At 56.0% G+C, this 229931-nt stretch carries 207 protein-coding genes, 3 tRNA genes, 1 other RNA gene, 1 pseudogene and 1 riboswitch (2 of these 213 only partly in view); of the genes and pseudogenes, 93 read left to right on the top strand and 119 right to left on the bottom strand.

Annotated features, from left to right (window positions below; all coding sequences use genetic code 11):
- The 3 genes from qseC to AAE045_RS01765 all read left to right on the top strand — a co-directional run.
- On the top strand, nucleotides 1–1267 hold the 3' portion of the coding sequence (gene qseC / locus AAE045_RS01755; protein ID WP_455546217.1) for a quorum sensing histidine kinase QseC. It extends 86 nt beyond the left edge of the window; the window shows 1267 of its 1353 coding nt (coding positions 87–1353); its start codon lies off the left edge, out of view; its stop codon occupies nucleotides 1265–1267.
- Nucleotides 1268–1376: 109 nt separating this feature from the next.
- Complete coding sequence (locus AAE045_RS01760; protein WP_455546218.1) at nucleotides 1377–1958, top strand: NAD(P)H-dependent oxidoreductase; 582 nt, start codon at nucleotides 1377–1379, stop codon at nucleotides 1956–1958.
- Nucleotides 1959–1990: 32 nt separating this feature from the next.
- On the top strand, nucleotides 1991–2308 hold the full coding sequence (locus tag AAE045_RS01765) for a putative quinol monooxygenase (protein ID WP_455546219.1): 318 nt from the start codon (nucleotides 1991–1993) through the stop codon (nucleotides 2306–2308).
- A gap of 45 nt (nucleotides 2309–2353) precedes the next feature.
- Here AAE045_RS01765 and araJ read toward each other — a convergent pair whose 3' ends face one another.
- The 6 genes from araJ to nudF form a co-directional block, all read right to left on the bottom strand.
- Nucleotides 2354–3529, bottom strand: a complete 1176-nt coding sequence (gene araJ, locus AAE045_RS01770) for an MFS transporter AraJ (RefSeq protein WP_455546220.1) — start codon at nucleotides 3527–3529, stop codon at nucleotides 2354–2356.
- 218 nt (nucleotides 3530–3747) lie between these two features.
- Nucleotides 3748–5643, bottom strand: coding sequence for a DNA topoisomerase IV subunit B (gene parE, locus AAE045_RS01775; protein WP_455546221.1), 1896 nt, complete (start codon nucleotides 5641–5643; stop codon nucleotides 3748–3750).
- A 45-nt stretch (nucleotides 5644–5688) separates the two neighbouring features.
- Nucleotides 5689–6264: an esterase YqiA gene (gene yqiA, locus AAE045_RS01780; protein WP_455546222.1), complete on the bottom strand. Its 576-nt coding sequence runs from the start codon at nucleotides 6262–6264 to the stop codon at nucleotides 5689–5691.
- Complete coding sequence (cpdA, locus tag AAE045_RS01785; protein WP_455546223.1) at nucleotides 6264–7091, bottom strand: 3',5'-cyclic-AMP phosphodiesterase; 828 nt, start codon at nucleotides 7089–7091, stop codon at nucleotides 6264–6266. Before cpdA ends, yqiA begins: the two co-directional genes overlap by 1 nt.
- Before the next feature lie 25 nt (nucleotides 7092–7116).
- Nucleotides 7117–7539, bottom strand: a complete 423-nt coding sequence (locus tag AAE045_RS01790) for a DUF1249 family protein (protein WP_202304213.1) — start codon at nucleotides 7537–7539, stop codon at nucleotides 7117–7119.
- A 2-nt stretch (nucleotides 7540–7541) separates the two neighbouring features.
- Nucleotides 7542–8174 (bottom strand): ADP-ribose diphosphatase, encoded by a 633-nt coding sequence (gene nudF / locus AAE045_RS01795; RefSeq protein ID WP_455546224.1) that lies wholly within the window; start codon nucleotides 8172–8174, stop codon nucleotides 7542–7544.
- Nucleotides 8175–8381: 207 nt separating this feature from the next.
- On the opposite strand from nudF, the gene tolC reads away from it, so the two are divergent.
- From tolC to AAE045_RS01810, 3 genes are all read left to right on the top strand, one after another.
- On the top strand, nucleotides 8382–9890 hold the full coding sequence (gene tolC / locus AAE045_RS01800) for an outer membrane channel protein TolC (RefSeq protein WP_455546225.1): 1509 nt from the start codon (nucleotides 8382–8384) through the stop codon (nucleotides 9888–9890).
- Nucleotides 9891–10058: 168 nt separating this feature from the next.
- Nucleotides 10059–10733: a DUF1190 domain-containing protein gene (locus AAE045_RS01805; protein WP_455425763.1), complete on the top strand. Its 675-nt coding sequence runs from the start codon at nucleotides 10059–10061 to the stop codon at nucleotides 10731–10733.
- Nucleotides 10734–10738: 5 nt separating this feature from the next.
- Nucleotides 10739–11899, top strand: coding sequence for a glutathionylspermidine synthase family protein (locus AAE045_RS01810; protein WP_455546226.1), 1161 nt, complete (start codon nucleotides 10739–10741; stop codon nucleotides 11897–11899).
- Between the two features lie 32 nt (nucleotides 11900–11931).
- Here the strand turns inward: AAE045_RS01810 and ygiD are convergent, their stop codons facing one another.
- Complete coding sequence (gene ygiD, locus AAE045_RS01815; RefSeq protein WP_455546227.1) at nucleotides 11932–12720, bottom strand: 4,5-DOPA-extradiol-dioxygenase; 789 nt, start codon at nucleotides 12718–12720, stop codon at nucleotides 11932–11934.
- A 119-nt stretch (nucleotides 12721–12839) separates the two neighbouring features.
- On the opposite strand from ygiD, the gene zupT reads away from it, so the two are divergent.
- The gene (zupT, locus tag AAE045_RS01820; RefSeq protein WP_455546228.1) at nucleotides 12840–13607 is read left to right on the top strand and encodes a zinc transporter ZupT; all 768 of its coding nucleotides are present in this window, start codon (nucleotides 12840–12842) and stop codon (nucleotides 13605–13607) included.
- 35 nt (nucleotides 13608–13642) lie between these two features.
- On the opposite strand, the gene ribB is transcribed toward zupT, so the two are convergent.
- Nucleotides 13643–14296, bottom strand: coding sequence for a 3,4-dihydroxy-2-butanone-4-phosphate synthase (ribB, locus tag AAE045_RS01825; protein WP_455425767.1), 654 nt, complete (start codon nucleotides 14294–14296; stop codon nucleotides 13643–13645).
- Nucleotides 14297–14391: 95 nt separating this feature from the next.
- Nucleotides 14392–14539: riboswitch (FMN riboswitch) on the bottom strand.
- A 109-nt stretch (nucleotides 14540–14648) separates the two neighbouring features.
- On the opposite strand from ribB, the gene ubiK reads away from it, so the two are divergent.
- On the top strand, nucleotides 14649–14939 hold the full coding sequence (ubiK, locus tag AAE045_RS01830) for a ubiquinone biosynthesis accessory factor UbiK (protein ID WP_455546229.1): 291 nt from the start codon (nucleotides 14649–14651) through the stop codon (nucleotides 14937–14939).
- A gap of 182 nt (nucleotides 14940–15121) precedes the next feature.
- On the opposite strand, the gene hldE is transcribed toward ubiK, so the two are convergent.
- The 3 genes from hldE to AAE045_RS01845 are packed head-to-tail and all read right to left on the bottom strand — an operon-like array spanning nucleotide 15122 to nucleotide 20779.
- Complete coding sequence (gene hldE, locus AAE045_RS01835; RefSeq protein WP_455546230.1) at nucleotides 15122–16552, bottom strand: bifunctional D-glycero-beta-D-manno-heptose-7-phosphate kinase/D-glycero-beta-D-manno-heptose 1-phosphate adenylyltransferase HldE; 1431 nt, start codon at nucleotides 16550–16552, stop codon at nucleotides 15122–15124.
- 49 nt (nucleotides 16553–16601) lie between these two features.
- Nucleotides 16602–19457, bottom strand: coding sequence for a bifunctional [glutamate--ammonia ligase]-adenylyl-L-tyrosine phosphorylase/[glutamate--ammonia-ligase] adenylyltransferase (gene glnE, locus AAE045_RS01840; protein ID WP_455546574.1), 2856 nt, complete (start codon nucleotides 19455–19457; stop codon nucleotides 16602–16604).
- A gap of 23 nt (nucleotides 19458–19480) precedes the next feature.
- The gene (locus AAE045_RS01845; protein WP_455546231.1) at nucleotides 19481–20779 is read right to left on the bottom strand and encodes a CYTH domain-containing protein; all 1299 of its coding nucleotides are present in this window, start codon (nucleotides 20777–20779) and stop codon (nucleotides 19481–19483) included.
- Between the two features lie 263 nt (nucleotides 20780–21042).
- On the opposite strand from AAE045_RS01845, the gene AAE045_RS01850 reads away from it, so the two are divergent.
- Complete coding sequence (locus AAE045_RS01850; protein WP_455546232.1) at nucleotides 21043–21663, top strand: TIGR04211 family SH3 domain-containing protein; 621 nt, start codon at nucleotides 21043–21045, stop codon at nucleotides 21661–21663.
- Nucleotides 21664–21729: 66 nt separating this feature from the next.
- The gene (locus tag AAE045_RS01855; RefSeq protein WP_455546233.1) at nucleotides 21730–22971 is read left to right on the top strand and encodes a multifunctional CCA addition/repair protein; all 1242 of its coding nucleotides are present in this window, start codon (nucleotides 21730–21732) and stop codon (nucleotides 22969–22971) included.
- A gap of 11 nt (nucleotides 22972–22982) precedes the next feature.
- Here AAE045_RS01855 and bacA read toward each other — a convergent pair whose 3' ends face one another.
- Together bacA and folB are read right to left on the bottom strand one after the other, a co-directional pair.
- Nucleotides 22983–23807 (bottom strand): undecaprenyl-diphosphate phosphatase, encoded by an 825-nt coding sequence (gene bacA, locus AAE045_RS01860; protein WP_271129900.1) that lies wholly within the window; start codon nucleotides 23805–23807, stop codon nucleotides 22983–22985.
- 117 nt (nucleotides 23808–23924) lie between these two features.
- Complete coding sequence (gene folB / locus AAE045_RS01865; RefSeq protein ID WP_455546234.1) at nucleotides 23925–24293, bottom strand: bifunctional dihydroneopterin aldolase/7,8-dihydroneopterin epimerase; 369 nt, start codon at nucleotides 24291–24293, stop codon at nucleotides 23925–23927.
- A gap of 107 nt (nucleotides 24294–24400) precedes the next feature.
- On the opposite strand from folB, the gene plsY reads away from it, so the two are divergent.
- Complete coding sequence (gene plsY / locus AAE045_RS01870) at nucleotides 24401–25018, top strand: glycerol-3-phosphate acyltransferase (RefSeq protein WP_455425775.1); 618 nt, start codon at nucleotides 24401–24403, stop codon at nucleotides 25016–25018.
- Nucleotides 25019–25102: 84 nt separating this feature from the next.
- On the opposite strand, the gene tsaD is transcribed toward plsY, so the two are convergent.
- On the bottom strand, nucleotides 25103–26116 hold the full coding sequence (gene tsaD / locus AAE045_RS01875) for a tRNA (adenosine(37)-N6)-threonylcarbamoyltransferase complex transferase subunit TsaD (RefSeq protein WP_455425776.1): 1014 nt from the start codon (nucleotides 26114–26116) through the stop codon (nucleotides 25103–25105).
- A gap of 246 nt (nucleotides 26117–26362) precedes the next feature.
- Here tsaD and rpsU point away from each other — a divergent pair, with 246 nt between their 5' ends.
- The 3 genes from rpsU to rpoD all read left to right on the top strand — a co-directional run bounded on the left by rpsU (nucleotide 26363) and on the right by rpoD (nucleotide 30484).
- A complete protein-coding gene (gene rpsU / locus AAE045_RS01880) occupies nucleotides 26363–26578 on the top strand; it encodes a 30S ribosomal protein S21 (protein WP_001144069.1) in 216 nt (71 codons plus the stop codon).
- A 166-nt stretch (nucleotides 26579–26744) separates the two neighbouring features.
- Nucleotides 26745–28490: a DNA primase gene (gene dnaG, locus AAE045_RS01885; protein WP_455546235.1), complete on the top strand. Its 1746-nt coding sequence runs from the start codon at nucleotides 26745–26747 to the stop codon at nucleotides 28488–28490.
- Nucleotides 28491–28645: 155 nt separating this feature from the next.
- Nucleotides 28646–30484, top strand: coding sequence for an RNA polymerase sigma factor RpoD (gene rpoD / locus AAE045_RS01890; protein ID WP_455546236.1), 1839 nt, complete (start codon nucleotides 28646–28648; stop codon nucleotides 30482–30484).
- Between the two features lie 58 nt (nucleotides 30485–30542).
- Here the strand turns inward: rpoD and mug are convergent, their stop codons facing one another.
- On the bottom strand, nucleotides 30543–31049 hold the full coding sequence (gene mug / locus AAE045_RS01895; protein ID WP_455546237.1) for a G/U mismatch-specific DNA glycosylase: 507 nt from the start codon (nucleotides 31047–31049) through the stop codon (nucleotides 30543–30545).
- Between the two features lie 126 nt (nucleotides 31050–31175).
- Here mug and AAE045_RS01900 point away from each other — a divergent pair.
- Nucleotides 31176–31251: transfer RNA gene (locus AAE045_RS01900), tRNA-Ile, on the top strand.
- A gap of 303 nt (nucleotides 31252–31554) precedes the next feature.
- Here AAE045_RS01900 and AAE045_RS01905 read toward each other — a convergent pair.
- Together AAE045_RS01905 and AAE045_RS01910 are read right to left on the bottom strand one after the other, a co-directional pair.
- Nucleotides 31555–31908: a hypothetical protein gene (locus AAE045_RS01905; protein WP_455546238.1), complete on the bottom strand. Its 354-nt coding sequence runs from the start codon at nucleotides 31906–31908 to the stop codon at nucleotides 31555–31557.
- Nucleotides 31909–31928: 20 nt separating this feature from the next.
- Entirely contained in the window at nucleotides 31929–32492 is a 564-nt protein-coding gene (locus AAE045_RS01910) for a helix-turn-helix domain-containing protein (RefSeq protein ID WP_455546239.1), read from the bottom strand.
- A 523-nt stretch (nucleotides 32493–33015) separates the two neighbouring features.
- Here AAE045_RS01910 and AAE045_RS01915 point away from each other — a divergent pair.
- The 3 genes from AAE045_RS01915 to AAE045_RS01925 all read left to right on the top strand — a co-directional run bounded on the left by AAE045_RS01915 (nucleotide 33016) and on the right by AAE045_RS01925 (nucleotide 40430).
- On the top strand, nucleotides 33016–36984 hold the full coding sequence (locus AAE045_RS01915; RefSeq protein WP_455546240.1) for an autotransporter outer membrane beta-barrel domain-containing protein: 3969 nt from the start codon (nucleotides 33016–33018) through the stop codon (nucleotides 36982–36984).
- Between the two features lie 274 nt (nucleotides 36985–37258).
- Nucleotides 37259–39097: a fibronectin type III domain-containing protein gene (locus AAE045_RS01920; RefSeq protein ID WP_455546241.1), complete on the top strand. Its 1839-nt coding sequence runs from the start codon at nucleotides 37259–37261 to the stop codon at nucleotides 39095–39097.
- Nucleotides 39098–39335: 238 nt separating this feature from the next.
- Nucleotides 39336–40430, top strand: a complete 1095-nt coding sequence (locus AAE045_RS01925) for an adenosylhomocysteinase (RefSeq protein WP_455546575.1) — start codon at nucleotides 39336–39338, stop codon at nucleotides 40428–40430.
- A gap of 6 nt (nucleotides 40431–40436) precedes the next feature.
- Here AAE045_RS01925 and AAE045_RS01930 read toward each other — a convergent pair whose 3' ends face one another.
- From AAE045_RS01930 to AAE045_RS01945, 4 genes are all read right to left on the bottom strand, one after another.
- Nucleotides 40437–41078, bottom strand: coding sequence for a prepilin peptidase (locus AAE045_RS01930; protein ID WP_455546242.1), 642 nt, complete (start codon nucleotides 41076–41078; stop codon nucleotides 40437–40439).
- 168 nt (nucleotides 41079–41246) lie between these two features.
- Complete coding sequence (locus tag AAE045_RS01935) at nucleotides 41247–42680, bottom strand: 6-phospho-beta-glucosidase (protein ID WP_455546243.1); 1434 nt, start codon at nucleotides 42678–42680, stop codon at nucleotides 41247–41249.
- Between the two features lie 308 nt (nucleotides 42681–42988).
- Entirely contained in the window at nucleotides 42989–43708 is a 720-nt protein-coding gene (locus AAE045_RS01940; protein WP_455546244.1) for a GntR family transcriptional regulator, read from the bottom strand.
- Between the two features lie 139 nt (nucleotides 43709–43847).
- Nucleotides 43848–44171, bottom strand: a complete 324-nt coding sequence (locus tag AAE045_RS01945) for an HdeA/HdeB family chaperone (protein ID WP_455546245.1) — start codon at nucleotides 44169–44171, stop codon at nucleotides 43848–43850.
- A gap of 332 nt (nucleotides 44172–44503) precedes the next feature.
- Between AAE045_RS01945 and evgA the strand changes: the two genes are divergently transcribed.
- Entirely contained in the window at nucleotides 44504–45118 is a 615-nt protein-coding gene (evgA, locus tag AAE045_RS01950) for an acid-sensing system DNA-binding response regulator EvgA (RefSeq protein ID WP_455546246.1), read from the top strand.
- A gap of 4 nt (nucleotides 45119–45122) precedes the next feature.
- Nucleotides 45123–48356 (top strand): response regulator, encoded by a 3234-nt coding sequence (locus tag AAE045_RS01955; RefSeq protein WP_455546247.1) that lies wholly within the window; start codon nucleotides 45123–45125, stop codon nucleotides 48354–48356.
- Between the two features lie 79 nt (nucleotides 48357–48435).
- Here AAE045_RS01955 and AAE045_RS01960 read toward each other — a convergent pair whose 3' ends face one another.
- Nucleotides 48436–49068: a YfdX family protein gene (locus AAE045_RS01960; RefSeq protein WP_455546248.1), complete on the bottom strand. Its 633-nt coding sequence runs from the start codon at nucleotides 49066–49068 to the stop codon at nucleotides 48436–48438.
- Nucleotides 49069–49323: 255 nt separating this feature from the next.
- On the opposite strand from AAE045_RS01960, the gene AAE045_RS01965 reads away from it, so the two are divergent.
- The 4 genes from AAE045_RS01965 to gadC all read left to right on the top strand — a co-directional run bounded on the left by AAE045_RS01965 (nucleotide 49324) and on the right by gadC (nucleotide 53257).
- Nucleotides 49324–49926, top strand: coding sequence for a DUF308 domain-containing protein (locus AAE045_RS01965; RefSeq protein ID WP_455546249.1), 603 nt, complete (start codon nucleotides 49324–49326; stop codon nucleotides 49924–49926).
- A 14-nt stretch (nucleotides 49927–49940) separates the two neighbouring features.
- Nucleotides 49941–50246 carry an acid-activated periplasmic chaperone HdeB gene (gene hdeB, locus AAE045_RS01970; RefSeq protein WP_455546250.1) on the top strand — a complete coding sequence of 102 codons (306 nt, stop codon included), beginning with the start codon at nucleotides 49941–49943 and terminating at the stop codon, nucleotides 50244–50246.
- Between the two features lie 30 nt (nucleotides 50247–50276).
- Nucleotides 50277–51668 carry a glutamate decarboxylase gene (locus AAE045_RS01975; protein ID WP_455546576.1) on the top strand — a complete coding sequence of 464 codons (1392 nt, stop codon included), beginning with the start codon at nucleotides 50277–50279 and terminating at the stop codon, nucleotides 51666–51668.
- A gap of 71 nt (nucleotides 51669–51739) precedes the next feature.
- Complete coding sequence (gene gadC, locus AAE045_RS01980; protein WP_455546251.1) at nucleotides 51740–53257, top strand: glutamate:gamma-aminobutyrate antiporter; 1518 nt, start codon at nucleotides 51740–51742, stop codon at nucleotides 53255–53257.
- A 52-nt stretch (nucleotides 53258–53309) separates the two neighbouring features.
- Here gadC and AAE045_RS01985 read toward each other — a convergent pair whose 3' ends face one another.
- Nucleotides 53310–54740: a 6-phospho-beta-glucosidase gene (locus AAE045_RS01985; protein ID WP_455546252.1), complete on the bottom strand. Its 1431-nt coding sequence runs from the start codon at nucleotides 54738–54740 to the stop codon at nucleotides 53310–53312.
- 18 nt (nucleotides 54741–54758) lie between these two features.
- On the bottom strand, nucleotides 54759–56207 hold the full coding sequence (ascF, locus tag AAE045_RS01990) for a PTS cellobiose/arbutin/salicin transporter subunit IIBC (protein ID WP_455546253.1): 1449 nt from the start codon (nucleotides 56205–56207) through the stop codon (nucleotides 54759–54761).
- A gap of 209 nt (nucleotides 56208–56416) precedes the next feature.
- Here ascF and AAE045_RS01995 point away from each other — a divergent pair, with 209 nt between their 5' ends.
- Nucleotides 56417–57433, top strand: a complete 1017-nt coding sequence (locus AAE045_RS01995) for a LacI family DNA-binding transcriptional regulator (protein WP_455546254.1) — start codon at nucleotides 56417–56419, stop codon at nucleotides 57431–57433.
- 51 nt (nucleotides 57434–57484) lie between these two features.
- On the opposite strand, the gene AAE045_RS02000 is transcribed toward AAE045_RS01995, so the two are convergent.
- Entirely contained in the window at nucleotides 57485–58516 is a 1032-nt protein-coding gene (locus AAE045_RS02000; protein ID WP_455546255.1) for an NADP-dependent oxidoreductase, read from the bottom strand.
- Between the two features lie 344 nt (nucleotides 58517–58860).
- Here AAE045_RS02000 and proP point away from each other — a divergent pair, with 344 nt between their 5' ends.
- The 7 genes from proP to ygjG all read left to right on the top strand — a co-directional run bounded on the left by proP (nucleotide 58861) and on the right by ygjG (nucleotide 67274).
- Nucleotides 58861–60366, top strand: a complete 1506-nt coding sequence (proP, locus tag AAE045_RS02005; protein WP_202304181.1) for a glycine betaine/L-proline transporter ProP — start codon at nucleotides 58861–58863, stop codon at nucleotides 60364–60366.
- Between the two features lie 189 nt (nucleotides 60367–60555).
- Nucleotides 60556–62124 (top strand): ABC transporter substrate-binding protein, encoded by a 1569-nt coding sequence (locus tag AAE045_RS02010; RefSeq protein ID WP_455546256.1) that lies wholly within the window; start codon nucleotides 60556–60558, stop codon nucleotides 62122–62124.
- A 129-nt stretch (nucleotides 62125–62253) separates the two neighbouring features.
- Complete coding sequence (locus AAE045_RS02015) at nucleotides 62254–63282, top strand: ABC transporter permease (protein ID WP_455546257.1); 1029 nt, start codon at nucleotides 62254–62256, stop codon at nucleotides 63280–63282.
- Nucleotides 63282–64115 (top strand): ABC transporter permease, encoded by an 834-nt coding sequence (locus tag AAE045_RS02020; RefSeq protein ID WP_455546258.1) that lies wholly within the window; start codon nucleotides 63282–63284, stop codon nucleotides 64113–64115. The genes AAE045_RS02015 and AAE045_RS02020 overlap by 1 nt, the downstream gene beginning before the upstream one ends.
- Complete coding sequence (locus tag AAE045_RS02025) at nucleotides 64108–64944, top strand: ABC transporter ATP-binding protein (RefSeq protein WP_455546259.1); 837 nt, start codon at nucleotides 64108–64110, stop codon at nucleotides 64942–64944. Before AAE045_RS02020 ends, AAE045_RS02025 begins: the two co-directional genes overlap by 8 nt.
- Nucleotides 64931–65641, top strand: a complete 711-nt coding sequence (locus AAE045_RS02030) for an ABC transporter ATP-binding protein (RefSeq protein ID WP_455546260.1) — start codon at nucleotides 64931–64933, stop codon at nucleotides 65639–65641. Before AAE045_RS02025 ends, AAE045_RS02030 begins: the two co-directional genes overlap by 14 nt.
- A gap of 235 nt (nucleotides 65642–65876) precedes the next feature.
- Nucleotides 65877–67274, top strand: a complete 1398-nt coding sequence (gene ygjG / locus AAE045_RS02035; RefSeq protein ID WP_455546261.1) for a putrescine aminotransferase — start codon at nucleotides 65877–65879, stop codon at nucleotides 67272–67274.
- Between the two features lie 45 nt (nucleotides 67275–67319).
- Here ygjG and AAE045_RS02040 read toward each other — a convergent pair whose 3' ends face one another.
- The 7 genes from AAE045_RS02040 to lsrA all read right to left on the bottom strand — a co-directional run bounded on the left by AAE045_RS02040 (nucleotide 67320) and on the right by lsrA (nucleotide 74245).
- Nucleotides 67320–68420: a glycosyltransferase family 9 protein gene (locus AAE045_RS02040; protein WP_455546262.1), complete on the bottom strand. Its 1101-nt coding sequence runs from the start codon at nucleotides 68418–68420 to the stop codon at nucleotides 67320–67322.
- An 88-nt stretch (nucleotides 68421–68508) separates the two neighbouring features.
- A complete protein-coding gene (gene lsrG / locus AAE045_RS02045) occupies nucleotides 68509–68802 on the bottom strand; it encodes a (4S)-4-hydroxy-5-phosphonooxypentane-2,3-dione isomerase (RefSeq protein WP_455546263.1) in 294 nt (97 codons plus the stop codon).
- Complete coding sequence (lsrF, locus tag AAE045_RS02050) at nucleotides 68799–69689, bottom strand: 3-hydroxy-5-phosphonooxypentane-2,4-dione thiolase (RefSeq protein WP_455546264.1); 891 nt, start codon at nucleotides 69687–69689, stop codon at nucleotides 68799–68801. Before lsrF ends, lsrG begins: the two co-directional genes overlap by 4 nt.
- 11 nt (nucleotides 69690–69700) lie before the next feature.
- Complete coding sequence (lsrB, locus tag AAE045_RS02055) at nucleotides 69701–70720, bottom strand: autoinducer 2 ABC transporter substrate-binding protein LsrB (RefSeq protein WP_455546265.1); 1020 nt, start codon at nucleotides 70718–70720, stop codon at nucleotides 69701–69703.
- Nucleotide 70721: 1 nt separating this feature from the next.
- Complete coding sequence (gene lsrD / locus AAE045_RS02060) at nucleotides 70722–71726, bottom strand: autoinducer 2 ABC transporter permease LsrD (RefSeq protein WP_455546266.1); 1005 nt, start codon at nucleotides 71724–71726, stop codon at nucleotides 70722–70724.
- On the bottom strand, nucleotides 71727–72758 hold the full coding sequence (lsrC, locus tag AAE045_RS02065) for an autoinducer 2 ABC transporter permease LsrC (protein WP_202304170.1): 1032 nt from the start codon (nucleotides 72756–72758) through the stop codon (nucleotides 71727–71729). It abuts the gene before it with no gap.
- A complete protein-coding gene (gene lsrA / locus AAE045_RS02070; RefSeq protein WP_455546577.1) occupies nucleotides 72755–74245 on the bottom strand; it encodes an autoinducer 2 ABC transporter ATP-binding protein LsrA in 1491 nt (496 codons plus the stop codon). The genes lsrC and lsrA overlap by 4 nt, the downstream gene beginning before the upstream one ends.
- A 222-nt stretch (nucleotides 74246–74467) precedes the next feature.
- Here lsrA and lsrR point away from each other — a divergent pair, with 222 nt between their 5' ends.
- On the top strand, nucleotides 74468–75436 hold the full coding sequence (lsrR, locus tag AAE045_RS02075) for a transcriptional regulator LsrR (RefSeq protein ID WP_455546267.1): 969 nt from the start codon (nucleotides 74468–74470) through the stop codon (nucleotides 75434–75436).
- Nucleotides 75437–75476: 40 nt separating this feature from the next.
- On the top strand, nucleotides 75477–77051 hold the full coding sequence (gene lsrK / locus AAE045_RS02080) for an autoinducer-2 kinase (protein ID WP_455546268.1): 1575 nt from the start codon (nucleotides 75477–75479) through the stop codon (nucleotides 77049–77051).
- Between the two features lie 67 nt (nucleotides 77052–77118).
- Here the strand turns inward: lsrK and lptG are convergent, their stop codons facing one another.
- Entirely contained in the window at nucleotides 77119–78198 is a 1080-nt protein-coding gene (gene lptG, locus AAE045_RS02085; protein ID WP_455546269.1) for an LPS export ABC transporter permease LptG, read from the bottom strand.
- Nucleotides 78198–79298, bottom strand: a complete 1101-nt coding sequence (lptF, locus tag AAE045_RS02090; protein ID WP_455546270.1) for an LPS export ABC transporter permease LptF — start codon at nucleotides 79296–79298, stop codon at nucleotides 78198–78200. Before lptF ends, lptG begins: the two co-directional genes overlap by 1 nt.
- A 276-nt stretch (nucleotides 79299–79574) precedes the next feature.
- Between lptF and pepA the strand changes: the two genes are divergently transcribed.
- The 3 genes from pepA to AAE045_RS02105 all read left to right on the top strand — a co-directional run bounded on the left by pepA (nucleotide 79575) and on the right by AAE045_RS02105 (nucleotide 84489).
- Nucleotides 79575–81086, top strand: a complete 1512-nt coding sequence (gene pepA / locus AAE045_RS02095) for a M17 family metallopeptidase (protein WP_455425843.1) — start codon at nucleotides 79575–79577, stop codon at nucleotides 81084–81086.
- Nucleotides 81087–81168: 82 nt separating this feature from the next.
- Entirely contained in the window at nucleotides 81169–81627 is a 459-nt protein-coding gene (locus AAE045_RS02100) for a DNA polymerase III subunit chi (RefSeq protein WP_455546271.1), read from the top strand.
- Nucleotides 81628–81633: 6 nt separating this feature from the next.
- Complete coding sequence (locus AAE045_RS02105) at nucleotides 81634–84489, top strand: valine--tRNA ligase (RefSeq protein WP_455546272.1); 2856 nt, start codon at nucleotides 81634–81636, stop codon at nucleotides 84487–84489.
- An 80-nt stretch (nucleotides 84490–84569) separates the two neighbouring features.
- On the opposite strand, the gene AAE045_RS02110 is transcribed toward AAE045_RS02105, so the two are convergent.
- From AAE045_RS02110 to AAE045_RS02120, 3 genes are all read right to left on the bottom strand, one after another.
- Entirely contained in the window at nucleotides 84570–85811 is a 1242-nt protein-coding gene (locus tag AAE045_RS02110; RefSeq protein ID WP_455546273.1) for a S8 family serine peptidase, read from the bottom strand.
- A 93-nt stretch (nucleotides 85812–85904) separates the two neighbouring features.
- Nucleotides 85905–86129, bottom strand: coding sequence for a hypothetical protein (locus AAE045_RS02115; RefSeq protein WP_455546274.1), 225 nt, complete (start codon nucleotides 86127–86129; stop codon nucleotides 85905–85907).
- Between the two features lie 292 nt (nucleotides 86130–86421).
- Entirely contained in the window at nucleotides 86422–87339 is a 918-nt protein-coding gene (locus AAE045_RS02120; protein ID WP_455546275.1) for a hypothetical protein, read from the bottom strand.
- 261 nt (nucleotides 87340–87600) lie between these two features.
- On the opposite strand from AAE045_RS02120, the gene AAE045_RS02125 reads away from it, so the two are divergent.
- The gene (locus AAE045_RS02125) at nucleotides 87601–88104 is read left to right on the top strand and encodes a GNAT family N-acetyltransferase (protein WP_455546276.1); all 504 of its coding nucleotides are present in this window, start codon (nucleotides 87601–87603) and stop codon (nucleotides 88102–88104) included.
- A gap of 45 nt (nucleotides 88105–88149) precedes the next feature.
- Here the strand turns inward: AAE045_RS02125 and rraB are convergent, their stop codons facing one another.
- Nucleotides 88150–88575, bottom strand: coding sequence for a ribonuclease E inhibitor RraB (gene rraB / locus AAE045_RS02130; protein ID WP_455546277.1), 426 nt, complete (start codon nucleotides 88573–88575; stop codon nucleotides 88150–88152).
- Between the two features lie 164 nt (nucleotides 88576–88739).
- On the opposite strand from rraB, the gene argF (AAE045_RS02135) reads away from it, so the two are divergent.
- Nucleotides 88740–89744 (top strand): ornithine carbamoyltransferase, encoded by a 1005-nt coding sequence (argF, locus tag AAE045_RS02135; RefSeq protein ID WP_455546278.1) that lies wholly within the window; start codon nucleotides 88740–88742, stop codon nucleotides 89742–89744.
- 83 nt (nucleotides 89745–89827) lie between these two features.
- Here argF (AAE045_RS02135) and AAE045_RS02140 read toward each other — a convergent pair.
- Nucleotides 89828–90279, bottom strand: a pseudogene (locus AAE045_RS02140) (YhcH/YjgK/YiaL family protein).
- Nucleotides 90280–90955: 676 nt separating this feature from the next.
- Here AAE045_RS02140 and arcA point away from each other — a divergent pair.
- From arcA to AAE045_RS02190, 10 genes are all read left to right on the top strand, one after another.
- Complete coding sequence (arcA, locus tag AAE045_RS02145; protein WP_455546279.1) at nucleotides 90956–92176, top strand: arginine deiminase; 1221 nt, start codon at nucleotides 90956–90958, stop codon at nucleotides 92174–92176.
- Nucleotides 92177–92193: 17 nt separating this feature from the next.
- Nucleotides 92194–93105 carry a carbamate kinase gene (locus AAE045_RS02150; protein WP_455546280.1) on the top strand — a complete coding sequence of 304 codons (912 nt, stop codon included), beginning with the start codon at nucleotides 92194–92196 and terminating at the stop codon, nucleotides 93103–93105.
- Nucleotides 93106–93214: 109 nt separating this feature from the next.
- Nucleotides 93215–94219: an ornithine carbamoyltransferase gene (argF, locus tag AAE045_RS02155; protein WP_455546281.1), complete on the top strand. Its 1005-nt coding sequence runs from the start codon at nucleotides 93215–93217 to the stop codon at nucleotides 94217–94219.
- A 74-nt stretch (nucleotides 94220–94293) separates the two neighbouring features.
- Nucleotides 94294–95763: an arginine-ornithine antiporter gene (gene arcD, locus AAE045_RS02160; RefSeq protein WP_455546282.1), complete on the top strand. Its 1470-nt coding sequence runs from the start codon at nucleotides 94294–94296 to the stop codon at nucleotides 95761–95763.
- A gap of 157 nt (nucleotides 95764–95920) precedes the next feature.
- Entirely contained in the window at nucleotides 95921–96409 is a 489-nt protein-coding gene (locus AAE045_RS02165) for an arginine repressor (protein WP_455546283.1), read from the top strand.
- Nucleotides 96410–96512: 103 nt separating this feature from the next.
- Nucleotides 96513–96617 carry a pyrBI operon leader peptide gene (locus tag AAE045_RS02170; protein ID WP_455546284.1) on the top strand — a complete coding sequence of 35 codons (105 nt, stop codon included), beginning with the start codon at nucleotides 96513–96515 and terminating at the stop codon, nucleotides 96615–96617.
- 42 nt (nucleotides 96618–96659) lie between these two features.
- Nucleotides 96660–97592, top strand: coding sequence for an aspartate carbamoyltransferase (gene pyrB / locus AAE045_RS02175; RefSeq protein WP_455425855.1), 933 nt, complete (start codon nucleotides 96660–96662; stop codon nucleotides 97590–97592).
- Nucleotides 97593–97608: 16 nt separating this feature from the next.
- Nucleotides 97609–98070, top strand: coding sequence for an aspartate carbamoyltransferase regulatory subunit (gene pyrI, locus AAE045_RS02180; protein ID WP_455546285.1), 462 nt, complete (start codon nucleotides 97609–97611; stop codon nucleotides 98068–98070).
- 145 nt (nucleotides 98071–98215) lie between these two features.
- The gene (gene ridA / locus AAE045_RS02185; RefSeq protein WP_455546286.1) at nucleotides 98216–98602 is read left to right on the top strand and encodes a 2-iminobutanoate/2-iminopropanoate deaminase; all 387 of its coding nucleotides are present in this window, start codon (nucleotides 98216–98218) and stop codon (nucleotides 98600–98602) included.
- A 445-nt stretch (nucleotides 98603–99047) separates the two neighbouring features.
- Nucleotides 99048–99197 (top strand): Hok/Gef family protein, encoded by a 150-nt coding sequence (locus AAE045_RS02190; RefSeq protein WP_455546287.1) that lies wholly within the window; start codon nucleotides 99048–99050, stop codon nucleotides 99195–99197.
- Nucleotides 99198–99305: 108 nt separating this feature from the next.
- Here the strand turns inward: AAE045_RS02190 and AAE045_RS02195 are convergent, their stop codons facing one another.
- Together AAE045_RS02195 and mgtA are read right to left on the bottom strand one after the other, a co-directional pair.
- Complete coding sequence (locus AAE045_RS02195; protein ID WP_455546288.1) at nucleotides 99306–101696, bottom strand: beta-N-acetylhexosaminidase; 2391 nt, start codon at nucleotides 101694–101696, stop codon at nucleotides 99306–99308.
- A 123-nt stretch (nucleotides 101697–101819) separates the two neighbouring features.
- Nucleotides 101820–104537, bottom strand: coding sequence for a magnesium-translocating P-type ATPase (mgtA, locus tag AAE045_RS02200; RefSeq protein WP_455546289.1), 2718 nt, complete (start codon nucleotides 104535–104537; stop codon nucleotides 101820–101822).
- 389 nt (nucleotides 104538–104926) lie between these two features.
- Between mgtA and treR the strand changes: the two genes are divergently transcribed.
- The 5 genes from treR (at nucleotide 104927) to nrdG (ending at nucleotide 112128) form a co-directional block, all read left to right on the top strand.
- Nucleotides 104927–105871 (top strand): trehalose operon repressor TreR, encoded by a 945-nt coding sequence (treR, locus tag AAE045_RS02205; protein WP_455546290.1) that lies wholly within the window; start codon nucleotides 104927–104929, stop codon nucleotides 105869–105871.
- Nucleotides 105872–105993: 122 nt separating this feature from the next.
- Nucleotides 105994–107412, top strand: coding sequence for a PTS trehalose transporter subunit IIBC (treB, locus tag AAE045_RS02210; protein WP_455546291.1), 1419 nt, complete (start codon nucleotides 105994–105996; stop codon nucleotides 107410–107412).
- Between the two features lie 56 nt (nucleotides 107413–107468).
- On the top strand, nucleotides 107469–109127 hold the full coding sequence (gene treC, locus AAE045_RS02215) for an alpha,alpha-phosphotrehalase (protein WP_455546292.1): 1659 nt from the start codon (nucleotides 107469–107471) through the stop codon (nucleotides 109125–109127).
- Nucleotides 109128–109527: 400 nt separating this feature from the next.
- Nucleotides 109528–111663, top strand: coding sequence for an anaerobic ribonucleoside-triphosphate reductase (gene nrdD / locus AAE045_RS02220; RefSeq protein WP_455546293.1), 2136 nt, complete (start codon nucleotides 109528–109530; stop codon nucleotides 111661–111663).
- Nucleotides 111664–112128, top strand: a complete 465-nt coding sequence (nrdG, locus tag AAE045_RS02225; RefSeq protein ID WP_455546294.1) for an anaerobic ribonucleoside-triphosphate reductase-activating protein — start codon at nucleotides 111664–111666, stop codon at nucleotides 112126–112128.
- An 87-nt stretch (nucleotides 112129–112215) separates the two neighbouring features.
- Here the strand turns inward: nrdG and AAE045_RS02230 are convergent, their stop codons facing one another.
- Nucleotides 112216–113259 carry a permease gene (locus tag AAE045_RS02230; RefSeq protein WP_455546295.1) on the bottom strand — a complete coding sequence of 348 codons (1044 nt, stop codon included), beginning with the start codon at nucleotides 113257–113259 and terminating at the stop codon, nucleotides 112216–112218.
- 85 nt (nucleotides 113260–113344) lie between these two features.
- Nucleotides 113345–113998, bottom strand: coding sequence for an NAD(P)H-binding protein (locus AAE045_RS02235; RefSeq protein ID WP_455546296.1), 654 nt, complete (start codon nucleotides 113996–113998; stop codon nucleotides 113345–113347).
- 101 nt (nucleotides 113999–114099) lie between these two features.
- Between AAE045_RS02235 and AAE045_RS02240 the strand changes: the two genes are divergently transcribed.
- On the top strand, nucleotides 114100–114618 hold the full coding sequence (locus AAE045_RS02240; RefSeq protein WP_271129950.1) for a type 1 glutamine amidotransferase domain-containing protein: 519 nt from the start codon (nucleotides 114100–114102) through the stop codon (nucleotides 114616–114618).
- Here AAE045_RS02240 and AAE045_RS02245 read toward each other — a convergent pair.
- Nucleotides 114615–115043 carry a YhbP family protein gene (locus tag AAE045_RS02245; RefSeq protein WP_455546297.1) on the bottom strand — a complete coding sequence of 143 codons (429 nt, stop codon included), beginning with the start codon at nucleotides 115041–115043 and terminating at the stop codon, nucleotides 114615–114617. The two genes, AAE045_RS02240 and AAE045_RS02245, sit on opposite strands and share 4 nt — an antisense overlap.
- Nucleotides 115044–115096: 53 nt before the next feature.
- On the opposite strand from AAE045_RS02245, the gene AAE045_RS02250 reads away from it, so the two are divergent.
- Complete coding sequence (locus AAE045_RS02250; protein WP_455546298.1) at nucleotides 115097–115393, top strand: GIY-YIG nuclease family protein; 297 nt, start codon at nucleotides 115097–115099, stop codon at nucleotides 115391–115393.
- Here the strand turns inward: AAE045_RS02250 and AAE045_RS02255 are convergent.
- Nucleotides 115390–115896, bottom strand: a complete 507-nt coding sequence (locus tag AAE045_RS02255) for a GNAT family N-acetyltransferase (protein WP_455546299.1) — start codon at nucleotides 115894–115896, stop codon at nucleotides 115390–115392. The genes AAE045_RS02250 and AAE045_RS02255 overlap by 4 nt on opposite strands.
- Nucleotides 115890–116414: a ubiquinone anaerobic biosynthesis accessory factor UbiT gene (gene ubiT, locus AAE045_RS02260; protein WP_455546300.1), complete on the bottom strand. Its 525-nt coding sequence runs from the start codon at nucleotides 116412–116414 to the stop codon at nucleotides 115890–115892. Before ubiT ends, AAE045_RS02255 begins: the two co-directional genes overlap by 7 nt.
- Nucleotides 116415–116658: 244 nt before the next feature.
- Here ubiT and ubiU point away from each other — a divergent pair, with 244 nt between their 5' ends.
- The 3 genes from ubiU (at nucleotide 116659) to AAE045_RS02275 (ending at nucleotide 119646) form a co-directional block, all read left to right on the top strand.
- Complete coding sequence (gene ubiU, locus AAE045_RS02265) at nucleotides 116659–117654, top strand: ubiquinone anaerobic biosynthesis protein UbiU (RefSeq protein WP_202304135.1); 996 nt, start codon at nucleotides 116659–116661, stop codon at nucleotides 117652–117654.
- Nucleotides 117655–117662: 8 nt separating this feature from the next.
- Nucleotides 117663–118547, top strand: a complete 885-nt coding sequence (locus AAE045_RS02270) for a U32 family peptidase (RefSeq protein ID WP_455546301.1) — start codon at nucleotides 117663–117665, stop codon at nucleotides 118545–118547.
- A gap of 94 nt (nucleotides 118548–118641) precedes the next feature.
- Complete coding sequence (locus tag AAE045_RS02275; RefSeq protein ID WP_202304133.1) at nucleotides 118642–119646, top strand: luciferase-like monooxygenase; 1005 nt, start codon at nucleotides 118642–118644, stop codon at nucleotides 119644–119646.
- Nucleotides 119647–119729: 83 nt separating this feature from the next.
- Here the strand turns inward: AAE045_RS02275 and mtr are convergent, their stop codons facing one another.
- The 18 genes from mtr to rlmE form a co-directional block, all read right to left on the bottom strand.
- Nucleotides 119730–120974, bottom strand: coding sequence for a tryptophan permease (mtr, locus tag AAE045_RS02280; RefSeq protein WP_202304132.1), 1245 nt, complete (start codon nucleotides 120972–120974; stop codon nucleotides 119730–119732).
- Between the two features lie 158 nt (nucleotides 120975–121132).
- On the bottom strand, nucleotides 121133–123100 hold the full coding sequence (locus AAE045_RS02285) for a DEAD/DEAH family ATP-dependent RNA helicase (RefSeq protein ID WP_455546302.1): 1968 nt from the start codon (nucleotides 123098–123100) through the stop codon (nucleotides 121133–121135).
- Entirely contained in the window at nucleotides 123093–123170 is a 78-nt protein-coding gene (yrbN, locus tag AAE045_RS02290; RefSeq protein WP_110510645.1) for a protein YrbN, read from the bottom strand. The genes AAE045_RS02285 and yrbN overlap by 8 nt, the downstream gene beginning before the upstream one ends.
- A gap of 111 nt (nucleotides 123171–123281) precedes the next feature.
- Nucleotides 123282–124166: a lipoprotein NlpI gene (gene nlpI / locus AAE045_RS02295; RefSeq protein ID WP_455425878.1), complete on the bottom strand. Its 885-nt coding sequence runs from the start codon at nucleotides 124164–124166 to the stop codon at nucleotides 123282–123284.
- Between the two features lie 119 nt (nucleotides 124167–124285).
- Nucleotides 124286–126415: a polyribonucleotide nucleotidyltransferase gene (pnp, locus tag AAE045_RS02300; protein ID WP_455425879.1), complete on the bottom strand. Its 2130-nt coding sequence runs from the start codon at nucleotides 126413–126415 to the stop codon at nucleotides 124286–124288.
- Nucleotides 126416–126661: 246 nt separating this feature from the next.
- A complete protein-coding gene (rpsO, locus tag AAE045_RS02305) occupies nucleotides 126662–126931 on the bottom strand; it encodes a 30S ribosomal protein S15 (protein WP_002434239.1) in 270 nt (89 codons plus the stop codon).
- A gap of 153 nt (nucleotides 126932–127084) precedes the next feature.
- Nucleotides 127085–128029 carry a tRNA pseudouridine(55) synthase TruB gene (truB, locus tag AAE045_RS02310; protein WP_455546303.1) on the bottom strand — a complete coding sequence of 315 codons (945 nt, stop codon included), beginning with the start codon at nucleotides 128027–128029 and terminating at the stop codon, nucleotides 127085–127087.
- On the bottom strand, nucleotides 128029–128430 hold the full coding sequence (gene rbfA / locus AAE045_RS02315; protein ID WP_455425881.1) for a ribosome-binding factor A: 402 nt from the start codon (nucleotides 128428–128430) through the stop codon (nucleotides 128029–128031). The genes truB and rbfA overlap by 1 nt, the downstream gene beginning before the upstream one ends.
- Nucleotides 128431–128499: 69 nt before the next feature.
- Nucleotides 128500–131187, bottom strand: coding sequence for a translation initiation factor IF-2 (infB, locus tag AAE045_RS02320; RefSeq protein WP_455546304.1), 2688 nt, complete (start codon nucleotides 131185–131187; stop codon nucleotides 128500–128502).
- Nucleotides 131188–131211: 24 nt separating this feature from the next.
- Nucleotides 131212–132699, bottom strand: a complete 1488-nt coding sequence (nusA, locus tag AAE045_RS02325; RefSeq protein WP_271129961.1) for a transcription termination factor NusA — start codon at nucleotides 132697–132699, stop codon at nucleotides 131212–131214.
- 27 nt (nucleotides 132700–132726) lie between these two features.
- Nucleotides 132727–133179, bottom strand: a complete 453-nt coding sequence (rimP, locus tag AAE045_RS02330) for a ribosome maturation factor RimP (RefSeq protein WP_455546305.1) — start codon at nucleotides 133177–133179, stop codon at nucleotides 132727–132729.
- A gap of 208 nt (nucleotides 133180–133387) precedes the next feature.
- Nucleotides 133388–133464 (bottom strand) — tRNA-Met (locus AAE045_RS02335).
- A gap of 59 nt (nucleotides 133465–133523) precedes the next feature.
- A tRNA-Leu gene (locus AAE045_RS02340) sits at nucleotides 133524–133610 on the bottom strand.
- A gap of 47 nt (nucleotides 133611–133657) precedes the next feature.
- Nucleotides 133658–133990: a preprotein translocase subunit SecG gene (secG, locus tag AAE045_RS02345; protein WP_202304123.1), complete on the bottom strand. Its 333-nt coding sequence runs from the start codon at nucleotides 133988–133990 to the stop codon at nucleotides 133658–133660.
- 233 nt (nucleotides 133991–134223) lie between these two features.
- Complete coding sequence (glmM, locus tag AAE045_RS02350; RefSeq protein WP_455425883.1) at nucleotides 134224–135561, bottom strand: phosphoglucosamine mutase; 1338 nt, start codon at nucleotides 135559–135561, stop codon at nucleotides 134224–134226.
- Complete coding sequence (gene folP / locus AAE045_RS02355; RefSeq protein WP_455546306.1) at nucleotides 135554–136402, bottom strand: dihydropteroate synthase; 849 nt, start codon at nucleotides 136400–136402, stop codon at nucleotides 135554–135556. The genes glmM and folP overlap by 8 nt, the downstream gene beginning before the upstream one ends.
- Before the next feature lie 99 nt (nucleotides 136403–136501).
- Nucleotides 136502–138439, bottom strand: coding sequence for an ATP-dependent zinc metalloprotease FtsH (gene ftsH, locus AAE045_RS02360; RefSeq protein WP_202304120.1), 1938 nt, complete (start codon nucleotides 138437–138439; stop codon nucleotides 136502–136504).
- Nucleotides 138440–138495: 56 nt separating this feature from the next.
- Nucleotides 138496–139125, bottom strand: a complete 630-nt coding sequence (gene rlmE / locus AAE045_RS02365) for a 23S rRNA (uridine(2552)-2'-O)-methyltransferase RlmE (RefSeq protein WP_167610764.1) — start codon at nucleotides 139123–139125, stop codon at nucleotides 138496–138498.
- A 125-nt stretch (nucleotides 139126–139250) separates the two neighbouring features.
- Between rlmE and yhbY the strand changes: the two genes are divergently transcribed.
- Entirely contained in the window at nucleotides 139251–139544 is a 294-nt protein-coding gene (gene yhbY, locus AAE045_RS02370) for a ribosome assembly RNA-binding protein YhbY (protein ID WP_202304119.1), read from the top strand.
- Between the two features lie 105 nt (nucleotides 139545–139649).
- Here yhbY and greA read toward each other — a convergent pair whose 3' ends face one another.
- The gene (gene greA, locus AAE045_RS02375; protein WP_202304118.1) at nucleotides 139650–140126 is read right to left on the bottom strand and encodes a transcription elongation factor GreA; all 477 of its coding nucleotides are present in this window, start codon (nucleotides 140124–140126) and stop codon (nucleotides 139650–139652) included.
- Between the two features lie 244 nt (nucleotides 140127–140370).
- Here greA and dacB point away from each other — a divergent pair, with 244 nt between their 5' ends.
- The 3 genes from dacB to pmrB are packed head-to-tail and all read left to right on the top strand — an operon-like array spanning nucleotide 140371 to nucleotide 143525.
- Nucleotides 140371–141804 (top strand): serine-type D-Ala-D-Ala carboxypeptidase, encoded by a 1434-nt coding sequence (dacB, locus tag AAE045_RS02380; RefSeq protein WP_455546307.1) that lies wholly within the window; start codon nucleotides 140371–140373, stop codon nucleotides 141802–141804.
- Nucleotides 141805–141807: 3 nt separating this feature from the next.
- A complete protein-coding gene (gene pmrA / locus AAE045_RS02385; protein ID WP_455546308.1) occupies nucleotides 141808–142470 on the top strand; it encodes a two-component system response regulator PmrA in 663 nt (220 codons plus the stop codon).
- Nucleotides 142467–143525 carry a two-component system sensor histidine kinase PmrB gene (pmrB, locus tag AAE045_RS02390; protein ID WP_455546309.1) on the top strand — a complete coding sequence of 353 codons (1059 nt, stop codon included), beginning with the start codon at nucleotides 142467–142469 and terminating at the stop codon, nucleotides 143523–143525. Before pmrA ends, pmrB begins: the two co-directional genes overlap by 4 nt.
- 67 nt (nucleotides 143526–143592) lie before the next feature.
- Here the strand turns inward: pmrB and cgtA are convergent, their stop codons facing one another.
- The 4 genes from cgtA to rplU all read right to left on the bottom strand — a co-directional run bounded on the left by cgtA (nucleotide 143593) and on the right by rplU (nucleotide 146437).
- A complete protein-coding gene (gene cgtA, locus AAE045_RS02395; RefSeq protein ID WP_271129966.1) occupies nucleotides 143593–144771 on the bottom strand; it encodes an Obg family GTPase CgtA in 1179 nt (392 codons plus the stop codon).
- Nucleotides 144772–144787: 16 nt separating this feature from the next.
- Nucleotides 144788–145753: a DMT family transporter gene (locus AAE045_RS02400; RefSeq protein ID WP_455546310.1), complete on the bottom strand. Its 966-nt coding sequence runs from the start codon at nucleotides 145751–145753 to the stop codon at nucleotides 144788–144790.
- Between the two features lie 100 nt (nucleotides 145754–145853).
- Nucleotides 145854–146111 carry a 50S ribosomal protein L27 gene (gene rpmA / locus AAE045_RS02405; protein WP_121267728.1) on the bottom strand — a complete coding sequence of 86 codons (258 nt, stop codon included), beginning with the start codon at nucleotides 146109–146111 and terminating at the stop codon, nucleotides 145854–145856.
- Nucleotides 146112–146125: 14 nt separating this feature from the next.
- Nucleotides 146126–146437: a 50S ribosomal protein L21 gene (gene rplU, locus AAE045_RS02410; protein WP_202304112.1), complete on the bottom strand. Its 312-nt coding sequence runs from the start codon at nucleotides 146435–146437 to the stop codon at nucleotides 146126–146128.
- A gap of 260 nt (nucleotides 146438–146697) precedes the next feature.
- Here rplU and ispB point away from each other — a divergent pair, with 260 nt between their 5' ends.
- Together ispB and sfsB are read left to right on the top strand one after the other, a co-directional pair.
- A complete protein-coding gene (ispB, locus tag AAE045_RS02415; RefSeq protein WP_455546311.1) occupies nucleotides 146698–147669 on the top strand; it encodes an octaprenyl diphosphate synthase in 972 nt (323 codons plus the stop codon).
- A 232-nt stretch (nucleotides 147670–147901) separates the two neighbouring features.
- On the top strand, nucleotides 147902–148195 hold the full coding sequence (gene sfsB, locus AAE045_RS02420; protein WP_455546578.1) for a DNA-binding transcriptional regulator SfsB: 294 nt from the start codon (nucleotides 147902–147904) through the stop codon (nucleotides 148193–148195).
- 117 nt (nucleotides 148196–148312) lie between these two features.
- Here sfsB and AAE045_RS02425 read toward each other — a convergent pair whose 3' ends face one another.
- Nucleotides 148313–150289 (bottom strand): alkyl/aryl-sulfatase, encoded by a 1977-nt coding sequence (locus AAE045_RS02425; RefSeq protein ID WP_455546312.1) that lies wholly within the window; start codon nucleotides 150287–150289, stop codon nucleotides 148313–148315.
- Nucleotides 150290–150731: 442 nt separating this feature from the next.
- Between AAE045_RS02425 and AAE045_RS02430 the strand changes: the two genes are divergently transcribed.
- Nucleotides 150732–151370, top strand: coding sequence for a helix-turn-helix domain-containing protein (locus AAE045_RS02430; protein WP_455546313.1), 639 nt, complete (start codon nucleotides 150732–150734; stop codon nucleotides 151368–151370).
- A gap of 206 nt (nucleotides 151371–151576) precedes the next feature.
- Here the strand turns inward: AAE045_RS02430 and rnpB are convergent.
- From rnpB to AAE045_RS02455, 5 genes are all read right to left on the bottom strand, one after another.
- Nucleotides 151577–151955, bottom strand: an RNA gene (gene rnpB, locus AAE045_RS02435) — RNase P RNA component class A.
- A gap of 42 nt (nucleotides 151956–151997) precedes the next feature.
- Nucleotides 151998–153143: a glycerate 2-kinase gene (gene garK, locus AAE045_RS02440; RefSeq protein WP_455546314.1), complete on the bottom strand. Its 1146-nt coding sequence runs from the start codon at nucleotides 153141–153143 to the stop codon at nucleotides 151998–152000.
- A gap of 59 nt (nucleotides 153144–153202) precedes the next feature.
- On the bottom strand, nucleotides 153203–154093 hold the full coding sequence (gene garR / locus AAE045_RS02445) for a 2-hydroxy-3-oxopropionate reductase (RefSeq protein WP_455546315.1): 891 nt from the start codon (nucleotides 154091–154093) through the stop codon (nucleotides 153203–153205).
- 27 nt (nucleotides 154094–154120) lie between these two features.
- Nucleotides 154121–154891 carry a 2-dehydro-3-deoxyglucarate aldolase gene (gene garL, locus AAE045_RS02450; RefSeq protein ID WP_455546316.1) on the bottom strand — a complete coding sequence of 257 codons (771 nt, stop codon included), beginning with the start codon at nucleotides 154889–154891 and terminating at the stop codon, nucleotides 154121–154123.
- Between the two features lie 26 nt (nucleotides 154892–154917).
- Nucleotides 154918–156249, bottom strand: coding sequence for an MFS transporter (locus AAE045_RS02455; RefSeq protein ID WP_455546317.1), 1332 nt, complete (start codon nucleotides 156247–156249; stop codon nucleotides 154918–154920).
- A 393-nt stretch (nucleotides 156250–156642) separates the two neighbouring features.
- On the opposite strand from AAE045_RS02455, the gene garD reads away from it, so the two are divergent.
- On the top strand, nucleotides 156643–158214 hold the full coding sequence (gene garD / locus AAE045_RS02460) for a galactarate dehydratase (protein WP_455546318.1): 1572 nt from the start codon (nucleotides 156643–156645) through the stop codon (nucleotides 158212–158214).
- 90 nt (nucleotides 158215–158304) lie between these two features.
- Here the strand turns inward: garD and AAE045_RS02465 are convergent, their stop codons facing one another.
- Nucleotides 158305–158787 (bottom strand): ester cyclase, encoded by a 483-nt coding sequence (locus AAE045_RS02465; protein WP_455546319.1) that lies wholly within the window; start codon nucleotides 158785–158787, stop codon nucleotides 158305–158307.
- Between the two features lie 403 nt (nucleotides 158788–159190).
- Nucleotides 159191–159454 carry a biofilm development regulator YmgB/AriR family protein gene (locus tag AAE045_RS02470; protein ID WP_455546320.1) on the bottom strand — a complete coding sequence of 88 codons (264 nt, stop codon included), beginning with the start codon at nucleotides 159452–159454 and terminating at the stop codon, nucleotides 159191–159193.
- Between the two features lie 625 nt (nucleotides 159455–160079).
- Between AAE045_RS02470 and AAE045_RS02475 the strand changes: the two genes are divergently transcribed.
- Nucleotides 160080–160424, top strand: coding sequence for a hypothetical protein (locus tag AAE045_RS02475; RefSeq protein WP_455546321.1), 345 nt, complete (start codon nucleotides 160080–160082; stop codon nucleotides 160422–160424).
- 3 nt (nucleotides 160425–160427) lie between these two features.
- Here AAE045_RS02475 and rsmI read toward each other — a convergent pair whose 3' ends face one another.
- Complete coding sequence (gene rsmI / locus AAE045_RS02480) at nucleotides 160428–161294, bottom strand: 16S rRNA (cytidine(1402)-2'-O)-methyltransferase (protein ID WP_455546322.1); 867 nt, start codon at nucleotides 161292–161294, stop codon at nucleotides 160428–160430.
- Between the two features lie 62 nt (nucleotides 161295–161356).
- Here rsmI and AAE045_RS02485 point away from each other — a divergent pair, with 62 nt between their 5' ends.
- The 4 genes from AAE045_RS02485 to dolP are packed head-to-tail and all read left to right on the top strand — an operon-like array spanning nucleotide 161357 to nucleotide 164980.
- Nucleotides 161357–163432: a penicillin-binding protein activator gene (locus AAE045_RS02485; RefSeq protein ID WP_455546323.1), complete on the top strand. Its 2076-nt coding sequence runs from the start codon at nucleotides 161357–161359 to the stop codon at nucleotides 163430–163432.
- Nucleotides 163390–163785 (top strand): YraN family protein, encoded by a 396-nt coding sequence (locus AAE045_RS02490; RefSeq protein WP_455546324.1) that lies wholly within the window; start codon nucleotides 163390–163392, stop codon nucleotides 163783–163785. Before AAE045_RS02485 ends, AAE045_RS02490 begins: the two co-directional genes overlap by 43 nt.
- A gap of 19 nt (nucleotides 163786–163804) precedes the next feature.
- Nucleotides 163805–164395: a DnaA initiator-associating protein DiaA gene (gene diaA / locus AAE045_RS02495; RefSeq protein WP_034461282.1), complete on the top strand. Its 591-nt coding sequence runs from the start codon at nucleotides 163805–163807 to the stop codon at nucleotides 164393–164395.
- A 9-nt stretch (nucleotides 164396–164404) separates the two neighbouring features.
- On the top strand, nucleotides 164405–164980 hold the full coding sequence (dolP, locus tag AAE045_RS02500; RefSeq protein ID WP_455546325.1) for a division/outer membrane stress-associated lipid-binding lipoprotein: 576 nt from the start codon (nucleotides 164405–164407) through the stop codon (nucleotides 164978–164980).
- Between the two features lie 57 nt (nucleotides 164981–165037).
- Here the strand turns inward: dolP and AAE045_RS02505 are convergent, their stop codons facing one another.
- The 10 genes from AAE045_RS02505 to AAE045_RS02550 all read right to left on the bottom strand — a co-directional run bounded on the left by AAE045_RS02505 (nucleotide 165038) and on the right by AAE045_RS02550 (nucleotide 173752).
- Nucleotides 165038–166948: a BglG family transcription antiterminator gene (locus AAE045_RS02505; RefSeq protein WP_455546326.1), complete on the bottom strand. Its 1911-nt coding sequence runs from the start codon at nucleotides 166946–166948 to the stop codon at nucleotides 165038–165040.
- A 45-nt stretch (nucleotides 166949–166993) separates the two neighbouring features.
- On the bottom strand, nucleotides 166994–168145 hold the full coding sequence (locus tag AAE045_RS02510; RefSeq protein WP_455546327.1) for a lactonase family protein: 1152 nt from the start codon (nucleotides 168143–168145) through the stop codon (nucleotides 166994–166996).
- A gap of 120 nt (nucleotides 168146–168265) precedes the next feature.
- Entirely contained in the window at nucleotides 168266–169006 is a 741-nt protein-coding gene (dagF, locus tag AAE045_RS02515) for a 2-dehydro-3-deoxy-phosphogluconate aldolase (protein WP_455546328.1), read from the bottom strand.
- Nucleotides 169003–170121, bottom strand: a complete 1119-nt coding sequence (locus AAE045_RS02520; RefSeq protein WP_455546329.1) for a DgaE family pyridoxal phosphate-dependent ammonia lyase — start codon at nucleotides 170119–170121, stop codon at nucleotides 169003–169005. Before AAE045_RS02520 ends, dagF begins: the two co-directional genes overlap by 4 nt.
- 10 nt (nucleotides 170122–170131) lie before the next feature.
- Nucleotides 170132–171235 (bottom strand): amidohydrolase/deacetylase family metallohydrolase, encoded by a 1104-nt coding sequence (locus tag AAE045_RS02525; RefSeq protein ID WP_455546330.1) that lies wholly within the window; start codon nucleotides 171233–171235, stop codon nucleotides 170132–170134.
- Between the two features lie 49 nt (nucleotides 171236–171284).
- Nucleotides 171285–171926: a DUF4310 family protein gene (locus AAE045_RS02530; protein WP_455425916.1), complete on the bottom strand. Its 642-nt coding sequence runs from the start codon at nucleotides 171924–171926 to the stop codon at nucleotides 171285–171287.
- Between the two features lie 11 nt (nucleotides 171927–171937).
- The gene (locus AAE045_RS02535; RefSeq protein WP_455425917.1) at nucleotides 171938–172714 is read right to left on the bottom strand and encodes a DUF4311 domain-containing protein; all 777 of its coding nucleotides are present in this window, start codon (nucleotides 172712–172714) and stop codon (nucleotides 171938–171940) included.
- A gap of 23 nt (nucleotides 172715–172737) precedes the next feature.
- Complete coding sequence (locus tag AAE045_RS02540; RefSeq protein WP_455546331.1) at nucleotides 172738–173034, bottom strand: DUF4312 family protein; 297 nt, start codon at nucleotides 173032–173034, stop codon at nucleotides 172738–172740.
- A gap of 2 nt (nucleotides 173035–173036) precedes the next feature.
- Entirely contained in the window at nucleotides 173037–173399 is a 363-nt protein-coding gene (locus AAE045_RS02545; RefSeq protein WP_455425919.1) for a glycine-rich SFCGS family protein, read from the bottom strand.
- Nucleotides 173400–173416: 17 nt separating this feature from the next.
- Nucleotides 173417–173752: a glycine dehydrogenase gene (locus AAE045_RS02550; protein ID WP_455546332.1), complete on the bottom strand. Its 336-nt coding sequence runs from the start codon at nucleotides 173750–173752 to the stop codon at nucleotides 173417–173419.
- A 589-nt stretch (nucleotides 173753–174341) separates the two neighbouring features.
- Here AAE045_RS02550 and AAE045_RS02555 point away from each other — a divergent pair.
- From AAE045_RS02555 to AAE045_RS02575, 5 genes are all read left to right on the top strand, one after another.
- Nucleotides 174342–174668 (top strand): type II toxin-antitoxin system RelE/ParE family toxin, encoded by a 327-nt coding sequence (locus AAE045_RS02555; protein ID WP_455546333.1) that lies wholly within the window; start codon nucleotides 174342–174344, stop codon nucleotides 174666–174668.
- A complete protein-coding gene (locus AAE045_RS02560) occupies nucleotides 174655–174942 on the top strand; it encodes a helix-turn-helix domain-containing protein (protein ID WP_202304081.1) in 288 nt (95 codons plus the stop codon). Before AAE045_RS02555 ends, AAE045_RS02560 begins: the two co-directional genes overlap by 14 nt.
- Nucleotides 174943–175878: a LysR family transcriptional regulator gene (locus tag AAE045_RS02565; protein WP_202304080.1), complete on the top strand. Its 936-nt coding sequence runs from the start codon at nucleotides 174943–174945 to the stop codon at nucleotides 175876–175878.
- A gap of 127 nt (nucleotides 175879–176005) precedes the next feature.
- Nucleotides 176006–176296 carry a CopG family ribbon-helix-helix protein gene (locus AAE045_RS02570; protein ID WP_455546334.1) on the top strand — a complete coding sequence of 97 codons (291 nt, stop codon included), beginning with the start codon at nucleotides 176006–176008 and terminating at the stop codon, nucleotides 176294–176296.
- On the top strand, nucleotides 176284–176589 hold the full coding sequence (locus tag AAE045_RS02575; RefSeq protein WP_455546335.1) for a type II toxin-antitoxin system RelE/ParE family toxin: 306 nt from the start codon (nucleotides 176284–176286) through the stop codon (nucleotides 176587–176589). The genes AAE045_RS02570 and AAE045_RS02575 overlap by 13 nt, the downstream gene beginning before the upstream one ends.
- Nucleotides 176590–176598: 9 nt before the next feature.
- On the opposite strand, the gene mdcH is transcribed toward AAE045_RS02575, so the two are convergent.
- The 15 genes from mdcH to pmbA form a co-directional block, all read right to left on the bottom strand.
- Nucleotides 176599–177507 (bottom strand): malonate decarboxylase subunit epsilon, encoded by a 909-nt coding sequence (mdcH, locus tag AAE045_RS02580; protein WP_455546336.1) that lies wholly within the window; start codon nucleotides 177505–177507, stop codon nucleotides 176599–176601.
- A complete protein-coding gene (locus AAE045_RS02585; RefSeq protein ID WP_455546579.1) occupies nucleotides 177504–178127 on the bottom strand; it encodes a malonate decarboxylase holo-ACP synthase in 624 nt (207 codons plus the stop codon). The genes mdcH and AAE045_RS02585 overlap by 4 nt, the downstream gene beginning before the upstream one ends.
- A complete protein-coding gene (locus AAE045_RS02590) occupies nucleotides 178128–179087 on the bottom strand; it encodes an AEC family transporter (RefSeq protein WP_202304077.1) in 960 nt (319 codons plus the stop codon). It abuts the gene before it with no gap.
- A 200-nt stretch (nucleotides 179088–179287) separates the two neighbouring features.
- On the bottom strand, nucleotides 179288–180088 hold the full coding sequence (gene mdcE / locus AAE045_RS02595) for a biotin-independent malonate decarboxylase subunit gamma (protein WP_455546337.1): 801 nt from the start codon (nucleotides 180086–180088) through the stop codon (nucleotides 179288–179290).
- Nucleotides 180088–180918 carry a biotin-independent malonate decarboxylase subunit beta gene (locus AAE045_RS02600; RefSeq protein WP_455546338.1) on the bottom strand — a complete coding sequence of 277 codons (831 nt, stop codon included), beginning with the start codon at nucleotides 180916–180918 and terminating at the stop codon, nucleotides 180088–180090. Before AAE045_RS02600 ends, mdcE begins: the two co-directional genes overlap by 1 nt.
- Entirely contained in the window at nucleotides 180911–181210 is a 300-nt protein-coding gene (gene mdcC / locus AAE045_RS02605) for a malonate decarboxylase acyl carrier protein (protein ID WP_271129993.1), read from the bottom strand. The genes AAE045_RS02600 and mdcC overlap by 8 nt, the downstream gene beginning before the upstream one ends.
- Nucleotides 181211–181218: 8 nt before the next feature.
- Nucleotides 181219–182103 carry a triphosphoribosyl-dephospho-CoA synthase gene (locus AAE045_RS02610; protein WP_455546339.1) on the bottom strand — a complete coding sequence of 295 codons (885 nt, stop codon included), beginning with the start codon at nucleotides 182101–182103 and terminating at the stop codon, nucleotides 181219–181221.
- On the bottom strand, nucleotides 182103–183758 hold the full coding sequence (mdcA, locus tag AAE045_RS02615) for a malonate decarboxylase subunit alpha (RefSeq protein WP_202304072.1): 1656 nt from the start codon (nucleotides 183756–183758) through the stop codon (nucleotides 182103–182105). Before mdcA ends, AAE045_RS02610 begins: the two co-directional genes overlap by 1 nt.
- Before the next feature lie 169 nt (nucleotides 183759–183927).
- A complete protein-coding gene (locus tag AAE045_RS02620) occupies nucleotides 183928–186036 on the bottom strand; it encodes a fimbria/pilus outer membrane usher protein (protein WP_455546340.1) in 2109 nt (702 codons plus the stop codon).
- Nucleotides 186037–186094: 58 nt separating this feature from the next.
- Nucleotides 186095–186523 (bottom strand): DUF1090 domain-containing protein, encoded by a 429-nt coding sequence (locus tag AAE045_RS02625; protein WP_455546341.1) that lies wholly within the window; start codon nucleotides 186521–186523, stop codon nucleotides 186095–186097.
- Between the two features lie 120 nt (nucleotides 186524–186643).
- Nucleotides 186644–189748 (bottom strand): ATP-binding protein, encoded by a 3105-nt coding sequence (locus AAE045_RS02630; RefSeq protein WP_455546342.1) that lies wholly within the window; start codon nucleotides 189746–189748, stop codon nucleotides 186644–186646.
- Entirely contained in the window at nucleotides 189745–190371 is a 627-nt protein-coding gene (locus AAE045_RS02635; RefSeq protein ID WP_455546343.1) for a response regulator, read from the bottom strand. Before AAE045_RS02635 ends, AAE045_RS02630 begins: the two co-directional genes overlap by 4 nt.
- 168 nt (nucleotides 190372–190539) lie before the next feature.
- Entirely contained in the window at nucleotides 190540–191118 is a 579-nt protein-coding gene (locus AAE045_RS02640) for a hypothetical protein (protein WP_455546344.1), read from the bottom strand.
- 59 nt (nucleotides 191119–191177) lie between these two features.
- Complete coding sequence (cybC, locus tag AAE045_RS02645; RefSeq protein WP_455546580.1) at nucleotides 191178–191564, bottom strand: cytochrome b562; 387 nt, start codon at nucleotides 191562–191564, stop codon at nucleotides 191178–191180.
- A gap of 60 nt (nucleotides 191565–191624) precedes the next feature.
- Nucleotides 191625–192977: a metalloprotease PmbA gene (pmbA, locus tag AAE045_RS02650; protein ID WP_202304066.1), complete on the bottom strand. Its 1353-nt coding sequence runs from the start codon at nucleotides 192975–192977 to the stop codon at nucleotides 191625–191627.
- Nucleotides 192978–193075: 98 nt separating this feature from the next.
- Between pmbA and yjgA the strand changes: the two genes are divergently transcribed.
- A complete protein-coding gene (gene yjgA / locus AAE045_RS02655) occupies nucleotides 193076–193627 on the top strand; it encodes a DarP family protein (protein ID WP_455425934.1) in 552 nt (183 codons plus the stop codon).
- A gap of 238 nt (nucleotides 193628–193865) precedes the next feature.
- On the opposite strand, the gene AAE045_RS02660 is transcribed toward yjgA, so the two are convergent.
- From AAE045_RS02660 to mpl, 4 genes are all read right to left on the bottom strand, one after another.
- Complete coding sequence (locus AAE045_RS02660) at nucleotides 193866–194387, bottom strand: GNAT family N-acetyltransferase (protein WP_455546345.1); 522 nt, start codon at nucleotides 194385–194387, stop codon at nucleotides 193866–193868.
- A gap of 1 nt (nucleotide 194388) precedes the next feature.
- Nucleotides 194389–195732, bottom strand: a complete 1344-nt coding sequence (locus tag AAE045_RS02665; RefSeq protein WP_455546346.1) for an APC family permease — start codon at nucleotides 195730–195732, stop codon at nucleotides 194389–194391.
- Nucleotides 195733–195985: 253 nt separating this feature from the next.
- Nucleotides 195986–197713, bottom strand: coding sequence for an amidohydrolase (locus AAE045_RS02670; RefSeq protein WP_455546347.1), 1728 nt, complete (start codon nucleotides 197711–197713; stop codon nucleotides 195986–195988).
- A 76-nt stretch (nucleotides 197714–197789) separates the two neighbouring features.
- Nucleotides 197790–199157, bottom strand: coding sequence for a UDP-N-acetylmuramate:L-alanyl-gamma-D-glutamyl-meso-diaminopimelate ligase (mpl, locus tag AAE045_RS02675; RefSeq protein WP_455425938.1), 1368 nt, complete (start codon nucleotides 199155–199157; stop codon nucleotides 197790–197792).
- Between the two features lie 184 nt (nucleotides 199158–199341).
- On the opposite strand from mpl, the gene fbp reads away from it, so the two are divergent.
- Nucleotides 199342–200340 carry a class 1 fructose-bisphosphatase gene (gene fbp, locus AAE045_RS02680; RefSeq protein WP_455546348.1) on the top strand — a complete coding sequence of 333 codons (999 nt, stop codon included), beginning with the start codon at nucleotides 199342–199344 and terminating at the stop codon, nucleotides 200338–200340.
- A 91-nt stretch (nucleotides 200341–200431) separates the two neighbouring features.
- Here fbp and AAE045_RS02685 read toward each other — a convergent pair whose 3' ends face one another.
- From AAE045_RS02685 to ytfQ, 5 genes are all read right to left on the bottom strand, one after another.
- Nucleotides 200432–201985: a methyl-accepting chemotaxis protein gene (locus AAE045_RS02685; RefSeq protein ID WP_455546349.1), complete on the bottom strand. Its 1554-nt coding sequence runs from the start codon at nucleotides 201983–201985 to the stop codon at nucleotides 200432–200434.
- A gap of 93 nt (nucleotides 201986–202078) precedes the next feature.
- Nucleotides 202079–203080, bottom strand: coding sequence for a galactofuranose ABC transporter, permease protein YjfF (gene yjfF, locus AAE045_RS02690; protein ID WP_455546350.1), 1002 nt, complete (start codon nucleotides 203078–203080; stop codon nucleotides 202079–202081).
- Complete coding sequence (gene ytfT / locus AAE045_RS02695) at nucleotides 203067–204098, bottom strand: galactofuranose ABC transporter, ATP-binding protein YtfT (RefSeq protein ID WP_455546351.1); 1032 nt, start codon at nucleotides 204096–204098, stop codon at nucleotides 203067–203069. The genes yjfF and ytfT overlap by 14 nt, the downstream gene beginning before the upstream one ends.
- 10 nt (nucleotides 204099–204108) lie before the next feature.
- Nucleotides 204109–205608: a galactofuranose ABC transporter, ATP-binding protein YtfR gene (gene ytfR / locus AAE045_RS02700; RefSeq protein ID WP_455546352.1), complete on the bottom strand. Its 1500-nt coding sequence runs from the start codon at nucleotides 205606–205608 to the stop codon at nucleotides 204109–204111.
- Nucleotides 205609–205733: 125 nt separating this feature from the next.
- On the bottom strand, nucleotides 205734–206690 hold the full coding sequence (ytfQ, locus tag AAE045_RS02705) for a galactofuranose ABC transporter, galactofuranose-binding protein YtfQ (RefSeq protein WP_202306492.1): 957 nt from the start codon (nucleotides 206688–206690) through the stop codon (nucleotides 205734–205736).
- Between the two features lie 294 nt (nucleotides 206691–206984).
- Here ytfQ and ppa point away from each other — a divergent pair, with 294 nt between their 5' ends.
- Nucleotides 206985–207515 carry an inorganic diphosphatase gene (gene ppa, locus AAE045_RS02710; protein ID WP_202306494.1) on the top strand — a complete coding sequence of 177 codons (531 nt, stop codon included), beginning with the start codon at nucleotides 206985–206987 and terminating at the stop codon, nucleotides 207513–207515.
- A 69-nt stretch (nucleotides 207516–207584) separates the two neighbouring features.
- Here the strand turns inward: ppa and AAE045_RS02715 are convergent, their stop codons facing one another.
- From AAE045_RS02715 to tamA, 3 genes are read right to left on the bottom strand one after another with little or no spacing between them, the layout of a single operon-like run.
- Nucleotides 207585–207938: a gamma-glutamylcyclotransferase family protein gene (locus tag AAE045_RS02715; RefSeq protein ID WP_455546353.1), complete on the bottom strand. Its 354-nt coding sequence runs from the start codon at nucleotides 207936–207938 to the stop codon at nucleotides 207585–207587.
- Nucleotides 207939–207940: 2 nt separating this feature from the next.
- Entirely contained in the window at nucleotides 207941–211717 is a 3777-nt protein-coding gene (gene tamB, locus AAE045_RS02720) for an autotransporter assembly complex protein TamB (RefSeq protein ID WP_455546354.1), read from the bottom strand.
- Entirely contained in the window at nucleotides 211714–213447 is a 1734-nt protein-coding gene (gene tamA / locus AAE045_RS02725) for an autotransporter assembly complex protein TamA (RefSeq protein WP_455546355.1), read from the bottom strand. Before tamA ends, tamB begins: the two co-directional genes overlap by 4 nt.
- A 223-nt stretch (nucleotides 213448–213670) precedes the next feature.
- Here tamA and msrA point away from each other — a divergent pair, with 223 nt between their 5' ends.
- The 4 genes from msrA (at nucleotide 213671) to AAE045_RS02745 (ending at nucleotide 216447) form a co-directional block, all read left to right on the top strand.
- Nucleotides 213671–214309: a peptide-methionine (S)-S-oxide reductase MsrA gene (msrA, locus tag AAE045_RS02730; protein WP_455546356.1), complete on the top strand. Its 639-nt coding sequence runs from the start codon at nucleotides 213671–213673 to the stop codon at nucleotides 214307–214309.
- Between the two features lie 100 nt (nucleotides 214310–214409).
- Nucleotides 214410–214676 carry a type II toxin-antitoxin system ParD family antitoxin gene (locus AAE045_RS02735; RefSeq protein WP_202306523.1) on the top strand — a complete coding sequence of 89 codons (267 nt, stop codon included), beginning with the start codon at nucleotides 214410–214412 and terminating at the stop codon, nucleotides 214674–214676.
- The gene (locus AAE045_RS02740; RefSeq protein WP_455425949.1) at nucleotides 214663–214959 is read left to right on the top strand and encodes a type II toxin-antitoxin system RelE/ParE family toxin; all 297 of its coding nucleotides are present in this window, start codon (nucleotides 214663–214665) and stop codon (nucleotides 214957–214959) included. The genes AAE045_RS02735 and AAE045_RS02740 overlap by 14 nt, the downstream gene beginning before the upstream one ends.
- A gap of 150 nt (nucleotides 214960–215109) precedes the next feature.
- The gene (locus tag AAE045_RS02745; protein WP_455546357.1) at nucleotides 215110–216447 is read left to right on the top strand and encodes a hemolysin family protein; all 1338 of its coding nucleotides are present in this window, start codon (nucleotides 215110–215112) and stop codon (nucleotides 216445–216447) included.
- Between the two features lie 35 nt (nucleotides 216448–216482).
- Here AAE045_RS02745 and AAE045_RS02750 read toward each other — a convergent pair whose 3' ends face one another.
- Nucleotides 216483–217388 (bottom strand): carbamate kinase, encoded by a 906-nt coding sequence (locus AAE045_RS02750; RefSeq protein ID WP_455546358.1) that lies wholly within the window; start codon nucleotides 217386–217388, stop codon nucleotides 216483–216485.
- A gap of 331 nt (nucleotides 217389–217719) precedes the next feature.
- Between AAE045_RS02750 and AAE045_RS02755 the strand changes: the two genes are divergently transcribed.
- The 5 genes from AAE045_RS02755 to allS are packed head-to-tail and all read left to right on the top strand — an operon-like array spanning nucleotide 217720 to nucleotide 223698.
- The gene (locus tag AAE045_RS02755) at nucleotides 217720–218943 is read left to right on the top strand and encodes an MFS transporter (RefSeq protein WP_455546359.1); all 1224 of its coding nucleotides are present in this window, start codon (nucleotides 217720–217722) and stop codon (nucleotides 218941–218943) included.
- A gap of 15 nt (nucleotides 218944–218958) precedes the next feature.
- Entirely contained in the window at nucleotides 218959–220626 is a 1668-nt protein-coding gene (gene fdrA, locus AAE045_RS02760; protein WP_455546360.1) for an acyl-CoA synthetase FdrA, read from the top strand.
- Nucleotides 220627–220639: 13 nt separating this feature from the next.
- Nucleotides 220640–221902, top strand: a complete 1263-nt coding sequence (locus tag AAE045_RS02765) for a DUF1116 domain-containing protein (RefSeq protein ID WP_455546361.1) — start codon at nucleotides 220640–220642, stop codon at nucleotides 221900–221902.
- A 46-nt stretch (nucleotides 221903–221948) separates the two neighbouring features.
- Nucleotides 221949–222773 carry a DUF2877 domain-containing protein gene (locus tag AAE045_RS02770; protein WP_455546362.1) on the top strand — a complete coding sequence of 275 codons (825 nt, stop codon included), beginning with the start codon at nucleotides 221949–221951 and terminating at the stop codon, nucleotides 222771–222773.
- A complete protein-coding gene (gene allS / locus AAE045_RS02775; RefSeq protein ID WP_455546363.1) occupies nucleotides 222766–223698 on the top strand; it encodes an HTH-type transcriptional activator AllS in 933 nt (310 codons plus the stop codon). Before AAE045_RS02770 ends, allS begins: the two co-directional genes overlap by 8 nt.
- A 51-nt stretch (nucleotides 223699–223749) precedes the next feature.
- On the opposite strand, the gene AAE045_RS02780 is transcribed toward allS, so the two are convergent.
- Nucleotides 223750–223956 carry a DUF1107 domain-containing protein gene (locus AAE045_RS02780; protein WP_121266826.1) on the bottom strand — a complete coding sequence of 69 codons (207 nt, stop codon included), beginning with the start codon at nucleotides 223954–223956 and terminating at the stop codon, nucleotides 223750–223752.
- 336 nt (nucleotides 223957–224292) lie between these two features.
- Here AAE045_RS02780 and AAE045_RS02785 point away from each other — a divergent pair, with 336 nt between their 5' ends.
- Nucleotides 224293–224856, top strand: a complete 564-nt coding sequence (locus AAE045_RS02785) for a YtfJ family protein (protein WP_455546364.1) — start codon at nucleotides 224293–224295, stop codon at nucleotides 224854–224856.
- On the opposite strand, the gene cysQ is transcribed toward AAE045_RS02785, so the two are convergent.
- Nucleotides 224846–225592 (bottom strand): 3'(2'),5'-bisphosphate nucleotidase CysQ, encoded by a 747-nt coding sequence (cysQ, locus tag AAE045_RS02790; protein ID WP_455546365.1) that lies wholly within the window; start codon nucleotides 225590–225592, stop codon nucleotides 224846–224848. The two genes, AAE045_RS02785 and cysQ, sit on opposite strands and share 11 nt — an antisense overlap.
- A 202-nt stretch (nucleotides 225593–225794) precedes the next feature.
- Here cysQ and AAE045_RS02795 point away from each other — a divergent pair, with 202 nt between their 5' ends.
- The gene (locus tag AAE045_RS02795) at nucleotides 225795–227726 is read left to right on the top strand and encodes a bifunctional 2',3'-cyclic-nucleotide 2'-phosphodiesterase/3'-nucleotidase (protein WP_455546366.1); all 1932 of its coding nucleotides are present in this window, start codon (nucleotides 225795–225797) and stop codon (nucleotides 227724–227726) included.
- Nucleotides 227727–227792: 66 nt separating this feature from the next.
- Here AAE045_RS02795 and AAE045_RS02800 read toward each other — a convergent pair whose 3' ends face one another.
- Complete coding sequence (locus AAE045_RS02800; RefSeq protein ID WP_455546367.1) at nucleotides 227793–228185, bottom strand: winged helix-turn-helix transcriptional regulator; 393 nt, start codon at nucleotides 228183–228185, stop codon at nucleotides 227793–227795.
- Between the two features lie 88 nt (nucleotides 228186–228273).
- Here AAE045_RS02800 and AAE045_RS02805 point away from each other — a divergent pair, with 88 nt between their 5' ends.
- Nucleotides 228274–229122, top strand: a complete 849-nt coding sequence (locus tag AAE045_RS02805) for an SDR family oxidoreductase (RefSeq protein WP_455546368.1) — start codon at nucleotides 228274–228276, stop codon at nucleotides 229120–229122.
- 64 nt (nucleotides 229123–229186) lie between these two features.
- Nucleotides 229187–229931, top strand: the 5' portion of a protein-coding gene (locus AAE045_RS02810) for an AraC family ligand binding domain-containing protein (RefSeq protein WP_455546369.1). The gene runs 80 nt beyond the window's last position; the window shows 745 of its 825 coding nt (coding positions 1–745); its start codon is at nucleotides 229187–229189; its stop codon lies beyond the right edge, outside the window.

Below are 229931 nucleotides of genomic sequence, written 5' to 3' on the forward strand. Positions count from 1 at the left end.
CCTCGCCGCCTGGTACCAGACCAGTAAATCGCTGAACAAACTCTTCGATACGCAGCAGCTACTTTTTGCAAAACGCCTCAGCGCGCTGGACCTGAGCGAATTACGCGGCGAGCCCCAACTGCCGCGCAGTAAAAAAATGGTGCCCCACCATCGGGGCAAGCAGGACGATGATACCCTCGCCTTCGCCATTTTCTCGAAGGACGGGCATCTGCTGCTTAACGATGGCGATAACGGGAAAGACCTTGAATACGGCTATTCTCGCGACGGCTTTACGGATGGCAGGCTGAAAGGCGATGACGACGCATGGCGGCTTCTCTGGCTGACCACGGCAGACGGCAAGTACCGCATCGTGGTGGGCCAGGAGTGGGACTACAGGCAAGAGATGGCGCGGGACGTCGTGGCATCTCAGCTTCTGCCCTGGCTTATTGCGCTGCCGCTGATGCTGCTTCTGCTGGTCTGTCTGGTCAGCCGTGCGCTCGCGCCGCTCCACAAGCTTGCCGCGCAGCTCGCTCGCCGGGCGCCTGACGAGGCCGGTCAGTTAGAATCGCAGGATATGCCCCTGGAAGTTAAACCGCTGGTGAAAGCGCTGAATCAGCTTTTTACCCGTACCGGGGAGTTTATGCTGCGTGAACGCCGCTTCACTTCCGATGCCGCCCACGAGCTTCGTAGCCCGCTGGCCGCGCTAAAGGTGCAGACCGAAGTAGCTCAGCTGGCCGGTGACGACGCCCCGCTGCGCGACCACGCCCTGAACAATCTTAGTTCTGGAATAGATCGCGCTGCCAGGCTGGTCGATCAGCTTCTCACGCTTTCGCGACTCGATTCGCTGGACAAGCTGGACGACGTCAAAGAGCTTTCGCTTGCCGAACTTTTACAAAGCGCAGTGATGGACGCATGGCATCAGGCGCAGCGTGAAGGCGTGGAGATACGCCTTGATATACAAAATCAGACCTCTCTACGTGGTCAACCTCTGCTGCTGGGACTGATGATACGTAACGTGCTGGATAACGCAGTGCGCTACAGCCCGAGCGGCAGCATTGTTAATGTTGCGCTACTCCCGCGTGAAATCTGCATAACCGACAACGGCGGGGGCGTCAGCCCGGAATTCTTAACGGGCCTAGGCGAACGTTTCTTCCGCCCACCGGGGCAGGAGAAAACCGGCAGCGGGCTGGGCCTGTCCATCGTGCAACGTATCGCGGCGTTGCACGCTATGCGGACACATTTTTCCAATAACGCAGAGGGAGGTTTTCAGGTGCGGATAAGCTGGTAGCCAGCCGATTATTGCGAATCAAGCAAAAGTCTTTGCACATTCTGGCCATTTTACCGTGACGGCGATCACGTTAGAATTCGTGCCAAACGTAATGATTCGAGGACTACCGATGAGCAACATCCTGATTATCAACGGCGCGAAGAAATTCGCCCACTCAAACGGCCAGCTTAACGACACCCTGACCGAAGTCGCGGAAAGCTTTTTGCGCGACCTCGGACATGATGTTCAGGTTACCCGTACCGACAGCGACTACGACGTAAAAACCGAGGTTGAAAAGTATCTCTGGGCCGACACGGTAATCTATCAGATGCCGGGCTGGTGGATGGGCGCACCCTGGACCATGAAAAAATACATCGATGACGTGTTTACCGAAGGTCACGGCTCTCTGTACGCCAGCGATGGCCGTACACGCTCGGACGCCGAGAAAAAATATGGCTCCGGCGGCCTGATCCAGGGCAAGACCTATATGCTGTCTCTGACCTGGAACGCACCGCTGCAGGCCTTTGAAGACAAGGAGCAGTTCTTCCACGGCGTGGGCGTAGACGGCGTTTATCTGCCGTTCCACAAGGCTAACCAGTTCCTCGGAATGGAAGGTCTGCCGACCTTTATCGCCAACGACGTGATGAAAGTCCCTGACGTTCCACGCTTTGTTGCAGAATATCGCAAGCATCTCGGCGAAATTTTTGCTTAACTGAGTTCAAGCTTAAACAAACGGAGTTAGTCATGCTTACAGTAATAGCTGAAATTCGTACCCGTCCTGGCCAGCACCACCGCCAGGCCGTTGTCGACGCCTTTGCAAAAATTATTCCTACCGTGCTGGAAGAAGAAGGCTGCTTTGGCTACGCCCCGCTGGTGGATCATAACGCTCAGGTTCCTTTCCAGACCGCAGCACCGGATTCCATCTTTATGGTTGAGAAGTGGGAGAGCGTTGCTCATCTGGAAGCTCACCTTGCTACGGCCCATATGAAAAGCCACAGCGCTGCGGTGAAAGACGACGTGCTGGATATTCATATCCACATTCTGGAAGACGCGATTAAGTAATCCCGGTTTTCATCAGGAACAAAAGAGCTGGTTTATACCGGCTCTTTATATTGATGCATGAAGCGTTGCCTGCGAGCGCTTTGCCTGGAGATAGCCATACATGAGCAGCGAAGACATCGCGGCGAATGAAAGCAGCGCGGCTGGCAAAGTGACGTAGCTCCAGCTGAAGCCAAGCGTAATCATCATCCCGCCCAGGTATGCGCCGACAGCGCTGCCGAGATTAAACGCCACCTGTCCCCCGGCCGCACCCAACAGCTCGCCCCCCTGCGCGTTACGCAGCAGTAAAATCTGTAGCGGAGCCGACAGGGCAAACAACCCGGCGCAGCAGATGAACCCCATAGCAAGCGACGCGGTTTTATTCTCCCCGGCAGCAAACAGCATCACCAGCGAGAGCACGATCGCCAGATCGGTTGCTGCCGCAATGCGCAGCGGGCTGTACCGTCCTGATAACCTGCCGCTCAGGATGTTGCCGAGCACCATGCCGAGCCCCATCAGCACCATGATGGCCGTCATAGCGGCTTCTGAAAAGCCGGAAACGCTGACCATAAAGGGTTTTACAAAGCTGAACCAGGCGAACACGCCTGCGTTTCCGAACATCGTGGCTGAAAAAATCAGCCACGGCTCTGGCCGTTTCAGAAAGCGGAACTGCTCTGCAAAACGGACTTCGGATCGGTCAAACAGCGCGGGCACCCAGAAAAAAATCGACCCAATCACCAGTACATCAAAAGCAGCAATCAACATGAACGCGTAGCGCCAGTTAAACGTATGGCCAATCCATGTGCCAAGCGGAACCCCCGCAAGGTTCGCGACCGTCATCCCGGCGACCATGCCCGCTACTGCCACCGTCACCTTTCCCGGCGGCGCCACTTTAGAGAGGATAATGGTGCCGACGCCGAAAAATGCGCCGTGCGGAAAGCCTGAAATCAGGCGCCCAATTGCCAGCATGGTATAGGAGGTGGAAAAAGTAAAAATGGCGTTCCCGACCACGCACAGCGCCGCCAGAAATAACAGAATGCTTTTAAGGGAGAACTTTTGTGAGAACAGGGCAACGATCGGCGCGCCAATAACCACGCCAAAGGCATAAAACGAGATCATATTGCCGGCTGCGGGGATTGTTATGCCGGTATCGTAGGCAAGCTCCGGAAGCACGCCCATGATGCCAAACTCGGCCATGCCCAGACCAAAAGTACCAAGCGCTAACGCAAATATCGTTTTTTTCACACGGCTGACCGCTTCACAGGTGAATGACGCGGATATTATTTATCATTCTGGCGGGCGCAACCAGTTCAAAACAGGGTATCAGCTCGTTAGTCCATGATGTCGCCAGAGATTGTGAATACGGGGAAGTCGAAGAGCAGGCCGCTTTGCGCGTTGATCATCAAAAGCGGCCTGTTTGTAGCGTAGATCGGTATGTCCATCAAACGACGGCAGGCATTGCCCTACACGTCCAGATCGGCCATATCGCCTTTTTCCTGCAGCCAGTTACGGCGGTCTTCGGAACGTTTCTTGGCGAGCAGCATATCCATAATCGCCAGCGTTTTATCGCTGTCTTCATCGCTGATGGTCAGCTGTACCAGACGACGGGTATTAGGGTCGAGCGTGGTTTCGCGCAGCTGAAGCGGGTTCATCTCGCCCAGCCCTTTAAAGCGCTGTACGTTCGGCTTGCCCTTCTTGCGCTTAAGCTGTTCGAGCACCCCGGCCTTCTCTTCTTCATCGAGCGCGTAGAAAACCTCTTTGCCCAAATCGATACGATACAGCGGCGGCATTGCCACGTAGACATGACCGCCTTTAACCAGCGAGCGGAAGTGGCGTACAAACAGCGCGCACAGCAGCGTGGCGATGTGCAGACCATCCGAGTCCGCATCCGCGAGGATACAGACTTTACCGTAGCGCAGCTGGCTCAGATCTTCGCTGTCAGGATCGATGCCGATCGCCACGGAGATGTCATGCACCTCCTGAGAAGCCAGCACCTCATCGGAAGAGACTTCCCAGGTGTTGAGGATCTTGCCCTTCAGCGGCATGATCGCCTGATACTCTCGATCGCGCGCCTGCTTGGCAGAACCACCCGCCGAGTCCCCTTCCACGAGGAAGAGTTCGGTGCGGCTGAGATCCTGCGCCGTGCAGTCCGCCAGTTTGCCTGGCAATGCCGGGCCGCTGGTCAGCTTCTTGCGCACAACCTTCTTCGCCGCGCGCATACGACGCTGGGCGCTGGAAATAGCCAGCTCCGCCAGCTGTTCGGCAGCCTGTACGTTCTGGTTCAGCCACAGGCTGAACGCGTCTTTCACTACGCCCGAAACAAAAGCGGCGCACTGACGGGAAGAGAGGCGTTCTTTGGTCTGACCGGCAAACTGCGGATCCTGCATTTTGACTGACAGCACGTAAGCACAGCGCTCCCAGATATCGTCCGCAGAAAGTTTTACCCCACGCGGCAGGATGTTGCGGTATTCGCAAAACTCACGCATTGCGTCCAGCAGGCCCTGGCGCAGACCGTTAACGTGCGTGCCGCCCTGCATGGTTGGGATCAGGTTAACGTAGCTTTCGGTCAGCAGCTCGCCGCCTTCCGGGAGCCACAGCAGCGCCCAGTCAACCTGTTCGGTATCGCCAGCGAAGTTGCCGACAAACGGCGCTTCCGGCAGGGTAATCAGGCCATTTACGGCCTCGCACAGGTAATCTTTCAGACCGTCCTGGTAGCACCAGCGCTGCTCGGTATTGTTTACTTTATCGGTAAAAGTGATCTCAACGCCCGGGCAGAGAACCGCTTTCGCCTTAAGCAGATGGCTCAGGCGCGAAACGGAGAAGCGCGGGCTGTCGAAGAATTTTTCGTCCGGCCAGAAGTGAACGCTGGTACCGGTATTGCGCTTGCCGCAGGTGCCGACAACCTCAAGCTCCTGGACTTTATCGCCGTTTTCAAAGGCGATGCTGTAGACCTGCGCGTCACGGCGAACGGTGACTTCTACTCGCCTGGACAGGGCGTTAACAACGGAAATCCCCACCCCGTGCAGACCGCCGGAGAACTGGTAGTTTTTGTTGGAGAATTTCCCGCCCGCGTGCAGGCGGCAGAGGATCAGCTCGACCGCAGGGACGCCCTCTTCGGGGTGGATATCCACCGGCATACCGCGTCCGTCATCAATAACTTCCAGCGACTGGTCGGCGTGGAGAATTACATCAACACGCTTAGCATGGCCTGCCAGCGCTTCATCCACGCTGTTATCAATGACTTCCTGGCCCAGATGGTTCGGGCGTGTTGTGTCGGTGTACATTCCCGGGCGGCGGCGAACCGGCTCAAGCCCGGTGAGTACCTCAATGGCATCGGCGTTATAACTGGATTGCGTCATGGTTTATTCGTTCAGATAGCGAAACAGGAATCGGGCGACCCGGCCTCAATGAAGACCGAGGAAGTCGACAATCTGTGTGAAATAATCTTCGAAGCCTACAAAGGCGTGATTACCACCGGATTCGACCGTCTGGCGACAGGAAGTGTAGTAAGCCACTGCCTGGCGATAATCGAGCACTTCGTCACCCGTCTGTTGCAGCAGCCAGATGAGATCAGGCGCTTCAAGCGGGTCAACTTGCATGACTTTAAGATCGTAAATATGGCGTGACTCTAGCACATATTGCTGCCCGGTGTAGGGGTTCTCATTGTTACCAAGATATTCTGCTAACAATTCAAACGGGCGTACTGCGGGGTTGACGACGACGGCAGGCAGCATGAAGCATTGCGACAGCCAGGTGGCGTAATATCCGCCCAGAGAAGAGCCCACGACGCCAAGAGGCTCGCCACCGTGCTCCAGCACCAGAGACTCGAGCAGCTCAGCGGCATCCGCCGGGTAAGGGGGAAGCTGGGGGACAACCATTTCTATATGGGGATAGCGTTCTGCAAGCCAGGCCTGCAGGCTCGTCGCCTTCGCGGAACGCGGGGAGCTGTTGAAGCCGTGCAGATAAAGTAGCGTAGACATCAGTAACCTTCTGAAGCCGTATCCGGGTTGAACACTGCGCCCTGCAGGCGGCAAACCTCGGTGGTGACTTCGCCATCGTCATGAAGCTCCAGCCAGCGCCATCCGGGTTCGATGGTATCGAGCGTGAAGTTTGAGCAATGGGGTTTGAACTGTACGCAGGTAGACGGCGTGGCCAGCATGCGCCGCCCGTTCCAGTCGAGATCCAGCTCCTGGTGAATATGCCCGCACAGCAGGGTTTTCACCTGCGGGAATTTTACCAGCACGTTATCCAGCTCCTGGGCATTGCGCAGGCTGTGCTGATCGAGCCAGCTGCAGCCCGCAGGCACAGGGTGATGATGCAATAACAACAGGGTATGACGCTCAGGCGCGGCGGCGAGCTTACGCTCAAGCCACTCCAGCTGATACTCGCTCAGCTCACCGTGCGGGACGCCGAAGACCTGGCTGTCGAGCAGCAGGATTTGCCAGCTGTCGCCGACGTAAACGAGTTTTGAAGGAGAGATACCCGCATCCTGAAGCGAGCCGTACATCGCGGGCTGGAAGTCATGATTGCCGGGCAGCCAGACGCAGGGCGCAGCGATACGCGCGATGCCTTCCGCAAAATGCTGATAAGCCTCTGCGCTATGATCCTGGGCTAAATCTCCGGTGGCAACAATCAAATCACACTGACGCCCGTCAGCAAGAATAGCCGCCAGCACCGCCTGGTAACTCTCCCAGGTGTTGATGCCCAGCAACGTTTCATTCTTCCCAGAGAATAGGTGGGTATCGGTTATTTGCAGTATCCTGATACGGCCCCCACCGGCCACAGGAAGATTTAACAGGCTTTCCAAATGGTGTCCTTAGGTTTCACTCTCTCTAACAAACCGGAACCGCCATCGCTCCATGCGCTAAACAGTAGCGCAGCCAATCAGCAAGAAACTGGTTAATTTGATGCTTTTCGTCGCGTTGATGCAACTTTTTATTAGGATAATCATAACGCGCTTTGAAGCGGAAGATCTGCTGGCTTGAACACACTTCCGCGACCATCGCGTCATGGTAAAGCCTGACGGACATTGACGGAAGGCTCCAGTAGCTCACGCTCGGCGCGGTTTGCTCTATCTGCACGAGGGTCGTATAGCGAGTGGATTCTAATACGGTCAGCCGATAGCGGGCGCTATTAACCTGATAGGTTATCGATTCGCCCGGCGCGTCTTCACGCGGCAGCAGGCGGCGCAGCTGGGCGAAATTGGTTTCGCACAGGCGCATCATTTCAGGAAAGTCAGGCGTATAGCGCTTCATATTTAGTGGTTCCACTCTTCTCGTAGTTTCTCATAATGCAGCTGTAGCCATTGCAGAGCGATGACTGAAGCAGCATTGTCGATAGTCCCCTCTTCGACTAGCTGATAAGCCTGTTCCCGGCTTACCACATGAACACGAATATCTTCGTTTTCACTTTCCAGACCGTGAATACCTTTCGCGGCCGTGGCGTCCACTTCCCCTACCAGTATGGAGGAGCGTTCGCTGGTGCCCCCAGGGCTCGCCAGATAGCTCAATACCGGTTTGCTGCGGCCCACAATCAGGCCCGCTTCTTCTACAGATTCGCGGCGTGCCACGTCTTCAACGCTTTCGCCTTCTTCAATCATCCCGGCGACCAGCTCAAGCAGCCATGGTGTTGCGCTGGTGTCGTAGGCGGCAATCCGAATTTGCTCAATCAGCACAACTTCGTCACGCACAGGGTCATAGGGTAGCAGCACCGCAGCATGCCCGCGTTCAAATATTTCCCTTCTGACTTCGCAGCTCATGCCGCCGTTAAAAAGGCGGTGGCGGAAACGATACGATTCGAGTGAAAAAAAACCGCGATAAAGCGTTTCCCGTGCAATAATTTCAACATCATTTTTAGCGAACGTGACAAGTTTATCGTCTGACTTACTCATGAATGTACCCCGGATGTCTTATGGTAATGAATTGAGCGATTTCAACCCTGCCTGAATGCCCTTTCTTCTGCTATATGGTAGATTGTTCAAATTCAGGGTGGATGGCACATTACGCCAACTCGCCCCGCAGGCGTACTCTGTTAGAATCGGCAACCATTTCGACTCAATCAGCGCTATCAAAAAAACAATTTTGCTTCACAACAAGGAATGCAAATGAAGAAACTGCTCCCAATCCTTATCGGTCTGAGCCTAACGGGTTTCAGCGCCATGAGCCAGGCAGAAAACCTGATGCAGGTTTATCAGCAGGCGCGTCTTAGCAACCCGGATTTACGTAAATCCGCTGCGGACCGTGACGCCGCATTCGAGAAAATTAACGAAGCTCGTAGCCCGTTATTACCACAGCTCGGCCTCGGTGCAGATTACACCTACAGCAACGGCTATCGCGATGCGAACGGCGTAAACTCAAATGCAACCAGCGCGTCTTTAGAGTTAACTCAGACCATCTTTGACATGTCAAAATGGCGTCAGCTGACCCTGCAGGAAAAATCTGCCGGTATTCAGGACGTGACTTACCAGACCGATCAGCAAACCCTGATCCTGAACACTGCGACGGCCTATTTTAACGTGCTGAGCGCCATTGATGCACTCTCCTACACCGAAGCGCAGAAACAGGCAATTTACCGTCAGTTAGATCAGACAACCCAGCGCTTTAACGTAGGCCTGGTTGCCATCACCGACGTGCAGAACGCCCGATCACAGTACGATAACGTGCTGGCGAACGAAGTGACTGCCCGTAACAACCTCGACAACGCGGTTGAATCGCTGCGTCAGGTGACCGGCAACTACTACCCGTCCCTGGCTTCTCTGAACGTCGATGGTTTCAAAACCGACAAGCCAGAAGCGGTGAACAACCTGCTGAAGGAAGCTGAAAAGCGTAACCTGGCGTTGTTACAGGCACGCCTGTCTCAGGATCTGGCTCGCGAACAAATTCGCTATGCCGAAACGGGCCATATGCCAACTGTTGGTTTGACTGCTTCTACCGGCATCTCTGATACCAGCTATAACGGTTCAAAAACCAGTAATAGCCAGCAGTACGACGACAGCAACATGGGTCAGAACAAAGTCGGGATTAACTTCTCGCTGCCGCTGTATCAGGGTGGGTCTGTTAACTCCCAGGTCAAACAAGCGCAGTACAACTTTGTGGGTGCCAGCGAGCAGCTCGAAGGCGCGCACCGCAGCGTTGTGCAGACCGTTCGTTCATCCTTCAACAACGTGAACGCCTCCATCAGCACCATCAACGCTTACAAACAGGCAGTTGTGTCTGCGCAAAGCTCACTGGATGCCATGGAAGCCGGTTACTCGGTGGGTACTCGTACCATCGTTGACGTGCTGGATGCGACCACCACGCTGTATAACGCGAAGCAGCAACTTTCCAGCGCCCGTTATAACTACCTGATCAACCAACTGAACATCAAATCAGCGCTGGGTACGCTTAACGAGCAGGATCTGGTTGCGCTGAACGCCACGCTGGGTAAACCAGTGCCGACTACCGCAGAAAGCGTAGCACCTGAAACGCCAGATCAGGACGCGCGTGCAGATGGTTACACGGCGGACACCGCTGCAACCACCCGTGCCGTTTCGCCTGCCCAGGCCGTTCCGGCAGCGCAGCCTGCAGCCGCAAGAAGCAATACTTCCGGCAATCCGTTCAGTCATTAATTGCGCTAAAAGGGGCATGGTTTCATGCCCCTGTCACAACTTGCGCTGCCCAACGTAAGGCAACGTAAAGATCCCCCTGCAAACTACCTTCATCGCTTTAATTTCGACCATTCATCCCCTATCCTAAGCACAACAATAGCTTTATTCCTTTGGGCTCAGGACAGAAAAATGAAACGGACAAAAACCATAAATCACGCCTCGTTCCGCAAAAGCTGGAACGCCAGACATTTAACGCCGGTTGCGCTGGCCGTTACCGCCGTATTTATGCTGGCGGGCTGCGAGCAGAATGACGAAACCGTCTCCATGTACCAGAACGCGGACGACTGCGCCCAGGCCAACCCGGGTAAAAGCGCGGAATGCACCACGTCCTACAACAATGCTTTGAAAGAAGCCGAGCGCACCGCGCCTAAATATGCCTCTCGTGAAGAGTGTATTGCTGAATTTGGCGAAGGTCAGTGCCAGCCGGCTCCGGCCCAGGCCAGCATGGCCGGTGAAAATCAGAATCAGGCACAGACTCAGCAAAGCGGCAGCTTCTGGATGCCGCTGATGGCGGGCTACATGATGGGCCGCCTGATGGGCGGTGGCGCGGGCTTTGCCCAGCAGCCGCTGTTCAGCTCTAAAAATCCGGCCAGCCCGGCTTACGGTAAATACGCCGATGCCAGCGGCAAGAGCTACGGCGCAGCCACGCCGGGCCGCACCACAACGGTTCCTAAAACGGCTATGGCTCCGAAGCCAGCAACCACCAGCACCGTCACTCGTGGCGGCTTTGGTGAGTCTGTTGCCAAACAGACCAGCATGCAGCGCAGCAGCGCGACCGGCTCTTCTCGTTCTATGGGCGGCTAAGCGTCATGGAAAGAGTCGCAATCAGCGAGCGCCCGGACTGGCGCGAAAAAGCCACCGAATACGGTTTTAACTTCCACACCATGTATGGCGAGCCGTACTGGTGTGAGGATGCTTATTACAAGCTGACGCTGGGGCAGGTCGAGCGCCTGGAAGAGGTTACCGCCGAGCTTCATCAGATGTGCCTGAAGGTCGTTGAGAAGGTGGTTGCCAGCGATGAGCTAATGGCTAAGTTCCGTATTCCAAAGCACACCTGGGAGTTCGTGCGTCAGTCCTGGCGCAGCCAGCAGCCTTCGCTTTATTCCCGTCTGGATCTGGCATGGGACGGCGTGGGTGAACCTAAGCTGCTGGAAAATAACGCCGACACGCCAACCTCCTTGTATGAAGCCGCCTTCTTCCAGTGGATCTGGCTGGAAGATCAGCTGCAGGCAGGAAATCTGCCGCCGGGAAGCGACCAGTTCAACAGCCTGCAGGAGAAAATCATTGAGCGTTTTGCCGAGCTGAAACAGCAGCATGGGTTTAACCTGGTGCACTTCGCCTGCTGTCAGGACACGGTAGAAGATCGCGGAACGATCCAGTACCTCCAGGACTGCGCCGCAGAAGCGGAAGTGGCGAGCGAATTCGTCTACATGGAAGAGATCGGCCTGGGCGAAAAAGGCCAGTTCACCGATCTGCAGGATCAGGTTATCAGCAACCTTTTCAAACTGTACCCGTGGGAATTCATGCTCCGCGAGATGTTCTCTACCAAGCTTGAAGATGCTGGCGTGCGCTGGCTTGAACCGGCCTGGAAGAGCATCATCTCTAATAAAGCGCTGCTGCCAATGCTGTGGGAGATGTTCCCGAATCACCCTAACCTGCTGCCAGCTTATTTTGCAGAAGACGATTATCCGGCAATGGATAAATACGTCGTGAAGCCGATCTTCTCCCGCGAGGGCGCCAACGTGAAGATCATCGCCAACGGCGAGGAGATTGCCAGCGCGGAAGGTCCGTATGGCGAAGAAGGGATGATCGTCCAGCAGTTTTATCAGCTGCCAAAATTTGGCGACAGCTACACGCTGATCGGCAGCTGGCTGATCAACGATCAACCCGCCGGGATCGGCATTCGTGAGGACCGGGCGTTAATCACCCAGGATCTTTCACGCTTCTATCCACACGTGTTTGTAGAGTAAAAAAAGGGCGCGAACTTCGCGCCCTTCTTACTTTAGCCAATCTGCACCGACAGCATACTCAAAGACCCCATCTCAATGCCGTCCACAGGGATCGTAACCGGTTCCGTGCCGTCCCACGCGCCCAGTACATACAGTAACGGCAGATAGTGGTCCGGCGTCGGGTTCGACAGCGAACCGCCTTCGTGCTGCAGGTAGTCCACCAGCGGGTGCGCTTCGACCGGCCCCTGCCAGGTGAGATTATCCTTCACGAACTGGTTAAACGACTCTGCCCAGGGGTATGGGGTGTTTTCACCGTGCCAGCGTGCGGTGCGCAGGTTATGCACCACGTTACCGCTGGCTATCAGCATAATGCCCTGGTCACGCAGCGTTGCCAGCTTACGGCCCATTTCGTAGTGCCAGGCATTAGGTTTCGTGCTGTCTATACTCAGTTGCACCATAGGTATGTCCGCCTCCGGGTACATCTTAATGAGAACCCCCCAGGAGCCGTGGTCAAAGCCCCAGGCTTCTTTATCCAGCGTGACGTGCTCAGGTGCCAGCAAATCGACAAGCTGCTGCGCCAGTTCGGGGGAACCCGGTGCAGGATAGTGCGTATCGTAGAGCGCCTGCGGAAAACCACCGAAGTCATGAATGGTTTTCGGCGCTTCCATGGCGGTGACGCCGGTGCCGCGGGTGAACCAGTGTGCGGACACCACGACAATCGCTTTCGGGCGCGGCAGTGTCTCTCCCAAATGACGCCAGGCCTGGGTATAGTGGTTATCTTCCAGCACGTTCATCGGGCTTCCGTGACCAAGGAAAAGCGCGGGCATACGTTGGGTTGTCATGGTGGTGTCCTTCATTAATTCACTTGAATGACACAACTCTATCCCCAATTGATGCCGGAAGAACTCAGATAAGCATGATGAAGATCGTCAGTAAATTTGAATGTGAACAAGGAGCCTGAATGTCAGTCCCGTTAATCCTGACCCTGTTAGCCGGCGGCGCCACTTTTATCGGCGCATTTCTTGGCGTGCTCGGCCAGAAGCCGTCAAACCGCGTGCTGGCGTTTTCTCTCGGTTTTGCCGCCGGGATAATGCTGCTGATTTCGCTGATGGAAATGCTGCCCGCTGCGCTGCACACCACGGGTATGTCCCCGGTGCTGGGCTACGGCATGTTTGTGCTCGGGCTGGTCGGCTATTTTGCCCTCGACAGAACGCTGCCCCACGCGCATCCGCAGGATCTGATGGACAGCACGATCAAAGCGCCAAACCTCCGGCGCACCGCCCTGCTGCTCACGCTCGGGATCAGCCTGCATAATTTCCCGGAGGGTATTGCCACCTTTGTGACCGCCAGCGCCAACCTTGAGCTGGGCCTGGGAATTGCCCTTGCCGTGGCCTTGCACAATATTCCTGAAGGCCTGGCGGTAGCAGGCCCGGTCTATGCCGCGACGGGCTCTAAACGCAAAGCCATTCTCTGGGCAGGCGTATCCGGCCTTGCGGAGATCCTGGGCGGCGTACTGGCGTGGCTGATTCTTGGCACGATGATCTCACCCGTCGTGATGGCTTCGATTATGGCGGCCGTGGCGGGGATAATGGTGGCGCTGTCGGTGGATGAACTGATGCCGCTGGCCAAAGAGATCGACCCGCACAACAATCCAAGCTATGGCGTGCTTTGTGGGATGGCGGTAATGGGGCTGAGCCTGACGCTGCTGCAAACGAGCGGCATCGGCTAAGAAAAAACCCGGTTAAGACCGGGTTTTTAAATTTATCAGCTGGCTTTACGTTCGTGAGTCTGACGGTATTCAATCAGATCTTCGATGGTGACCACGGCCATGTTATGCAGGCGGGCAAAGGTGATGCACTCCGGCGCGCGGGCCATGGTGCCGTCATCATTGGTCAGCTCACAGAGTACGCCTGCCGGCTTGAAGCCCGCCAGGGACACCAGATCGATAGTCGCTTCAGTGTGGCCGCCGCGGGTTAACACGCCGCCGGGCTGAGCGCGCAGCGGGAACACATGCCCCGGGCGGTTAAGGTCGCCTGGCTTCGCGTCATCGGCAATGGCCGCACGAACGGTGGTAAGACGGTCAGCGGCAGAAACGCCGGTAGTCACGCCGTGTGCGGCTTCGATGGTGACGGTAAAACCGGTGCCGAAGGCGCTGGTGTTGTTATCCACCATCATTGGCAGCTCGAGCTGTTTACGGCGTTCGTCGGTCAGGCACAGGCAGACAATGCCGCTGCCGTGGCGGATGGTCAATGCCATTTGCTCGACGGTCATGGTTTCGGCAGGGAAGATCATATCGCCTTCGTTCTCACGATTTTCATCGTCAAGAACCATCACACCGCGGCCTTCGCGCAGGGCGTTAAGCGCCAGTTCGATACGCTGAGTCGGGGTGCCAAATGCAGAAAGGAGCGTCTGATTCATGGTAAGTAAAACCTCATTAAAATTGTGGTTACCAGAATCAGGGCAGTCTTAGGAGCTAAAAAAATAACGTGAGCAGGCCGCAGCCTGTACATTGTCGTTACTCTCTCCCATCCGGACTTTAACCGTCGGCCCCGGAATTACACCGGATCTGCTGACCTCCGGCGTGAACCGGAGCGCTCGCGGGCTTTCAGCGTACGCTGATTTACCGCCGGTGGGGAGTTTCGCCCCGCCCTGAGAATAAGCAGACTTACTATAACGCCGATGATTTTCGCTGGCAACGCCATTTCAGGTTTATCCCCTGGCAATCAGGCATTACAATTGAATGATTCACGCAGGCTAAATGGAAACCACTATGATTGACCCGAAAAAAATTGAGCAAATCGCCCGTCAGGTTCATGAGTCAATGCCGAAAGGGATTCGTGAGTTCGGGGATGATGTCGAAAAGAAAATCCGTCAGGTTCTGCAGTCCCAGTTAACCCGTCTGGATCTGGTGAGCCGCGAAGAGTTCGATGTGCAGACCCAGGTCTTGCTGCGCACCCGTGAGAAGCTGGCCCTGCTGGAGCAGCGTTTAAGCGAGCTGGAAAACCGCCCGGCCACGCCAGCAGCACCAGAAGTTGTCCCCCCGACTGAACCTCATATGTAAAAACGCCCCGTCAGGAGCGTCTGGAATGACTGACAAACCTTTTTCGTAGGTCGGATAAGCAATAGCGTCATCCGACACAACAGCCGTCAATGGTGGATGGCGCTTACGCTTATCCACCCTATTTAACCTTACTTTGTCATCAGTCATAAACGCCCCTGACGGGGCGTTTCTTATTGCATTGCTTAAGCTTCGTGGCTTTGGATCTTCTTAATGATGTTCGTCGTTGAACAGCCATCCTCAAAGTTCAGCACCATCACTTCGCCGCCGTTTGCCCACACTTCTTTGCTGCCGGCAATATCGTCAGGCTTGTAGTCGCCGCCTTTGACCAGCAGGTCCGGCAGTATCTCGCCAATCAGGCGCTGCGGCGTGTCTTCCTCAAACAGCACTACCCAGTCCACCGCTTCCAGCGCGGAGAGCACGATCATGCGCTGATCCTGCGGGTTCACCGGACGGGTTTCCCCTTTCAGGCGTCTGGTAGAAGCATCGCTGTTTACCGCCACGATCAGGCGATCGCCCAGCTTACGCGCGTTTGAGAGATAAGAAACATGGCCCGCGTGAAGGATATCGAACACGCCGTTGGTCATCACGACCTTCTCACCACGTTTGCGAGCCGCTGCCACGGCTACCTTCAGCTCCGCTTCGGTCATGACCCCGAAACCGGTATCGGCACGGCCGCGAACGGCGTTTTCCAGCTCGATTGGGGAAACAGTAGAAGTACCAAGTTTACCCACCACGACGCCTGCCGCTGCGTTAGCAAAATAGCAGGCTTCTTCCAGCGAGTTGCCCGCCGCAAGCGTAGCCGCCAGCACGCCAATCACCGTGTCCCCTGCCCCCGTCACGTCATACACTTCCTGAGCGAGGGTCGGCAGATGGAACGGCTCCATGCCAGGCTGAAGCAGGGTCATACCCTGCTCTGAGCGGGTAACCAGCAGCGCGGAAAGATCGTAGTCGGCAATCAGCTTCATGCCGCGCTCAACCAGTTCGGCATCGGTTTTACATTTACCAACAACAGCTTCAAATTCTGACAGGTTTGGCGTCAGCAGCGTCGCGCCGCGATAGCGTTCAAAATCGGTGCCTTTCGGGTCAATCAGCACGGGGACGTTGGCCGCGCGAGCCAGGTTAATCATGTCACGAACGCTTGCCAGCGCGCCTTTAGCATAATCAGACAGCACCAGCGCGCCGATGTGCGGCAGCGCCTGGCTGATGCGCTCGTGCAGCGGTTCAGGGTCAACCCCTTCAAAACCTTCTTCGAAATCCAGACGAATCAGCTGCTGGTTGCGGGAAAGGACGCGCAGCTTGGTAATGGTTGGATGGGTCGGAACGGAGACAAAGTCACACTTCACGTTCACACCGGCCAGCGTCTGGCTCAGAGCACGGGCGGCGTCGTCAATGCCGGTCAGGCCTACTAAGCGGGAATTTGCACCGAGCGATGCAATGTTCATCGCTACGTTCGCCGCACCGCCAGGCCGTTCTTCAATGGTATCGACCTTCACAACCGGCACCGGCGCTTCCGGTGAGATACGGCTGGTTGGGCCGTACCAGTAGCGATCCAGCATCACATCACCAACGACCATGACGCCTGCGCGGCTGTATTCGGGCAGCGTTACTTTCATTCCTGACTCTCCAGAAAGGGTAAAATTTTTGCGCGGGATAATATCACAATTACGCTTCCGCGCGCGTTTGCGCCTCGCCCAGCCATGCTTTCCAGCTGCGCTCGACCTGTTCACGCTCGTTCACGAACGCATCCAGCGCCACATTACCCGGCAGCTCCTGTAACGCGAGATGGTGTAGCTCATCCCGCAAAGTGACGTAAGCATGCGTCAGCGCCTTCGCTTCGTCATCACCCATGATGTCGTTTTGCGCCATTAATTCCAGAATGCGCACATTGTCAGACCAGCGCGTCAGTTTTGGGGCCTGCGCCGCATAACGTAAAACCAGGTACTGGGTAATGAACTCTATATCCGTGATCCCGCCTTGATCCGCTTTTATATCAAAACGATCGCGATTTTTACCGCCTAAATGTGCGCGCATTTTTTCGCGCATTTCACGGACCTCGGTCTGTAGCTTTTCGCCTTCGCGCGGGCGACACAGAATCTGCTTACGAATTTCATCAAACTCGCGGTTGAGCTGCGGATCGCCGTAGACGACGCGGGCGCGAACCAGCGCCTGATGTTCCCAGGTCCATGCCTCATTCTGCTGATAATCCGCAAAGGATTCGGCGGTGGTCACCAGCATGCCCGCTGCGCCGGACGGGCGCAGGCGCGCGTCCACCTCGTACAAAATGCCGGAGGATGTACGGGTGCTGAACAGATGAATGATGCGCTGAGCGAGGCGCAGATAGAACTGACGCCCGTCGATTTCACGCTCGCCGTCGGTCATGACGTCTGCCGGGCAGTCATGCAGGAAAACAAGATCCAGGTCAGAGCTGTAGCCCAGCTCCCAGCCGCCCAGCTTACCGTAGCCGATCACGGCAAATCCCCGGCCTTCGCGCTCACGCAGATGTTTCGGCTGCCCAAAGCGCGCCACCATTTGTGTCCAGGCCTGCTGCACTACGGCGTCGATAATCGCCTCCGCAAGCCAGGTAAGATGGTCGCTGACTTTCATCACCGGCAGCGTGCCCGCGATATCCGCAGCGGCTACGCGCAGCAGCTGCGCCTGTTTAAACTGGCGCAGGGCCTCCAGCTGCTGCTCTTCATCGTCATCAGGCACGCGCAGCAGATACTGGCGCAGCTCGTCTTTATAAGCGTCCGTGGCCGTCGGCTGGTAGAGCGTGTTCGGGTCGAGCAGCTCATCCAGCAGCAGCGGGTAGCGCGCCAGCTGACCGGCAATCATCGGCGAGGCGGCGCAGAGGGTGATAAGGTGTTTCAGCGCGCCGGGATATTCCGTCAGCAGCTCAAGGTAGGTTGTGCGGGTCACAATGCCCAACAGCAGCGGGATAAGCCGTGACAGCGGTAGCGGCGCATCGTTGCGCGAGCATGCTTCGCACAGCAGGCGCGGCATAAGCTGATCCAGCACCTGTCTGCCGCGCGGGCCAATCGTGCGCTTGTCCGTATCCTGGCGGAATTCTGCCACCAGCCTGAGCACCTCTACCCGCGCTTCAGGGGTAAGATGACCAAGCACGGCAGTGTCGTCATCGGCATCCAGCGCATCCTGCCAGAGTTCGCGCCAGGCCTCGGCAATTTTGTCTTCGCCCACCTCAGGCTCGTCGTCGCCAATCAGGTCGTTAAATACCTGACGCACGTCATTCATGTGCCCCTGCAGGGTGAGCTGTAACGCCTCCCAGTCCGTTTCATTCATGCCCCACGCCAGGCGGGCGCGGCTGAGTTCGTCAGCGGGAAGCGTCTGCGTTTGTTCATCGTTGATGCTTTGCAGCAGGTTCTCAAGGCGGCGCAGGTAGAGATAGGAAGTACGAAGCTTTTGCGCGTCATCTTCCGGCAACAGATGAAGCTGCTGAATTGCCTCCAGCGTCGGCAGCAGCGAGCGGGACTGAAGGGACGGCTCGCGCCCACCGCGGATCAGCTGGAACACCTGCACGATAAATTCGGTTTCACGGATGCCGCCTGCGCCGAGCTTGATGTTATCCGTCAGCCCCCGGCGGCGCACTTCACGGGCAATCATCCCCTTCATGTTGCGCAGCGACTGGATGACGCTGAAGTCGATATAGCGGCGGAAGATGAACGGACGCAGCATATTGCGCAGCTCCTGGCTCCACGCGTCGTCCGTGTCGCCCATAATGCGCGCCTTAACCATTGCGTAGCGTTCCCAGTCTCTTCCTTGTTCCTGGTAATAATCCTCCAGCGCGGCAAAGCTCAGCACCAGCGGGCCGCTGTCGCCAAACGGGCGCAGCCGCATATCCACCCGGTAGACGAAGCCGTCCTGCGTGGGCTGGTCGAGCACCTTTATGAGTTTTTGCCCCAGGCGCGTGAAGAACTGCGCGTTGTCTAACTCGCGCCGCCCTCCCTGCGTAGAGCCGTTTTCCGGCCAGGAGAAAATAAGGTCAATGTCGGAGGAAAAGTTCAGTTCGCCGCCGCCCAGCTTGCCCATGCCGAGGATCATCAGCGGCTGCGGAACCCCCGCCTGGTTGCACGGCGTGCCCCATTCACGACAGCACGCGTCGTACAGCCAGTTGCGCGCGGCAATAATCAACGTTTCGGCAAGAACGCTTAGCTGCTGCAGCGACGTTTCCGTCGGCACCTGCCGTAAAGTCTGCGCCCAGGCGATGCGTACCATAATGCGGCGGCGAAACAGGCGCAGCGCTTTCATCAGCGCCGCTTCGTCATGCACTTCCTGCAGCTCGTTTTGCAGCCAGACAGCGTAATGCTGCCATTCATCCGGCTGTGGTGCCTGTCGTTCAAGCTCTGCCAGCCAGGCGGGAAAAGCCACCATGCTGTCGCAAACAAAATCACTGAATGCCAGCACGGCCTGCGCCTGTGCGCTCAGCTGCTGGCTTACGATCTCTTGTGGCAGGCGCGGTAATACCGCCTGCAGGTGCTGCTGTAACAGAAGCGGGTGCGGCATCATGGTGTTTTCCCTACATACGATTATTTCCCGCTGTGCAGCCAGAACGGCGCCTGCGAGATGGCCTCATTACGATAGTGTTCGATTTCTACCTGCTGCTTAGTGGTGATGGCGTGACGCAGACCCTGCCAGTTTTCCAGCCACGGATGGGTGACGGCATCGTCATAAACCCCGGCTAAAATGCGGATTGAGTCGGTTTCACGCGCCAGGCGCGGCAGCTGATCGCCGTAGCTGTCCCCCAGCGGGCGCTGGAAGGTAGTGCGCAGCTCTGCGGCATGGCGGGAAAGGTGGGTATCCGCAAAGCGCTTGAAGGAGCCGGCAAGCTTGACGCTACCCTTGTCATCAACAAACTTTTGCCACTGGCGGTTAACCAGCCATTCGATGAGAGCCAGTTTTGCCTGGCTGCTCTCCGCGCTGTAAACCAGTTCTTCTGCTTTACCGTTCTGCGCCAGCATCGCTTCATAAGCCATCAGCGCCTCACGTAAGTGAGTGCTCGCTTTGCGAGGGATAATTCCGCCAAACAACGCCAGCGCGTGGCGCACCAGACCCACTGCATTCTGCACGGCGGCTTTCGCCTGCTTGCTGCCCCGCACCCAGAGCTCTTCGTGGTACTGCCAGTGCTCAAGCGCCATCTCCAGGGAGCCTTCAAGCCCCTGTTCTACCGTAGCTTTTGGCGCAACGCGCAGCACGGTTAGCGGTTTGATTTCGCGAGCGGCATCGCCCTGTGCCAGATGGTATCCGCGCGCGGCTTTGCTCAGGCCGCCCTGGCGTAACCCCGGCTGCGCAACCAGCAGCTGTGCCAGTTCGAGGATGGCGGATGTTTCCCCTTCCAGAAGCTCAAGCTCCAGCTCGCAAAGCGCTTCGCTTAGCTCACCGGCTTTCACATCGCCCAGGTCGAGAGCAAGCTCGATCTTGCTTCCACGGTGAGTAACCACCCACTTCTCACGAGTGAAGTCCGTGCTGAATAACGGCGTCAGCTCAGCCTGTAATGTGTCGATATTCGTGCCTTCCGGCCAGACTTCCGCAGGTAACAAAGAGAGGTCCAGCTCGGCCTTGCCGAGTTCGACGTTGTATTCCGGGCGCTGATGAAGCCCGCCGATCGTGCGGCCGGCAATTTTCATCGTCATTTCATACTTGCCGTCTACCCCGCGAATGCGCAGGCCCATATCGTGACGACGCAGCGTGTTTTCTGCCGTTTCATAATAGATATTAAGCAGTTGGCGAGGTTCGCTATGTTCACTTTCAAGGGAATTAAGCGTGGTGCGCACGGCGTCCAGCGCAGCGGGATTTACGATAAATTTGAGTTCGATTTCTTGTGGCATCGTCTTTTTACTTATAGTTGCGTCACGCAGGAGCGATGTCCTGGCGAACTTAATAACTTATTGTTGGTCAGTAGATAATATTTTGCCGTAAATTGCCACGCATCGCGCGCAATTTGATGGCTGCCGACCCCGTAGACAGGGGACAGACAATGCGGTAGTGGCTAAATTCACACCAGGATGATTCCCATTCAGGTTTACGGATTGCACCGTCAGACTGATGCCACTACTATCGTTCCACACTTTATGACAATAATGATGAACTAATGCAGAAATTACGCCTGATTTGCCTTACTTTGCTCTCACTTAGCGTTTCCGTAGTGGCCCATGCCGATGAAAAACGTTATGTCTCCGACGAATTGAACACCTGGGTTCGTAGTGGCCCCGGTGATAACTATCGCCTGCAAGGTACCGTGAACGCGGGCGAAGAAGTGACCCTGCTGCAAAACAACGAAGAGAGCAAATACTCTCAGATTCGTGACAGCAAAGGCCGCTCCTCCTGGATCCCTTCCGCGCAGCTGAGCGCAACCCCAAGCCTGCGCACCCGCGTGCCGGACCTGGAAAAACAGGTTAAAGACCTGACCGACAAGCTCACCAATATCGACACCACCTGGAATCAGCGCACTGCGGAAATGCAGCAGAAAGTCGCACAGAGTGACGGTGTCATCACTGGCCTTAAAGAAGAAAATCAACAGCTTAAAAACCAGCTGATCGTGGCGCAAAAGAAAGTTAACGCGGCCAACGTCCAGCTCGATGACAAACAGCGCGCCATCATCATGCAGTGGTTCATGTATGGCGGCGGCGTGCTGGGCGTCGGTCTGCTGTTCGGTTTACTGCTGCCGCACATGATCCCAAGCCGCAAGAAGAAAGACCGCTGGATGAATTAATCCGCAACCCTGTATCCTACACTTACGTATTATCCGTAATGTTTAGTCGATGCAGGGGTGTTAAGGGTGAAGATTTATCTGGTCGGTGGTGCCGTTCGTGATGGGTTGTTAAAACTACCGGTCAAAGATAAAGATTGGGTCGTGGTTGGCGCAACCCCGCAGGAAATGCTGGATGCAGGCTATCAGCAGGTCGGGAAAGATTTCCCGGTGTTTCTGCATCCGCAGTCCCGCGAAGAGTACGCGCTGGCGCGCACCGAGCGCAAGTCAGGCCAGGGTTATACAGGTTTCACCTGCTATGCCGCGCCTGACGTCACGCTTGAGCAGGATCTGCTGCGCCGCGATCTCACCATCAATGCCATCGCCCAGGACGAACACGGCGAGCTGGTCGATCCCTACAACGGGCGGGCAGATGTCGAAAAGCGCCTGCTGCGCCATGTGTCCCCGGCTTTCAATGAAGATCCGCTTCGCGTGCTGCGCGTGGCGCGTTTTGCCGCACGTTACGCCCACCTGAATTTCCAGATTGCCCCCGAAACCCTGGCCCTGATGACAAGCATGGCCGAAGGCGGAGAGCTGGCGCACCTGACGCCAGAACGCGTATGGAAGGAAACGGAAAACGCACTCACCTCACGTAATCCCCAGGTTTATTTCGACGTGCTGCGCAAATGCGGCGCCCTTGCCGTCCTGTTCCCGGAAATTGACGCTCTGTTTGGCGTTCCGGCCCCGGCGAAGTGGCACCCGGAAATCGACACCGGCATTCACGTGCTGATGACGCTGGCCATTGCCGCGCAGCTCAGCCCGGAAGTAGACGTGCGTTTTGCCACCCTCTGCCACGACCTGGGGAAAGGCCTGACGCCTAAAGAGTTCTGGCCTCGCCACCACGGGCACGGGCCTGCCGGCGTGAAGCTGGTGGAGAATATCTGCCAGCGCATGCGGGTGCCGAACGAGATCCGCGATCTGGCAAAGCTGGTCGCGGAATATCACGATCTGATCCATACCCTGCCCATCCTCCAGCCAAAAACTATCGTAAAGCTGTTTGGTACCATCGACGCCTGGCGCAAGCCCCATCGCGTGGAGCAAATCGCTTTAACCAGCGAAGCGGACGCGCGTGGGCGTACGGGATTCGAAGGAAGTGATTATCCGCAGGGAAGATTGCTGCGAGCCGCATGGCAGGCCGCGCAGGGCGTGACGAACAAAGAAGTTATCGAGGCGGGTTTCAGCGGCCCGGCTATTCGCGATGAGCTGACGAAGCGCCGTATTGAGGCCGTTGCGAAGTGGAAAGCGGAGAGCTGCCCCCAGCCGCAGGGCTGAGGGCATGCAAATCACATAAAGACGAAGTAAACCGCCGCCGCCACGAAGAAACGGTAGATGGCGAACGGGATAAACGACATGCGCTTGATGAGCTGCAGGAAAGTTTTAATCGCAATCAGCGCCACCACGAAGGCGGTAAAGAAGCCAACGGCAAACATCGGCAGGTCCGCCATCGTCAGGAAGCCAATGCTCTTATAAACGTCCAGTACCGTTGCGCCCATCATCATCGGCACCGCGAGCAGGAAAGAGAACTCGGAGGCGGCATAGCGGCTCACGCCCATCAGCATGCCGCCTGAGATTGTCGCTCCGGAGCGGGAGAAGCCCGGCCAGAGCGCAAGGCACTGGAAACAACCGATGATAAACGCCTGACGATAAGTCATATCGTCAACGCCAACCGCGCGCGGCTCTTTAGGTTTAAGCAGTTCAGCCGCTATCAGCAGCACGCCGCCAACGACCAGCGCATACATCACGTTTATCGGATTGAACAGCGATTTTATTGTGTCGTGGAAGATAAGCCCCAGCACCACGGCAGGCACCATGCCCAACAGAATATGGATTAAGGTCAGGCGACCTTTACCCATCCCTTCATGCTGGACAGGCTTGCGCCCGAAGTGAATGCCTATCAGGCCAAACAGACGACGCCAGAACATCACCACCACGGCGAGGATCGAACCGAGCTGAATCACGACTTCAAATGTTTTTGCGGTATCACCTTCGAATCCCAGAAGATGACCAACAATAATCATGTGTCCGGTGGACGAGACAGGTAAAAACTCCGTTAACCCCTCAACCACACCAAGAATCGCGGCTATCGCCAGCGAGTGAATATCGCTCATTACTAAACCCTCTAACCCCTGAAAAAAGAGACAAAAATGCGGCGATCGCAAAGCGACAGCCGCTAAAGACTACTGGCTAAGACCAGCTTAGGCACGTTTTGTTTAACGCTGATGAAATTATTTGTTTTCTTTAAGATTAACGCCACGCTCGATGACCACGCCGACGTTTGCCGCCTGGGCTACGGCGCCCGGTTTGCTGACCTTCAGTCGTATCCAGGGAGAGTTAAATCGGGCTAACAACAGCTGCGCAACTTCTTCTGCGACGCGCTCCACCAGCGCAAATCTACCGCCTGCGACATGGCTGATCACCGCCTCGCTGACGTCCGCGTAGCTCAGACAGTCATTCACGTCGTCGCTGCTGGCCGCCGCGCGGTTGTCCCACGCCATTTCGATATCGAAGACCAGCTTCTGATCGATGGTCTGTTCCCAGTCGTAAACACCAATCGTGGTGATTACAGTCAGTTGCTCTATAAATACTATGTCCATCACGCCCCGCCTGGTTTTTAGTGACGCCAGATACCACTTCCGGCGAAATATGCGTATTATCCACAAATGCGAAGAATACAACGACACTTTCAAAATGGAACAGCGTTATGAGTGCAATCGCGCCTGGCATGATTATCCTCGCGTATCTTTGCGGCTCCATTTCAAGCGCCATTCTGGTTTGCCGACTTGCGGGACTTCCCGACCCGCGTGAGAACGGCTCCGGCAATCCAGGTGCTACCAATGTCTTACGTATTGGCGGCAAAGGCGCAGCCGTAGCGGTACTGATTTTTGATGTTTTAAAAGGCATGCTGCCGGTCTGGGCGGCCTACGAACTGGGCGTGACGCCGTTCTGGCTGGGGCTGATTGCTATCGCCGCCTGCCTGGGACACATCTGGCCGGTGTTTTTCAAATTCCACGGCGGAAAAGGTGTGGCAACCGCGTTCGGTGCTATCGCCCCTATCGGCTTTGATTTAACCGGCGTGATGGCGGGCACCTGGCTGCTTACCGTCCTGCTTAGCGGCTACTCCTCGCTGGGCGCAATTGTCAGTGCGCTTATCGCCCCGTTTTACGTCTGGTGGTTCCGGCCGGAATTTACCTTCCCCGTCGCCATGCTCTCCTGCCTGATCCTGATGCGCCACCACGATAATATTCAGCGCCTGTGGCGCGGCCAGGAAACCAAAATCTGGAAGAAGCTGCGCCGGAATAAAGGCGAAAAAAAGGAGTGATTTCTCACTCCTGATTGATGCTCAGCTGTTGTGTCGGATGACGTTATCGCTTATCCGAACTACGAAATAAATTGGTTAATGCTCTTATGCTGCGGGCAGCTCTGCCAGCGGCCAGCGAGGGCGAACCGTGACGCTTAACTCACCCGCAGTACCTGCCTTCAGGCGAATCATACCGGCGTAGGCAATCATCGCGCCGTTATCGGTACAAAACTCCGGACGCGCATAAAACACTTCGCCGCGACGTTTGGTCATCAGCTCTTCCATGCGGGTACGCAATGTGCGGTTAGCACTTACTCCACCGGCCATCACCAGACGTTTAAATCCAGTTTGATCCAGAGCGCGTTTGCACTTGATCATCAGCGTATCAACCACGGCATCTTCAAACGCACGGGCGATATCGGCACGCGTCTGATCGTCCGCTTCGTTGCCGCGAATGGTATTAGCCGCAAAGGTTTTCAGGCCGGAGAAGCTGAAGTCCAGGCCCGGACGATCGGTCATTGGACGCGGAAAGACAAAACGCCCTTCGGTGCCCTGCGCCGCCATTTTCGACAGCATCGGGCCGCCCGGATAATCCAGCCCCAATAATTTGGCCGTTTTATCAAAGGCCTCACCGGCAGCATCGTCGATAGATTCGCCCAGCAGCTCGTATTGGCCAATACCGGTAACGCTAATCAGCTGGGTGTGGCCGCCGGAAACCAGCAGCGCGACAAACGGGAACGCCGGAGGATTATCTTCCAGCATCGGGGCCAGCAGATGCCCTTCCATGTGGTGCACGGGCACCGCCGGGACATCCCAGGCAAACGCCAGAGAGCGGCCGATGGTTGCACCAACAAGCAGCGCGCCGACCAGGCCCGGGCCTGCGGTATAAGCCACGCCATCAATATCCTTAGCGCTTAATCCTGCTTCCTTCAGGGCGGCCTGAATCAACGGCACGGTTTTACGCACGTGGTCGCGGGAGGCCAGCTCCGGCACCACGCCACCGTAGTCAGCGTGCAACTTCACCTGACTATACAATTGATTAGCTAAAAGCCCTTTCTCATCGTCATAAATGGCGATGCCGGTTTCATCACAGGATGTCTCTATACCCAGTACGCGCATGGTTTTCTCTGCCTCTGTATCTTGCGGCGAAGTTTAAGCTTCCCGGCCTCCGTTGTAAAACTTTGCTCACCTTTCATGCTGAGGTGGTGTATAATCTGCCCCCCTGGAAGATTCCGGCCATAAAAGCCAGGTTTCTGGTTGTCCGGTGCTTTACAAAGCAGCAGTAGTTGCAGTAAAATTCCGCACCATTTTGAAATAGCTGACGCATCAGTCAGCGGCAAACCGAATTTACAAAGGTGAGAGTTAATGCCGGTAATTAAAGTACGTGAAAACGAGCCATTCGACGTAGCACTGCGTCGCTTCAAGCGTTCTTGTGAGAAAGCAGGTGTTCTGGCGGAAGTTCGTCGTCGTGAGTTCTATGAAAAACCGACTACCGAACGTAAACGCGCTAAAGCTTCTGCTGTGAAACGTCACGCTAAGAAACTGGCTCGCGAAAACGCACGCCGCACTCGTCTGTACTAATTCCCTGGGGGTTAACGCCTCCGGAACAGACCAGTAGTAGTTGTAAAGGCCGTGCTTCCGAAAGGAATGCGCGGCTTATTTTCGTTTATGAACTGACCTGCCCTTCAGGTTTCTGACGTCGCTTTCAAGGCGGCAACAGACAAACTAACGGGGTCATACGGGGCCTATGGCTGGACGAATTCCACGTGTTTTCATCAATGACTTGCTGGCTCGCACCGACATCATCGATCTGATCGATGCGCGTGTGAAGCTTAAAAAGCAGGGCAAGAACTACCATGCGTGCTGTCCGTTCCATAACGAAAAAACCCCCTCTTTCACCGTAAACGGTGAAAAACAGTTTTACCACTGCTTCGGTTGCGGGGCGCACGGCAACGTGCTGGATTTTTTAATGAACTACGACAAGCTCGAGTTTGTCGAAAGCGTTGAAGAACTGGCCGCCATGCACAACCTTGAGGTGCCGTACGAAGCGGGTAGCGGGCCAAGCCAGATTGAGCGCCATCAGCGGCAAAGTCTTTATCAGTTGATGGACGGCCTGAACGCCTTTTATCAACAATCCCTGGCGCAACACAATGCAGAACCCGCTCGTCAGTATCTGGCACAGCGTGGTTTAAGCGCCGAAGTCATCAAGCACTTTGCCATCGGTTTCGCGCCTCCCGGCTGGGATAACGCGCTGAAACGCTTTGGTGGCAATGCCGAAAACCGTCAGGCGCTGACGGATGCTGGCATGCTGGTGACCAACGACCAGGGACGCAGTTACGACCGCTTCCGCGAAAGGGTAATGTTCCCCATCCGCGACAAGCGAGGCCGGGTAATAGGTTTTGGTGGCCGCGTGCTGGGCGATGCCCTGCCAAAGTACCTGAACTCCCCGGAAACCGATATTTTCCATAAGGGTCGCCAGCTGTATGGCCTTTATGAAGCCCAGCAGAGCCAGCCTGAACCGGCACGCCTGCTGGTGGTCGAAGGTTATATGGATGTGGTTGCCCTGGCGCAGTACGGTATTTCTTACGCCGTTGCCTCACTGGGTACCTCCACCACCGCCGACCATATCCAGCTGCTGTTCCGCGCAACGGATAACGTCGTCTGCTGTTATGACGGCGATCGCGCTGGGCGAGACGCCGCATGGCGCGCGCTGGAAACTGCACTACCTTATATGACGGATGGCCGTCAGCTGCGCTTTATGTTCCTGCCGGACGGTGAAGACCCGGACACGCTGGTACGTAAAGAAGGAAAAGAAGCCTTTGAAGCGCGCATGGAGAAAGCCCTGCCGCTGTCGACGTTTCTTTTTAACAGCCTGATGCCGCAGGTTGATTTGACCTCACCGGATGGCCGGGCGCGACTGAGCACCCTGGCATTACCGCTGATTAGTCAGGTACCTGGTGAAACATTGCGCATTTATCTGCGCCAGGAGCTGGGCAATAAGCTCGGCATTCTGGACGACAGCCAGCTTGAAAAGCTGATGCCGAAAGCCGCCGAAAGCGGTACGCCGCGCCCGGCGCCACAGCTAAAACGCACAACCATGCGTATACTGATAGGACTTCTGGTGCAAAACCCAGAGCTGGCGCCCACGGTTCCGCCGTTAAACGGTCTGGAGCAGGCGAAATTGCCGGGGCTGAAATTATTCAGCAGGCTGGTCGAAACCTGTCTGGCCCAGCCCGGACTGACAACAGGGCAGCTTTTAGAGCTGTATCGCGGCACAGAAGATGCGGCGACCCTTGAAAAACTGTCGGCGTGGGACGATATAGCAGATAAGGACATTGCAGAAAAAACCTTCACCGACGCGCTGGACCATATGTTTGATTCAGTGCTGGAGCTAAGGCTAACGGAATTGATTGCACGTTCCCGGACCGAGGGGCTAACCCCGGCGGAGCGTGAGGAAGTCCGCGTGATCAATGAGTCACGCGCGAAAAAGTAAATACTCGCGGCTTAACTGCCGAACATTGATCGGGTCAAACCCGAACGCCGCAAGGATGGGCTGCGGCAATAAAACAAATCAGCCCTCGTTACGTTATTGTTGGCGGCAACGCCTACCGACACCTCCCCAAACGACTTAAGTGTGGATACCGTCTTATGGAGCAAAACCCGCAGTCACAGCTGAAACTTCTTGTCCAACGTGGTAAGGAGCAAGGCTATCTGACCTATGCTGAGGTCAATGACCATCTGCCGGAAGATATCGTCGACTCCGATCAGATCGAAGACATCATCCAAATGATCAATGACATGGGCATTCAGGTGATGGAAGAAGCACCTGACGCCGATGACCTGTTGCTTGCTGAAAACTCAAACAACACAGACGAAGACGCGGAAGAAGCTGCCGCTCAGGTGCTGTCCAGCGTGGAATCAGAAATCGGGCGTACCACTGACCCGGTGCGCATGTACATGCGCGAAATGGGTACCGTCGAGCTGTTAACCCGTGAGGGTGAAATCGATATCGCTAAGCGTATCGAAGACGGTATCAACCAGGTGCAGTGCTCCGTTGCCGAGTACCCGGAAGCGATCACCTATCTGCTTGAGCAGTACGATCGTGTTGAAGCCGAGCAGGTACGCCTGACCGATCTGATCACCGGTTTCGTTGATCCAAATGCAGAAGAAGATCTCGCCCCAACCGCCACGCACATTGGTTCCGAGCTGACCAGCGAAGAAAACAGTGATGATGACGAAGAAGACGATGACGACGACGATGCGGATGATGACAACAGCATCGATCCAGAATTAGCACGTGAAAAATTCGGCGATCTGCGTACGCAGTACGAAAAAACTCGCGACACGATCAAAGCGAAAGGCCGTGCTCACGCCGACTCCGCTGCTGAGATCCTGCAGCTGTCCGAAGTGTTCAAACAGTTCCGCCTGGTGCCGAAGCAGTTCGACTACCTGGTAAACAGCATGCGCGTCATGATGGACCGCGTTCGCACACAAGAACGTCTGATCATGAAGCTGTGCGTTGAACAGTGCAAAATGCCGAAGAAAAACTTCATCACGCTGTTCACCGGCAACGAAACCAGCGAAACCTGGTTCAATGCTGCAATCGCAATGAACAAGCCGTGGTCTGAAAAACTGCGTGACGTGTCTGACGACGTGCACCGCAGCCTGCAGAAGCTGCAGCAGATTGAAGAAGAGACCGGCCTGACCATCGAACAGGTTAAAGATATCAACCGTCGTATGTCCATCGGTGAAGCGAAAGCCCGCCGTGCGAAGAAAGAGATGGTTGAAGCAAACTTACGTCTGGTTATTTCTATCGCCAAGAAATACACCAACCGTGGCCTGCAGTTCCTTGACCTGATTCAGGAAGGCAACATCGGCCTGATGAAAGCCGTTGATAAGTTTGAATATCGCCGTGGCTATAAGTTCTCAACTTATGCGACCTGGTGGATCCGACAGGCTATCACCCGCTCCATCGCCGACCAGGCGCGTACCATCCGTATTCCGGTGCATATGATTGAGACCATCAACAAGCTCAACCGTATCTCGCGCCAGATGCTGCAGGAGATGGGCCGTGAGCCAACGCCGGAAGAGCTGGCTGAACGCATGCTGATGCCGGAAGACAAAATCCGCAAGGTGCTGAAAATTGCCAAAGAGCCTATCTCCATGGAAACGCCAATCGGCGACGATGAAGATTCGCATCTGGGTGATTTCATCGAGGATACCACCCTCGAGCTGCCGCTGGATTCCGCAACTTCAGAAAGCCTGCGCTCTGCCACCCATGACGTTCTGGCTGGCCTGACCGCGCGTGAAGCGAAGGTTCTGCGTATGCGTTTCGGTATCGACATGAATACCGACCACACGCTGGAAGAAGTGGGCAAGCAGTTCGACGTGACCCGCGAGCGTATCCGTCAGATCGAAGCGAAGGCCCTACGCAAACTGCGCCACCCTAGCCGCTCTGAAGTGCTGCGCAGCTTCCTGGACGATTAATCTCTTCGTTCTCCTGAAAGCCCTCCCTGCGAGGGCTTTTTTATGCCTGTAAGTTGCCCTACCTGCCCCGTGCCATCAACGACTGTTCCAGCTCGCTGTATGACTCCACAAGCTTATCCAGCGTCGCCCGGTTCAGCCCGCTGGGATTCGGCAATATCCAGACCTCGGTATCGCCAATGGTAATCTCCTGCCTACCCCACTTTGCGCCGCGCTGGCTGAACGCCTGTTCGAACGCCTGCTTGCCCAGCACGGCCAGCGTCATAGGCTGGTAGTCCAGCATCTTGTTAATCAACTCACGCCCGCCTGCACGCAGCTCATGCAGCCCCACCTCGGTGGCCTGCACCGTTGGGCGCTCCACCAGCATGGTAATGCCGCAGCGCGTATCCAGCAGATGCTCCTCCTCTTCAGGCTTAAGCTGCCTGTCGGTAAAACCCGCGAGATGAATCACCTTCCAGAAGCGATTTCCAGGATGCGCAAAGTGAAACCCTGTGTGCGCAGAAGACTTGCCAGGATTGATGCCGCAGAACACCACCCGCAGCCCCGGCTGTAGAATATCGCTAATCATGCCATTTCCCGTCGTTATAGATGATGAAGTAAGTATAAGAGATTGATTAGGCATTGTTTATAAAATCAGCATACGTCACGCAATCACTGGATTGCCGACCGCAGTTCCATTATAATCCAGCGCCACGGCCCCTTAGCTCAGTGGTTAGAGCAGGCGACTCATAATCGCTTGGTCGCTGGTTCAAGTCCAGCAGGGGCCACCAGACAAAAAAAGGAGTCAGATGAGAAATCATCTGACTCCTTTTTCGTTTCTGGGAATGGGGTGAAAAAGGCATTGCTTCCCTGCGCTCCTCTTCTCGTAGCCATCCGGGTGTAATGGGAGCTAAGACGTAAGCAGAGCCATACAGACGATAAATTAGTTGTACCTTTGAGGGGATTTGTCGGTTCGCTACTTGCTGACTATTATCGTCTGCTGGGTGCCAGAAGCGGATATTTATTAATCAGCGTGCGTTAATCGATATGAGCGGGTTAAATACAAACTAATTTACGTATCTCACCAGCGAAAATTACTTTATGGCATGCTGCTGGCTGTAAATATAGCTTTCAATTGCCATCCATTCCGTCAATCTTTTGAGGAGTACGAGGATAGCATCAGGCAACTCGTAAGCAAAATCCTGATGATGCTCCTCCACAGTTAACAGAGAGTGGTTATCTGCATGATTAACGCCAGAATAATGCCTGGTTGCCAGCGCCATAAGCTGGTAATACTCTTTGCGCAAAACCCTCGGAATGTTATCAGACACAATGTGGCATAAACACTCGTTGTAAACGCGCTCATGCCTTTTCTGAATATCCGCATCCTTTGCCAGTATCAGAAGTGCCTTCTCCAGCTTATGTTGTACGAAAACCATTTTTTCCATTTAATGACTTCCTCAGGGCGCTATACGCTGTGATCAAATTTCTTATAGAGTCCAGTTAGATTAGTGACCGAAAATTTTCGATAAATATTGCGTCGATGATGGCTGACGGTTTTGCCTGTCAGATCCAGATAACGCGTAATCTCTTTATTCTTTTTCCCTGAGACAATATAGGGTAGCAGTATCGCTTCCATTCTTGTCAAATGCTGTTCTTTTTCCAGGTGATGCCAGCGAATGTTTTTAAAGATCGTCACCTGTTGATCTTCCAGTGTAAAATGCACAAGGCAGGCGCTTAATTTTCGCACAGCATTTTTACAATCTATGGTGCAATCTGCAATGGTATTAATAAGTATGTTTTCAATGGTGCTTTCGTAGCAGGCATCCCGAGTAATTAAAATAAAGTAGCTATTTTCATAACGATTCTTAATTTCCAGCAGCGCATTAAGCACCTTGATGTCAGATTGACCATAATCCACCACCAGAGCTTTTGCATGCGAAAAATCTTCGCGGGAAATTTTTTTAAGATCTTCTACATAAACAACTTTTCTGAAAGAAGGTTTTTCAATCATCAGGTTATCCACCAGCATCGAAAACCCCTGTTTGAAATATCTACAGGATGTCAAAACAATAATCATCTTCCTTAACCCTATCATCGCTGTGGATACAAGCATCATCTTAGAGAATGTGTCGGTTTTCAATTAGTACTTTTCCGCATAATTATAAGAATACTCCTAAGCGGGTAGAGGCGATTCGTGCTCTACATCACAAAAAAACAATATTTAAAGCAGCATTACTCTGAAATTACATAGAGATATAACACCTGTTAGGATTTTTCTTACATACAGGAGACCATTCTGACTATTCCCGCCATATTTTTTTGTTAAGCTGAAAATGTAATGAAGGATTAACAAGTGTGATTTTTTATTTGCATCAGCGAAATAAAAGTCGTTGCACAAATAGAGGGATATTATTATGAACAATACATTTCGTCTGACTCAAGTAGCTGCGAGTATAAGCCTGGTAGTTGGTAGTAGTTTGATGCTATCACCCGCTTTTGCGAACAGCTGCACCACCTATTCCGCCGGAACCTGCGGACTCACAGAATTTGATATGACCTCCCCGCTGGTACCAAAACCACGGGCATGGTATTTAACCGAGCCATCCCAGGACGCGGCAATAAACAGCACAGCAAAAGCGCAAAACATCTACTTTGCCAGCGGCACCGCTTCGCGTAACGCTAATGATGTGCAACAGCTGCTGGTGGATGGTGCGAAACTGAGCGGCTATTACATTAACGCCAGTAAAAACGGTTCGGCCAATATTTCGCTGGCAAACAATGCGGAAGTGGACTGGATCGAAGCGGGGGGAGCCACAACAAATACCCGTATCAGTGTTGATCATTCAACCCTTAATGGCGCCAACGGAACGGTGGATTACGATCAAAAGACCACCCTTCCCTCTTCAAAAAAATATGCCAACGGGTACGCTATTTATCTCTCTCCTACCGACACAGGTAATACCGAGATTGATATAAAAAATGGCAGCGCAATTAACGGCAGAATTATGGCCGGTGGCGCGGGTACGCATGATATTAGCGTGCAGGATAGCCAGATTCAGGCAGGCAGTATTTTGCTTACCTACACCAGTAATAACAACAGTATCAACCTGGAAAACAGTAGCGTCGATACTCGAGGCGCCCTCGCAGCAACGGCTAATGCGCTTGAAATCAGTGGATTCCCAGCACCGGATAAAACCCAGGCTATCAACGTTGATAACAGCCAGCTAACGGGTTCGGTGGCTATCGCCAGTTCGGGCAGCACCAACAGCATTTCCCTTCACAACTCGAGCGTTAACAAAACTACCGAGGCCGACGGCAATGCCCTCAGCATGAAGAACGGTAAAATGACCCAGCTGACTGTAGATAACAGCCAGGTTAGCGGGCATGCGTCGCTTTCGGGCTCCGCCAGCATTACAGCTACCCTCAACGACGCGCAGCTCAACGGCGACCTGATCGCCAACAAGGCCGCGGAGATTGCGCTGAATATTACCCGCTCGGTGATGGAAGGTAACATTGATGCCTATACCGGCAGCGGTACAGTCGCCCTTCATCTGACCGACAGCCAGCTTCACGGAGACGTTAACCTCAACGGCGATAAGATCACGGCTTCAGACGTCTGGCTGGATAACACCGAGGTAACGGGCCACCTGTACGGCAGCGGCGAGGCAAGTACGCTTCACCTGAATACCCCAACCTTTGGCGGTTCCCAGTTCAGCAACTTTAGCGCCCTGGCAATCACCGGCGACACAGTGCTGAGCGACGGATTCACCGACGCTAACGTCGGGCAGGCATTGTCCGTTAAAGGCAATACGGTGACTGCGCCGGTTCAGCTCAGCAGTGGGAAATTAACCTTCAGTGAGACCAAACTGATTGCCGATACGCTGGCACTGAGCAGTGGCGCATCGCTGGCGTTAACCGATCATAGCCAGCTGCAGACCCGTTCCAGCGAGCTGTTCAACGCCGCGGCATCGTCCACCCTGCCGGAGGGGTATAACGACACCGGCTCTCGAATCGACTTTAAAGAAAGTACCCTGATCCTGACCGACGACGCCTACGAGCTGGAGTATGTAAAAGCCGTAAATAATCTGCTCGGCACAGACAATGGCAACACACTGGTGATGCTTGGCACGTTGCAAAATGCCGAAAGTGCGGCAGGTACCGCAACCGTAACGGATGCCGCCACCACCGGCGCGGTACTGGCTAACACCCAGGTCACAGCCAACAGAAACCAGCTTATTGTGGGCAGCGCGGAAGATGGAATTTCTGCTGACGCTATCTCTGTGCGCAAAGGATTTGGCGCCTCTCAGCTACGGTTAGAGGGTGAAGGTAAGCCGTCGGTGAGCCTGATCGGGGGTGAAACGCTGACTCTGACCGGAGCCGCTGGCACGCTTATTGACGTTGCCGGATCGTCTGATACGCCGGTTGCCGTGGCAATCGAGAACGGTACGCTGAATCTGGGCATTGCTTCGATGCCTGACGTGACCGGTCACCTTACCGGTACGCTGACCGTCGCCCCGCAAGGGACAGTGAACATTGTTGCGGGTGAACACACCATCAGTTCCGGTAGCACTGCCGCAGGCATCGTCAGCAGCGGGCAGATGTCGGTACAACAGGGAGCCACGCTGCATACCGACATGACGTTACAAGATCAGGCGCAGCTGACCGTTAATGGCACGCTGCTGGCAGGCCAGCTCGCAGCCGGTGAAGCGGCGCAGATTGTCGTCGGCGATTCCACTTCGGCGGGAACGCTGCTGGCTGAACGTCTGGATCTGCAGGGTGCCCGTCTGTTTATCGACCCGGCCTGGACGGAGGGTGGCACGCTCGCCGACGCCTCTCGAGTGGCGAGCGGGGGGGCGGAGATCAATGGCCGCATCACCGTGGGCCAAAACGCCCTGCTGGCACTGGGTGACAACAATACGGCCAGCGCCGAAGCCCGATTCGCCGATAGCGGTTTAAGCTGGGGTGAGAACGGTATTACGGCAGCCGTCGCCATCCAGGCACCACAATACCTTAGTGCTATGCAGGGCGGGCTGCGCGTCGATGGTTCCCTGACGGGCAGCGCGGGCAACTACGACGCGACCTATAATAACGTCGATTTTGCCGACCACTCCCTGCTGATGGTAAGCAGCAAGGATATGCGCGACGGACAGGCGGCGCTCAATGCGACCGAGGGTACGCTAAATGTGGCGAACCAGGCTGTACTGTACGTGGCGGACGCCAAAGCGAACCAGAACTACACCCTCGCGAAAGGCTTTAGTGACGTGACCATCGCGGGCAACGGCTGGAATCAAGAGAACCTGCAACTGAACAAATTACTGACTGCCACAACTCAGGCAGTCGATGGTGAGGTGCGGGTCACCACCCAGGCACGTTCCGCGCAGGATGTCTTGCCCGGCATCGTGACCCCACATGCTCTCGATGCGCTTATTGTCAGCGGGGAAAACGACCGTTCCGCCCAGCAGGCTGGTAAGCGTTATTTGTCAGTCGCCATCGACACTCCGCAGATTGGGGTTGAGCAGGTGGTCAACACCGTTAACAGCGCCGCGCAAATAGCCACTGCGGGTGGGGTGCAGCATAATACCTGGGCGGCGGGCAACGCGGCGGTGGATGCGGTACTTGAGCATAACGCCATTTCCAGCACGGACCTGACCCATCCAACAGCGGATGCTGGCGTCTGGGTTAACGTGCTCTACGGCAACCCGCGCAGCAGCGATCTCCATGCCGGCAATCAGCGTTACGGCCAGAGTTCTGACTTCTATGGCCTGCTGCTGGGAGTAGATAAAACCTGGGAGAGCGACTTCGGAACAATGCGCAGCGGCGTCGCATTCCATGCCGGAAACGGCGACAGCGACTCGCGCGGCGATTTCAACGCGACCCACAACGACTTTAGCTTCTGGGGCATGTCGCTCTATCAGAACTGGCAGCGGGCTAACTGGAATGTCACCGGCGATGTCAGCCTGACGCAAACCAGCAACGACCTGACGCAGAAACAGCAGGGCTGGATCGAGGCGGGTGACAAACTGCGCGCCAACGTTGACGGCATGCTCTTCAGTGCAGGGCTGCGCGGCGAGTATCTGATTGATACCGGTGTTGTCGACATTATTCCCCACGCGGGCGTTCGATTTAACCAGCTGACGACCAAGGACTTTGATACTAAAAACAACCAGAATGATGCGCTGTTCCGTACCGATAAAGGTACGCAAAACATCTGGCAATTCCCGGTGGGGGTGAAGCTGGCGAAAACCTTCGCGCTGGACTCTGGTTGGGATCTACGTGTCCATACGGATGCCTCCGTAGTCACCGTGACCGGCGACCGTGACAGCGAAAATCGTCTGCACACGGTGGGCATTCGTAGCAGCGATATCATTTCCGCAGAAGTTATGGATGAAACCGCCTTCAATGGCCAACTGGGAGTAAAAGTGAAGAAAGGTAATATGAGCTACGGCGTTGGTTACAACGTCAGCGCTTCACAGCACGATACCGACCAGATCGTGAGCGCCACCTGGTCTCTCGCTTTCTAAGTCACTTCAGCCGCATACCTTCGGGTATGCGGCTTTCATCTCCTCTGCCCCAGGCTATTTTTAACCGACCTCAACGTCCCGTCCGCAAACATCACTCGGTATTATTTATCCAGTTTTAGAAGCCCCTTAATATCCCATAAATATCATTGCCATCATTTAGTTGATGATGATTTCTCATCGCTTCACAAATGAGCCTTATTGATTAGTCGTCTGCATTTCCTGGTTTTATGGTGGCTGCGTTTTTCATTCACTAGCCCACAAAAGGAAATGCATTATGTCTTCAAATATCGATGTAACATTTAACGCAAAATGGAAAGACGCAGGGGAATGGTCCGGCGCGCTTGATATTGAAATGGTGAATAACACCGGCTCCACCCTGGTCAATCCAAAAATCAAAATCCAGCTTGGGCAATACTTCACCGCCTCCGAGAATACCGGTTATGACTTTATTCAGGAAGGCGATATCCTGACCGGCCATCTGCAGGCTTATATGGCGAACGTCGAGAATGGCGCAAAGGTTAAGTTCGCCGTCGGAGCCAGCTTCCCTAACGGCGGCAATCAGTCTAAATTGCCCGTCGCCTACTGGGTTGACGGCATGAGTGCCATTAACGGTGACGACAACCCAGACGTCACCGCGCCGAGCGCTCCGCAGAACCTCAAGTCTCTTAGCGTAACCGCCAGCTCCGCCACTTTAGCCTGGGACGCCGCCAGCGATGATGTGGGCGTCGACCATTATGTCGTGCATTATCAGGCATCCGGCGAGCTGAAAAAAAACCAGACCGCGGCAGGCACCAGCGCCACGCTCGCTAATCTGCAGGCCGCAACTGCCTATACCGTTTCGGTCACGGCGGTGGATGCAGCGGGTAATACCTCCGAACCTTCTTCGTCTATCACCGTTACAACGGACGAAGCCGTTATCGATGTCGTGGCGCCAAGCGTTCCCGCTGATTTAGCCGCCAGCACCATTACTGATAGCTCAATTGCCCTCTCCTGGAGCGCATCAACGGATAACGTTGCCGTGACCGGTTACAAGGTGAAATACACCCCGGCGGGCGGCGTGAGCAAAACGGTGAACGTGACCGGAACGGCATGTTTGCTGAGCGACCTTGCTTCAGAGACAGAATACAGCTGCTGCGTAGCGGCCTTCGATGCCAGCAACAATCTGTCGGCCTACTCCGCAGCCGTGGTGGCAAAGACGCTGGCTCCTGTCGTCACCTCGCTGACTTTTGCCCCTTATGTTGACGTGACCATCAACGCTGACTGGTCGACCAATCCTCCGGGCATCAATACCAGTTATGTGAATGAAGCGCTTGCTCTGGGCGTGAAAAGCTTCCATCTGGCTTTCCTCGTGCAGGACAGCGCCACTAAAGCACTGGTGTGGGGCAACTCTTATTTCCCTTATAACGCGATTAAACCGATTTGCGACAGCATCCATGCTGCTGGCGCAGAGGCTATCGTTGCCTTTGGTGGCGCAAACGGCATCGACCCTTCGGTTTCACGCACCCAGGCTGAAATGACCAAAATCTATCTCGATCTGAATAAGGATTATGGTATCCGGCATATCGATTTCGATTTCGAAACCGCAGGTTGTTACAACTATCACGTCGCCTTCCCAGCGGCGCTGGAAGCGATAAAGCAGAACCCGGAACTGTGGTTTAGCCTGACGCTGCCGGTCATGCCTACGGGCTTAACCGCGGAAGGCATTGCGATGATCACCTATGCCAGCCAGATTGGCCTGCCGCTGAACGTGCAGATCATGGCAATGGATTACGGCCAGGCGGGAATTGAGATGGGCGATGCGGCCATCAGCGCTATTGAAGGTACAAAAAACAATCTCGCAAACGTCTATCCGGGTAAATCTGCGGCCGACCTGTACAAGCTGATCGGCGTTATTCCAATGATTGGTCAGAACGACGTGGCCGGCGAAATGTTCACCTTCCCGGACGCAACAAAGGTCGCAAAATATGCGAATCAGAAAGGGCTAAACCTTATCTCCATGTGGTCCCTGACGCGTGATTTCCCGAGCACGGGCGATCTGACTACCAGCAGCATGAACCCGGCACAAACGAAAAACTACGAATACACAACGACTATTCTGGACGCGCTTAAATAAGCTGCAGCCGATCGTCAGATAAAAAAAGACCCGCAGATGTTAATGCGGGTCTTTATTATTTCAACCCTATTAAGCCCAGGCGAAATTGCGCGTTTACGCGCTCCCCGCGCCAGCCCCTGCCGCATCCAGCCTTTCGCGGCGAATGCCGGTTAACACCCCTTCCTCACTTTGTTATTCTCAGCCGTCCGAAACGCTTAAAAATAAACAATAAGGAATGCCCGTGAACCCCGAAAGCGAGATGTTTAAAAAAGAGATTGAATGGTCGTGCCGTCATATGGTTCGCACGCTGAAGCAGGTTGAGTCGCTTCCCGACCTGAGCCACGTGCGCCTTGCCTGCAACATGCATCTCGATCTGAAGATGATCCCGCTGGTGGAAGGGCTGTTAAAAAAGAATGCGAAGATATTCCTGACTACCTGCAACCCGACTACCGTGCAGGATGAAGTTGTCGCCTACCTGGTCGAGGCTGGAGCCGAAGCCTGTGCGTGGCGCAACATGAGCGATGCCGACTGGCGGGACTCATGGGAAAAAGCCATCGCCTGGCGCCCGACCCACCTTTGTGAAATGGGGGCGGACATCACCACCCTGCTGCACCAGCGCGGCGACTTTGGCGACGTCGTTGCCTGCCTCGAAGCAACCGGCTCCGGCGTGAATCGCCTGGCGGATCTGCGCCCCGGCTACCCTATTTTCAACTGGGACGATCTGCCGGTGAAAGAGGGTCTTCACAACCGTCACATGGTCGGGCTGACTGCCTGGCAGACCTTCTTCCAGACGACCCACCTGACGCTGCATGAAAAGCGAGTGCTGGTGATTGGCTATGGCCTGGTAGGCCAGGGCGTTGCGGCGGCGGCAAAAGCCTACGGCGGGCAGGTCATGGTTGCCGAGCTCGACCCGGCTCGTCGCTTACAGGCGGCCTACGATAGCTGGCACGTAGTTGATATTCATGAGGTCATCGAGGCGGCAGATGTTATCGCGACCGCGACCGGCGCGAAAAAAGTCGTGAGTGCCGCAGTGCTGGATAAGGCGAAAGACGGCGTGTTTATCCTCAACGTAGGGCACGTCGCCGAAGAGATCGACTGTGGCTACCTGCACCCTTTCCCTAATGAGGAGGTGATGCCTTACGTCAACGCCTACCGGCTGAACGGCAAAACCATCTACCTGATGGCAAATGGCTCAATGCTGAACCTGACCGCCGGCTTCGGCGACAGCCTGAACGCCTTTGACGTTACGCTGGCCGTGATGGCGAGCGGGATTAAACACATTGTGACCGCAGGCCAGGACGCTGAAAAAGCAGTATACCTGCTGCCGCAGGCCGTCTGGGAAAAGGCGCTTTAGTTTTTATTACGTTGCTGTCGCGGCTAATGGCATAACTAGCGTCCACCAGCCTGACAGCGCCAGACAGGGTCCAAAGGGCAGAGGTTCGCCTCGCCCTGCTCGTCCGCTCAGACGCAATAACAGGAAAATCAGCATCCCCGCCAGCGCGGCTACCAGCAGGAGCATCGGCAGCCTCTGCCAGCCGCACCAGGCCCCCAGCGCGGCCAGAAGCTTAAAATCGCCGTAGCCCAGCCCCTCCTTCCCGGTTGCCAGCCGCAATCCCCAGTAGAGCAGCCACAGGGATAAATAACCGACGACGGCGCCCAGTACGGCATCGCTCAGCGGCACGAGCGCGCCGTGCAGATTCGTCAGCAACCCCAGCCATAACAGGGGGAGCGTGAGAACGTCCGGCAGCAGCATCTGATCTATATCTATGGCAATAAGGGCAATCAGCAGCCACACGCAGAGCGCCAGCGCCATCGCAAGCAGCCCGGGGGGACAATACAGCGCGACTGACCCGCTGCCCAGCGCCGCCGCCGTTACCACCAGCGGGTAATGCCAGCCCGTACGCATTCCGCACTGACGGTAGCGCCCTATAAGGCGGTTCAGTACACAGCCAGCAAGCAAACCCAGCCCGCACATCAGCGATATCCATAAGGCGTCTGTCATAGCCGATCCTCCTTTGATCAGCAGCTCAACAGGGCTATGAGTACGCTATTTCTGACGGAAAATAATCCTCTTCAGTATTGAATTGCGAGGGGTCTTCCAGAATATTTACGCGATCGGCTTAGCGCGATGCTGCGGCCCGGCATCCCGCCGGGCCGCTTTCAGTCCACCCTACGCTAAATCCTCGCCGTTGCTGGCAATCACTTTCTTATACCAGCCGAAGGACTTCTTGCGGCTGCGGTTCAGCGTGCCGTTGCCCTCGTTGTCTTTATCCACGTAGATAAAGCCGTAGCGCTTTTTCATTTCGCCCGTCCCGGCGGACACCAGGTCGATGCAGCCCCACGGGGTGTAGCCCATCAGGTCTACGCCATCCTCAACGACCGCTTTTTTCATCTCCGCGATGTGGGTTGCCATGTAGTCAATACGGTACTGGTCGTCCACCGTGCCGTCGCTCTGCTTCACGTCAATCGCGCCAAAGCCGTTTTCGACGATGAACAGCGGCAGCTGATAGTGATCCCAGAACCAGTTCAGGGAGTAGCGAAGCCCCACCGGGTCAATCTGCCAGCCCCAGTCGGATTTCTGGACGTGCGGGTTGGAGACCAGGCTCTTCGATTCGTCGTAATCCAGCTGCGGGTTGTCATCCGTTGCTTTGGTGGCGAACGACATGTAATAGCTGAAGCCGATGTAATCGACGCAGCCCCCGGCCAGCGCTTTATGGTCTTCAGCGGTGATATCCAGCTCAAAACCACGGCGGGTAAAGTAGCTGAGCAGGTGCTGAGGATATTTACCGCGCACGTGCACATCGGTGAACCAGTAGCGGCGGTGCATGGCGTTCATCGCCATCATCATATCGCGCGGCGCACAGCTGAGCGGATAGATGGGGCACATGGCTATCATGCAGCCCACCAGCAGGTCAGGATTGATTTCACGCGCGGCTTTCACCGCCAGGGCGCTGGCAACCAGCTCATAGTGCGCGGCCTGGAACATCACCGGCTCGCGGTCTTCGCCCGGCTCATACTTAAGGCCGGAGTTGGTAAACGGCGCGAAATCCTCGTGGAAGTTAGCCTGGTTATTGATCTCGTTAAAGGTCATCCAGTACTTCACTTTGTGCTGATAGCGGGTGAAAACAACTTTTGCGAAACGCACGAAGAAGTCGATCAGCCTGCGGTTGCGCCAGCCGCCGTACTCCGTCACCAGGTGGTAAGGCATTTCGAAATGAGACAGGGTGATCACCGGCTCGATACCGTGCTTCAGGCACTCATCAAACAGATCGTCATAGAACTGCAGGCCGGCTTCGTTCGGCTCCTGTTCGTCCCCCAGCGGGAAGATGCGGGTCCAGGCGATGGAGGTGCGGAAGCATTTGAAGCCCATTTCCGCAAACAGCTGAATGTCTTCTTTATAGCGGTGATAAAAGTCGATAGCGTCATGGTTCGGATAATTTTTACCCGCCAGCACGCCGTCAGTAATTTCGCGCGGTACGCCATGCGCTCCCGCCGTCATCACATCCGCTACGCTTACGCCTTTGCCACCTTCTTTCCAGCCGCCTTCCAGCTGATGCGCAGCAACCGCGCCGCCCCACAGGAAACCTTCTTTAAATCCGGACATAGTCTTTCCCTCTGTTAACGGCCACGCTCGGGCGACCGGTAGTGCTGTAACGGTGAGAACCGTGGACAGGAAATGGAATTTTGATGATTAACTTTCTGGATAGTAATGAAGATAAAGCGCCTGAGGCAAATAGCGCACCGGTTGGAATTAAACCTCTTTTGCACCTCTTAAGCGTACGGCAGGCAAGGCGCCAGAAGCACCCTGAATGTTTCCAGACGCAGAGGTCCACTTACCGGGCCTTTATTGCACCACTTTTTTACCGGAAATTGTGATCGACCTTCATGATTGCCCCGCACGGGGCGGGAAGATCAGTCGGAGGTAGGGGACATTTTGCGCGGCAGAAAATACTTCACCTGGAATTCAAACGCATTGGTATAAAGAACCGAGAAATCAACTGGATGATTCATTTCATCTACGGACTGGGTTTCCATCCTGAGGACAGGATCGCGGCTGCTGATGTGCAGCATTTCTGCAATTTCCGCGCCGGGCAGAACGGGCTGAAATGACTCATAGCAACCATGAATTTTTACCCCGCACTCATCCTCAATGTAGGAAAACTTGGAGTTTTTCATATGGCTGACGGTCAGATCGGGAAAGCGGTTTACGGACAGCCAGGTCTCTTCCACCTGCATGGGCACGTTGTCGATATGGCGCAGCCGCTTGGCGTAATAGACCGGTTCGCCAACGGCCAGCTTCAGCCGCTGGGCTATCTCCTGCGAAGCGCTCTGTAACTCAAACCTCAGCACCTGGCTCGTCGGCTTTTTGCCTTCACTTCTGGCAATTTCCGTAAAGCTGTCCATGTGCGTGACGGAGACCTGAAACTGCTTGCTGCGCAGATAGGTTCCCGAGCCGTGACGTCGCTCAATCAGCCCTTCATTTTCCAGCACTTTCAGCGCCTTTCGCAGGGTATTGCGCGAGACGTTGTAAAGCTCAGCAAGCGCCTTTTCCGACGGCAGCATATCGCCAACCGCACGGCCGGGGCTGCCGATCCTGCTTTTGAGTAAATTGACGACCTCTTTGTAAACCACGTTTAACCCTCTGGAAGCCGAAACAAATCCTCTGGTTATTTTTCACCCGCAGGGTGTACACCAGACTTTCTTTTTACCCATATTGAGAGGGTTAAGGTGAAAAATATACTACTTGTTTGTGCGGCGGGCATCACCCGTGCTAATTCAGGGAATGCACCTGCTGATAGGAGATGAGTTCCGAGCGCAACGATCTTAGGGGTGCATCAGGCTGCTGATGGCAAAGTTGGGTGAGGATGGGGGTCAGCACCAGCTCGGCTTCGTTAAAATCCGTCCATTCTCGCGCAGAGGAAGGCGGCCGTTCATTCACCAACCAAATCACCATGGGAGTCCGGGCACGGTTATCCATCGCGAGGTAGTCACGGCAGCGTATAATTCCTTTTGCCCCATCGCTGGGACCGCAAACGGGGGGAAGACATGCCAGCAAAAATGCCAGACATAGGGGCAGATGGCAAAAAGTCGACATTTTTATTCCGCTAATGGCGTGGTATTAAATATAATAAAGCCAGCCCTTGCGGCCCTGGCGGTAATTCCCGCGCAGAATACTCCTCCTGCAAATATTAAACACAAGAGCCAGCCTTTATATTGGAAGGATTAATCCTACAGTCGTAGGATTAAAGCCACAAAATAATGTTAATGGTTTGCATTAAAAATATAAAATAAATGTACTTCTCAACATCCCAGACTGCCTATGTTAAGATCTTATTAACTCAGGATCATCACTCAAAAATTATAATACCGTAGCGTCATCTGCTTCTGGCATCGCCATCTCTTTTTTACATCAGGATATAATACGCAATGAACGCGATTATCGTTGACGATCATCCCCTGGCGCGGATCGCCATCCGCAACCTTCTTGATACCAACGGCATCACCGTCACCACCGAGCTGGACAGCGGCGAACATGCTGTTCACACCGTCGAAAATATCAGGCCCGACCTGCTGATCGTGGATGTCGACATCCCCGGCATCAGCGGTATCGAAGTGCTGGAGCAGTTACGCAAACGCCGCTATGCCGGAATAATTATTGTTATCTCAGCGAAAAACGAATTGTTCTACGGCAAGCGGAGCGCGGAATGCGGTGCGAATGGGTTTGTAAGTAAAAAGGAAGGCGTGAACAATATTCTGGCAGCAATAGAAGCCGCTAACAGCGGCTACAGCTATTTCCCCTTCTCGCTCGAGCGTTTTAGCGGTGCCGCCGTTACCGAGCAGGATAAACTCGATACGCTCTCTACCCAGGAGATGAAAGTATTACGCTATATCCTTAATGGTATTGATTACACCACCATTGCCAGCAAAATGAACATCAGTAATAAAACCGTCAGCACCTACAAAAGCCGCCTGATGGAGAAATTAGAGTGTACCTCATTAATGGAGCTCTATGATTATGCGCAAAGAAATAAAATAGGATAAGAGCATGTCGAGTTCTTCATTTTATTCTCTGATTTTATTTTTTTGCCTCAGCTACTCCGCCGTGGCCCAGCAGCTCACGCTTAAGAGTAATTTTCACGCCCCGGTGGCGGACCTGAAGTTAAACGCACAGGAGCGGCAGCTGCTGGCGAGTAAAAAAAGGCTGACGGTCGGCACCTGGCTGCCGGAGGTTTCCCCCATCGTCTATGAAAGCAGCGGTGAGGATTACCTTGGGGTCAACGCAGACTATCTCGCCTTAATGCAAAAAAGCCTGAACGTGAAGGTCATCATTAAGCAGTACGCCAGCCAGCAGCAGGCGCTGGCGGCGCTGGCCCGCAACGAAGTCGATACTCTACTCACCCAGCTGTCGCACGAGAAAGAAGTGGGTAAGCACCTGCTGCGCTCTCCGGCGCTGATAAAAACCTGGCCGACGCTGGTGACCACGCTGAAAAATACCCTCCAGCCGCTGGCGACGCGCAAAACCGTGAACGTCGCCTGCGTAAGGGATTGTGCGTTTATGGGCGCAATCAACGCGGCATTCCCCCATGCCCACATTAATCTTTACGATACCGATTATCAGGCCATGTCATCGCTGATAAGCGGGGAGAACCAGTATTTTATCGGCAATAACATCACCACCAGCCACTGCATCTCCCGCTATTTCTCGCAGTCGCTGGTCGTCACGCACTACTTCAACCAGCAGGAGCAGGACAACTATTTTGTCACCAACCGGCATCAGCCGCTGCTGCGCAATATCCTTGAGCGTTTCATCCTGTCGATTGGCAACGATATCCATATGCGGATCATGCAAAACTGGCTGAACCGCGGCAATCTTTCCTGGCTGAATACGCCCCTCTCTTTTAACGCCGATGAAAAGGCCTGGCTTGAGAAGCACGCCAGAGTTCGGGTGTTGATTAATCCCTATTTCCCCCCCTTCACCCTTGTCGATCGGGACGGAGAACTGCGCGGCATCATGGGCGACCTGCTCAATATTATTAAGCTGCAAACCGGTCTGGAATTTGAGGCCGTACTGGTGCATTCCAGCAGCGAGCAGGAGAAAGCCATGTCTCGCAGCGGCTGGGAGATGTTCCCCGCAGCCGTCTCCGGCAGCGAGCAGCCAGCCTCCCCCGCGTTTAGCGATCCGGTGATAAACGTCTCCTTTGTACTGGTCACCACGCACCGCGAAGCCGCCGACAGCCTGCTGGCAAAACCGCGGCGTATCGCGCTGCCGGTCGGGCGGTATATGGCGCTGGATCTGAAACAGCGCTATCAACAGGTTGAGTGGGTCGGTGCCAATGACGTGGCCGCCGCGATGAAAATGCTCAGTGAGGGCAAAGTCGACGCGGTTGTGACAACCGAGCTGTCCGCCCGCTATATGATTGACCACTACTATCCGCAAAGCATGCGCTACCAGCGTCTGCCAGGCATGCCCGCAGCCGCCATTAGCTTTGTTATGCCGCCCGATGAGCCGCAGCTTAAATCCATTGTGAACAAGGCGCTGCAGGCCATTCCGCCACGTGAGATCCTTCAGATGACCGAGAAGTGGTCGAAAATCTCCACCGTGCAGATTGATACCTGGCAGCTTTACAGCAAGCAGTTCTATCAGGTCGTGGCCTTTGCGCTGGTGCTGATTGTCATCAGCCTCGGCTGGGCGCTCTCCCTCTCCCGCGAAGTACGTAAAAGAAAGCAGTCGCAGCAGCTGCTTGAAGAACATCTTCGGCTTAAAGAGACGCTCTCCCACGAGCTGGAAGCGGAAAAAGATAAGGCGATTCAGGCGACGCGGGCAAAAAGCCGTTTCCTCGCCAGCATGAGCCACGAGCTGCGCACGCCGGTCAGCTCAATCGTCGGCTTCTTAGAGCTGATTTCAGGCAACGAACTCACCCCCGGCCAGCGCAAAGAGGCCATTGCCCTGACCGGCGCGACCGCCCAGTCGCTGCTGGGGCTTATCGGCAAGATCCTTGATGTGGATAAGATTGAGTCCGGCAAATACCAGCTCGTGCGGCAGTGGACGGACATTACGCCCCTTGTCGATCTGCAGTGCCACTCGTTCGATGCGCTTGCCCGCCAGAAGGGCATCGCCCTGCGCTGCGTCAGCCATCTTGCGGCCAGCGAACGGGTGCTGATTGACCCGCAGGCGCTGCGACAGATTCTCACTAATCTGGTGGGCAACGCGCTGAAGTTCACGGAGCAGGGACACATCGACGTTTCCGCCCGCCTTATGCCCGATATCGACCAGCACGGTACGCTCATCCTGACGGTCAGCGACACCGGCTGCGGCATCAGCGAGGAAGAGCAGTCGACGCTGTTTCACCGCTACGCTCAGGCCCGGCAGGGACGCGCGCAGACTGGCTCGGGCCTGGGGCTGGTTATCTGCAAAGAGCTGGTGTCTCTGATGGAGGGTCACCTCGGGATGACAAGCCTGCCGTCGCAGGGAACAACCTTCACCATCACGTTGCCTGTAGAGACTGCCCGACAAGTGCCAACAACGGCTCCGGATGCACCGTCGTCAGCCGCGCCGCTTCACCGGCTGTCCATTCTTATCGCTGACGACAATCCAACCAACCGCCTGCTGCTCAAGCGCCAGCTTAATACTATCGGCTATAGCGTGGATGAAGCCTGCGACGGTGAAGAGGCGGAAGCCAGGGTCACGAGTAAGCACTATGACCTGCTGATCACCGACATGAATATGCCGAAAAAAGATGGCCTGGCGCTCGCTGAATCTCTGCGTCGACAGCACTACAGGCTGCAGATCTGGGGGCTGACCGCCAGCGCACTTTCCAGCACGCGGGAGCAGTGTCTGCAAAGCGGCATGGACCGCTGCTTGTTTAAGCCCGTCTCAATCCAGTCCCTGGCGGATGAGCTGAACACACTTGATGCGGGCCATCGATCATCCTGCGTCACTCAGCATCTGAAGCTCAGCATCCTGACCGAGAATACCGGCGGGGATCGCGCGTTGATGAATGAAATCCTCGAAACCTTCCGCGAAGCGTCAGCTAACGATATTCAGGCCGCTGAATTAGCGGTTGAGCAAGGCGATCCGCAGGCGTTTCTTCGTGCGCTGCACCGCCTGCATGGCTCGGCGCAAATCCTGGAGATCGGCACGCTGCAAAGCCTGTGTGAACCTTTTGAATCCCGCCGCCATCACTCTTTGTCGCAGGCTGAGTGCCAGGCAGCGCTGCAGCACGTCACCGCAATCATGAAAGATATAGAGGTCGAGATCGACAGCTTAATCAGCCATTAAAAAAACCTGGTCGGGCAGAGTGAGTTGCCCGACCAGGAAAAGCACATCCCTGTCGCCTTCTCAGGAAAGAAAGTCAGGCTTAGTTACCCGCCACCAGCATTTCGCTGTCCACGACGATGCCCTCTTCTGCGCCTTTCAGCACCAGATTCGCTTCGTAATATTTGCCGCCTTCCAGCAGTTTCTGCGCCTGAGCAGCTGCTTTACGGGTCTGCTTTAGCGGCATCAGATATTGAGTTTCAACTACACCAATTCCGGCCAGGCGCAGCGTGTCGACTGCACCTTTCTGGTCGCCCTTCGCCATTTTTGCGTTAGCGGCTTTGATGGCGGATTCCTTTTCCGGGCTGGCAATATAGTCCTCAGACAGCGCCACGGTGGCATTGATGACCACGTACTGGTCGTCAATCATCTTCGCTTTTGCATCGGTCTTCACAAACTTAGCCCAGGCGCTGGTGTCCCCGGCCAGCAGCGACACGGCATCATTGGTCAGCTTCTTCGCGCTGTCCGGCTGGCCGTGGAACAGCGCGAGGCGGGCGAACTGGATGTCACGCATGGCGTTTGCGCCCTTCACCGCGACCTGCATCACGTCGGCAGCTTCCTTCTGTACCTTCGCCGTAGCAGCCTCAGTCTGCGCCGGGGTAGTGGTTGCTTCGGCCCAGACGGATGAGGAACTCAACATGGTTGCCAGCAGGCTCGCCAGAATAACTTTTTTCATTATTTACTCCTGATTGAATGAGGTATTTGTCACCAGACAACGCAAGCATAAATAATAATTAACCAGCCTGAAATAAGAGCGCATGATGGATATTGCCAGCCCATTCTTACGGCTGACAGACGTAGGCGACAGCGTATAATAAAAGTTCTCCACTCTTATTTACGGCAACCGTAACCCGCCCTACCATTCTTAGCATCAACCATTTATTAAATAAAAACACCGGCTGACTGGCTTTTATTTGATAGCGGAGAAATCATGTTTATTTTTAATCACTACAGTCTGCGAGCGCTTAATGAAAGCACACGTCTTCATTATAAAAAGCATGCACTGGTCATGGCCATATTGCTTATTATTTGTGGCGTGTGCTGCCTTATTTATCCGTTCATCGCGGGTATGTATATCGCCCTGCTGAGCGGCATGATGTTTATGATCTGCGGCTTTTATACGCTTTACAGCCTGATCGTCTTTCGCAAACAGCCCTGCAAATCCAGGCTCGCCTCGTGCTTTTTCGCCCTTGCCTGGCTGCTGCTCGGCTACTCGTTTATCGCCAGCCCGCAGGTCGGTCTGAACGCCCTGGCGATAATTTTATGCTGTCTGTTCTTCATCGGCGGGGTTGCCCGCATCGTTTCCGGTTTCACCATGCGCGGCCATACGGGCTACATCTGGAGCATCTGTATCGGTATTTTTGACCTGATAATAGCTGCCGTCTGGTCAGGCATGTCTCCTCAGCAGTCTTCTCAGTTCACCACCGCATTTATCGGCCTGGAGATGCTTTTCAGCGCGGGGGGATATATCGCTTTACGCATTAGCCTGGCGCGAGCACAGCGCCAGAAAATGATTATCAAAAAATCACGGTAAACACGGGAGTATTAATGAACCACAGAAAAGTCATTCCGACATTCATTGCCTGCGCCGCTATTGCGCTATCTATTAACAGTGCTTTTGCGCTTCAGGAAACCACGCCACAAAATATGACCTGTCAGAAGTTCACGGATATGAACCCTAAAACCATGACGCCAATTGCATTTTGGGTAGTCAATAAAAATACAGATTTTAAAGGTGGCGATTACATTGACTGGCATGAAGTGGAAACCGTGTCGGTTCCGCAAATGGTAAAACAATGCAATCAAAATCCGCACGCGAAATTAGGCGAACTCAATCTTAATGCCAAAAAATAACCTATCATTGATTAAGGATTAATTATGACCATGCTGATTCAACCAGTCGAAAATGAAAATGACGATGTTTATGCTTCCGTAGATTTATCCCGCGCGCTGCCAAAAACAAAATTTCCCTGCAAGGAAAGAAACCCACGCCATGTTTTTCATGCCATTCAGGATGAACTCATGCTGGACGGCAATTCGCGACAGAATCTTGCAACCTTTTGCCAGACCTGGATTGACGATGAGATCCGCCAGCTGATGGATCTTTCCATCGACAAAAACATGATTGATAAAGACGAGTACCCACAAACGGCCGAAATAGAACAGCGCTGCGTGAACATGCTCGCCGACCTGTGGCATTCCCCGGCAGCCGCCGACACCCTGGGCTGCTCGACCATCGGCTCTTCCGAGGCCGCCATGCTGGGCGGGCTGGCAATGAAATGGCGCTGGCGCAAAAGCCGTGAAATGGTGGGCAAACCGGCCGATAAACCAAACCTGGTCTGCGGCCCGGTGCAGATTTGCTGGCACAAATTCGCCCGCTATTTTGACGTTGAGCTGCGTGAAATCCCGCTGGAAGGCGACCGTCTGATGATGACCGCGGACGAGATGCTCAAATATGTGGACGAGAACACCATCGGCGTGGTGCCAACCCTGGGCATTACTTTCACCTGCCAGTACGAACCCGTAAAAGAAATCAACGACGCGCTCGATACCCTGTTTCAACAGACTGGTCTGGACATTCCGATTCACGTTGATGCCGCAAGCGGCGGGTTCCTTGCGCCATTCTGCGCGCCCGATCTCGTCTGGGATTTCCGTCTGCCCCGCGTGAAATCCATCAACGCCTCCGGCCACAAGTTCGGTCTTGCTCCACTCGGTGCAGGTTGGGTTGTATGGCGTGAAAAACAGGATCTGCCGGAAGAGCTTATCTTCAACGTCAACTACCTCGGCGGCAATATGCCAACCTTCGCGCTGAACTTCTCGCGCCCGGGTGGGCAAATTGTCTCGCAGTACTACAACTTCCTGCGCCTGGGCCGCGAAGGCTACCGCAAAATCCACCAGGCCTGCTACGCTACCGCGCAGTATCTGGCCCGCGAAATCGCCGCCATTGGTCCGTTTGACATTATCTTTGACGGCAGCAGCGACAACGGCATCCCGGCGCTGACCTGGGCACTGAAAAAAGGGTATCAGAACGACAGCTTCACTCTCTATGACCTGGCGGACCGGCTGCGCAGCCGCGGCTGGCAGGTGCCCGCCTACTCCATGCCATCCCATCGGGAAGACTTAGTTGTCCAGCGCATTCTGGTACGCCACGGCATGAGCAACGACCTGGCCGGGCTGCTGATCGCCGACCTGAAACGCACGCTGGAAGCGTTGGAGAAAAACCCTGTCACCCAGCCGTTGACCGCAGAAGAAGCGGGTGGTTTCAACCACGCATAGCCCCCTGCTGCAGAAATCTAAGAGCCCTTCGGGGCTCTCTTCTTTAATCGTGAATGTCCTGCGGAGAGAATATGTCCACCGTAATAGCCCCTGCCTGCCCCCGGCAGCTCAGCCTGCTTGGCTTTTTCGCCATTACCGCCTCCATGGTGATGGCAGTTTATGAATACCCGACCTTTGCCACCTCCGGCTTTAGCCTGATCTTCTTCCTGCTGATGGGCGGCCTCTTCTGGTTTATCCCCGTCGGCCTGTGTGCCGCTGAAATGGCCACCGTAGAAGGCTGGAAAGAAGGCGGTATTTTCGCCTGGGTCTCCAGTACGCTGGGAGAGCGCTGGGGGTTTGCCGCCATCTCTTTTAGTTATCTGCAAATCGCCATCGGCTTTATTCCAATGCTCTACTTTGTGCTTGGCGCCCTCTCTTACATCCTTAGCTGGCCCGAGCTGAACACCGACCCGCTGGTCAGAACCGCAGCGGCGCTGATCATACTCTGGGGGCTGGCCCTCACCCAGTTCAAAGGCACCCGCTATACCGCCAGCATCGCCAAAATCGGCTTCTTTTTTGGCATTCTGTTTCCAGCAATCGTGTTGGTGGTGCTCGCAGCCTGCTGGCTGATTCACGGTCAGCCGCTGGCGATTGAGATGACGACCCAAACCTTCTTCCCTGACTTTTCTAGGATGGGCACGCTGGTCGTATTTGTGGCGTTCGTACTGAGCTATATGGGCGTGGAAGCGTCGGCGACCCACGTCAATGAAATGGCAAATCCATCCCGCGATTATCCGCTGGCGATGGTCCTGCTGGTGATCGCCGCCATCGTGCTTAGTTCGGTGGGAGGACTGTCGGTCGCCGCCGTGATTCCCCACGAAGAAATTAATCTTTCTGCCGGGGTGATGCAGGCGTTCAGCACGCTCATCGGCTATTTCGGGCCTGGGTTTGAATGGGCGATACGCGGGATTGCGGCGCTGCTGATGCTGGGCGTGCTCGCAGAAATTGCCTCATGGATTGTCGGCCCGTCCCGCGGCATGCTGGTAACCGCGCAAAAAGGTCTGCTGCCCGCTCGCTTTGCGAAGGTGAATAAGAACGGCGTGCCGGTGGCGCTGGTGGTCTGCCAGTTAATCATTACTTCGATTGCCATCGTGGTGCTTACCAACACCGGCGGCGGCAGCAATATGTCCTTCCTGATTGCCCTGTCACTTACCGTCGTTATCTATCTGTGCAGCTACCTGATGCTTTTCCTGGGATATATACAGCTGGTGCGCAAACAGCGCGACAGAAAGCGTGCCTTCCAGATCCCCGGCGGCAAGCCGGTCAAACTACTCGTCGCCGCTTCCGGCCTGATCGTCTCCGTGCTGGCGTTTATCGTTTCGTTTATTCCGCCGACTTCGCTGCCGGGCGCACATACCCAGGACCTTTACGCAGAGCTGCTGATCGTCTGTTTCGTGCTGGTCTTCGTGCTGCCGTTTATCGTTTATATGTTCCGCAGTAAAACCCCCGTGCCAGCCCCGGAAATTTCCCCCGTGACCGTCGCGGACGCCCCATCCGGACACTTTTTCATACATCCTAAGGGACGCTCGTCACATTTACCCAAACGGTAGATCTTTAAATGTTCCCCTCACCTTCAGGCGAGAGGAACAAATTATTTAACGCTTAATCCAGATCCATCCCGTTGCTGGCGATGACCTTCTTATACCAGTGGAACGATTTCTTGCGGGTGCGGGCGAGCGTGCCGTTGCCCTGGTCGTCGCGGTCAACGTAGACGAAGCCGTAGCGCTTGCTCATCTCGCCGGTCGAGGCCGACACCAGATCGATGCAGCCCCAGGAGGTGTAGCCCATCACCGGGATGCCGTCTTCTATCGCTTCGCCCATCGCTTTGATGTGTTCTCGCAGGTAGCTGATGCGGTAGTCGTCGTTGATTTCGCCCTGCTCGTTGACGACATCTTTCGCGCCCAGGCCGTTTTCCACCAGGAACAGCGGCTTCTGGTAGCGGTCGTACATCATGTTCATGGTGATGCGCAGGCCCAGCGGATCGATGCCCCAGCCCCACTCGCTTGCCTCGATGTACGGGTTTTTCAGGGACTTGACGATGTTCGCCGCGTTGCTGTTGTTGTCGTTCATGTCGGCAGACGCGCAGCGGGAGGCGTAGTAGCTGAAGGAGACAAAATCGACGGTATCCTTGAGGATTTCGCTGTCGCCCGGCTCCATTTCAACCACGATGCCCTTCTCTTTGAACAGTCGTCTGGCGTAGGAAGGATAAGCCCCGCGCGCCTGCACGTCGATAAAGAACAGGTTTTCGCGATCTTTTTCCAGCGCCGCCCAGACGTCTTCCGGCTTGCAGGAGTACGGATAAAAATTCCCGCCCGCCAGCATGCAGCCGACCTGGTTTTCCGGGTTCACCTCATGGGCGATTTTGGTTGCCAGCGCGCTCGCCACCAGCTCGTGGTGCGCGGCCTGATACTTCACCTGCTCTTTGTTATCGTCTTTTTCAAACACCAGCCCCGCGCCGGAGAACGGGCTGTGCAGCATGATGTTGATCTCGTTAAAGGTCAGCCAGTATTTCACCAGCCCGTCGAAGGCTTCGAAACAGGTGCGGGCATAATGCGTGAAGAAATCGACCATTTTACGGCTGCGCCAGGAACCGTATTCGCGCACCAGATGCATCGGCACGTCGAAATGGCACAGCGTCACCAGCGGCTCAATGCCGTGCTTTTTGCACTCGCTGAACAGGTCGCGGTAGAAGGCGATGCCCGCAGCGTTCGGCTGCTGTTCGTCGCCGTTCGGGAAAATACGGCTCCAGGCGATGGAGGTGCGGAACACGGTGAAGCCCATCTCCGCCATCAGCGCGATATCTTCTTTGTAGCGATGATAGAAATCTATCGCCCCGTGGCTTGGGTAAAATTCGTCATCGCGCAGCGCAAAGCGTTTCTCCACGCCCAGCTTAACGGCCATACGGTCTTTACCGTGCGGGATCATATCTACCGTGGTAATGCCCTTGCCGCCTTCAAGATACGCGCCTTCGGCCTGGTTGGCGGCGATAGCGCCGCCCCATAAAAAGTCTGCCGGGAAAATGGACTCAGCCATGAAATAGCTCCTGTTTCTTTAATTAACCTGTACGGCCCGCTGCGGGCTGGCAACGGGCGCCTGTTCTTTTGGCTCTTCAACCGGGATATCTTCAAAGCCGAGCACCAGCGTCAGAACGAACGACAGCACCACCGCAAGGGCCATGACGCCAAACACCCAGACGATGGTCATCGGGTTGGCCGGGTCAAAGAACTGTACGCTGGTAAACAGCCCCGGGGAGGCCATCGAGTGGCTGGCAAGCCCCGCCACGCCGGCCACGCCGCCGCAGACAAAGCCGCTGATTAGCGCCGCGATGAGCGGGCGCTTCAGACGCACGGCCACGCCGTACAGCGCGGGCTCTGAAATACCTGCCACAATGGCGGAGGCCGCCGCTGCAAGCGCTGTCTGGCGCAGCTCCGGGTTTTTCGTTTTCCATGCCACCGCAAGGGAAGAGCCGCCAAGCGACAGGTTCGCGCCAATTTCCGACGGCATTACCATGCCCTCTTTGCCCGTTTCCGCAATGGTCTGGATAATGGTCGGGGTGAACACGCGGTGCATGCCGGTCATCACCAGCAGCGGCCACAGCCCGCCCATAATGGCCACGGACAGCCAGCCCAGGTAACTATGCACGGTGTAGACCAGCGAAGAGATCCCGGTACCGATCCAGATACCCAGCGGGCCGATGAGCATGATGGCAATGGGTGCAGCTATCAGCACGATCAGCATCGGCTTGAGGAAGTTTTTTGTCACCGCAGGAGTGATTTTATCCACCCAGCGTTCAATGTAAGAGAGCAGCCAGGTCATGCACAGCGCGGGAATTACCGTGTAGGTATATTTCACCGCCGTGACGGAAAGCCCCATAAATTCAACAGGCTGGCCCTGTGCCGCCTTCGCCATCAGGTCAACGAAGTTCGGGTGTACCAGCACCCCGGCAATAGCAATCGCCAGCGACATGTTGGTTTTGAATTTCACCGCGGCGGAGGCCGCCACCATCACCGGCAGGAAGAAGAACGCCCCGTCGCCGATAACGTTGAGGATAACCAGCGTCGAAGAGCCTTTCTCAAAGACGCCGGTCATATCCAGGATCATCGCCAGCAGCTTGACCATTGACCCGCCGATGATTGCCGGGATCAGCGGTGACATGGTGCCGATCAGCGCATCCAGAATGCCCGCGCCAATGCGCTTCAGGGTGATCTTCTGTTTTACCGGGGCAACGTCTGATGTCCCGCCCGCGCCGCCCGGCAGCAGCTTCTGCACTTCGGCATAGGCCTGTGAAACCGTGTTACCGATAATCACCTGGCACTGGTTCTCGCTTCTTACCACGCCCAGCACGCCGCTGATGGATTTCAGCTTACCCGCGTCTACCGCGGCATCATCGTTGAGGACAAAGCGCAGGCGCGTCATGCAGTGCGTGACGGCGGCGATATTGCCCGCTCCGCCAAGGGCACTGACTATCGATTGGGATACTGCCGCATAATTCTTAGACATGTTTAACAGTTCTCAGGGTGTAGGTAACCGGTTCCACACAAGAGTGTTTACATCTTCAAATCAGATCAACTAAAAGTTTTTTACGCTTCTTTTTTTGTGATGAGGATCGGTAAAAAACGTCTTTTTACGCCGAGGTAACGCCTGGTTTGCGCTTATTCTTCGCCCCGAAATGTGTAGAATGAGCGCACTCATCAGGGGCGGGAAAAATTATGTCGACAATGCTGGAAGTGGCAAAAAAAGCAGGCGTTTCAAAAGCCACCGTCTCACGGGTGCTGTCCGGGAAGGGCTACGTGGGCGAAGCCACAAAAGAGCTTGTTTATCAGGCAATTAAAGAAACTGGCTATCGCCCTAACCTGCTGGCAAGAAACCTGGCCACCAACACTTCGCAGTGCATCGGCCTGGTGGTCACCAACACGCTGTATAACGGCAGCTACTTCAGCGAAATCCTCTCCCAGGCGGCAAAAAAGTTAGAAGACAATGGCCGCCAGCTTATCCTGATGGACGGCAAACACAGCGCCGATGAAGAGCGCGAGGCGATAGAGTTTCTGCTGGATTTACAGTGCGATGCGATAATTATCTATCCGCGCTTCCTGAGCACCGACGCCATGGACGAGATCATCGAACAGCACAAGCAGCCGATCATGGTGGTAAACCGCAAGCTCAGAAAACACCAAAGCCACTGCATCTGCTGCGACCACAAAGGCGCAAGCTTTAAGGCGACGACGCAGCTGATTGCACGCGGGCACCGGGATATTGCGTTTATCACCGGGTCGATGGACTCGCCAACCGCCATCGAACGTTTTTCCGGCTATAAAGAGGCGTTATCTGCGGCGGGGATCGCGCTTAATGAAAGGCTGGTCGCGCCAGGAAAATGGACGCCAGCCAGCGGCTTTGCCGCAGCAGAGCTGCTGCTGGGCAGCGGTTTTTCCTTCAGCGCGATAGTCGCCAGCAATGACGATATGGCCGTTGGCGCCATGAAGAAGCTTAATGAGCGCGGAGTATCGGTACCGGAAGACGTCTCGGTGATTGGCTTCGATGACATCCCCACCGCGCCGTTCCTCAGCCCGTCGCTGGCCAGCGTGAAAGATCCGGTCAGCGACATGATGGGGGAAGTGATTAACCGCCTGATCTCCATGCTGGACGGCGGTTATTTATCGCGGGACAACGTCTTTACTTCGGAGCTGCTGGTGCGGGATTCCGTCGGGGACGGGCCGCATATCCGATAGCTTATTTGTCGGATGACGCTGCGCTTATCCGACCTACGAACCGGGGTTGTGCTACTCGGCAACCTTAACGATCAGCTTGCCGAAGTTTTTACCCACCAGCAGGCCGCGGAACGCCTCAACGGCGTTTTCCAGGCCGTCGACGATATCTTCGCGGAACTGGATTTTACCTTCCCCAAGCCACTGGCTCATCTGCTTAAAGAACTCCGGATAACGGTCGCCGTAATCCATCGAAATAATAAATCCCTGCACGCGCATGCGCTTTTTGAGGATGGTGCCCATCAGCAGCGGCAGACGGTCCTCGGTGAAGGCGCTGTTCTGCCCGTTGTACTGGCTGATTACGCCGCAGACCGGCACGCGGGCGGAGGTGTTAAACAAAGGCAGTACCGCGTCAAAGACGGCCCCGCCGACGTTTTCGAAATAGACGTCAACGCCCTCCGGGCAGGCCTTTTTCAGCTGTTCCGCAAAATCCGGCGCCTTGTGGTCGATGCAGGCGTCGAACTTCAGCGTTTCGGTGACGTAACGGCACTTGTCCGCTCCGCCCGCTATCCCCACGATCCGCGCACCGCGCAGTTTAGCAACCTGGCCGACCACCGACCCCACCGCGCCGCTGGCGGCGGCGACAACCACCGTTTCGCCCGGCTGCGGGTTGCCGATGTCGGTCAGCCCCATATAGCCCGTGAAGCCCGGCATGCCTAACAGGCCCAGCGCATAGGACGGGTGATCCATGTCGGCATCAAGCTTCTGCAGGCCCTCGCCGTCGGAAAGCGCGTAGTCCTGCCAGCCGGTATAGGCCAGCACCAGGTCGCCCTGCTGGTAATCGGCATGTTCGGACTGCTCAACGCGGCAGACGGTGCCGCCGCACATTACGTCACCGATTTGCAGCGGCGCAGAGTAGGACTCGGCGTCATCCATGCGGCCGCGCATGTATGGGTCGAGGGACAGATAGAGGGTGCGCAGCAGCAGCTGGCCCTTCGCAGGCTGCGGAATTTTATCTTCCTGCAGGACGATATCTTCGCTGGTCGGCATGCCCTGCGGGCGTTTTGCCAGCACGAAGCGGCGGTTAGTCTGGGAAGTCTGGGCCATAATAATCTCCACGATCTGCGTTTGTTCAGTCTGTCCAGACTAGTCAAAAACGGGGAGCGGGGGCAGGAAAAACGTGCGGGATTAGATTCTGAGGGCGCTGAGCGACGCTGCGGAAACATTCGCAGACGATTAAACATGATCCACATCACACTTTTAAACTTAACCATAATCCTTATAATGCGGGAGGTGCATCCCGTATTTTTAATAATTTCATTAGGTTATTAAATACTTTTTCATTGAGTAACTAAGTGATGCTGTTTTCGCCATCGTTTAACGCATGGCCCACTACACTACTTAGTGAGGGAGACCCTGTTGCTCCCGCAAGGAAAATAAAGAGGATAATAATGTTAAAAAGGAAAAAGAAAGTCAGACCTATTAAGGTCAGCGACGTCACCATCATCGATGACGCGCGACTTAAAAAAGCCATCACCGCAGCCTCTCTGGGTAATGCGATGGAGTGGTTCGATTTCGGTGTGTATGGCTTTGTGGCCTACGCGCTCGGTAAGGTGTTCTTCCCGGACGCCAGCCCTAGCGTACAGATGATTGCCGCACTCGGTACGTTTTCCGTGCCGTTCCTGATCCGCCCGCTGGGTGGCCTGTTCTTCGGTATGCTCGGCGATAAGTACGGTCGTCAGAAAATCCTGTCGATCACCATCATCATCATGTCGCTGAGCACCTTCTGTATTGGTCTTATTCCGTCGTATGCCACGATCGGTATCTGGGCGCCAATCCTGTTGCTGCTTGCGAAAATGGCCCAGGGCTTCTCGGTCGGCGGTGAGTACACCGGCGCATCCATCTTCGTTGCAGAGTACTCCCCGGACCGTAAACGCGGCTTTATGGGCAGCTGGCTGGACTTCGGCTCTATTGCCGGGTTCGTCTGCGGCGCGGGCGTGGTGGTACTGATTACCGCCATTGTGGGTGAGGCGAACTTCCTTGAATGGGGCTGGCGTCTGCCGTTCTTCCTGGCGCTGCCGCTTGGGATCATTGGTCTCTATCTGCGTCATGCGCTGGAAGAAACTCCTGCGTTCCAGCAGCACATCGAGAAGCTTGAGCAGGGCGATAAAGAAGGCCTCGCCGAAGGCCCGAAAGTCTCGTTTAAAGAGATTGCGACCAAACACTGGCGCGCCCTGCTGACCTGTATCGGGATCGTTATCTCCACTAACGTGACCTACTACATGCTGCTCACCTATATGCCGAGCTACCTCTCCCACAACCTGCACTATTCGGAAGAGCACGGCGTACTGATTATTATCGCGATTATGATCGGCATGCTGTTCGTACAGCCGATGATTGGCCTGCTGAGCGACCGCTATGGCCGCCGTCCGTTTATCCTGATTGGTAGCGTGCTGCTGCTGCTGTGCTCCATTCCGGCGTTCATCATGATCAACAGCAACGTGCTGGGGCTGATTTTCGCGGGCCTGCTGCTGCTGGCGGTGATCCTCAACTGCTTTATCGGCGTCATGGCTTCAACCTTACCGGCCATGTTCCCGACGCACATTCGCTACAGCGCGCTGGCCAGCGCCTTTAACATCTCCGTGCTGGTTGCGGGTCTGACGCCGACGCTCGCCGCGTGGCTCGTGGAGTACACCGAGAATCTGATGATGCCGGCGTACTACCTGATGGTGATTGCCGTCATCGGTCTGGTTACCGGTCTGACCATGAAAGAGACCGCTAACAAGCCGCTGAAAGGGGCAACGCCTGCTGCCTCCGACATTGCAGAGGCGCGCGAAATCGTTCAGGAGCACCACGATAATATCGAGCAGAAAATCGAAGATATCGATCGTGAAATCGAAGAGCTTCAGGCTAAGCGTACCAATCTGGTCGATCAGCACCCGCGCATTAACGAGTAATCTCGCTAAACGCAACGCTACCAGCGCCGGGCCATCGCCCGGCGTTTTTCATTCCAGAAGCGCATTGGATATATCGTATACTTATAAGCAAAGTCGTATTTGGACTTTGTGAATAGCGCCAACTCCCCTAACGTATTCGCGTTGCAGAATAAAAAACCATAATAATTCTTCCGTTACGCAGGGTGCATCATGCAAAAAAAAGCGCTTCCGTTACTGCTGCTGGCAGCCTTGTCCGCCAGCGCCTTCGCCGCTACGCCACCGAATACCTTAATCGTTGCCCAGGGGCTGGATGATATCGTCAGCCTCGACCCCGCCGAAGCCAACGAGCTGTCCAGCATTCAGACCGTACCGAGCCTTTACCAGCGCCTGGTACAGGCTGACCGGGATGATCCGGCAAAGGTGAATCCCGTCCTGGCCGAAAGCTGGCAGGGCGACGCGGCCAACAAAAAACTTACTATTAAGCTGCGTCCGGATGCGAAGTTTTCCTCCGGCAACCCGCTGCGCCCGGAAGATGTCATTTTCTCTTATACCCGCGCGGTCACCCTGAACAAGTCGCCGGCGTTTATCCTCAACGTGCTTGGCTGGCAGCCGGACAACATCGCAGGGCAGCTGAAAAAAGTGGATGACCACACCCTTGAGCTGCACTGGACGGCGGACGTCAGCCCGGCGGTGGCGCTGAATATTCTCTCCACGCCAATCGCCTCCATCGTCGATGAAAAGGCCGTCGCGCCCAACGTCAAAGCCGGTGATTTTGGCAACGAGTGGCTGAAGATGCACTCCGCGGGCAGCGGCCCGTTTAAGATGCGCGTTTACCAGCCGCATCAGGCCATCGTGCTGGACGCCAACCCGACGTCCCCCGGCGATGCGCCAAAAGTTAAAAACATCATTATTAAAAACGTGCCTGACCCGGCGGCCCGCCGCCTGCTGATTCAGCAGGGTGACGCGGATATCGCCCGCGATCTGGGTGCGGATCAGACCAGCGCGCTGGAAGGTAAACCTGGCGTGAAAGTGCTGAGCATTCCCTCTGCCGAACAGAACTACATGGTGTTCAACGTGGGCAACAATGCTAACCCGCTGCTGAAGAACCCGGCGCTGTGGGAAGCGGCTCGCTACCTGGTTGACTACCAGGGCATCACCAAAGATCTGCTCAAAGGCCAGTATTTCATCCACCAGAGCTTCCTGCCGGTCGGCTTTGCCGGCGCGCTGGACAACAACCCGTTCAAATTCGATCCGGCGAAAGCAAAAGAAATCCTCGCCAAAGCGGGCATTAAAGACGCCCACTTTACGCTGGACGTGGAGAACAAAGCGCCGTTCATCACCATCGCCCAGTCCATGCAGGCGAGCTTCGCCCAGGGCGGCGTGAAGGTGGATCTGCTGCCCGCGGCGGGAAGCCAGGTCTACGCCCGCGTGCGGGCTAAGCAGCACCAGGCCGCTATTCGCCTGTGGATCCCCGACTACTTCGACGCGCATTCGAACGCCAGCGCCTTCGCGTTTAACGACGGCAAAGCAAGTACCGTGGCGGGCCTCAACGGCTGGCAGACCCCGGAGCTGAACAAGCAAACCCTGGCGGCGGTAGCCGAAGCCGACCCGGCTAAGCGCCTGGACCTGTACAAGAAAATGCAGGAAGAGCTGCAGCACAGCTCGCCGTATGTGTTTGTCGATCAGGGCAAAACGCAGATTGTGGTGCGGGATAACGTGAAGGGCTACCAGCAGGGGCTGAATGCGGACATGGTTTATTACGACCGCGTGAGCAAATAAGCTGAATTAACCCTCACCCCGGCCCTCTCCCTGAAAGGGAGAGGGGGAAAAACAAACTCGATCCAGTCCCCTCGCCCCTTCGGGGAGAGGGTTAGGGTGAGGGGCAAACACAATAACCAAGAGTTTCTCATGCCCTACTTTTTAGCCCGCGGCCCGCTGCTGACCCTGTTGCAGGGCCTGTTCACCCTGGCGCTGACGCTGGTTGGCCTGCTGCTGATCGCTTTTGCGCTCTCTGCCCTGTCCCCCGTTGACCGCGTTTTGCAGATCGTGGGCGATCACGCGAGCCAGGCGACCTACGACCAGGTGCGCCACCAGCTGGGTCTGGACCAGCCCCTTCCCGTGCAGTTCTGGCACTACGTCACCCAGCTCCTTCACGGTGACTTAGGAACGGCCAGCGCGACCGGGCAGCCGGTATTACAGGACTTGCTTTCCGTCTTCCCCGCTACGCTTGAGCTTGCCACCCTGGCGCTGATCGTCGGCAGCGTGCTGGGGGTTATCTTTGGCGTCCTTTGCGCCCGGTTTGTCGGTTCACCGTGGGACCTGGCCGTTCGCACCTTCACGCTGCTGGGCAACTCGGTGCCGATTTTCTGGCTCGGCCTGCTGATGCTGGCGCTGTTCTACGCTCGCCTGCAGTGGAGCGCGGGGCCTGGACGGCTGGACGATATCTACCAGTACAGCGTGGAGGCGAAAACCGGCTTCGTGCTGATTGATACCTGGCTTTCCGGCGACCGCGACGCCTTCTATAACGCCATTAATCACCTTGTGCTGCCGGTGCTGCTGCTGGCCTATTACTCCCTTGCCAGCATCACCCGCCTGACGCGCACCGCCTGCCTGAGCGAGATGAACAAAGAGTACATCACCCTTGCTCGCGCCAAAGGTGCCGGGGAGATGGCAATACTGGTGCGTCACGTACTGCCCAACATCAGGGGCACGCTGTTTACGGTGATTGCGCTGGCCTATACCTCCATGCTGGAAGGGGCGGTACTCACCGAAACGGTCTTCTCCTGGCCGGGCATCGGGCGGTATCTGACCACCGCGCTGTTTGCGGGCGACACTACCGCCATTATGGGCGGCACGCTGCTGATCGGCGTGGCGTTCGTCATTATCAACAATCTGACTGACGTGCTGGTGCGTGTCACCGATCCGAGGGTGCGCTGATGCCGTCTTATCTTTTTTTGCGCCGCATGCTGCGCTCGCCCGCCGCTCTGTGCGGCCTGATTATTATTTCTCTTCTGCTGCTGTCGGCCCTTTTCGCCCCGCTGCTCGCGCCGTTCGATCCTAACTGGCAGGATGCAGCCGCGCGCCTGCAGGCGCCGGACGCTCAGCACTGGCTTGGTACGGACAGCTACGGGCGAGACCTGCTGTCGCGCCTGCTCTACGGTTCCCGCCCCGCGCTTGGCCTGGTGCTGCTGGTCACCGTCATTACCCTGCCCGTCGGCCTGCTGATCGGTATTTTATCGGGCTATTACGGCGGCTGGCTGGAGCGGGTGCTGATGCGCTTTACCGACGTCGTGATGTCGATGCCGCGCCTGATTCTGGCCTTTGCTTTTGTGGCCATGCTAGGGCCGGGCCTGGTGAACGGCGCGCTGGCTCTGGCGCTGACCACCTGGCCCGCCTACGCTCGTCAGGCGCGCAGTGAAATTCAGCGCCTGCGCCACAGCGACTATCTGGCCGCCGCCGAAATGATGGGCATTCGCGGCCTGCGGCTGCTGGCGGGCCATATACTGCCGCTGTGCCTGCCTTCCGCCATCGTACGTCTGGCGCTGGATCTGGCGGGTATTATTCTCGCCGCTGCCGGTCTGGGCTTTCTGGGCCTGGGCGCAAGACCCCCGATGGCGGAATGGGGGGCGATGATCGCCGACGGCATGCAGGTAATTTTCGACCAGTGGTGGATTGCGGCAATCCCGGGCACCGCCATTCTGATTAGCAGCCTGGCGTTTAACCTGCTGGGCGATGGACTACGCGACGTGCTGGAGCCGGGCCATGACTGAAAATCGTATTGAAGTAAGCGGCCTGAATATCGACTATCCAGCCGCGCGGGTGGTGAACAACCTGTCGTTTACGCTGGGCAACGAACGTCTGGCGCTGGTGGGTGAATCCGGCTCGGGCAAATCCATGACGGCCAGAGCGCTGATGGGCCTGGTGCGCAAGCCGGGCAAGGTCAGCGCCGACCGCCTGAGCGTGCTCGACAATGACCTGCTGACGATAAAAAACCGCGGCTGGCAGCAGCTGCGTGGCAACGACATCGCAATGGTGCTTCAGGATCCCCGCTACGCGCTGAACCCGGTTAAAAACGTTGCGCAGCAGATTGACGAAGCGCTTAGCCTGCATCAGAAGCTCTCTTCAGCCCAGCGGCGCGAGCGCATTCGCGAAGCTATTCACGCCGTGGGTTTGCAGGATAACGTGCTGTCCCGCTACCCGGCGGAGCTTTCCGGCGGCATGGGCCAGCGCGTGATGATTGCCATCGCGCTGGTGAATAATCCGAAGGTACTGATTGCCGATGAGCCAACGTCGGCGCTGGACGCCCGCCTGCGCAACCAGATCCTCGAGCTGCTCGTGGAGCAATGCGAACAAAGACAAATGGCGATGCTGCTGATAAGCCACGATCTGCCGCTGGTGGCCCAGCACTGCCAGCGCGTGCTGGTAATGTATCAGGGCCAGAAAGTGGATGAGATGGCGGCTAACGCGCTGGCAACCGCCACGCATCCCTATACCCGCACGCTGTGGACCTGCCGCCCGGATGCCACCACCTACGGCACCATGCTGCCCACGCTGGATCGTAATCAGAATTTACAGGGAGAGGCCCATGGCAATCGTTGAGGTCAGCAATCTGAACGTGCAGTTCGCAGGTAAAACCGCCGTCAGCGCGGCCAGCTTTGCGATTAACGAAGGTGAGACGTTCAGCCTGATTGGCGCATCCGGCTGCGGGAAATCAACAATCCTGCGCGTGCTCGCAGGCCTGCAGCGGGAATGGTCAGGAGAGATTCGGCTTCTGCAACAAAACATCAGGCCCGGCGCGCGCTTTCAGGGCGATCTGCGCCGCAACGTGCAGATGGTTTTTCAGGATCCCTACGCCTCCCTCCATCCCAACCATACAATTTACCGCACGCTTGCGGAGCCGCTGGCTATTCATCGGGAAGCGCAAATCCCCGAGCGGGTCGCAGAGGCGCTGATGCAGGTAGGCTTACCGGCTGACGCCGCGAAACGCTATCCGCATCAGCTTTCCGGCGGCCAGCGCCAGCGCGTGGCGATTGCCCGTGCGCTGCTGCTGCGGCCAAAAATTCTGCTGCTTGATGAACCGACTTCGGCGCTGGATATGTCCGTGCAGGCGGAAATCCTCAACCTGCTTAACCGCCTGAAACAGCAGTCCGGCATGACCTATCTGCTGGTGAGCCATGATGCCGACGTCATTGCGCATATGTCCGACCGCGCGGCCTTTATGGCCGGTGGCGCTATCCAGCACGAGTACGATCGTGCGGCACTTGTTCGCGGCGAGCATAGAATGGACGCGGCTTAAGCACTATTCTGGCGCAGTTGCACCGGCACGGTGCCTGCTCCTGTTTTCGCGCTATCTTGCCCCTCCGCCCTCCAGCAGGAAAATGCGCAAAATGTAATCCCGCGTGATTAATTATTGCGCACCTCCAGTTTCGCTGAGTGGTTTATCCTGATTTCACTCAGGGACGGCGAAGTGGCGTATTCCCTGCAATACTCAATATGTGTATCGCGTGATACGCCACTCCCAGGAGCACATTTTGAACAGGTTACCTTCCAGCGCCTCGGCTCTTGCCTGCACGGCGCACGCACTGAACATCATCGAAAAGAAGTCGCTTAGTCACGAGGAGATGAAGGCGCTAAACCGAGAGGTTATCGACAGTTTCCAGCAGCACGTCAATCCGGGTTTTCTTGAGTACCGCAAGTCAGTAACCGCCGGCGGGGATTACGGAGCCGTAGAGTGGCAGGCGAGCAGTCTGAATACGCTTTTCGACACCCAGGGTAAGGAGTATCTCGATTGCCTGGGTGGATTCGGTATTTTTAACGTGGGGCACCGTAATCCAACAGTGGTATCCGCCGTACAGCATCAGCTTGAAAAACAACCCCTGCACAGTCAGGAGCTGCTCGACCCCTTACGAGCAATGCTTGCTAAAACCCTTGCGACCCTCACCCCGGGTAAACTGAAATACAGCTTCTTTAGCAACAGCGGCACGGAATCAGTTGAAGCGGCCATTAAGCTCGCTAAGGCATACCAGTCGCCACGTGGGAAATTTACCTTTATCGCCGCCAGCGGTGCGTTTCACGGTAAATCTCTCGGCGCGCTGTCCGCCACGGCTAAATCGACCTTCCGCAAACCTTTTATGCCGCTATTACCGGGCTTCCGTCATGTCCCGTTTGGCAATATCGACGCGATGCGCACCATGCTCCACGAATGCCGCAAAACCGGTGATGATGTGGCAGCCGTTATGCTGGAACCCATCCAGGGCGAAGGCGGCGTCATTCTGCCACCGGCGGGCTATCTGCCTGCGGTTCGTAAACTTTGCGATGAGTTCGGCGCGCTGCTGATCTTTGACGAAGTGCAGACCGGCATGGGCCGCACCGGCAAGATGTTCGCCTGCGAGCATGAAAACGTGCAGCCGGATATCCTGTGCCTGGCGAAAGCGCTCGGCGGCGGCGTCATGCCCATCGGCGCAACCGTTGCGACAGAAGAAGTTTTCTCCGTGCTGTTTGATAATCCTTTCCTGCACACCACGACCTTTGGCGGCAATCCGCTGGCCTGCGCGGCGGCCCTCGCCACCATTCATGTTTTGCTTGAGCAGAACCTTCCCGCTCAGGCACAGCAGAAAGGCCAGATGCTGGTCGATGGCTTCCAGGCCCTCGCCCGCGAGTTCCCGGATAAGGTGGTGGAAGGACGTGGACAGGGGCTGCTGATAGCCATTGAGTTCTGCGACAACGAAACGGGCTATAGCTTTGCCAGCGAAATGTTCCGCCAGCAGGTGCTGGTCGCCGGGACGCTCAATAACTCGAAGACGATTCGGGTCGAGCCACCGCTGACCATCACCCCCGAGCAGTGTGAGCATGTGCTTAGCTGTGCGAGGAAGGCGCTTGAGGGAATGCGTCCCAGAATAGCAAATATTAACTATGCTAAGATCTGTTAAGCGAAACTCTCAGCATTAATAAATGCTGAGAGTATTTTTATTTATTCAAGACTCCGACTTCTGATTGATGGCATTCTTTACACTTTCAAATAATACCTCAACGCTGATATATTCCAGCGGCCTCGACTGTGTACGATCAAAAGCTAATTCATTGAAATCAGATGCATAAATAACAGTATGTAAATCAGGGTCTTGCTGAGGCTCGCAACCATTTTTTCTTCTGCAAACAAACAAGCTTACCGTTTTAACCCCTAACGCAGTTGAAATATGTAGCGTACCTGTATCCGGAGTGACTAAGACATCTACATTATTAACAGCATTTGCCAGCTCAATTAAAGTTGTTTTCCCTATATGGTTAACAACATCTTTATGGATACTGGGCTCCAGACCTGATAGAAAAGCTTCCCCTAAAGATGTTTCCGTAGGTGCGCCAAACAAATAAAATTCACATAAAGGAAAAATGTCTTTTATCTTTTTAGTTAGCTCGGTAATACTATTAACAGGTAAGTAGCGATTAGGCTTTGAGGCACCAAGTTGATACCCCACCCTTAAAACATGTTCGTTCTTTTGTGGTGCTTTTATCTCAGCCGGAAAAAACATTTTGCTACCTGTAATTTCACAACCGAGTTTTTCCACGAGAGACAAGTTATTTATAACTGGTGGTTTATCAACGTCGAGCACATAGTCATCACACAGAGAAAACAGCTTTTTTACATCATTATTAAAATAATGCTTCACTATATACCTGCACCCAGAAAAAACTGCCAACATGATGTCATATGGAGTTCGAGAATGGAATATGATGGCAATTTCCGGTTGAAAGTTTTTTATCTTCCAATATGCTTTAAAAATATCAGAAGTTTTGTTATCCATGTAAACCACATCATCAATAAAATGACTCTTACCAATAAGACCTTTATTTTTCGGATTAATTACCGCTACAATCTTCGCGTCCGGATAGCGGTCTCGCAATGAGCGAATCGCTGGAGTACAAAACAAAAAATCCCCCAGCAGCTTATTAGAGATAATTAAGATTCGTTTGAAAGCAATCTCGTTGATGAAAGCATCGTTTTTATTATAATTGATGCGCTTAAATAAGCTAAGCACATAACCTAATATTTTCATACGAAATGCTGAAAAAGACATTATTTCCCCTCACGCCACGGCAGAAGGGGAGTTTACTAGACTATCTGTCAGGAATCACTACAGAGTATTTAGAATGCACACATCCGCATCACCCCGGCAATAACCCCACAAAGCTCCGCTTCTTGCGTGGTTCGGACATCATGTCGTCCAGCTTCTCCACGCAGTCGAGGTAGTGCGGGGTTTTCTTGTGTGCCAGTACCGCCTCGTCGTTCTGGTAGGCCTCGTAGATAAAGAACCGCGTTGCCACCTCCGGGTCCTGCAAAACGTCGAAGCGCAGGTTACCCGGCTCTTTGATCGAGCCTTCGTGGTTGGCGCGGAACACCTCCAGAAACTCATCCACGCGTTCGGGTTTGATATTGATTTCCACCAGCGTCACGTTCATGCCTTATCTCCCTGATGTTTTTCATCCAGCCAGAACTGGTAAGCCTCGCGGGATGACATATTCTCATGCACCACTTTCTTCACCGCTTTGAGCATGGCCAGCGGGGCTTCTGACTGGAAGATATTCCGCCCCATATCCACGCCGGACGCCCCCTGGTCTATCGCACGGAAGCACATCTCCAGCGCCTCCTGCTCCGGCAGCTTTTTGCCTCCGGCGATGACGATCGGCACCGGACAGCTCGCCGCCACCTTTTCAAAGCCTTCCTCAACAAAATAGGTTTTCACAAACTGCGCGCCTATTTCGGCGGCGATGCGGCTGGCGAGCGAGAAATAGCGGGCGTCTCTCGCCATCTCCTTGCCAACGCCCGTAACAGCAAGCGTGGGGATACCGTAGCGCGTCCCCTCGTCCACCAGCCTGATGATGTTGTTGATAGACTGGTGCTCATATTCGCTGCCGATATAAATCTGTGCCGCCACTGCGCAGGCGTTCAGACGCAGCGCGTCCTCCATCGTCACCGCCACGCTTTCACGGGACAGCTCGCTCAGAATTGAATTCCCCCCTGATGCGCGCAGTACAACGGGTTTATTGGTGGCTGGCGGCACAACGCTGCGCAAAATACCCCGGGTACACATCAATACATCGGTTTCTTCGAACAGAGGCGCGATGGATAAGTCGATGCGCTCAAGGCCGGTGGTCGGCCCCTGGAAATAGCCGTGGTCGAAGGCCAGCATCACGGTGCGTCCGGTGTCGGGGTTGAAGATGCGGGCCAGCCGCGACTGCATTCCCCAGTCCAGCGCGCCGCTGCCCTTCAGGTAGAAGGCTTTATTCTCTTGCGGGCGGCCAATGCCGTAATCCTTGCCTTCTCTGATATCGTCTAAATCTGCCATTTGTTCCTCCCTCAGAAGTCGTATTTGCCGATGTTCTCTTTGGTGAATACCACGCGCTCCGGCAGCAGCACGATGCCGTTGCCTTTAGCTTCATACTGGTAGCCCTGCACGCTGTTTGGCTCGACTTTCAGCCTGCCGATTTTCGCCACGTCCACGCTGTCGCCGACGTTAAGATCGCCCTTTTTGATCATGGTATTTGCGACGTTGACCGCAATTTCACCTTGCTGAACGACATCCCACAGGCCGAAGGCTTTCACCGTGCCGCGCTCAACGTAAGGGCGCATGACGTTTGGCGTGCTGAAGCCAACTATCGCTACGTTGCTGCGCTTCAGGTTTTCAGCAGCCTGAGCGGCGGCAGGCAAAGCGTTGGCATCCGGCGCGATGATCGCATCCAGATCCGGGTAGGCTTTTAAGATCCCCTCGGCGGTTTGCAGGGATTTAGTGGCGTCGTTATAGCCAAACTGGGTAGTGACGATTTCCCACTGCGGATGCTCTTTGGCGATCTTCGCCTTCGCCTCTTTCACCCACTGGTTCTGGTCGGTCACCGTCGGGCTGGAGTAGAAAAACGCGACTTTAGCGGCAGGCTTAGTCACCTGTTTTTCCGCCATCTCCACCAGCATGCCGCCCAGCTGCTGCGGCGTGCCCTGGTTGATGTAGATGCTGCGGCATTCCGGTTTGGTGTCTGAATCCCACGTCAGCACTTTTACGCCGCGCTGCATGGCGCGCTTAAGGGCGGGGCACAGGCCGTCAGGCGATACCGCCGAAACGATAATCGCGCTATACCCCTGGTTGACGAAGTTGTTGATGAGCTGCACCTGGCCTGAAACGCTCGGCTCGGTCGGCCCGTCGTAGGTTACCGGTACGCCCAGATCTTTCCCGGCCTGCATCGCGCCGTTGCCGCCGCTGGTGAAGAAACCAACCCCGACAAGCTTAGGGATAAAGGCAATACGATCCGCGGCCTGGGCGGTAGCGGCCCCAAACGCCAGAGCCAGCGCGCTGAGCTGAAGTACGCGTTTTGCTGTCTGCTTCATATCAAACTCCCGTTAGTTTTCTGCTGCCGCGCAGGCGACGCCAGGTCGCCTGTAAGTATTCACGGTGTAGACTCACCGAACGACCAATGACCACCACAATCAGCAGCGCACCGGACAGCGCGCTCGATACCTGATTAGGGACCCCCGCCATCTGTAAACCCTGTTGCAGATACCCCACCAGCAGCGCGGCTAGTGCGGTACCCAGAATGGAACCGGAGCCGCCGTAGATATTCGCGCCGCCCAGCACCGCGGCGGTCAGCGCGGGCATCAGTAAATCGCGCCCCAGATCCGAACGCGCCGATCCGAAATAGGAGACCAGCACAACCGCCGCAATCGCCGACGCGAGGCCCACCATGCCGTATACGGCATACAGCGAACCGTTCACCGGCAGCGCCGCATATCTCGCCGCTCGCGGATTCTGGCCAATCAGGAAGATGTGGCGGCCAAAGCGGGCGCGATGCGTTATCAGCCAGAACAGCAGCGTGATGACGGCAAACATCACCAGCGGGACGGGCAGGCCGAACAGCGTGAGATTGGCGAAGTCAGTAAAGGCATCCGGGAAGCCGCCAATGCCCTCATAGCCCGTCGCCCCGGCCATGCCGGAGAGCAGCAGCGCCCCGCCGCCGTACAGATAGAGCGTGCCGAGCGTGATAACCAGCGGGCTGATACCGGTATAGTGAATAAGCGCGGCGTTAAACAGGCCGCACAGCAGGCCAACGGCAAGGGTGAGGATCACCGCCAGGGAGATGGGCAGGCCAGCCTGTAACATCACGCCCAGCGCAATAGCACACAGGCCAATCGTCGACCCCAGCGAGATATCAATGCCGCCGCTGATAATCACTAAGGTCAGCGGCAGCGCGACTATGCCAATGCAGATAAAATCGCTGGTGCTGAACAGCAGCGTGTTGATATCCAGCATGCGCGGGTTTATCGCGCCAAACAGCAGGATCTCCGCCACCAGAATCAGCAGCAGCGCGACTTCCCAGTTGAGTTTCAGCTTGCTCATTCAGGCCACGTCCTTCTTTTTACGGGGGAAGGGTTTGACGTTTTTCGCCCCCGGCAACGGGGGAACAAAACGGCTGTATTTCTGCGCCCGCTGGTGACGAGCCAGCGCCTGACGCAGCCGCCCATCCAGCACCAGCACGCCGAGCAGGACCAGGCCGGCGATAAAATCATTCCACCAGGCCGGGAGCTTAAACAGCACCAGCACGGTGTCGATCTGCGTGAGGAAAAAAGCGCCCAGAAACGCGCCGATTACCGTGCCCGTTCCGCCGAGCAGGGAGATGCCGCCCAGCACGCAGGCGGCGATGGCCTTCATCTCCAGCCCGCTGCCCGTCTGGTTGGGCACAAAGCCAATCTGCGAAGCGAAGATAATCCCGGCGATAGCGGCGAGCATGCCGTTGAAGGTAAAGGCCAGAAGGCGGGTCCGGTTAACCGCCACGCCAAGCTGACGGGCGGCGGCAAGGTTATCGCCGACGGCGTAGAAATCGCGTCCGAATGCCGTTCTCGCCAGCATCCACGCCGCCACCGCCGCCAATCCAAGTACGACAAGCCCCAGCGGCGATACGCCGAACGCCAGCGGTTCTGAAAGGGATTTCAGGCTCGCGGGCAATCCTTCAATCCACTTACCGCCCGTCCACAGCAACATCCCGCCGCGATAAAGCCCGAGCGTGCCAAGCGTGGCGACAATGGCCGGAATACGCAGCCAGACCACCAGCACGCCGTTGAAGAAGCCCGCCGCAGCGCCAACCGCCAGGGCGAACAGCATCGCCACGGGAAGGCTATAGCCGCCGTTTAACGCCATGCCGACCGCGATGGCGCACAGGCCTACCGTCGAGCCAACGGAAACATCGATATTGCGCGTCAGCATCACCATTGAAGCGCCGACGGCAAGCAGGATCAGGATCTGCGAGCTGGTGAAAATCATGCTTAGGGTTTGCAGGCTGAAGTAGCTATGGTTCAGCCCCACCAGTACGGCGAACAGCGCCAGAATGGCGAGCAGCGCGCTCAGCTCCCGGTTTTTTAGCAGCTTTCTCATGCGTGACCTCCGCCAAACGCCATGCTCATCATGCGATCGACACTGATGGCGGACTTGTGCAGCTCGCCGTTCATCGCCCCCTGATGCATGATCAGCACCCGGTCCGCCAGCCCGATAAACTCGTCCAGATCGCTTGAGATCATCAGCACCGCCACGTTTTGCGCCGCCACGCTTTTAATCAGCTGGTAGATATCGGCCCGCGCCGCCACGTCCACGCCGCGCGTTGGTTCATCGACGATCAGCAGTAAAGGGTTTGCTTCCAGACAGCGCGCCAGCAGGACTTTTTGCTGGTTGCCGCCGGAAAGCGTGCGTACGGTTTGCTCGGCGTTATTCAGCTTGATGCCCAGCGCGCGGTGATACCGCTCCACCACCGCCGCCTCACGTTTGCTCTGCTGCCACAGGCTGGGGTCGTTCAGCGCTACGGTGTTCCAGCGGATCGGCGCATCGAGGAAAAGGCCGGAAACCTGGCGATCTTCCGGCAGATAGATGAGGCCGCGATCGAGGCGCGATTTTGTACGATCGCCGCTGATTTCCCGGTTTTCGAGATAGATCCGTCCGCCGCGTACCGGTCTTAATCCGTAAAGCGTCTCGGCCAGTTCGGTTCGTCCCGATCCCACTAATCCGGCAAGGCCCACGATCTCACCGGCATACAATTCAAAATTCAGATCGATAAAGCCTTCCCCGGTCAGCTCTTCTACCCGCATGACGGGAAAGTCCTGCGGCTCGGTGCGGCGATTGCCCGGCAGCGCCAGCCAAAGCTTTTGCGTTTCGCTAAGCGTGTGCTGCCGGTTAACCGGCGTCATCGCATTGATCAGCTGCTCGTCCAGCAGCCGGGAAGTCTCGCCATGCAGCACCACCGCCCCGTCGCGCATCACCGAAATGTGGCTGGCGAGCCTGCGGATCTCCGGCAGCTTGTGGGAGATAAAAACGATGCCGACGCCCAGATCCTGCAACGCGCGGATCTGGCGGAACAGCCGCTCGGTTTCGCCAGGCGTCAGGGAAGCCGTCGGCTCATCGAGGATCAGGATCTTCGCCTCGCGCATCAGCCCACGCAGGATCTCCACCATCTGCTGATCCGCAACTTCCAGCGTGCTGGCCGTGGCGTGTAGCGGGATCTGGCATTCAAGCTGCCGCATTTTTTCCCGCAGCCGGTTTTCCTGGTCAGTACTGCGGGGCAGACGAAAAAGGATATTTTCGCGCACGGTAAGGTTTGGGAAGAGCATTGGCTCCTGCGGCACCAGATAGATGCCCAGCTCATGGGCCTGCCCCGGCGTTAAGCGCGCAAACTGCCTGCCATTAATTTTCAGTTCACCGCGATCCGGCGTTTCAACGCCTGCGATTATCTTCATTAACGTCGATTTCCCCGCCCCGTTGCCGCCAAGCAAAGCGTGGACCTGCCCGGCATAAAGAGCAAAATCAATATCTTTCAGGACGCTCACGCCGGAAAACTGCTTGCTGATACGGCAGGCTTCCAGCACGGGGGAGATATCAGGCATCTTCACTCCACAATTGAACAAAAGAGAAATCACGTTAATAATGTTCAAAAGCGTAGACGCCGATATATGTTTACAACCGGGCAGCGATCACAAATTTTTTAAATAGATCGGCTAAAACGTCTGCATCACTAAATGATCTTTTTGCCGTGCGCTTCACATTTTCGCCCCCGGCAACTTCGAACATATGATCTAAATTTGAATAAGAGTTCACCTATGAGCGATAAACGAGCAGAAGAAGGACGTCTTGCCGGGCTGCCGATGGCAGAAGAGGAGCTCCTCGCCAGGGTGGCCTGGTCCTACTACCACGACGGACTGACGCAGAACGATATCGGCGAGCGGCTTGGTCTGCCGCGCCTGAAGATTTCCCGGCTGCTGGAAAAAGGCCGCCAGTGCGGGGTGATCCGCGTGCAGATCAACTCGCGCTTCGAGGGTTGCCTGGCGCTGGAAACAGAATTACAGCAGCGGTTCGGCCTGAAGATCGCCCGGGTGCTGCCCGCGCTGAACACCCCGGCGATGAATACGCGTCTGGGGATCGGCGCTGCGCAGTCGCTGATGGGCGTGCTGGAGCAGGGGCAGATGCTGGCGGTCGGCTTCGGCGAGGCCACCATGAGCTGTTTGCAGCACCTTAGCGGCTTTATCGGCTCGCAGCAGATCCGCCTGGTCACGCTTTCCGGCGGCGTCGGGCCGTATATGACCGGTATCGGCCAGCTCGATGCGGCCTGTAGCGTGAGCATGATCCCCGCCCCCCTGCGCGTGTCGTCACCCCAGGTGGCAGAAATATTAAGAATGGAGTCGAGCGTGCGGGATGTGATCCTCGCCGCGACGGCGGCTGAGGTGGCGGTTGTCGGCATCGGTGCTATCAATCAGAAGCGCGATGCCACGATTCTGCGCTCCGGTTATATCAGCGAAGGAGAGCAGCTGATGTACGCCCGAAAAGGGGCGGTGGGCGATATCCTGGGCTATTTCCTGCAGGCGGACGGCGAACTGGTGGAAGGGCTGGAAATCCACCGAGAGTTACTGGGCGTGACGCTGGATGACCTCTCGCACCTGCCGACTATCGTTGGCGTGGCGGGCGGCCTCTACAAGGCGGAAGCCATTTATGCCGCGCTGAAAGGCCAGCGTATCAACGGCCTGGTGACGGAAGAAGAGACCGCGCGGGCGGTACTGGCACTGGCGGGCTGACACCGGCTCGTCGCCAGCCGCGCTCACATGAGGAATGGCGATGAGTTACCTACTTGCGTTAGACGCCGGAACGGGAAGCATCCGGGCCGTTATCTTTGATACGTCGGGCCACCAGATTGCCGTCGGCCAGGCCGAATGGAAGCACCTGAGCGTTGCCGATGTCCCCGGCTCGATGGAGTTCGACCTTGAAACGAACTGGCTGCTCGCCTGCCGCTGCATCCGGGAAGCGCTGCAAAAAGCCCACCTGCCGCCGGGGGCCATCAGCGCCCTCGCCTGCTGTTCGATGCGCGAAGGCATCGTGCTTTACGACCGCAACGGCGATCCTATCTGGGCCTGCGCCAACGTCGATGCCCGGGCCAGCCGTGAAGTCGCCGAACTCAAAGAAATTCATGACTATCAGTTTGAATCCGAGGTGTATCACGTCTCCGGCCAGACGCTGGCGCTGAGCGCCATGCCACGCCTGCTGTGGCTTGCGCACCACCGGCCGGACATCTACCGCAAAGCGGCAACCATCACGATGATCAGCGACTGGCTGGCGGCGAAGCTTTCCGGCGAGCTGGCGGTAGACCCTTCCAACGCGGGCACCACCGGCATGCTGGATCTGGCGACCCGCGACTGGCGGCCCGCGCTGCTGGACATGGCCGGGCTGCGGGCGGATATCCTCTCGCCGGTTAAGGAAACGGGCAGCGTACTGGGCGGCGTAACGCAGGAGGCGGCGCAGCTTAGCGGGCTTCTGCCCGGCACGCCGGTAGTGATGGGCGGCGGCGACGTTCAGCTTGGCTGCCTGGGGCTTGGCGTAGTGCGCGCCGGGCAGACGGCGGTGCTGGGAGGAACGTTCTGGCAGCAGGTCGTCAATCTTCCGGCGATTAAGACCGATCCGGAGATGAACATCCGCGTGAACCCGCACGTCATCAGCAATATGGTGCAGGCGGAATCCATCAGCTTCTTTACCGGCCTGACGATGCGCTGGTTCCGGGACGCCTTCTGCGCCGAGGAAAAGCTGCTGGCAGAAAGGCTGGGCGTGGATACCTACGCGCTGCTTGAGGATATGGCGGCCCGCGTGCCCGCAGGCTCCCACGGCGTGATGCCGATTTTCTCTGACGCGATGCACTTCAAACAGTGGTACCACGCCGCGCCGTCGTTTATTAACCTCTCTATCGACCCGGAAAAATGCAATAAAGCGACGCTGTTCCGCGCGCTGGAGGAGAACGCCGCGATTGTGTCGGCCTGCAATCTTGAACAGATTTCTGGCTTCTCAGGGGTGGCGTTTGAATCGCTGGTCTTTGCGGGCGGCGGCTCGAAAGGTGCGCTGTGGAGCCAGATTTTAAGCGATGTAACCGGGTTGCCGGTGCGCGTTCCTGTAGTAAAAGAAGCGACGGCGTTAGGCTGCGCGATTGCGGCGGGCGTAGGGGCCGGGCTGTTTAACGATATGGCCGAAACCGGCGAACGGCTGGTGAAATGGCAGCGGGAGTTCACGCCGAACGTGGCGCACCGTGAGCTGTATGACGAGATGAAAAGGAAGTGGATTAAGGTCTACGCCGACCAGTTAACGCTGGTAGATAGCGGATTAACTACGTCGATGTGGCAGGCTCCGGGATTAGACAGGAAAAAATAAAGGTGAATGACGCTGCCGCTTACCTGCCCTACCGTAGGTCGGATAAGCGCAGCGTCATCCGACGCAATCAGCCCGAGCGCTTCATCATCAGCCAGAGGCTGAGCAGGAAGAAGCTGGCGCTTGGCAGCAGCGCGCCAAGGATTGGCGGGATGTTGTACACCAGGCTAAGCGGCCCGAAGATCTGATCGAGAACGTAGAACACGAAGCCAAAGCTGATGCCCGTCACCACTCGCACGCCCATCGGCACGCTTCGCAGCGGCCCGAAGATAAACGACAGCGCCATCAGCATCATCACCGCTACCGACAGCGGGGCAAAAATTTTGCTCCACATGTTCAGCTGGTAACGCCCGGCATCCTGCCCGCTCGACTTAAGATACTTCACGTAATTATGCAGGCCGCTTATCGACAGCGCGTCGGGATCCAGCGCTACTACGCCCAGCTTGTCCGGCGTGAGGTTGGTTTTCCATTCGCCGCTCAGCGTCTGGGAGCCTGTTATCTGCTTTGGATCCGTCAGGTTGGATTCATTCACCTGCGACAGGCGCCAGACCTTGTGCTCCGAATCGTACTTCGCGGAGGCGGCATAGCGCACGTTTTGCAGGCGGCGCTGGTCGTTAAAGCCGTAAATGCTGATACCCGCCAGCTCGTTGTCGCCCTTTACGCGTTCGATGTAGACAAAGTTTTTACCGTCTTTCGCCCACAGCCCCTGCTGGGTTGTCAGCAATGAACCGCCGTACATCTGCTGCGCGCGATAGTTACGGGCCATCTGCTCACCCTGCGGGGCGACCCATTCGCCAATCGCCATGGTCAGCAGCACCAGCGGAATAGCGGTTTTCATCACCGAGAGTGCTATCTGCATGCGTGTGAAGCCGGAAGCCTGCATGACCACCAGCTCGCTGCGCTGTGCCAGCATCCCCAGCCCCAGCAGCGCGCCCAACAGGGCCGCCATCGGGAAGAAGATCTGAATATCTTTCGGCACGCTGAGCAGGGTATAGACGCCTGCGCCTAAGGCGGAATAAGCTCCCTGCCCCGCCTTCTTGAGCTGATCGACAAACTTGATGATGCCGGACAGCGACACCAGCATGAAAAGCGTCATCATGATGGTGGTGAAAATGGTTTTACCGATGTAACGGTCGAGTACGCCAAACATTATGCCGCTCCCTTTTTACCGAAGCCCGCACGCAGTTTGCGCATCGGGACCGTATCCCAGATGTTCAGCACAACGGCGATGACGAAGTAGATCAGGTTCACCAGCCACATCCAGATGAACGGGTCGATTTTACCCTTCACGGCATTCGACTTTAGCGACGTCTGCAACAGGAAAAACACCAGATACAGCAGCATGGCGGGCAGCATCGACAGCACGCGGCCCTGGCGCGGGTTAACTACGCTGAGCGGAACGACCATCAGCGCCATGATAAACACGGTCAGCACCAGCGTGATGCGCCAGTGCAGCTCGGCGCGGGCGTTCGGCTTGTCAGACTGCCACAGCGTTTTCATGTCCATCTGGCTGGCATCGTCCGGGTCCAGCGCAACGGCCTGATGGCCGACGATCGCCTGATAGTCTTTAAAGTCGGTAATGCGGAAATCACGCAGCAGCGCGGTCCCTTCAAAGCGGGTACCGGTATTGAGCGTCACAACCTGAGAACCGTCCGGGCGCTGGGAGAGATGGCCGGAATCAGCCACTACCACTGAAGGACGTGCGTTGCCCTTAGGACGTAGCTGGGCGAGGAACACCTCTTTAAAACTGGAGCCCGCAACGCTTTCGATAAACAGCACGGAGTTGCCGTCCGTCGCCTGCTGGAACTGGCCCTGGGCCAGCGCCGCCATGCCGGGGTTCGCTTTGGCTTCCGCCAGCACTTCATCCTGGTGCAGAGAAGACCAGGGCCCCAGCCACATGACGTTGACCGCCGCCACCACGCCCGTAAAGAGTGCGAGGATCATCGCGGCTTTGACCAGCACGGCTTTACTCAGACCACAGGCATGCATTACCGTGATTTCGCTTTCGGTATAGAGCTTGCCGAGCGTCATCAATAGCCCTAAAAACAGGCTCAGAGGCAGAATTAGCTGCGCCATTTCGGGCACACCTAAGCCTAATAAGGAAAGAACGAGGTTTGTCGGGATATCGCCGTCAACGGCCGCACCGAGGATCCTGACCAGCTTCTGACAAAAGAAGATCAGCAGCAGGATAAAGAGGATCGCCAGTTGGCTCTTGAGCGTCTCCCGAACCAGATATCTTATGATAATCACATTAAGTACGCCTGTGAAAACGAGTCTTTTTGCAGGAAAATCGCTTGTTTCATCGCTTATACGTCATTTATTCTCTTGAGTCGTCGAAAACATCGCTAAGATTAAACAGCCCGGCGCTATGATGCCACAGGGTGTTTTAACTGACGTTGCCGAAACCGTACAAAAACATTCGTTAAGATTAACACGAAGTCATCGCAATAGCGGATCTGTGTTACGAGAGCTTGCAATTCTAGCCGTAGCCACCGCCGTTGTCTTTAAGATTCAGGAGCGTAGTGCATGGAGTTCAGTGTAAAAAGCGGTAGCCCAGAGAAACAGCGCAGTGCCTGCATCGTTGTGGGTGTCTTTGAACCGCGTCGCCTGTCCCCGGTCGCCGAACAACTCGATAAAATCAGCGATGGCTACATCAGCGCCCTGTTGCGCCGTGGTGAGCTTGAGGGAAAAGCAGGCCAGACTTTATTGCTTCACCACGTTCCGAACGTGCTTTCCGAGCGTATTCTGCTCATCGGATGTGGCAAAGAGCGCGAACTGGATGAACGTCAGTATAAGCAGGTTATCCAGAAAACTATCAATACGCTCAACGATACCGGCTCCATGGAAGCAGTGTGTTTCCTGACCGAGCTGCACGTTAAGGGCCGGAATACTTACTGGAAAGTGCGCCAGGCGGTAGAAACGGCGAAAGAGTCGCTTTACTGCTTCGATCAGCTGAAAACCAATAAAAGTGAGCCGCGCCGTCCGCTGCGTAAAATGGTCTTTAACGTGCCAACGCGCCGTGAGCTGACCAGCGGCGAGCGCGCCATCCAGCACGGCCTGGCTATCGCTTCAGGCATCAAAGCAGCAAAAGATCTTGGCAATATGCCGCCAAACATCTGTAACGCGGCTTACCTCGCCTCTCAGGCACGCCAGCTGGCGGACTCTTTCAGCAAGAACGTTGTCACACGCGTGATTGGCGAACAGCAGATGAAAGAGCTGGGGATGCACTCCTACCTCGCGGTGGGCGACGGCTCCCAGAACGAATCCCTGATGTCGGTTATCGAATACAAAGGTAATAATTCACCGGATGCTCGCCCGATTGTGCTGGTTGGCAAAGGGCTGACGTTCGACTCCGGCGGTATCTCCATCAAGCCTGCCGAAGGCATGGACGAGATGAAGTACGACATGTGCGGTGCGGCGTCCGTGTACGGCGTGATGCGTATGGTTGCAGAGCTGAACCTGCCGATTAACGTCATCGGCGTGCTGGCGGGCTGTGAGAACATGCCGGGCGGGCGCGCTTATCGTCCTGGCGACGTGCTGACAACTATGTCCGGCCAGACCGTGGAAGTGCTGAACACCGATGCGGAAGGCCGTCTGGTACTGTGCGACGTGCTGACCTACGTTGAGCGCTTCGAGCCGGAAGTGGTTATCGACGTGGCGACGCTGACCGGCGCCTGTGTGATTGCCCTGGGCCATCACATCACCGGTTTGATGTCCAACCACAATCCGCTGGCCCACGAGCTTATCAGCGCATCCGAGCAGGCGGGCGACCGCGCCTGGCGTCTGCCGATTGCCGATGAGTTCCAGGATCAGCTGGAGTCCAACTTCGCCGATATGGCAAACATCGGTGGCCGCCCGGGCGGCGCGATTACCGCGGCCTGCTTCCTGTCCCGCTTTACCCGTAAGTACAACTGGGCGCACCTGGATATCGCAGGTACCGCCTGGCGTTCAGGGAAAGCAAAAGGGGCAACTGGCCGTCCGGTAGCGCTGCTGTCACAATTCCTGTTGAATCGCTCCGGATTTAACGGCGAAGAGTAAGCGATAATTTTGTAGAGAAAATGGTGGATGACGCTTTGCTTATCCACCCTACGAAACGGCTAAATCGAAAGATGCGAGTAAAATGAAAAACGCGACGTTCTACCTGCTGGACAACGACACCCATCTCGATGGGCTGAACGCCGTCGAGCAAACGGTGTGTGAACTTGCGGCAGAATGTTTTCGGGCGGGTAAGCGCGTGCTGATAGCCTGTGTGGATGAGCAGCAGGCTATCCGCCTGGACGAAGCGCTCTGGCAGCGCGATGCCAGCGCCTTTGTGCCCCACAATCTCGCCGGAGAAGGCCCGCGTTACGGCGCCCCGGTAGAGCTGGCCTGGCCCGCGCGACGCGGCAGCTCGTCTCGCGACATCCTGATAAGCCTGCTGCCACAGTTCGCAGATTTTGCCACCGCTTTCCATGAAGTGATAGACTTCGTCCCTTACGAAGACACTCAAAAACAACTGGCCCGTGAGCGCTATAAGGCGTACCGCGTTGCTGGTTTCCACTTGACTACGGCGACTCATACCCCGCCGGGAACGACATAGCAGACAATGGAAAAGACATATAACCCGCAAGACATCGAACAGCCGCTTTACGAGCACTGGGAAGAGCAGGGCTACTTCAAGCCTAATGGCGACACCAGCCAGGAAAGCTTCTGCATCATGATCCCACCGCCGAACGTTACCGGCAGCTTGCATATGGGTCACGCCTTCCAGCAGACGATCATGGACACCATGATCCGCTACCAGCGCATGCAGGGCAAAAACACCCTGTGGCAGGCGGGGACTGACCACGCCGGCATCGCGACTCAGATGGTCGTCGAGCGCAAAATCGCCGCCGAAGAGGGCAAAACCCGCCATGATTACGGCCGCGACGCCTTCATCGACAAAATCTGGCAGTGGAAGGCCGAGTCTGGCGGCACCATCACCCGTCAGATGCGTCGTCTTGGCAACTCCGTAGACTGGGAGCGCGAGCGCTTCACCATGGACGATGGCCTTTCCAACGCGGTGAAAGAAGTGTTCGTCCGCCTGTACAAAGAAGACCTGATTTATCGCGGCAAGCGCCTGGTAAACTGGGACCCGAAACTGCGCACCGCCATTTCCGACCTGGAAGTTGAAAACCGCGAGTCTAAAGGGTCCATGTGGCACCTGCGTTATCCGCTGGCCGACGGCGCGAAAACCGCCGAAGGTAAAGATTACCTTGTCGTGGCAACGACCCGTCCGGAAACCGTGCTGGGCGATACCGGCGTGGCCGTAAACCCGGAAGATCCGCGTTATAAAGATCTTATCGGTAAGTTCCTGGTGCTGCCGCTGGTTAACCGCCGCATTCCAATCGTTGGCGACGAACACGCCGACATGGAAAAAGGCACAGGCTGCGTGAAGATCACGCCTGCGCACGACTTTAACGACTACGAAGTTGGCCGCCGCCACGCCCTGCCAATGATCAACATTCTGACCTTCGACGGCGATATCCGCGAAACGGCAGAAGTGTTCGATACCAACGGCGAAGAATCTACCGTTTACAGCAGCGATATCCCGGCTGAGTTCCAGAAGCTGGAGCGCTTTGCCGCGCGTAAAGCCGTCGTCGCGAAATTTGACGAAATGGGCCTGCTCGACGAAATCAAACCGCACGACCTGACCGTACCGTACGGCGACCGTGGCGGCGTGGTTATCGAACCAATGCTCACCGACCAGTGGTACGTGCGCACTGCCCCGCTGGCAAAAGTTGCCGTTGAAGCGGTAGAGCAAGGCGACATCCAGTTCGTGCCGAAGCAGTACGAAAACATGTACTTCTCCTGGATGCGCGATATTCAGGACTGGTGTATTTCCCGTCAGCTGTGGTGGGGTCACCGCATCCCGGCCTGGTACGATGCCGAAGGCAACGTCTACGTGGGCCGCAACGAAGCGGAAGTGCGTGCTGAAAACAATCTGGGTGCAGACGTTGCGCTGAACCAGGACGAAGACGTGCTGGATACCTGGTTCTCTTCCGGCCTGTGGACGTTCTCCACTCTCGGCTGGCCGGAGAACACCGAAGCGCTGCGCACCTTCCACCCAACCAGCGTGATGGTCAGCGGCTTCGACATTATCTTCTTCTGGATTGCCCGCATGATCATGCTGACCATGCACTTCATCAAAGATGAAAACGGCAAGCCGCAGGTGCCGTTTAAAACTGTCTACATGACCGGCCTCATCCGCGACGACGAAGGGCAGAAGATGTCCAAGTCCAAGGGTAACGTTATCGATCCGCTGGATATGGTTGACGGTATCTCCCTGGAAGATCTCCTTGAGAAGCGCACCGGCAACATGATGCAGCCGCAGCTGGCGGAGAAAATCCGCAAGCGCACCGAGAAGCAGTTCCCGAACGGCATCGAGCCGCACGGCACCGATGCCCTGCGCTTTACCCTGGCGGCGCTGGCCTCAACCGGTCGCGACATCAACTGGGACATGAAGCGTCTGGAAGGTTACCGTAACTTCTGTAACAAGCTGTGGAACGCCAGCCGCTTCGTGATGATGAACACTGAAGATCAGGACTGCGGCTTTAACGGCGGCGAGATGGTTCTTTCGCTGGCGGATCGCTGGATCCTGGCCGAGTTCAACCGCACGGTGAAGGCATATCGCGAAGCGCTGGATACCTATCGCTTTGATATCGCGGCTAACATCCTGTACGAATTCACCTGGAACCAGTTCTGCGACTGGTATCTGGAGCTGACCAAGCCGGTGATGAACAGCGGAACAGAGGCCGAGCTGCGCGGCACGCGTAATACGCTGATTAACGTGCTGGAAGGTCTGCTGCGTCTTGCGCATCCGATTATTCCTTTCATCACCGAAACCATCTGGCAGCGCGTGAAAACGTTCAAAGGCATCACCGACGATACCATCATGCTGCAACCGTTCCCGGCGTATAACAGCGCGCAGGACGATGAAGCTGCGTTCTCTGATACCGAATGGCTGAAAGACGTGATCACCGCGGTGCGTAACATCCGTGCCGAGATGAACATCGCGCCGAGCAAGCGTCTGGACGTGCTGCTGCGCGGCTGCAACGAAGAGGCGATCCGTCGCGTAACCGACAACCGCACCTTCCTGCAGAACCTGGCCCGCCTGGAAAGCATCACCATTCTGCCGGTGGATGACAAAGGTCCGGTTTCCGTGACCAAAATCATCGACGGCGCAGAGCTGCTGATCCCAATGGCAGGCCTGGTGGACAAAGCGGCGGAGATCGAGCGTCTGGCCAAAGAAGTCGCTAAGATCGAAATTGAGATTGGCAAAATCGAAGGCAAGCTCTCAAACGAAGGCTTTGTGGCGCGTGCGCCAGCGGATGTGGTCGCGAAAGAGCGCGAGCGTCTGGCAGGCTTCGCCGATGCCAAAGCTAAGCTTATCGAGCAGCAGGCTGTTATTGCCGCGCTGTAACCGTTAGCAAGCGTTGAAAAGGCTATTTGCCCTCCGGCAAATAGCCTTTTTTCGTTTATCCTGGCAGCGAATAAGACCGCTCATGCAAGGGAAGCCTGGATAGCTTTATCAATAATCCGGGTAAGCTGCTCCACGTTCGGACGCCTGCCGATATGATCGATGAGACCTTCAAGATAGTCAGACTGCGCGATTAGCTCCCTCATTGCCTGCGGCGTGATGGTCAAACGCTGTTTTCTGGCATAAGACTGCAGCAGCGCCAGAGCCCCACAGCACAATGGCGTCGCGCTGGAAGTACCGTTAAAGCTATCGGTGTAATCTCTGTTGTGGCCGGGCATATCCTGGAGCGAGCTGTAGCCTGCGGTAGTGACACTCTCGCCCCACGAGTTGATCATTGAAGTATAGTGACCATAATTTGAGTACCACATTCTGCGCCCGTTGTCCGGGTTACAGGCGTCGACCAGAATCGCGCCGCAGTCGCCATAATCCGGGCAAATAGCCGTATTGCTAAGATCAAGTCCGCCATTCCCCGCCGACGCTATCACTATCGCCCCTTTTTCAGTTATGTTTTTGATCGTATCCCACCAGCTTTTAATCGCGATGATAGGAAGATAACCATCGTCCGTTATCGTCTGAATATTCAGGCTCACAATTTCACCCGGCTGAGCGTGTTCCATAATGTTGTCTAAATAGTCGGTGTCATAAAAATAATATAAAGAGGAGTGAGCGATACCCGTCACGCCAAAGCCATTTGCGCTTGCCGCAATGCAACCAGTTGAGGCGGTGCCGTGATTACAGTCCTCAGATTCATCCCTGCTCGCAACAACAATAATATTGCCGCTCTGGAAATCCTCGTGATTATGATAAATACCAAAATCAAGATGTCTGATATTAACAGCCTGCCCCGCATAGCCTTTTTCCCAGAGAGGTAGAATGTTCATCCCTTTCGGTGCGGCCAGGTAGTTTTGCTGGCTGGTAAAGTCCGGCGTGGGAATTTCAGCGACATCACGGATGACGACATTCTCTTTTTGCTCTATTGCCGGGGCGGCTAAATTCTTGACGTCGGGGACTACCGAGCAGAAAACGACATCGTCGAGGGCTTCGACTTTCTGGCAAATATCTGCTGCCTTCACTTTGTCCTTAACCGAATGAATCTGGTAATATTCATAGTTATGAATTGAGTGATGTTCGGCAAAAGAATCAACGTTGATCGTTTTCTGCTTCACTGCACCTCCGTCCAGCAAAGCATGCAGAACAGGAGACATGGCAGCAAATCTCCCCTTGAGGATTTTCATCTCAATATAGAAACCTGGAATAGCATCCATCAACGGCTCATAGCCCTTAAGATTGACTTTACGGGTTGAGGTGAGGACTTTATTTGTATCTTTATTTTTAAACTCTCCAGGATAAACGGTGATTTATTCCGAAGCTATCTCACGACCATTCTCGATGGTGGCAACGACATAATACTCCCCGCTGTCAGTAATGGTGAATATATGGTTATTTCTATTAATCCGCGCTGTATTAAGCAGCTTATTATTCTGGTAAAGAGCCAGGCTGCAGGGGAGCACGATATTGGCTAGCTCGATATGAATTGCGGGAACTGCCGCCAGCGTTTTGTATATTTCTACTTTCTCACACATGTTCATTTCCTCATCAAAAGAATCGTTAGCTGCTTAGTAAATCAATCAGCACTTAATATTCTATACAATGGGAAAGGGCAGATGGTCATCAGTACTTATAATTTCATATCAACATAAATTTTTGAGGGCTTTATTTAAAATATAATAAAATCATTTTGGATATACCACTATCAAACGCCCCCATAAACAAAGCACGATGGGCAGCGAAGCCTCTGTGTCGCTTGCGTTTATAGCTAAAAAGGCCACCAGTCTTACGACAGGCGGCCTTTTCTTATACAACAGCTAATCGTGTTTACAGGTAATTTTCTATCTTCATCATAAACGATTTAGCATTCTGGGTAACAGAGAAATGCCCCGCTGTACCGTACTGATCGAAAACGGTAAATGTCGCAGCAGTATCAATGACAGCGTCGAGCGGAACGTTACCGCAAGCGATACGGCTGAAGCATACCTGGCCTGCACGGTCGTTGATGATAATCTCAAGCTCCCCCAAACCGGCAACAGGTGAATCATTAATGACATACTGGCTGGCGTACGCAAGAGGCCAGGCATAATAAAGTTGGGCACTGCTACTTTGGTTAATCGCAGCGAAAAGAGGAATTTCATTCGTCATCCAGTCTACAGCGACAATGCTTAAACCATTCTTCAGTGAGAGATAGTAGTTATCCTGGTCAACTATAATCCCGGTAGATGAAACAGGTTTGGCAGTGTCAAACCGAGTGAAATCGACATCCGTCAGTGTATATTTAGGAATATTTACACCTTCAAGCATGATATAGGAATAAAATGTGGAACCCGCTTCTCGAGTGTTATAGACCGTTCCGTCAGGTGCCACAATACTTGCGCCAATAGCAATAATACTTACCACATGGCAGCTTACCCAGAAGGTAAATATCTGAACTCGGGGATCGACCTCTTCACCGGGAGCTTTCTCAGCAACCTGATCTGGCATGGTATGCAAGTAACTGTTTTCCGAGCGGGAGAAGCCCCAGCCGTTCATGAGTCTGCCCCCTGAATTGTTATCAATCAGCACTATCGAATCGATATCTTCCTCGATAAGCTGTACGGGCAGCCCGTGTTTATCGACGGCTTTAACATTTACCTGTACAGCAACCTGCATATTCCCGTTTGCATAAATCTTTCCGTGAGTGTCACCACTTGGTAAAGAAACAGAGAGATGTTCAAGATTAGTCCAGATTGAATTAGCCATAATATTAATTCCTTTGAATTCGCTAAAAGAAGTTTTTAGCGTCTGGATAATTTAATCCCGGCGGCTGGCTTTTCTGTCATCAGGAAATATCAGACTTACTCAGATAAGCTCATTATCCGGATGAATTATATTTATTGATAACATCTGCTATAAATATTTAAACCAGTATAACGTTACACGGAACGAGCAAAACTTGCGTAACTGACATAGCAGTGGTATTAACTGCTTCTTTCACTATCTTAAAGTTCAAAGAGCAACGCTATGACAACCGCCGCACCGATAAAGCTGAACATGCGCCGCATGGCTTCCAGGGACAATGCCGCTATCGCCCGCGTGATCCGCCAGGTCTCAGCTGAATATGGGCTAACCGCCGACAAAGGCTACACCGTCGCGGACCCCAATCTCGACGAGCTGTTCCAGGTTTACAGCAGGCCCGGGCACGCGTATTGGGTTGTGGAGATGGAAGGTAAGGTCGTCGGCGGCGGCGGCGTGGCGCCACTGAGCTGTAGCGAACCGGACATCTGCGAATTACAGAAAATGTATTTCCTGCCGGTGGTGCGCGGCAAAGGGCTGGCGAAGCGGCTGGCTTTGCAGGCCATGGACTTTGCGCGGGAAGAAGGCTTTAAGCGCTGCTATCTGGAAACCACGGCATTCCTGACGGAAGCCATCGCTTTGTACGAACGTCTTGGCTTTGAGCACATCTCCGAGCCGCTGGGCTGTACCGGGCACGTAGACTGCGAAGTGAGAATGTTGAAAACGTTATAAGCCAGTCAAAGCAGTGCAGCGGCGGGGAGCCGCTGCACGAGGGAGTTAGTGGCGAACGCCGTCGTCATCGTCGTCCACGAGGTCTTCTTCGTCGCCCTCTTCGCCTTCTTCGCCGTTAGGATCCTCAAAGTAAGTGCCCCAGCCGTCGTATTCCACGCCAAATTTCTCGGCAAGATCCAGCAGCTGTTCAACCTGCTCGTCCAGCAGTTCGGCTTTCAGCGCGCTTTCGCTCAGCACGTCGCAGCAGATGACGGTTTCACCCTCTTCCACTTCCAGCTCTTCCGGGTCGGTGACTTCATAACCCATTTTGAACGCTTCAACCGCTGCTTTTTCCAGGGTTTCGAAATCGTCTGCAGAAAGGTGATGTTCGATGGTGTACAGCGCGTCCGGATCGCTGCCATCTTCCAGTAATTCTTCAATAATCAAACGCGTCTCTTCGCGCTGCTCTTCCAGCAGTTCTGGATTTGCCATGGCCCTTTCCTCAGTTTGTCGGCAGATACTTCTATTTTCACACACGCATGGGTTTGCCTCCACCTTTCCCGCGAAAGATTTGCGACGCGGGGGTTGCAAATGAATATCCATCCATATAAATTGAATTTTAATTCAATAAGTGGCATGAGCCATGTGAGGAAAAGATGAGTCACTTTTACCAAAAGCACTTTCTTAAATTACTGGATTTTACCCCGGCCCAGCTCAACGAATTACTGACCCTCGCCGCGAAGCTTAAAGCCGACAAGAAAAAAGGCACAGAGACTCAGCAGCTTACCGGAAAAAATATCGCGCTCATCTTCGAAAAAGACTCAACCCGCACACGATGCTCTTTCGAAGTTGCCGCTTATGACCAGGGCGCTCGCGTCACTTATCTCGGCCCAAGCGGCAGCCAGATTGGGCATAAAGAATCAATTAAGGACACGGCCCGCGTGCTGGGCAGAATGTACGACGGCATTCAGTACCGCGGTTACGGTCAGGAGATCGTCGAAACGCTGGCCGGGTTTGCCGGGGTGCCCGTATGGAACGGCCTGACAAACGAATTCCATCCCACCCAGCTGCTGGCGGACCTGCTGACCATGCAGGAGCATCTGCCGGGTAAATCCTTCAAAGAGATGACGCTGGTTTATGCCGGTGACGCCCGTAACAATATGGGTAATTCAATGCTTGAGGCCGCCGCGCTGACCGGGCTGGATTTACGCCTTGTGGCCCCGGAGGCCTGCTGGCCGGACGAAAATCTGGTTGCGAAATGCAGGGCGCTGGCAGAACAAACCGGCGGTAAGATCACCCTGACGGAAGATGTGGCCGCTGGCGTAAAAGGCGCAGACTTCATTTATACGGATGTGTGGGTATCGATGGGCGAAGCGAAAGAGAAGTGGGCCGAGCGTATCGCCCTGCTGCGCGCCTATCAGGTTAACAGCGAGATGCTGGCGCTGACGGGCAATCCGCAGGTGAAGTTCCTGCACTGCCTCCCGGCGTTCCACGACGACCAGACCGTACTGGGTAAGCAGATGGCTGAGCAGTACGATCTGAAAGGCGGCATGGAGGTCACGGACGAAGTATTTGAATCATCGCATAGCATCGTGTTCGATCAGGCGGAGAACCGCATGCACACCATTAAGGCGGTGATGGTCGCGACGTTGGTGCATTAGCCCCTCACCCCGCCCCTCTCCCCGAAGGGGAGAGGGTGAAAATCCATCAGGTCGGATAAGCGTTAGCGCCATCCGACACCCTGTTATGCGACCAGAAGCTTAACAACTACCTACGCACGGTCTCCGGCTTTCCTACCGCACACAGCGGCTTGTGTACCTCTCCTGGATAAAACACCACAAAATCCCCTTCGCTTAGCACGACGGTTTTTTCCTGTTCGCCTTCCGGCAGGAACGCGATGTCTTTATCGGCGAGCCAGTCGGTGTCCGGCGTACCGGCGGGCAGACAGCTGAAGGTCATGCCTTCCTGGCCGCGCATGACAATCTGAATGTCGAGATAGCGCTGGTGAAACTCCGCCCTGCGGTCTGCAAACGGCTCGGTGCTGTCTTCGGAGACCAGCATGAACAGCCGGTTGCCGTCGATATCATGCTTGCCGGGAGGCGTTTGCGGCGTGACGTGCTGCTTAACGTGTTCGATGGCCAGGCGTAGCTCTTCAGGCAGCCAGCTTTGTAGAGAGTGGATGTTACCGATAATCATGATGCTCAGCTCCATTTTGAAACGATGTTTTAATATCGTATTTATACGAAAGTTCCCCTTCTCTGGCTACGGCTTTTTTACCAAAATTCGCGCTGGCGCATAGTTATCGCAAAAGTTGCCGCGGCCCGGCGGCGGCGCTGAGGTTTTTATGCAGGAATTGAGCATAACCTGAAAATTTCTCGGTTTGAGAATGAGCCTATCATATTGATAATTAAAGGCTGTGATAAAAAACAAACCCGCGATCACGTTTTAAATCACGTCAATAAGTGCAAATTCAATCATAACTATTTGCGGTTTAATTTCTCGCCGGAGATGAAAGTATTACCTGACCGCATACTTATGCATCAAGGCTAAAAATAATATTTATATTCAATTGGTTATGAAATTCACCTTTTTGCATAAAATAACATTACTTTAACAGCATTCAGATAAAACTGGCATCACAACGCTTATTTATTCATTCATCACCCATCGCTTATTTGTTATTACCTGACCCTTATCAATTAATTATCAGAGAATGAAAAACCACCTTGCCCACGTGATAACCCTCACATTAAATAGTTCTCAGGAAATTAAGATACGTCCTCAGGCAAGACGACAAACATATTTCAACTCCGGTGCAAATAAATTTGCATCACAGGTATTTTCATCTGCGGATTAATGAAAAGGTAAAGTCATGGACAAACATTATGTCGGTTCCGAAATTGGCCAATTACGCAGCGTCATGCTGCACCGCCCCAATCTCAGCCTGAAAAGACTGACGCCTTCCAACTGCCAGGAGCTTTTATTTGATGATGTTTTATCGGTCGAGCGCGCCGGGGAAGAGCACGATGTCTTCGCTAATACCCTGCGCGGCGAAGGGGTGGAAGTTTTACTCCTGACCGATTTATTAACCCAGACGCTGGATGTGATTGATGCCAAAGCCTGGCTGCTGGAGACGCAGATCTCCGACTATCGCCTGGGACCAGCCTTCGCCTCTGATATTCGCGGCTGGCTGGCCGATATGCCGCACCGTGAGCTTGCCCGTCACCTGAGCGGTGGGCTGACCTACGCCGAAATCCCGACTTATATTCAGAATATGGTCGTCGATACCCACGAGGCAACGGACTTTATTATGAAGCCATTGCCTAACCATTTATTTACCCGTGATACGTCATGCTGGATATATAACGGCGTTTCTATTAACCCAATGGCGAAAGCCGCCCGCCAGCGCGAAACAAATAACCTTCGTGCGATTTATCGCTGGCATCCGGCGTTTACCGACGGCAATTTCATTAAATATTATGGCGACGATAACATTAATTACGATCACGCCACATTAGAAGGCGGTGATGTATTAGTCATCGGGCGCGGCGCGGTATTAATCGGACTTTCCGAACGCACCACGCCGCAGGGCGTAGAGTTCCTGGCTGAATCCTTATTCAAGCATCAGCAGGCGACGCGCGTTATCGCCGTTGAGCTGCCGAAGCACCGTTCCTGTATGCACCTCGATACCGTCATGACCCATATCGACATCGACACTTTCTCCGTCTACCCGGAAGTGGTTCGCAAAGACGCCCAGTGCTGGACGCTAACGCCGGACGGCAAAGGCGGCATCAAGCGGCATCAGGAGCCAAACCTGCTGCACGCCATTGAGCAGGCGCTGGGGATTGACCAGGTCCGCCTCATTACCACCGGCGGTGACGCCTTTGAAGCCGAGCGCGAGCAGTGGAATGACGCCAACAACGTGCTGACCGTGCGTCCGGGCGTGGTTATCGGCTACGAGCGAAATATCTGGACCAACGAAAAATACGATAAGGCAGGGATCACCGTGCTGCCCATTCCGGGCGACGAGCTGGGCCGCGGCCGCGGCGGCGCACGCTGCATGAGCTGCCCGCTTGAACGTGACGGTATCTGAGGCAAGGAGAAGACGAAATGGAACACAAACCAACCCTGGTCGTGGCGCTTGGCGGCAACGCATTGCTGAAACGCGGCGAGCCGCTGGAAGCCGACACGCAGCGTAAGAATATCGATCTTGCCGCTAAGACTATTGCCCGCCTCACCTCTTCGTGGCGCGTGGTGCTGGTTCACGGCAACGGCCCGCAGGTGGGGCTGCTGGCGCTGCAGAACAGCGCCTATGAGAAAGTTTCGCCTTACCCGCTCGATATTCTCGGTGCCGAGAGCCAGGGAATGATCGGCTACATGCTTCAGCAGTCGCTTAAAAACCATCTGCCCGACAGGGAAGTCAGCGTGCTGCTGACCCAGGTGGAAGTGGATGCCAAAGATCCGGCGTTCCAGAACCCGACCAAATACATCGGCCCGGTATACGACAAGGCGCAGGCCGATTCGCTGGTCGCGGAGAAAGGCTGGTCAGTGAAGGCGGACGGCCAGTACTACCGCCGCGTGGTGCCGTCGCCGCAGCCTAAGCGGATTGTGGAAAGCGATGCGATTACCGCGCTTATCCAGCGGGATCACCTGGTGATTTGCAACGGCGGCGGCGGCGTGCCGGTGGTGGAGAAAGCCGACGGCTACCACGGCATTGAAGCGGTGATCGATAAAGATCTCTCCGCCGCCCTGCTCGCCCGCCAGATAGAAGCCGACGCCCTGCTGATCCTCACCGACGCCGACGCGGTTTACTTCGACTGGGGTACGCCAGCCCAGCGCCCGATTAGCCATATCACGCCGCAGGAGCTGGACGGCATGAAGTTCGATGCGGGCTCTATGGGGCCGAAGGTCGCCGCCTGCAGCCGATTCGTCGCCCAGTGCCACGGCATCGCCGGGATTGGCGCGCTGGAGGATGGCCCGGCAATTCTGGCCGGTGAGAAAGGCACGCTGATCCGCGAATAATCTCCGAAATCATGTCGGGAGACGCTGCGCTTTCCCGGCCTGGAAAATTTACCGATTCGTAGGGTGGATAAGCGATAGCGCCATCCACCAAAAAATTAAGGATGAGACAATGACCATCAACCTGAAAAACCGCAACTTCCTGAAACTGCTGGACTTCAAGCCTGCAGAGATCCAGTACCTTATCGATCTTGCGCGCGACCTGAAGGCCGCGAAAAGAGCCGGTACCGAAAAGAAAACGCTGGCCGGAAAAAACATCGCGCTGATCTTCGAGAAAACGTCTACCCGCACCCGCTGCGCCTTTGAAGTAGGCGCCTTCGATCAGGGCGCGCAGGTGACCTATCTCGGCCCAAGCGGTTCGCAGATTGGCCATAAAGAGTCCATGAAGGACACCGCCCGCGTGCTTGGCCGGATGTATGACGGCATCGAGTATCGCGGCTTCGGCCAGGACATTGTCGAGGAGCTGGGTGAGTTTGCCGGCGTGCCGGTATGGAACGGGCTGACCAACGAATTCCACCCGACGCAAATCCTGGCAGATTTGATGACCATGCTGGAACACGCGCCGCAGAAAACGCTGCCGGAAATCGCCTTTGCCTATCTTGGCGATGCCCGCAACAACATGGGTAACTCCCTGATGGTCGGCGCGGCAAAAATGGGCATGGATATCCGCCTGGTCGCGCCAAAAGCCTTCTGGCCGGAGGCTGAACTAGTGGAACAGTGCCGGGCCATCGCCAAAGAAACCGGCGGCCGCATCATGCTGACCGACAGCGTGGAAGAAGGCGTGGCGGGCGTCGACTTCCTCTACACCGACGTCTGGGTGTCGATGGGTGAGCCAAAAGAAGCCTGGGCGGAGCGCGTGAGCATCATGACCCCTTACCAGGTGAACGGCAGCGTGCTGAAAGCCACCGGCAACCCGAACGTCAAGTTTATGCACTGCCTGCCCGCCTTCCACAACGAGCAGACCAAAGTGGGCAAAGAGATCGAAGCCGAGTACGGCCTGAAAGGGCTGGAGGTGACCGAAGAGGTCTTCGAGTCCCCGAATTCCATCGTCTTTGACGAAGCGGAAAACCGCATGCACACCATTAAAGCCGTTATGGTTGCCACGCTCGGAGAGTAATCCCCACCGGCGGCGGGGGTCCCCTCGCCGCCGGATGTGCATTCGTGCGGCAGAGTCCGCAGGAGGAAAGGAAAATGGCCGATGTTACCCACGGGGATGTCGCAGCGACGTCCGCGACCACAGAAAAAAAATTAGGGCTCAGCGCGCTGGTTGCGCTGGTCATTGGTTCAATGATTGGCGGCGGGGTGTTCAGCCTGCCGCAAAACTTTGGCTCCGTTGCGTCACCCGGTGCGTTGCTCATCGGCTGGGTGATTACCGGCGTCGGGATGCTTTGCCTGGCGTTTATCTATCAAAACCTGAGCTCCCGCTGCCCGGAGCTTGAAGGTGGGGTTTACAGCTACGCCCGCGCCGGATTTGGTGATTTTATTGGCTTCCAGTCCGCCTGGGGCTACTGGTTCTCTGCCTGGCTCGGCAACGTCTCCTACGCCGTCCTGCTGTTCAGCGCGATGAGCTTTTTCATCCCGGTATTTGGCGACGGGAACAACCTGCCGTCGATTATCGGTGCGTCAGTGGTGCTGTGGCTGGTTCACGCGCTGGTGCTGCGTGGCGTGCGGGAAGCGGCATATATCAATACGATCCTGACCGTCGTGAAAGTAGTGATCCTGCTGGTGTTTATCGTCGCCGTGCTGATCGCCTTTAAGATCGGCGTCTTCACCGCTGACTTCTGGGGGCGGATGATGATCGTCGACGGTAAAGAACCGGCGCTGTTCGATCAGGTGAAAAATACCATGCTGGTCACCACCTGGGTGTTTATCGGCATCGAAGGCGCAACGGTAGTTTCCGCCCGTGCGGCAAACCGCAGCGATATCGGTAAAGCCACGGTGATTGGGCTGCTGGGCGCACTGGCGATTTACGTGCTGGTGAGCGTGCTGTCGATGGGGATCCTGGATCAGGCAGCGCTTGCCGGGCTGAAAAACCCTTCAATGGCGGGCGTGCTGGAAAATGTGGTCGGCCCCTGGGGAGCGAAATTCGTTGCCGGTGGCGTGATTCTGTCAGTTGCCGGAGCGCTGCTTGCCTGGACGCTGTTTGCCGCAGAGCTGCCCCGCGTGGCCGCTAACGACGGTATTTTCCCGAAAGTCTTTGCCAAAGAAAATGCGCGCCACTCCCCTTCGTTTTCCCTGTGGATCACCAACGGTTTAATCCAGCTTTTTCTCATCCTGACGCTGTTCTACCAGGCCGGTTACCAGGCGCTGTTCTCCATCGCCACTGCGGCAATCCTGCCTCCTTACCTGTTCAGCGCCGCCTACGGCCTGAAGCTGGCATGGACTGGTGAACGTTATAAAAACGGGGAGTCCCGCACCGGCGGCATCGTGCTGGGAGTTATCGCCACCGTGTACGGTTTCTGGCTGTGCTACGCCGCCGGGGATTCCATGTTACTTAGCTCCCTGCTGTTCACGCCTGGGCTTGCGGTCTTCCTGTGGCAGAAAAAGAAACAGGGACAGCCGCTGCTCAAAGGCTACGAGTGGGCCATTGTGGTGGCGCTGCTGGTCGTCGCGGCCTGGACGTTAAACCTCGTCATTCGCGGTGCCATACAGATCGCTTAATCCACTTATCGCCCCCTAGGGGGCGATAAATTCTGTCATTTACAATTTTTACAACATTTTTAATGAGTTAAAACAGTAAAGTCAGATCCATTAAGCAGAATAATTTCATAATCGGCGTAAATTAATCACCCATTAAAATCATGGAATGGTGAATACGATGAGGATTTCCCGCACAACCTCCGAAAAAGAGCTGAGCCAGCTGACACTCTGCCAGCGGCTTATCGTCCATAAAAGCTACCACTCTCAGGAAGAGCTGCGCCGGGATATGCAGCGCCACGGCTTTGCCGCCATCAGCCAGTCTACCGTCTCCCGGCTGCTGAAGGTGCTGGGCGTCATTAAAATGCGCAACGCCAAAGGGCAAAAAATCTATGCGCTGAATCCTCAGGAGCAGCCAGAGCCGGACGCCGCCCGCTCGGTGGCGGAGATGGTGATAAGCGTCGAGCATAACGCCGAATTTATTATGATTCACGCCGTGGCAGGCTATGGCCGCGCCGTGGCAAAAATTCTTGATTACCGCGCTCTGCCAGAGATTTTAGGCGTCGTCGCGGGCAGCAGCGTCGTGTGGATAGCCCCGCGCGAAGTGAAAAAAACGCCGCTGGTTCACCGCCGGATTATCCAGACGCTGGGGCTGCATGAAATTGCATGAGTATTCACAGCAACCGATTGCCCATGTATAAAAAAGTGTGAAGTTCCCGCTTGCCAAGCTCAACCACGCGCGTATAATGCGCCACAATTTGCCGGGAGGAAGCATGGTCCAGTGTGTTCATAACAGCGTCACACCCCGTCGTCTGAAAGACGATGCGACCCCGTTTTTCTTTCCGCTGCTTCAATCAATTCCAAAGGCCCCTCGTTGAGGGGCCTTTTTTTTTGCCCGACGCCGAGAACAGGAGATAAGCATGACTAACCCGCTCTATCAAAAACATATCATTTCCATCAACGATCTCAGTCGTGAAGAGCTTGAGCTGGTGCTGTCTACCGCGGCTAAGCTTAAGGCAAACCCGCAGCCGGAGCTGCTTAAGCACAAGGTTATCGCCAGCTGCTTCTTCGAGGCTTCAACACGCACACGTCTCTCTTTCGAAACCTCCATTCACCGTCTTGGCGCCTCGGTTGTCGGCTTCTCCGACAGCAGCAATACGTCGCTGGGCAAGAAAGGCGAAACGCTGGCGGACACCATCTCGGTGATCAGCACCTACGTTGACGCCATCGTGATGCGTCACCCGCAGGAAGGCGCGGCCCGCCTCGCGACGGAATTTTCCGGCAGCGTGCCCATTCTCAACGCGGGCGACGGAGCAAACCAGCATCCGACCCAAACGCTGCTCGACCTGTTTACTATCCAGGAAACCCAGGGACGTCTGGAAAACCTGCATATCGCCATGGTCGGCGACCTGAAATATGGCCGCACCGTGCACTCTCTGGCCCAGGCGCTGGCGAAATTTAGCGGCAACCGCTTCTACTTTATCGCGCCGAACGCCCTGGCGATGCCGAAGTACATTCTCGATATGCTGGATGAGAAAGGCATTGAGTGGAGCTGCCACGAGGCCATCGACGACGTGGTCACCGAGCTGGACATTCTGTACATGACCCGCGTGCAGAAAGAGCGCCTGGATCCGTCCGAATACGCCAACGTGAAGGCCCAGTTCGTGCTGCGCGCGGCTGACCTGGCTGGCGCTCGCGAAAACATGAAGGTGCTGCACCCGCTGCCACGCGTGGATGAGATCACCACCGACGTGGATAAGACGCCGCACGCCTGGTATTTCCAGCAGGCAGGCAACGGTATTTTTGCTCGCCAGGCGCTGCTGGCATTGGTTTTGAATCGCGAACTGGTTTAAGTGAGAGGATAAAGAGATGACGCACGATAACAAATTACAGGTAGAAGCCATTAAACGCGGCACGGTTATCGACCATATCCCGGCGCAGATAGGCTTTAAGCTGCTCACCCTGTTCCAGCTGACCGAAACCGACCAGCGCATTACCATCGGCCTGAACCTGCCGTCACGCGAGCAGGGGCGTAAGGACCTGATCAAAATCGAAAATACGTTTCTCACCGACGAGCAGGTAGACCAGCTGGCGATGTACGCGCCGCACGCCACCGTCAACCGCATCGAGGAATACGAAGTGGTCGGCAAGAGCAAACCTAAGCTGCCTGAACGCATAGAAAAGGTGCTGGTTTGTCCGAACACCAACTGCATCAGCCGCAGCGAACCCGTCCACTCCTCCTTTGCGGTAAGAAAGCGCGGTGAGGACATCAGCCTTAAATGCAAATACTGCGAGAAAGAGTTCGCGCATCATGTGGTGCTGGCGGATTAATCGTTGCCGCCCAGGCTCGCTTACCTATAATGGGCGAGGATTCATGAAAAAGCAGAGTGGATAAGCGCAGGCGTCTTCCACCGTTTAAATTCCGGCGGGTAATGCGTTGCCTGCCCGCCCTACGAACTCTCATAAAGGAATGAACATGTCTCGTACTATCAGCACCGAAAATGCACCCGCAGCTATCGGCCCATACGTTCAGGGCGTCGATCTTGGCAGCATGATTATCACCTCCGGGCAGATCCCGGTTGACCCAAAAAACGGTACCGTACCGGAAGACGTTGCCGCTCAGGCGCGCCAGTCTCTGGAAAACGTGCAGGCCATAGTGGAAGCCGCAGGCCTGAAGGTTGGCGATATCGTGAAGACCACCGTTTTCGTTAAAGATCTGAATGATTTCGCCACCGTGAACGCGACCTACGAAGCGTTCTTCAACGAGCACAAGGCAACCTTCCCGGCGCGCTCCTGCGTGGAAGTGGCCCGCCTGCCGAAAGATGTAAAAATTGAAATTGAAGCGATTGCTGTTCGCCGCTAATTTTTATAGATAAGAAGAAGCCGGTTCAGTGATGAACCGGCTTTTCTATTACACGAGAGGAAACATGAAAAAAACTTAAAGTATAAACAGCGAACATGCGCGCCATTTATAAATCGACATTACCACCGCCCAATTAAAACACCAACAACTATTTTATAAATTTTATTTACCACTTACTATTACAGGTACAAGTATTAATTCCATGAGCAATATAAAAGCCCAATCCATATTAAATAAAAATTAGTCATGGCGGGAATTTTAAAATAGTATTGCTGCGGGTGCTGAAGCCATTAATCTTCAGCATAAATGCACTTCGGTGAGGGTTGTGTTGCAGGATTATTGGTAGAGGTCCCATCCCTGAAACTAGCGGATGGGGAACTACCACACACACCCTAGACACGTGTGATGGTAGTTCCTTTGAAGCCTAAAATCAATAAGGATTATCATGACATCATTAAAGCTCTATGGGTTATTACTCGTTTGCTTAACGCTAATCACTATTACCTTTTTGATTCAGGACTCGCTGTGCGAGTTCTTCTTTATTAATAAGGACGTGGTTATCTTCAGCAAACTGGCCTGCCCGGCCGGTCAATAACCCATCGGGGGAGTCCGCTCCCCCGGCTTTAATGGTTTTGTCTGGTGCGTGATGGTTACAGTACCCTTTTTATAATGGCCGCGAAAGCGGCCATTATTAATTACGGGTTCATTTAATGCTTGCTCGTAATAATTTTTGCAGCGGGTAAACGGCGGCAACAATAACCTCATCCTGAGTTTGTGCGGCTTTATCCAGCTGCTTCTGAATATCATCCCGCTCGCCGCCGCTTAACGATCCCTGCTTCGCCACCATGTCGGTCAGCCGCAGGCCGATGCCCGCCAGCCTGTCCACGTCTTCCGCCACAGGTTTTAGCGCCTTCAGCTGGTAGCTGCCGTCGATAAGCGCCAGCACGTCCGGCGTATTGCTTTGCCAGCGGGTAAAGGTATGGCGCAGGGACTCGGCGCTGTTGCCGTCTTCCGGGTCGGCAATCAGCTTATCGACCCAGCCGTCCATCGCCCGCACCTGGCTGCTTTCCGCCACCAGCGCATCCGCAAAGCGGTTAAGCGGCTCAAAGTGGTGATAATTGCCCGCCTGGAACTTCAGATGCTGCCGGGTGTAATACTGCGCCGGCTCAACGGCCTGAGCGAGAATTTGTAATGGCATGATTTCCGTGGTCCCCGCCAGGCGAGTGAACTGCTGTACCGCTGCGGTATGCTGCTGAAGCCCTACGGAAACGGTGGTCCAGGCGTCTATCGCCTGCAAGCGCTGGTACATGTTGTCGATATCTTTCACCTCTTCCGTGGACCACAGCCGCTCCGCCACCGCAAACGCCCGAGGCCAGAGTTTGATATCCAGCAGTGGCGCTGAAATGTTCTCGGCCCACAGCGCCGCTTCGCCGCCGAGAATATTATTCATCTGCTCAGCGGCAGGCACGACCGGCTGCACGCCATCCGGCACGCTGTCCAGCTTCTGTCCGGTCGCCGGGTAGCGCACGTTGCCCACCAGGAAGTAGCCGCTCAGCCGGTCCTTATCCACCGTGACCACCGGGCGAGTTTCCCCCATCCAGGTATCCACGGTAAAGGTCACCTGAGTTGGGCTTAGCCATTCGATGTCCCGTACGGCACGGCGAGATTTGCCTTTGAAGTCGATAAATCCTCGCCAGGCCATTTCGTTATTCACCAGCGTGAAGCTGCCCTCCACCGGCTTACCTTTCAGGCGCGGCATAGAGAAGAACCAGCTTTGCGCGCTGTCGGCTTTGGTGATGCGATCGACCTCGTTCAGGCCCTGCGGCAGGATCTCGTTGCGATAGTGGTAAGCGGTGGACTGCGGCTGGTCGAGATAGAACCCTGTCGACAGGATCCCCCTGTAGCTGCTGGCGGCAACCGCCCCCAGCGCGTCCTGCCCTTGCCAGGACTGGATCAGAATGCTCTTCGGCAGATCCGGATGGTAAATCTCATCCCAGCCCATCATCTGGCGGTGGTGCTTCTCGAGGATCTTCTCCAGCCGCTGGTTAAAGTACGTCTGCAACGCGTGGGTATCAGCAATCTTTTGCTGTTTCATAAACGCCTGAATGGGCTTCGATTCCTGCCATTGGGTATCGTCGACTTCATCGCCGCCGATGTGCAGATAGGCATCCGGGAAAATCGCCGCCAGCTCGCCCACCATCGTATCGGCAAACTTATAGACCGCTTCGTTGGCCGGATTAAGCAGCGGTTTAAGCACGCCCCAGTGGCGCTCCATCTGGTACGGCCCCGGCGCGCTCATCAGTTCCGGGTAAGCAACCGCAATAGCCGAGGCATGTCCCGGCATGTCCATTTCCGGCACGACGCGGATCCCCAGCTTCGTTGCGTAGCGCACAACTTCTTTCATCTGTGCCTGGGTATAAAAGTCACCGTCGCTGGCCAGCTGCTGGAGCTTAGGATATTTAGCGGAAGCAAAGCGCCAGCCCTGGTCATCCGTCAGGTGCCAGTGAAGCACGTTAAACTTGGCGGCCGCCATGCCGTCCAGCTGGCGCAGAATATCTTTCACCGGGATGAAGTGGCGGGCGGAATCCAGCAGGACCCCGCGCCACGGGAAACGCGGCACATCTTTGATTGCCACAAACGGTATTGAGGTATTTTGCGGGCCGTTCTGAATAAGCTGGAGCAGCGTTTCCATGCCGCGCATCGCGCCGAAGCGGGTATTCGCGGTTAGCTGCACCCCATCTGCCGTCACGCTCAGGGTATAGCTTTCATCGCTGCCGAGCTTCGGCAAAGGGTCGACGGCATTTTTGATATGAATATTGATAGTGGGCTTTGCAGGATTAGCCTGAGCAGGCTGAAGCTGCCAGCCGGTTTGCTGGGCGATTCGCTTACGCCAGCGCTCCGTGGCCCCGTCCAGCTTGTCACCGCTGATTTTAATCGATACCGAGTTATCCAGTACGAGGCTTCCCTCCGCCGCCGGGCGGCTCACCTGCTGCGGCCAGGGCATTAGCGGGAGATCCCCTGCGGGCGCGGCGTGAGCCTGACAGGCGGTAGCAATGCAGCCGGCAAGCAGGCTCAAACGTATTGATTTAAACATGAATATTCCTTTCAAGTGACGGGCCAGAAAAGGCAAACCTCTCTGGTAACACGTGGGGAAATATTCATCAAGATTATGGCGAGACGGGGATCACATCTCGCCAGGGTTTTGTATTTTTTAGGATTACTGCCAGCCGTAGCGGCGGCTGTAAATACCCTTTACGGCCTGAGTCAGCGTCATGTAACCACCAAGAATCAGCACCAGCCATGGGAAATAAGCCAGCGGCAGCGCCTGAAGGTGCAGATAGCCCGCCAGCGGCGAGAACGGCAGCGCAATGCCTACGGCCATCACTACCAGCGTCATCACCATCAGCGGCCAGGCGGCCCGGCTCTGAATAAACGGAATACGGCGGGTGCGAATCATATGCACAATCAATGTTTGCGACAGCAGCCCCACCACAAACCAGCCGGACTGGAACAGGGTCTGGTGTTCCGGGGTGTTAGCCTGGAAGACCCACCACATGACGCAGAACGTCATGATATCGAAGATGGAGCTTATCGGCCCGAAGAACACCATAAACCGCCCTAAGTCCGCCGGGTTCCAGCGCTGCGGCTTCTGAATTTGCTCGTCGTCCACGTTATCAAACGGGATCGCCACCTGGGAGACATCGTACAGCAGGTTCTGGATCAGCAGGTGAATCGGCAGCATCGGCAGGAACGGCAGGAAGGCGCTCGCCACCAGCACGCTGAAGACGTTGCCGAAGTTAGAGCTGGCGGTCATTTTGATGTATTTCAGCATGTTGGCAAAGGTCCGGCGCCCTTCGATCACGCCCTCCTCCAGCACCATCAGGCTTTTCTCAAGCAGAATGATATCCGCCGCCTCGCGGGCGATATCCACCGCGCCGTCCACGGAGATGCCAATATCCGCCGCCCGCAGCGCGGGCGCATCGTTGATGCCGTCGCCCATAAAGCCGACAACGTGGCCCTCACCGCGCAGCAGCCGGACGATACGCTCTTTGTGCATCGGCGTCAGACGGGCAAAGAGCGTGGTGCGCAGAGCAAGCTTTGCCAGATCTTCATCGCTAAGGTTTTCGATTTCGCTTCCTACCACCAGCTCGCCTACGTCCAGCCCCACCTCACGGCAAACTTTTGCCGCCACCAGCTCGCTGTCGCCGGTAAGGATTTTGACCGTGATGCCGCTGGCCTTCAGGGCTTTCAGCGCCGGAGCCGTCGTCTCTTTCGGCGGATCGAGGAACGCAATATAACCTTCCAGAATCAGGTCGGACTCGTCAACGCGGCTGTAATCTCCCTCACGCGCCGGGAGGAACTTTGTGGCAACGGCAACAACGCGCAGCCCCTGACGGTTCAGATCGTCCGTCACCCGGCGAATACGTTTGAGCATGCCATCGTTGAGCGGCACGATCTCATCGCCATGGCGCACCTGGGTGCAGACGTTGAGGATCTCCTGAAGCGCACCTTTGCAGATCAGCTGGTGCGCGTCCGGCGATTCGCACACCACCACCGACATGCGGCGACGCTCAAAATCAAACGGGATTTCATCCACTTTCTGCCAGCGGGCAACCGCTTTACGAACATGGTCGATGTCCAGCGCTTCCAGCACCGCCACGTCCAGCAGGTTTTTCAGCCCGGTCTGATAGTGGCTGTTAAGCCACGCGGTATGCAGCACGCGGTCGCTCACGCCGCCCAGAATATCGGTATGGGTTTCGAGGATGATACGGTCCTGGGTCAGCGTGCCGGTTTTATCGGTGCAGAGAATATCCATCGCGCCAAAGTTCTGAATGGCGTCCAGATGCTTAACGATGACCTTCTGTTTAGAGAGTTTCACCGCCCCGCGAGCAAGCGTCGAGGTGACAATCATCGGCAGCATTTCCGGCGTCAGCCCGACCGCAACGGAGAGCGAGAAGAGCGCGGCTTCCCACCAGTCGCCTTTGGTGAAACCGTTGATCAGCAGGACCACCGGCACCATCACCAGCATGAAGCGGATCAGCAGCCAGCTGACGCGGCTGATGCCCTTCTGGAAAGCATTAGGCTCGTTTTCCTGCTGGGTTACGCGCCCGGCAAGCTGGCCAAACCAGGTGTTGCCCCCGGTTGCCACCACCATGGCCAGCGCGGTGCCGCTGACCACGTTCGTGCCCATGAAGCACAGCGTGTCGCATTCGAGCGGATTGCTGTGCCGCGCTTCACGGCTGACGGCGGCCTTCTCTACCGGCAGAGACTCACCGGTCAGGGAAGCCTGGGCGACGAACAGATCCCGGGCCTGGATGACGCGTAAATCCGCCGGAATCATATCTCCCGCAGAAAGTTTAACGATATCCCCCGGCACCAGCTGGTCAATGGGGACTTCAACGTAGTCGCTGGTGCCCTTCTCATTCACTACCCGCAGCACCGTAGCGGTGTTGCTGACCATCGCTTTAAGCGCGTCCGCAGCCCTGGTGGAGCGGGCTTCCTGAATGAAATTGAGCAGCGTGGAGATAACCACCATCAGCGCAATCACGCTGGCACCAAAAAGATCGTCCTCCGTCGCGTAAGAGAAGATGCCCAGCAGCGTCAGCAGCAGGTTGAAGGGGTTACGGTAGCAGCTCCACAGATGCTTCCACCACGGCGCTGCCGCCTGGGTTGGGATCTGGTTCGGGCCGTGGGCCTCCAGCGCATCCTCCACTTCACGGGCGTTCAGCCCTTCGGGATGGCTGGAGAATTCACGATAGAGCTGCTCTTCGCTGGCGTAGGCATATTTCAGGCACGCTTCGGTGAGCGTGGCGGGGATATCCGTCGCCTGAGAAACAGTTTTGCCGTCCGGCATGGGGTCGCGCTGGATCAGACGGCGTGGCAGATGGCGGCTCAGTTGTGAAAACAACTGCCGGGTCAGGTTTTTAAACAGCATAATAGTCCCTTAGCGTCGCCTGAAGCGGCGCTCGGCTGTCCTGCGGGCACGGCTAAGCCGACCTTGCAGGTCAAATTTATTCAGCAGGGATCGACATCAAGAGGGTCACTGCCTTACGGTTTCCGGTAAGGCAATCACTTCAAAGAAGGGTGTCTTACCGGATGGTTCCTGTCATTACAGGGTCTGGACTGGGATCGGGTTCCATGTCGCCTCCGGTGAAAGATTTTGGGTTTGCTTCGTTACGCCCTCAGGCGCAGCGAAAGTGCGGATATAATACGCCCGCGAAACTAAACCCAACGTAAACCAGATTTTACCCATTGCCGTTTGTTGGCATGGACAACTTTAATGTATAAAACCTACGCTAATTATTTCAGGGAATGACCAGAGACATGCAAAATCGCCTCACCATCAAAGACATTGCCCGACTAAGCGGCGTGGGCAAGTCCACCGTCTCCCGCGTGCTGAACAACGAGAGCGGCGTCAGCGCCCGCACGCGCGAAAGGGTGGAGGCGGTGATGCAGCAGGAAGGGTTTTCCCCCTCCCGATCGGCTCGCGCCATGCGCGGGCAAAGCGATAAGGTCGTGGCGATCATCGTCACCCGTCTGGATTCGCTGTCGGAGAACCTGGCGGTGCAGACCATGCTGCCGGGCCTGTATCAACAGGGATACGATCCGATCATGATGGAAAGCCAGTTCGATCCTGAGCTGGTCGAGGAGCATCTTGGCATGCTCAAGCGCCGCAATATCGACGGCGTGATCCTCTTCGGCTTCACCGGCATCAGCGAAAAAATACTCCAGCCGTGGCAGGCCACCATGGTGCTGATGGCCCGGGAAGCCAAAGGCTTTGCCTCCGTCTGCTACGACGACGAAGGTGCCATCACCAGCCTGATGGCTAAACTTTATTCTCAGGGGCACCGCCATATCAGCTTCCTCGGCGTGCCGCATACCGACGTAACGACGGGCCTGCGTCGCCATGAGGCCTATCTCGCCTTCTGCAAAAAGCACGGGCTGACGCCGAAGGTGGCTCTGCCGGGGCTGGCGATGAAACAGGGCTATGAACACGTCGCCGAGGTATTGCTGCCGGAGACTACCGCCCTGCTCTGCGCCACCGATACCCTCGCGTTAGGCGCCAGCAAATATTTGCAGGAGCACCAGGCCTCGCTCCAGCTGGCGAGCGTCGGCAACACGCCGCTGATGAAGTTCCTCCACCCGGAAATCATTACCGTCGACCCAGGCTATGCGGAAGCCGGGCGTCAGGCGGTACTGCAGCTTATCGGCCAGGTAACCCAGGCCCGCGATCTGCGCCAGATCGTTATCCCCAGCACGCTTCAGTAATCCTCCCCGATCGCAGGTTTATTGTGATCGTCACCCGATTTCGGGAACGTTCCCGTTTTCGCAAAAATCATTAACCGGTAACCTTGCGGCCAGGTCATTCCTCCTTACCTCGGGATTCCACAATGAGCAAAGTAAAACAACAGGACATCGACAGGCTGATTGAGCTGGTCGGCGGACGCGAAAACATCGCCACCGTGAGCCACTGCATTACCCGACTCCGCTTTGTACTGAACAACACGGCTATCGCCCGTCCAAAAGAGATCGAAACCCTGCCGATGGTGAAAGGCTGCTTTACCAACGCCGGGCAGTTCCAGGTCGTGATCGGCCCGGAAGTGGGCGACTACTATAAGGCGCTGATCGCCACCAGCGGCCACAACACGGCGGACAAAGAGCAGGCGAAGCTGGCCGCCCGCCAGAACATGAAGTGGCACGAGCAGCTTATCTCGCACTTCGCGGAGATTTTCTTCCCCTTACTGCCTGCGCTCATCAGCGGCGGTTTGATCCTCGGCTTCCGCAACGTGATCGGCGATCTGCCGATGAGCAACGGCCAGACGCTGGCGCAGATGCACCCGTCGCTGCAGAGCATCTACGACTTCCTGTGGCTGATTGGCGAAGCGATTTTCTTCTATCTGCCGGTAGGGATTTGCTGGTCCGCCGTGCGCAAAATGGGCGGGACGCCTATCCTTGGTATCGTGCTGGGCGTTACGCTCGTGTCGCCGCAGCTGATGAACGCCTACGATTTAGGGATCAAAATCCCGGAGGTCTGGAACTTCGGCTGGTTCACCATTGAGAAGGTGGGCTACCAGGCACAGGTTATTCCTGCCCTGCTGGCGGGCCTGGCGCTGGGCTTTATTGAGACGCGTCTTAAACGCATAGTCCCGGATTACCTCTATCTTGTAATAGTGCCCGTGTGTTCTTTGATTCTGGCCGTGTTCCTGGCCCACGCGTTTATCGGCCCGTTCGGCCGCTGGATTGGCGACGGTGTTGCCTTCGCCGTGCGCCACCTGATGACCGGCAGCTTTGCGCCAATAGGGGCCGCGCTGTTTGGCTTCCTGTATGCGCCGCTGGTGATTACCGGCGTGCACCAGACGACGCTGGCCATCGACATGCAGATGATTCAGAGCATGGGCGGTACGCCGGTCTGGCCGCTGATCGCGCTGTCTAACATTGCGCAGGCCTCGGCGGTGGTTGGGGTGATCATTTGCAGCCGCAAGCACAACGAACGTGAAATTTCGGTTCCGGCGGCGATATCCGCTTATCTGGGCGTCACCGAACCGGCAATGTACGGGATTAACCTGAAGTACCGTTTCCCGATGCTCTGCGCAATGGTTGGCTCAGGTATCGCGGGCCTGCTCTGCGGCCTGAACGGCGTGATGGCGAACGGCATTGGCGTCGGCGGCCTGCCGGGCATTCTGTCCATTCAGCCGCGCTACTGGGAGGTTTACTCCATCGCGATTCTGATTGCCGTGGTGATCCCGATTGTCCTGACGACGGCGGTGTACAAGCGCAAATACCGTCAGGGCACGCTGTTAGTGGTGTAGGTTTAATTTGATGTAACCGGGGCCAGCTGCTGGCCCCTTAGCTTTAGGAAAGCGCTATGAATACAACTCCTCCATGGTGGCAGCATGGTGTCATCTACCAGATCTACCCGAAGAGTTTTCAGGACACGACCGGCAACGGAACCGGTGATTTAATTGGCGTGATTAAGCGTCTCGACTACCTCAAGCTGCTGGGCGTGGACGCCATCTGGCTGACGCCGTTTTATGTCTCACCGCAGGTGGACAACGGCTATGACGTGGCGAACTACTGCGCCATCGACCATACCTACGGCACGCTGGATGATTTCGACCTGCTGGTGGCCGGTGCGCACGAGCGCGGCATCCGCGTCATTCTGGATATGGTGTTTAACCATACTTCCACGCAGCACGCCTGGTTCCACGAGTCGCTTAACAAGGACAGTCCATACCGCGAATTCTACATCTGGCGCGACGGCACGCCGGACGTGCTGCCGAACAACTGGCGCTCGAAATTTGGCGGTAACGCCTGGCGCTGGCATGCGGAAAGCGGCCAGTACTATCTGCATCTCTTCGCCCCGGAACAGGCGGATCTGAACTGGGAAAACCCGCAGGTTCGCGCCGAGCTGAAAAAGGTTTGCGAGTTCTGGGCGGACCGTGGCGTTGACGGCCTGCGCCTCGACGTCATCAACCTCGTCTCGAAAGACCAGGATTTCCCGGACGATATCGAAGGGGGCGACGGCCGCCGTTTTTATACCGACGGGCCGCGCATCCACGAGTATTTGCAGGAGCTTAGCCGCGATGTGTTTGTACCCCGCGAGCTGATGACGGTGGGCGAAATGTCCTCTACCACGCTCGATAACTGCCAGCAGTACGCTGCGCTGAACGCCGACGAGCTGTCGATGACGTTCAACTTCCACCACCTGAAAGTGGATTATCCCGGCGGGCAGAAATGGACGCTGGCGGAGCCGGACTTTGTGGCGCTGAAGGCCATTTTCAGCCACTGGCAGCAGGGCATGCACAACGTGGCGTGGAACGCGCTGTTCTGGTGTAACCACGACCAGCCGCGCATCGTTTCCCGCTTTGGGGATGAAGGGGAGCTGCGGGTTCCGGCGGCGAAGATGCTGGCCATGGTGCTGCACGGCATGCAGGGCACGCCGTATATCTATCAGGGCGAAGAGCTGGGGATGACCAACCCCCACTTCAGCCGCATCATTGATTACCGTGACGTTGAGAGCCATAACATGTACGCGGAGCTGCGCGCTCAGGGCCGCGACAGCGACAACCTGCTGGCAATCCTCGCCAGTAAATCCAGGGATAACAGCCGCACGCCAATGCAGTGGGACAGCGGTGAGAACGCGGGCTTCACTACCGGCACGCCGTGGATCAACCTGTGCGATAACTACGAAACGATCAACGCCAGCAAAGCGGTAGACGATCCGGACTCGGTGTTTTATGCCTACCAGCGGCTTATTAAGCTGCGCAAGGCTCAGCCGATCTTCACCTGGGGCAACTATCAGGATCTGCTGCCGGAACACCCTTATCTGTGGTGCTACCGCCGGGAATGGCAGGGCCAGACGCTGGTGGTCGCGGCAAACCTCAGCCGCCATAACCAGTGGTGGCAGCCGGATGCCTTTGAGGGCAGCTGGGAGGTGCTGATGAGCAACTATGCTGAGGCCTCAGGCAAGCCGGGGGAAATCAGCCTGCGGCCTTATGAGGCTGTTTACTGGCTGCAGAAGTAGAACTCAAGCGGCGGATGGCGCCTGCGCCTGTCCGCCCTGCTCTTTTCACATCCCACGCGAACCCGCGTTTTGTCGACTATTTACGCGAAAAATTCAGCGCTTAAATTTGTTTTCCGAACCGACGCCGCACCCTTCCTGCAACGCCCGCAATACTTTGTCCTGCATCAATAAAAGTTCAAACATCTTTGGTGCAAGCACTATATATAGACCTTAAAATGCACCCCGACCCCATATGTTGTATATATCGACTATTATCGCAACAGCACCCACAGGATAACTCTGGGCATTACCTGTGGATAACAGGGGCAGAATTTCGGAAGTCTTTGGCAAAACATATCTATATCAGGCAACGGTGTCTGCCGGCCCGGTGTGGATAACCAATTTTAAAAATGGAGAGATCATGACACCGCATGTGATGAAAAGAGACGGGTGCAAAGTACCTTTCACTTCAGAGCGCATTAAAGAAGCCATTCTTCGTGCAGCTAAAGCAGCGGGAGTCGATGACGCAGATTACTGCGCCACCGTCGCAGATATCGTTCGCGCGCAGATGGAAGGCCGTAGCCAGGTGGATATCGGCGAGATCCAGACCGCAGTAGAAAACCAGCTGATGGCGGGTAACTACAAGCAGCTGGCCCGTGCCTATATCGAGTATCGCCATGACCGCGATCTTGAACGTGAAAAACGTGGCCGGTTAAACCAGGAGATCCGTGGCCTGGTCGAACAAACCAACTCCGCCCTGCTCAACGAAAATGCGAATAAAGACAGCAAGGTGATCCCAACCCAGCGCGATCTGCTGGCGGGCATTGTGGCCAAGCATTATGCCAAGCAGCACCTGCTGCCGCGCGACGTGGTGCTGGCGCACGAGCGTGGTGACATCCACTATCACGATCTGGACTACTCTCCGTTCTTCCCGATGTTTAACTGCATGCTTATCGACCTGAAAGGCATGCTGACCCACGGCTTTAAGATGGGCAACGCGGAAATTGAACCGCCAAAGTCCATTTCTACCGCCACGGCGGTTACCGCGCAGATCATCGCCCAGGTTGCCAGCCACATCTACGGCGGCACCACGATTAACCGCATCGATGAAGTCCTTGCGCCGTTTGTGACCGAAAGCTTCAAAAAACATCGTAAAACGGCCGAAGAGTGGCAGATCCCGGACGCCGAAGGCTACGCCCTCTCCCGCACCGAGAAAGAGTGCTACGACGCCTTCCAGTCGCTGGAATATGAAGTGAACACCCTGCACACCGCCAACGGCCAGACGCCGTTCGTCACCTTCGGTTTTGGCCTGGGGACGAGCTGGGAATCCCGCCTGATCCAGACTTCTATTTTGCGTAACCGCATCGCAGGGCTGGGTAAAAATCGTAAGACAGCCGTCTTCCCTAAGCTGGTGTTTGCCATTAAAGACGGCCTGAACCATAAGGCTGGCGACGCGAACTACGACATTAAACAGCTGGCCCTGGAGTGCGCCAGCAAGCGCATGTATCCGGACATCCTGAATTACGATCAGGTAGTCAAAGTAACCGGCTCGTTCAAAACCCCGATGGGCTGCCGCAGCTTCCTGGGCGTGTACGAAGAAAACGGCGAGCAGATCCACGATGGCCGTAACAACATCGGCGTGATCAGCCTCAACCTGCCGCGCATCGCGCTGGAAGCCAAAGGCGACGAAGCCGCGTTCTGGAAATTGCTCGACAGCCGTCTGGAGCTGGCCCACAAAGCGCTGATGACCCGCATCGCCCGCCTGGAAGGGGTGAAGGCCCGCGTAGCACCAATCCTGTATATGGAAGGTGCCTGCGGTGTGCGTCTGAAAGCGGACGATAACGTGGCTGAAATATTCAAAAACGGTCGTGCCTCTATTTCCCTGGGCTATATCGGCATTCACGAAACCGTAAACGCGCTGTTTGGCAACCAGCACGTTTACGACAGCGAAGCTCTGCGCGAGAAAGCCGTGGCGATCGTTGCCCGTCTGCGTCAGGCAACGGATGCCTGGAAAGAAGAATCCGGCTACGGCTTCAGCCTCTACAGCACGCCAAGTGAAAACCTGTGCGACCGCTTCTGCCGTCTGGATACCGCCGAGTTTGGCGTAGTGCCGGGCGTCACCGATAAAGGCTATTACACCAACAGCTTCCACCTCGACGTTGAGAAGAAAGTTAACCCATACGACAAAATCGACTTTGAAGCACCGTATCCCCCCGTGGCTAACGGCGGTTTCATTTGTTACGGCGAATACCCGAACATCCAGCACAACCTGCAGGCGCTGGAAGACGTCTGGGATTACAGCTACAAACACGTTCCGTATTACGGCACCAACACGCCAATCGACGAGTGCTACGAGTGCGGCTTCACCGGCGAGTTCGAATGCACCAGCAAGGGCTTCACCTGCCCGAAATGCGGTAACCACGATGCGGCTCGCGTCTCCGTTACCCGTCGCGTTTGCGGCTACCTGGGCAGTCCGGACGCACGTCCGTTCAACGCCGGCAAGCAGGAAGAAGTTAAGCGCCGCGTGAAACACCTGGGCAACGGGCAGATCGGCTAAGTGAACATGCATCAGTACTACCCGGTGGATATCGTTAACGGGCCGGGTACCCGCTGCACGCTGTTCGTTTCCGGCTGCGTGCATGAATGCCCCGGCTGCTATAACAAAAGCACCTGGCGGGTCAATTCTGGCATGCCGTTCACCCGGGAGATGGAAGACCAGATCATAAGCGATCTGAACGATACCCGCGTGCGCCGCCAGGGCCTGTCGCTTTCGGGCGGCGACCCGCTGCATCCGCAAAACGTGCCGGATATTCTGAAGCTGGTCCAGCGCGTGCGGGCAGAATGCCCGGGCAAGGATATCTGGATGTGGACGGGCTATAAGCTGGATGAGCTGACGGAAAGCCAGCGGGAAGTCGTCGAGCTCATCAACGTGCTGGTCGACGGCAAGTTTGTACAGGATTTGAAAGACCCGGCGCTAATCTGGCGCGGCAGCAGTAACCAGGTCGTTCATCATTTACGCTAAGGCCGCAATTTCTTAAGGCGGGGTAAGCGCAGCGTCACCCGCCGGAATCATAAACGGTGGATGACGCTGCGCTTATCCACCCTACAACTACAGCAGCGCCAGCGTTCCTACTATCACCCCACTCAGCGCCACCAGCCCACCGGTAAGCCATAAGGCTTTTGCCGGAAACGCCTTATGCAGCATCACCAGCGACGGCAGGCTGACGGCTGGCAAGGTTATCAGCAGGGCCAGCGCCGGAGCGGTGCCCATGCCGGCCAGCATCATGGTCTGTATAATCGGAATTTCGGCGGCGGTCGGGATAACGAACAGGCAGCCCGCAATCGCCATCGCAATCACCCAGAACAGCGTATTGCCCACCGCACCATCCGCGTGCGGGAAGAGCCAGACTCGCGCTGCCCCCAGTACCAGAACCGCGATGATGTAAACGGGGATCGTGCTCCAGAACAGGCTCCACAGCGCTTTCATCCAGCGCTGGATAAAGTTTCCCTCCCGCAGTGGCGAAACCGTCGGCTGGGGGATCTCCACGGCCTGCGGCTTATCCTTAACCCAATACTGCACGATGGTCGCTACGCCCAGCACCGTGACGATACCCGCCGCCAGCCGAATCAGCGCGAAATGCCAGCCCAGCACAAATCCCATAAACACCAGCGTGGCGGGATTAAGCAGCGGGTTCCCCAGCCAGAACGCCAGCGCGCCGCCCATCGACACCGACTGACGGCGCATGCCAGCGGCAACGGGTGCCGCACAGCAGGTACACATCATGCCTGGCAATGAAAAAAGCGTGCCGAACAGCGTGCCGCTAAAACGCGGCTGGCCGAGCGTGCGCAGGAGCCAGTCCCGGGGGATTAAAACCTGAATCAGCGATCCTAAAAGCACGCCGAGCACCGCCGCCTTCCAGACCGCGAGGAAATAAACCATCGCATAATCCCAGGCCGCTTTCAGCGGGTTCGCCTCCGGCTGGGCGATAATCGATTTACCAATACTGTGCGTGTCGGCGGCGGTGAAGGCTTTGCCGTAGTACGGCTGCCATTTGACTATCCACAGCCCGACAATCACAACGAGGAAGAACAGCGCTGGTTTCCACCAGGCGAACGAAGGCTCGCTCACCCGGGGTGAAGTTTGAGTTTGCATAACGGTGTGCCCTGAGAGTATTAACGTGGTGATAATTATTTGCCGCTAATACTACGCCTGCCGCCCCGCTATTGGAAAGCCGCGCTTACCTGTCGCCAGCATGCCCGGCAATTTTCCTTAGCTCCCTGGAATCCAGAACCGCAGTACCCTCATGGGTGGGAGAAACGGCTTCCTGCAGCATCGCCCGCGCCACGTCTCTGGCCTGGATGGATTTCCATTTACCCGGCATGATTTTAAACAGCGGAGCAAACAGCGACTCGTTAAACCGCTGTGATTCGCGATGCCCAAGCAGCATGGACGGGCGCGCAATGGTCAGCCGCGGCCACTGCTGGGCAATCAGCGCCTCCTCCATCTTACCTTTCACCCGATTGTAGAAAAACGGTGAGCTGCTGTTCGCGCCTATCGAACTGACCACCAGCATGTGCGTCGCCCCCAGCCGCTGCCCCGTGATGGCGGTATCCACCACCAGCGTGTAGTCCGCCAGCACAAACGCCTCTTTGCTGCCCGCCTCGCGCATGGTCGTCCCCAGGCAGCAGAAAACGATATCCAGCGGTTCGGTAATCTGCACCAGCGCGTCGCTCAGCTGCGGGTCGTGGGGATTAGAGACTTTTGCCATTTCGGCGGCCAGCGGTCGGCGCGTTGCGGCGGTGATATGGGTGATGCGCGGATCGTCGTTCAGCAGGCGCAGCAGGTGCCCACCCACCAGGCCCGTGGCCCCGGTAATCAGTACTCGGCTCATGGAAGCTCCTTATTCAGATGATTCTAAGTCTAGCCCTTTCGCTTGCAAAGTCTGCCTCGTGGACCAGGCTTAATGACTGGAACCATAAATACGGAGGCACTATGAGCAAGAAGATTGCGGTCCTGATCACCGACGAATTTGAGGATTCAGAATTTACTTCACCCGCAGAGGAGTTCCGCAAGGCGGGCCATGAGGTTATCACCATTGAGAAGCAGGCCGGAAAAACGGTTACCGGCAAACAGGGTGAAGCGAAAGTTAAAATCGACAGGGCCATTGATGAAGTTCGCCCGGCAGATTTCGACGCGCTTTTACTTCCGGGCGGGCATTCCCCGGACAGCCTGCGGGGCGACGAGCGCTTCGTGACCTTTACCCGTGACTTCATGAACAGCGGCAAGCCGGTCTTTGCTATTTGCCACGGCCCGCAGCTGCTGATCAGCGCCGATGTGGTGCGCGGACGCAAACTCACCGCCGTGAAGCCTATCGTGATTGACGTGAAAAACGCAGGCGCGGACTTCTATGACAAAGAGGTCGTGGTCGATAAAGATCAGCTTGTCACCAGCCGTACGCCAGAGGATTTACCGGCGTTTAACCGCGAAGCGCTGCGCCTGTTAGGCCGCTAGTTTTCCCGCAGCCAGTGCAGTTTTTTACCAAAGCCGAGAGTGTTGTCCGTCATTTTCAGCTCGTCGAGCCGGATCTCCCAGACGGGAGCGGTCATCACTCTCGCGACCGGAAATTTTTTACAGTAGAGCGCCCGCACGGTCGCCCCTTCGCTTTCTTCCATCATCCTGATGCGGCCACGAAACTGAACGCCCCGAATCAGCGCGACGGTTTTGGGCTGCCCGTTGATGGTCCCCGCAACGTTTGTCCCTGCCCCAATCAGCCCGCCGTGGCGCGTTGAGGTTTCGCTGAGCAGATAGAAGGCCACGCGCTGCGCATCGTAGTAATAAAAGGCGTTAGCGCACCATAGCTCGTCGTTACCGCCGACGCAGTAGCTAAGCACGTGCTGTTTGTTCAGCCAGCGGCTGATGGCATCTAGTGTTTCCATGTCCATCCTGAACGATGTTACCCTGCAGTGAATTTCAATTATGCGCCCGACCTATGTCCACCTGGTATCTCTATTTAGTCCGCACCCTCGATAACCGCCTCTACACCGGGATAACTACCGATGTGGATCGTCGTTTCCTGCAGCATCAATCCGGAAAAGGCGCTAAGGCCCTGCGGGGAAAAGGCGAGCTGAAGCTGGCGTTTAGTCACCTGGTGGGCGACCGTTCTTCGGCGCTGCGTCTGGAATACCGCATCAAGCAGCTGACCAAAGCGCAAAAAGAGAGGCTGGTGAGCGGCGGCCTGGCTTTTGAAGACCTGCTGGCAGGTCTTCAAAAGCAGCCGACGGATTAGAATTCGCGGTTAAAGTGGTCGTGATACTCCACCAGACCGCTGACGCCGTTAAGCGCATCGTCTGCCAGCGGGCGGATCTGGAAATACGCTTCCGTTTCCGGCCAGGCACAGCGCAAGCCGTGCTGCGCGGCTGGTACAAAGCCCAGTCGCCCGTACAGCGCGGGTTCACCTAAGGCCACCACGGCGGCATAGCCAAACTCATTGAGCGAATCCAGCCCCTCATAGACCAGCTGCTTAGCCAGCCCCTGACCACGATAGGCTTCATCCACGGCAAGCGGCGCAAGCCCCACCCACTGCAGCTCTTCACCTTCTACGGCAACCGGGCTGAAGGCCACATAGCCCACCACCTGACCTTCATCGTCGGTGGCGACCAGCCCCAGCGTCAGCTGACCATCTTCCCGTAAATCTTTCACCAGATCCGCTTCACCGTTACCGTTGAACGTGCGGCGCAGCAGTGCGTCGATGCCTGGCGCATCAATGGGTATTTCTACACGAATTAGCATGGCTCACCTACCGAGTTACTGTCTGGAACGGGCTTGTGCTGCAGGCCCGCTTCGACGAAATCTGCCAGTTGCAGCAGCAGAACGCGTAAAGGTTTTGGCATCGCGTCCAGCTCAATGGCATCCATCAGGTTCTTGACGTACAGACCGAGTTCCGTATCGCCTTCAATGACCAGACGACGCTGGAAGAATAACGTATCCGGGTCCTGTTTGCGTGCGGCAATCAAAAGCAGATCGTTAGCCGTCGCGCTAAAGCTAACATCCGCCGGGGCCTCCTCGCGGACAACCAGCTTATTGTCCTGGACGGAGGTAAACCATTTTAGACCAAGATCGCGCACTTCAATGCTCAGCCAGCGCCCGTCCAGAAACTCAAGCTCGCCGTCCTCCAGCGCCTGACGAAACTGCCAGCCCAGCACCTGCTCCAGTACCTGACGCTTCAGGGCAAAAGGCGTCAGTTTGACCGGCGTACGTAATAAAGAGGGGCCGACCTGTACCAGACGAGAACGCAGTTTATCCAACACGAGCTTACTCCTTGAGAAAGATTTTTGGCTATTTTGCCACACCCGCCGTTCGCGATAGCGGGGCAAATCAATAAACCCATGGGTTTATCCGTACCACCAATGGATGTCATCAATACGTCATTAGCTGCCTTAAATCAAAATTTGTCGCCGACAGGTTAACTAGAATCCCAGTTCGTTAACAATTTTGCGGCCCTTGCAGGCGGCGCGGGTGCTTTTCAGGGTACCCGAAGAATCAGGATGAATTATGGAGTTGCTTTGCCCTGCCGGAAATCTCCCGGCGCTGAAAGCGGCCATTGATAATGGTGCCGACGCGGTTTACATCGGTCTGAAAGATGACACTAACGCCCGCCATTTCGCTGGTCTGAATTTCACGGAAAAGAAACTACAGGAAGCCGTGAGCTACGTGCATCAGCGCGGCCGCAAGCTGCACATTGCCATTAACACCTTCGCGCACCCGGACGGGTATGTTCGCTGGCAGCGTGCAGTGGATATGGCGGCAGAGCTGGGGGCCGACGCCCTGATTCTGGCGGACCTGGCCATGCTTGAGTATGCCGCAAATCGCTATCCGCATATTGAGCGCCACGTCTCGGTTCAGGCCTCAGCGACGAACGAAGAGGCCGTGCGCTTCTATCATCGTAATTTCGACGTGGCCCGCGTAGTGCTGCCGCGCGTGTTATCCATTCATCAGGTGAAGCAGCTCGCCCGCGTCACGCCGGTGCCGCTGGAGGTCTTCGCCTTCGGCAGCCTTTGCATCATGGCCGAAGGCCGCTGCTATCTCTCTTCCTATCTGACCGGCGAATCCCCGAACACAGTAGGCGCCTGCTCCCCGGCGCGCTTTGTTCGCTGGCAGCAGACGCCGCAGGGGCTGGAATCACGTCTGAACGACGTGTTGATCGATCGTTACGAAGACGGCGAAAACGCGGGTTACCCGACGCTCTGCAAAGGCCGTTACCTGGTGGACGATCAGAAATATCACGCGCTGGAAGAGCCGACGAGCCTCAACACCCTCGAACTTCTGCCGGAGCTGCTCGCCGCTAATATCGCCTCGGTGAAAATCGAAGGCCGCCAGCGCAGCCCGGCCTATGTCAGCCAGGTCGCCAAAGTGTGGCGTCAGGCCATCGACCGCTGCATGGCCGATCCTGAAAATTACCGCGCGCAGCAGGCCTGGATGGACACCCTGGGCTCAATGGCCGAAGGCACGCAAACCACGCTCGGCGCATATCACCGCAAATGGCAGTAGGAAATCAGATGAAATATTCATTAGGGCCGGTGCTGTACTACTGGCCGAAAGAGACGCTGGAAAGCTTTTATCAGGCCGCCGCCAAAAGCAGCGCCGACGTGATTTATCTCGGCGAGGCCGTTTGCAGCAAGCGTCGCGCAACCAAAGTGGGCGACTGGCTGGAGATGGCAAAAATGCTGGCGGGCCAGGGCAAGCAGGTGGTGCTCTCTACCCTCGCGCTGGTGCAGGCGCCGTCCGAGCTTAACGAGCTGAAGCGCTACGTGGATAACGGCGACTTTCTGATTGAAGCGAATGATATCGGCGCGGTGAACGTGGCAGCCGAACGCAAGCTGCCGTTTGTCGCCGGTCATGCCCTTAACTGCTATAACGCCGTCACGCTGCGCCTGCTGCTCAAACAGGGCATGACGCGCTGGTGTATGCCGGTAGAGCTGTCGCGGGACTGGCTGGAAAATCTGCTTAACCAGTGCGACGAGCTGGGGATCCGCAATCAGTTTGAAGTAGAGGTCCTGAGCTACGGCCATCTGCCGCTCGCTTATTCCGCCCGCTGCTTTACCGCCCGCTCGGAAGATCGCGCAAAAGACGAATGCGAAACCTGCTGCATTAAATATCCTACCGGGCGCAATATGCTGTCGCAGGAGAACGAGCAGGTCTTCGTGCTCAACGGTATCCAGACGATGAGCGGCTATGTCTATAACCTGGGCAACGAGCTGGCCTCCATGAAAGGGCTGGTGGATATGGTCCGCCTGTCGCCGATGGGGCTGGATACGCTGCGCGTGCTGGAAACCTATCGCGCCAACGAGAACGGCGATAATCCGCTGCAGCTGAAGTCCAACAGCGACTGCAACGGCTACTGGCGACGGGTGGCCGGGCTTGAGCTGGTCGACCGGGGTTAGGTAAAAGGCTCACTTTGTTACTTAACTGTTGGTGAATTTCGGCAATACTGAAGGGATTCTCAGCAAACGAAGTACCCAAACAAAGTGAGCCGTTATGTCTGAATCTACGCAAGTACCCTTCTCGCTGCTGGACCTGTCCCCGATCCCACAGGGATCGCAGGCGGCAGATGCGTTCCATCGTTCACTCGATCTCGCTCGCCTGGCCGAAAAGCGTGGCTACCACCGCTACTGGCTTGCCGAGCACCATAATATGACCGGCATCGCCAGCGCCGCGACATCGGTCCTGATTGGCTATCTTGCCGCGAACACAACGACGCTGCGCCTGGGTTCGGGCGGCGTGATGCTGCCGAACCACTCCCCGTTAGTTATTGCCGAACAGTTCGGCACGCTGGAAACCCTGTATCCAGGCCGAATTGATTTGGGGCTGGGACGCGCGCCGGGTAGCGATCAGCGCACGATGATGGCGCTACGTCGCCATATGAGCGGCGATATCGACAATTTCCCGCGCGATGTCAGCGAGCTGGTTTCGTGGTTTGATGCCAAAGATCCGAACCCGGCAGTACGCCCGGTTCCCGGCTACAACAGTAAAATACCCGTCTGGCTATTAGGCTCCAGCCTGTACAGCGCGCAGCTGGCGGCGCAGATGGGCCTGCCGTTCGCGTTTGCTTCACACTTTGCACCGGACATGCTTTTCCAGGCGCTACAGCTCTATCGCGCCCAGTTCAAACCGTCTGAGCGTCTCGAAAAACCGTACGCGATGGTGTGCATCAACATCGTCGCCGCGGACAGCAACCGCGATGCTGAATTCCTGTTTACCTCTATGCAGCAGGCGTTTGTGAAATTACGTCGCGGTGAGTCAGGGCAGCTTCCGGCCCCTGTCGAAAGTATGGAAAACGTCTGGAGTCCGGCGGAGCAGTATGGCGTACAGCAGGCGCTGGGCATGTCTCTGGTAGGCGATAAAGCGAAAGTACGTCACGGGCTGATTTCACTGCTGCGGGAAACCCAGGCGGATGAGATCATGGTCAACGGGCAGATTTTTGACAGCCAGGCGCGGCTGCATTCGTTCGATCTGGCGATGGACGTGCACGAGAGTTTGTAGTTCGTAGGACTCGTAGGGTGGATAAGCGCAAGCGCCATCCACCTTTTTTGTCGGGTGACGCTCCCATCTCTCCACCCTACAACTCATTGATACACAGGTAGTAAATTCAGGCTCGAAAGAATATGGATAATCGCGTTGCCCACCCCGAAGACCAGGATCAGCGCAATCATTTTATTCCCGCCCCAGACCCGATAAGTCGGGCTGCCGAACTTCTTGCGTGAGGCTTTTGCCAGCAGCGCAGGCACGATGGCCGCCCAGACTGTTGCCGCCAGGCCCGCGTAGCCAATCGCATAGATAAATCCATCCGGCCAAATCACCCCGCCCACAACGGGTGGAATAAAGGTGACCAGCGCGGTTTTCAGGCGGCCCACAGGGGTATCGTCAAACTTAAACAGGTCGGCCAGGTAATCAAACAGGCCCAGCGTTACGCCCAGGAACGAGCTGGCAACCGCGAAGTTGGAGAAGATAATCAGCAGCAGATCCAGCGCCCGGCTGTTGAGAACGCCGCTTAGCGCCCCGACCAGCACATCAATATTCCCGCCCTTTTCCGCAATGGCAATAAAATCACCGCGCGGGATGTTCCCCATGCTGCCGACAAGCCAGATGGAATACAGCACCAGCGCCATCACCGTGCCCCAGAGCAGGCAGCGTTTGATAGTCTGCGGATCTTTGCCGTAGTACTTCATCAGGCTCGGCACGTTGCCGTGGTAGCCAAAGGAGGCGAGGCAGAACGGCAGCGTCATAAACAGATAAGGTAGATAGCTCGGGTTCAGCGATTTGCTGTCCAGCAGCGTTGCCGGCTCCACGTGCCACATCAGGCCACCGAACGTCATAAAGAAGGTGAGAATCTTCGCCCCGAGGACAATCGTCGTCATCCTGCTGACCGCCCGCGTGCTGAGCCAGACGATAAACGCCACCACAAGGGCGAATATCAACCCTGCAAACCTGGCCGGGAAGTCGATGGACATCTCTTTTAGCGTGTGGTGGATCACCGAGCCGCTCGCCGAAATATAGGCGTAGGTCAGGATATAAAGTACAAACGCAATGGACAGACCGTTGATCAGGTTCCATCCCTTACCAAGCAGATCTTTAGTGACCGTATCAAAGCTCGACCCGACGCGATAATTAAGGTTGGCCTCAAGGATCATCAGGCCGGAGTGCAGCATGCAGAACCAGGTAAAGACCAGCGCGGCCAGCGACCAGAAAAACCAGGCTCCCGACATCACAACGGGAAGGGAAAACATGCCTGCGCCGATAATGGTGCCACCAATGATCATCACGCCGCCGAGGATGGAAGGCGTGGCTTTGGTGGTCGATAAGGTCGTCATACAAATTCCTGAAACATGAGAGCCGCCAGAGTGACGGCCCGAATGCGGTGTATTGTACCAGTACATGAGTACACTTTGGATAAAAAAAATCCCGGTATCGCTAACCGGGACTTTTTATGGCTGCCTGCACGCTAAATGCAGGCATAAACTTCGGCTAATTAAGCTTCAGTTGTACGACGACGAGCAGGTGCTGCGCCATCTTCACGACGTGGGCCACGACCGCCTTCACGACGTTCGCCGCTGAAGCTACGACCTGCGCCAGCGCCTGCCGGGCCGTCACGACGAGGACCGCGACCGCCTTCACGACGCTCACCGCTACCGAAACCACGGCCTGCAGGAGCACCGCCGCCACGGCGTTCGCCACCGCGGTCCGTACGTGGCTGCGCATCACCCATCAGCTGCATATTCATCGGCTTGTTCAGAATACGAGTGCGGGTAAAGTGCTGCAGGATCTCACCCGGCATGCCTTTCGGCAGCTCGATAGTTGAGTGAGTACCGAACAGCTTGATGTTACCGATGTAACGGCTGCTGATGTCGCCTTCGTTAGCGATAGCGCCAACGATGTGACGAACTTCAACACCGTCATCACGGCCAACTTCGATGCGGTACAGTTCCATATCGCCAACGTCACGACGTTCACGACGTGGAGCATCGCCATCACGCTGTGGACGATCGCCACGTGGAGCGCGGTCGCCACGGTCACCGCGTGGAGCACGGTCACTGCGTTCGAAACGTTCGTCACGCTCGCGGAATTCACGACGTGGACGCATTGGCGCATCTGGTGGCAGGATCAGTGGACGTTCGCCCTGAGCCATTTTCAGCAGTGCTGCTGCCAGCGTTTCGATATCCAGCGCTTCTTCAGCTTCCGCAGAAGGTTGAATTTTTGCCAGCAGACCACGGTACAGATCCAGATCGCTGCTTTCCAGCTGCTGCTGAACTTTAGCCGCGAACTTAGCCAGGCGACGCTCGCTCAGCAGATCACGGTTTGGCAGCTCAACTTCTGGAATGGTCAGCTTCATGGTGCGTTCGATGTTGCGCAGCAGACGACGCTCGCGGTTCTCAACGAACAGCAGCGCACGGCCAGCACGACCCGCACGACCGGTACGGCCGATACGGTGAACGTAAGATTCAGAGTCCATCGGGATGTCGTAGTTAACAACCAGGCTGATACGCTCAACGTCCAGGCCACGGGCCGCAACGTCGGTAGCAATCAGGATGTCCAGACGACCATCTTTCAGACGCTCCAGAGTCTGCTCACGCAGGGCCTGGTTCATGTCACCGTTCAGTGCAGCGCTGTTATAGCCGCTACGCTCCAGCGCTTCTGCCACTTCCAGAGTCGCGTTTTTGGTACGAACGAAAATAATCGCCGCATCAAAATCTTCTGACTCGAGGAAACGAACCAGCGCTTCGTTCTTACGCATACCGTGCACGGTCCAGTAGCTCTGGCTGATGTCCGGACGAGTCGTCACGCTTGACTGAATGCGAACTTCCTGTGGATCTTTCATGAAGCGACGGGTAATACGACGAATCGCTTCTGGCATAGTTGCAGAGAACAGAGCGGTCTGGTGACCTTCTGGGATCTGCGCCATGATGGTTTCAACGTCTTCGATGAAGCCCATACGCAGCATTTCATCAGCTTCGTCCAGTACCAGGCCTTTCAGGCTGGACAGGTTCAGCGTACCGCGTTTTAAGTGATCGAGCAGACGGCCCGGGGTACCCACAACAATTTGTGGGCCCTGACGCAGGGCGCGCAGCTGTACGTCATAACGCTGGCCACCGTAAAGGGCCACTACGTTTACGCCGTGCATATGTTTAGAGAAATCCGTCATGGCTTCAGCAACCTGAACCGCCAGTTCGCGGGTCGGTGCCAGCACCAGGATTTGCGGTGCTTTCAGCTCTGGATCAAGGTTGTGCAGCAGCGGTAAAGAGAACGCTGCGGTTTTGCCGCTGCCTGTCTGAGCCATGCCCAGCACATCGCGGCCAGCCAGCAGTTGTGGAATACACTCAGCCTGAATTGGAGAGGGCTTTTCGTAACCCAGATCGTTCAGCGCTTTGAGAATGGAGCCGTTAAGGCCCAGATCGGTAAAAGTAGTTTCGATAGTAGTAGTCTCGATGATATCAGTCATGTAGTACACGTGCCTCGTAGATGGCGGCCAGTCTACATAACTCATCGTGAAATTGACCTGCAATTTTCATTGAAAAGTGTGAACCGGCTCAAATTTGGTTGATTAACGAACAAAAACGCCCTCACCCGTGAAGGTGATGACTTTAATGGATAAAGTTTATGGGCTGATCGTTGTTCGTCAGCTATTGCTGGTCCGATTCTGCCAGGTCATCTTGCTCCTGGCCCAAGAGCGCTAATTCCAACAATGCATAACGATGCTCAACGTAGTTGTGTACGTTGTTAGCGACCGCTAACTTGAACAGTGCCGTGGCGCTGTCCTTTTCCCCCAGACTTAGGTAGAACTTACCTAAATAGAAGTTGGTTTCACTGAGATGCTCAGCGAGCGAGGTGTTATCCGTTGCGTCCGCCTTGAGGCGTTCCATTAACGTGCTTTCGTTAATGTTCCCCAGGTAGAACTCGACAATGTTCCATCCCCATTGCTCTCTGTCCGATTTATCGAGCCGCTGTTGTAGCGACTCCTTGGCCTGTTTTGCGTCGATATTGCTTTCAGCGATATAGAGCCACAGACTGCGGAAAGGATCATTGGGATCGTCTTGATAAAACGCCAGCAGATCATCTTGCGCTAAACGATAACGACCACCGTAGTAGAGGGCGATACCGCGATTTAAATGCGCGTAGTTGTAAGTTGGATCAAGCTCAAGTACAGAATCAAACGCTTCATAGGCAGCATCAAAATTGCCTGCCTGCGTTAAATATATGCCTAAGTAATTGAATACTTCAGGCATATCGGGGCGGATTGCCAGCGCTTGTGAAAAATCATTTCGCGCCAGAGCCCGCAAGCCGAGGCTATCATACAACACTCCGCGCTCATATAAAAGCTGTGCGCGTTCATCATCGGTTAAAGCCCGACTGGCAAGTATCTGTTCCATGCGTGCCAGAATGACTTCCTGCTGCAAAGTCGGCTGCAGTGGCACCGCCAGGACTTCACTTTTACGCCAGGCAGAGTTGCTGCATCCTGCCAGCGTAAGAGCTGTCGCAACGAAACACCAGCGCAAGAAAGGCTTCATTTCCTACTCCCGAAGACAACAATTGAATGAACATCCTGTCCGCCGGCTGCTAAAACGGAGCATCCTGCTCCGTAATAAACAGCTCCTCATGTCACCATGAGGAGCTAAAGGATCAAACCTTACTCAGCTTCTGGAGCAGCAGGAGCTGCGCCTTCTGCAGGGGACTGTTCTGTTGCTTCTTTGATGCTCAGACGTACGCGGCCCTGACGGTCAACTTCCAGTACCTTCACAGGCACTTCCTGACCCATCTGCAGATAGTCGGTCACTTTCTCAACGCGCTTGTCAGCGATCTGAGAGATGTGTACCAGACCTTCTTTGCCGCCGCCGATAGCAACGAACGCACCGAAGTCTACGATACGGGTAACTTTACCAGCGTAGATACGGCCCACTTCGATTTCTGCGGTGATCTCTTCGATACGACGAATCGCGTGTTTCGCTTTTTCGCCGTCGGTTGCTGCGATTTTCACAGTACCGTCATCTTCGATTTCAATGGTGGTGCCGGTTTCTTCGGTCAGCGCACGAATCACAGAACCACCCTTACCGATCACGTCTTTGATCTTGTCTGGGTTGATCTTGATGGTGTGAATACGCGGTGCAAACTGAGAGATATCGCCACGCGGTGCGTTGATAGCCTGTTCCATCACGCCCAGGATGTGCAGACGCGCACCTTTAGCCTGGCTCAGAGCAGCCTGCATGATTTCACGGGTGATGCCTTCGATTTTGATATCCATCTGCAGCGCAGAGATACCTTCACGGCTACCGGCAACTTTGAAGTCCATGTCGCCCAGGTGATCTTCGTCACCCAGAATGTCGGACAGAACCACGAAGTTCTCGCCTTCTTTCACGAGGCCCATCGCAATGCCCGCTACCGCGGCTTTGATTGGCACACCTGCGTCCATCAGGGCCAGGGAAGCACCACAAACGGAAGCCATGGAAGAAGAACCGTTAGATTCAGTGATTTCAGACACTACACGCACGGTGTACGGGAAGCGGTCAGCTTCAGGCATTACAGCCAGAACGCCACGCTTAGCCAGACGACCGTGACCGATCTCACGACGCTTCGGTGAACCGACCATGCCGGTTTCGCCTACGGAGTACGGAGGGAAGTTGTAGTGGAACAGGAAGTTGTCGGTACGTTCGCCCATCAACTCATCCAGGTTCTGCGCGTCACGCGCGGTGCCCAGGGTCGCAGTAACCAGCGCCTGAGTTTCACCACGGGTGAACAGTGCGGAACCGTGAGTACGTGGCAGAACGCCGGTACGCACATCCAGACCACGGATCATGTCTTTTTCGCGGCCATCGATACGCGGCTCGCCACGCAGAACGCGGCTACGAACAACGTTTTTCTCGATAGCGTGCAGCAGGTCGCTCAGCTCAGCGTCATCCAGAGATTCGTCTTCCGCCAGCAGCGCTGCGATAACTTCAGTTTTGATCACGCCAATCTGCGCGTAGCGCTCTTGCTTGTCGGTGATACGGTATGCGTCGCTCAGGCGAGCTTCAGCAAGGGCTGCAACGCGCGCGTTCAGCGCTTCGTTCACAGCTTCTGGCTGCCAGTCCCAACGTGGTTTGCCCGCTTCGGCAACCAGAGAGTTGATGTTCTGGATAACAACCTGCTGCTGTTCGTGACCGAACACAACTGCACCCAGCATCTGGTCTTCGCTCAGCAGTTCTGCTTCGGATTCAACCATCAGTACTGCGTTTTCGGTACCGGCAACAACCAGGTCCAGCTTGCTCGTTTTCAGCTCGTCTGCGGTTGGGTTCAGTACGTACTGGTCATTGATGTAGCCTACGCGAGCAGAACCAATCGGACCATTGAATGGGATACCAGACAGGCTCAGTGCCGCAGAGGCACCGATCATTGCAACGATGTCAGGATGAACCTGTGGGTTTACGGAAACCACGGTAGCGATAACCTGCACTTCGTTGACGAAGCCTTCCGGGAACAGCGGACGAACCGGGCGGTCAATCAGACGCGCAATCAGGGTTTCGCCTTCGCTTGGGCGGCCTTCACGACGGAAGAAGCTGCCTGGGATACGGCCAGCAGCGTAGGTACGCTCCTGATAGTTAACGGTCAGAGGGAAGAAGTCCTGGCCCGCCTTCGCTTTTTTCTGACCAACAACGGTCACGAATACTGCGGTGTCGTCCATGCTTACCATTACTGCTGCGGTAGCCTGGCGCGCCATCATGCCGGTCTCAATAGTGACCGTATGCTGACCATACTGGAATTTACGAACGATCGGATTTAGCAAAATAATATCCTTAAGATTCTTAGACTACCGGTGACTTCACGCGGTGTCGTTATGACCCGATCTTCATCACATCCTCGCGACTAATGACAATCCTGAACCGCCCCTGCGGTCAAGCTTCTCATTAGCCGCGCGAACCTCTGCAACAAAGATCACACACAGCAACAATACATTAGTTTCCATAGAATTGCTGCCGTCTGGTTGAAAAAAGGGGCCTTAAAAGGCCCCTTTTTCTGAAACTCGCAAGACTTAGCGACGCAGACCCAGACGCTCGATCAGGCTGGTGTAACGTGCTACATCTTTACGCTTCAGGTAGTCGAGCAGTTTACGACGCTGAGAAACCATACGCAGCAGACCACGACGGCTGTGGTGATCTTTTTTGTGCTCTGCAAAGTGACCCTGCAGGTGGTTAATCTGTGCGGTCAGCAGTGCAACCTGAACTTCGGTAGAACCGCTGTCGTTAGTACCACGACCAAACTCAGAAACGATTTTAGCTTTAGCTTCAACGCTTAGAGACATTTTCAACTCCAGAATAATAGATAAATAGACAGGGTGCCGATCTCTAATTCAGCAACCCCAGTGCACATCGGGTAGATTGTTAAATAAACGCCCCGATGCTAAGCCGCGCTATTTTACCTGTAGCCACCTCTTATCGCAAGGTAACTACAGATGTCACACGGGATACTCGACGACCAGACGACGAGGCGCAACGCGACCGTCTTCGTCTATCTCGCCCATGCCAATGAATTTAGCGTCATCGCCTTCAGTCACACGAACCAGCCCGTCGGCTGGAACATTCGCGACCTGTACCGGCTGACCATTTTTGAAATAGCCCGCAACCGCAGGAAGCAAATTAACGAGTGGGAAGTCCGATGCCGGGCTGTCCATTGGCATTAAAAGTGGATCTAACAGCGTACCTGGCTCCACGTCCTGCCGATGTGCCTGTTCAACAAGTTCATGCAGCTGTTCGAGGGTCACCATACGTTCAACAGGATATTTGCTGACTGCCAGGCGGCGCAGGAAGGTCACATGCGCGCCGCAGCCAAGCTTTTCACCCAGATCGTCGGTGATGGTACGAATATAGGTACCTTTAGAACAGTGTATCTCCAGCTCCAGCTCATTGCCTTCGTGGCGAATAAACAGCAGTTCGTAGACCGTAATCGGACGTGCTTCGCGCTCTACTTCAATACCCTGACGGGCATATTCGTACAGCGGCTTACCCTGATGCTTCAGCGCCGAATACATGGACGGCACCTGCATGGTATCGCCACGGAAACTTTCCAGCGCCGCCGCAAGCTCTTGCTCGCTGAACGTTACCGGACGTTCCTGCACCACGGTACCATCCGCGTCCGACGTATCGGTGCGCTGGCCGAGGCGGGCAATCACACGATAACGCTTGTCTGAATCCAGCAGGTAGCGAGAAAACTTTGTCGCTTCCCCCAGGCAAATGGGCAGCATGCCTGTTGCCAGCGGATCCAGCGCGCCGGTATGTCCGGCGCGGTTAGCGTTATAGATACGCTTTACTTTTTGCAGGGCATCGTTGGACGACAGGCCCTGTGGCTTATCAAGCAGCAGCACACCGTGGATATCACGACCACGACGACGAGGACGACTCATTAATCCTCCTTGCTGTCGTCCGTATTCACGCGACGCTCGTCATCGTTACGAATGACGTTGGAAACCAGGTTGGACATGCGCATCCCTTCAACTAACGAGTTGTCGTAGAAGAAAGTCAATTCAGGCACGATGCGCAGGCGCATTGCTTTACCCACCAGAGTGCGGATATAGCCGGAAGCGTCCTGCAAAACTTTAATGCCCTCTTTGATGGCATTGTCGTCTTTGTCGTTCAGGAAGGTGACGAACACTTTGGCATAGGCCAGATCGCGGGAAACTTCGACACCGGAAACGGTGGTCATCATGCCCAGACGCGGATCTTTAATTTCGCGCTGCAGGATAATTGCGATTTCTTTCTGCAGTTCCTGAGAGACGCGCTGCGGGCGACCAAATTCTTTCGCCATAATAAATTCTCCATACAAATCGGGGGGCACTCGGCCCCCCTTAAGATATTGCCGATGACTCGGACTCTATCAGGCGATCGTACGCTGGATTTCGATGATTTCGAAGACTTCGATTACATCGCCCACGCGGACGTCGTTGTAGTTCTTAACGCCGATACCACATTCCATGCCGTTACGCACTTCGTTCGCGTCATCTTTGAAGCGGCGCAGGGATTCCAGCTCGCCTTCATAGATAACCACGTTGTCGCGCAGAACACGGATTGGGTTGTGACGTTTGACCACGCCCTCGGTAACCATACAGCCTGCGATGGCACCAAACTTCGGTGATTTGAACACATCGCGAACTTCGGCCAGGCCGAGGATCTGCTGTTTCAGTTCCGGAGAGAGCATGCCGCTCATCGCTGCTTTCACTTCGTCGATCAGATGGTAGATGACGGAGTAGTAACGCAGATCCAGGCTTTCAGCTTCAATCACGCGGCGAGCAGAGGCATCGGCACGAACGTTAAAGCCAACCAGGATTGCGTTGGAAGCCGCAGCAAGCGTTGCGTCAGTTTCAGTGATACCGCCCACGCCGGAACCGATGATTTTCACTTTCACTTCATCAGTAGACAGCTTCAGCAGGGAGTCGCTGATCGCTTCCACAGAACCCTGAACGTCGGCTTTCAGCACGATGTTCACTTCGGACACTTCGCCTTCGGTCATGTTGGCGAACATGTTTTCCAGTTTGGATTTCTGCTGGCGAGCCAGTTTCACTTCGCGGAATTTACCCTGACGATACAGAGCAACTTCACGCGCTTTTTTCTCGTCACGAACAACGGTAACTTCATCACCCGCTGCTGGCACACCAGACAGGCCGAGGATTTCAACCGGGATAGAAGGACCAGCTTCAGTCACTTCGCGACCCATTTCGTCACGCATTGCACGAACGCGGCCATATTCGAAGCCACACAGTACGATGTCGCCCTTGTTCAGGGAGCCTTCACGCACCAGAACGGTTGCTACCGGACCACGACCTTTATCCAGGAAGGATTCGATAACCACGCCGCTTGCCATGCCTTCACGCATTGCTTTCAGTTCAAGAACTTCAGCCTGCAGCAGGATTGCGTCCAGCAGTTCGTCAATGCCCGTACCTGCTTTAGCAGAGACATGGATGAACTGGCTTTCACCGCCCCACTCTTCTGGCATGATGCCGTACTGTGACAGTTCCTGCTTAACGCGGTCTGGATCGGCTTCCAGCTTGTCAATTTTGTTCACCGCAACAACAACCGGCACCTGCGCCGCTTTCGCGTGCTGAATTGCTTCGATTGTCTGTGGCATTACACCATCGTCTGCGGCAACAACCAGAACAACGATATCCGTCGCCTGAGCACCACGAGCACGCATAGAGGTAAACGCTGCGTGGCCCGGGGTATCCAGGAAGGTGACCATACCGTTGTCAGTTTCTACGTGGTAAGCACCGATATGCTGGGTAATACCACCCGCTTCGCCGGACGCAACTTTAGTAGAACGAATGTAGTCAAGCAGAGAGGTTTTACCGTGGTCAACGTGACCCATGATGGTAACAACCGGCGCGCGTGCTTCAGCAACTGCATCTGTATCACGGTCGCTCATCAGCGCTTCTTCCAGCTCGTTTTCACGACGCAGGATAACCTTGTGGCCCATCTCTTCGGCAACCAGCTGTGCGGTTTCCTGGTCGATGACCTGGTTGATGGTCGCCATTGCGCCCAGTTTCATCATTGCTTTGATGACCTGAGAGCCTTTAACAGCCATTTTGTTAGCCAGCTCGGCAACGGTGACGGTCTCGCCGATCACAACATCACGGTTAACGGCCTGTGCAGGCTTGTTGAAGCCCTGCTGCAGGGAGCTTGGCTTACGCTTGCCTTTACCACCACGAACCGCTGCACGCGCTTCTTCACGGTCAGCTTTAGACTCGCCGTGCTTGCCGCCTTTCTTCTGGCGTGGTGCTTTAGTCGCAGTCGTACGAGCGCGAGTCCGTCCAGCTTCTACCTGACGATCGTTTTCGTCTTCAGCCTGGCGGGCATGCTGAGAAGTGGTTACATGGTAATCAGTTTTGTCGTCTTCCACTTTCTCTTCTTCCGTCCAGACGCCAGCGTTTGCTTCAGCCATTTTACGGGCCTCTTCAGCTACACGACGGGCATCTTCTTCTAGTTTGCGACGGGCTTCTTCTTCCGCTTTGCGCTTGATCTCAGCAGATTCTGCTTCGCGGCGGGCTTTCTCGGCCTGGGCGGTTTTCGTCATATCGTCAGTTTGTTGATTGCTCACTTTGTCTTTTTCCGCAGCTTCACGTTTCGCTTTATCAGCGGCTTCACGCTTAGCTTGTTCTTCCGCTTCACGTTTAGCTTTTTCTTGCGCCTGACGATTGGCAGCTTCCTGCGCCTCACGTTGGGCTTGCTCTTCCGCTTCACGCTGCGCTTGTTCTTCCGCAGCAAGGCGTTCAGCCTCTTGCGGATCACGTTTCACAAAGGTGCGCTTCTTGCGGACTTCGATTTGTACCGACTTACTTTTCCCACCGGTACCTGGAATATTTAAAGTACTGCGCGTTTTGCGCTGTAAAGTCAACTTGTCTGGTGCTGAGCCGTGTTCACGGTTCAGGTGGGTCAGCAAGGTTTGCTTCTCTTGCGCGGAAACAGAGTCTTCAGCCGACTTCGGGATCCCTGCATCAGCAAATTGCTGTACCAGGCGGTCCACGGAGGTCTGAATCTCTTCGGCCAGCGCTTTTACGGTTACATCTGTCATGCTGTTCCTTCCTGCTACAGTTTATTACGCTTCGTCGCCGAACCAGCAGATATTTCGAGCAGCCATAATTAATTCACCGGCCTTCTCGTTGCTCAATCCTTCAATATCTGACAGGTCATCAACACCTTGCTCAGCCAGGTCTTCCAGCGAGCTCACACCACGTGCAGCCAGTTTGAATGCCAGAGTGCGATCCATACCTTCGAGGTTCAGAAGATCCTCTTGAGGTTTGCTATCGCCAAGGCTTTCTTCCTGGGCAAGGGCCAGCGTAGTGAGGGCGTTTTTAGCGCGTTCGCGTAATGCTTCCACTGTGTCTTCATCAAGGCCGTCAACTTCTAACAGCTCTTTCACCGGCACATAAGCCAGCTCTTCAAGGCTTGAGAAGCCTTCTTCAACCAACACGGTGGCGAAATCCTCGTCAATGTCGAGGTATTTGGTAAAGGTATCAATGGCGGCATGCGCTTCTGCCTGGTGCTTAGCCTGCAGGTCATCAACGGTCATGACGTTGAGTTCCCAGCCGCTCAGCTGCGCTGCCAGACGCACGTTTTGACCGTTACGGCCAATCGCCTGCGCCAGATTTCCTGCCTCTACCGCGATATCCATCGTGTGTTTGTCTTCGTCAACCACAATGGAAGCCACATCTGCCGGGGCCATAGCATTGATAACAAACTGCGCCGGGTTGTCATCCCACAGCACGATATCAATACGCTCGCCACCCAGTTCAGTGGAGACTGCCTGTACGCGTGCACCACGCATACCAACGCAAGCACCAACCGGATCGATACGTTTGTCATTGGTTTTCACGGCGATTTTCGCACGAGAACCCGGATCGCGGGCTGCGGCCTTGATTTCAATGACTTCTTCGCCGATTTCTGGCACTTCGATGCGGAACAGTTCGATCAGCATTTCCGGTTTGGAACGGCTAACGAACAGCTGCGCGCCGCGCGCTTCAGGGCGTACGGCATACAGCACACCGCGAATACGGTCGCCTGGACGGAAGTTTTCACGTGGCAGCATGTCTTCACGAATGATGACGGCTTCCGCGTTATTGCCCAGATCCAGAGAAATATTGTCACGGTTAACTTTCTTAACCACGCCGGTGATAATCTCACCTTCGTGCTCACGGAACTGATCGACAACCATCGCACGTTCAGCTTCACGAACTTTCTGTACGATAACCTGTTTTGCGGTTTGCGTGGTGATACGGTCAAAGGTCACAGATTCGATCTGGTCTTCTACGTACTCGCCCACGTTCAGCGCAGGATCTTCGAATTGAGCGGCATCAAGGGTGATTTCACGCGTCGGCTGCGTCACTTCTTCGACAATGACCCAGCGGCGGAAAGTATCAAAGTCACCACTTTTACGATCGATGCTTACACGCACGTCGATCTCTTGCTCGTATTTTTTCTTCGTCGCTGTTGCCAGCGCACTTTCCAGTGCTTCAAAAATCTTTTCGCGCGGAAGAGACTTTTCGTTGGAAACTGCTTCTACAACAGCCAAAATTTCTTTGTTCATCCTGGGTTTTCACCTCAATCCAAACTATTAAAAGTGGGGTACCAGGTTCGCTTTCTGGATGTTGCTCAGCGCGAACACTTCGTCTTTACCTTCGACCGTGACCGTGATCATCTCACCCTCGACGGCTTTAATAATACCCTGCCATTTGCGACGGTTCTGCACGGCCATACGCAACACAATGCTCACTTCTTCGCCAGTATAGCGAACGTAATGTTCTGCAATGAACATTGGGCGATCGAGACCAGGTGAGGAAACTTCAAGGTTATAGGCCACAGTGACGGGATCTTCGACGTCCAGCACTGCACTGACCTGGTGACTGACATCAGTGCAATCATCAACATTGATGCCGTCTTCACTATCAATATAGATGCGCAGCGTAGATTGGCGACCTCGAACGAATTCGATACCCACCAGTTCGTAGCCCAGTGCTTCGACGGGTGCTGTAATCATCTCTGTTAATTTTTGCTCTAATGTGGACAAGCCCACCCCCAAGACGTAAAAAAAGGGCATATAGCCCAGTTATTCTGAAGTCAGATAACAAAAAACCCCGATAAATCGGGGCTTTATATAACTGAACCCTGTATGCCGCAATTGCGGCCCGGACACCGTCCAGGAGAATTTTTTTCTAAATTCTTCGCGAGGCACCAAATGGCTCACAGTATATTTGAAAAAGAACTCTCAGGGAAAGTGGTTGCGGGGGCCGGATTTGAACCGACGACCTTCGGGTTATGAGCCCGACGAGCTACCAGGCTGCTCCACCCCGCGTCCGAAAACGTGGAAAATACTACGCCAGAATTGCAATAAATGCAAGAATTGCTGGGATTTGGTACCGAGGACGGGACTTGAACCCGTAAGCCCAATCGGGCACTACCACCTCAAGGTAGCGTGTCTACCAATTCCACCACCTCGGCACTTTGCGTACGGCGCTCAATTCAGCCGTACAGAAGCTTACTGCTTATTACTGTGGGATATCGCTTGTCGGCCTGGTAGGTGCCGCTGGCGTGGTCTGCTCAGATTTCGCTGGCTGACTCAAATTCTCCCACTCACTTCCTTTACTGGTTTTGTTGCTGTTGATATTTCCCAGCACCAGGCTGATGATGAAGAACAACGTTGCCAGCACACCAGTCATACGGGTCATGAAGTTACCAGAACCACTTGAACCGAAGAGTGTTCCGGAAGCGCCTGCTCCGAAGGAGGCTCCCATATCAGCGCCTTTACCTTGCTGCAGCATGATGAGACCTACAAGGCCCAGAGCTACAATAAGGAAAACTACTAAAAGAGCTTCGTACATAATCAACCTGTTCCTTGCGGGATTACCGCATACCAATTGCTTCAAACCAGTGTAGCGGGCAAAATCACGTTTACCCACTGAAGCGGGTGAGAATACTAACCAAAGCAGCACGGGTGCGCAAGGGCAATTTATTATCCTTGCGCTGATTGCAGAAAAAAACAGCAGCCCGCGCTTTTTTGCTTATATAACAGGCGGCAAGCGCCGTCTTTTTGTTCGTTTACGGTGCAGGTTTATTAAACCGCTTTCACCGCATCAGCAATACGATTGGCATAATCCGTGACCTGATCGTGATCCTCGCCTTCAACCATCACACGAATTAAAGGTTCAGTCCCAGATTTACGCAGCAGTACGCGTCCACGGCCACCCAGTGCCTCTTCCACTTCTGCTGTCACTTTTTTGACGCTGTCATGCTCAAGCGGATCGCCGCTGCCCGCCGTAAAGCGGACGTTGACCAGAATCTGCGGGAATAATTTCATGCCGCTGCACAGATCGTGCAGGCTCATATGGTTGCGCACCATCGCAGTGAGCACTTGCAGCGCAGCGACGATTCCGTCACCGGTGGTAGTTTTGTCCAGCAGGATAATATGGCCGGAATTTTCCGCACCAATTCTCCAGCCTTTCTCCTGAAGTTTTTCCAGCACATAGCGGTCGCCCACTTTTGCGCGAGTAAACGGAATGCCGAGCTGTTTGAGCGCTAATTCCAGCCCCATGTTGCTCATCAGCGTGCCGACGGCACCGCCGCGCAGCTGGCCCTGGCGCAGTCCTTCACGAGCAATGATGTAGAGGATTTGGTCGCCATCCACCTTCAGGCCCTGATGGTCAACCATGATCACTCGGTCACCGTCGCCGTCAAACGCGATACCGATGTCGGCTTTCTCAGCCAGCACCCGCTCCTGCAACATACGAACGTCCGTTGCACCGCATTTTTCGTTGATGTTCAGACCGTCCGGCTCGCAGCCTACGGCAATAACCTTCGCACCCAGCTCACGCAGCACGTTCGGTGCAATGTGGTAGGTCGCTCCGTTGGCGCAGTCCACAACGATTTTCAGCCCGTTCAGGCTAAGTTCGTTCGGGAAAGTGCCTTTGCAGAACTCGATATAGCGACCCGCAGCATCAACGATACGGCTTGCCTTACCCAGTTCAGCGGAATCCACACAGGTAATCTCTTTTTCCATTTCCGCTTCGATAGCTTCTTCCACGTCGTCCGGCAGCTTAGTCCCGTCGATAGAGAAGAATTTGATTCCATTATCGTAGAACGGGTTATGGGAAGCAGAAATGACGATCCCGGCTTCGGCACGGAAAGCGCGTGTCAGATAAGCAACTGCGGGCGTTGGCATCGGGCCGGTGAAAGAGGCAGACAGACCTGCAGCTGCCAGGCCAGCTTCAAGGGCCGACTCAAGCATATAGCCGGAAATACGCGTGTCTTTACCGATAATAATTTTACGAGAGCCGTGGCGAGCCAGCACTTTACCGGCGGCCCAGCCAAGCTTCAAAACGAAATCAGGCGTGATTGGGCTGTCGCCCACGCGGCCACGAATGCCATCGGTGCCAAAATATTTACGGTTACTCATAGCGTTTGTTTTCCTTCGCTGAAAGTGTGGCCTCGACCACGCGCATGGCTTCTACGGTCTCTTTCACATCGTGTACTCGAATGATGTGCGCACCCTGCATTGCGGCAATGACCGCGCAGGATAAGCTGCCGCTCAGGCGCTGATCGGGCCCGACGTTAAGCAGCTGGCCAACCATTGATTTCCGCGACATTCCAACCAGCAGCGGTAAGCCGAAGTGATGGAACTCTGAAAGTCGGGCAAGAAGCTGGTAATTATGGCTGAGATTTTTACCGAAACCGAAGCCCGGGTCGAGCAACAATTTTTCTTTTGGGATGCCTGCCGCCTCACAGCGTGCTATTTGCTCAACAAAAAAGCGATCGACATCGGCAAAAACGTCTTTGTACTGAGGAGAGTGCTGCATGCTCTTCGGCTCGCCCTGCATATGCATCAGGCAAACCGGCAACCCTGTTTCTGCGGCTGCTTCAAGCGCGCCGGGCTCCTGCAGGGAGCGGATATCATTGATGATGTGAGCGCCCACTCGCGCAGACTCACGAATCACTTCTGCTTTAGAAGTATCCACTGAGATCCAGACTTCAAAGCGCTGGGCAATGGCCTCGACCGCCGGGATAACCCGGGCTAATTCATCCTCAACGCTCACTTCAAGCGCCCCGGGACGCGTCGACTCTCCACCAATATCAATTATTGTCGCCCCGGCGTTAATCATCGCGTTGGCATGCTTAACCGCCTCAATCAGCGAGTTATGCTTGCCGCCGTCGGAAAACGAATCGGGGGTGACGTTTAAAATCCCCATGACGTGAGGATGAGAGAGGTCGAGCGTGGTGCCCTGAGCGTTGAGTTTCATCAAATATCCCTTGGGTAGACATCTTAAGACAAAAACAAAAAACCCCGGGCAGGCCCGGGGTTTGAATTACTTACCGCAAAAACATTGGTCAGACTCGGCTTACTTGTCGCCCAGCTGTTCTGACATGGTATTACCCGGGTTTGGCGTACGCGGTTCATCGACCGGACGCGGCGCACGAGGTGTACCGTTGTTATCAGAGTTATTGCTGCCGTTGCTGGAGTCTTCCCAACCCGCTGGCGGACGAACGTCACGGCGAGCCATCAGATCGTCGATCTGCGGCGCATCGATGGTTTCGTACTTCATCAGCGCGTCTTTCATGGTGTGCAGGATGTCCATGTTCTCATTCAGCAGCTGACGTGCACGAGCATAGTTACGCTCGATAAGCAGCTTAACTTCCTGATCGATGATACGAGCTGTTTCATCGGACATATGCTTCGCTTTCGCGACTGAACGACCCAGGAATACCTCACCCTCTTCTTCCGCGTACAGCAGCGGACCGAGTTTTTCAGAGAAGCCCCACTGGGTAACCATGTTACGAGCGATGGAGGTCGCGACTTTAATGTCGTTAGACGCACCGGTAGAAACATGTTCGGCACCGTAGATAATCTCTTCTGCAAGACGACCGCCGTACAGCGTAGAAATCTGGCTTTCCAGCTTCTGACGGCTGGCGCTGATCGCGTCACCTTCAGGCAGGAAGAACGTCACGCCAAGCGCACGGCCACGAGGAATAATCGTCACTTTGTGTACCGGATCGTGCTCTGGTACCAGGCGGCCAATAATCGCGTGTCCCGCTTCGTGGTAGGCGGTGGATTCTTTCTGCGCTTCCGTCATCACCATGGAGCGGCGTTCCGCACCCATCATGATTTTGTCTTTCGCTTTCTCGAATTCAACCATCGATACCACACGCTTGTTGCCACGAGCAGCAAACAGCGCAGCTTCGTTCACAAGGTTTGCGAGGTCAGCACCGGAGAAGCCTGGCGTACCGCGAGCAATGATTGCTGCATCGATATCTGGTGCCAACGGCACACGGCGCATATGCACCTTCAGGATTTGCTCACGGCCACGAACGTCTGGCAGACCAACCACAACCTGACGGTCGAAACGGCCTGGACGCAGCAGCGCTGGGTCAAGCACGTCCGGACGGTTAGTCGCGGCGATAACGATAATGCCTTCGTTGCCTTCAAAGCCGTCCATCTCAACCAGCATCTGGTTCAGCGTCTGCTCACGTTCATCGTGACCGCCGCCCAGACCTGCGCCACGCTGGCGGCCTACGGCGTCAATTTCATCGATAAAGATGATGCACGGTGCGGCTTTCTTGGCCTGTTCGAACATGTCACGCACACGAGATGCGCCCACACCCACGAACATTTCAACGAAGTCAGAACCGGAAATGGTAAAGAATGGCACTTTCGCTTCACCCGCGATGGCTTTCGCCAGCAGGGTTTTACCGGTACCCGGAGGGCCAACCATCAGCACGCCTTTCGGGATTTTACCGCCCAGCTTCTGGAAGCGGCTCGGCTCACGAAGGTACTCAACCAGCTCAGCAACCTCTTCTTTTGCTTCGTCACAGCCTGCAACGTCAGCGAAAGTGGTTTTGATTTGGTCTTCGGTGAGCATACGCGCCTTGCTCTTGCCGAACGACATGGCACCTTTGCCACCGCCGCCCTGCATCTGGCGCATAAAGAAGATCCAGACCCCAATCAACAACAGCATTGGGAACCAGGAAATAAAGATAGAAGCCAGTAAGCTCGGCTCTTCAGGCGGTTCGCCTACAACTTTAACGTTCTTGGTCAGCAGATTATCAAGCAGCTTGGGATCGTTAACGGGGATGTAAGTCGTGTATCGGTTACTATCTTTCTTGGTAACTTTGATTTCACGTCCATTGATACTCGCTTCACGAACCTGGTCCTGATTCACTTCAGACAGGAAAGTGGAGTAATCCACCCTACGGCCGTTTGACTCGCTGGGCCCAAAGCTCTGGAACACAGACATCAGCACAACCGCGATGACCAGCCAGAGTATTAGGTTTTTCGCCATGTCACTCAAGGGATTAACCTCATATTACAACTGTGTTAACAAACAGCGTCAGGGTACTATACTTTGCGCCCGGTCGCTACAATGTACACTTCACGTGAGCGGGCACGAGAAGAGTCCGGCTTACGAACTTTAACCTTCGTAAACAGGGAGCGAATTTCCCGCAGGTATTCATCGAAACCTTCGCCCTGAAACACTTTCACTACAAAACTTCCGCCCGGCGCCAGAACATCACGACACATTTCGAGTGCCAGTTCTACTAAATACATAGCGCGTGGGATATCTACTGCCGGTGTCCCGCTCATGTTTGGTGCCATATCTGACATGACAACCTGAACTTTACTGTCACCAACACGTTCCAGCAGGGCCTTGACGACTAGTTCATCACGAAAATCGCCCTGAAGGAAATCCACACCAACGATAGGATCCATTGGTAAAAGATCGCAAGCAATGATTCGCCCTTGATTCCCGATTTCAGTCACAACGTACTGCGACCATCCTCCGGGAGCAGCGCCAAGATCGACAACCGTCATTCCTGGCTTAAAAAGTTTGTCACTTTGCTGTATTTCATCAAGTTTAAACCAGGCACGGGAACGCAACCCCTTTTTCTGTGCCTGAAGTACATATTTATCGCTAAAGTGTTCCTGCAGCCAGCGACTGGAGCTGGCAGAACGCTTTTTACCTGTCATCTCAATTTCCAACTTTGTTCATCGTGAGTGGCAGACTGTTAAAAATCAGCACAGCCGATTTGGCGATACACTGGAGATGGCGGTAGAATGAACCGTTTTCAATCCCAACGTAAGCAAATAATACGATGAATCTGAGTACTAAACAAAAACAGCACCTGAAAGGTCTTGCTCATCCACTCAAGCCAGTAGTCATGCTGGGCAACAATGGTTTGACCGAAGGGGTACTGGCCGAGATTGAACAAGCACTTGAGCACCATGAGTTAATCAAGGTCAAAGTCGCAACAGAAGACCGTGAGACAAAGACACTGATTGTGGATGCTATCGTGCGGGAAACCGGCGCCTGTAATGTACAGGTCATCGGTAAAACGCTGGTGCTTTATCGCCCATCCAAAGAGCGTAAGATTTCTCTGCCAAAGTAAGCAGATTGTGCAAAATGCCACGCTCTGTGAGTTGATAAAAGGCCGCTATGCGGCCTTTTTCCTTTCTTTACAATACACGATCCCCACGCTCAGTGGGCGTTGTGATTATAAATACTCAACTTTCAGGACTTCGAATTCGACATCGCCGCCAGGCGTACGAATTACCACCACATCATCCTGCTCTTTCCCCACCAGACCGCGTGCGATAGGCGAGTTAACAGAAATTAAATTCTGTTTGAAATCAGCTTCATCATCGCCAACGATGCGATAAGTCAGCTCTTCTTCACTCTCAAGATTCAAAACTGTTACCGTTGCGCCAAAAATGACGCGGCCGTTATTCGGCATTTTGGTAACGTCAATAACCTGAGCGTTCGACAATTTGGCTTCGATATCCTGGATACGTCCTTCGCAGAAACCCTGCTGCTCACGCGCTGCGTGATACTCTGCGTTCTCTTTCAGGTCGCCATGCTCGCGTGCATCAGCAATCGCGGCAATAATTTCCGGGCGACGAACGGACTTCAGGAAGTCCAGCTCTTCACGTAATCTTTCAGCGCCACGTAGGGTCATCGGAATAGGTTGCATTTGTTATACCTCTTAAAAACTGTCCTGTTCAGCACCGCCGGAAGCGGCACTGACTTAAGAGCATAGCCAGCGCATTTGCCTGGCAACAAATAAAAGAAAACTGACCCGGAGCAATGCCCCAGGCCAGGAACGGTTTTCAATTTGATACGTATTTTACCCTGGAGTTCCCTGAGGGTCATCGTTTACTTTGCACCGCGATGCACCGTAGTATGGCTGCACGTTTCCAGGTTGTTACCGCGAGATTATGCGATTTTTTAGATTTGTCATTGGATTGACCAGTGCAGTGGTATTGAACGTTCAGGCCGCTAACGTTGAAGAGTACACCTCCCAGTTACCTGCGGGGGCAAATCTGGCGCTTATGGTGCAAAAGGTCGGTGCACAGACCCCGTCGATTGACTATCACAGTCAGCAGATGGCGCTGCCCGCCAGTACCCAGAAGGTGATTACCGCACTGGCTGCCCTGCTGCAGCTGGGGCCCGATTTTCGCTTTACCACCACCCTGGAAAGCCACGGGCAGATCGCGAACGGAGTGCTTAACGGCGACCTTATCGCGCGATTTGGCGGCGACCCGACGTTAAAGCGTCAGGACATTCGTAATATGGTGGCGGTGCTTAAAAAATCTGGCGTCCAGCAAATTCAGGGGAACGTGCTAATCGATACCTCCGTCTTTGCCAGCCACGACAAAGCCCCCGGCTGGCCCTGGAACGACATGACCCAGTGCTTCAGCGCCCCGCCAGCTGCGGCAATTGTCGATCGAAACTGCTTCTCTGTCTCGCTCTACAGCGCGCCGAAACCAGACGATTTGGCCTTCATCCGCGTCGCTTCATATTATCCCGTGCTGATGGCAAGCCAGGTGCGAACCCTCGCGAAGGGCTCACCGGATGCTCAATACTGTGAGCTGGATGTCGTGCCGGGCGATCTCAACCGCTTCACGCTTACCGGCTGTATGACGCAGCGCGCCGACCCCCTGCCGCTCGCATTCGCCATTCAGGACGGTGCGAGCTATGCGGGGGCAATCCTGAAGGCCGAGCTAAAAGAAGCAGGCATCACCTACACCGGTACCCTGCTTCGCCAGACTCTGGTCAACACGCCAGGCACCGTTATCGCCAGTAAGAATTCAGCCCCTCTGCATGATTTGCTGAAAATCATGCTCAAAAAATCGGACAACATGATCGCCGACACCGTTTTCCGGACGATTGGTCACAACCGGTTTGGCGTACCCGGAACCTGGCGTGCAGGCTCTGACGCAGTGCGTCAAATCCTCAGCCAAAAGGCGGGTGTCAATTTAGGTAACACTATTGTGGTGGACGGCTCGGGCTTATCCCGTCATAACTTGATTTCACCGGCCACCATGATGCAAGTGCTGCAATACATTGCGCAAAATGACAGCCAGCTGAACTTTATTTCTATGCTGCCGCTCGCAGGCTACGACGGCTCTTTACAGTATCGCGCTGGCCTTCATCAGGCGGGTGTCGACGGTAAAGTTTCCGCGAAAACAGGCTCATTGCAGGGGGTATATAACCTTGCCGGCTTTATCACTACCGCCAGCGGGCAGCGCATGGCCTTCGTTCAGTACTTATCCGGCTACGCCGTAGAGCCAGCCGATCAACGTAACCGACGTATCCCGCTAGTGCGCTTTGAAAGCCGCCTCTATAAGGATATCTACCAGAATAACTAAGCGATGAAACTGCTGATTGTTGAAGACGATTTACTGCTCCAGGAAGGTCTGGCACAAGCGTTGGGCAATGAAGGCTATGCGCTGGATTGCGCAGCAACCGCCGCCCAGGCCGACGCGTTGATACAAAGCGGCGAATACAGCCTGATTATTCTGGATCTCGGCCTGCCGGACAAAGACGGGGCTACGCTGCTAAGCCAGTGGCGCCGCCGCGGCGTAAGCAATCCGGTACTGATTCTCACCGCCCGCGATGCGCTGGAAGACCGGGTTAAAGGCCTGGATTCGGGGGCGGATGACTATCTGGTTAAGCCTTTTGCGCTGGCAGAGCTGCAGGCGCGCGCAAGAGCGTTGATTCGCCGCTATCAGGGCCACAGCGATAATCTTCTCGAACAGGACGACCTGACGCTGAACCTCCAGACGCAGCAGGTTCTGCTGCAGGATCAGCCGCTTGAAATCACGCCGAAAGAGTTTGCCCTGCTGACGCGATTAATGATGCGTATCGGGCAGACCGTGCATCGTGAAACCTTACAGCAGGATATCTACAGCTGGCAGGACGATCCCGGCTCGAACACTCTTGAAGTCCACATTCATAATCTTCGCCGCAAGCTGGGCAAAGATCGGATCAAAACCGTGCGGGGCGTTGGCTACCGTCTGGAGAGCCGTTCATGAACAGCATGCGTCGGCGGTTAATGGTATTGCTGGCGCTGATCCTGCTATTTTTCCAGCTAATCAGCGTGCTGTGGCTCTGGCACGAAAGCCGCGAGCAGATTGGTTTTCTGGTCAACGAAACCCTTTCCGCCAAATCGCGCAACCAGCACGTTGAGAAAGAGATCCGCGAGGCCATTGCCTCACTGCTGGTTCCTTCGCTGGTGATGATCGGCTTTACCCTGTTCTTCTCTTTCTGGGCTATCACCTGGATCACCCGCCCGCTCAATCGCCTGCGCACCAGCCTTGCCAACCGCTCGGCGGATAATTTATCCCCGCTGCCTATGTTCTCCGACATGGAAGAGATGGTTGCCGTCACAACGTCCCTCAATCAGCTTCTGGGGCGCCTGGACAGCACCATTCAGCAAGAGCGCCTGTTTACGGCAGATGCGGCTCACGAACTGCGTACGCCCCTTGCGGGCCTGCGCCTGCATCTGGAATTAATGGCTAACGCCGGAAACGCTCAGGCCCCCATGCTGCTCGACCGCATCGACCTGCTGATGCACACCATTGAACAGCTGTTAATGCTTTCAAGGGCGGGTCAGGCGCTGGCAAGCGGTCATTACAATACCCTGACATGGACAAGCGATATCATTGCGCCGCTGAAAATGGAGATGGAAGAGATGATGGCGCTTCGCGGTCAGACCATTGACTGGCCTGAGGCAGGCCCGGCGACGGTCCAGGGCGATGCCGTCCTGCTGCGGCTGATGCTGCGTAACCTGCTGGAAAATGCCTCCCGATACAGCCCGGAGCAAAGCGTTATTACTGTCGCTGTGGCGCAGCAGGATAACGGCACGGCGGTTACCGTATCCGATCGGGGACCCGGCATCGACGAGCAACAGCGACAGCTGCTTACTGAACCGTTCCGCCGCATGGACCAGCGCTACGGCGGAAGTGGGCTGGGGTTAAACATCGTGCAGCGAATAGTCCAGCTGCATCACGGCAGGCTCTCTTTGAATAACCGCCAGCAGGGAAACGGCCTGCAAGCCTGCTGCTGGCTGCCTGACACCATCCAATAAAAAAGGGCCGGAATCTCCGGCCCTTCTTCTCAACGCTGATTATTACTGGCTGATTATTTCTGGCTACTTATTTCTGATAAATGATTTCGACGCCTTCGTCGTCATCTTCATCCCAGTCGTCATCCCAGTCATCGTCTTCCGCTTCCGCGGCTTCTGCTGCGTCGAGCTGCTGCTGATGATAATCATCCCACATAAACTCGATCTTCTCAGGGGCCACCGGCTCAACTTCGCTGACTTTAGGGTTGGCGATGATGAAGTCCATCACGTCCCAGCACAGCGCGTTCACGCCTTCACGGTTAACCGCAGAGATCAGGTAGTATTTATCTTCCCAGCCCATAGCGGTGGCGATTTCTTTCGCGCGCGCTTCGGCTTCTTCCTGGCTCATCAGGTCAACTTTGTTGAAGACCAGCCAGCGTGGCTTCTGCGCCAGCTTCTCGCTGTATTTCTCAAGCTCGCCGATGATGATACGGGCATTTTCGACCGGATCGGACTCGTCGATTGGTGCAATGTCAATGAGGTGCAGCAGTACGCGGCAACGCTCCAGGTGCTTCAGGAAGCGGATACCCAGACCGGCACCTTCCGCAGCGCCTTCGATCAGGCCTGGGATGTCGGCAACCACAAAGCTCTTCTCGTTATCCATGCGGACAACGCCGAGGCTTGGCACCAGGGTAGTAAACGGATAATCAGCCACTTTTGGCTTCGCCGCAGAGACGGAGCGAATAAAGGTCGATTTACCCGCATTCGGCAGACCCAGCATACCCACGTCCGCTAACAGCATCAGCTCCAGCTGCAAATCGCGCTTGTCGCCCGGCGTACCCATTGTTTTTTGACGCGGAGTACGGTTTACGGAAGATTTGAATCGGGTGTTGCCCAGGCCGTGCCAGCCGCCTTTACCAACCATTAACCGCTGACCATGCTGCGTCATATCGCCCATGGTTTCGCCAGTGCCCTGATCGATAACGCGAGTACCCACCGGCACTTTAACCGTAACGTCTTTACCACGCTTACCGGTACAGTCACGGCTCTGGCCATTCTGGCCACGCTCGGCGCGGAAAGATTTTTCAAAACGGTAGTCGATCAGCGTGTTGAGGTTCTCATCGGCTTCCAGCCATACGTCACCGCCATCACCGCCGTCACCGCCGTCCGGGCCACCCCTTGGGATATATTTTTCACGACGGAAGCTAACGCAGCCGTTACCGCCATCACCTGCTACGACCAGGATCGTTGCTTCATCAACAAACTTCATTTCACTTCTCCGTAAATCATTCGCCCGAACGTTGTACTGGTATGACAGCGTCGGTTTTGTGCCAGCGTCCCCAGAGACGGTGACCAATGGCGGAATACATCGCGCCGGCCACCACGACAAACGCGCCGCAATAGCCCACAAGGTTAAGCAGCGGCATGGCGAAAAAGTCTGGCCAGGCTAACGCTAATAAATCTGAAAACAGCAGTGTAAACAGTGGCGTTAGCGTAATCAGCGCGCTTACCTGCGCCGCCTGCCACCGGGCCATTGCCTCTGCGAGCGCCCCATATCCCACCAGGGTATTCAGGCCGCAGAAAACTAAACATGCCAGCTGCCAGCCGCTAAGCTGAAAAAGCACGTCCAGCTTTGCCAGAGGCAACAGGGCAATAGTACATAAAGTGTACAGCAAAAAGAGGATCTGTTGCGAGGCCAGACGGCGTAATAACACCTTCTGCGCCACACCGTAGCTGACCCAAACCGTCGCCGCCCCAACGCCGAATATCACCCCAAGGGTGTAGTCCGTCAGGCGGGTAAAAATTTCTATCAGGCTGGTGTTGAAAAACATCACCAGGCCGCACAGCAGCATTAAAGCCCCGATAATCTGCGTGCCGCGCATTTTCTCCTTCAGCACGACGACGCTTGCCACCATCATCCCCACCGGGGAGAGCTGGCCTATCACCTGAGACGCAGTCGGACTCAGGTACTGCAGGGAGGAGCTAAACAGTAAGAAATTACCGAACAGCCCACCCGTCGCGATGGCCAACAGAACCAGCCAGCGTGGATTGCGGAACAGGGTTAACGAGGGCAGCTTTCCGCGCAAAGTGAGAATGGTTCCGAGGCCAATACTGGCCATCAGGAAACGGTAAAACACCACCGTCGGAGGTTCCATCACCACCAACACCTGCTTCATCGCTATCGGCAGCGCTCCCCAACAAACAGCGGTGGTCAATGCCAAAAGAATGCCAATACCTGCCTGCTGCTTCACGCTGACGCTCCATGCTACTGCATAAATTTACCGGGCGCAGAATGTAAAAAGCCCCGCAACGTGTTGCGGGGCTTCAATCCGTTACCGGGACGCGAAAAACTTACTCAGCAACGATGCTGATGAACTTACGGTTTTTCGGGCCTTTAACTTCGAACTTAACTTTACCGTCAGTCAAAGCGAACAGAGTATGATCTTTGCCGCAACCTACGTTGCTGCCAGCGTGGAATTTAGTACCACGTTGACGAACGATAATGCTGCCTGCCAGAACTGCTTCACCGCCGAAACGTTTTACGCCCAGACGTTTAGCTTCGGAATCGCGACCGTTACGAGTTGAGCCGCCAGCCTTTTTATGTGCCATTTAATCTGCTCCTCTTAAGCGCTGATACCAGTGATTTTCACATCAGTGAACCACTGACGATGGCCTTGCTGCTTACGGTAGTGCTTACGACGACGAAACTTAACAATCTTAATTTTCTCGCCACGACCGTGTGCAACAACTTCAGCCTTGATTACGCCGCCATCAACGAAAGGAACGCCGATTTTGACATCTTCACCGTTAGCGATCATCAGAACTTCAGCGAACTCAACAGCTTCGCCAGTTGCGATGTCCAGCTTTTCCAGGCGAACGGTCTGACCTTCGCTTACTCGGTGTTGTTTACCACCACTTTGGAAAACCGCGTACATATAAAACTCCGCTTTCCGCACACACCTTACATTGGTTTCAGGTGGCGCTATAAATATTCACAATAGGGCGCGAATATTACGCAAACACGGAGCATTTGACAAGCCCGATTGTGCATAGACGTAGAAAAAAAACGCAACGTCACACACAACGTTTATCTGCCTCGTTTTTTCAGTACAATCTGTACTACATTATCACTCCTCTACCTCCACGTTATTCCTTATGGACATGTGGTAAACAGGACTGTAGCCAGACTTTTGCGATGAATTTAGAAAAAATTAATGAGTTAACCGCGCAAGATATGGCGGGTGTCAACGCGGTCATCCTTGAGCAGCTCAACTCGGATGTCCAATTGATCAATCAGTTAGGCTATTACATCGTTAGCGGTGGTGGAAAGCGGATACGCCCGATGATAGCTGTTCTGTCCGCACGTGCGCTGGGCTATCAGGGCAGCGCGCACGTCAGTATTGCTGCACTGATCGAATTTATTCACACCGCCACGCTGCTGCATGACGATGTGGTGGATGAATCTGACATGCGCCGTGGTAAAGCAACGGCCAACGCGGCGTTTGGCAATGCTGCCAGCGTTCTGGTGGGCGATTTCATCTACACCCGTTCCTTCCAGATGATGACCAAACTGGGCTCGCTCCGCGTGCTTGAGGTCATGTCTGAAGCGGTCAACGTGATTGCCGAAGGCGAAGTTTTGCAATTGATGAACTGCAACGACCCGGATATCACGGAAGAAAGCTACATGCGCGTCATCTACAGCAAAACAGCCCGTCTGTTTGAGGCGGCGTCGCAGTGCTCCAGCATCCTCGCGGGCGCCACTGAAGAGCAGGAAAAGGCGCTACAGGACTATGGCCGCTATATCGGCACTGCTTTCCAGCTGATTGACGATTTACTGGACTACAGCGCGGACGGTCAGACGCTGGGCAAAAACGTGGGTGACGATCTCAACGAAGGCAAGCCAACGCTTCCGCTGCTTCACGCTATGCGTAACGGCACCCCGGAACAGGCAAAGATGATCCGTGAAGCCATCGAGCAAGGCAACGGCCGCCACTTATTGCAGCCGGTCCTCGACACCATGGCAGCCTGTGGCTCACTGGAGTGGACGCGTCAGCGTGCCGAAGAGGAAGCAGACAAGGCTATTGCCGCCCTTGCTATCCTCCCGGAAAGCGAGTCGCGGGAAGCACTGATTGCCCTGGCTCATATGGCCGTTCAACGCGATCGTTAAATTTTAAGCGCGCCCTGAAAAGCGCGCTTAAAATTTCCAGATAATACAATTTCTCGCCTCACTCCTCATCCCGCCCCTCTGCAGTTTCATCCCGTTTCACCTCATTTTGTGTAACAAAACACAGATCTAAGCATTGTCTTTTTTTATTGGAATTTTTAAAGTGAATTCGTGCTATAAACTCCAGAATAAAATCAACGGCACGACAGGACTGTATCAGCAACAGGGAGGTGAAATGGACAGAAAACAGCATGACTGGCACCCGGCAGATATTATCGCCGGACTCAGGAAAAAAGGGACATCTCTTGCCGCGGAGTCCCGCAAAGCAGGTTTAAATTCGGCTACGCTAGCCAATGCGCTGAGCCGCCCCTGGCCAAAAGGCGAACTGCTTATCGCTAAAGCGTTGGGAACCAAGCCGTGGTTAATCTGGCCCTCACGTTATTACCATCCAGTCACAAACGCCTTTATTGACCGTTCGTTACTGATTCGTGAAAAGCGGCAAAAACCCACCGCAGATGAGCAGGAGTGACGAGATTTAAGGCAGGAAAAACGGAAAACGCCCACGCAACCTGGGTTGTGTGGGCGAATAAATAACTAAACTTTATCTTTCAGCCAGGCCCTGCAACCGAAGTCACAGGGCTAATGCCTATGGCGTGACGATGTTGAACCAGAATTCAAACTTGTCCATATAGCCAAGCACTTCATCAAGCTTACCGGCGTCGCCGGTGATTTTTACGTCACCTTTGTCTTTGGCCTGCTGCAGCGTCTCTTCCTTCAGCACGATGCGGTTAAGCGTATCGCGGGAAAGGTTGATCGTTGCGTCAGCGTTGGCAGCTTCAGAAGCTGGCGTATGGTTAAGAACGCCATTTTCCAGCTCCAGCTTGTATTTCCCGCCCTGGTCTCCGAAGTCGAAGTTCAGCACAACGTGAGCATTTGCCGCTTTTTCACCGTTGATATGGACAGCCATGTAGTCAAAGAACATTTCTGGCGTCATCGCACGTACGGTATCCGGGCTTGCGGTGTTTGGCGTTGCCGCTTTCACTACGCCGTTACGCAGCTCCTGCGCGCCAGACAGGTAGAAGTTACGCCATGGACCAGATTCAGCCTGGTAGCCCATCTGCTCCAGCGCATCCGCTTCCAGCTCGCGGGCAGCCTTGTTATCTGGATCCGCGAAGACAACGTTGTTCACAACCTGTGCAACCCAGCGGTAGTTACCCTTGTCGAAATCAGCTTTCGCTTTGCTCAGGATATTGTCGGCACCGCCCATGTACTCCACGAATTTCTTCGCGGACTCTTCCGGTGGCAGCTCATCCAGGGTAGCCGGGTTGCCGTTGAACCAGCCGAGATAGAAGACGTAGGTTGCCTTCACGTCATGGCTGACGGAACCGTAGTAACCACGGCTAGCCCAGGTTTTAGCAAGCTTCGGCGGCAGCTTAAAGTTGGCCGCGATTTCGTCACGGGTCAGGCCTTCGTTTGCCATACGCAGCGTCTGGTCATTGATGTAACGATACATATCGCGCTGACCTTTCATCAGGTTGACGACGTTTTCTTTACCCCAGGTTGGCCAGTGGTGCTGGGCAATAATGATTTCGGCATCGTTGCCCCAGCGATCGATAGCGGCGTTGATGTACTTCGACCAGGCCAGCGGATCGCGGATTTTCGCGCCGCGCAGGGAATAGGTGTTGTGCAGAGTGTGCGTCACATCCTCCGCAGCCTCGATCATTTTCTTCTCTTTGACGTACCACAGCATTTCAGACGGCGCTTCGGAACCCGGTGCCATCATGAAGTCGTAGGTCAAACCATCAATCACTTCTTCCTGACCGGTGTGGGTGATGTAGTTGGTAGGAGCCAGCAGGGTCACGGTACCGGCAGACGTGGTAGTCCCCAGACCCGCACCAACCTGACCTTTCACGTCAGCAGGCAGCAGGTTGCCGTACATATAACTTGCGCGGCGGCTCATGGCGTTACCTGCCATGATATTTTCGTCAACGGCTGCGCCCATAAAGCCCTGCGGGCCATAAATTTTCACTTTACCGGCTTTGACATCGGCTTCATCTACAACGCCGCGCACGCCGCCATAGTGGTCAACGTGGCTGTGGGTGTAGATAACAGCAACGACCGGCTTTTTCCCGCGATTTTTATAATACAGATCCATACCGACTTTAGCGGTTTCCGCAGAAACCAGCGGGTCGATAACGGTAATCCCGGTTTTACCTTCGATGATCGTCATGTTGGAAAGATCGAGGTTACGGATCTGGTAAACGCCGTCGGTTACTTCAAACAGGCCGCTGATGTTGATCAGCTGGGACTGACGCCACAGGCTTGGGTTGACGGTATCAGGAGCTTTATCGCCCTCTTTAATAAAAGCGTATTGCTGAGGGTTCCAGACTACGTTCCCGGCTTCGCCTTTAATAACGTCCTGAGGAAGCGCGGCTACAAAGCCTTTATGAGCATTGGCAAAATCGGTTTTGTCAGAAAACGGCAGCTGGTTATAGAGGGCTTCGTTTGCTTGCTTAGTGGCAGGCGTCGCGTCTTTAGTAGGGGCTGGCGTGGCAGCAGTCACGGACAGTGACGTCAGCAGTCCCGCTACGGCCAGGCTCCTGGCTATCAGATTCAATTTCATTAATTCAACCTCTGGATTTTGGTCTGTGTTTTCGGTGATGCAGGCTGAAGCTTAAGCCCGCAAGCAGATTCTGGGAGACATTCGCAGATCGTCAGGTTATTGAAAAATAGTTCAACTTACCCAAAAAGCAAATATTAAGGATATTAAGAATCGCGCAGCAAAAGAGGGCCAGGCTGCGTTTATTTATGGGCCTGATATCACCGCCCCGCGCAAATAACGTCATCATAAACATCCAATACCAGCGCAGCTTTAGGCTGTGGTATTTCGGGCAACATGCTTATTTACTACCCAGCCAACTTTAGTCGATTACCCCGGGCAGGAATAGTGCCAAATGGGACTGTCACTGACTGAAAATATCAGAGGATTGCAAGGGTTGCCCGCAAAGACATCCTTCTTTTACATCGCTATACTGAGGGAGATTAGAAATGATATCAGGTGCCTTATGGAAGCTAGCTTTGAAAATATTCACTCTTATTATCAGTCGCTTAATCTGGAACTTAAGATTAATGGCATCTCTGATAAGGGCGAGATCCTGATATTTTCAGCCACCGATCACCTGCCGGTTGAAGCAGGCTTTATTTATTTCACGCTTGAAGGTTCAGTAGCAATCTCACACAGGCACAATGATCTTACGATTGGCAACGCTATAGAGCTTATGCCAATTGGCCTAATGGAGAGATATTGTCCGCATTTGCAGTTCGCATATACATGTATGACGCCGGTAAAACTTATCAAAATTACTTATCAGATTTTTGACGATATCTTTTATCAGGATCCTGAACATATGCATGTGCTGTCAAAAATTCAGACTTATATGACCATCTTTTCGCTCGAACTGCATGCTGAAAGAAAACAGCCCACCAGCTATCAGACCATAAGACCGATGTTATTCAGGTACCTCTACCGAATGAAAACGTTCCCGGGGGAAACGGAAGGCCTGGCGAGTTTTATCATCCGCCGCACCAAATTATCCCGTACCCACGTGTTCCGCGTGCTCGCGGACCTGAAGGAAGGAGGCTACATCACCATGAAGAATGGCAAACTAACCTCAATCAATAAAAATTTGCCGGAAGATTATTGATTCTCTCCACCCCGGGCGTTATGAAGTAACTTTTCACCCTCCGCATGTCGGATGACGCTGCGCTTATCCGACCTACAAAACTGTATCCCGGGCGTTAAGAAAAAACTTTTCACCATCCACATGTCGGATGACGCTGCGCTTATCCGACCTACAAATGCAAAACAAAACGCCCGCACAATTTGCATTGCGCGGGCGTTTCGTTGAATGGTTGAAGCTGACCGATAAGCCGGGTTCTGTCGTGGACAGTCATTCATCTAGGCCAGCAATCGCTCACTGGCTCAAGCAGCCTACCCGGGTTCAGTACGGGCCGTACCTTATGAACCCCTATTTGGCCTTGCTCCGGGTGGAGTTTACCGTGCCGCGAACTGTTGCCAGACGCGCGGTGCGCTCTTACCGCACCCTTTCACCCTTACCTGATCCCGCTTGCGCGGGCCATCGGCGGTTTGCTCTCTGTTGCACTGGTCGTGGGTTACCCCCCCAGGCGTTACCTGGCACCCTGCCCTATGGAGCCCGGACTTTCCTCCCCTCCGCCCGTCTCCCCCCGAAAGAGGACGACGACGAAGCGGCGACTGTCTGGTCAGCTTCGGCGCGAAGTATAATGGGTTTGCCTGCCCGTGTCACGCCCGGTCAGCCCGTTATTCGCATCCCCACCGCTACGGTAGCGGCAATGTCCCTGGAGGCGCGATAAATGTTCTCAAACGCGTTCTTCAGCGCGTCTTCCAACGTGCCAATGCTGTTCAGCACGCTGAAGACGGCATCAATACCGTACTGATGCACAACGGCCACATCGCTGGTTAGTGACCCGGCTATGCCAATAACAGGTTTGTGATATTTCATGGCGACGGCGGCTACGCCCACCGGGACTTTGCCCCGGATGCTCTGGCTGTCCATGCGCCCTTCCCCGGTAATCACCAGCGAACAGTCATGGATATGCTCTTCAAGATTCAGCGCCTCGGTGACAATCTCAATCCCGCTGCGCAGCTCCGCGCCCAGAAACGCCATCAGCGCGGCCCCCATGCCACCTGCGGCACCTGCTCCCGGAGCGTGCTTCACGTCCACATGCAGATGCTTTTTGATCACGTTGGCAAAATGATCCAGATTACGATCCAGCTCGAGGATCATCGCCTCGCTGGCCCCTTTCTGCGGGCCGAAAACGCGGGAGGCTCCGTTTTCACCGACCAGCGGGTTAGTCACGTCGCACGCGACGTTGATCGTGCAATCCTGTAAACGAACGTCCAGCCCTGCCACGTCAATATTATTCAGACTAAGAAGATGACCACCGCCCGGACTGATTTCTTTGCCTTCGGCATCAGTCAGCTTCGCGCCCAGCGCCTGAACCATGCCCGCACCGCCGTCGTTTGTCGCGCTCCCGCCAATACCAATAATGATATTGCGCGCCCCTTTATCCAGCGCGCGAAGAATCAGCTCGCCGGTGCCGTAAGAGGTAGTCATTAAAGGATTACGCTGTTCAAGGGGGACCAGAGCAAGACCGCTGGCCTCTGCCATCTCGATAAAAGCAGTTTTACCGTCGCCGGACATTCCCCAATCTGCAGAGACTGGCGTCCCCAGCGGGCCGGTCACGGTAGCGACCATTTTGCTGCCCTGCGTGGCGCCGATCATGGCATCGACCGTTCCTTCCCCGCCATCAGCAACCGGGACCGATATATACTGCGCATCAGGAAATATCTCGCGAAATCCTTTTTCAATAGCCTGGGCCACTTCCACCGCCGGGAGGCTTTCTTTATAAGAGTCGGGTGCGATAACGATTTTCATAGTCTGTCCATGCCTGGTCGGGTCTGAGAAAAACCGGGCACCCCGAGGTGCCCGTCTCATTACTTAGCGACTTCTACCTTCGCCAGTTTTTCGTAGTAGCAGGCAATCGCGCTGTGATCGTCGTTGCCGTGGCCGTCTGCACGCAGGGCCTGCATCATCTCCATTACCGCCGCGGTCAGCGGCAGCTGAGCGCCAACGCCGTGGGAGGTATCCAGCGCGTTCGCCAGATCTTTAATGTGCAAATCGATACGGAAGCCAGGCTTGAAGTTGCGATCCAGCACCATCGGCGCTTTCGCTTCCAGCACGGTGCTGCCCGCAAGACCGCCACGGATTGCCTGGAATACCAGTTCAGGGTTCACGCCCGCTTTGGTCGCCAGAACCAGGGCTTCAGACATTGCGGCAATGTTCAGCGCCACAATCACCTGGTTTGCCAGCTTGGTCACGTTACCCGCACCGATGTCGCCGGTGTGCACCACGGAACCCGCCATCGCCTTCAGCAGATCGTAATACTTATCGAAAATAGCTTTATCGCCACCCACCATCACGGACAGCGTGCCATCGACAGCTTTTGGCTCACCGCCGCTGACCGGTGCATCCAGCATATCGATGCCTTTGGCTTTCAGCGCTTCGCTGATTTCACGGCTCGCCAGCGGTGCGATGGAGCTCATATCAATGACCACGGTGCCAGGCTTTGCCCCTTCAATAATGCCGTTTTCACCCAGCGCAACTTCTTTCACGTGCGGCGAGTTTGGCAGCATGGTGATGATCACATCACACTGTTCGGCGATATCTTTTGGCGTTGCCGCCGTTTCTGCACCCGCCGCGATAATCTCAGCAATGACCTCAGGATTACGATCGGCAACCACAAGGGAATAACCGGCTTTAATGAGGTTTTTACTCATTGGTTTACCCATGATGCCAAGGCCAATAAAACCAACTTTCAGCGTCATAATTCAGTCTCTCTCTTTAAATGGTGGTTATTTTTTAAATGAATCAGCAAGTTTCTGAGTCGCAGAACGGAAGCAGCCTAAGTCGCTGCCTACGGCCACAAACGTGGCGCCCCATTCCAGATAGCGGCGAGCATCTGCTTCAACCGGCGCCAGGATCCCCGCTGGTTTACCGTGCGCTTTGGCACGAGCAAAAATGTGCTTAATGCACTGCTGCACTTCCGGATGTGAAGCGTTACCCAGATGGCCTAGTGCGGCAGCCAGATCGCTTGGGCCGACAAAAATGCCGTCCACGCCGTCGGTGGCCGCAATGGCATCCACGTTATCCACGCCCTGCTGGCTCTCGATTTGCACCAGGATGGTGATGTTCTGATTCGACTGGTTGAAATAATCCGGCACGGTGCCAAACATATTGGCGCGGTGGGAAACTGACACGCCGCGGATCCCTTCCGGCGGATAACGAGTAGAAGAGACGGCCAGCGCCGCTTCCGGCTGGGTTTCCACGAACGGGATCAGGAAGTTATAAAAACCGATATCCAGCAGGCGCTTGATGATCACCGGGTCGTTAGTCGGCGCGCGGACCACGGCGGCGCTTTCGCTGCCTTTCAGTGCCATCAGCTGCGGGATGAACGTGGTGACATCGTTCGGCGCATGTTCGCCGTCCAGCACAATCCAGTCGAACCCTGCCAGCCCCAGCACTTCGGTGCTGATCGGGTTTGCCAGCGCGGACCAGCAGCCGATTTGCGTCTGGTGCGCCTTCAGGGCGGCCTTGAATTTATTCGGGAATACGTTGTTATTCATCTGCTTTACCTTAAAGTTTTCGTTGCTTACTTCTGCAATTCCAGACGCTTGATGTCACCCACCACGAACAGGTAGCAAATCATCGCCATCAGGGCGGAACAGCCGACAAACACCAGGGCTGCGTTAAAGGAGTGCAGCTCGCTGACCAGATAGCCAATCACCAGCGGCGTCACGATGGAGGCCACGTTACCAAACACATTGAACATCCCGCCGCACAGCCCAACAATCTCTTTTGGTGCCGTATCGGAAATCACCGGCCAGCCCAGCGCGCCAAAACCCTTGCCGAAGAACGCCAGCGCCATCAGGAAGACAACCAGCGTCGTGTTATTGGTGTAGTTACAAAGAATGATGCTTGATGCCAGCAGCATACCCAGCACAATCGGCAGCTTACGGGCAAAGGTCATTGAGCGGCCGCGTTTAATCAGATGGTCAGAGAACACGCCGCCCAGCACGCCACCGGCAAAACCGCACAGCGCCGGGATAGAGGCCACAAGTCCCACCTTCAGAATCGACATGCCCTTTTCCTGCACCAGGTAAATCGGGAACCAGGTGAGGAAGAACCAGGTAATGGTGTTAATGAAATACTGCCCGAAGAACACGCCGAGCATCATGCGGCTGGTCAGTAATTGCTTGATGTAGTGCAGTTTCGGGCCGCTATCCGCGCTCTTCTCTTTTTTGTGGTCCATATCCACCACCGCGCCGCCTCTGGAGATGAACTCCAGCTCTTCGCTGGACATGCGCGGGTGGTCGGTCGGGTTATGGATTAACTTAGCCCACACGAAGGTCAGCACGAAGCCAATCACGCCCATCACGGTAAAGACGTGCTCCCAGCCCCAGGCAAAAGTCAGCCAGCCAAGCAGCGGAGAGAAAAGCGCCAGCGAGAAATACTGCGCCGAGTTAAAAATCGCGGAAGCGGTGCCGCGCTCCTTCGTCGGGAACCAGGCCGCTACAATACGGGCGTTGGCCGGGAAAGAAGGCGCTTCGGAGAAGCCAAGCATAAAACGCATGAAGAACATGGAGATACCGGCGTAAGCCAGCGGGATCATGCCCACGAATCCCTGCGTAAAGGTAAACAGCGACCAGAAGAACAGGCTCCAGGTGTAGACCTTTTTCGAGCCGAAGCGGTCAAGCAGCCAGCCGCCGGGGATCTGCATCAGCAGATAGGCCCAGCCGAAGGCGGAGAAGATATAGCCGACCGAGATAGCGCTCAGGTGCAGCTCTTTGGCAACTTCGGAACCGGCAATGGAAAGCGTGGCACGGTCCGCATAGTTAATGGTCGTCACAATAAAGATAATTAATAATATTAAATATCGGGTGTGATGCCCTTTTTTTGATTCAACGACAGTGTCCAAAATCATTTATACATCCTCTGGGTCGGATACAGCTTGCAAGGATCTTTTATTTATAAGCCGCGACGAAGCCAATATATTCTGGCTTTATATCGCTGACGTTAATTAGCCTGGTGTTGATGATACGCAATACAGTATAGTCAGCATGAAATAGCCGGGCATTAGGCATATGCACAACAAACAATTTATAATTGGTTATAATATTGAGCACAGGCACATCTTCATGGGGCGCATTGCACAGATTTTCAGATTGCCCTCCTTACGGTGCAGGGGCTGAGCAGATTAAGTGATCTCCGTCACATTCTTATTTCTCGCGACCTGACATTCTTTATTCAACAAGTGAGCAAATCACATTTTAAATTATTTAATTAACATTCAGGTAATATCTGGAGAGTAGTGACAATGTCAAAGATAGAAATTAAAGAACACGCGCCCGCGGCGTTTTATATTAAGGTTCATGAAACCGACAATGTCGCTATTATTGTTAACGACAATGGTTTGAAAGCGGGCACCCAATTCCCGGACGGCCTGACCCTGATTGAACATATCCCGCAGGGGCATAAAGCCGCGCTGGTCGATATCCCGGCCCACGGTGAAATCATCCGTTATGGGGAAGTCATCGGCTATGCGGTGCGTGATATCCCACAGGGAAGCTGGATCGACGAATCCTTAGTGGAGCTCCCGAAAGCTCCGCCGCTGAATACGCTGCCGCTGGCCACGAAAGTACCGGCTCCGCTGCCGCCGCTGGAAGGCTACACCTTCGAAGGTTACCGTAACGCTGACGGCAGCGTGGGGACTAAAAACCTGCTCGGCATCACCACCAGCGTGCACTGCGTGGCGGGCGTCGTGGATTACGTGATCAGAATCATCGAGCGCGATCTGCTGCCGCGCTACCCGAACGTTGACGGCGTGGTTGGCCTCAATCATCTCTACGGCTGCGGCGTGGCGATCAACGCCCCGGCGGCGGTTATTCCTATCCGCACCATTCATAACATCGCCCTGAACCCGAACTTTGGCGGCGAAGTGATGGTCATCGGCCTGGGCTGCGAGAAGCTCCAGCCGGAGCGCCTGCTGGAAGGCAACGACGACGTGCAGGCGATTGCCGTAGAAGATGCGAGCATCGTACGGCTGCAGGATGAACATCACGTTGGCTTTAAATCAATGGTGGACGATATTCTTCAGGTTGCCGAACGCCACCTGCACAAGCTAAACCAGCGCCAGCGAGAAACCTGCCCCGCATCTGAACTGGTTGTCGGGATGCAGTGCGGCGGCAGCGACGCCTTTTCCGGCGTAACGGCCAACCCGGCGGTGGGCTTTGCGTCAGACCTGCTGGTGCGCTGCGGCGCAACGGTTATGTTCTCGGAAGTCACCGAAGTGCGTGATGCCATCCACCTGCTAACGCCGCGCGCCATCAACGAAGAGGTGGGTAAACGCCTGCTGGAAGAGATGGCGTGGTACGACAACTATCTGGATATGGGGCAAACCGACCGCAGCGCTAACCCCTCACCGGGAAACAAAAAAGGCGGCCTGGCAAACGTGGTGGAAAAGGCGCTGGGCTCAATTGCCAAGTCCGGCCAGAGCGCGATTGTTGAAGTGCTGTCGCCGGGCCAGCGCCCAACCAAACGCGGGCTGATTTACGCCGCTACGCCAGCCAGCGATTTCGTCTGCGGAACGCAGCAGGTCGCATCGGGCATTACGGTACAGGTCTTTACGACCGGACGAGGTACGCCATACGGCCTGCTGGCTGTGCCGGTGATTAAAATGGCTACCCGCACCGCGCTGGCCAACCGCTGGCACGACCTGATGGATATCAATGCGGGCACCATCGCCACCGGCGAGGCAACCATTGAAGACGTTGGCTGGGAGCTGTTCAGATTTATTCTGGATGTCGCAAGCGGTCGTAAGCAGACCTTCTCGGACCAGTGGGGCTTGCACAACGCGCTGGCGGTATTTAACCCGGCGCCGGTAACCTGATTAAACCCGTCGTAAAAGCGGGTAAGTATGACTTACCCGCCAGATAGCATTTTTTATAACGTTTTATTTGGGGGGAGAGACTTTCGCCTCTCAGGGTTTAATACCAAGCTGTTGCATATAGGTAGCGTTATCCCAAATCAGCCGTTCCTCGGCGATACAGCCATTTTTCCAGCGGGCGACCGTCACCATCGGTAAGCTGAGTTTTTTACCCGTAGGCTGAATCACCTTATCACCCATTTTCATCGGCTCGGTAAACGTTGCCTCCAGAATACCGACGGTCGCAGTCCACATGCCATCACGGAGCGTTTTCTCTGAGGCTCGTTCACCAGGCGTGGTGGAAGCCCACTTTTCCGCCCCAAAGGAAACAGGATGCGAAGAGACTCGCATATCTGGCGTACTTTTGAACATAGCGGCAATATCTTTCTGGTGCCGCTCGATACCCTCGGTCTGGTGGCCGTCAGGAAAAATGACTACGACGTTCGGGCAGTGAATTTCATTAAATAATTTCCAGTCCTGTTTACTGAACGCATCAAAATCAAGTTGATCAAAACGGGTGAGATTTTCGCTCGTCATGGGGGACGAAGCCGCATGTAAAAATGGCGACAGGCACAGTGAAAAAAAAACTATCAAACATTGAGTAGGACGAGGTAGAGACCGATTCATATACAACCTCCAGGTGCAGGATAACCAGAAGCAACACCAAAATAAAAAACTATAACTTATAGTGTTAACAGTTTAAAAACTCACTAGTATTGCTTAAGAGCAGTAATTACCCTGATGAGTATAGTAAACAATTAGAAAGCGAATAGTTTCATTCGGACGAAATGAGAGGTCGATGTGGAACTATTTCATGCCTGCGGCAGGGTGAGGGCTCATGGACAGTCATCCTGCGGAAGTAATCTAATGGAAGCCGAGAACCAGGAAATTATCCTTAATGGCGAAAAGCGGGTAACTCCTCGTTACCCGCCTCAACGCATTAAGACAGCCTCCCCGGCGCATCGGTGCGGAAAATCACAAACTCCAGCAGCTGCCGATAGGTATCCAGCGTCAGAATATCCTTCTCGTTCTCCAGGCGCGCAATCAGCGTCGCGATCACATCCTTATTCGACAAATTCCTGCCCGACATGAGCACCTCCAGCACAACGCTTCCCATACGCTGCGGCGCGTCGCTGGCGTAAAGCTCGGTGATGGACAGCGTGCTGCCAGCGGGCATTTTCATATTGTTCACACTCAAAGACATCTTTTTCTCCGGATTCAGATATAAGCGTAAAACGCGACAGGTCTTATAACCACAATTTCATCAAGGAGAATCTAGATTAGATTCGGGAGAATTCAAGGCGCAAATTGATATTTTAAGCAGCATGACCCACTTATTTTTATATGTGCCTGATGTTTTAGCGTTTGCACGATAATAGATCTTTTTTTTATGAAATTTTAAATTAATTTTTAGCATCTTCTGGAAACTCACCCACAGGGTGAGATAGATCAATTTTCAATCACCTCAAGAATTGTCCATTCAAAACAGATAAATCTTACTCTATTTGGATTTTTGGAAATAGGACGATTGAGGTTTACAATTTTATTAATATCCTTTTGAATATTAAGCACATGGTGTAAAAAAAACACATAAAAACGATCTTTTTCAAGGTGTTATGGAAAAAATCATCTACACTGGTAAACACGGAGTTGATTAAGATGAGAAGTTGTATGATGACCCACGCCCCGCCCGATTATTTATAACTCTATGGATTAAGTAGATTAAATCATAATAACTTCACGCCTCGACATCATGTGGCCGTGGCTATTATCCATGCTTTTTTTATTACTCGACTTTTAGAGTGAGAAAAAATAAACGGGAGAAGTAAATGAAGTGGGAGGTGGTTGATTCAATCGTAAACCCAGAAACCGGGATGATCTTCTCTTGTATTCTTACCGCCCGGGAGTTGAAATTCATTATCTGGCATAAAAGCACAAGAGCGTTATTGCCGGGCGATCAATTAGTGACCAGTAATTTAGGCTTTTTTATTAATGGGAAAACAGCACGGCTCGAACTGTGTAATATCAGCCCCTTTAACGTCACGCTGTGGAGTACCCTGTTTCGCCAGTCCCGGTGCCCGGGAAACGCTGAGGTGAAGCCTGATCGGTGCGAGTACAACGGCGTTTGCCACGTCACCACATGCCCTTATGGCCTGGAGCGAACGCCGTCCTGAGGGTTATTTATCGCTGTTTTCTAACGCATATTTATAAAGCGCATTTTTCTTCACGCCGTGAATCTCAGCAGCGAGAGCGGCGGCTTTTTTCAGCGGCAGCTCCGTTTGCAGCAGCGCCAGCGTGCGCAGCGCGTCTGCGGGCAGGGCGTCGTCGCTCGGCGCTTTGAAGCCCTCAACGATTAATACCATCTCGCCTTTACGACGGTTTTCGTCTTCTTTTACCCACGCTGCCAGCTCGCCGATAGGCGCGCCGTGAATAGATTCCCATGTTTTGGTCAGTTCGCGGGCCAGAACGACGTAGCGGGATTCACCGAGTACCGCGCAGATATCGTCTAAACTGTCGATCAGGCGATGCGTTGACTCGTAAAAGATCAGCGTACGGGGCTCCTGCTCAATGGCCTTCAGCGCGTCGCGGCGTCCTTTCGATTTGGCAGGCAGGAAGCCTTCATAGCAGAAGCGATCCGATGGCAGTCCCGCCGCGCTCAGCGCCGCAATGGCGGCACAGGGGCCTGGCAACGGCACGATGCGAATACCGGCTTCACGGCAGGTACGAACAAGATGGTAGCCCGGATCGTTAATCAGCGGCGTTCCGGCATCGGAAACCAGCGCAATACTCTGCCCTTCCTGCAATTTTGCCAGCAGGGTTTCTGATTTTTGTTGCTCATTATGATCGTGCAATGCGAACAGCCGCGCATTAATGGCAAAATGCTGCAGCAGCAAACCGGTATGACGGGTATCCTCAGCGGCAATCAGATCAACGCCTTGCAATACGGCTAACGCCCGCTGTGTAATGTCGCCAAGGTTGCCGATGGGGGTCGGAACGATGTAGAGCGTGCTGGCAGAAATCGCCGCCGATTCGAGTTGTTTCATTGTTTCATCCGTATTGCCGATTTAATATTGAACACTGAGAAGAAAAATTCACTGGATACAGAATGCTACCGTCTAAATTAATTCGTTCTAAAGCCGGGCGCTGTCTGCCTGTGGTACTCGCCGCGCTGTTCTTCGCCGGCTGTACCACGAAAACGCCAGACCCGTCCGCCGCTCACATGCAGGGCGAAGCCACTGCGGATTCCGCGTATTACCTGCAGCAGATGCAGCAAAGCGCAGATGATAGCAAGACCACATGGCAATTACTCGCCATTCATGCGCTGCTGACCGAAGGCAAGACCCAGCAGGCGGTACAGCTGTATAACCAGCTGCCAAAAGAGATGGACGATACCCAGCGCCATGAGCAGAGCCTGCTGGCGCCAGAGATCAAAATTGCGCTGAAGGATTATGCCGGGGCCAGCGCCCTGCTGGCGAAGCTGGATCCTGCCGGGTTTAACAAAAATCAGCAGGCCCGCTACTACCAGGCCATTATTGATGCCAGCCAGAATCGCCCTTCCCTCGAGCTTCTGCGTGCCTATATAGCACAGGAACCCATGCTGACGGGTAAAGCCTACCAGCAGAATATCGACGGCACCTGGCAGGCGCTGTCCGCGCTGACGGCAGCCCAGATGAACAGCATGGTGATTAATGCGGACGAAAACGTGCTGCAGGGCTGGCTGGATCTGCAGCGGGTCTGGAACGACAACCGTAACGATCCCAATATGCTTAAAGCAGGCATCAAAGACTGGCAAACGCGTTATCCGCTGAACCCCGGCGCGAAAACACTGCCGACCCAGCTGAGCAATATGCAGAACTACCAGCAGGCATCGACAGGCAAAATCGCCCTGCTGCTGCCGCTAAACGGCCAGGCGGCCGTCTTCTCCCGCACCATCCAGCAGGGGTTTGAGGCCGCGAAGAACAGCGGCACCGCGCCTGTTTCCGCGCTGAGCGCGCCCGCACAGTCACCCGATACTGCCACCCCAGCGGCTACCGATCCTGCATCAACCCAGCCAGCAGTCGATGCTAACGCCGTCGCCAGCCCGTCTGCCGCATCGGTTAGTGATTTAACCAACGAAGAGCCTGCCGAACAGCAGCCTGCTGCCCAACCTGCACAGCCAGCACAACCGCCGGTGCAGAGCTCAGCCGCGGCTCCTGCCAACCCTTCGGCTGAAGTGAAAGTCTATGACACCAGCTCTCAGCCGCTGGAGCAGGTTCTGGCTCAGGCCCAGCAGGACGGCGCGACGCTGGTCGTCGGCCCGCTGCTTAAGAGCAACGTAGAGAAACTGGCCAGCAGCACGACATCGCTGAACGTACTGGCACTGAACCAGCCGGAGGACGTGCAAAATCGTCCCAACATCTGCTACTTCGCGCTTTCACCGGAAGATGAAGCCCGCGACGCCGCTGACCATATCTGGCAGCAGGGACATCGCGCACCGCTGCTGCTGCTGCCAGGCTCAACGCTGGGCGACCGCGTTGCCAAAGCGTTCAGCACCGAGTGGCAGAAGCTGGGCGGCGGTATCGTTCTGCAGCAGAAGTTTGGCGGCGTGGGCGAGCTAAAGCAGGGGATTAACAGCGGCTCCGGCATTGCGTTAACCGGCACGCCGGTTGCGGCTTCAGCGCCGCAGCAGGAAGCGGTAACGATTGGCGGCCTGACGATTCCGGCTCCGCCAACGGACGCGCAAATCACCTCAGGCTCCGGCGGCAACGTTGATGCGGCCTATATCATCGCTACGCCAGAAGAAATTGCGCTTATCAAGCCAATGATCGCCATGCGCACCGGCAGCCGCAGCAGCGCCCAGCTCTACGCCAGCTCCCGCAGCTCCGGCGGCGTTAACGGCCCGGACTTCCGTCTGGAGATGGACGGCCTGCAGTTCAGCGAAATCCCGATGCTCTCCGGCGGCAACCCGTCGCTCCAGCAGCAGGCGCTTAGCGCCGTGCGTAACGACTATTCGCTGGCACGCCTGTACGCCATGGGCGTGGATGCCTGGTCGCTGGCCAACCACTTCTCCCAGATCCGCCAGGTGCCGGGCTACCAGGTCAGCGGCAACACCGGCACGCTGTCCGCAAGCCAGGACTGCGTCATTAACAGGAAGTTAAATTGGCTGAAATTCTCTCAGGGCCAGATCGTCCCGGCAAACTGAGTCGTCAACAGGCGGGCGCGCACTATGAGCTTCAGGCGCGCCGCTTTCTTGAGCGCAAGGGACTGCGCTTCATTGCCGCCAACGTCCATCTGCGCGGCGGCGAAATCGACCTCATCATGAAACACCACAAGGTGATTGTGTTTGTCGAAGTGCGCTATCGCCGCAGCAGCCACTTTGGGGGCGCGGCCGCCAGCATCACCCGCAGTAAACAACAAAAGCTGCTGCTTGCCGCAAGGAATTGGCTTGCCCGCACGTCCGGCAGCTTTGATACTGTGGATTGCCGTTTCGATGTGGTAGCCTTCACCGGTAATGAAATAGAGTGGTTGACCAACGCGTTTACCGCAGATTTTTAAAGTAACCAGGTAGAACAACGTGCTCGAAAGAATCAAAGTCTGCTTCACGGAAAGTATTCAAACCCAGATTGCCGCCGCGGAAGCTCTGCCAGATGCTATCTCCCGTGCAGCCATGACGCTGGTTCAGTCGCTGCTTAACGGCAATAAAATTCTCTGCTGCGGCAACGGCACCTCTGCAGCCAACGCCCAGCACTTTGCGGCGAGCATGATCAACCGCTTCGAAACCGAGCGGCCGAGTTTACCTGCCATTGCACTGAATGCTGATAACGTGGTCTTAACCGCTATCGCCAACGACCGTTTGCATGAAGAAGTGTATGCCAAACAGGTCCGGGCGTTAGGGCAGACGGGCGATGTCCTGCTGGCGATTTCTACTCGCGGCAACAGTCGTGATATCGTCAAAGCGGTTGAAGCCGCCGTGACCCGCGATATGACCATCGTGGCGCTTACCGGCTATGACGGCGGGGAGCTGGCCGGTCTGTTAGGGCCGCAGGACGTGGAAATCCGCATCCCTTCCCACCGCAGCGCGCGCATTCAGGAAATGCACATGCTGACGGTAAACTGCCTATGTGATTTGATTGATAACACGTTATTCCCTCACCAGGATGATTAAGGAGTACAGATGAAGGCCTTAAAGCCACTTGCAGTCCTTATTACCGCGATATTGCTACAAGGTTGTGTTGCTGCCGCGGTTGTCGGCACTGCCGCCGTCGCGACGAAAACCGCAACGGACCCACGCTCCGTCGGCACCCAGGTTGATGATGGTACGCTGGAAGTTCGCGTGAACAGCGCGCTGAACAAAGACGCTCAGATGAAGAAAGATGCGCGCATCAACGTGACGGCCTATCAGGGCAAAGTGCTGCTGACCGGACAGACGCAAAGCACCGAGCTCTCCTCCCGTGCGAAACAGATCGCGCTGGGCGTAGAGGGCACCACCGAGGTGTATAACGAAATCCGTAACATCGCGCCGGTGGGCCTGGGTACGGCATCGTCAGATACGTGGATCACCACTAAAGTTCGCTCGCAGCTGCTGTCCAGCGATCAGGTGAAGTCCTCAAATATCAAGGTGACGACTGAAAACGGAGAAGTGTTCCTGCTGGGTCTGCTGACCGAAAGAGAAGGCAAAGCAGCGGCGGATATCGCCAGCCGCGTCAGCGGCGTGAAGCACGTAACCACCGCGTTTACCATTCTGAAGTAAGCATTGCTTATCCGCCCTGCCGACAAGTAGGGCGGATCATCCACCGAAAAGCGCCAGTCAAAAACGGCTCAGACACTCCACCGCCACGGCGCTGAAACTCGTAAAGTCCCGGCACTCCCGCAGCTTCGTCATCGCCCTTTCGCGCAGAAACGTCACGAAAATATCGTAAATCGCCATCGCCTCTTCGTATTCGCTTTTGCTGATCGCCAGCAGGAAGATAACGTGCGCGGTTTCGTCACCCCAGCAGATGCCGTGCGGGGCAAGCACGGTATAGACCACGGTTTTGTTGGCCATCAGGCCAAGGGAGTGCGGTAGCGCTATGCCTTCGCCCAGCATGGTGCTGACAATCGCTTCGCGCTCCACGACGGACGGATAAAAGTCATCTCCGACGTAACCCTCTTCCTCAAGCTGCTCACAGAGTTTGCTGAACAGCTGCTGCTGGGTAACCGGCTCGTCAATGACCAGGAAGTGGCTGGCATCGAAGAACTTTTCCAGCATGTAGGGGCGAGTTCTGTCCACCAGCACCAGCTTGCCCAGCTGTTCAAGCTGGTACTCCGTCGGGAACGGCGACATCGCCACGATCGGCTTATCCTTTTCGTGGATGCGCGCGGTGGTAATCACAAAATCTTCTTCAACGCTGCCCAGCGGCTCGTATTCACGCAGGGAGATAATGCGCGTCACCTCGATTTGCGGGTACTTACGCAGCAGCATCGCCTGAATCATGCGTACCGTGGAGTTGCCCGTATCGCACACCAGCAGCGCACGCGGATGACGCTGGTAGCCGATGTTGTAGTGCCTCTCCAGCCCCACGCCGATATGCAGCACCAGAAAGCCAATTTCGTTTTCGCTGATGGCGTAAGGCGTGTATTTCCCCCAGCTCGACACCGCGGCCAGCGTCATGTCATAGGCCATCGGGTAGTGCTGCTTGATGTTGGACAGCAGCGGGTTAGGGATATTTATCTGATAGCGCACGCGGGTGATCATCGTTTTGATGTGCGTGAGCAGGTCGGCGTGCAGCTGGGCATCGGCCAGCATGTTGTAGTTATAGTGGGTGTTAATGTAGCGCAGGATGTAATTCACCAGCGCTTCGTCATCGTCGGCGCTGATGGCGCTCGGCGCCACGTCCTGCACCTGGCGCGCCGCGATATGCACCTGCAGCCACTGCTCTTCCGCTTCAGACAGCGCTTTGCCAGCCAGCTGCTGCAGCAGGTCGGCTATCTGCCGCGCGGCTTCCCGGACGTCATCCTCCACGTTATCGGCGGTAAACTCGGCCAGCGGGTAGCCTTCGCTGATGCGGCGCACCGCCACCGCGCAGTACAGGCGGATAAACTGCTCCCCTTCGTCCGTCAGGCGAATGCGGCAGCGGGTGAAGCAGTCGTGCAGCTCCGTCGCCAGCAGCGCCGGGACGCCAGCGTTGAGCGCCTCCTCGGTGAGTAAAGGATTATCGCCGTCCTCCTGCTGCAGCTGCCAGAGCAGGTTAGTCAGGCAGGCGCGCATCGCCGTTTCGCTGCCAAACAGCTTCATGCCGTGGCGCGGGCGCGTTTCAATGGTCAGATTGTAGCGGCCCAGCCACTCGCGCACTTCGGCCATATCGCTTTGCAGGGTCGCCCGGCTGACAAACCACTCGTCCGCCAGATCTTCCAGCTTCAGGGAAAAGGCCGAGGTCAGAAAGCGGACGATAAGATAGTGAACCCGCTCGGGGGAGGTCCGGGGAATGCGCAGCTGGCGGCCAGGCTGCTGCACCAGCGCCTCATAGCGAGCCGCATCCTCAATAATCAGCTGATAGCCTTCGCCGCGGGCAAGGGTAAACTGCGCGCCATGCCCGGCAAGCAGCGCATTCAGCGCCGTGATATCAGTCCGTACCGTACGGGTAGAAACTGACAGACGCCGCGCCAGTTCGTCCTGGGGCAGCGTCTCGGTTTGTAGCATCTCAAACAGCTGGGACAGGCGAAGATTGGGGAATCGCAATGCAGTTTCCTTTTCTTAAACGGGCGCACGGGGCGCCCGGCAACGCTATTTGACGGGGGAGAACACCAGCTGTGAAGGGCTCCCGACCGCCACGTAATCATCAATAAACGACAGCTTGCCGTCCGGCTTCGCCACGCTGAAACGCGTGATATTGTCGCTTCTCTGGTTCATAGCGTAGAGATAACTGCCGCTGCTATCGAGGGTAAGCGTGCGGGGGTAGTCGCCGCGCGTCCAGATATCGTCCTGATGGGTCAGGGTACCGTTAGCCGACACGGTAAATTGCGCGATGCTGTTATGCAGGCGATTCGCCACGTACAGCTGCTTACCGTCGTGGCTCAGGACAAGGCCCGCCGCGAAGCTGGTGCCCCTATAGTTCTTCGGCAGCGCAGAGATCGTCTTGCCTTCGGTTAGCGTCCCTTTGCCCGCATCCAGCCGATAATGGGTAAGCGTCGAGGACTCTTCGTTGATCAGCCACAGCCCGTCGCCATCTGGCGTAAACACGAAGTGGCGCGGCCCGGCGCCTTTCGATGAGGCGGCAATAAACGGCGGATCGTTTGGCGTCAGCCTGCCGGTAGCATCATCGAAACGATACTGATAGATCCGATCGAGTCCCAGATCGGTAGAAAAGACGAACTTACCGCTCGGATCGGCGGAGATCATATGCGCATGCGGCCCGTTATGATCGCTTGCCGCAAAACTGCCTTCAACGGCGGCTTCCGGTTTAGCCGCGCCCGGCTGGCCTTCGTCCTGTTTCGTGTCCGTGGCTTCACCCAGGCTACCGTCCTGCTTAACCGGCAGCACGGCGATGGTGCCGCTGACATAGTTCGCGACCAGCAGATGCCGTCCGCCCGGCGTCAGGGACAGATAGACCGGCCCGGCACCGCCAGAAGCAACCTGGTTTAATTCAGTCAGATTTCCATCTTCCCCAACGCGCAGGGCTGCAACCACGCCCTTCTCCGCCTCGCTCGCCACGTACAGCGTTTTGCCATCCTCAGAGACGGTAAGCTGAGCGGCATTCGGCAGCTGATTGACCAGCGTTTTATTGCCGAGCGCGCCGGTCTTCGTATCCACCTGAAAGCGATAAACGCCCTCGCCGTTCGGGTTGTACGTCCCTACCCAGGCGAACTGCGGCTGGGCCGCTGCCGTCCCGGCAGCCATAGCAAGTGATGCGATAAACAGATTACGTGTTGCAGGCATTGGAGATCCTCGATGTTGTTTGCCCCTCACCCTAACCCTCTCCCCAGAGGGGCGAGGGAACTGAAGGAAATATTTATTCTCCCTCTCCCTCCCAGGGAGAGGGTCGGGGTGAGGGTAAGATTAACCAACCAGCTTCTTAGTCATATCCAGCAGAGTAGCAACATCCTGCGGACGGGTGCTACCGCTCGCCTTATCAATGATAGAGCTGTAGATGTGCGGAATAACTTTGCTGACGCCCGCATCCAGCGCGATCTTCAGGATTTCCTCGTAGTTTTCCAGATCGATCCCGCCCGTTGGCTCCAGCCAGAAATCGTGTTTCGCACAGGCTTCCGCTACCGCCCGGAACTCATCACGGCATTCCAGACCGCCCATCGGGAAGTACTTAATGGAGCTGCCGCCCATATCCTTCAGGAGTTTAACCGCCGTTTCAACCGGTACGATGCCGTCCGGCGCTTGCGAACTAAGCGGCCCGGTGGAGATTTTTACCATGCCCACGGTGCCGGTCGGGGAGACAAGCCCGTTTACTACAGATTCATTTTGCCCAAGGAGCGCGCGCGACGTCCCTACGCCAGTAAAGACCTGGTTTACGTGCTGCGGCTGAACCTGACGGGAGATTTCGCTGACCATCGCCGACTGGTTCGGATCGCCAGCGCCAAGGCCAACGGAAAGCGCGTTATCGATGAGAGCCGCATAATCGCGCATATCCGCCACCGCGCTCTCAACGTCCGGATAATTTTTGGATAACACGCCGACCAGCACATGCCCTTCTGCGGCGTCATAAATCTCTTTGGCATTCTCTTTGGAGCCAGCCAGCACGTTCAGACAAACGCGATCGCGGTAAAAGTTCGGGGTTAGTTTCATGCCTGATTCTCCTGGCTGGTATTCGCTTTAATGCACTGATAGATAATGTCTAACTGCTGCGGGCTGACGCTGCGCACGTCGGCTTCGATAATGCCTTCGTTCGCCTTGTAGCCGCGGAAGAAAATGGCGTACTCACCCTGCTTAAGGGCGCTGACCAGCTCGCCCGTCGAAATGCCAATCGCGGCTTCGTCGAACTTAATTTCCGTACGGGCAATATCGCGACCTGCTGCGTCCCACACCACGCGGGCGCTCACGCCGTTCAGCGTATTCAGGCTGCCGATAAACGGCGTCATTTTCTGCACCATCTCATCGCCGCTCTCTTTCGGCGCGGTGAGGTAGTGCTCAATGGCACAGGTCAGGCCGAGAATGCCCTCTTTGCCCACTTTCATGGCGCGACCAATCCCGCCGGTTTGCAGCTTCACCCACTCGACGTACTGCTGTTTGCCGATAACCAGGCCGCTGGTCGGCCCTTCAATGGCCTTCGCGCCGCTGTAAATCACCAGATCTGCGCCAGCGCGGTAGTAGCACTGCAAATCTTCTTCCGCCGCCGCATCGACAATCAGCGGCAGGTTGTGTTTACGCGCCACCACAACGGCCTGCTCCACGCTGAGCATGCTTTTCTGCACCGAGTGGTGAGATTTGATATACAGGATGGCCGCCGTGCGCGGGGAAATCGCCGCCGCCAGCTGGTCCGCGGAACATTCGTTGGCGTAACCCGCTTCGACAATTTTGCCGCCGCCCAGGTTAACCATGGTGCCAACCGGCGCGCCGAAGTTCACGTTGTGGCCTTTTGGCAGCACGATCTCATTATTTTCCAGCGTAATCCCGTGCAGGTTCTCGATCTGCCACTGGTTATCCTTCACCAGCACCGCCGCAACGGACTGGGCAATACCGGCCGAGGCGCAGGAGACAACCGTCGCCGCGTCCACATCCAGCAGCTTCGCGATGTACTCGCCGGTTTTGTTGACCAGATCTTTCATTTCAAAATAGTGATTCATGCCGGTGGTGACGGCTTCCACCACCTCCGGGCGCGGGGTGGAAACGCCCAGCGCGGTCATGCGGCCGGATGCATTAATCACCTGTTTTAAATTATATTTCTCATAGACTGAAGGCATGTTCTTTTCCTTATTCACAATCAAACCACTTACCGGCGCGGACGGCGGCAAGGGCCACGAGCAGCCGATCGCCGGTGAGCGTCTGCTGTTCAGAATCGGTGAACAGCGTCGGCTGGCGCTTAAGTTCAAAAATAGTCAGATCGCCGTCCAGGCCAACCTCTAACCGGCCTTTATGCTTCAGCCGCAGGCCGTCCGCCGCATGAGCGGTAACGCAGTCAATCACCTGCGGCAGGGAAAGGCCGATGGAGAGGAATTTGGACATCACCGCGCCCAGGCTGTGTACCGGGCCGTTTATGCGGTTGCGACAGTAGATATCGGAGCTGATGGTGTGCGGCAGAATGCCCTGGCCGATGGCGATTTTCGCCACTTCAAAGCTGAAGCTGGCCGTGCCGTGGCCCACGTCCAGGCGTACGCCGCGAGCAATGGCTTTGGCAACGGAAGCGCGCAGTTCACCCGCAGGGTTCAGGATGCGGTTCGGCTTGCCGTTGTAGCAATGGGTGATGATATCGCCGCTGGAGAGCAGCTCGGTAATTTCGTCCAGATCCGGCGGGTTATTGCCAATATGCACCATCATCGGCAGGTCGCCGTTCTCGCGCTGGATCTCTTTGGCACGCTCAAGCGGCTTGATGCCGTTAGCGCCGACCACGCTGCTGCTCATGCGCGCTTTAATACCGACGATAAAACCAGGGTGGCGCTGCACCGCGTCACGCACGGCGACTTTGTCGATGTTCGCCATGTCAGACAGCTCGTTCTGGGCGATCAGCCCAACGCGGGAGATGTTCAGCAGGGCGTAAACGTCAGTTTGTGCTTTGCGGGTTAGCTCGTAAAACTCATCGATGTCATCCGCGCCGGTGCTGCCCGCATCGACAACGGTAGTGACGCCGGTCGCGACGCCAACGCTGTCAGGATCGTCATGATAAATCGGGGATTTGGCGTAGCAGTGGACGTGGGAGTCAATCCAGCCTGCGCTGACGTAATACTCACCGTTAAGCTGACGCTCCTCGCGTGCCTCGCCGGTCACTTCGCCCAGGGCCGCAATCTTGCCGTCCTTCAGCGCAATGTCGATAACCGTATCGTCCACCAGACGGGCCTGGCGCAGGATTAAGTCGAACATGGTTTTCTCCTTTACGGGCGGATGGCACAGGCCGCCATCCGCCGCTGTGTTACAGCGCGACCGGGAAAATCGCACCCAGGATCATCGCGCCCAGAATCGCGCCGCCGGTAATAGGCTTGCCCCAGAGGTAGAACAGCAGGGAGCCCACCAGCGAACCGATGCCGATAGGAATAGAAGCGGTCATTGCGCTGAGGATAATCAACGGCCCGAGGAAGCGGCCGGAAGCGTTACCCGCCCCCATCATCACATCCGCCCCGTAGGTAGAGTCGCTCTGGTTGATGGTGAACTTACGCGCCAGAATAATGATGTAGCCAACGGCCAGCCCGAGCACCAGCCCGGTAACCAGCGATGCCCCGAAGTTAGCCACCGGGAAAACGAAGCCTGCCCCCAGCAGCAGCGCCGGAACGCCAAGGCCGATGCCGGTCTGGATGGCGCCGCCGATATCCAGGATCCCCACCAGCGAACCTTCGATGATGCGGGCGAACAGGAAGCTTGCGCCAAACGCCGCGACCGCACCGTAAGCCCCGGTATCAATCCCCGCGCGCAGCATGGAAACGAAGGCTACTTCGTTAAAGGCGCCAATGCCGTACAGGTAGTACATGTGTGTCCCGGCGAACACGCCGGAGGAAAGCAGGCCAACAAAAATCGGGAACGACCAGTCGGCATACCAGAACCCTTTATTCTCTTCCATTGCAGGCTCCCTTATTTTCCGCTCATTGAGTTATGGATCAGATCCAGCCAGTTCGGCACGGTCAGATGGAAGGATTCGATCATCTTCATGTCGAAGCCGCGGAAGAAGGCGCTCAGAACGAACAGGGCGACAATCGCGCTCATCATCACTTTGGTGACGCGGTTCCAGCCGCTCTCTTCCACGCCTTTACCAATCAGGATCCCCAGCACCAGGCCAGGCACGGCGTTGCCCATAATCAGCTGCGCGCAGCCGCCGAAGATGGTCGCCCAGAAGCCAGATTTCTTACCGGCGTCAATCGCCGCCAGCCAGAAAATCACCGGCATCACGGTGTTCACCAGCAGGTTTGCGGCAGGCACCAGCACCTTAACGGCGGTAACCTGCAGCGCTTCCGGCACGGCGGAAGCGGTAGAGTTAAGGAAGGCGACCACGAACATGCCAATCAGACCGCAGGCGATGGCCATCTTTTTCGGGTCGTGCAGGGTTTCGGCGACGTTGCGATTCTTGATCATCAGCGCGGCGGCACCCCAGTTCGGGATAATGCGGTGGTCAACGTCCTGCGTGAAGGCACCCGCCGCAACGGAGGAAGCCCAGGCGTTGAAGAAGAAACCTAAACCAAAGGAGAAATGCGAAGCCGGGTCACCTTCACAGGAGTTCAGTTCACCCAGAGTACGAAATGCCCCCATCCCCTGGGATGTTGGCGCATGAAACATTCGGGCAGCCCCGGCGCCGACACCCACGCCGACCAGACCGCCGATGATGAGCGATTTTATTAATATTATTAAGAACATCAGTCTGTCCTTTCTGTGTGTTGTTAATGTGCGACGAAATCCACTTTGTCGAGATTAATGGCCGTCACGTTGACGGTGACGTCCAGCTCCACGCTGAACGTGCGTCGTTCACGCTTCAGAAAGAAGAATAAAAAGGCCTCTTTCTTAACCTGTACCCGCGCCTGAACAAACTGCACATCCTGTGGCTCAATACGCAGTAAAATACGGGGTGATGACTTGAGCACCGTACCCTGAACGTGGTTCAGGGCGTCGGCAAAGGCTTTGGCTTTGCTGTCGCCGCGCCCGCTCACTCTCACTTTTTCGGAGAAGTGTTCTTTCATACTCAGCTGCCGTGCTTCTTGTTCCAGGCCTGGACCAGGCGCTCGCCCAGCTCTTCTTTATCCATAAAGCCAAAGCCCAGCACGTTGTTGCCTTCGTTAATCGCCGTCACGCCTTCCTCAACGGAGCGCATGCCGTATTTGGCTTTGTAGCCGTGTTTGGTCTGCGCGGTAATTGCGCCCGCGCCGCCGCTGCCGCAGAAGGAGATGCCGAAGCTGGCGTTCTCGGCTTTCATCACGTCGCCCAGCTTCATGTCGGCGGCCATACCAGGGATCACCACTGCACGGCCACCCGCTTTTTCGATCCCTGCCGCAACTTTCTGGCCTTTACCCAGACGATCGCCAATCACTACGGTAATTTGTTCCATGTGTGTCTCCTGATTATTCAAAGATTGTCTTTTGCGACTTCAAAATGTACCGACAGCAACCACGACTCTTCCGTCGGTAAATTGCCAAACAGATCCACCACCTCTTTCGCCATCGCCAGCGAGTCAGGGGAGATCTCATCGAACAGCTCCTCCTCCACCTCCGGCAGCGGCTCACCGGTTAAAGACCGGTGGACCATGGCGCGAACGTGGGACTCGAGCATCTGCTCCTGCACCTCGTTCGGCGTGATATTTCTTGACTGATACAGCGCGCTGATAAACGCCAGGGCGTTTTCCGTCAGCTGCGTGGCATCACGACTTTCAGCTTCACTAACCTTTACCGCTCCGTTATTCACACCAGGTACCTCATTCGCTGCTATGGCTCTAAGGTATCGACGGGGGTTATTGGTTTGTAGCGAGTTGTTTTCCACTTCGAAGTGGAAATCCCACCCTCGATAGTGATCTATTCCACATAAAATGCAGGGATCACGATAATCCGCTGCTTTTGTGTGATTCAGGTCACGTGATTAACCGGTGAAATACATCAACGGCAGTGATGTTTTTTGCGTGAAAGTGTGACGTGGATGGATTTTTGAGTCGGTGATTGGAAAGGCTTATGGCAACAGCTCGCCGGATGGCGCTGCGCTTATCCGGCCTACAAAACCATTCGTGCCGTAGTGACGTAGGGTGGATAAGCGTCAGCGTCATCCACCAAAAGCTTTTGTTCGCAGTCTGCGAGGCGGGCCGCAAAGCTAAACCCGCCGGATGGCGCTGCGCTTATCCGGCCTACAAAACCATCCGTGCCGTAGGGTGGATAAGCGTCAGCGTCATCCACCGAAAAACTGCCACATCCCGCCGATCCGGTACCAACGCGCTGCTCTCATAAACGGACATTAGCCTTTGATGCAAATTGCATTATAAGCTAATATTTTCATGGAGAACCTCATGGCATTTAACGTCATTTTGCACGACCTCGTTCCCGACGAGTTGGCTGCACAGCCGCCAATGATCAGAACCAAAATGGTCCGTCTCATCGATAAATTAGAGGCAAACCCAACCGCTTTAAGAGAGCCAGACAGTAAACCGCTCGGCAACGGTTTATTCGAAGTCAGGACCATGGGGCCCCATATTGCCAGGGGGCTGTATGTCTATCAAAAAGGCAAAAACATCTTTTTGTTAAGAGTATTCATAAAGAAAACGCGAAAGACCCCGCCTGGGGAAATTACGCTCGCCGTTGCAAGGTTAGAGGAGATGCTGAATGAAAAAGACTAAAGGTGTTCAATGGGAAACAGTCAGAGCTGAGCTGATGTCCGACCCGGAAGTCCAGGCCGCATACGAGGCCGAAGAGCGTAAAGCCCGACTCCAGGAAATGCTGGCTCAATGGCGTAGCCATGCCGGACTGACCCGTGCACAGGTTGCAGAGCGTATGGGCGTCACTCCTCCGACCGTTTCACGCATGGAGGCCAATATCGTCAGGGCAAGTATTGAAACTATCGCCAGATACGCCAAAGCCTGTGGCGTAAAACATCCGCAGATTACGCTGTAAATGAAAATCGACGCAGAAATCACCTTCCGTAAGCTTGAGATTTTTATGGCGTTTATGGAGAAGGGAAACATTGCCCGCACGGCGGATGCGCTGGGGATCAGCGGCGTGAGCGTTCACCGCGCCCTGCATACGCTTGAAGAAGGCGTGCGCTGCCCGCTGTTTGTCCATAAGGGGCGCAACCTTGTGCCTTTGCCTTCCGCCGTTACGCTTCTGGAACACAGTAAAGAAGCCGTGGCGCTGATGGAGCGCGGCATCGAAGAAACTCGCCAGACGGCGGGTGTGGGCCAGGGGCGGCTGCGCATCGGCACCCTCTATTCCCTGACGCTGGAAACCGTGCCACGCCTGATTATGGGCATGAAGATCCGTCGCCCGGAGCTGGAGCTTGATCTGACGATGGGGTCGAACGATCTGCTGCTGAACATGCTGGAAGACGGCGTGCTGGATGCGATCCTCATCTCCGTCTCTGAAATCGAACTCGATCCTGGCCTCGAAACGCTACCGCTGTTCCAGGATGACATCTTTCTTGCCGCTCCGGCCTCTTACCCGCTGGATACCAGCAAGTTTGCCGATCTTCGCGACTTCCACGACCAGAAGTTTGTTTCGCTGGCGGAAGGGTTCGCCACCTACAACGGCTTCCAGGAAGCGTTTCATATTGCGGGATTTGAGCCGGAGATCGTCACGCGGGTGAACGATATTTTCTCGATGCTGAGCCTGGTGCAGGCGGGCGTGGGCCTGTCTTTAATGCCGGGGCGCATGAAAAAGGTCTACGAGAATTCTATCCAGCTGCTGAAGCTGTCCGAGCCGTACCAGATGAAGCAGCAGATCGCGATTGTCTTCGCCCGCAACCGCGAGCTGGATCCGAACCTGCTGGCGCTGGCCGCCGAAGGGCGCATGTACGCCCGAACGTTTGCCGATACCCCTAACGCGCCGCTTTAAAGTCTGGTTTGCGAGGCGCTACGCATTGCAGAATGCCAGCGCTTGCTCCCTGCCAGGCCAAAGTGACATCATGGCTTAATAAGATTAATATCATTGGTGACACCAGAGATATCATCGGGAGATCATTATGACGACGACACTGCGCCAGACCACGACTCTGCGGATCGACCAGGAAATGAAAGACCGATTGAAAAGCCTGGCAGACGACCGCCACAGCTCTGCGCATGCTCTGATGCTGGAAGCCATCGTTGAATATGTCGAACGGGAAGAGAAGCGCGGCCAGTACCGCAAAGAAGCCGAGGCCGCCTGGCAGGCCTATCAGGAAACGGGTCAACATATTACGGCCGAGGAGACGATAGCCTGGCTGGAGTCATGGGGAACAAACGCTGAGCAGGATGCTCCGGCATGCCACAAGTAATTGTTTCCGAAAGCGCCCGCCAGGATTTACAACGTTTGCAGGAATTCCTGAAAGCTAAAAACGTGCTGGCAGCGAAGAAAGCCGCTGAGATACTGATCCGCGGCATTCGACAGCTACAATCGATGCCCAAAATTGGGCGGCCCGTAGCCAATCTCCCGCTGGAATATCAAGAGCTGGTTATCGAATTCGGCAGCAGCGGCTATGTCATGCTCTATCGCTACGACGAGCTAACCGACAACATTGTGATCCTGAAGATAAAGCATCAGAAAGAAGCCGGATATCAGCAGCCTTAGCCACTTCCCCTAACGCGCCGCTTTAACCCGCTGCGCCAGTCGGGCGATGGTGCCCACGCTGTTGTTTTCACGGCACAGCGTATCGCCTTCGCGGAAGGCCTGGCGGGTTAAGCCCGTGAGCACGCTGCCCGGCGGCATTTCAATTGCCAGGCGCACGTCGCGCTCGTTAGCGGCAACCATCGCATCGCGCCAGCGTACGGTTCGCGACATATTCAGCGCTAAATCATCGGCAATTTGTTCCGGCTGCCAGAGCACGCGCCCCGTGCTGCCGCTGAGGTAAGTGCTGCGCGGGCGATTTAGCGCCACGTCCGCAAACGCCTGCTGAAGTTTCAGAGCAGGTTCACTCAACAATTCACAATGTGAAGGAACGCTGACCGCGAGCCGTTTCGCCTTCTGCGCACCTTTTGCGAGGGCTTTCTGCGCCACGCTCGCCATCTCTTCATCGCGCCCGGCAATCACTATCTGCTGTTCGGCGTTGATGTTGGCGATATAGGTGCCGCTGCCTTCCACCAGCTGCTCGACCTGGCCGAGCTGTAAACCGGTGATAGCGGTCAGGCCGTAGCCGTGCGGGTAAGCCTGCTCCATCAGGTCACCGCGCAGGGCCACCAGACGCAGCGCGTCCTCGAACCCTAACGCTCCGGCCACCACCGCCGCCGGGAAAGCGCCGATGGATAATCCGGCGACCATATCCGCCACCACGTCGTTGCGCTCAAGCTCCTGCGCCCATGCCACGCCCGCAATGAGCAGGCAGAGCTGCACAGCGCGGGTATGCTTCAGGGCATCAGGGGAATCTAAAGAATCTGTTTCGTCGCCCAAAACGGCGCGAACTCGCGGCATAATGTCGCCATCCTGCGGTAACTGCTGCAGCATGCCCGCACGCTGCGTTCCCTGTCCGGGAAAGGTGAAGAGGATTTTCATGCTTCTCCCTCAAACGCCCACGGATCGCTGACTAACTGCGGGCCGCCGCTGGTTTTCAGCAAAACTCGCCCTTCGCGCAGCCATTCGGCCAGCGCAAAAGCGCCCCGTGGGGTTTCAATTTGCGTATCGGCGCGGCACAAAAGCCTGCCGATAATCTGCTGCCATTCCGCCAGCGCCTCACGAGCAACGCGCTCCGGGCAGCGAATCAGCAGGTCGAGATCGCTGTCCGCATGCAGCACCGGAACTTCCGTTGCCAGCGCGTAGCCTGCGCTACCGGTTATCCCCCAGGCCCAGGGCCACTCACGCAGCGCGAGCTGGATGGCACCCTGTACCGGAGGCATTGAGACAAACGGAGATCTGACCAGCACGTCGTGGGAGGCAAGCGCTTCCGGCGATACAACGCGTTTCACCTTTGCTGCATTGGCCCAGCCACCCGCGCGCTGGTCGCGGCGCATCCCACGAACGCCTATCGGGATGCGCCCTTCACGGTTCACATCACGCCTCACCACCACCGGCAGCGCCGGGCGCCACTGGCTTGCTACCCACTCTTCAGTTATGCCTTCGAGCGCATCGCGGTCGGTCAGCCAGAGCAGGTCGTGGGGGCGTGGTGTGGTCATGATTTACATTCCTGAAGTCAGCGAGATAAACAGCGGTAGCGACAGGATAGAGAGCACGGAGCTAAGCAGCAACACTGCTTCTGCATCCGGGGACTGCACGCCGAAGCGGTTACCGAAGACCACGCCGAAGAAGCCAGCGGACAGCGCAATCATCAGGATAGCGGTGACGGCAACCGGACCGCTCAGGCCGAGCGCCAGCACGATACCCCAGGCGATGAACGGCTGAATCAGCAGCTTGGTGATGGTGGCGAAGCAAACCATGGTGTTGATTTTCAGCTTACGGGCAGAAAGGATCACACCGGTCAGGAACAGCGCCGCAGCAGTTGCGGACAGGCCCAGCGGTTTGATAGACGACAGCAGCAGGTCCGGCATTCGGATACCGATTGCCGACAGCACCACGCCCAGCAGCGGACCCCAGACGATAGGTTTTTTCAGTGAACGCCACATCAGCACCGGCAGCATCGCAAGGGTAGAACCCGTTGCTTCACCGGCGGCAAGCGCCTTTTCACGCTCGAGGATCATCAGGCAGAACGGCGTCATCAGTACGGAACCACAGGCGATGGAAACCGCAACGGACAGTGAAGTAGCAGAACTTTCACCCAGCACGCTGCCCAGAATCGGCAGGCCAAGGGCCGCGTAGTTAGGCAGCGCCACGGTCAGCGTCAGGACTGCCGCATCCTGCGGAGATTTTTTGAACACTTTGGTTGCCGTGAAATAGATTGCCGCATAGGTGATCCACATGGCCAGTACCAGCACCACAATCAGCGGTGACTGTTTAACAATCCCTTCCCACGGTGTCTGAACCGTTGCGCTGAACAGCGCGGCAGGCAGGGCAAAATCCATTACGAAGATATTGAGCAGGGACACATTTTTGTTGTCGACCATTTTCGCTTTGCCCGCGAAAAAGCCCAGCAGCATAATGACGAAAATCGGAGCAAGAGCATGAACAATTACGTAAGTCATAACTTCACCTGTAGTTGAAAAAGAGTTCCAGCACTGGTGCGATGATTATTTTTTTCAGACGATGATTTTATGTCAACGCTCAACGGCGGAACCTGTAGACCTTGCTGTGGTGGATGACGCTTACGCTTATCCACCCCAGGGTTTTACAAATCCCACCGCCGACGTTCTTATGTACCGTCTGGCAGGTCTGTCTTCAGTGCTTACCAGCTTGCGCGCATACGTTCACGAACAAGGGCTGAGCTATGGCGATTCTTAGCATGCAGCCTGTTTTTCAGGGTGGTATCCGTGCGGGCTTCGCGAACGGCCGTCACCAGCGCGGCGTTCACTTTGCTGAGGTCGTCTGCTTCTGGCGCCTGCGGATTAGCGATATCCAGCAGGTTTGAAAGCAGGCCGAGGGTTTCGTAGTTGCTGATGTCGTAGGCCATTGGCGGAATGGTTGCCGCCAGCTTTTCCAGCGCATCAACGGTACGCAGCGTGATGCGGGCCGCGGACTCTTTCCCCATCGCGTGGATCATCACGCCGGAGTCGTTAAAGGCGATAAGGCGGTTTGCCTGGTAGCCGTGGGCCAGAAACGCCCCGGACATAGCCTTACCGACGATCAGCCCGATAACCGGGTGCCCTGCCAGGCGAGCATTGGCGTAAGCCCCTGCCGCACCGGCCAGCGCCTGGTGAATACCGAAGCCCTCTTCACGACGGCCATAGGCCTGGCTCGGCACGTCGATGACCGCGACAATGGCGCGCTTCTCGGTTTTGTCCGCGTCTTCCGCGATGGTTTCGCTGACCACTTTCGCCAGCGTCCAGCCTTCCAGCAGCCCTACTTCACCGCCTGCGGCACGTGGGTAATGGTTGTTTGCATCCGGCACTACCGCGATAAAACGCGCGGCTTTACCGTCAACTTCGCCGTCAGCAACCTGCACGGACGGGCACAGACCGGCCATGCGCGGCGCGCCTGCGGTCAGTTTGTCCAGCCAGACGGCGGCACGATTCAGTTTCTGGCTCATTACTGTTTCTCCCCAAAAAGCTGTTTGATCTGTTCGGCATCGGCCTGCTTGCTGGTGTCGAAGTTAGCCAGACGTTCCAGATACCACGCGTAGTTATCGGTGCGGTGCTTAGCGGGAACGCCTTTGGCGATAGCGTCGTTAACCGCCTGCTTAACCGCGTTCACGCCGTCGCCGACCAGCGCATCCACCAGGCCGCTCTGGTAGCGAACTTCGCCACCGGTCATGCTCCAGATGAACGGACGGTCGCGGGAATCGTACTCGTCGATACCGGCTTCCTGTTCGATAACCTGCGGGCCGTTCAGACCAAGACGCGCTTCGCGGGTCACAATCAGATAGCTGCAAAGTGCGGCGGCGATGGACATCCCACCGAAGCAGCCGACGGTCCCGGCAATCACGCCCACAACCGGGGTGTAGCGGCGCAGGTCAACAATCGCGGCGTGGATATCGGCAATTGCCGCCAGGCCAAGGTTGGCTTCCTGCAGGCGCACGCCGCCGGTTTCCAGGCAAAGAACCGCCTGGGTCGGAATGCCGTTGCGGTTGTCTTCTGCCGCCAGCTCAAGGGCCGCCGCCATTTTTGCGCCGGACACTTCGCCCATGCTGCCGCCCTGGAACGACCCTTCGATAGCAATCACTACCGCAGGGCCACCGTTGATGGTGCCTTTCGCGACAACCATGCCGTCGTCAGACTGCGGCACGATGCCCTGAGCGCCTAACCACGGGGAAACAATGCCGTCGAACGGGTCGAGCAGTTCACGGTAGCTGCCGTCGTCGAGCAGCAGACGGGCACGCTCACGCGCTTTGAGTTCGATAAAACTGCGGTCGTCACGCATGGCTCACCTCTTCAAATACTTGTTCGATACGAATGCGGGCCACGCCCGGCGTCGCGCCAAAATCGTGGATCAGCATCTGCCCCGCAGGCAGGCTGCCGAGCGCGGCCAGGCGGCCAAACAGGGCCTGCCAGCGCTGCTCGCTGTTATCCACGGAGGTGGTGATATCGACGGTCAGCGCATCGCCTTCGGCGGCGGTGAACAAAACTTCCATATCGCCGGAGCCAACCACGCCGGACAGCGCTTTGCCGCTGAGCGTACGGGTTGCCGGAAATGACAATGTAATGTGTTCCATAACACCCTCTATAAGTGTGAATGTTGCGGTAATGGGGTGACGCGAACGTCATCGCAGGCGATGCGGTCCATCAGCAGCGTGGCGGCAAGCAGGTCTGCCGCGCCGCCCGGTGAGGCGTTAAGCGCGAGCATTTGCTTATCGAGCTTTGCCAGCGCTTCGCGGCCTGCGGCCTGCGCGGTGCCACCAGCGGCCAGCACGCTTCGCGCGCCGTTCTGCATCGTCTCAAGCCCTTCGAGCCCCGCGCGGGACAGCACGCAGGTATCGCTAAGCGACGTCATGATGGCCATCAGCGCATCAAGACGGGCCTGCTGCTCGGTGGCACCAGCTTCGCGACTGCGGCGTAGCTGCGGCAGGGCCAGACGCATAACGTGCGGGAAGCCCTGCTGCGCTTCTTCGCGTGCGCCGGGAACCTGATAACGCCTTGTGGCGCGTAACCCCTTACTGAAAATTTTTGGTGCCGTGCTGTCGGGTAAACCGGCGAGCTTCGCCGCGCTCGCGGCTATCTCTTCGCTGCTGCCTTCCATGCCGTGCATGGCGGCGGCAGACACCAGTAAACCCAGCGCCCAGATAGCCCCCCGGTGAGTGTTCACTCCGCCGGTGGCCTCCATCATCTGCGCTTCGCCTTCGCGGCCTAAGCGGCCAACCAGCTGACGCAGGGCGATATCCGCCGGGCGCTTCCAGCTTTGCAGCGCCAGCGCATGAAACGTCGGGGAGAGGCTGTGCGCCGAGCGCTCCATCAGGCTTAGCGTTAAGTCGTGATGGGCACCGTTTCCCCGGCTGTCCACAAGACCGGGCTTCGGGCTTAAACGTGCTTCTTCAATCATGCTTTGGGTGGCAACCCTTGCAAGCCATTGCGCGCTGCCCTCAACCCCAGTCTGTGGCTGTAGTTTCATTACCAGCTCCGGAATTTCGCAGGTGGGTTGTACAGGCCGTCGGACCACTCAACGAGATCCGCCACGCTGCTGGCTGCCAGCAGGGAACGGGTCGCGTCGCTGCGGCGAATGCCCATATCTTCCGGGAAGACCACTTTGCCGCTCTGGCGCAGCTGGGCGACACGTTTAGCGTCAACGCCCAGGCCGATGTCGGTGATCCCGGCCACGGAAGCGACCATTGCGCGGCGCTCTTCCATGCTTTCAGCACGATAGAGATACGCGATGCCTTCTTCGGTCAGCACGTGGGTGACGTCATCGCCGTAAATCATCACCGGCGCTAAAGGCATGCCGGAGGATTTCGCCACGTCCAGCGCGTCGAGTTTTTCCACAAACGTTGGCTTAACGCCCGCCTGGAAGGTTTCGACCATCTGCACAACGAGCTTACGACCGCGCTCCATCATGTCTGGTTTGTTCTGCATCGCGAGCCAGGCTGGCGTTGCGTGACGACGACCGTGCGGGTCGTGGCCCATGTTTGGCGCGCCGCCGAAACCGGACAGGCGACCGCGGGTTACCGTGGAGGAGTTGGCAAAGCCGTCAACCTGCAGGGTAGAGCCGATGAACATATCCACCGCGTACTGACCTGCCAGCTGGCACATCGCACGGTTGGAGCGCATGGAGCCGTCGGCACCGGTAAAGAAGATGTCCGGGCGGGCGCGGATGTACTCTTCCATGCCCAGCTCGCCGCCGAAGCAGTGCACGCTTTCTACCCAGCCGCTTTCGATTGCCGGGATCAGCGTCGGATGCGGATTCAGCGTCCAGTGTTTACAGATTTTGCCCTTCAGGCCCAGCTGTTCGCCGTAGGTTGGCAGCAGCAGCTCGATGGCGGCGGTGTTGAAGCCGATACCGTGGTTCAGCGACTGCACCTGGTGCTCCGCGTAGATGCCCTTAATCGCCATCATCGCCATCAGGATGTGTTCCTGCTTGATCAGGCGCGGGTCGCGGGTAAACAGCGGTTCGATAAAGAACGGCTTGTCGGCAACAACCACATAGTCAATCCACGAACCAGGGATGTCCACGCGAGGCAGATCGCATTCGTCGTCAACCAGTTCATTAACCTGGGCGATAACGATGCCGTCGTGGAACGCGGCGGCTTCAACCAGGGCCGGGGTATCTTCGGTGCTGGCGCCCGTATAGAGGTTACCTTTGCGGTCGGCCTTGAAGCCGGCAATCAGCGCCACGTTTGGCGACAGGTCCACATACAGACGGGAGTAAAGTTCGATATAGGTATGGATGGCGCCAATCTCGAGCTGGCCGTCTTCAAGCAGCTGCGAAATGCGCAGGCTCTGGGTGCCCGAGAAAGCAAAATCAAGCTTGCGTGCGATGCCTTTTTCAAAGATATCAAGGTGCTCGCTGCGCCCTACGCTCGGCATGATCATATGCAGGTCGTGGACTTTCGACGGGCTGACTTCCGCCAGCATGCGGGAAAGGAAATCCGCCTGCTTCTGGTTGTTCCCTTCAAGTACCACGCGATCGCCCGGGGCAATCAGTCGTTCCAGCATATCGACAAGGCCTTCAGTCGGAAGAACCTTGCCCTGCACGTTGGTGGAAGCCATGCGCCGCTGCTTCTCTAAGCGGCGTGAATTCCACACTCGTGCTGGCTTTTGGGAAGCCTTCATTATTAACCTCCTGATTGAGCTCATCATTTTGATTTGCTTTAGTCTGATTAAATTGTGCGCTTACCTCTTTAGGGTATCAATTAAGGTCACGGGCGGATTATTAGCCTGAGAGTAATAATCATAGCAACGATTTGCGATCGGGTCGGATGGCGGTCTGGAGGAAGATGGACTAGCGGGAAGGTAGAAAAGTGCGTCTGACTACCGCCCCCTGCGTAGGTACAACTTCAAGCTCATCGTTCTCAAACTGTAAGCTGAAGGGCAAACTGGACGTATCTACCGTTAATTCGTTCACGCGCCACGGGGTCAGATAGCTGACCAGCAGTTCGCCGCGTGCGTTAGTCGTGGTGCCAAACTGATTGTAAAAACTCACCCCCGGCGTCTGGGGAACGTCGACGAGAGCCACGGTTTCATCCAGCTGTTGCCCGGCGGTTAACCCACCGCTGTGCAGCAATAAACTGCCGCTCAGATCCGCATGATAATCCCGCTGCCGACCGTTGCGCGTCAGGCCAACACTGGCTTCGCCCGCGTTGTACTGGTATCCCGTGCTCATTTTCAGCTCGTCGTTACCGTGCTCCTGATGCTGCGCGGTGACGTCGTAGCGTAAACTATAGTCACTCAGCGCCGAGCCGTAGAGATTTACGCCGTGCGTCGCGCTGTTCCTGCTGTCCAGCTCGGAAACGTAGCCGACGTTAACCGTGTGTCCTGCCGCCGAGAACGGCACGCTGATGTTCAGGCCCATTACGGTTTCAGCGGGATACTCCTGATACTGATTTCTGTCGACCGCAAGGCTGATGTCAATTTCCTGCCAGCGCGTGTTCAGGCTAAGGCTCAGATTCTGGCTGCTGGCGTGGCGCCTGCGGGAATGCGTCCAGTTCCAGGAGATGGCCAGCGTGGAGTCCTCGTTAAAACTCTGGTTAATCTCAAGCTGGCCGCGCGCTGCCCTGCTGGTCGTGTCATCGTCCCAGCCGTAGCGAAGCGTGTCGGCACGGTTAATTTTCTCTTCGAAGGTTCGATACTGGCTGCCGTGGGGATACCCTTGCAGCTGGGCATTGAGGTGCGTCTGGGTGGTGAAAAAGGCCTTTGCATAACGAAGCCGCCAGGCCATCCCCCTGCTTTTTACCCCCTGTTGGGTATATTGCGCATGGCTGAGATCCGCAGAAAGCGCTCCCCAGGCATAAAAGTTCTGCCCGACCCCGGCGACCTGGCTTATGTAATCCTCACCCTGCTGCCATCCGGCAAACAGCGTTGTGCCAGAGGCTACGCCCCAGGAAAAGGTGGACTGGGCAAACCGGTCTTTATCGCTCTCGGTGCCGTGATAGGGCTTATAGCGCCCGGCCGCCAGCTCGTAGCTGACAATCCCCTGCCCCGTTAGATTGGGCATGACCGACCAGGGTAAAATGCGCGTTCTCTCGGTGCCGTCGCTCTCCTGCACCGTCAGCTCCAGGTCGCCCTGAGGATCGGGAGGGTAAAAGTCCTGAATCGTAAAAGCGCCCGGCTGGACGTGCAGGCGATAAACCCGCTGCCCGTTCTGATGAATAGTCACTTCAGCCTCGCTGCGCGCATAGCCCGTAATCCAGGGAGAGGAAGGTCGCCAGCTGTCCGGATACATCGCCTCATCGCTGGCGATAGACGCACCGCGAAAAGTGAAGCCGTCAAACATCGCGCTGGAGGTTGTTCCGTCACCCAGAGTCATCCGCGCCCGAAGCGAGCGGATGCTGCGCCACAGAGACGCGGAGCGGGTATAAGAACCCTGCTTGTCCGCCCGATCGCGCCAGAAAGTGTTCTGATAGCGCAGCCGCCAGGCGCCTATATTCAGGCCATTATCCAGCTCAAGCGTGGCGTCGGTCCCCGCCTTCTCCCCGCTATATTGCGCACTCTTTTTATCGGCATCGAGACGGTAATTTGTAAACAGCGCGGGAATACCGTCGTCCCAGCGGCTGGTCGTCACCCCGTTTTCCTGTGGGGCTATTGCTTCCTCAGGAAAGAGTAAGGTAAGTAACCCCGCCGACTCCCGATACCATGACTGAAAACCAAAGCGTTCCGCTGACCCCTTCGTCAGGCAGCCCTGTTCGCCAAAGCTAAGCCGCTTCAGCACATTCTGGCGGATACCCCACTCCTCTAACAGAGGGCGAGTCAAGCAGGGTGACCCCTGAGAAAAAGTCAGGGAAACGGCGCCCTTATAGACGTTATTGAGGATTATCCAGGTTTTATCAGCGCCCCGTGCAGGCAGGATGAGTGAACTGAAGAGGAACGACAGCAAAAAGGCGAGGCGTAACATGGGATTACTATGCAAAAAAGCAAAAGCGGGCACCCCTGCTTTTGCTTAACGCTGATGCTTATTTTTGCAGCTTAGCAAGTTCAGCACGCGCCTGGCTCAGCTCCTGCTGAACTTCGCGCAGGTCGGCCTGCTTTTCAGCCAGCTTCTTCTGATATTTAGCGATTTTTTTCTGGTCGCCTTTAGCCTGCGCCTGCTTTAAATCAGCCTGAACTTCGCTGACGTCGTCGCGCTTCTCGGCCACTTTTTTCTCAAGCTTGCTGACTTTTTTCTGCGCGTCGGCCAGCACGCTGCCGTTGGTGCAATGCGCCTTCACTTCTGCCAGCGCTTTTTTCAGGCCAGCAACTTTCTGCGTGTTGCCGTATTGCTGAGCGATAGAGATCTCTTTTTGCAGCGCTGCGCTTTTGTCAGCGCATGACTCAGCCGCATGAGCCGCATTAAAGGCACCAGCAGAAAGCATCAGAGTTAAAACGGTTGCGAACTTTTTCATGAACTTCTCCTTTGTTTATAAACGGCCTGCGGTTGCCGGGCCGTATCCTGTTAACAAAAGAGTAAGCTCCCCGCGCGACGTTTACGACGCGCCCCGGACTTCAGTTTCCTGTAGGACGTTCTACAGCGCCTGTAGTCTCTCTTTAAGCGCCTGATGTAGGGCGGTCAGCGCCGCCTCAAGCTCAGCCATTTCTTCCGGCTCACTTTGCTCTTCCAGCCTGATACACAGCGCCTCTATAGCCGGGACGCCCAGCAGCTGAAGCCCGCCACGGAGGCGATGTAAACGAGACTGTCTCTCTGCTGCGTCGCCCTGCCTGAACCAGCGCAATACCTCTTCAAGCTCATCGAGCTGCAGGCGCAGAAAAGCTTTCCCGTTTTCGCCTGCCAGCAACGCGGGGGGAAGCTTAATGGAAGGAAGTGTGACTGCGGAGTCATGGACAAAAGCCAGATTTTTAAGGCTCTCAGCCAGCTGTGCGAGCGTAACGGGTTTAAACAAACATGTCGTCATTCCGGCATCGATTGCCGCTTCACGCGTGCTGCCCCGCGCGTCCGCCGTCAGGCCAATCAGAGAGAGTTCTGGCTCGCGTTCTCGCAGCACTGCCGCCAGCTCAAATCCATCCGTGCCGGGCATGTTGCAATCGGTGATGACTAAATCGACCCTATGCTGCTCAAGGTAGCGTAACGCTTCAGAGGCCCCGGCAAAGCACAGGGGCCGGTGCCCCAGATGCAGCAGCTGATGTTCAAGCAGCATTCTGCCAGCGCCGTTGTCATCCACCACCACAATGCGCAGAGAAACGTTTTGCTGCATACCCTCATGTTGAGCTTTGGGAATAGAGTCCGGTAGCGACGAGAGACGGGATAATCGCAGGCTTACCGCTACCTGCGTTCCCTTCTTTGGCTGGCTGGTGAGGGTTATTTTGCCGCCCATCATCTCCGCGAGCCTGCGGCTGATATAAAGCCCTAATCCACCTCCTTGCCCCACCTGCCCCTGAGAAAACGGCTGGAATAAACGCTGCTGAACCTCATCATCTATCCCCTGCCCGGTATCCTCTACTTCCAGACGCACGTTAACCGTATTGCTGGATTCCTCATGGTGATGAATCGCCCGCAGCGTCACGCTGCCCGAGGAGGTGAATTTAATCGCGTTGCTTAAAAGATTCGAAACTATCTGGCGGAGCCGCAGCGGGTCGACAAGCACCTCCCTGTCCAGTTCGCTGTCTATTTCCAGGTGAAAAGCCAGCCCTTTTTGCCCCGCGATGCCCTCAAACAGAACGGCAACGGACTCAAGTAAAGCGAGCAGCGACGTCCTTTGCGGGTAAAGCACCAGCCTGTCGGCCTCAATGCGCGACACGTCCAGAATATTGCCAATCAGCGCCAGCAGCGACTGTCCTCCCTGCCAGGCAACCTGAATACGCTGCTGATTTTGCTGGGTATCCTGAGGCCTGGACATCACCAGCTCCAGCAAACCGATCATGGCGCTGACCGGCGTTCGCACCTCATGGCTCATGGTTGCCAGATACTGAGTTTTAATCTGGCTTACGTTTTCAGCCTGACTTTTCTCCCGAGTTATTTTCCGTAGCCTGCTTCGCAAAATGGCTATGCGCCAGCCACCGGCAGCGGCCAGCAAAGCAAAAAAGAGCAGCAGCGATATCCATAGCCCTTTATATGCCAGCAGAGGATTAGTCTGCGTCACGGCCAGCTTGTTACCTCTGCCGCCGTTGCGGGTGATGGCATGGAGGTCTTCGGGAGGAATATTGATTAGCGCTTTATTGAGGATCATGACCAGCGGATACAAACGCCTGGAGGAGCCAAACGAAAAGCGCATCGGCGCGGTATCCACGCTGCCGAGGATTTTCAAACCGGCGTACTCATCGGCAAGGAGCCAGTCGTTTGCGACGATCAGCGGCATAATCATCATGTCGCTTTTGCCGTCCAGGACACGCTTAAGGCCCGCGCGCCAGTTATCAACGTTGATAATCTCTTCGTCGCTATGCCTTTCAAGCCAGTCTGTAGGCGCCTGGGCAAGCTGGGTAACAATGCGTGTCGGCTGCAGGCCTGGCGGAGGATTTTTTTTGCCGACCATCACCCAGGAGTTATACAGCCAGGTGCGCGTCGTCAGCAGGTTATGCCGCCAGATGCTGGTCTGAACAGCGCCCGCCACAATATCGCTTTTATCGTTCTCCACCGCCTTAAGCGCGGCTTCAAAGCTGGGATACGGCTGAATATCGAAGATCAATCCGGTGCGCAAGCGCAGCGCGGTAAGAATATCCGCAATAATGCCGCGCATCTGGCCCGAGGCGTTAAACCAGGAGAGAGGATTATTCTCTGCAATTACGGCGACGCGAATATGGCGATGCTCCGCAACCCACTTCTTTTCAAGCGTGGTAAAAACCGGTCGCTGTTCCCCGAGCGAAAGAGGGATACCGCCGTTCCAGCGCCGATGAATCTCAATCGACACGCTTTCTGGTAAAGCCCCGAGCAGCCGATCGATCGCCGCAATCCACTGCTTTTGTTCTGGTAAAGCCGCTAAAGAGAAGCCTTCGGTCGCCAGCGGCACAGGGATCGGACGTGAGGATAAATTACTTAAATTTGACTGGCTTATCAGATACTGGACCGTTGTGGCATCGCAGATAAACAGATCGATATGGCGAAATGCCAGCGCTTCGAGCGCGTGACGGCTGGAAGAGAAAGCCTCCAGCCGTGCGGAAGGATAGTGCGCAAGCACCGCCTGCCTGTCGTACTGCGGGCAGATAGCAATGCTTTGCTCGCCCTGAAGCCTTGGCGCGTCCATGTTGCTCACTTCCACCGGCCGGTTTTTACTGTAAGGCTGGCTCAGCACCAGGCCGGCCAGCCGCTGGCTGCTACCCGCCTGGGCCATAACGTCAGCTTCTCCTTTCACCAGCGCGGCTAACGCTGCGTCATAGCTGTCAAAGCGTAGCACCTCAATCTCAACGTTAAGATTGGTGCCGATAACGCCGATAAAATCGGCGTTAATGCCGCCATAATCGCTTAACCCGGTGGTAATGTCATAGGGCGGGGACATCGGTAACCAGACGGCGAGCCGCAGCTTTCTGTGTTCCCGCACCCAGCGCCACTGGGTGACGCTAAGCCCCGGATCCTCAAGCACGATATTACTTCGCGCCAGCAGCTGTAGCTCGTTGTCCGCCGCAAAAACAGGGCCAGAGAAAAGAAACAGAAGGATCCCGGCTATCAGCGATTTCTTCAACTCCCGGCTTCCTCATTCAGCAGCTTAAACAGGGGATCGAGGCTCTCCACGCCGCACTTTTTCAGGATCCGGATTTTATAGGTGCTGATCGTTTTGTTGCTCAGCGACAGGCTATCGCCAATCTGCTTATTGCTCTGGCCGCGCATGAGGGAGTGTAAAACCGTCAGCTCACGATCCGACAGCCTGGCGAGCAGGGCCTGCGGGGAGAGCGGCGCTGGCCGATCGCTTCGTAACAGATCCATCGCTTCCCGGGGAAAACAGTGGTAGCCCTGAAGCAGCAGGCGGCAGACTGACTCCAACGCATCCAGATTCAGGCTTTTATTAACGAACCCATCCGCACCGGCCTGCAGCGTTCTGCGGGCATACAGCGCTGCCGGTTGGTTGGTATAGATAAGAATGCTCAGGGAAGGAAAATGCTGCTTGAGGCGCGGCAGGAGATCGAGCCCGTCGCTGCCGTTAAGCTCCAGATCCAGTAAGAGAAGATCGGGAGCATCCCGATGAATTTGCTGAATTAACCTGTCGCCGTTTGACGTTGTGACGCGCAGATCGCCCTGCTTTTCAAGCGTCACCTTCAGCGCGAAGCAGATCGCCGGATGATCGTCGACCAGTAAAACGGAAGCCATAGAATCCCTTATGCCTGTCAGCCACTACCTGTGTTGGGGGGATACTATACAATCTCTTTTCGGGGAAAGGATATGCGGAGGATTTCTGGGTTTTTGCGGGTGTCGCGCAGGGAAGGGAAAATCCCTCTCAAACCGCTTAAGCCGCATGAGAGGGAAAAAGCGGAACGATTAAGACTTACGAACCTCAATCTTCAGCGTGTCGGTGTAGGTCACGCGTACGCTCTGGTTAACTTTCAGATCTTTCAGGTGGGCCTGGATGTCCGGGTTATCCACCATCACGGTTTTCTGCCCGCCTTTCGGCCCTTCGAAGGTCACTTCGTTCTTCTTCAGATCGATGTGTTTGATTTTCAGCTCAACGTTAACCTGACGGAACGCTTCATGCTGCGGGTCGCCTTTGGTGGCTGGCGCGGCGCCCTTGGTTGAAGAAGCCGTTGGTGCGGATTTATCGACGTTGGTATCTAACGCTACGGCGACGGAATGGGTCACCGTGGTATCCACAATATCACCCGCTTTCAGGTTAGCCAGGTCGCCCGCCTGCTCCGGCACGGTGACGGTCACTTCATTGCCTTCGCTGCCGCTTAAAACCACCTCATGGTTTTTCTGGTCAACGGAGACAACTTTTGCGGAGAAGTGGTCTGCCTGGAAATTACCGCTTAGCGGCAGCGTATCGGCATGGGCGGCAAACGCGCTGAACGCCAGCACGGACACGGCTGCGGCACTTTTAAACATCGTCTGAATCTGTTTCATTTGTGGATATCCTTATGATAAATGATGATTTTGCCCCGAACGTCAGGGCAAATCGGGACTTAACGATACTTCTTGTGGTAGGTATTGCGGGTACCTTTAAATGCTTCGGCGGCGGCCTGGGCCTCTTTCACTTTTCCCGCGTCAGCAAGTTTGATGGCGCCGTCAATCTGGCCGACTAAAAGGTCCAGCCCGTGACGGAAATCCTTCATTTTTGCACTGTCCGGCGCTTCATTTTCAAGCTTTGGCGGAGTACCTTTTTGCGCATCCAGCGCGGCGGTACGCATGTTGTTGAGCGAGGTTTTCAGCTCGGCGGCGCTGTCGGTACTCATCACGGTTTTGTAGTTCTCCGCGATGGTATCCATGTCGTCGCCCACGTCTGCCGCCTGAGCGGCGGTGGCGAAGAGGACGGATGAGACTGCCAACATTGCAAACAAGTTCTTACGGATCATTTATGTCCCTTATTATTATGCTGAAGAAGGGCGCTGCAGGACGCGCCCCTTACCGTTCTACTGCCCGGCGATCTTCATCTCCGGTAACAGCACTGAACCACACTGGATGTTACTGCGTTTCTCGATATCACTGCCTACTGTGACCATCTCGCGCCACATGTCTTTTAAGTTGCCAGCGATGGTGATTTCGCTCACCGGGTACTGGATCTCGCCGTTTTCTACCCAGAAGCCGGACGCACCGCGCGAGTAGTCGCCGGTAATGCCGCTTACGCCCTGCCCCATCAGCTCCGTCACCACCAGCCCGGTGCCCATCTCTTTGAGCATGCCGTCAAAGTCGAGGCCGCGGCCTTCGATGCGCCAGTTATGGATGCCGCCCGCATGACCGGTGCTCTTCAGGCCCAGCTTGCGTGCGGAGTAGTTGGTCAGCAGCCACTGCTGCAGGACGCCGTCCTTGATAATATCGCGGCGCTCCGTGCGCACGCCTTCGCTGTCGAACGGCGTAGAGGCCAGGCCTTTCAGCAGGTGCGGATGCTCTTCGATGGTCAGCCACTCCGGCAGAATTTGCTTACCGAGGTGATCGAGCAGGAACGTTGATTTACGGTACACTGCGCCACCGGCGATAGCGCCGACCAGGTGTCCGAACAGGCCGGTAGCCACTTCCGCAGCAAAAATGACGGGCGCTTTCATGGTGGAGAGCTTACGCGGGGAAAGGCGGGACAGCGTGCGGCGGGCACATTCGGCACCCACCCACTCCGGGCTTTCCAGATCTTCGATTGCGCGCCCGATGGTATACGCGTAATCACGCTCCATTTCGCCGTTAACTTCGGCGATAACGCAGCTGGAAAGCGAATGGCGCGTCGAACAGTAGCTTTGCAGCATGCCGTGGCTGTTGCCGAAAACTTTAATGCCGTAGTGGCTGTTGAAGCTGCCGCCTTCGGTATTGGTAATACGTTTATCCACGTTCAGGGAGGCGTTTTCAGCGCGCGCCGCCAGCTCAATGGCACGGTCGGCGTCCATTTCTACCGGGTGGAAAAGGTCTAAATCTGGCGCTTCGAAAGCCAGCAGCTCTTTTTCCGCCACGCCCGCGTACGGGTCTGGCGAGGTGTAGCGAGCGATATCCAGAGCGGCCTGCACGGTGCGCGCAACGGCGTCAGGGCTTAAATCCGTGGTGGAGGCGCTGCCTTTACGATTCTGGTGATAAACGGTGATGCCGAGGGCACCATCGCTGTTAAATTCAACGTTTTCAACCTCACCGTAGCGAGTGCTTACGCCAATGCCCGTGGTTTTGCTGACGGCAACTTCTGCGCCATCGGACTGCGCGGAAGCCAGTTCGAGTGCCTGTGAAACCGCCTGCTCAAGCGTCTTACGTTGTTCTGCTACCTGCGTGTTTACTTTCATCGCGACTGCCATAATCTAAGGTGAGTTAATTAAGTCTAACAGGAACAGAACAATTTCGCAGTGAACAGGCTTTACTGTTAGAATTAGCCACTTTTTTTTAGGAGCCTAATATGACTAAGCAGCCCGACGACTGGCTCGATGACGTCCCCGATAATGAAAACGAAGACGACGATGATGAGATTATCTGGGTCAGTAAAAGCGAAATTAAACGCGATGCCGAAGAGCTAAAGCGCTTAGGCATGGAGCTGATGGAGTTGGGCAAAAACGCGCTCGACAAAATCCCTCTGGACGATGACCTGCGCGCCGCCATTGAGCTGGCGCAGAAGATCAAGAAGGAAGGCCGCCGCCGTCAGGTGCAGCTGATTGGTAAAATGATGCGCTCCCGCGACATGGATCCGATCCGCCAGGCGCTGGACAAGCTGAAGAACCGCCACAACCAGCAGGTTGCGCTGTTCCACAAGCTGGAAGCCCTGCGTGACCGCCTGGTGGAAGAAGGCGACGATGCCATGACCGAAGTGCTGCGCCTGTACCCGGACGCCGACCGCCAGCAGCTGCGCGTGCTGATCCGCAACGCCCAGAAAGAAAAAGCGGCCAACAAGCCGCCGAAGTCCTACCGCCAGATCTTCACCTATCTGCGCGAGCTGGCCGAAAGCCAGGATTAAAATTAAGGCCCGCAAGCGGGCCTTAATTATTGGTAAAAGCTATTCGTAGGTCGGATAAGCGCAAGCGCCATCCGACAAAACCGGTGGATGACGCTGCCGCTTATCCCCCCTACGGACTGGCCGAAAGCCTTAATTATTATTATTGGTAAAAGCTATTCGTAGGTCGGATAAGCGAAGCGCCATCCGACAAAACTGGTGGATGACGCTGCCGCTTATCCCCCCTACGGACTCATCCGTTCTAAGCCATCACCACGTCACACAAATCCTTGTTAAACCGCTGGTACTGCTCTTCGCTAATCTGCTGCGGGTAGCTCAGCACAATCAACTCGTGATCGGCGATCCCCTCGTGGTAGCTCGGGTGCACATGCTCATAGCCATTTTCATGGAAGCCCAGACTTTGATAGAAGCGCAGGCGCTTATGGGCGATCTCCGTGGTCAGCGGGTCGATTTCCAGAATGGTTAACGGGTGCATTTGCAGGAACTGGCTCAGCATTCGCTTGCCGTAACCCTGCGCGCGCAGCCTGCCGTTTACCGCCAGGTGCTCGATGTAGGTGTAGCCGCTGAAGCGCCACGCGCCAATCATGCCGATAAACTGCTCGCCGTCGAACCACGCCTGTAGCTCGTAGCGCTCGTTTTCCAGCGCGCTGGCTTTGGCCTGCGGCTCCCGCTTTTCATGCAGGGGGAACGCGCTTTCATACAGCTCGTCTACCCCGGCAAACCACGGGGAATCCATCCCCGCTATTCTTTTAATCGTCAGCATATTAATCAATCAGATGGGCGATATCGTCGTAATCCACCGACGGCGGGGATTTACGCAGGAAGTCGGTGAGGAACAGCAGATAGCAGAAGCCAATTCCCAGCCAGACCAGACCAACAATCATCGCGTCGCGCTCAAGGTTGACCCACAGCCAGACGGACATCACGAAGCCGATAATCGGCAGCAGGCCGTACTTGATCATCGCGCTCGTGCCGCGGCGCTTTTCGTTAATCAGGAAGTGTTTCACCACGCTGAGGTTAACGAAGGTGAACGCGCCCAGCGCGCCGAAGCTGATCATGGAAACAACCAGCCCAAGATCCAGGAACAGCGCGGACAGGGAGATAGTCGCCACGAACAGAATCGCACGGTACGGCGTATGGAACTTCTTGTGCAGATGGAAGAAGATTTTACGCGGCAGCACGCCTTCACGCCCCATGGCGTAGAAGATACGGGATACCCCCGTCTGCGCGGTCATCGCCGAGGCGTAAACGCCGGTCAGGTAGGCGGCCATAAAGAAGTTATACATCCACTTGCCGCCGACTTTCTCGGATACCACCAGGCTTGCGGTGTCCTGCACCGGGATCAGCGACTGCCAGTCCGGGTAGGCCAGATGCGCGGCGTAAGAGACGGCCATAAAAATCGCGCCCGCCACAACCACGGTGATAAGAATTGCGCGCGGCAGGGTACGCTTGGCGTCGTGGGCTTCTTCAGCCATTGTCGCAATGGCGTCAAAACCAAGAAACGCGAGGCACAGCACAGCCGCGCCGGAAAGCAGACCGGCAAAGTCGCCCGCCCCTACCAGCAGCGGCTTCATTAAGGCTGCAGGACTCAAATCAGCTTCGCTGAACGACAGCGCGATAAACAGCACGATGAACACCATCTGCGCCGCAATCAGCGAGAAGTTCACCGAGGTCATCAGGCGGACGCCCAGAATATTCAGCAGGCTCACCGAGGCTATACAGGCCACCACAAACACGGAGGCGGGAATAGCCGGGAAGGCCTCATGCAGGAAGATCCCCAACACTAAATAGTTAAGAATTGGCAGGAACAGGTAGTCCAGAATCTGCGCCCAGCCGACCAGGAAACCCACCTTACCGCCGAAGCTGCGCTGCACGTAGGAGAACGCCGACCCGGCCAGCGGCAGGGCGCTGGTCATGCGGCAGTAGCTCAGGGCAGTAAACAGGATGGTGATAATCGTCAGGAGATAGGCGATGGGCAGATGGCCATGGCTCAGCACCGTTACCTGGCCGTAGGTGGTAAACACACCCAGCGGGACCATATAAGCGAGGCCAAATGCGACGAGCGCAGGCGTTTTGAGGACTCTTCGCAACTGAATATTTTGTGGCATTACCGTATCATCTCCTGGTGAAACAAAGCACCGACTGGTCTTCCTGCCGAGGCAGGGGAATTTTGAAAACGGCGGATTTTGGCACAAGGGGTGGGGGTTGGAAAGGCGCTTATTATTAATTAGCCATTATAGTCAATGAAGTTTGTCACAAATCAGAAAATCCAGGCAGAAACGGTGGATGACGCTTCGCTTATCCACCCTACGACTGCGGTTTGTAGGGCGGATAAGCAGCCAGCGTCATCCGCCAGCTTACTCAGGCCTGGTACACAATTTTCCCGCCGACCAGCGTGCGCATAACCTTCGTCTGGTAAACCTTCTCCACCGGCTGTTCGAACAGGTTGTTTTCCAGCACGATGGCGTCCGCCAGCTTGCCGACTTCCAGCGAACCGATGTACTGCTCGCGGGCAATCATGTAGGCGGCGTCAATAGTCGCTGAACGCAGCGCTTCGATGAGCGTCAGGTCGCGGTCGGTGTCCAGGCGAGGGCCAGCCGGGTTGCCTTCGCTGTCCCAGGCGCGGCGGGTCATGCCCACCTGCAGGTTGTACCATTCGTCCAGACGGTCAATCGGCCAGTCGCTGCCGTAGGCCAGCCGCGCACCGGCGTCCAGGAAGCGGGCCGCTGGCTCCATGTGCTCAAAGCGCGCGTCGCCCAGCATTTCGCGCTCTTCATCAATCAGCACGCCCGGCAGTCCGCCCCACTGGTAGGAGAGCACCGCCGTCGCGCCCAGCTTCGCGAAGCGATCGTACTGATGCGGCGCAACCAGCTCGTTGTGCGCAAGGCCGGGACGAACGTCTTTGCCCGGATAAGCGGCTCGCATTTTTTCGACCGCGTTCAGCACCATCTCGATTGCGCCGTCGGCAACGGTGTGGGTGTGCGGGTGAATGCCAGCGCGGCCACATTCCACCATCAGGGCTTCGAGAACGGGCGCGGTGAAATAGAGATCGCCGTAGCGCTCGCTCGGCTGCCAGTCCGGCGCATCGTGCGTGCCACGGTTCTCGCGGTAAGGTTCCAGCAGCGAGGCGGTCATGGTTGGCGGCTGAAGCACGCCGTCCACGAAGAATTTGACGTGCGTGGTGCCAAAGCCCGGCGCTGGCGTCCATTCTGCGTCGTTCCAGGCACGGTTAAACTCGGCGATTTCATCGATGGCGCGTGCGGCATCCTGCGGGCCATCAACGCTGTCCGGCGTCACTTCTTTGGCGCCCAGCATCCGCACCGTCAGTTCGCCACGGTCGCGCAGCACGGCGAAAGCTTCGAGCTGCTCCGCAAATACGCGGGTATCCATTACCGTCGTCACGCCCTGCTGGTTAAGCACCTGCTGGACGTGGGTGGCAATCTGTACGTTCTGCTCCGGCGTGCCGGATGGGATGCTGTCAAAGGCGCGCATGGCTGGCGCATCTTCCAGAATACCGGTCAGGCGGCCTGCTTCGTCGCGGGCAATTTTACCGTCGGCAGGGATCGGCGTGTTTTCGTCGATGCCGAGCATTTCCAGCGCGCGGCTGTTGGCCGCCAGGGTGTGGCAGTCGTTGGAGAACAGCGCCACCGGGCGTTGCGTATTAAGGGTGTCCAGCGCTTCGCGGCTCATATCCGCGCCGACCGGCGTCATCGCCTGACGCTGCCACGCGCGCACGGTCAGCCAGTCGTTTTCGCCGGTGAACGGGTCGTTATCGATGTGCTTCTGGATAATCGCCAGCGTCTCTTCTACCGAGAGCGCGGCGTAGTTCAGGTTGCAGCCGCGAAGCTGCTTGCCGCCCCAGAACGGGTGCATGTGGCTGTCGATGATGCCGGGCAGCATCACCTTGCCCTGCAGGTCGATAACCTCGGTTTCCGGCCCGGCCAGCAGCATAACCTCTTCATCGCTGCCCACGGCAACGATATAACCTTCACCAATGGCGATGGCCTGACAGAAGGTGTCATGCTCATCAGCGGTATAAATCGTGCCGTTATGGTAAACGACATCCACAGCTTGGGTGTTTACAGTCATTTTTCAGCGCTCTTTCAGCGTGGGTAAAAAAAATGCCAGCCGGGCAGGCTGGCATGAATACATAATAGTTGCTTAATTACCGCGCGGCTTTTTTTGCCAGGCCGTCGAGCAATTTTTGATGGATGCCGCCGAAGCCGCCGTTGCTCATCACCAGGATGTTATCCCCCGGCTGCGCGGTTTTGAGAATCATCTCCACCAGCGAGTCCACGTCGGCGCTACAGTGCGCGGGCTGAATGCAGGCTTCTGCCACTTCAACCACCTGCCACGGAATATGCGGCGGCTGCAGCAGGAACACTTCGTCAGCACGGCCTAAAGAAGGTGCCAGGTCATCTTTGCTGTGGCCCATTTTCATGGTGTTGGAGCGGGGTTCCAGCACGGCAAGAATGCGCGCGGTGCCGCCTACTTTGCTGCGCAGCGCCGCAAGGGTCGCCAGAATAGCCGTTGGGTGGTGGGCGAAATCGTCATAGACGGTAACGCCATTTTCTTCACCGCGCAGTTCCAGGCGGCGGCGAGCGTTCACGAAGGTGTCCAGCGCCTTAGCGGCATCAGCAGGCGCCACGCCGACATGACGGGCGGCGGCAATGGCCATCAGGCCGTTGTGCATGTTGTGTTCGCCCACCAGCTGCCAGTTCACTTCACCCACGCGCTCGCCGTCGAGCAGCACTTCCCAGTGGGAGGCATCCGCATTGAGCTTTTTCGCCAGCCAGTGGCCCTGTTCGCCCACCAGCTCCTGCTCGCTCCAGCAGCCCATCGCCATGGTCTGCCTGATATTAACGTCGTTTTCCGGCCAGATAATTTTCCCCTGCCCCGGCACGATGCGCACCAGATGGTGGAACTGTTTCTGAATCGCCTTCAGGTCGTCGAAAATATCCGCGTGGTCGAACTCGAGGTTGTTGAGGATCAGCGTGCGCGGACAGTAGTGCACGAATTTGGAACGCTTATCGAAGAAGGCGCAGTCGTATTCGTCGGCTTCAATCACGAAGAACGGGCTGTCGCCCAGGCGCGCGGAAACGTCGAAGTTCCCCGGTACGCCGCCGATCACAAAGCCTGGCTTATAGCCGCAGGCTTCCAGGATCCACGTGGCCATCCCGGCGGTGGTGGTTTTACCGTGGGTGCCCGCTACCGCGATAACCCAGCGGTCGCGCAGAACGAAATCATGCAGCCACTGCGGGCCGGACATGAACGGGATGTTCTTTTCCAGCACGGCTTCCACGCACGGGTTGCCGCGCGTCATGGCGTTGCCGATGATCACTAAATCCGGCTGCGGCTCGAGCTGGCTCGCATCGTAGCCCTGAATCAGGGAGATGCCCTGCTCTTCAAGTAACGTGCTCATTGGCGGGTAAACGTTGGCGTCTGAACCGGTGACTTCATGGCCCAGCGTGCGAGCCAGCATAGCCAGTCCGCCCATAAAGGTGCCACAAATCCCTAGAATATGAATGCGCATACAAAACTATCCTTTCTCTGTTTGGCGCACATTCTACCCGCATGTTAACGGGGGGAGAACTGTAATTCAGGATATTCCTTAAATTGCTGGCGCGATTCACCTGAGCGCGACTCTTTGATAGTTTGTTAAGATTGTTGCCATTGCTTTACGTCATTTACTCAACCGCAAATGCAGGGAAAGTGTTATGAAAACGTTAGGTGAATTTATTGTCGAGAAGCAGCACGAGTTCTCCCACGCAACCGGCGAGCTTACTGCTTTACTGTCGGCGATAAAGCTGGGCGCCAAGATCATCCACCGCGATATCAACAAGGCCGGCCTGGTCGATATCCTGGGTGCCAGCGGCGCTGAAAACGTGCAGGGCGAGGTTCAGCAAAAACTCGATTTGTTCGCGAATGAAAAGCTTAAAGCCGCGCTGAAGGCCCGAGGGATCGTCGCGGGGATCGCTTCCGAAGAAGAAGACGAGATTGTCGTGTTCGACGGCGCGGAGCATGCAAAATACGTGGTGTTGATGGACCCGCTTGACGGCTCATCTAACATTGATGTTAACGTCTCCGTTGGCACCATCTTCTCTATCTACCGCCGCGTCACGCCGGTTGGCTCCCCGGTTACCGAAGAGGATTTCCTCCAGCCGGGTAACAAACAGGTGGCGGCAGGCTATGTCGTTTACGGCTCCTCCACCATGCTGGTTTATACCACCGGCTGCGGCGTTCACGCCTTCACCTACGACCCGTCGCTGGGCGTGTTCTGCCTGTGCCAGGAAAGGATGCGCTTCCCGGAGAAGGGCAACACCTACTCCATCAACGAAGGGAACTACATCCGCTTCCCGAACGGCGTGAAGAAATACATCAAGTTCTGCCAGGAGGAAGACAGCTCCACGCAGCGCCCGTACACCTCACGCTACATCGGCTCCCTGGTAGCAGATTTCCACCGTAACCTGCTCAAGGGCGGCATCTACCTTTACCCAAGCACCGCCAGCCACCCGGAAGGGAAGCTGCGTTTGCTGTATGAAGGGAACCCGATGGCGTTTCTGGCCGAGCAGGCGGGCGGCAAGGCGAGCGATGGCAAAGAGCGCATTCTGGATATCATCCCGGAAACCCTGCACCAACGCCGTCCGTTCTTCGTCGGCAACGAGCATATGGTCGATGACGTAGAGCGGTTTATCCGCGAATTCCCGGACGCTTAAGCCTCAGGGAATTTGCGGTGGATGACGCTATCGCTTATCACCCCTACGGGTTGCGATTTGTAGGGCGGATAAGCGCAGCGTCATCCGCCGTTTAACAGCGGAAGCTGGCCATCGCGGCCACCAGCTGCTGCGACTGCTCCTCCAGCGAGCGGGTAGCGGCGGACGACTCCTGTACCAGCGCGGCGTTCTGCTGCGCTGCCTCATCCATCTGGCTGACCGCAATGTTCACCTGCTCGATGCCGTGGCTCTGTTCGTTTGAGGCGTTGGCAATCTGGCGCATCAGCTTCGTCATCCGCGTCACCTCTTCGGCAATCTCATCCATCGTTTCACCCGCCTGCTGGGCTAAATCGCGGCCTTCACCGACGTGGCTTTGCGAATCAGAAATCAGCGTGCGGATCTCTTTGGCGGCCTCCGCGCTGCGGCTGGCCAGCGTGCGGACTTCGCCTGCGACAACCGCAAATCCACGGCCCTGCTCCCCCGCCCTCGCGGCTTCCACCGAGGCGTTCAGCGCCAGAATATTGGTCTGGAAGGCAATCCCGTCAATTACGCTGAGAATGTCGGCGATACGGTCGGAGCTTGAGGCGATATCGCGCATTTTCTCAATCACGTAGCAGACCATCTCGCTGCCGCGGTCGGCGGTATCCGAGACGTCTTTCGCCAGCTTATGGGCCTGTTCGGCGTTATCGGCGTTCTGTTTCACCGTCGCGGTGATCTGCTCCATGCTGGCGGCGGTCTGCTCCAGCGACGTGGCGGTAGACTCGGTACGCTGGGCGAGATGCAGGTTGCCCGCCGTCAGCTCACGGCTGCCGGTATCAATCTGCGAACTGGCGTCGCGCACGCGCCCGACGGACTCCGTCAGCGAGTTGCGCATGGCGGCAATGGCGCTGGCCAGACGACCAAACTCATTTTTCCCGGCGGGCGGCAGCTCGCGAGTCAAATCCCCTTCGGCGACGTGCTCCAGCTGTTCAATAGACAGGTTCAGCGGCTTCAGCAGCAGGTGGCGCAGCGCCAGCCACACCAGCACGATGATCCCGGCGGTCAGCAGCGCCGCAATGATAATCAGGGTCAGCACGATTTTCTTTTGCAGCTGAACGGCGGCGACCTCGTCGTTACCGCGCTGCTCTCCCCACTGGCGGAAAATCTGCAGGTCGGTATCAAACTTCTGCGCCAGCGGGATCAGGCCGTTTTCCAGCAGGTCATAATAGTCATCCGGGCTCTGCTTGCCGAGCGCGGCCATCATCGGAGTGATGCCCTTCGCCTGGTAATCGGCGTAGGTTTGCGACAGGTTTTTGATCAGCTGATTGCCCTCTTCGCTGTCCACGCCGCCGTCGATAAAGCTCTGAATGTCCTGCCGCGCCTGGGCCACTTCGCCGGTCACGGTACTGGTGGATTTCGCCGCCTCCTCCAGCATGCCGATTTCCATCTGGCGCACGGCCTGCCCGGCTTCGTTGCGGGCGCGCAGCAGGGCGGTGTAGCCGTCGGTCAGGCGCACCATCTGCTCGCCCTGCAGGCGGTTGATTTTTTCGAGGGCGCTGGAGCTTTGTTGCAGAGCAAAAATACCTATGCCGCTGACGACCAGCAGCAGAAATGTCATGACCGCCAACAGCGTTAGCAGCCCCGTACGTATCGACAGATTTCTCAGCATGCTTCTTTCCCGGTGACTTAGAGGTGAAAACTCGTGGAGACGTTATCGGCAGCCACCGGGGAAAGTTTAGACGTTTTACGCTAATTCAAGATGTTACAGCCTGGTTACCGCAACGCTAACGCGTTTAACAGGGGAGCTTTGCCTGTTCTCCCACAGTACCGTCAGGCCCCGCTGCAGGGCGATAAAAATAAACAGTAAAATGCCGATGGCGATCTTCGTCCACCAGGAGCTGAGCGTGCCGTCGAAGTTGATATAGGTCTGGATCAGCCCCTGAATCGCCACGCCGAACAGCGTGCCCAGCACGGTGCCTACCCCGCCGCTCAGCAGCGTACCGCCGATCACCACGGAGGCTATGGCGTCCAGCTCCACGCCCATGCCCGCCAGCGCATAGCCTGCGGAGGTATAAACGGAAAAGACGATGCCCGCGAGCGTAGCCAGCCCGGTTGAAAGCATATAGATGCGCACGGTAGTACTGCGCGTTGAGATGCCCATGAGGTTTGCAGAAGTCGCGCTGCCGCCAATCGCGTAAACCTGATTCCCGAAGCGGGTGCGGTGGGCGAGGAAAATACCCATCACCACCACCGCCAGCATCAGCAGCCCCATTGCGCTTAAGCGCCCGCCGCCGGGAATGCGCCACGCAAGGCTTGAAAGCGTGTCGTAGATCGGGTGGTTAATGGGAATCGACTCTTCGGAGACCAGATAGCTGACTCCGCGCAGGAAGAACATCCCGGCAAGCGTAATGATAAACGCCGGAATTTTCAGCGCGTCGATGAGCAGCCCCATAAACGCCCCAAAGGCACAGCCCATTAGCAGCACCAGCGGGAAGGCCACCAGCGGCGACAGCCCCCAGAAGCCTATCGCTTTGGCAAGAAACACGCCGGTAAAGGCAATCACCGAGCCGACCGACAGATCGATGCCGCCGGACAGGATCACAAAGGTCATGCCTACGGCGATAATCCCCAGAAAGGCGTTGTCGGTCAGTATGTTGCAAATCACCCTGGTGGAGGCGAAGCCGGGAAACTGCGTCAGGCAGTACAGATAGCCCAGCACAAAGACCGCCAGGGTTATCATCAGCGGCAGGTTACGTTTGATCATGGCGGCGGAGTCCTTTGAGCAGAGCAATAAAACGCGGCGACTGCACGATCAGCACGCACATCACCACCACGGCTTTGACGACCTGGTTCAGCTCGGGCTGGAAGCCGGAGAGCAGGATGCCGGTGTTCATGCCCTGGATAATCAGCGCGCCCACGACGGAGAGCGCGATGTTAAAGCGCCCGCCCATCAGCGAACCGCCGCCGATCACCACCGCCAGAATGGCGTCCAGCTCCAGCCACAGCCCGGCGTTGTTGGCATCGGCACCGCGAATATCCGCCGTCACGATGATCCCGGCAATCGCCGCGCACAGGCCGCTCAGCATGTAGGTGAGCATCACCACCAGGCGAGTACTCACCCCGGCGTTTTTTGCGGCGCGGATGTTAATCCCCACCGACTCGATGAACAGCCCCAGCGCCGTTTTGCGGGTAAACAGCCAGAAGACGATCAGCGTGGCGATGGCGATAATCACCGGCGTCGGGAAGTAAAAAATAGAGCCGCTGCCGAGGAACGACAGGCTGGGTGAGTCAAAAGTGACGATCTGCCCGGTGGTGATCAGCTGGGCAACGCCGCGCCCGGCGACCATCAGGATCAGCGTGGCGACAAACGGCTGGATCTTAAGAATGGCGACGAGAATACCGTTCCACAACCCCGCCAGCACCCCGACGCCCAGCGAGGCCAGCACCACCACCGGCAGGCTATGTCCCGCAACGGTGAGCGTGGCGGCGGTCGCCCCGGCAATGGCCATTACCGCGCCGACGGACAAATCAATGCCGCCGGTGGCAATCACCAGCGTCATGCCAATCGCCAGCAGCGCCACGGGAGCAGCACGGTTCAGAATATCTATCGGGCTGCCGAACAGCCGTCCGTCCTGCACGACGATATTAAAGAAATGGCTGGCAACCATGCTGTCGACCAGCAGCACCAGCACCAGCGCGACAATCTGCGGAATACCTGGTGGCCAGCGGAAGCTGCGCTTCGGCTTCTGCGCTTCCGTTTGCGGCAGTGAACGAGTCATCACGATTTACTCCTCATGCCGCAATGGCATTCATAATGGCCGAGACGGAGAGCGAGTCGAGCGGGATCTCCGCCACCTGCTGCCTGTCACGCATGATCACCACGCGATCCGCGTAGCCCACCAGCTCCTCAAGCTCCGAAGAGATGACCAGCAGCGCCAGCCCGTCGGCGCACAGCGTTTCGATCAGGCGGATGATTTCCGCGTGCGCGCCCACGTCGATGCCGCGCGTGGGCTCATCGAGGATCAGGAACTGCGGTTTGGTCAGCAGCCAGCGCGAAAGCAGAACTTTTTGCTGGTTGCCGCCGGAGAGAAATTCAACAGGCTGCTCGGCGCTCGGGGTGCGGATGCCAAGCTGGCGGATAAAGCGCTCCGCTATCTGATTCTGTTCCCGGCGGGGAATCGGACGCAGCCAGCCGCGCTGGGCCTGAAGCGCCAGGATAATATTTTCCCGCACCGAGGCGGCGGCAATAATCCCGTCGGTTTTGCGATCTTCCGGGCAGAAGCCGATGCCGAGGCTGGAGGCCTTATGCGGCGAACGCAGCGTCTGCGGCCTGCCTTTGATCCACGCCTTGCCGCTGTCGGCAGGTTTGATGCCGAAGATCACTTCTGCGGTTTCCGTACGGCCCGATCCCAGCAGGCCGGCAAGCCCCACGATCTCCCCTGGGCGCACCTCAAGATCGAACGGGTTGATCACCCCTTTCTTGCCAAACTCTTTGAATGCGGCAACGGGTTTTTCGCTGAGCAGCGTACGCCCGGCGCGCTGAAGCGCAGCGGTTTCCAGCTCGCGGCCCAGCATCATTTTCACCAGATCGATCTGCGGCAGATCTTTAGTATCGCGGGTGCCGACAAACGCGCCGTTGCGCAGCACGGTGATCCTGTCGGTCACTTCGTAAACCTGATCGAGAAAGTGGGTGACGAAGATCAGGCTGACGCCCTGATCCCGCAGCTGGCGCATCAGGGTAAACAGCATCTCCACTTCTTTGGTGTCGAGGCTGGCGGTGGGCTCATCGAGGATCAGCACTTTGGCGGAAAGGTCGATAGCGCGGCAGATGGCGACGATCTGCTGCATCGCCACGGAATAACGGTTGAGCGGCTCCGCGACGTCCAGCGAGAAGCCGTAAGACTCCATAAGCCGGGTGGCGCGCTTCTCCATCTCTTTGCGCCTGAGCAGCCCGAAACGGCGCGGCTCACGGCCAATAAACAGGTTATCCGCAACGGACATATTGGGCAGGAGGTTAACCTCCTGGTAGACGGTGCCAATGCCAAGCTGCTGGGCATGGGCGGTATTTTTTGGCGAAATGAGCTCGCCTTCAAGGTAGATATTTCCGCTGTCGCGCTGGTAAACCCCGGTCAGCGCTTTAATCAGCGTCGATTTCCCGGCACCGTTTTCCCCCAGCAGCGCCATGATTTCCCCGCGTCGCAGGCTGAAATCGACTTTGTCGAGGGCCTTCACCCCCGGGAAATGTTTGCTTAGCCCTTCCGTGCGCAGAATTTCCTGATTGTTTGTATTCATCACCGCACTCCTGGCGAAAGCCGTTCACTTCGTAGGGTGGATAAGCCCAGCGCCATCCACGCTGCCATCCGCTGAATGGCGGATGACGCTACGCTTATCCGCCCTACAAAAGAAAATGCTGCCCGTTAGTAGCCCATCGTTTTTTTCTTCTCAAGCTCTTCTTTCGCCGTATCCGGCAGGTAGAGCGTGGATTTGGTCACGGTGACTTTTTCCGGCATGGTGCCGTCTTTCTTGAATTTCTCTAAGGCATCAAACGCCGGGCCTGCCATGTTCGGCGTCAGCTCTACGCTGGCGTTCGCTTCGCCGTCGATCATCGCTTTGTAGATATCCGGCACGCCGTCAATGGAGCCGGTCAGGATGTCTTTGCCCGGCTTCAGGCCCGCTTCTTTAATGGCCTGGATGGCACCGATCGCCATGTCATCGTTGTGCGCGTAAACCATGCAGATGTTTTTGCCGTTGTTCTCAGCCTTGATGAAGCTCTCCATCACTTCTTTGCCCTTGCTGCGGGTGAAGTCGCCGGACTGGGAGCGGACAATTTTCACGTTGGAGGCTTTCGAGATAGCGTCCGCGAAGCCTTTTTTACGGTCGATGGCCACGCTTGCGCCCACGGTGCCCTGCAGCTCAACCACGTTACACTGCTTGCCGTTCAGCTCTTTGAGCAGCCATTCGCCTATCAGCTGGCCTTCCAGCACGTTGTTGGCGGTGACCACCGTCATATATAAGGATTTGTCTTTGACGTCGATGTTACGGTCCAGCAGGAAGACCGGAATGTTGGCTTCTTTGGCTTCCTGCAATACCGGTTCCCAGCCCGTGGCGACGATTGGCGCAATGAAGATAGCGTCCACGCCCTGGGCGATAAACGACCGTACGGCCTTAATCTGGTTTTCCTGTTTTTGCTGGCCGTCGGCGATTTTCAGCGTAATGCCGCGTTTCTGGGCTTCGCTCTTCGCCACGGAGGTTTCTGCCGCGCGCCAGCCGGATTCAGAGCCTACCTGCGAAAATCCAACCGTTAAGGGAGCAGCAACTGCCATAGACGACATTGCTGCGGTTACTGCAGAGACCAAAAGTAAGCGCTTCCACATAGGGGCATCCTCGTAGGGTTTATTGTTGGGTAAAAAATGGCCTGTGCGGGAAAGCATAGTCGACGCCCTGGTTAACAGAATGAGTTACATCACAATTCCAAAAAGATCCGCTCCACCTTGTAAACGCTTACAAAAATGCATGAAATAAACGGCTGCGTTTATGGATATATCCGTTGCCGGAGTGCTCTGAAAAGCAGTTGAGTAAAAGCTGGCGGGTAAAAGAGGCGAAGACATTTTTACGCAGTTGGCTATAATACCGGGCACTTGAATGTCCCCAGTTTAAAGGAAACCGACATGAGCTTACTCAACGTCCCGGCGGGTAAAGATCTGCCAGAAGACATCTACGTTGTTATCGAAATCCCGGCTAACGCCGATCCAATCAAATACGAAATCGATAAAGACACCGGCGCGCTGTTCGTAGACCGCTTCATGTCTACCGCGATGTTCTACCCGTGCAACTACGGCTACATCAACCACACCCTGTCCCTGGACGGCGACCCGGTTGACGTGCTGGTCCCAACGCCATACCCACTGGCGCCAGGCTCCGTGGTTCGCTGCCGTCCGGTTGGCGTGCTGAAGATGACCGACGAAGCGGGCGAAGATGCCAAGCTGGTTGCGGTTCCGCACACCAAGCTGAGCAAAGAGTACGATCACATCAAAGACGTGAACGACCTGCCAGAGCTGCTGAAAGCGCAGATCACCCACTTCTTCGAGCACTACAAAGACCTCGAAAAAGGCAAGTGGGTTAAAGTTGACGGCTGGGACAACGCAGAAGCGGCGAAAGCCGAAATCGTTGCTTCCTTCGAGCGCGCAGCGAAGAAGTAATTCTTGCCGCGATGCTGACGTAAAAACACCGCCAGATGGCGGTGTTTTTTTATGGGCGGAGATGTCACTTCATTTCGATCGGTACTTATCTTTATCCAGCCAGTTACCGCTGTCGATGCGGGTTAATCCCTCCACCGGGCGCTGGTAGACGTACATCCATGCGCTGCCCTGCGCGGTCTGAATCAGCTGGCGCTTGTACTCACCGCCCTTGGTACGCAGGGCATCCAGTTCGGCAAGGGTTGAGGCATCAATACGGTAAACCTCGCCAATGACCTGGCCGTCACCGGGCACTGCGCCTGGATAGTGGCCAAGGCTATAGAGCACATAGTTTTCCTGTGTGTGATCGCCCAGCCACTGGGCGTTGGTCATCCAGTGGCTGTTGCCCTGCTTGCGTCTTAAACTGCCGTAAACAAATATTCGCATTGCTAAAACTCAAACTGATAGAGCACATCAAGTGCCTGATCTATGCCAGACACCGCTTCCAGATACAGCTTAGGCATCAGGCGATAACGGAGCGTCAGCGTCGCCAACGAGTCAAAGATACCCACACCATATTTCACCTGGAGACCCGGCAGTACATAGCCGCTGACCACCACCTGGGAGGAGTCACCCACCCCTGCGGTATCCAGCGCCAGATTGCTTACGCCAAACGTCTCGCCGATTTTACCCACAACCTGCCCACTTTGTGCAACCCCCAGACCGACAAGCATGGATGTCATGGCGTTGCCGTCGTCGCCAGAATTGTTCAAACCCTGGCCGCGAAGCAGGTAGGACAAGGCTTCCTGCTGGGACATGGCCGGATCGGAAAATATTTCGGCTTTCGGCTCATCCGCCGATCCCGTGACGCGGACGCCGGCAATAACATCATCTTCGGTCGCTTCCGGATTACGGATCGCCTCGATATTCAGCAGCGGCTGATCCGGTGGCCCGGAGAACAGCAGCTCCCCTTTACGCACGATCAGATCCTGACCGTAGGCGTGGAAGCGCCCTTCCGGGATGTTGATCTGGCCGTTCAGCCCCAGCCCCTGGCGGTCCTGCACCATTTTCAGATCGCCATTCAGCTTCGCTTTCAGGCCGAAGGCGTCCAGCCGCACGTTGTCGCCGACGTGGATAATCAGGTTGCTGTTAATCGGAATGCCTGCGGTTTGCGGTTTCTCCGGCTTGAGGTCTTTGTCGAGCATCACCTCATCGCTGGAAACGCCAACCGAGCTTTCCGGAACCTCATGCACCACGATGCGCGCCCACGGAATATCGACGCGGCCATCAAGGGTGAACAGGCTAGGCGTGGCGACAAACTCAACGTCCGGCGAAACGTCCAGCCGCACCATTGGCGGCACGGTAATGCGCACTTTGTTGCCTTTCGCCGCCACCCGCGCGCGCCAGTTATCGAGCTGAGTCCAGTCGGCATCACCACTCAGCGCAATATCGCCCTGTTTGGTGCGAACCGTACCCGCGAGGGTGGAGTTCATGCCGTTGAAGTTCATGGCGATCTGGCTTGGCTGCATATCAAACGGCATAAAGTTTCCGTCGATGTCTATGCCGTTAAGCTGCACCTGCCCGAAGATCTGCGGCCTTTCGACGTTGCCCCCGAGCCGCAGATTAGCATTCAGTTTGCCTGCTGCTTTCTCGCCGCGAGCGAATATCGCGTTGGCGATAGCAAGATCGAAGCCGCGCAGATTAACGTTGCCGCCGAGGTTACGGCGCCCCTGCGGATCGGTAACCTGTACCTGGCCGTCGAACTGCCCGTTTTTAGCCACGCGGATCAGCCAGCCCAGCTGAGCGCGGTTGTTTTTCAGCTCCGCACTCAGGTTGAGCGTGTCGAACGCCACCGGCAGCGGGCTGTTATTCACGTCCTGGGTCACCTTCACGCCGCGTCCGTTGAGCGTAACGGTCCCCTGCGGCAGGCCGCCGGACTCGCTGTCCCAGCTTACGTCAGCCTTGCCGCTGAAGGTGCCGCTCGCCTGGGTGGTGTCCGGCATAAAGGGCTTGAGCATCGCCAGGTCAAAGCGGTTGAGATTAACTATCGCCCGCCCCTTCGCACCGGCATCGATGGTTTGCGGCACGCACAGCTCGGCGTTCGGGTTGTTCCAGCAGTGCGGCCCGATGCTGATTTTCTGCTCTTTATTGCGGTAATCCAGCGCGATGGAGCGGTTCAGACTCCACGGCCCCACCGGCGTTTCAAAGCGGGTGTTGGTAAGATTGCCTTTCCAGCGCTCTTCGGCACGGTCAAAGCTGCCGCTGAGGCTGAGCTGCCCGGAAACCGGCTCGCCCTGCATGCGCAGCTGCAGCTGGTGCTGCTTCTCGTTGCCCTTCGCTTCCAGCGTGACCAGGCTGAGATTCACGCCGGGCTGCGCGATACGCTCGACGCGCAGATTAAGATTGCCGCCGAGCTGGTCGGTAGATTTCACGTCCCCCTTCAGCAGCACGCGCGCGATGGAAAGCTCCTGCCAGCGCAGGTTATTTGCGGTCAGGTCAGCCAGCAGCTGCGGCGCTTTAACGTCGCCGCGCACTTTGATGGTGCCTTTCGCCGTGCCGCCCAGGCCCGGCAACGCGTTGTCCAGGCCCGGCGCGTCGATACTGGCATCCAGCTCCAGATCTTTCGGTCCCAGCTCGCCCTTCACGTCCGCGCTGTTGCGGCCCAGCTCCAGATGCAGCCCCGGAATGTTCCACTGCATGTAGCTGTTGCCCTTAAGCTTTCCGGAGACGCTGACTTTATTCTGCTTCACGTTCCCGGCGAGCTTCAGCTCCGGCACGTCCACCTGCCAGGTTCCGCCGTAGAGGCTGCCGCTGGTTTTTACCAGCCCGTCGAGCTTCGCGGGCCAGTCCGGGAACTGCTTAGCGGTGTTGATGCCGTCAAGCTTCAGCTCCCCGCGCCAGCTGATTGCCTTGCTCCAGTCGAGCACGGCTTTCAGGTCGGTGTTGCCCTGCAGCGCCGCCACGCGCAGCTTGTCCAGATTAAGCTGCTGCTCGTTGCCTTTACCGTCCAGCGTGATGACGGCGGGCGGGATCTGCTCGCCCTTCACGGCGGCGCGGAACGACAGCGCGTAGTCCGTCATTTTGCCGCTGAACTTCAGCTTCACGCCGTCCGCCTGGTACTCTTTTTTGCCGGTAAACGGCCAGTACAGCTGCTTGCTGACCACTTCCAGATTGAGCGGCAGGCCAGCTTCCGCAAGCTGCGTATGCGCCGTGAGATCCAGGTTGACCGGGCCGGAGAGGCTCATGCCGACCTTCAGCACGTCCCGCAGCTCGCCGCCGATCTTCATCTTCACCTTCTCGCCTTTTACCGGGTCGATATTCAGCGTGGTGTTGAGGGTCAGGTCGACCGGCCATTTGTCACGCAGCTGGGCGCTGCCCGTGGCGTTGACCAGCCCCTGGGACGAGTCCACGTCCAGCGCGTCGAGCTTCAGATTGCCGTCGATGCTGCTGACCTTTAAAAGCAGGCTGCTGACCAGCAGATCCGTGTCGCCCGTCAGGCGCAGGTTGCTGCCGCGAAACTCCTGGATATTCAGATTGAGCGGAAGATGAACGTCGGTCATCTCCGGCAGAACGGGCTTTTCGAACAGCTGCCTGAGCGTTTCGCCCAGCGGCAGCTCTTCCGGCTGCGGATTGTTGATTTTCGGCTCAACCACCTCCTCCTGGGCAACGTCAGCCACCTTCGGCAGGGCAATCAGCAGCCCCTCAAGGTTGGTCGGCGTCAGCGTGACGTTACGCTCCTGCCAGTTCAGCCCGGAGGTAAACTCCATCACCGAGACGGTGGTGTTATCAATCTTGATATTGACGTTGTTGAGCGCCACGCGCTTAAGCGTAATGGGATAAGGGGTGGTCAGATCGAGCGGTCCGCTGTCCTCTTCGGGGGCAGGTGTCGACGGCGGCATCTTTTTGGTGTCCACAACCACGTCGACATCTTTCAGCGAGAAGTTATTCACGCAGAGGCTGCTGTCGCGCAGGCAGCCGAGCTTCACGGCGAGATTTATCTCCCCCGCTCTCACATCCACGCCGGGCTGCTCGTAGCGCAGCCCTTTGATGCTCAGATTGCGCCAGCCGCCGGTGACGCTGCCGATGTCCAGCCCCGGCACCCAGCGGTTTGCCGCGTTAAACAGCACGTGCAGGCCGGTTGTGGTCCCTACCAGAAAACCCACCGCGCCAATCAGCAATAAAATAACAACCAGCACCGCGAGGCTTATTTTTTTCCAACGACTCATAGTTCAGGCCCCAGACCGATGTAAAACTGCAATCCGTGTTCGTCTTTATCACCCACCGGCACGGCGAGGTCGAGCTTGATCGGCCCGACCGGCGACTGCCAGCGCACGCCGACACCGGCGCCGGTTTTAAAGTTGCTCTGTTTGATATCGTTAACCGCCTCGCCGGAATCGACGAAGGCCGCGCCCCACCACTTGCCGCTGACGTTGTACTGATATTCCAGCGAGCCGGTAGCGAGTTTCGACGCACCGGTCAGCTCGCCCTTGTCGTTCTCAGGGGAGATAGATTTGTATTTATAACCACGAATGCTGCGGTCGCCACCGGCGAAGAAACGCAGGTCCGGCGGGACTTTGTCAAAGTCGCTGGTTTCAATCCAGCCCACGTTGCCGCGCACCACGAAGCGGTGTTTGTCATACAGCGTGCGGATCCATACCTGCTGAGCCTGCACGACGGCGAAGTCCACGTCAGACCCCCACGCCGTATTGGAAACATCAATCGAATAGCGCTGCGAGTCGCCCCAGGTCGGCATTAAACCGCCTCTGGAACGGGTACGGTTGAGGCTAACCCCAGGGTATAGCAGCATGGTGGTGTTGGTGACATCCGCCTGGGTAAAGTGGTCGAGGCTCCAGCGCAGGTTAATGGCGTGCTGCCAGCCGCTGGACAGATCCCAGTAGCGGGAAATGGCGAGCGTGCTTGAATCGGATTTTGTGTCGTTGAGGTCGGTATTTTTAAAGCCGCCCTGCATCAGATAATACTGTTCGAGCGGGTTTTTCAGCAGCGGGACTTTATAGCTGAAGTCGAAGATCTGCTCGGGCGCGGAAATGCTGACGCTGGTCGTCAGGCTGTGTCCGTAGGAGTTCATCCACGGCTTTTTCCACGAGGCCTTAACCCGAGGCCCCACGTCGGTGGAGTAGCCCACGCCGGTTTCAATGGTGTTTTCCGTGCGCGGGGACACCACGCCGTGCAGCGGTAATATTTTCGTTTTGCGGGATTTATCAAACTCCGGCGCAACCACCACGGAGTTAAACCAGCCGGTGGCCGACAGGCGGCGGTTCAGTTCAGCGAGGTCTTTGGACTGGTAGTAATCGCCCTCTTTAAACGGCACCAGGTTTTGCAGGTATTCTTCGCGGATCTGCGATCCTTCAAACGTCACGTCCCCAAAGCGATAGCGCTGCCCGCTGTTGTAATCGATATCCCAGAAGGCCTGATGGCGGGCGAGCGAAACGCCCAGTTGGCTCTTGTCGAACTGGCTGTCGAAATAGCCTTTACGCAGCGAGATGCTGGTCAGGCTTTTTTTGAAGCTTTCATAGTCACCGTGATTCAGCACGGTGCCGTTTTTCGGCCTGTCGTTCAGCAGATCCAGGAAATCTTTATCTTCCCGCGCGCCGCCTCGCAGAATCACATCAGTACCGCCAATCAGCACCGGCGGGCCAGCCTCGACTTTTGCGAGCAGCACCTGACGGCCTTTTGCCGGTGGCGGACGCAGATCAAATTCAATGGTCGGCTCATAGTAGCCGAGCGCTTTTAGCCCTTTGCGGATGGCGTCATCCACGCGGGCGCGGAAACGCCTGTCCGGCGTCACTTCGTCACCCTGAATGGTTGAAAGCTGGGCGCGGACGTTTTTTTCCAGCTCCCCGCTTAGCCCTTCAACCTGTAATCGTACGTTGGCAGCACTTGCCCAGGTGCTGGCCAGGCATAAACTTGCCAGACATAAAAATCGGATTCTTGGCACGTTTTCTCCTGAAGATCCTTGTTCACGTCCCTGCTCAGAAACGCTGATACCGCTCCGCGGTTTAACAAAACCCCAACAAAGGGGGTTGAAAACTGCTCAAACACCCAAATAATTCTTATATGTACTGTAGTCTTATAAATCGCAGTTATTGTCCGCAATTCCACGCCGGGTTACAACCGCGTAACGGTTGAGCTCACTTTTCGCCATATCGGGAGAAAAAATTATGTCACTCTTCGAGAAAACCCATCCCGTTGCGCAGTCAGAGGCCCTGCCCGGCCGCAACACGCCCATGCCGGTGGCCTCACTGCACGCGGTGAATGAACACTCGATGACCAATGTACCAGAAGGCATGGAAATCGCTTATTTTGCGATGGGCTGCTTCTGGGGCGTCGAACGGCTGTTCTGGCAGGTGCCGGGAGTTTATAGCACGGCGGCAGGCTACGCGGCGGGCTATACGCCAAACCCAACCTACCGCGAAGTTTGCAGCGGCCAGACCGGACACACCGAGGCGGTCCGCGTGGTGTATGACCCAGCGGTCGTGAGCTACGAAGAGCTGCTGCATATCTTCTGGGAAAATCACGATCCTGCCCAGGGGATGCGCCAGGGCGGCGACGTCGGCACCCAGTACCGCTCAGGCATTTATCCGCTAACGCCAGAACAGGATACGGCAGCGCGAGCCAGCTTAGAGCGCTTCCAGGCCGCTATGGTCGCGGCAGGCGATGAGCGCCAGGTCACCACGGAAATCGTCAACGCCGGTCCATTCTACTACGCCGAAGACGACCACCAGCAGTATCTGCACAAGAACCCGTACGGCTACTGCGGTATCGGCGGGATTGGCGTTTGTCTGCCGCCTCAGGGGTGATGACTGTTAGGGCAGTCAAACTGTTTTAGTTCGTTGTAGAATTAATATCCACAATCGCTATACTCCTTTGTAAGATCAAATCTTACAAAGGAGGAGGATTATGGCGCGCACGATGACTGTAGATCTCGGTGACGAGCTACGTGAGTTTATTGATTTATTAGTAGAGGCTGGTGATTACAGAACCCAGAGCGAAGTTTTACGAGATGCTTTACGTCTGCTAAAAGAAAAGCAGGCCGCCTCTAAGCTTCAGGCTTTGAAAGAATTATTAGCGGAAGGCATCAACAGCGGAACGCCTGAAGCCTGGGAAAAAGATACTTTTCTACAACGGATGAAAGAAAAGGTGAAATCAAGGAATGAAAACAGTTGAGCTAACGCCTAAAGCCACAGAGGACCTGGAGTCTATCTGGTTATACAGCTACGACCGTTACGGCGAAACGAAGGCCGATGAATACATCGACAGGATTTCGATGGTCCTGAAGATGCTGATAAGCCATGAGATAGGGACTTCCAGACCTGAATTAGGTAAAAACATCTTCTCTCTACCAGCTGAACAACACGTGATCTTTTTTGTCAGCCATTGCTCCCGCATCACAGTGATTCGTATATTAAGCCATGCTCAGGATGCGCTCAGGCATTTAGCCTGGTATTAGCGCCAGTGGCAGCCCCTCCCCGCCTTACGCTATACTACCCGTTGAATTTGCTGACATGCTTCACGAGAGCGGCCAGCATTTTTTATGTATGACCCCAATGGATTTTCAACTTCCCCTTCCGAGGATCTGGCCACAACAGCCAGAAAAACTATGTTAAACAGTATTTTAGTGATACTTCTCTTAATCTCCGTCAGCGCATTTTTTTCGATATCCGAAATCTCGCTGGCCGCCTCCCGTAAAATTAAGCTCAAGCTGCTGGCTGATGAGGGCAACGTTAACGCACAGCGCGTGCTGAAGATGCAGGAAATGCCCGGCATGTTCTTTACCGTGGTGCAGATTGGCCTCAACGCGGTGGCAATTCTCGGCGGTATCGTCGGTGACGCGGCGTTCTCCCCGGCCTTTAAGTCGCTGCTGGAACGCTTCTTCTCACCGGAGATGTCGGATCAGCTCAGCTTTATTATCTCCTTTACCCTTGTTACCAGCCTGTTCATCCTTTTTGCAGACCTCACCCCGAAACGCATCGGTATGATTTCGCCTGAAGCTGTAGCACTGCGAATCATCAACCCGATGCGCTTCTGTCTGTTTATCTTCCGTCCGCTGGTCTGGTTCTTCAACGGTCTCGCCAACGTAATCTTCCGCATCTTCAAGCTGCCGATGGTGCGCAACGACGACATCACCTCCGACGACGTTTACGCGGTGTTTGAAGCCGGTGCGCTGGCGGGCGTGCTGCGCAAGCAGGAGCACGAGCTGATTGAAAACGTGTTCGAACTGGAATCCCGTACCGTGCCGTCGTCAATGACCTCGCGCGAAAACATCATCTGGTTCGATCTGCACGAAGACGAGCAGAGCCTGAAGAACAAAATCGCCGAGCATCCGCACTCCAAGTTCCTGGTGTGCAACGGGGATATCGACCATATCGTCGGCTATGTGGACTCTAAAGAGCTGCTGAACCGCGTGCTGGGCAACCAGAGCATGGCGCTCAACAGCGGCGTGCACCTGCGCAACACGCTGATTGTGCCGGACACCCTGACGCTCTCCGAAGCGCTGGAAAGCTTCAAGACCGCCGGGGAAGACTTCGCGGTGATCATGAACGAATACGCGCTGGTCGTCGGTATCATCACCCTGAACGACGTGATGACCACGCTGATGGGCGACCTGGTCGGCCAGGGCATGGAAGAGCAGATCGTTGCCCGCGACGAGAACTCGTGGCTGGTTGAGGGCGGTACACCGATCGACGACGTGATGCGCGTGCTGGATATCGACGAGTTCCCGCAGAACGGGAACTACGAAACCATCGGCGGCTTCATGATGTTTATGCTGCGTAAAATTCCGAAGCGCACCGACTCGGTGAAGTTCTCCGGCTACAAGTTCGAGGTGGTGGATATCGATAACTACCGCATCGACCAGCTGCTGGTGACCCGCATCGACAATAAGCCGTCGGGGCTGTCGCCTAAGCTGCCGGATGCCGAAGAGCAGAATGCAGGTTAAATGAGAATATGCCGCCCAACCGGGCGGCATTTTTTTTACAGATGTACCCGAGTTCCCTTCTGTCCCGCCAGAATAGCCGGGGCGTCTTTCAATGCGCCAATCCACGCCACGTTCCCCGTCCGTTCCACAAACTCGATGACGGCCTCCGCTTTCGGCCCCATCGCCCCGTCCGGTGCGGCAAATGGTTTTAGCTGCGCCGTCGTTACGTCTTCCAGCGCTCTCGCCTGCGGCGTTCCCCAGTCCTGGTAAACCGCATCCGCGTCGGTGAGGATCATCAGGTGTTCAGCTTCCAGCTCCACAGCCAGCCGCGACGCGGTGAGATCTTTATCGATTACCGCCTCCACGCCGCAGTACCCTTGCGTAACCTGCACGACCGGCATGCCGCCGCCGCCCGCGCAGACCACCACGTGATCCAGCGCCAGCAGCCCTTTGATGCCCTCAACGTCCAGCACTCGCTGAGGGCGCGGGGAGGCCACCACGCGGCGGATGTACTGACCATCCTGCTTCATCTGCCAGCCATACTGCTCGCGCAGCTCCGCCTGCTGCTCCGGTGAGTAAACGGGGCCGATGTATTTCCCCGGCGTCTGGAAAGCAGGATCGTCACCGTGCACCTCCACCCGCGTCAGCAGCGTGCTGACCGGCGGCATCCCTGCCGCTTGTCCCAGCTTCTGGGTAATCATGTAGCCCAGCATCCCCTGGGTTTCCGCCACCAGAATATCCAGCGGATAAGCCGGTGCCGCCGGGTAGGCCAGGCTTTGCAGGGCGAGCAGCCCAACCTGTGGACCATTGCCGTGGACTATCACCACGCGGTAATCGCGGCTCAGCGTCGCCACCACCTCCGCCACCAGCGCAATATTTTTATATTGATTCTCCGCGGACAAAACTTCCCCACGCTGCAATAACGCATTTCCCCCCAGGGCAATAACCAGCGTCTTCTTCATTTATTTCCTCATCAGGCTGTTAGTTATGAGCAACAAAATAAATAACTGCTGAAGTTAAAATGTGATCTGCACGGCATGAAAGTGATTGCCAAATTTATTTTCACAATTCAGCAAGCCATGCGGATAATTATAAAAAAATCTCCCCACCGCGCCATTATTTAAACTTTTTTAATAATAAATCGACGCCTGACGCGCCACTCAAAAGGAAATCATCACAATCGGGCAAGTGTGATATTGCTCAAAAGATTCTCAGGCCCGCCCCGCTATGGTAGCACCATCAGCTCTTACTTTATGTTGAAAATCGGGTATTTAAGTTACTAAGGAAATTAACATGTCTGATTCAATTAACAACGCTGCGGCAACGCAAAAAAGAGGCATTCCCGCCTGGTGGGTGACCATCTTTCTCTTCTGGCTCGGCTGGATATTTATGTACGCCGACCGCACAATATTAAACCCGGTAATGGGGGAGTTAGAAAAAGAGTTTTCATTAAGCGGTACCCAGCTCGGCATTCTTAATTCCGTATTTTATTTCTCCTATGCTCTGTTACAGGTTCCGGCTGGAATATTAGGCGATAAAATAGGGAAGAAAAAAGTGCTGGTTCCCGGCTTCTTATTATTTGGCGTCTTTACCGCCGTCACCGGCTGGGCAAAAACCTGGACTACCCTGCTGTTTGCCCGCGTGGTTACCGGCGCTGGCGAAGGGACCTATTACGGCCCGCAGTACGGCCTCTCCTCCGAACAGATCCCGAAAAAGTACCGCTCGCTGGGCAGCGCCATCATCAACAGCGGCATGGCCTTTGGTATCGCGCTGGGCCTGATGAGCTCCAGCTGGCTGGTTTACGACCAGGGCTACAGCTGGCGGATGCCGTTCTACGCCATGGCCGTGCCGTCAATTCTGGTGGGGCTGGGGATCTGGTTCTTCGTTAAAGAGAAAAAACGTGCGGCGGTGACCGCCGATGGCGCGGTCGTGAAGAAAGGCAAGTTCAGCGACCTGCTGAAAAACCGCAACCTGCTGCTCACCTATCTGATGGTGTTCTGCAGCCTGTTTGGCTTCTTCGTGATCCTCACCTGGCTGCCGTACTACCTGCAAAGCGAGCGCGGTATTGCGGGCAGCGAAACCGGCTTTATCTCTTCACTGGTGGCGTGGATTTCTATTCCCGGCGCGCTGATTTTCTCCTCGGTGTCTGACCGCCTCGGCAAACGTAAGCCGCTGATTTTAATTCTCGTCCCGGTCGCCATCCTCAGCATGCTGTCGATTATCTGGATGCCGAGCATGACCGGCGTGGTGGTCGCCCTGTGCGTCTACGGCCTGGTCGGCAAGCTGGCGCTCGACCCGGTGCTGGTGGCGCTGGTCGCCGACAGCGTGGATGAGAACAACTACAGCACCGCGTTTGGCCTGTTCAACTTCATCGGCATGAGCTCCTCCATCCTTGCGCCGATCATCGCGGGCGCCGCGCGGGATATGACCGGCAGCCTGGCCTCCAGCTTCTATGTTTCCGCCGTCCTGCTGGCCATCGGCCTGGTCGGCATGCTGTTTTTGAAAGAGAAGAAATAATCAGAGGTAATAACCATGATTTATGCGTTTATCAAAAAGGGCAGCTTTCAGGATTCCGTCAGCCTGATGCTCATTTCGCGCAAGCTCAGCGCGTCGCCCGAGGTAGAAGAAGTCTCGGTGATGATGGGCACGCCCGCGAACAAATCCCTGCTCGAAACCACCGGGTTCTGGCATAAGGATTTTACCGACGCCACGCCGAACGATATCTGTGCCGCCGTGCGGGCTGGCGCAGAAAATCCGGGGATAGTCGATTTGATCCGCGAACAGCTGGAAGCTGAACTCACCGCCATCACCCAGGCGGCGGGCCAGGGGCAGCATCTGGCGAAAGCGCGCCGCTGGCAGAGCGCCTGCGACAAACTGCCGGACGCCAACCTGCTGCTGATCTCCGTGGCCGGGGAGTACGCCGCGGGCGTTGCCGAGCAGGGATTGCTGAGCGGCAAAAACGTGATGATGTTCTCCGATAACGTACCGCTTGAGCAGGAAGTCGCCCTTAAGCAGCAGGCGCGGGATCGCGGGTTGATCGTTATGGGGCCGGACTGCGGAACCGCAATGGTCGCCGGGGCGCCGCTGGCGTTTGCTAACGTGCTGCCGAAGGGCAGCATCGGGATTATCGGCGCGTCCGGTACCGGCATTCAGGAACTCGCCTCGCAAATTGCCCTGCACAACCACGGCGTCAGCCACGCCATTGGTCTTGGCGGACGCGACCTCAGCGCGGAAGTGGGCGGCATCAGCGCGCTGACGGCGCTGGAGTGGCTGGCCGCCGACGAGCAAAGCAAAGTGCTGGCTTTCGTCTCTAAGCCCCCGGCGGAAGCGGTGCGCCAGAAGGTGATCGCCGCCATGCAGCGCATCCCTAAGCCCGTTGTCGCCCTCTTCCTCGGCGCGAAGCCAGAGAAATGCAACGAGGGCAACGTCTGGCTGGCCTCAACCCTTGCGCAGGCCGCACAGCTTGCCGTCATGCTCGCCTGCGTGGCGGAAGTCACCGAAACCCAGCCTGCGGTAGTCGGTAAAACCATCTCCGGGCTGTACGCCGGGGGAACGCTTGCCGCCGAAGCCGCGATGCTGCTTGCCGCGCGGCTGGACGTTGAGCCGGACGCCCATCACCACAACGGCATCATGCTGGAGGCAAAGGGCCACCGCATCGTCGACCTGGGCGACGACGTTTATACCGTGGGCCGCCCGCACCCGATGATTGACCCCACCACCCGCTCCCTCGAAATCGAGAAGCTCATCCAGCAAAAAGAGGTGGGCGTGCTGCTGCTGGACGTGGTGCTGGGCTTTGGCGCCTGCGCCGATCCTGCTGGCGCGGTGGTGGAAGCCGTGCAGAAAGTCCGCGAGGCGCGCGGCTCTGGCAATCCGCTGGTCGTTATCGCCACCTTAACCGGCACGGAAAGCGATCCGCAGTGCCGCACCACGCAGGCCGATACGCTGCTGAACGCCGACATCGTGGTGATGAACAATCTTCAGGAAGCCATCCTGCTGGCAGCGCACCTCATCAGCCGCCACCAGCCGCCTGTCACCACGGCGCGTCCCGCCATTCTGGACGGCGTAAAAGTCATCAACGCCGGCCTGCGCAGCTTTGCCAGCGATCTGCAAAGCACGGGCACGCCGGTTGTGCACTATCAGTGGGCACCCGTTGCCGGTGGCAACGCACGGCTCGCCAGTCTGTTAAAACAACTGAATTAAGAAGGAAGTGGCAATGTATTCATCAATTTCCGAAGCTAATGCGGCAATCATCGAGCAAATCAAAGCGGCGCGTCCCTACTGGACCGACGTACGTCTGGCCCATGAGGCCATTCCTGAGCTGGCGCAGGGCAAAAAGCTGCTCCATGCGGGCCCGCCGATCGCCTGGCAGGAGATGACTGGCCCGATGCGCGGCGCATGCCTGGGGGCCTGCCTGTTTGAAGGCTGGGCGGCTAGCGAAGAAGAGGCAAAGAGCCTGCTGGACAACGGCGGCGTGACGTTCATTCCGTGCCACCACGTCAGCGCGGTTGGCCCGATGGGGGGCATTACCTCCGCCCATATGCCGGTGCTGGTGGTGAAAAACAGCGTGCACGGCAACCAGGCCTGCTGCAACCTGAACGAAGGGATCGGTAAGGTGATGCGCTTCGGTGCCTACGGCCCGGACGTGCAGCAGCGCCTGCGCTGGATGCGCGACACCCTGGCCCCGGTGCTTCAGGAAGCGCTTGGGCGCATTGATAACGGCATCGACCTGACCGCGTTAATGGCGCAGGCAATCACCATGGGCGACGAGTTCCACCAGCGTAACATTGCCGCCTCCGCCCTGCTGATGCGCACCCTGTCGCCCTATATCGTGCAGCTGGACCGCCCGAAGGCAGAGCTTGCGGAGGTGATGCAGTTCCTGAGCGTCACCGACCAGTTCTTCCTGAACCTGGCGATGGCCTACAGCAAAGCGGTAATGGACGCCGCCGCACAGATTAAAGCAGGGTCGATTGTCACCGCCATGACCCGCAACGGGCGCGATTTCGGCATCCGCGTCAGCGGGCTGGGCGACCGCTGGTTTACCGCGCCGGTCAACACCCCGCAGGGGCTGTTCTTCACCGGCTTCAGCCAGGCGGACGCCAACCCGGATATCGGCGACAGCGCCATCACCGAAACGCTGGGCATCGGCGGCGCGGCGATGATTGCGGCGCCGGGCGTGACGCGCTTCGTGGGGGCGGGCGGGATGGACGCCGCGCTGGAAACCAGCGAAGAGATGACCGAAATCTATCTCGACAGCAACCCGATGCTGCAAATCCCGTCGTGGAACTTTAAAGGGGCATGTCTGGGCCTTGATATCCGTCGCGTGGTGGAAACGGGGATCACGCCGCTGATTAACACCGGGATTGCCCACCGCGAAGCGGGCGTGGGGCAGGTCGGGGCCGGGACAGTGCGCGCACCGCTGCCCTGCTTCGAACTGGCACTTGAAGCCCTTGCGCAAGTTCATCATATTACGGCTTAAACCTACGAGGGGGCGGCGCGGCTGCCCCTCAAATGGAGCGATATGAATGGATCTCTTTCTGGCGCCGGGCGGCAGCGGGCTGCCCTTCCCTGACGGCAGCGAACTTCGCCTGCACAGCCGCTTTACCCACGCCATTAACGTGACGCACGCCAGCGGCAGGCTTTTTACTTTTCATCGCTATGGCAAAGGCTGTAGCCCAACGGGCTGGATTTTTTATAATGACGATTTCGATAAAATTAACCGCTTTATTGCCGCTGATAGCACCTTAAACGTCAAAGATCGAGGCTTTACCGGCCGTGGATACTCGCTGCGAAACCGGCGTCGACTGAATTTTAACGTCCCAGAAGGCGAGATTGCGCCGCCCGACCTGCACAGATTCACTAACCCAACGGGCCTGCTCGGCCCGCTCAACGAGGCGGTTAACCAGCAGGATCATCCCCTGCTGAAATTACTGACCCACCAGCTGGACCGCTGGCTGGCAGGTTACAGGCCGGACTGGCGCGGCCTGATTGGCCTGGGGCCGGGGCTGACGCCGAGCGGCGATGACATGCTGACCGGCGCGCTGGCGGCGCTCTATTCTAACCAACAACTCCTTGCCCTTAACCGTTACCCTTCAATTCTGCCTGACTTTCAGTCGCTTTTAACACTGACCACATCCGTGAGCTGTAGCTATCTCGACAGCGCTGCCAGAGGGCAGTTCTCAACGCCGCTGGTAAGACTCATGGGCCGTCTGGCCCATTCTCGCGATAGCGAAACTGCCATCCGTGATCTGCTCGATCACGGCCATACTTCCGGCGCAGATACCCTTCTCGGGCTGGTTACCGGGCTGCGCTGGCTCAGGAAAGCGTTTCCAGGAGCCAATCATGCTTGACCATGAAACGATTCGCACTTTTATTAAGGTCGCGGAAACCGGCAGCTTTTCACAGGCCGCCGCCGCGCTGCATAAAACCCCGGCCGCGATGAGCTACCGCATCAAGACGCTGGAAGAGCACGTCGGCACCCAGCTGTTTACCCGCACCACGCGCACGGTGAACCTCACGCTGGCGGGCGAATGCCTGCTGGAACATTGCCGACAGTGGCTAAGCTGGGTCGACGGCATGCCCGACGAGCTTAAGCAGATTAACGCCGGGGTGGAGCGCCAGGTTAACATCGTGGTCAACAACCTGCTCTACCAGCCCCAGGCCGTGGCGGAGTTTCTTGCCTGGCTGCACAGCCGCTTCCCGTTTACCCAGTTTCAGATCTCCCGCCAGGTCTATATGGGCGTCTGGGACGCGCTGCTGTATGACGATTTTCACATCGCCATCGGCGTGACCGGCTCGGAGTCCCTTTCGAACAATATTGCGCTTCACCCGCTGGGCGAGATTTCGTGGCTGTTCGTCGTCGCGCCGCACCATCCGTTAGCCAAAATCAGCGGCGAAACCATCGCGGAAGAGCATCTCCGGCGCTACCCCGCCATTAATATCGACGACACCTCACGGACGCTGACCCGCCGCGTCGCCTGGCTGCTGCCGGGCCAGAAAGAGATCAAAGTGCCGGATATCAGCACCAAGCTGGAATGCCATCTCAAAGGGCTGGGGATTGGTTTTTTACCCTATAACCTCTGCCAGCCGTGGCTGGAAAGCGGTGAGCTGGTGACGAGGAAGGTCGAGCGCGCGCGGCAGCCGTCGCAGCTTTCTCTGGCGTGGAAATCAACGGGAGTGGGTAAAGCGATAAGGGAAGTTGTGACGCAGTTTCAGCGCAATGAGCCGACGATCAGGGGATTTTTGCACCAGATAGACCGCAGGCCCACTCGATAAAAACACTAACGGCACCCTCGGGTGCCGTTTTGTTTTTACTACCTGATGGCTTTACGCCATCTCCGCCTGCATACGCAGAACCTGGCGGTTTACTTCAGACATAACGGATAAGTGCTGCTTATCTTTCACTTTTGGGATGAGGATCTTGCCCTTATCGAACTCAAAAGCGCCAACGTCCTTGATGTACAACCGTCCACGGAACAGGATTTTCACGTACTTCGCCACCTGAAGCGGGTTGTAACGTTGGAAAATTTTCATTGTTTTTACTCTCCTGCAGTGTTTACGCCCCTGCGGTTCCACATTTGGTCCGACAAAACGAGGCGAAAAATTTGGTGCCTGGAAACTATAGTCCATATACAAACCGACACCTAGTTTGCATAACCTTTTTTACCGTTCGATTACAATTTCTCAGAATAATCTATTCGAATGTAAATAAATCCCAGCTTAAGCATTCAAAAAGCAGGGATATGTGCGGCGGCCCGCAAACTGGCACTGTTGTTGCGAGACAGATAGCCATTCAGCACTTATGCTTAAAACACCGCGACCAAGTGGTCGGATCACCTGCAATTCACCGCCCATAATAAGGAGTCACTCATGACCCTGCGCACGGCGCTTGCGCTTACCGCCCTGCTGCTGCCTCTGATGGCCTCAGCCCACAATTTCGAAAAGAACCAGCGCGTGCCCCCGGTGGGCATTGCCGATAAAGGCGAGCTGGTGCTGGATAACGATAAAGATAAGTTTAGCTATAAAACCTGGAATAGCGCGCAGCTGCCTGGAAAAGTGCGGGTGCTGCAGCATATTGCCGGACGCTCAAGCGCAAAAGAGAAGAACGCCGGGCTGATTGAGGCTATTAAGGCCGCCAGATTCCCGCACGATCGCTACCAGACCACGACGGTTGTTAACACCGATGACGCGATTGTGGGAACGGGTATGTTTGTGCGCAGCAGCATCGAGAGCAACAAGAAGCAGTATCCGTGGTCGCAGTTCATCGTGGACAGCAACGGCGTGGCGAAAAAGGCCTGGCAGCTGGAAGATGCCGGTTCGGCGATTGTGGTGCTGGATAAAACCGGGCGCGTTCGGTACGCCAAAGACGGCGCGCTGACGCAGGAAGAAGTGCAGCAGGTGATGAACCTGCTGCAGGAGCTGCTCAGTAAATAGAAACCCGGAAGCCTGGGTTTAAGAAGGATTCACGCGGGGTATAGTCGAGAGGCTTGCCCTGCCAGTCGTGGACATGCGCCCCGGCGGCAACCGCCACGGCGTGGCCTGCGGCGGTATCCCAGATGTTGGTTGGCCCAAAGCGCGGGTAAAGCTGCGCCTGGCCATCCGCCACCAGGCAGAACTTCAGCGAGGAGCCGATGGCGGTAGTCTGGTGTTCGCCAATCTGCTGGAGATACTCTTTCAGCTCGCTGTCGGTATCCGAGTGGGAGCGGCTTACCACGACCAGCGGCGGGCGCGCATCGCGCACCTGAATTTGATTACGTGTGCCGCACTCTTCTTTCCACGCTTTGCCTTCCGCCGCGCTGTACATAATCTTCAGTACCGGGGCGTAGACTACTCCCATCACCGCCTTGCCCTTTTCAATCAGCGCGATGTTTACCGTGAACTCTCCGTTGCGCTTAAGAAACTCTTTGGTGCCGTCCAGCGGGTCCACCAGCCAGTAGCGATCCCATTTCTGACGAATATCCCAGCCTTGCGGGTCTTCTTCGGATAACACCGGCACGTCCGGCGTCAGGGCCTGTAAGCCCTGCATAATAATAGTGTGGGCAGCGAGGTCGGCCGCGGTGACCGGCGAGTCGTCGGACTTCTGGGTAGCCTCCAGCGGCTTCTCCCCTTCGTAAACCTGCATGATGGCGGCTCCCGCCTCTCGTGCCAGCTGGCAAATTTGTTCTAACATTCTTCACCTCATGTCGTTGCGACGCACGCTTCACCGCGCGATTAACCTGTTGTTTTACTTATATCTCATTGCGTCATGATGCGCTATCTGTGAAGCGATTCCGGTTTCCCCGGTCCGATTTCTGGCAGACTTCACACTTTTGTAAGCAACGGCCTGTAAATTCATTGCCTTTTGTGGCGTACCTCGAAAAAGGACCTTAATCATGATCAAGTTTAGCGTAACGATGCTTGCCACGCTGATTGCGACCAGCGTCAGCGCGGCAACCGTCGATCTGCGTATCCTCGAAACCACCGACCTGCACAGCAATATGATGGACTTCGACTACTACAAAGATACGCCTACCGAAAAATTCGGGCTGGTGCGCACGGCAAGCCTTATCAACGCGGCCCGCAGTGAAGCAAAAAACAGCGTGCTGGTGGATAACGGTGATTTGATTCAGGGTAGCCCACTTGGCGACTACATGGCGGCAAAGGGGTTAAAAGCCGGAGAGATCCACCCGGTTTATAAGGCGCTGAACACGCTGGATTATGCCGTCGGCAACCTCGGAAACCATGAATTTAACTACGGGCTGGATTACCTGCACAAGGCGCTGTCCGGTGCGAAGTTCCCGTACGTAAACGCCAATATTATCGATACAAAGACCGGCAAACCGCTGTTTACCCCTTATCTCATTAAAGAGACCAGCGTGACGGATAAAGACGGCAGGCCGCAGACGCTGCGCATCGGCTATATCGGCTTCGTGCCGCCGCAGATCATGACGTGGGATAAAGCAAATCTGGAAGGCAAAGTCACGGTGCAGGACATCACCGAAACCGCGAAGCGTTATGTTCCGCAGATGCGTAAAGAAGGGGCGGATTTAGTGGTGGTGATTGCCCACTCGGGGCTTTCCAGCGACCCGTATCACGCGATGGCCGAAAACTCCGTGTACTACTTAAGCCAGGTGCCCGGCGTAGATGCCATTCTGTTCGGCCATGCCCACGCCGTGTTCCCGGGTAAAGACTTTGCGAATATCAAAGGCGCGGACATTAAACAAGGCACGCTCAACGGCGTGCCCGCAGTGATGCCGGGGATGTGGGGCGATCATCTGGGCGTGGTGGATCTGGTGCTCAACAACGACAGCGGATCGTGGAAAGTCACCGGCAGTAAAGCCGAGGCGCGCCCGATCTATGACAACGCGGCGAAAAAATCGCTGGCACCGGAAGAGAAGGCGCTGGTGAAAGTGCTGGCCCACGACCATGACGCCACCCGTGAATTTGTCAGCAAACCCATCGGCAAATCAGCCGATAATATGTACAGCTATCTGGCGCTTGTTCAGGACGATCCTACCGTGCAGGTGGTGAACAACGCCCAGCGCGCCTACGTCGAGAAATATATTCAGGGCGACCCGGATCTCGCGAATCTGCCGGTTCTTTCCGCCGCCGCGCCGTTCAAAGTGGGCGGGCGTAAAAACGATCCCGCGAGCTTCGTCGAGGTTGAAAAGGGCCAGCTGACCTTCCGCAACGCCGCCGATTTATACCTCTATCCGAACACGCTGGTCGTGGTGAAGGCGAGCGGAAAAGAGGTGAAAGAGTGGCTGGAATGCTCCGCCGGGCAGTTCAACCAGATTGATGTCAACAGCAGCAGGCCGCAGCCGCTCATCAATTGGGACGGCTTCCGCACCTACAACTTCGACGTTATCGACGGGGTGGACTACCAGATTGATGTCTCACAGCCTGCGCGCTACGACGGCGACTGCAAGCCTGCGAACCCGCAGTCTGAACGCATTAAAAACCTGACGTTTAAGGGCAAGCCAGTCGATCCGAACGCCACCTTCCTGGTCGCGACTAACAACTATCGCGCCTATGGCGGCACCTTCGCCGGAACGGGCGAAAAGCATATTGCCTTTGCGTCCCCGGATGAAAACCGCTCGGTGCTGGCAAACTGGATTAGCGCGCAGAAAGAGATCCACCCGGCGGCGGACAACAACTGGCGCCTGGCGCCGATTCACAGCGCGCAGCCGCTGGATATCCGCTTCGAAACTTCGCCGGGCGAGAAAGCCGCCGCGTTTATCAAGGAGAAGGCTCAGTATCCGATGAAAAATGTCGGCACGGACGAGATTGGCTTCTCTGTTTATCAAATTGATTTAACTAAATAACCTGTCGGATGACGCTGCGCTTATCAGACCTACGGCTGCATCAGGTTGATTTACCCTAGTGATGCTTCAGGCGTCCCGTTCGCGGGACGCCATCACCTGCGGCAAATTCCCCTCAATCCAGTCCGCCAGCGCGGCGACTTTTTCGGCCACCTCGCCACCGAGCGGCGTCAGGCTGTACTCCACGTGCGGCGGCACTACCGGGTACGATTTGCGGTTAACAAAGCCGTCCGCTTCCAGCCACTGTAGCGTTTGCGCCAGCATTTTTTCGCTCACGCCGCCCATTTTACGGCGCAGGTCGCTGAAACGGTGCGTACCGCCCTGAAGCGCTACCAGTATCAGCACGCCCCAGCGGCTGGTGACGTGTTTCAGCACGTCCCGCGAGGGGCATTTCTCGGCAAACAGGTTGCCGCTGCGCATCTGCTCGCTAAGCGTTGGCGCGCTTTCAACGATTTCGCTCATCTTATACTTACCTTTTTGTACGTACTTACTAAAAGTTAGTTAGGGTGCTAGTGTGGCACAACTAACCCAAAACAGTAAGGTGTTTACCATGATTGCGATTACCGGCGTTTCCGGCCAGCTTGGCCGTCAGGTTGTAGAAGAGCTGTTGAAAAGCGTGGAGGCAAACAGCGTGGTGGCGATTGTCCGCACGCCGGCCAAAGTGAGCGACTTAGCCGGGCGCGGCGTGCAGGTTCGCGCCGCTGACTACAACGATATATCGACTATGCAACAGGCGCTGGCGGGCGTCGAAAAGCTCCTGCTGGTCTCTTCCAGCGAAGTCGGACAGCGCGCCGTTCAGCACCGCAACGTGATTGACGCCGCGAAAGCCGCAGGCGTAAAACTCATCGCCTACACCAGCCTGCTGCACGCGGATACCTCTCCGCTTGGCCTGGCCGAAGAGCATGTGGCAACGGAAAAAATGCTTGAAGAGTCTGGCGTTCCTTTCGTGCTGCTGCGCAACGGCTGGTACACCGAAAACTATCTTGCCAGCGTTCCGGCTGCCCTGAAGCACGGCGTGTTTATTGGCAGCGCAGGGGCAGGAAAAATTGCCTCTGCCACGCGAGCTGACTATGCGGCAGCGGCGGCAAAAGTTCTGACGCTGGATAATCAGGCCGGGAAAACCTATGAGCTGGCGGGCGATCGCGGCTGGACGCTGGCGGAGCTGGCGGAAGAAGTCAGCAGGCAGAGCGGTAAAACCGTGGTTTATCAGAACCTCAGCGAAGCGGAATTCAAAGCGGCACTGCTGGGCGCGGGTTTACCGGAAGGTTTTGCGGCAATGCTCGCAAACTCAGACATCGGCGCATCCAAAGGCGGCCTGTTCGACGATAGCCACCAGCTCAGCCAGCTGACTGGTCGCCCCACAACCTCCCTTGCGGAAAGCGTTCGCAGCACGCTGTAATTGTTAACTATCCGTTAACGGCGGACATCCCTATACTTATGGGGTGTCCCCGCGGAGGTTTTCAGTGCAAGGCGTTCCCGAGCAGTTCATTGATGAGAAAGACAGCGCCCAGTTCCGGCATCTGCCGCAGCTGCCGGGCGTTGAGCTTTACCACGCCCACATCTCACGCTACGCCTTTGAACCCCACACCCACGAAGCCTTTGGCATCGGCACCGTCACCTGGGGAGCCGAGCGCTTCCGCTATCGCGGCGCACAGCACGTTGCCGCCCGGGGCTCTCTGGTGCTGATGAACCCGGACGAGCTGCATACCGGCGAAGCGGCGACGGAAGACGGCTGGCAGTACCGTATGATTTATCTTGAGCCTGAACTGCTGGAATCCGTCACCGGCGAGCGCCGCTGGTGGTTCAGCGATGCGGTCAACCATGATCCGCTGCGTTCGCATCAGGTAGGGCAGCTGATAAACGGCCTGTGGAGCGCCGACGACTCGCTGACCCAGCAGGGCCTGCTGCTCAATCTGATTGAGGCTTTTCGGCCTTACGCGCATCACCAGTCCGCCGGGCCGCTGGAGGCCTCGCACCGCTTCGAACGCATCCGCGAATACCTCCACGACAACTATATGCACCCGATAACGCTCGACGAACTGGCCGCCGTAGTTTCACTAAGCCCCTGGCATTTCCAGCGCCAGTTCAAAGCACACTTTCACGTCACGCCCCACCAGATGCTGATGGCTATTCGCCTGTGGTACGCAAAACAGTTTCTGACCAACGGCGTTCCCGCAGCGCAGGTTGCGGCCATGAGCGGCCTGACGG

Origin of the sequence: Dryocola clanedunensis, assembly GCF_038405435.1 — a bacterium.
Taxonomy (GTDB): Bacteria; Pseudomonadota; Gammaproteobacteria; order Enterobacterales; family Enterobacteriaceae; genus Dryocola; species Dryocola clanedunensis_A.

What these genes read in the sequence shown, in the direction of transcription:
- AAE045_RS02010 (WP_455546256.1), top strand. Translation starts at nt 60,556, where the DNA reads ATGCAAAAAAAAGCGCTTCCGTTACTGCTGCTGGCAGCCTTGTCCGCC.
- AAE045_RS02555 (WP_455546333.1), top strand. Translation starts at nt 174,342, where the DNA reads ATGGCATTTAACGTCATTTTGCACGACCTCGTTCCCGACGAGTTGGCT.
- AAE045_RS02590 (WP_202304077.1), bottom strand. Translation starts at nt 179,087, where the DNA reads ATGACTTACGTAATTGTTCATGCTCTTGCTCCGATTTTCGTCATTATG.
- AAE045_RS02750 (WP_455546358.1), bottom strand. Translation starts at nt 217,388, where the DNA reads ATGAAGAAGACGCTGGTTATTGCCCTGGGGGGAAATGCGTTATTGCAG.
- AAE045_RS02610 (WP_455546339.1), bottom strand. Translation starts at nt 182,103, where the DNA reads ATGAAACTACAGCCACAGACTGGGGTTGAGGGCAGCGCGCAATGGCTT.
- fbp (WP_455546348.1), top strand. Translation starts at nt 199,342, where the DNA reads ATGAAAACGTTAGGTGAATTTATTGTCGAGAAGCAGCACGAGTTCTCC.
- garK (WP_455546314.1), bottom strand. Translation starts at nt 153,143, where the DNA reads ATGAAAATCGTTATCGCACCCGACTCTTATAAAGAAAGCCTCCCGGCG.
- bacA (WP_271129900.1), bottom strand. Translation starts at nt 23,807, where the DNA reads ATGAGCGATATTCACTCGCTGGCGATAGCCGCGATTCTTGGTGTGGTT.
- pmrB (WP_455546309.1), top strand. Translation starts at nt 142,467, where the DNA reads ATGAACAGCATGCGTCGGCGGTTAATGGTATTGCTGGCGCTGATCCTG.
- AAE045_RS02255 (WP_455546299.1), bottom strand. Translation starts at nt 115,896, where the DNA reads ATGCTAATTCGTGTAGAAATACCCATTGATGCGCCAGGCATCGACGCA.
- garR (WP_455546315.1), bottom strand. Translation starts at nt 154,093, where the DNA reads ATGACGCTGAAAGTTGGTTTTATTGGCCTTGGCATCATGGGTAAACCA.
- secG (WP_202304123.1), bottom strand. Translation starts at nt 133,990, where the DNA reads ATGTACGAAGCTCTTTTAGTAGTTTTCCTTATTGTAGCTCTGGGCCTT.
- AAE045_RS02115 (WP_455546274.1), bottom strand. Translation starts at nt 86,129, where the DNA reads ATGTGTGAGAAAGTAGAAATATACAAAACGCTGGCGGCAGTTCCCGCA.
- AAE045_RS02165 (WP_455546283.1), top strand. Translation starts at nt 95,921, where the DNA reads ATGAGGATTTCCCGCACAACCTCCGAAAAAGAGCTGAGCCAGCTGACA.
- AAE045_RS02455 (WP_455546317.1), bottom strand. Translation starts at nt 156,249, where the DNA reads ATGATTTTGGACACTGTCGTTGAATCAAAAAAAGGGCATCACACCCGA.
- AAE045_RS01995 (WP_455546254.1), top strand. Translation starts at nt 56,417, where the DNA reads ATGTCGACAATGCTGGAAGTGGCAAAAAAAGCAGGCGTTTCAAAAGCC.
- AAE045_RS02540 (WP_455546331.1), bottom strand. Translation starts at nt 173,034, where the DNA reads ATGAAAGAACACTTCTCCGAAAAAGTGAGAGTGAGCGGGCGCGGCGAC.
- sfsB (WP_455546578.1), top strand. Translation starts at nt 147,902, where the DNA reads ATGGACAGAAAACAGCATGACTGGCACCCGGCAGATATTATCGCCGGA.
- evgA (WP_455546246.1), top strand. Translation starts at nt 44,504, where the DNA reads ATGAACGCGATTATCGTTGACGATCATCCCCTGGCGCGGATCGCCATC.
- yqiA (WP_455546222.1), bottom strand. Translation starts at nt 6,264, where the DNA reads ATGTCTACGCTACTTTATCTGCACGGCTTCAACAGCTCCCCGCGTTCC.
- rbfA (WP_455425881.1), bottom strand. Translation starts at nt 128,430, where the DNA reads ATGGCGAAAGAATTTGGTCGCCCGCAGCGCGTCTCTCAGGAACTGCAG.
- ftsH (WP_202304120.1), bottom strand. Translation starts at nt 138,439, where the DNA reads ATGGCGAAAAACCTAATACTCTGGCTGGTCATCGCGGTTGTGCTGATG.
- AAE045_RS02525 (WP_455546330.1), bottom strand. Translation starts at nt 171,235, where the DNA reads ATGTTCGACTTAATCCTGCGCCAGGCCCGTCTGGTGGACGATACGGTT.
- AAE045_RS01910 (WP_455546239.1), bottom strand. Translation starts at nt 32,492, where the DNA reads ATGCTGGTGGATAACCTGATGATTGAAAAACCTTCTTTCAGAAAAGTT.
- ridA (WP_455546286.1), top strand. Translation starts at nt 98,216, where the DNA reads ATGTCTCGTACTATCAGCACCGAAAATGCACCCGCAGCTATCGGCCCA.
- truB (WP_455546303.1), bottom strand. Translation starts at nt 128,029, where the DNA reads ATGAGTCGTCCTCGTCGTCGTGGTCGTGATATCCACGGTGTGCTGCTG.
- lsrG (WP_455546263.1), bottom strand. Translation starts at nt 68,802, where the DNA reads ATGAACGTGACGCTGGTGGAAATCAATATCAAACCCGAACGCGTGGAT.
- pyrB (WP_455425855.1), top strand. Translation starts at nt 96,660, where the DNA reads ATGACTAACCCGCTCTATCAAAAACATATCATTTCCATCAACGATCTC.
- treC (WP_455546292.1), top strand. Translation starts at nt 107,469, where the DNA reads ATGAATACAACTCCTCCATGGTGGCAGCATGGTGTCATCTACCAGATC.
- nudF (WP_455546224.1), bottom strand. Translation starts at nt 8,174, where the DNA reads ATGAGTAAGTCAGACGATAAACTTGTCACGTTCGCTAAAAATGATGTT.
- mdcC (WP_271129993.1), bottom strand. Translation starts at nt 181,210, where the DNA reads ATGGAACACATTACATTGTCATTTCCGGCAACCCGTACGCTCAGCGGC.
- AAE045_RS02020 (WP_455546258.1), top strand. Translation starts at nt 63,282, where the DNA reads ATGCCGTCTTATCTTTTTTTGCGCCGCATGCTGCGCTCGCCCGCCGCT.
- ygiD (WP_455546227.1), bottom strand. Translation starts at nt 12,720, where the DNA reads ATGACAACCCAACGTATGCCCGCGCTTTTCCTTGGTCACGGAAGCCCG.
- AAE045_RS02545 (WP_455425919.1), bottom strand. Translation starts at nt 173,399, where the DNA reads ATGGAACAAATTACCGTAGTGATTGGCGATCGTCTGGGTAAAGGCCAG.
- infB (WP_455546304.1), bottom strand. Translation starts at nt 131,187, where the DNA reads ATGACAGATGTAACCGTAAAAGCGCTGGCCGAAGAGATTCAGACCTCC.
- proP (WP_202304181.1), top strand. Translation starts at nt 58,861, where the DNA reads ATGTTAAAAAGGAAAAAGAAAGTCAGACCTATTAAGGTCAGCGACGTC.
- tolC (WP_455546225.1), top strand. Translation starts at nt 8,382, where the DNA reads ATGCAAATGAAGAAACTGCTCCCAATCCTTATCGGTCTGAGCCTAACG.
- AAE045_RS02530 (WP_455425916.1), bottom strand. Translation starts at nt 171,926, where the DNA reads ATGGAAGAGAATAAAGGGTTCTGGTATGCCGACTGGTCGTTCCCGATT.
- fdrA (WP_455546360.1), top strand. Translation starts at nt 218,959, where the DNA reads ATGATTTATGCGTTTATCAAAAAGGGCAGCTTTCAGGATTCCGTCAGC.
- AAE045_RS02240 (WP_271129950.1), top strand. Translation starts at nt 114,100, where the DNA reads ATGAGCAAGAAGATTGCGGTCCTGATCACCGACGAATTTGAGGATTCA.
- rraB (WP_455546277.1), bottom strand. Translation starts at nt 88,575, where the DNA reads ATGGCAAATCCAGAACTGCTGGAAGAGCAGCGCGAAGAGACGCGTTTG.
- AAE045_RS02670 (WP_455546347.1), bottom strand. Translation starts at nt 197,713, where the DNA reads ATGACTGTAAACACCCAAGCTGTGGATGTCGTTTACCATAACGGCACG.
- AAE045_RS02620 (WP_455546340.1), bottom strand. Translation starts at nt 186,036, where the DNA reads ATGTTACGCCTCGCCTTTTTGCTGTCGTTCCTCTTCAGTTCACTCATC.
- dnaG (WP_455546235.1), top strand. Translation starts at nt 26,745, where the DNA reads ATGGCTGGACGAATTCCACGTGTTTTCATCAATGACTTGCTGGCTCGC.
- garD (WP_455546318.1), top strand. Translation starts at nt 156,643, where the DNA reads ATGTCAAAGATAGAAATTAAAGAACACGCGCCCGCGGCGTTTTATATT.
- pmbA (WP_202304066.1), bottom strand. Translation starts at nt 192,977, where the DNA reads ATGGCAGTCGCGATGAAAGTAAACACGCAGGTAGCAGAACAACGTAAG.
- zupT (WP_455546228.1), top strand. Translation starts at nt 12,840, where the DNA reads ATGTCAGTCCCGTTAATCCTGACCCTGTTAGCCGGCGGCGCCACTTTT.
- AAE045_RS02510 (WP_455546327.1), bottom strand. Translation starts at nt 168,145, where the DNA reads ATGCCTGCAACACGTAATCTGTTTATCGCATCACTTGCTATGGCTGCC.
- AAE045_RS02575 (WP_455546335.1), top strand. Translation starts at nt 176,284, where the DNA reads ATGCCACAAGTAATTGTTTCCGAAAGCGCCCGCCAGGATTTACAACGT.
- lsrF (WP_455546264.1), bottom strand. Translation starts at nt 69,689, where the DNA reads ATGGCAGATTTAGACGATATCAGAGAAGGCAAGGATTACGGCATTGGC.
- ppa (WP_202306494.1), top strand. Translation starts at nt 206,985, where the DNA reads ATGAGCTTACTCAACGTCCCGGCGGGTAAAGATCTGCCAGAAGACATC.
- AAE045_RS02640 (WP_455546344.1), bottom strand. Translation starts at nt 191,118, where the DNA reads ATGAAACAGATTCAGACGATGTTTAAAAGTGCCGCAGCCGTGTCCGTG.
- AAE045_RS01965 (WP_455546249.1), top strand. Translation starts at nt 49,324, where the DNA reads ATGTTTATTTTTAATCACTACAGTCTGCGAGCGCTTAATGAAAGCACA.
- arcD (WP_455546282.1), top strand. Translation starts at nt 94,294, where the DNA reads ATGGCCGATGTTACCCACGGGGATGTCGCAGCGACGTCCGCGACCACA.
- AAE045_RS02120 (WP_455546275.1), bottom strand. Translation starts at nt 87,339, where the DNA reads ATGGCTAATTCAATCTGGACTAATCTTGAACATCTCTCTGTTTCTTTA.
- cgtA (WP_271129966.1), bottom strand. Translation starts at nt 144,771, where the DNA reads ATGAAGTTTGTTGATGAAGCAACGATCCTGGTCGTAGCAGGTGATGGC.
- pepA (WP_455425843.1), top strand. Translation starts at nt 79,575, where the DNA reads ATGGAGTTCAGTGTAAAAAGCGGTAGCCCAGAGAAACAGCGCAGTGCC.
- AAE045_RS01935 (WP_455546243.1), bottom strand. Translation starts at nt 42,680, where the DNA reads ATGTCCGGATTTAAAGAAGGTTTCCTGTGGGGCGGCGCGGTTGCTGCG.
- AAE045_RS02635 (WP_455546343.1), bottom strand. Translation starts at nt 190,371, where the DNA reads ATGGCTTCCGTTTTACTGGTCGACGATCATCCGGCGATCTGCTTCGCG.
- yjfF (WP_455546350.1), bottom strand. Translation starts at nt 203,080, where the DNA reads ATGATCAAACGTAACCTGCCGCTGATGATAACCCTGGCGGTCTTTGTG.
- hldE (WP_455546230.1), bottom strand. Translation starts at nt 16,552, where the DNA reads ATGAAAGTAACGCTGCCCGAATACAGCCGCGCAGGCGTCATGGTCGTT.
- AAE045_RS01920 (WP_455546241.1), top strand. Translation starts at nt 37,259, where the DNA reads ATGTCTTCAAATATCGATGTAACATTTAACGCAAAATGGAAAGACGCA.
- cysQ (WP_455546365.1), bottom strand. Translation starts at nt 225,592, where the DNA reads ATGTTAGAACAAATTTGCCAGCTGGCACGAGAGGCGGGAGCCGCCATC.
- lsrC (WP_202304170.1), bottom strand. Translation starts at nt 72,758, where the DNA reads ATGAGAAAGCTGCTAAAAAACCGGGAGCTGAGCGCGCTGCTCGCCATT.
- ascF (WP_455546253.1), bottom strand. Translation starts at nt 56,207, where the DNA reads ATGTCTAAGAATTATGCGGCAGTATCCCAATCGATAGTCAGTGCCCTT.
- rpmA (WP_121267728.1), bottom strand. Translation starts at nt 146,111, where the DNA reads ATGGCACATAAAAAGGCTGGCGGCTCAACTCGTAACGGTCGCGATTCC.
- mtr (WP_202304132.1), bottom strand. Translation starts at nt 120,974, where the DNA reads ATGACGACCTTATCGACCACCAAAGCCACGCCTTCCATCCTCGGCGGC.
- AAE045_RS02785 (WP_455546364.1), top strand. Translation starts at nt 224,293, where the DNA reads ATGACCCTGCGCACGGCGCTTGCGCTTACCGCCCTGCTGCTGCCTCTG.
- mpl (WP_455425938.1), bottom strand. Translation starts at nt 199,157, where the DNA reads ATGCGCATTCATATTCTAGGGATTTGTGGCACCTTTATGGGCGGACTG.
- plsY (WP_455425775.1), top strand. Translation starts at nt 24,401, where the DNA reads ATGAGTGCAATCGCGCCTGGCATGATTATCCTCGCGTATCTTTGCGGC.
- folB (WP_455546234.1), bottom strand. Translation starts at nt 24,293, where the DNA reads ATGGACATAGTATTTATAGAGCAACTGACTGTAATCACCACGATTGGT.
- msrA (WP_455546356.1), top strand. Translation starts at nt 213,671, where the DNA reads ATGTCACTCTTCGAGAAAACCCATCCCGTTGCGCAGTCAGAGGCCCTG.
- AAE045_RS02235 (WP_455546296.1), bottom strand. Translation starts at nt 113,998, where the DNA reads ATGAGCCGAGTACTGATTACCGGGGCCACGGGCCTGGTGGGTGGGCAC.
- yhbY (WP_202304119.1), top strand. Translation starts at nt 139,251, where the DNA reads ATGAATCTGAGTACTAAACAAAAACAGCACCTGAAAGGTCTTGCTCAT.
- pmrA (WP_455546308.1), top strand. Translation starts at nt 141,808, where the DNA reads ATGAAACTGCTGATTGTTGAAGACGATTTACTGCTCCAGGAAGGTCTG.
- AAE045_RS02805 (WP_455546368.1), top strand. Translation starts at nt 228,274, where the DNA reads ATGATTGCGATTACCGGCGTTTCCGGCCAGCTTGGCCGTCAGGTTGTA.
- dagF (WP_455546328.1), bottom strand. Translation starts at nt 169,006, where the DNA reads ATGAAACTAACCCCGAACTTTTACCGCGATCGCGTTTGTCTGAACGTG.
- AAE045_RS02715 (WP_455546353.1), bottom strand. Translation starts at nt 207,938, where the DNA reads ATGCGAATATTTGTTTACGGCAGTTTAAGACGCAAGCAGGGCAACAGC.
- AAE045_RS02250 (WP_455546298.1), top strand. Translation starts at nt 115,097, where the DNA reads ATGTCCACCTGGTATCTCTATTTAGTCCGCACCCTCGATAACCGCCTC.
- AAE045_RS02040 (WP_455546262.1), bottom strand. Translation starts at nt 68,420, where the DNA reads ATGTCTTTTTCAGCATTTCGTATGAAAATATTAGGTTATGTGCTTAGC.
- parE (WP_455546221.1), bottom strand. Translation starts at nt 5,643, where the DNA reads ATGACGCAATCCAGTTATAACGCCGATGCCATTGAGGTACTCACCGGG.
- mdcA (WP_202304072.1), bottom strand. Translation starts at nt 183,758, where the DNA reads ATGAAGGCTTCCCAAAAGCCAGCACGAGTGTGGAATTCACGCCGCTTA.
- AAE045_RS02170 (WP_455546284.1), top strand. Translation starts at nt 96,513, where the DNA reads ATGGTCCAGTGTGTTCATAACAGCGTCACACCCCGTCGTCTGAAAGAC.
- garL (WP_455546316.1), bottom strand. Translation starts at nt 154,891, where the DNA reads ATGAATAACAACGTATTCCCGAATAAATTCAAGGCCGCCCTGAAGGCG.
- AAE045_RS02475 (WP_455546321.1), top strand. Translation starts at nt 160,080, where the DNA reads ATGAAGTGGGAGGTGGTTGATTCAATCGTAAACCCAGAAACCGGGATG.
- ytfR (WP_455546352.1), bottom strand. Translation starts at nt 205,608, where the DNA reads ATGAATACAAACAATCAGGAAATTCTGCGCACGGAAGGGCTAAGCAAA.
- folP (WP_455546306.1), bottom strand. Translation starts at nt 136,402, where the DNA reads ATGAAACTCAACGCTCAGGGCACCACGCTCGACCTCTCTCATCCTCAC.
- AAE045_RS02150 (WP_455546280.1), top strand. Translation starts at nt 92,194, where the DNA reads ATGGAACACAAACCAACCCTGGTCGTGGCGCTTGGCGGCAACGCATTG.
- AAE045_RS01845 (WP_455546231.1), bottom strand. Translation starts at nt 20,779, where the DNA reads ATGCCACAAGAAATCGAACTCAAATTTATCGTAAATCCCGCTGCGCTG.
- glnE (WP_455546574.1), bottom strand. Translation starts at nt 19,457, where the DNA reads ATGCCGCACCCGCTTCTGTTACAGCAGCACCTGCAGGCGGTATTACCG.
- pyrI (WP_455546285.1), top strand. Translation starts at nt 97,609, where the DNA reads ATGACGCACGATAACAAATTACAGGTAGAAGCCATTAAACGCGGCACG.
- AAE045_RS01765 (WP_455546219.1), top strand. Translation starts at nt 1,991, where the DNA reads ATGCTTACAGTAATAGCTGAAATTCGTACCCGTCCTGGCCAGCACCAC.
- dacB (WP_455546307.1), top strand. Translation starts at nt 140,371, where the DNA reads ATGCGATTTTTTAGATTTGTCATTGGATTGACCAGTGCAGTGGTATTG.
- tamB (WP_455546354.1), bottom strand. Translation starts at nt 211,717, where the DNA reads ATGAGTCGTTGGAAAAAAATAAGCCTCGCGGTGCTGGTTGTTATTTTA.
- AAE045_RS02465 (WP_455546319.1), bottom strand. Translation starts at nt 158,787, where the DNA reads ATGACGAGCGAAAATCTCACCCGTTTTGATCAACTTGATTTTGATGCG.
- AAE045_RS01915 (WP_455546240.1), top strand. Translation starts at nt 33,016, where the DNA reads ATGACCTCCCCGCTGGTACCAAAACCACGGGCATGGTATTTAACCGAG.
- AAE045_RS02780 (WP_121266826.1), bottom strand. Translation starts at nt 223,956, where the DNA reads ATGAAAATTTTCCAACGTTACAACCCGCTTCAGGTGGCGAAGTACGTG.
- ubiK (WP_455546229.1), top strand. Translation starts at nt 14,649, where the DNA reads ATGATTGACCCGAAAAAAATTGAGCAAATCGCCCGTCAGGTTCATGAG.
- AAE045_RS02430 (WP_455546313.1), top strand. Translation starts at nt 150,732, where the DNA reads ATGGAAGCTAGCTTTGAAAATATTCACTCTTATTATCAGTCGCTTAAT.
- nrdD (WP_455546293.1), top strand. Translation starts at nt 109,528, where the DNA reads ATGACACCGCATGTGATGAAAAGAGACGGGTGCAAAGTACCTTTCACT.
- AAE045_RS02025 (WP_455546259.1), top strand. Translation starts at nt 64,108, where the DNA reads ATGACTGAAAATCGTATTGAAGTAAGCGGCCTGAATATCGACTATCCA.
- AAE045_RS02190 (WP_455546287.1), top strand. Translation starts at nt 99,048, where the DNA reads ATGACATCATTAAAGCTCTATGGGTTATTACTCGTTTGCTTAACGCTA.
- AAE045_RS02625 (WP_455546341.1), bottom strand. Translation starts at nt 186,523, where the DNA reads ATGAAAAAGTTCGCAACCGTTTTAACTCTGATGCTTTCTGCTGGTGCC.
- AAE045_RS01760 (WP_455546218.1), top strand. Translation starts at nt 1,377, where the DNA reads ATGAGCAACATCCTGATTATCAACGGCGCGAAGAAATTCGCCCACTCA.
- hdeB (WP_455546250.1), top strand. Translation starts at nt 49,941, where the DNA reads ATGAACCACAGAAAAGTCATTCCGACATTCATTGCCTGCGCCGCTATT.
- mgtA (WP_455546289.1), bottom strand. Translation starts at nt 104,537, where the DNA reads ATGCTGTTTAAAAACCTGACCCGGCAGTTGTTTTCACAACTGAGCCGC.
- AAE045_RS02795 (WP_455546366.1), top strand. Translation starts at nt 225,795, where the DNA reads ATGATCAAGTTTAGCGTAACGATGCTTGCCACGCTGATTGCGACCAGC.
- AAE045_RS02470 (WP_455546320.1), bottom strand. Translation starts at nt 159,454, where the DNA reads ATGTCTTTGAGTGTGAACAATATGAAAATGCCCGCTGGCAGCACGCTG.
- AAE045_RS01905 (WP_455546238.1), bottom strand. Translation starts at nt 31,908, where the DNA reads ATGGAAAAAATGGTTTTCGTACAACATAAGCTGGAGAAGGCACTTCTG.
- mdcE (WP_455546337.1), bottom strand. Translation starts at nt 180,088, where the DNA reads ATGAGCCAGAAACTGAATCGTGCCGCCGTCTGGCTGGACAAACTGACC.
- AAE045_RS01975 (WP_455546576.1), top strand. Translation starts at nt 50,277, where the DNA reads ATGCTGATTCAACCAGTCGAAAATGAAAATGACGATGTTTATGCTTCC.
- tsaD (WP_455425776.1), bottom strand. Translation starts at nt 26,116, where the DNA reads ATGCGCGTACTGGGTATAGAGACATCCTGTGATGAAACCGGCATCGCC.
- treR (WP_455546290.1), top strand. Translation starts at nt 104,927, where the DNA reads ATGCAAAATCGCCTCACCATCAAAGACATTGCCCGACTAAGCGGCGTG.
- lptG (WP_455546269.1), bottom strand. Translation starts at nt 78,198, where the DNA reads ATGTTTGGCGTACTCGACCGTTACATCGGTAAAACCATTTTCACCACC.
- glmM (WP_455425883.1), bottom strand. Translation starts at nt 135,561, where the DNA reads ATGAGTAACCGTAAATATTTTGGCACCGATGGCATTCGTGGCCGCGTG.
- AAE045_RS02745 (WP_455546357.1), top strand. Translation starts at nt 215,110, where the DNA reads ATGTTAAACAGTATTTTAGTGATACTTCTCTTAATCTCCGTCAGCGCA.
- ispB (WP_455546311.1), top strand. Translation starts at nt 146,698, where the DNA reads ATGAATTTAGAAAAAATTAATGAGTTAACCGCGCAAGATATGGCGGGT.
- AAE045_RS02100 (WP_455546271.1), top strand. Translation starts at nt 81,169, where the DNA reads ATGAAAAACGCGACGTTCTACCTGCTGGACAACGACACCCATCTCGAT.
- AAE045_RS02275 (WP_202304133.1), top strand. Translation starts at nt 118,642, where the DNA reads ATGTCTGAATCTACGCAAGTACCCTTCTCGCTGCTGGACCTGTCCCCG.
- AAE045_RS02565 (WP_202304080.1), top strand. Translation starts at nt 174,943, where the DNA reads ATGAAAATCGACGCAGAAATCACCTTCCGTAAGCTTGAGATTTTTATG.
- AAE045_RS02425 (WP_455546312.1), bottom strand. Translation starts at nt 150,289, where the DNA reads ATGAAATTGAATCTGATAGCCAGGAGCCTGGCCGTAGCGGGACTGCTG.
- AAE045_RS02125 (WP_455546276.1), top strand. Translation starts at nt 87,601, where the DNA reads ATGACAACCGCCGCACCGATAAAGCTGAACATGCGCCGCATGGCTTCC.
- AAE045_RS01810 (WP_455546226.1), top strand. Translation starts at nt 10,739, where the DNA reads ATGGAAAGAGTCGCAATCAGCGAGCGCCCGGACTGGCGCGAAAAAGCC.
- AAE045_RS02195 (WP_455546288.1), bottom strand. Translation starts at nt 101,696, where the DNA reads ATGTTTAAATCAATACGTTTGAGCCTGCTTGCCGGCTGCATTGCTACC.
- AAE045_RS02535 (WP_455425917.1), bottom strand. Translation starts at nt 172,714, where the DNA reads ATGTTCTTAATAATATTAATAAAATCGCTCATCATCGGCGGTCTGGTC.
- greA (WP_202304118.1), bottom strand. Translation starts at nt 140,126, where the DNA reads ATGCAACCTATTCCGATGACCCTACGTGGCGCTGAAAGATTACGTGAA.
- AAE045_RS02270 (WP_455546301.1), top strand. Translation starts at nt 117,663, where the DNA reads ATGAAATATTCATTAGGGCCGGTGCTGTACTACTGGCCGAAAGAGACG.
- AAE045_RS02800 (WP_455546367.1), bottom strand. Translation starts at nt 228,185, where the DNA reads ATGAGCGAAATCGTTGAAAGCGCGCCAACGCTTAGCGAGCAGATGCGC.
- AAE045_RS01930 (WP_455546242.1), bottom strand. Translation starts at nt 41,078, where the DNA reads ATGACAGACGCCTTATGGATATCGCTGATGTGCGGGCTGGGTTTGCTT.
- argF (WP_455546278.1), top strand. Translation starts at nt 88,740, where the DNA reads ATGAGTCACTTTTACCAAAAGCACTTTCTTAAATTACTGGATTTTACC.
- mug (WP_455546237.1), bottom strand. Translation starts at nt 31,049, where the DNA reads ATGATTAGCGATATTCTACAGCCGGGGCTGCGGGTGGTGTTCTGCGGC.
- AAE045_RS02110 (WP_455546273.1), bottom strand. Translation starts at nt 85,811, where the DNA reads ATGGATGCTATTCCAGGTTTCTATATTGAGATGAAAATCCTCAAGGGG.
- AAE045_RS02765 (WP_455546361.1), top strand. Translation starts at nt 220,640, where the DNA reads ATGTATTCATCAATTTCCGAAGCTAATGCGGCAATCATCGAGCAAATC.
- AAE045_RS01955 (WP_455546247.1), top strand. Translation starts at nt 45,123, where the DNA reads ATGTCGAGTTCTTCATTTTATTCTCTGATTTTATTTTTTTGCCTCAGC.
- AAE045_RS02570 (WP_455546334.1), top strand. Translation starts at nt 176,006, where the DNA reads ATGACGACGACACTGCGCCAGACCACGACTCTGCGGATCGACCAGGAA.
- AAE045_RS02015 (WP_455546257.1), top strand. Translation starts at nt 62,254, where the DNA reads ATGCCCTACTTTTTAGCCCGCGGCCCGCTGCTGACCCTGTTGCAGGGC.
- AAE045_RS01960 (WP_455546248.1), bottom strand. Translation starts at nt 49,068, where the DNA reads ATGAAAAAAGTTATTCTGGCGAGCCTGCTGGCAACCATGTTGAGTTCC.
- AAE045_RS02600 (WP_455546338.1), bottom strand. Translation starts at nt 180,918, where the DNA reads ATGCGTGACGACCGCAGTTTTATCGAACTCAAAGCGCGTGAGCGTGCC.
- gadC (WP_455546251.1), top strand. Translation starts at nt 51,740, where the DNA reads ATGTCCACCGTAATAGCCCCTGCCTGCCCCCGGCAGCTCAGCCTGCTT.
- AAE045_RS02770 (WP_455546362.1), top strand. Translation starts at nt 221,949, where the DNA reads ATGGATCTCTTTCTGGCGCCGGGCGGCAGCGGGCTGCCCTTCCCTGAC.
- lsrR (WP_455546267.1), top strand. Translation starts at nt 74,468, where the DNA reads ATGAGCGATAAACGAGCAGAAGAAGGACGTCTTGCCGGGCTGCCGATG.
- AAE045_RS02740 (WP_455425949.1), top strand. Translation starts at nt 214,663, where the DNA reads ATGAAAACAGTTGAGCTAACGCCTAAAGCCACAGAGGACCTGGAGTCT.
- rpsO (WP_002434239.1), bottom strand. Translation starts at nt 126,931, where the DNA reads ATGTCTCTAAGCGTTGAAGCTAAAGCTAAAATCGTTTCTGAGTTTGGT.
- AAE045_RS02000 (WP_455546255.1), bottom strand. Translation starts at nt 58,516, where the DNA reads ATGGCCCAGACTTCCCAGACTAACCGCCGCTTCGTGCTGGCAAAACGC.
- lsrD (WP_455546266.1), bottom strand. Translation starts at nt 71,726, where the DNA reads ATGAGCAAGCTGAAACTCAACTGGGAAGTCGCGCTGCTGCTGATTCTG.
- AAE045_RS01985 (WP_455546252.1), bottom strand. Translation starts at nt 54,740, where the DNA reads ATGGCTGAGTCCATTTTCCCGGCAGACTTTTTATGGGGCGGCGCTATC.
- AAE045_RS02285 (WP_455546302.1), bottom strand. Translation starts at nt 123,100, where the DNA reads ATGACTGATATCATCGAGACTACTACTATCGAAACTACTTTTACCGAT.
- AAE045_RS02520 (WP_455546329.1), bottom strand. Translation starts at nt 170,121, where the DNA reads ATGCCTTCAGTCTATGAGAAATATAATTTAAAACAGGTGATTAATGCA.
- AAE045_RS01790 (WP_202304213.1), bottom strand. Translation starts at nt 7,539, where the DNA reads ATGAAGCGCTATACGCCTGACTTTCCTGAAATGATGCGCCTGTGCGAA.
- rlmE (WP_167610764.1), bottom strand. Translation starts at nt 139,125, where the DNA reads ATGACAGGTAAAAAGCGTTCTGCCAGCTCCAGTCGCTGGCTGCAGGAA.
- AAE045_RS02735 (WP_202306523.1), top strand. Translation starts at nt 214,410, where the DNA reads ATGGCGCGCACGATGACTGTAGATCTCGGTGACGAGCTACGTGAGTTT.
- AAE045_RS02230 (WP_455546295.1), bottom strand. Translation starts at nt 113,259, where the DNA reads ATGCAAACTCAAACTTCACCCCGGGTGAGCGAGCCTTCGTTCGCCTGG.
- mdcH (WP_455546336.1), bottom strand. Translation starts at nt 177,507, where the DNA reads ATGAAAATCCTCTTCACCTTTCCCGGACAGGGAACGCAGCGTGCGGGC.
- lsrK (WP_455546268.1), top strand. Translation starts at nt 75,477, where the DNA reads ATGAGTTACCTACTTGCGTTAGACGCCGGAACGGGAAGCATCCGGGCC.
- AAE045_RS01945 (WP_455546245.1), bottom strand. Translation starts at nt 44,171, where the DNA reads ATGTCGACTTTTTGCCATCTGCCCCTATGTCTGGCATTTTTGCTGGCA.
- argF (WP_455546281.1), top strand. Translation starts at nt 93,215, where the DNA reads ATGACCATCAACCTGAAAAACCGCAACTTCCTGAAACTGCTGGACTTC.
- ribB (WP_455425767.1), bottom strand. Translation starts at nt 14,296, where the DNA reads ATGAATCAGACGCTCCTTTCTGCATTTGGCACCCCGACTCAGCGTATC.
- AAE045_RS02105 (WP_455546272.1), top strand. Translation starts at nt 81,634, where the DNA reads ATGGAAAAGACATATAACCCGCAAGACATCGAACAGCCGCTTTACGAG.
- yjgA (WP_455425934.1), top strand. Translation starts at nt 193,076, where the DNA reads ATGACTAAGCAGCCCGACGACTGGCTCGATGACGTCCCCGATAATGAA.
- rpoD (WP_455546236.1), top strand. Translation starts at nt 28,646, where the DNA reads ATGGAGCAAAACCCGCAGTCACAGCTGAAACTTCTTGTCCAACGTGGT.
- rpsU (WP_001144069.1), top strand. Translation starts at nt 26,363, where the DNA reads ATGCCGGTAATTAAAGTACGTGAAAACGAGCCATTCGACGTAGCACTG.
- rsmI (WP_455546322.1), bottom strand. Translation starts at nt 161,294, where the DNA reads ATGAAACAACTCGAATCGGCGGCGATTTCTGCCAGCACGCTCTACATC.
- dolP (WP_455546325.1), top strand. Translation starts at nt 164,405, where the DNA reads ATGAAGGCCTTAAAGCCACTTGCAGTCCTTATTACCGCGATATTGCTA.
- allS (WP_455546363.1), top strand. Translation starts at nt 222,766, where the DNA reads ATGCTTGACCATGAAACGATTCGCACTTTTATTAAGGTCGCGGAAACC.
- AAE045_RS02245 (WP_455546297.1), bottom strand. Translation starts at nt 115,043, where the DNA reads ATGGAAACACTAGATGCCATCAGCCGCTGGCTGAACAAACAGCACGTG.
- ytfQ (WP_202306492.1), bottom strand. Translation starts at nt 206,690, where the DNA reads ATGTGGAAGCGCTTACTTTTGGTCTCTGCAGTAACCGCAGCAATGTCG.
- rplU (WP_202304112.1), bottom strand. Translation starts at nt 146,437, where the DNA reads ATGTACGCGGTTTTCCAAAGTGGTGGTAAACAACACCGAGTAAGCGAA.
- AAE045_RS02030 (WP_455546260.1), top strand. Translation starts at nt 64,931, where the DNA reads ATGGCAATCGTTGAGGTCAGCAATCTGAACGTGCAGTTCGCAGGTAAA.
- yrbN (WP_110510645.1), bottom strand. Translation starts at nt 123,170, where the DNA reads ATGAAAATTGCAGGTCAATTTCACGATGAGTTATGTAGACTGGCCGCC.
- AAE045_RS01925 (WP_455546575.1), top strand. Translation starts at nt 39,336, where the DNA reads ATGTTTAAAAAAGAGATTGAATGGTCGTGCCGTCATATGGTTCGCACG.
- lsrB (WP_455546265.1), bottom strand. Translation starts at nt 70,720, where the DNA reads ATGAAGCAGACAGCAAAACGCGTACTTCAGCTCAGCGCGCTGGCTCTG.
- nlpI (WP_455425878.1), bottom strand. Translation starts at nt 124,166, where the DNA reads ATGAAGCCTTTCTTGCGCTGGTGTTTCGTTGCGACAGCTCTTACGCTG.
- nusA (WP_271129961.1), bottom strand. Translation starts at nt 132,699, where the DNA reads ATGAACAAAGAAATTTTGGCTGTTGTAGAAGCAGTTTCCAACGAAAAG.
- ubiU (WP_202304135.1), top strand. Translation starts at nt 116,659, where the DNA reads ATGGAGTTGCTTTGCCCTGCCGGAAATCTCCCGGCGCTGAAAGCGGCC.
- AAE045_RS02485 (WP_455546323.1), top strand. Translation starts at nt 161,357, where the DNA reads ATGCTACCGTCTAAATTAATTCGTTCTAAAGCCGGGCGCTGTCTGCCT.
- arcA (WP_455546279.1), top strand. Translation starts at nt 90,956, where the DNA reads ATGGACAAACATTATGTCGGTTCCGAAATTGGCCAATTACGCAGCGTC.
- AAE045_RS02560 (WP_202304081.1), top strand. Translation starts at nt 174,655, where the DNA reads ATGAAAAAGACTAAAGGTGTTCAATGGGAAACAGTCAGAGCTGAGCTG.
- AAE045_RS01850 (WP_455546232.1), top strand. Translation starts at nt 21,043, where the DNA reads ATGCAGAAATTACGCCTGATTTGCCTTACTTTGCTCTCACTTAGCGTT.
- treB (WP_455546291.1), top strand. Translation starts at nt 105,994, where the DNA reads ATGAGCAAAGTAAAACAACAGGACATCGACAGGCTGATTGAGCTGGTC.
- AAE045_RS02660 (WP_455546345.1), bottom strand. Translation starts at nt 194,387, where the DNA reads ATGCTGACGATTAAAAGAATAGCGGGGATGGATTCCCCGTGGTTTGCC.
- AAE045_RS02685 (WP_455546349.1), bottom strand. Translation starts at nt 201,985, where the DNA reads ATGCTGAGAAATCTGTCGATACGTACGGGGCTGCTAACGCTGTTGGCG.
- AAE045_RS01805 (WP_455425763.1), top strand. Translation starts at nt 10,059, where the DNA reads ATGAAACGGACAAAAACCATAAATCACGCCTCGTTCCGCAAAAGCTGG.
- AAE045_RS02755 (WP_455546359.1), top strand. Translation starts at nt 217,720, where the DNA reads ATGTCTGATTCAATTAACAACGCTGCGGCAACGCAAAAAAGAGGCATT.
- AAE045_RS02665 (WP_455546346.1), bottom strand. Translation starts at nt 195,732, where the DNA reads ATGCCACAAAATATTCAGTTGCGAAGAGTCCTCAAAACGCCTGCGCTC.